The 222,707-nt window shown below is 62.8% G+C and carries 219 protein-coding genes and 9 pseudogenes (2 of these 228 cut by a window edge); 82 read left to right on the top strand and 146 right to left on the bottom strand.

Features of this window, described 5'->3' with window-relative positions; genetic code table 11:
* Both LU682_RS16230 and LU682_RS16225 read left to right on the top strand, forming a co-directional pair.
* Window positions 1–319, top strand: partial view of an SDR family oxidoreductase gene (locus LU682_RS16230; protein WP_010953786.1) — the 3' end only. The gene continues 413 nt to the left of window position 1, outside the view; 319 of the gene's 732 nt are visible here — the last part of the coding sequence; the start codon falls outside the window, past its left edge; it ends in the stop codon at window positions 317–319.
* Window positions 320–347: 28 nt separating this feature from the next.
* Window positions 348–962 carry a 2-hydroxychromene-2-carboxylate isomerase gene (locus LU682_RS16225; protein WP_010953787.1) on the top strand — a complete coding sequence of 205 codons (615 nt, stop codon included), beginning with the start codon at window positions 348–350 and terminating at the stop codon, window positions 960–962.
* Here LU682_RS16225 and LU682_RS16220 read toward each other — a convergent pair.
* The 5 genes from LU682_RS16220 to LU682_RS16200 form a co-directional block, all read right to left on the bottom strand.
* Window positions 935–1,234 (bottom strand): DUF7693 family protein, encoded by a 300-nt coding sequence (locus tag LU682_RS16220; protein WP_010953788.1) that lies wholly within the window; start codon window positions 1,232–1,234, stop codon window positions 935–937. The two genes, LU682_RS16225 and LU682_RS16220, sit on opposite strands and share 28 nt — an antisense overlap.
* A gap of 2 nt (window positions 1,235–1,236) precedes the next feature.
* Entirely contained in the window at window positions 1,237–1,782 is a 546-nt protein-coding gene (locus LU682_RS16215) for a cupin domain-containing protein (RefSeq protein ID WP_003248033.1), read from the bottom strand.
* An 81-nt stretch (window positions 1,783–1,863) separates the two neighbouring features.
* Entirely contained in the window at window positions 1,864–3,069 is a 1,206-nt protein-coding gene (locus LU682_RS16210) for an MFS transporter (RefSeq protein WP_049586161.1), read from the bottom strand.
* 81 nt (window positions 3,070–3,150) lie between these two features.
* Window positions 3,151–3,684 (bottom strand): cytochrome b, encoded by a 534-nt coding sequence (locus LU682_RS16205; protein WP_010953790.1) that lies wholly within the window; start codon window positions 3,682–3,684, stop codon window positions 3,151–3,153.
* Window positions 3,681–4,733 carry a catalase family peroxidase gene (locus LU682_RS16200; protein ID WP_010953791.1) on the bottom strand — a complete coding sequence of 351 codons (1,053 nt, stop codon included), beginning with the start codon at window positions 4,731–4,733 and terminating at the stop codon, window positions 3,681–3,683. Before LU682_RS16200 ends, LU682_RS16205 begins: the two co-directional genes overlap by 4 nt.
* Window positions 4,734–4,857: 124 nt before the next feature.
* Here LU682_RS16200 and LU682_RS16195 point away from each other — a divergent pair, with 124 nt between their 5' ends.
* Both LU682_RS16195 and LU682_RS16190 read left to right on the top strand, forming a co-directional pair.
* The gene (locus LU682_RS16195; protein ID WP_060488943.1) at window positions 4,858–5,379 is read left to right on the top strand and encodes a sigma-70 family RNA polymerase sigma factor; all 522 of its coding nucleotides are present in this window, start codon (window positions 4,858–4,860) and stop codon (window positions 5,377–5,379) included.
* Entirely contained in the window at window positions 5,376–6,128 is a 753-nt protein-coding gene (locus LU682_RS16190) for an anti-sigma factor family protein (protein ID WP_010953792.1), read from the top strand. Before LU682_RS16195 ends, LU682_RS16190 begins: the two co-directional genes overlap by 4 nt.
* 40 nt (window positions 6,129–6,168) lie before the next feature.
* On the opposite strand, the gene xthA is transcribed toward LU682_RS16190, so the two are convergent.
* Window positions 6,169–6,981: an exodeoxyribonuclease III gene (gene xthA / locus LU682_RS16185; protein ID WP_060488945.1), complete on the bottom strand. Its 813-nt coding sequence runs from the start codon at window positions 6,979–6,981 to the stop codon at window positions 6,169–6,171.
* Window positions 6,982–7,143: 162 nt separating this feature from the next.
* Here xthA and LU682_RS16180 point away from each other — a divergent pair, with 162 nt between their 5' ends.
* From LU682_RS16180 to LU682_RS16170, 3 genes are read left to right on the top strand one after another with little or no spacing between them, the layout of a single operon-like run.
* Window positions 7,144–7,794, top strand: coding sequence for a GNAT family N-acetyltransferase (locus LU682_RS16180; RefSeq protein WP_004576713.1), 651 nt, complete (start codon window positions 7,144–7,146; stop codon window positions 7,792–7,794).
* 52 nt (window positions 7,795–7,846) lie between these two features.
* Window positions 7,847–9,589, top strand: coding sequence for an autotransporter assembly complex protein TamA (locus LU682_RS16175; RefSeq protein ID WP_049586316.1), 1,743 nt, complete (start codon window positions 7,847–7,849; stop codon window positions 9,587–9,589).
* Complete coding sequence (locus tag LU682_RS16170; RefSeq protein WP_010953796.1) at window positions 9,586–13,260, top strand: translocation/assembly module TamB domain-containing protein; 3,675 nt, start codon at window positions 9,586–9,588, stop codon at window positions 13,258–13,260. The genes LU682_RS16175 and LU682_RS16170 overlap by 4 nt, the downstream gene beginning before the upstream one ends.
* A 19-nt stretch (window positions 13,261–13,279) precedes the next feature.
* Here the strand turns inward: LU682_RS16170 and LU682_RS16165 are convergent, their stop codons facing one another.
* From LU682_RS16165 to LU682_RS16150, 4 genes are all read right to left on the bottom strand, one after another.
* Complete coding sequence (locus LU682_RS16165) at window positions 13,280–13,834, bottom strand: DUF2589 domain-containing protein (protein WP_010953797.1); 555 nt, start codon at window positions 13,832–13,834, stop codon at window positions 13,280–13,282.
* A gap of 75 nt (window positions 13,835–13,909) precedes the next feature.
* On the bottom strand, window positions 13,910–14,554 hold the full coding sequence (locus tag LU682_RS16160; protein WP_010953798.1) for a DUF2589 domain-containing protein: 645 nt from the start codon (window positions 14,552–14,554) through the stop codon (window positions 13,910–13,912).
* 65 nt (window positions 14,555–14,619) lie between these two features.
* Complete coding sequence (locus LU682_RS16155) at window positions 14,620–15,000, bottom strand: Mor transcription activator family protein (RefSeq protein ID WP_010953799.1); 381 nt, start codon at window positions 14,998–15,000, stop codon at window positions 14,620–14,622.
* 251 nt (window positions 15,001–15,251) lie between these two features.
* On the bottom strand, window positions 15,252–15,710 hold the full coding sequence (locus LU682_RS16150; protein ID WP_049586159.1) for a hypothetical protein: 459 nt from the start codon (window positions 15,708–15,710) through the stop codon (window positions 15,252–15,254).
* 151 nt (window positions 15,711–15,861) lie between these two features.
* Here LU682_RS16150 and LU682_RS16145 point away from each other — a divergent pair, with 151 nt between their 5' ends.
* Entirely contained in the window at window positions 15,862–16,050 is a 189-nt protein-coding gene (locus tag LU682_RS16145) for a hypothetical protein (RefSeq protein WP_003248064.1), read from the top strand.
* Window positions 16,051–16,086: 36 nt separating this feature from the next.
* Here the strand turns inward: LU682_RS16145 and LU682_RS16140 are convergent, their stop codons facing one another.
* Window positions 16,087–16,461 carry a hypothetical protein gene (locus LU682_RS16140; protein ID WP_010953802.1) on the bottom strand — a complete coding sequence of 125 codons (375 nt, stop codon included), beginning with the start codon at window positions 16,459–16,461 and terminating at the stop codon, window positions 16,087–16,089.
* A gap of 197 nt (window positions 16,462–16,658) precedes the next feature.
* Here LU682_RS16140 and pvdQ point away from each other — a divergent pair, with 197 nt between their 5' ends.
* Complete coding sequence (gene pvdQ / locus LU682_RS16135; protein ID WP_049586158.1) at window positions 16,659–18,971, top strand: bifunctional acylase PvdQ; 2,313 nt, start codon at window positions 16,659–16,661, stop codon at window positions 18,969–18,971.
* Between the two features lie 81 nt (window positions 18,972–19,052).
* On the opposite strand, the gene LU682_RS16130 is transcribed toward pvdQ, so the two are convergent.
* Both LU682_RS16130 and LU682_RS16125 read right to left on the bottom strand, forming a co-directional pair.
* Entirely contained in the window at window positions 19,053–19,775 is a 723-nt protein-coding gene (locus LU682_RS16130) for a UDP-2,3-diacylglucosamine diphosphatase (protein ID WP_010953804.1), read from the bottom strand.
* Window positions 19,772–20,272, bottom strand: coding sequence for a peptidylprolyl isomerase (locus LU682_RS16125; protein WP_010953805.1), 501 nt, complete (start codon window positions 20,270–20,272; stop codon window positions 19,772–19,774). The genes LU682_RS16130 and LU682_RS16125 overlap by 4 nt, the downstream gene beginning before the upstream one ends.
* 248 nt (window positions 20,273–20,520) lie before the next feature.
* Between LU682_RS16125 and LU682_RS16120 the strand changes: the two genes are divergently transcribed.
* Both LU682_RS16120 and cysS read left to right on the top strand, forming a co-directional pair.
* Window positions 20,521–22,224, top strand: coding sequence for a glutamine--tRNA ligase/YqeY domain fusion protein (locus tag LU682_RS16120; RefSeq protein ID WP_010953806.1), 1,704 nt, complete (start codon window positions 20,521–20,523; stop codon window positions 22,222–22,224).
* 9 nt (window positions 22,225–22,233) lie between these two features.
* Window positions 22,234–23,616: a cysteine--tRNA ligase gene (gene cysS, locus LU682_RS16115; RefSeq protein ID WP_010953807.1), complete on the top strand. Its 1,383-nt coding sequence runs from the start codon at window positions 22,234–22,236 to the stop codon at window positions 23,614–23,616.
* Between the two features lie 31 nt (window positions 23,617–23,647).
* Here cysS and LU682_RS16110 read toward each other — a convergent pair whose 3' ends face one another.
* From LU682_RS16110 to csiR, 3 genes are all read right to left on the bottom strand, one after another.
* Window positions 23,648–25,039, bottom strand: a complete 1,392-nt coding sequence (locus LU682_RS16110) for a sensor histidine kinase (RefSeq protein ID WP_010953808.1) — start codon at window positions 25,037–25,039, stop codon at window positions 23,648–23,650.
* A complete protein-coding gene (locus LU682_RS16105) occupies window positions 25,017–25,697 on the bottom strand; it encodes a response regulator transcription factor (RefSeq protein WP_010953809.1) in 681 nt (226 codons plus the stop codon). The genes LU682_RS16110 and LU682_RS16105 overlap by 23 nt, the downstream gene beginning before the upstream one ends.
* A gap of 74 nt (window positions 25,698–25,771) precedes the next feature.
* Complete coding sequence (gene csiR, locus LU682_RS16100; RefSeq protein WP_010953810.1) at window positions 25,772–26,467, bottom strand: DNA-binding transcriptional regulator CsiR; 696 nt, start codon at window positions 26,465–26,467, stop codon at window positions 25,772–25,774.
* A gap of 195 nt (window positions 26,468–26,662) precedes the next feature.
* On the opposite strand from csiR, the gene glaH reads away from it, so the two are divergent.
* From glaH to proP, 6 genes are all read left to right on the top strand, one after another.
* Window positions 26,663–27,640, top strand: coding sequence for a glutarate dioxygenase GlaH (gene glaH / locus LU682_RS16095; protein WP_010953811.1), 978 nt, complete (start codon window positions 26,663–26,665; stop codon window positions 27,638–27,640).
* 114 nt (window positions 27,641–27,754) lie between these two features.
* Window positions 27,755–29,005, top strand: a complete 1,251-nt coding sequence (gene lhgO / locus LU682_RS16090; protein ID WP_010953812.1) for an L-2-hydroxyglutarate oxidase — start codon at window positions 27,755–27,757, stop codon at window positions 29,003–29,005.
* Between the two features lie 150 nt (window positions 29,006–29,155).
* A complete protein-coding gene (gabP, locus tag LU682_RS16085) occupies window positions 29,156–30,547 on the top strand; it encodes a GABA permease (protein ID WP_010953813.1) in 1,392 nt (463 codons plus the stop codon).
* Between the two features lie 87 nt (window positions 30,548–30,634).
* Window positions 30,635–31,528 carry a PA4780 family RIO1-like protein kinase gene (locus LU682_RS16080; RefSeq protein WP_010953814.1) on the top strand — a complete coding sequence of 298 codons (894 nt, stop codon included), beginning with the start codon at window positions 30,635–30,637 and terminating at the stop codon, window positions 31,526–31,528.
* A 161-nt stretch (window positions 31,529–31,689) separates the two neighbouring features.
* Window positions 31,690–32,664: a porphobilinogen synthase gene (gene hemB / locus LU682_RS16075; RefSeq protein ID WP_010953815.1), complete on the top strand. Its 975-nt coding sequence runs from the start codon at window positions 31,690–31,692 to the stop codon at window positions 32,662–32,664.
* A 158-nt stretch (window positions 32,665–32,822) separates the two neighbouring features.
* Window positions 32,823–34,325 carry a glycine betaine/L-proline transporter ProP gene (gene proP / locus LU682_RS16070; protein WP_010953816.1) on the top strand — a complete coding sequence of 501 codons (1,503 nt, stop codon included), beginning with the start codon at window positions 32,823–32,825 and terminating at the stop codon, window positions 34,323–34,325.
* On the opposite strand, the gene LU682_RS16065 is transcribed toward proP, so the two are convergent.
* From LU682_RS16065 to LU682_RS16050, 4 genes are all read right to left on the bottom strand, one after another.
* Window positions 34,326–35,027 (bottom strand): YoaK family protein, encoded by a 702-nt coding sequence (locus LU682_RS16065; protein ID WP_010953817.1) that lies wholly within the window; start codon window positions 35,025–35,027, stop codon window positions 34,326–34,328.
* A 9-nt stretch (window positions 35,028–35,036) separates the two neighbouring features.
* On the bottom strand, window positions 35,037–35,666 hold the full coding sequence (locus LU682_RS16060) for a riboflavin synthase (protein ID WP_010953818.1): 630 nt from the start codon (window positions 35,664–35,666) through the stop codon (window positions 35,037–35,039).
* A 172-nt stretch (window positions 35,667–35,838) separates the two neighbouring features.
* Window positions 35,839–37,905 carry a maltose alpha-D-glucosyltransferase gene (gene treS, locus LU682_RS16055; protein WP_010953820.1) on the bottom strand — a complete coding sequence of 689 codons (2,067 nt, stop codon included), beginning with the start codon at window positions 37,903–37,905 and terminating at the stop codon, window positions 35,839–35,841.
* Window positions 37,906–38,096: 191 nt separating this feature from the next.
* On the bottom strand, window positions 38,097–39,014 hold the full coding sequence (locus tag LU682_RS16050) for a LysR family transcriptional regulator (RefSeq protein WP_010953821.1): 918 nt from the start codon (window positions 39,012–39,014) through the stop codon (window positions 38,097–38,099).
* Between the two features lie 120 nt (window positions 39,015–39,134).
* Between LU682_RS16050 and LU682_RS16045 the strand changes: the two genes are divergently transcribed.
* The 3 genes from LU682_RS16045 to LU682_RS16035 all read left to right on the top strand — a co-directional run bounded on the left by LU682_RS16045 (window position 39,135) and on the right by LU682_RS16035 (window position 41,841).
* Window positions 39,135–39,893 carry a 5-oxoprolinase subunit PxpA gene (locus tag LU682_RS16045; protein ID WP_060488946.1) on the top strand — a complete coding sequence of 253 codons (759 nt, stop codon included), beginning with the start codon at window positions 39,135–39,137 and terminating at the stop codon, window positions 39,891–39,893.
* Window positions 39,894–39,985: 92 nt separating this feature from the next.
* On the top strand, window positions 39,986–40,873 hold the full coding sequence (locus LU682_RS16040) for a 5-oxoprolinase subunit B family protein (RefSeq protein WP_049586156.1): 888 nt from the start codon (window positions 39,986–39,988) through the stop codon (window positions 40,871–40,873).
* On the top strand, window positions 40,870–41,841 hold the full coding sequence (locus LU682_RS16035) for a 5-oxoprolinase subunit C family protein (protein ID WP_010953824.1): 972 nt from the start codon (window positions 40,870–40,872) through the stop codon (window positions 41,839–41,841). The genes LU682_RS16040 and LU682_RS16035 overlap by 4 nt, the downstream gene beginning before the upstream one ends.
* 62 nt (window positions 41,842–41,903) lie before the next feature.
* Here the strand turns inward: LU682_RS16035 and LU682_RS16030 are convergent, their stop codons facing one another.
* Window positions 41,904–42,761 (bottom strand): TIGR03915 family putative DNA repair protein, encoded by an 858-nt coding sequence (locus LU682_RS16030; RefSeq protein ID WP_010953825.1) that lies wholly within the window; start codon window positions 42,759–42,761, stop codon window positions 41,904–41,906.
* A complete protein-coding gene (locus tag LU682_RS16025; RefSeq protein WP_020191325.1) occupies window positions 42,752–43,972 on the bottom strand; it encodes a putative DNA modification/repair radical SAM protein in 1,221 nt (406 codons plus the stop codon). The genes LU682_RS16030 and LU682_RS16025 overlap by 10 nt, the downstream gene beginning before the upstream one ends.
* Before the next feature lie 144 nt (window positions 43,973–44,116).
* Between LU682_RS16025 and mqo the strand changes: the two genes are divergently transcribed.
* Window positions 44,117–45,736 carry a malate dehydrogenase (quinone) gene (gene mqo / locus LU682_RS16020; protein WP_010953827.1) on the top strand — a complete coding sequence of 540 codons (1,620 nt, stop codon included), beginning with the start codon at window positions 44,117–44,119 and terminating at the stop codon, window positions 45,734–45,736.
* Window positions 45,737–45,745: 9 nt separating this feature from the next.
* Here mqo and LU682_RS16015 read toward each other — a convergent pair whose 3' ends face one another.
* Entirely contained in the window at window positions 45,746–47,074 is a 1,329-nt protein-coding gene (locus tag LU682_RS16015) for a UDP-glucose dehydrogenase family protein (RefSeq protein WP_010953828.1), read from the bottom strand.
* Between the two features lie 244 nt (window positions 47,075–47,318).
* Between LU682_RS16015 and LU682_RS16010 the strand changes: the two genes are divergently transcribed.
* Window positions 47,319–48,365 carry a class I SAM-dependent methyltransferase gene (locus LU682_RS16010; protein WP_010953829.1) on the top strand — a complete coding sequence of 349 codons (1,047 nt, stop codon included), beginning with the start codon at window positions 47,319–47,321 and terminating at the stop codon, window positions 48,363–48,365.
* Between the two features lie 130 nt (window positions 48,366–48,495).
* Here LU682_RS16010 and LU682_RS16005 read toward each other — a convergent pair whose 3' ends face one another.
* The 6 genes from LU682_RS16005 to yghU all read right to left on the bottom strand — a co-directional run bounded on the left by LU682_RS16005 (window position 48,496) and on the right by yghU (window position 55,464).
* The gene (locus LU682_RS16005; RefSeq protein WP_003248123.1) at window positions 48,496–49,740 is read right to left on the bottom strand and encodes a saccharopine dehydrogenase family protein; all 1,245 of its coding nucleotides are present in this window, start codon (window positions 49,738–49,740) and stop codon (window positions 48,496–48,498) included.
* Window positions 49,741–49,772: 32 nt separating this feature from the next.
* Window positions 49,773–50,870, bottom strand: a complete 1,098-nt coding sequence (nspC, locus tag LU682_RS16000) for a carboxynorspermidine decarboxylase (RefSeq protein WP_003248125.1) — start codon at window positions 50,868–50,870, stop codon at window positions 49,773–49,775.
* Between the two features lie 185 nt (window positions 50,871–51,055).
* Window positions 51,056–51,973 (bottom strand): serine/threonine dehydratase family protein, encoded by a 918-nt coding sequence (locus tag LU682_RS15995; protein WP_010953830.1) that lies wholly within the window; start codon window positions 51,971–51,973, stop codon window positions 51,056–51,058.
* Window positions 51,970–52,644: a helix-turn-helix transcriptional regulator gene (locus LU682_RS15990; RefSeq protein ID WP_049586315.1), complete on the bottom strand. Its 675-nt coding sequence runs from the start codon at window positions 52,642–52,644 to the stop codon at window positions 51,970–51,972. Before LU682_RS15990 ends, LU682_RS15995 begins: the two co-directional genes overlap by 4 nt.
* An 82-nt stretch (window positions 52,645–52,726) precedes the next feature.
* Entirely contained in the window at window positions 52,727–54,430 is a 1,704-nt protein-coding gene (locus LU682_RS15985) for an amidase (protein ID WP_010953832.1), read from the bottom strand.
* 191 nt (window positions 54,431–54,621) lie between these two features.
* Complete coding sequence (gene yghU, locus LU682_RS15980) at window positions 54,622–55,464, bottom strand: glutathione-dependent disulfide-bond oxidoreductase (RefSeq protein WP_010953833.1); 843 nt, start codon at window positions 55,462–55,464, stop codon at window positions 54,622–54,624.
* A 201-nt stretch (window positions 55,465–55,665) separates the two neighbouring features.
* Here yghU and LU682_RS15975 point away from each other — a divergent pair, with 201 nt between their 5' ends.
* Entirely contained in the window at window positions 55,666–56,712 is a 1,047-nt protein-coding gene (locus LU682_RS15975) for an alpha/beta hydrolase family protein (RefSeq protein ID WP_010953834.1), read from the top strand.
* Here LU682_RS15975 and LU682_RS15970 read toward each other — a convergent pair.
* The 6 genes from LU682_RS15970 to LU682_RS15945 all read right to left on the bottom strand — a co-directional run bounded on the left by LU682_RS15970 (window position 56,674) and on the right by LU682_RS15945 (window position 61,875).
* Complete coding sequence (locus tag LU682_RS15970) at window positions 56,674–57,867, bottom strand: MFS transporter (protein ID WP_060488951.1); 1,194 nt, start codon at window positions 57,865–57,867, stop codon at window positions 56,674–56,676. The two genes, LU682_RS15975 and LU682_RS15970, sit on opposite strands and share 39 nt — an antisense overlap.
* Window positions 57,868–58,109: 242 nt before the next feature.
* Window positions 58,110–59,696 carry an ABC-F family ATPase gene (locus LU682_RS15965; RefSeq protein ID WP_010953836.1) on the bottom strand — a complete coding sequence of 529 codons (1,587 nt, stop codon included), beginning with the start codon at window positions 59,694–59,696 and terminating at the stop codon, window positions 58,110–58,112.
* 32 nt (window positions 59,697–59,728) lie between these two features.
* Window positions 59,729–60,148: a site-specific integrase gene (locus LU682_RS15960; RefSeq protein ID WP_010953837.1), complete on the bottom strand. Its 420-nt coding sequence runs from the start codon at window positions 60,146–60,148 to the stop codon at window positions 59,729–59,731.
* Window positions 60,149–60,323: 175 nt separating this feature from the next.
* Window positions 60,324–60,797: an OsmC family protein gene (locus tag LU682_RS15955; RefSeq protein ID WP_049586314.1), complete on the bottom strand. Its 474-nt coding sequence runs from the start codon at window positions 60,795–60,797 to the stop codon at window positions 60,324–60,326.
* Window positions 60,798–61,316: 519 nt separating this feature from the next.
* Window positions 61,317–61,625, bottom strand: coding sequence for a Txe/YoeB family addiction module toxin (locus LU682_RS15950; RefSeq protein WP_049586152.1), 309 nt, complete (start codon window positions 61,623–61,625; stop codon window positions 61,317–61,319).
* Window positions 61,591–61,875, bottom strand: a complete 285-nt coding sequence (locus tag LU682_RS15945) for a type II toxin-antitoxin system Phd/YefM family antitoxin (protein ID WP_010953840.1) — start codon at window positions 61,873–61,875, stop codon at window positions 61,591–61,593. Before LU682_RS15945 ends, LU682_RS15950 begins: the two co-directional genes overlap by 35 nt.
* Before the next feature lie 591 nt (window positions 61,876–62,466).
* Between LU682_RS15945 and LU682_RS15935 the strand changes: the two genes are divergently transcribed.
* Window positions 62,467–62,796, top strand: coding sequence for a hypothetical protein (locus LU682_RS15935; protein WP_061405633.1), 330 nt, complete (start codon window positions 62,467–62,469; stop codon window positions 62,794–62,796).
* 86 nt (window positions 62,797–62,882) lie between these two features.
* Window positions 62,883–63,140, top strand: coding sequence for a hypothetical protein (locus LU682_RS15930; protein WP_020189883.1), 258 nt, complete (start codon window positions 62,883–62,885; stop codon window positions 63,138–63,140).
* A gap of 71 nt (window positions 63,141–63,211) precedes the next feature.
* Here LU682_RS15930 and LU682_RS15925 read toward each other — a convergent pair whose 3' ends face one another.
* Both LU682_RS15925 and nosR read right to left on the bottom strand, forming a co-directional pair.
* The gene (locus LU682_RS15925) at window positions 63,212–63,877 is read right to left on the bottom strand and encodes an SOS response-associated peptidase (protein ID WP_049586149.1); all 666 of its coding nucleotides are present in this window, start codon (window positions 63,875–63,877) and stop codon (window positions 63,212–63,214) included.
* Between the two features lie 120 nt (window positions 63,878–63,997).
* On the bottom strand, window positions 63,998–65,368 hold the full coding sequence (nosR, locus tag LU682_RS15920; protein WP_010953842.1) for a response regulator c-di-GMP phosphodiesterase, NosR family: 1,371 nt from the start codon (window positions 65,366–65,368) through the stop codon (window positions 63,998–64,000).
* 198 nt (window positions 65,369–65,566) lie between these two features.
* Here nosR and LU682_RS15915 point away from each other — a divergent pair, with 198 nt between their 5' ends.
* The 5 genes from LU682_RS15915 to LU682_RS15895 all read left to right on the top strand — a co-directional run bounded on the left by LU682_RS15915 (window position 65,567) and on the right by LU682_RS15895 (window position 70,979).
* Window positions 65,567–66,565: a cytochrome-c peroxidase gene (locus LU682_RS15915; protein ID WP_010953843.1), complete on the top strand. Its 999-nt coding sequence runs from the start codon at window positions 65,567–65,569 to the stop codon at window positions 66,563–66,565.
* Complete coding sequence (locus LU682_RS15910; protein WP_010953844.1) at window positions 66,562–68,376, top strand: DAHL domain-containing protein; 1,815 nt, start codon at window positions 66,562–66,564, stop codon at window positions 68,374–68,376. Before LU682_RS15915 ends, LU682_RS15910 begins: the two co-directional genes overlap by 4 nt.
* Window positions 68,373–69,776, top strand: a complete 1,404-nt coding sequence (locus LU682_RS15905; RefSeq protein WP_049586148.1) for an ATP-binding protein — start codon at window positions 68,373–68,375, stop codon at window positions 69,774–69,776. The genes LU682_RS15910 and LU682_RS15905 overlap by 4 nt, the downstream gene beginning before the upstream one ends.
* A gap of 157 nt (window positions 69,777–69,933) precedes the next feature.
* A complete protein-coding gene (gene arfB / locus LU682_RS15900) occupies window positions 69,934–70,347 on the top strand; it encodes an alternative ribosome rescue aminoacyl-tRNA hydrolase ArfB (protein WP_010953846.1) in 414 nt (137 codons plus the stop codon).
* A gap of 266 nt (window positions 70,348–70,613) precedes the next feature.
* Window positions 70,614–70,979, top strand: a complete 366-nt coding sequence (locus LU682_RS15895) for a histone-like nucleoid-structuring protein, MvaT/MvaU family (protein WP_014591145.1) — start codon at window positions 70,614–70,616, stop codon at window positions 70,977–70,979.
* Between the two features lie 141 nt (window positions 70,980–71,120).
* Here LU682_RS15895 and LU682_RS15890 read toward each other — a convergent pair whose 3' ends face one another.
* The gene (locus LU682_RS15890; protein WP_010953848.1) at window positions 71,121–72,503 is read right to left on the bottom strand and encodes an aminotransferase-like domain-containing protein; all 1,383 of its coding nucleotides are present in this window, start codon (window positions 72,501–72,503) and stop codon (window positions 71,121–71,123) included.
* A 121-nt stretch (window positions 72,504–72,624) separates the two neighbouring features.
* On the opposite strand from LU682_RS15890, the gene LU682_RS15885 reads away from it, so the two are divergent.
* Window positions 72,625–73,491, top strand: a complete 867-nt coding sequence (locus LU682_RS15885; protein ID WP_010953849.1) for a DMT family transporter — start codon at window positions 72,625–72,627, stop codon at window positions 73,489–73,491.
* Window positions 73,492–73,603: 112 nt separating this feature from the next.
* Here the strand turns inward: LU682_RS15885 and LU682_RS15880 are convergent, their stop codons facing one another.
* From LU682_RS15880 to LU682_RS15870, 3 genes are all read right to left on the bottom strand, one after another.
* Window positions 73,604–74,080, bottom strand: coding sequence for a nuclear transport factor 2 family protein (locus tag LU682_RS15880; RefSeq protein ID WP_010953850.1), 477 nt, complete (start codon window positions 74,078–74,080; stop codon window positions 73,604–73,606).
* 53 nt (window positions 74,081–74,133) lie between these two features.
* Window positions 74,134–74,712 carry a TetR/AcrR family transcriptional regulator gene (locus LU682_RS15875; RefSeq protein ID WP_049586147.1) on the bottom strand — a complete coding sequence of 193 codons (579 nt, stop codon included), beginning with the start codon at window positions 74,710–74,712 and terminating at the stop codon, window positions 74,134–74,136.
* Between the two features lie 113 nt (window positions 74,713–74,825).
* Entirely contained in the window at window positions 74,826–75,716 is an 891-nt protein-coding gene (locus tag LU682_RS15870; RefSeq protein ID WP_010953852.1) for a LysR family transcriptional regulator, read from the bottom strand.
* Window positions 75,717–75,821: 105 nt separating this feature from the next.
* On the opposite strand from LU682_RS15870, the gene LU682_RS15865 reads away from it, so the two are divergent.
* Together LU682_RS15865 and LU682_RS15860 are read left to right on the top strand one after the other, a co-directional pair.
* Window positions 75,822–76,829 (top strand): zinc-binding alcohol dehydrogenase family protein, encoded by a 1,008-nt coding sequence (locus LU682_RS15865; protein WP_060488955.1) that lies wholly within the window; start codon window positions 75,822–75,824, stop codon window positions 76,827–76,829.
* Window positions 76,830–76,943: 114 nt separating this feature from the next.
* A complete protein-coding gene (locus tag LU682_RS15860) occupies window positions 76,944–77,330 on the top strand; it encodes a putative quinol monooxygenase (RefSeq protein WP_010953854.1) in 387 nt (128 codons plus the stop codon).
* A 109-nt stretch (window positions 77,331–77,439) separates the two neighbouring features.
* Here LU682_RS15860 and LU682_RS15855 read toward each other — a convergent pair whose 3' ends face one another.
* From LU682_RS15855 to LU682_RS15845, 3 genes are read right to left on the bottom strand one after another with little or no spacing between them, the layout of a single operon-like run.
* Entirely contained in the window at window positions 77,440–77,583 is a 144-nt protein-coding gene (locus tag LU682_RS15855) for a hypothetical protein (protein ID WP_061405635.1), read from the bottom strand.
* Window positions 77,584–77,639: 56 nt separating this feature from the next.
* A complete protein-coding gene (locus LU682_RS15850; protein WP_010953855.1) occupies window positions 77,640–78,551 on the bottom strand; it encodes a magnesium transporter CorA family protein in 912 nt (303 codons plus the stop codon).
* A gap of 3 nt (window positions 78,552–78,554) precedes the next feature.
* Window positions 78,555–80,135 carry a RimK family alpha-L-glutamate ligase gene (locus LU682_RS15845; protein WP_010953856.1) on the bottom strand — a complete coding sequence of 527 codons (1,581 nt, stop codon included), beginning with the start codon at window positions 80,133–80,135 and terminating at the stop codon, window positions 78,555–78,557.
* Between the two features lie 94 nt (window positions 80,136–80,229).
* On the opposite strand from LU682_RS15845, the gene LU682_RS15840 reads away from it, so the two are divergent.
* The gene (locus LU682_RS15840) at window positions 80,230–81,324 is read left to right on the top strand and encodes a GNAT family N-acetyltransferase/peptidase C39 family protein (RefSeq protein WP_010953857.1); all 1,095 of its coding nucleotides are present in this window, start codon (window positions 80,230–80,232) and stop codon (window positions 81,322–81,324) included.
* A 91-nt stretch (window positions 81,325–81,415) separates the two neighbouring features.
* Here the strand turns inward: LU682_RS15840 and grxC are convergent, their stop codons facing one another.
* Together grxC and LU682_RS15830 are read right to left on the bottom strand one after the other, a co-directional pair.
* On the bottom strand, window positions 81,416–81,670 hold the full coding sequence (grxC, locus tag LU682_RS15835; protein WP_010953858.1) for a glutaredoxin 3: 255 nt from the start codon (window positions 81,668–81,670) through the stop codon (window positions 81,416–81,418).
* Between the two features lie 13 nt (window positions 81,671–81,683).
* Complete coding sequence (locus tag LU682_RS15830; RefSeq protein ID WP_010953859.1) at window positions 81,684–82,202, bottom strand: carboxymuconolactone decarboxylase family protein; 519 nt, start codon at window positions 82,200–82,202, stop codon at window positions 81,684–81,686.
* Window positions 82,203–82,331: 129 nt separating this feature from the next.
* Between LU682_RS15830 and LU682_RS15825 the strand changes: the two genes are divergently transcribed.
* The gene (locus tag LU682_RS15825; RefSeq protein ID WP_003248200.1) at window positions 82,332–83,153 is read left to right on the top strand and encodes an AraC family transcriptional regulator; all 822 of its coding nucleotides are present in this window, start codon (window positions 82,332–82,334) and stop codon (window positions 83,151–83,153) included.
* 62 nt (window positions 83,154–83,215) lie between these two features.
* On the opposite strand, the gene LU682_RS15820 is transcribed toward LU682_RS15825, so the two are convergent.
* A complete protein-coding gene (locus tag LU682_RS15820; RefSeq protein ID WP_010953861.1) occupies window positions 83,216–84,094 on the bottom strand; it encodes a LysR family transcriptional regulator in 879 nt (292 codons plus the stop codon).
* A 107-nt stretch (window positions 84,095–84,201) separates the two neighbouring features.
* Here LU682_RS15820 and LU682_RS15815 point away from each other — a divergent pair, with 107 nt between their 5' ends.
* Window positions 84,202–85,203, top strand: a complete 1,002-nt coding sequence (locus LU682_RS15815; protein ID WP_010953862.1) for a zinc-dependent alcohol dehydrogenase family protein — start codon at window positions 84,202–84,204, stop codon at window positions 85,201–85,203.
* A gap of 197 nt (window positions 85,204–85,400) precedes the next feature.
* Here LU682_RS15815 and LU682_RS15810 read toward each other — a convergent pair whose 3' ends face one another.
* From LU682_RS15810 to LU682_RS15800, 3 genes and pseudogenes are all read right to left on the bottom strand, one after another.
* Window positions 85,401–85,916, bottom strand: a complete 516-nt coding sequence (locus tag LU682_RS15810) for a GrpB family protein (protein ID WP_060488957.1) — start codon at window positions 85,914–85,916, stop codon at window positions 85,401–85,403.
* A 118-nt stretch (window positions 85,917–86,034) separates the two neighbouring features.
* Window positions 86,035–86,166: pseudogene (locus LU682_RS15805) on the bottom strand (histidine phosphatase family protein); the annotation flags it as partial.
* A gap of 51 nt (window positions 86,167–86,217) precedes the next feature.
* The gene (locus LU682_RS15800) at window positions 86,218–87,267 is read right to left on the bottom strand and encodes an SDR family oxidoreductase (protein ID WP_010953886.1); all 1,050 of its coding nucleotides are present in this window, start codon (window positions 87,265–87,267) and stop codon (window positions 86,218–86,220) included.
* Between LU682_RS15800 and LU682_RS15795 the strand changes: the two are divergent.
* Window positions 87,244–87,402, top strand: a pseudogene (locus LU682_RS15795) (LysR family transcriptional regulator); the annotation flags it as partial. The gene LU682_RS15800 and the pseudogene LU682_RS15795 sit on opposite strands and share 24 nt — an antisense overlap.
* A gap of 65 nt (window positions 87,403–87,467) precedes the next feature.
* Here LU682_RS15795 and LU682_RS15790 read toward each other — a convergent pair.
* Window positions 87,468–87,911 carry a winged helix-turn-helix transcriptional regulator gene (locus LU682_RS15790; RefSeq protein ID WP_020190213.1) on the bottom strand — a complete coding sequence of 148 codons (444 nt, stop codon included), beginning with the start codon at window positions 87,909–87,911 and terminating at the stop codon, window positions 87,468–87,470.
* 114 nt (window positions 87,912–88,025) lie between these two features.
* On the opposite strand from LU682_RS15790, the gene LU682_RS15785 reads away from it, so the two are divergent.
* From LU682_RS15785 to LU682_RS15775, 3 genes are all read left to right on the top strand, one after another.
* Window positions 88,026–89,024: an NADP-dependent oxidoreductase gene (locus LU682_RS15785; protein ID WP_049586140.1), complete on the top strand. Its 999-nt coding sequence runs from the start codon at window positions 88,026–88,028 to the stop codon at window positions 89,022–89,024.
* Between the two features lie 46 nt (window positions 89,025–89,070).
* Window positions 89,071–89,865: an SDR family NAD(P)-dependent oxidoreductase gene (locus LU682_RS15780; RefSeq protein WP_010953889.1), complete on the top strand. Its 795-nt coding sequence runs from the start codon at window positions 89,071–89,073 to the stop codon at window positions 89,863–89,865.
* Between the two features lie 137 nt (window positions 89,866–90,002).
* Complete coding sequence (locus LU682_RS15775; RefSeq protein WP_010953890.1) at window positions 90,003–90,482, top strand: MerR family transcriptional regulator; 480 nt, start codon at window positions 90,003–90,005, stop codon at window positions 90,480–90,482.
* Window positions 90,483–90,497: 15 nt separating this feature from the next.
* Here LU682_RS15775 and LU682_RS15770 read toward each other — a convergent pair whose 3' ends face one another.
* Both LU682_RS15770 and LU682_RS15765 read right to left on the bottom strand, forming a co-directional pair.
* Window positions 90,498–91,424 (bottom strand): hypothetical protein, encoded by a 927-nt coding sequence (locus LU682_RS15770; protein ID WP_051122560.1) that lies wholly within the window; start codon window positions 91,422–91,424, stop codon window positions 90,498–90,500.
* A 114-nt stretch (window positions 91,425–91,538) separates the two neighbouring features.
* Entirely contained in the window at window positions 91,539–92,342 is an 804-nt protein-coding gene (locus tag LU682_RS15765) for a type 1 glutamine amidotransferase domain-containing protein (protein WP_049586134.1), read from the bottom strand.
* Window positions 92,343–92,641: 299 nt separating this feature from the next.
* Between LU682_RS15765 and LU682_RS15760 the strand changes: the two genes are divergently transcribed.
* Together LU682_RS15760 and LU682_RS15755 are read left to right on the top strand one after the other, a co-directional pair.
* Window positions 92,642–93,898, top strand: a complete 1,257-nt coding sequence (locus LU682_RS15760) for an NADH:flavin oxidoreductase/NADH oxidase family protein (RefSeq protein WP_010953894.1) — start codon at window positions 92,642–92,644, stop codon at window positions 93,896–93,898.
* Window positions 93,899–94,065: 167 nt separating this feature from the next.
* On the top strand, window positions 94,066–94,608 hold the full coding sequence (locus LU682_RS15755; protein ID WP_010953895.1) for an AAA family ATPase: 543 nt from the start codon (window positions 94,066–94,068) through the stop codon (window positions 94,606–94,608).
* A 62-nt stretch (window positions 94,609–94,670) separates the two neighbouring features.
* Here the strand turns inward: LU682_RS15755 and LU682_RS15750 are convergent, their stop codons facing one another.
* Window positions 94,671–95,129, bottom strand: coding sequence for a hypothetical protein (locus tag LU682_RS15750; RefSeq protein WP_010953896.1), 459 nt, complete (start codon window positions 95,127–95,129; stop codon window positions 94,671–94,673).
* 228 nt (window positions 95,130–95,357) lie between these two features.
* Window positions 95,358–96,257 (bottom strand): LysR family transcriptional regulator, encoded by a 900-nt coding sequence (locus LU682_RS15745; RefSeq protein ID WP_010953897.1) that lies wholly within the window; start codon window positions 96,255–96,257, stop codon window positions 95,358–95,360.
* Between the two features lie 93 nt (window positions 96,258–96,350).
* Here LU682_RS15745 and LU682_RS15740 point away from each other — a divergent pair, with 93 nt between their 5' ends.
* The 7 genes from LU682_RS15740 to LU682_RS15710 all read left to right on the top strand — a co-directional run bounded on the left by LU682_RS15740 (window position 96,351) and on the right by LU682_RS15710 (window position 101,130).
* Window positions 96,351–97,298, top strand: coding sequence for a ketopantoate reductase family protein (locus tag LU682_RS15740; RefSeq protein ID WP_010953898.1), 948 nt, complete (start codon window positions 96,351–96,353; stop codon window positions 97,296–97,298).
* Window positions 97,295–97,693, top strand: coding sequence for a VOC family protein (locus LU682_RS15735; RefSeq protein ID WP_010953899.1), 399 nt, complete (start codon window positions 97,295–97,297; stop codon window positions 97,691–97,693). Before LU682_RS15740 ends, LU682_RS15735 begins: the two co-directional genes overlap by 4 nt.
* Window positions 97,690–98,145 carry a MaoC family dehydratase gene (locus LU682_RS15730; RefSeq protein ID WP_010953900.1) on the top strand — a complete coding sequence of 152 codons (456 nt, stop codon included), beginning with the start codon at window positions 97,690–97,692 and terminating at the stop codon, window positions 98,143–98,145. Before LU682_RS15735 ends, LU682_RS15730 begins: the two co-directional genes overlap by 4 nt.
* A complete protein-coding gene (locus LU682_RS15725) occupies window positions 98,142–99,374 on the top strand; it encodes a CaiB/BaiF CoA transferase family protein (protein ID WP_010953901.1) in 1,233 nt (410 codons plus the stop codon). Before LU682_RS15730 ends, LU682_RS15725 begins: the two co-directional genes overlap by 4 nt.
* Window positions 99,371–100,189, top strand: coding sequence for a shikimate dehydrogenase (gene aroE, locus LU682_RS15720; protein ID WP_010953902.1), 819 nt, complete (start codon window positions 99,371–99,373; stop codon window positions 100,187–100,189). The genes LU682_RS15725 and aroE overlap by 4 nt, the downstream gene beginning before the upstream one ends.
* A 4-nt stretch (window positions 100,190–100,193) precedes the next feature.
* Window positions 100,194–100,631, top strand: coding sequence for a type II 3-dehydroquinate dehydratase (aroQ, locus tag LU682_RS15715; protein ID WP_010953903.1), 438 nt, complete (start codon window positions 100,194–100,196; stop codon window positions 100,629–100,631).
* Window positions 100,632–100,872: 241 nt separating this feature from the next.
* Window positions 100,873–101,130: a hypothetical protein gene (locus LU682_RS15710; protein ID WP_010953904.1), complete on the top strand. Its 258-nt coding sequence runs from the start codon at window positions 100,873–100,875 to the stop codon at window positions 101,128–101,130.
* Window positions 101,131–101,182: 52 nt separating this feature from the next.
* Here the strand turns inward: LU682_RS15710 and LU682_RS15705 are convergent, their stop codons facing one another.
* From LU682_RS15705 to LU682_RS15695, 3 genes are all read right to left on the bottom strand, one after another.
* A complete protein-coding gene (locus tag LU682_RS15705) occupies window positions 101,183–101,875 on the bottom strand; it encodes an anti-sigma factor (protein WP_049586130.1) in 693 nt (230 codons plus the stop codon).
* A complete protein-coding gene (locus LU682_RS15700; protein WP_010953906.1) occupies window positions 101,872–102,420 on the bottom strand; it encodes a sigma-70 family RNA polymerase sigma factor in 549 nt (182 codons plus the stop codon). Before LU682_RS15700 ends, LU682_RS15705 begins: the two co-directional genes overlap by 4 nt.
* A gap of 103 nt (window positions 102,421–102,523) precedes the next feature.
* Window positions 102,524–103,051 (bottom strand): DUF3455 domain-containing protein, encoded by a 528-nt coding sequence (locus LU682_RS15695; RefSeq protein ID WP_010953907.1) that lies wholly within the window; start codon window positions 103,049–103,051, stop codon window positions 102,524–102,526.
* Window positions 103,052–103,267: 216 nt separating this feature from the next.
* Here LU682_RS15695 and LU682_RS15690 point away from each other — a divergent pair, with 216 nt between their 5' ends.
* The gene (locus LU682_RS15690; protein WP_010953908.1) at window positions 103,268–103,555 is read left to right on the top strand and encodes a hypothetical protein; all 288 of its coding nucleotides are present in this window, start codon (window positions 103,268–103,270) and stop codon (window positions 103,553–103,555) included.
* A gap of 403 nt (window positions 103,556–103,958) precedes the next feature.
* On the top strand, window positions 103,959–104,327 hold the full coding sequence (locus tag LU682_RS15685; protein WP_010953909.1) for a hypothetical protein: 369 nt from the start codon (window positions 103,959–103,961) through the stop codon (window positions 104,325–104,327).
* Window positions 104,328–104,701: 374 nt separating this feature from the next.
* On the opposite strand, the gene LU682_RS15680 is transcribed toward LU682_RS15685, so the two are convergent.
* Genes LU682_RS15680 through LU682_RS15620 form a run of 13 tightly spaced genes read right to left on the bottom strand, consistent with a single transcriptional unit; the run spans window position 104,702 to window position 116,956 of the window.
* Window positions 104,702–104,944: a DUF2274 domain-containing protein gene (locus LU682_RS15680; protein WP_008786880.1), complete on the bottom strand. Its 243-nt coding sequence runs from the start codon at window positions 104,942–104,944 to the stop codon at window positions 104,702–104,704.
* Entirely contained in the window at window positions 104,941–106,215 is a 1,275-nt protein-coding gene (locus tag LU682_RS15675) for a TraB/TrbI/VirB10 family type IV secretion system protein (protein WP_008786881.1), read from the bottom strand. Before LU682_RS15675 ends, LU682_RS15680 begins: the two co-directional genes overlap by 4 nt.
* A gap of 2 nt (window positions 106,216–106,217) precedes the next feature.
* Window positions 106,218–107,216 (bottom strand): P-type conjugative transfer protein TrbG, encoded by a 999-nt coding sequence (gene trbG, locus LU682_RS15670; protein WP_008786882.1) that lies wholly within the window; start codon window positions 107,214–107,216, stop codon window positions 106,218–106,220.
* Complete coding sequence (trbF, locus tag LU682_RS15665; protein WP_008786883.1) at window positions 107,213–107,917, bottom strand: conjugal transfer protein TrbF; 705 nt, start codon at window positions 107,915–107,917, stop codon at window positions 107,213–107,215. The genes trbG and trbF overlap by 4 nt, the downstream gene beginning before the upstream one ends.
* Window positions 107,918–107,941: 24 nt before the next feature.
* Window positions 107,942–109,312 (bottom strand): P-type conjugative transfer protein TrbL, encoded by a 1,371-nt coding sequence (gene trbL, locus LU682_RS15660; protein ID WP_021221531.1) that lies wholly within the window; start codon window positions 109,310–109,312, stop codon window positions 107,942–107,944.
* Window positions 109,309–109,593, bottom strand: coding sequence for a hypothetical protein (locus LU682_RS15655; RefSeq protein WP_008786757.1), 285 nt, complete (start codon window positions 109,591–109,593; stop codon window positions 109,309–109,311). Before LU682_RS15655 ends, trbL begins: the two co-directional genes overlap by 4 nt.
* Window positions 109,594–109,605: 12 nt before the next feature.
* A complete protein-coding gene (gene trbJ / locus LU682_RS15650; RefSeq protein ID WP_008786756.1) occupies window positions 109,606–110,331 on the bottom strand; it encodes a P-type conjugative transfer protein TrbJ in 726 nt (241 codons plus the stop codon).
* Window positions 110,328–112,781, bottom strand: coding sequence for a conjugal transfer protein TrbE (gene trbE, locus LU682_RS15645; RefSeq protein WP_008786755.1), 2,454 nt, complete (start codon window positions 112,779–112,781; stop codon window positions 110,328–110,330). The genes trbJ and trbE overlap by 4 nt, the downstream gene beginning before the upstream one ends.
* 12 nt (window positions 112,782–112,793) lie before the next feature.
* Window positions 112,794–113,066, bottom strand: a complete 273-nt coding sequence (locus LU682_RS15640) for a VirB3 family type IV secretion system protein (RefSeq protein ID WP_008786754.1) — start codon at window positions 113,064–113,066, stop codon at window positions 112,794–112,796.
* Window positions 113,063–113,446 carry a TrbC/VirB2 family type IV secretion system protein gene (locus tag LU682_RS15635; protein ID WP_008786753.1) on the bottom strand — a complete coding sequence of 128 codons (384 nt, stop codon included), beginning with the start codon at window positions 113,444–113,446 and terminating at the stop codon, window positions 113,063–113,065. Before LU682_RS15635 ends, LU682_RS15640 begins: the two co-directional genes overlap by 4 nt.
* Window positions 113,443–114,495 carry a P-type conjugative transfer ATPase TrbB gene (trbB, locus tag LU682_RS15630; RefSeq protein WP_008786752.1) on the bottom strand — a complete coding sequence of 351 codons (1,053 nt, stop codon included), beginning with the start codon at window positions 114,493–114,495 and terminating at the stop codon, window positions 113,443–113,445. The genes LU682_RS15635 and trbB overlap by 4 nt, the downstream gene beginning before the upstream one ends.
* A complete protein-coding gene (locus LU682_RS15625; protein WP_008786751.1) occupies window positions 114,492–114,956 on the bottom strand; it encodes a CopG family transcriptional regulator in 465 nt (154 codons plus the stop codon). The genes trbB and LU682_RS15625 overlap by 4 nt, the downstream gene beginning before the upstream one ends.
* Window positions 114,953–116,956, bottom strand: coding sequence for a conjugal transfer protein TraG (locus tag LU682_RS15620; RefSeq protein WP_019396555.1), 2,004 nt, complete (start codon window positions 116,954–116,956; stop codon window positions 114,953–114,955). The genes LU682_RS15625 and LU682_RS15620 overlap by 4 nt, the downstream gene beginning before the upstream one ends.
* On the opposite strand from LU682_RS15620, the gene LU682_RS15615 reads away from it, so the two are divergent.
* Window positions 116,951–117,202, top strand: a complete 252-nt coding sequence (locus tag LU682_RS15615; protein ID WP_124014400.1) for a hypothetical protein — start codon at window positions 116,951–116,953, stop codon at window positions 117,200–117,202. The two genes, LU682_RS15620 and LU682_RS15615, sit on opposite strands and share 6 nt — an antisense overlap.
* On the opposite strand, the gene LU682_RS15610 is transcribed toward LU682_RS15615, so the two are convergent.
* From LU682_RS15610 to LU682_RS15600, 3 genes and pseudogenes are all read right to left on the bottom strand, one after another.
* The gene (locus LU682_RS15610; protein ID WP_008786748.1) at window positions 117,192–117,470 is read right to left on the bottom strand and encodes an EexN family lipoprotein; all 279 of its coding nucleotides are present in this window, start codon (window positions 117,468–117,470) and stop codon (window positions 117,192–117,194) included. The genes LU682_RS15615 and LU682_RS15610 overlap by 11 nt on opposite strands.
* Complete coding sequence (locus tag LU682_RS15605) at window positions 117,467–118,411, bottom strand: LysR family transcriptional regulator (RefSeq protein WP_008786747.1); 945 nt, start codon at window positions 118,409–118,411, stop codon at window positions 117,467–117,469. The genes LU682_RS15610 and LU682_RS15605 overlap by 4 nt, the downstream gene beginning before the upstream one ends.
* 286 nt (window positions 118,412–118,697) lie before the next feature.
* Window positions 118,698–118,856 (bottom strand): annotated as a pseudogene (locus LU682_RS15600) (4-hydroxyphenylpyruvate dioxygenase); the annotation flags it as partial.
* Window positions 118,857–118,926: 70 nt separating this feature from the next.
* Here LU682_RS15600 and LU682_RS15595 point away from each other — a divergent pair.
* Window positions 118,927–119,187 (top strand): Lrp/AsnC ligand binding domain-containing protein, encoded by a 261-nt coding sequence (locus LU682_RS15595; RefSeq protein WP_019396553.1) that lies wholly within the window; start codon window positions 118,927–118,929, stop codon window positions 119,185–119,187.
* Window positions 119,188–119,244: 57 nt separating this feature from the next.
* The gene (locus tag LU682_RS15590; RefSeq protein WP_003821167.1) at window positions 119,245–119,439 is read left to right on the top strand and encodes a heavy-metal-associated domain-containing protein; all 195 of its coding nucleotides are present in this window, start codon (window positions 119,245–119,247) and stop codon (window positions 119,437–119,439) included.
* 74 nt (window positions 119,440–119,513) lie between these two features.
* Here the strand turns inward: LU682_RS15590 and LU682_RS15585 are convergent, their stop codons facing one another.
* The 4 genes from LU682_RS15585 to LU682_RS15570 form a co-directional block, all read right to left on the bottom strand.
* On the bottom strand, window positions 119,514–120,272 hold the full coding sequence (locus tag LU682_RS15585; RefSeq protein ID WP_008786745.1) for a MauE/DoxX family redox-associated membrane protein: 759 nt from the start codon (window positions 120,270–120,272) through the stop codon (window positions 119,514–119,516).
* Between the two features lie 217 nt (window positions 120,273–120,489).
* Window positions 120,490–120,828: an ISC system 2Fe-2S type ferredoxin gene (gene fdx, locus LU682_RS15580; RefSeq protein ID WP_008786744.1), complete on the bottom strand. Its 339-nt coding sequence runs from the start codon at window positions 120,826–120,828 to the stop codon at window positions 120,490–120,492.
* A 16-nt stretch (window positions 120,829–120,844) separates the two neighbouring features.
* A complete protein-coding gene (gene cueR, locus LU682_RS15575; RefSeq protein ID WP_008786743.1) occupies window positions 120,845–121,324 on the bottom strand; it encodes a Cu(I)-responsive transcriptional regulator in 480 nt (159 codons plus the stop codon).
* 15 nt (window positions 121,325–121,339) lie between these two features.
* On the bottom strand, window positions 121,340–123,835 hold the full coding sequence (locus LU682_RS15570) for a heavy metal translocating P-type ATPase (protein WP_008786742.1): 2,496 nt from the start codon (window positions 123,833–123,835) through the stop codon (window positions 121,340–121,342).
* Between the two features lie 238 nt (window positions 123,836–124,073).
* On the opposite strand from LU682_RS15570, the gene LU682_RS15565 reads away from it, so the two are divergent.
* The gene (locus LU682_RS15565) at window positions 124,074–124,430 is read left to right on the top strand and encodes an ArsR/SmtB family transcription factor (protein ID WP_008786741.1); all 357 of its coding nucleotides are present in this window, start codon (window positions 124,074–124,076) and stop codon (window positions 124,428–124,430) included.
* Between the two features lie 38 nt (window positions 124,431–124,468).
* Here the strand turns inward: LU682_RS15565 and LU682_RS15560 are convergent, their stop codons facing one another.
* Together LU682_RS15560 and LU682_RS15555 are read right to left on the bottom strand one after the other, a co-directional pair.
* Window positions 124,469–125,779 (bottom strand): MFS transporter, encoded by a 1,311-nt coding sequence (locus LU682_RS15560; protein WP_008786740.1) that lies wholly within the window; start codon window positions 125,777–125,779, stop codon window positions 124,469–124,471.
* Window positions 125,780–125,788: 9 nt separating this feature from the next.
* Window positions 125,789–126,046, bottom strand: a complete 258-nt coding sequence (locus LU682_RS15555; RefSeq protein ID WP_019396551.1) for a metal-sensing transcriptional repressor — start codon at window positions 126,044–126,046, stop codon at window positions 125,789–125,791.
* A 224-nt stretch (window positions 126,047–126,270) separates the two neighbouring features.
* On the opposite strand from LU682_RS15555, the gene LU682_RS15550 reads away from it, so the two are divergent.
* The 9 genes from LU682_RS15550 to LU682_RS15510 all read left to right on the top strand — a co-directional run bounded on the left by LU682_RS15550 (window position 126,271) and on the right by LU682_RS15510 (window position 137,082).
* The gene (locus LU682_RS15550) at window positions 126,271–127,368 is read left to right on the top strand and encodes a cation diffusion facilitator family transporter (RefSeq protein WP_008786738.1); all 1,098 of its coding nucleotides are present in this window, start codon (window positions 126,271–126,273) and stop codon (window positions 127,366–127,368) included.
* Between the two features lie 43 nt (window positions 127,369–127,411).
* Entirely contained in the window at window positions 127,412–127,789 is a 378-nt protein-coding gene (locus LU682_RS15545; RefSeq protein ID WP_008786737.1) for an ArsR/SmtB family transcription factor, read from the top strand.
* Window positions 127,790–128,213: 424 nt separating this feature from the next.
* On the top strand, window positions 128,214–129,452 hold the full coding sequence (locus tag LU682_RS15540) for an efflux RND transporter periplasmic adaptor subunit (protein ID WP_021162752.1): 1,239 nt from the start codon (window positions 128,214–128,216) through the stop codon (window positions 129,450–129,452).
* Window positions 129,449–132,625, top strand: a complete 3,177-nt coding sequence (locus tag LU682_RS15535) for an efflux RND transporter permease subunit (protein ID WP_008786735.1) — start codon at window positions 129,449–129,451, stop codon at window positions 132,623–132,625. Before LU682_RS15540 ends, LU682_RS15535 begins: the two co-directional genes overlap by 4 nt.
* Before the next feature lie 20 nt (window positions 132,626–132,645).
* A complete protein-coding gene (locus LU682_RS15530; RefSeq protein ID WP_008786734.1) occupies window positions 132,646–134,151 on the top strand; it encodes an efflux transporter outer membrane subunit in 1,506 nt (501 codons plus the stop codon).
* Between the two features lie 50 nt (window positions 134,152–134,201).
* On the top strand, window positions 134,202–134,594 hold the full coding sequence (locus tag LU682_RS15525; protein ID WP_019396549.1) for a MerR family transcriptional regulator: 393 nt from the start codon (window positions 134,202–134,204) through the stop codon (window positions 134,592–134,594).
* 91 nt (window positions 134,595–134,685) lie between these two features.
* Entirely contained in the window at window positions 134,686–135,882 is a 1,197-nt protein-coding gene (locus LU682_RS15520; protein WP_008786732.1) for an MFS transporter, read from the top strand.
* Between the two features lie 224 nt (window positions 135,883–136,106).
* Window positions 136,107–136,805, top strand: coding sequence for a CopM family metallochaperone (gene copM / locus LU682_RS15515; protein WP_232857095.1), 699 nt, complete (start codon window positions 136,107–136,109; stop codon window positions 136,803–136,805).
* A 10-nt stretch (window positions 136,806–136,815) separates the two neighbouring features.
* Window positions 136,816–137,082, top strand: a complete 267-nt coding sequence (locus LU682_RS15510; protein ID WP_008786730.1) for a glutaredoxin family protein — start codon at window positions 136,816–136,818, stop codon at window positions 137,080–137,082.
* A gap of 6 nt (window positions 137,083–137,088) precedes the next feature.
* Here the strand turns inward: LU682_RS15510 and LU682_RS15505 are convergent, their stop codons facing one another.
* The 9 genes from LU682_RS15505 to LU682_RS15465 form a co-directional block, all read right to left on the bottom strand.
* Complete coding sequence (locus LU682_RS15505) at window positions 137,089–139,083, bottom strand: relaxase/mobilization nuclease domain-containing protein (protein ID WP_019396546.1); 1,995 nt, start codon at window positions 139,081–139,083, stop codon at window positions 137,089–137,091.
* Window positions 139,084–139,531: 448 nt separating this feature from the next.
* Window positions 139,532–140,131: a S26 family signal peptidase gene (locus tag LU682_RS15500; protein ID WP_014646123.1), complete on the bottom strand. Its 600-nt coding sequence runs from the start codon at window positions 140,129–140,131 to the stop codon at window positions 139,532–139,534.
* Window positions 140,128–140,682, bottom strand: coding sequence for a DUF2840 domain-containing protein (locus tag LU682_RS15495; protein ID WP_014646122.1), 555 nt, complete (start codon window positions 140,680–140,682; stop codon window positions 140,128–140,130). The genes LU682_RS15500 and LU682_RS15495 overlap by 4 nt, the downstream gene beginning before the upstream one ends.
* The gene (locus tag LU682_RS15490; RefSeq protein ID WP_014646121.1) at window positions 140,679–140,942 is read right to left on the bottom strand and encodes a hypothetical protein; all 264 of its coding nucleotides are present in this window, start codon (window positions 140,940–140,942) and stop codon (window positions 140,679–140,681) included. Before LU682_RS15490 ends, LU682_RS15495 begins: the two co-directional genes overlap by 4 nt.
* Window positions 140,939–141,577, bottom strand: a complete 639-nt coding sequence (parA, locus tag LU682_RS15485; protein WP_014646120.1) for a ParA family partition ATPase — start codon at window positions 141,575–141,577, stop codon at window positions 140,939–140,941. The genes LU682_RS15490 and parA overlap by 4 nt, the downstream gene beginning before the upstream one ends.
* A 241-nt stretch (window positions 141,578–141,818) precedes the next feature.
* On the bottom strand, window positions 141,819–142,676 hold the full coding sequence (locus tag LU682_RS15480) for a replication initiator protein A (RefSeq protein ID WP_087948673.1): 858 nt from the start codon (window positions 142,674–142,676) through the stop codon (window positions 141,819–141,821).
* Window positions 142,677–142,702: 26 nt separating this feature from the next.
* Window positions 142,703–142,972 carry a helix-turn-helix transcriptional regulator gene (locus LU682_RS15475; protein WP_431607415.1) on the bottom strand — a complete coding sequence of 90 codons (270 nt, stop codon included), beginning with the start codon at window positions 142,970–142,972 and terminating at the stop codon, window positions 142,703–142,705.
* A 90-nt stretch (window positions 142,973–143,062) separates the two neighbouring features.
* Window positions 143,063–143,860: a DUF2285 domain-containing protein gene (locus tag LU682_RS15470; RefSeq protein ID WP_014646117.1), complete on the bottom strand. Its 798-nt coding sequence runs from the start codon at window positions 143,858–143,860 to the stop codon at window positions 143,063–143,065.
* 336 nt (window positions 143,861–144,196) lie between these two features.
* Window positions 144,197–144,547 (bottom strand): DUF2958 domain-containing protein, encoded by a 351-nt coding sequence (locus tag LU682_RS15465; protein ID WP_034010237.1) that lies wholly within the window; start codon window positions 144,545–144,547, stop codon window positions 144,197–144,199.
* A 335-nt stretch (window positions 144,548–144,882) separates the two neighbouring features.
* On the opposite strand from LU682_RS15465, the gene LU682_RS15460 reads away from it, so the two are divergent.
* From LU682_RS15460 to LU682_RS15450, 3 genes are read left to right on the top strand one after another with little or no spacing between them, the layout of a single operon-like run.
* Complete coding sequence (locus LU682_RS15460; protein ID WP_434091808.1) at window positions 144,883–145,158, top strand: helix-turn-helix domain-containing protein; 276 nt, start codon at window positions 144,883–144,885, stop codon at window positions 145,156–145,158.
* Window positions 145,151–146,404 (top strand): hypothetical protein, encoded by a 1,254-nt coding sequence (locus LU682_RS15455; RefSeq protein ID WP_034010257.1) that lies wholly within the window; start codon window positions 145,151–145,153, stop codon window positions 146,402–146,404. Before LU682_RS15460 ends, LU682_RS15455 begins: the two co-directional genes overlap by 8 nt.
* A complete protein-coding gene (locus tag LU682_RS15450) occupies window positions 146,401–147,420 on the top strand; it encodes a hypothetical protein (protein ID WP_034010234.1) in 1,020 nt (339 codons plus the stop codon). Before LU682_RS15455 ends, LU682_RS15450 begins: the two co-directional genes overlap by 4 nt.
* A 71-nt stretch (window positions 147,421–147,491) precedes the next feature.
* Here LU682_RS15450 and LU682_RS15445 read toward each other — a convergent pair whose 3' ends face one another.
* From LU682_RS15445 to LU682_RS15430, 4 genes are all read right to left on the bottom strand, one after another.
* Window positions 147,492–147,806, bottom strand: coding sequence for a DUF736 domain-containing protein (locus LU682_RS15445; RefSeq protein WP_014646114.1), 315 nt, complete (start codon window positions 147,804–147,806; stop codon window positions 147,492–147,494).
* Between the two features lie 761 nt (window positions 147,807–148,567).
* A complete protein-coding gene (locus tag LU682_RS15440) occupies window positions 148,568–148,777 on the bottom strand; it encodes a hypothetical protein (RefSeq protein ID WP_014646113.1) in 210 nt (69 codons plus the stop codon).
* A gap of 62 nt (window positions 148,778–148,839) precedes the next feature.
* Complete coding sequence (locus tag LU682_RS15435) at window positions 148,840–150,888, bottom strand: ParB/RepB/Spo0J family partition protein (protein WP_014646112.1); 2,049 nt, start codon at window positions 150,886–150,888, stop codon at window positions 148,840–148,842.
* A 79-nt stretch (window positions 150,889–150,967) separates the two neighbouring features.
* Window positions 150,968–151,795 carry a DUF932 domain-containing protein gene (locus tag LU682_RS15430; RefSeq protein WP_014646111.1) on the bottom strand — a complete coding sequence of 276 codons (828 nt, stop codon included), beginning with the start codon at window positions 151,793–151,795 and terminating at the stop codon, window positions 150,968–150,970.
* Between the two features lie 622 nt (window positions 151,796–152,417).
* Here LU682_RS15430 and LU682_RS15425 point away from each other — a divergent pair.
* From LU682_RS15425 to LU682_RS15415, 3 genes are all read left to right on the top strand, one after another.
* Window positions 152,418–153,227, top strand: coding sequence for a hypothetical protein (locus LU682_RS15425; RefSeq protein ID WP_014646110.1), 810 nt, complete (start codon window positions 152,418–152,420; stop codon window positions 153,225–153,227).
* 394 nt (window positions 153,228–153,621) lie between these two features.
* Window positions 153,622–154,878 carry an SIR2 family protein gene (locus tag LU682_RS15420; protein WP_128987718.1) on the top strand — a complete coding sequence of 419 codons (1,257 nt, stop codon included), beginning with the start codon at window positions 153,622–153,624 and terminating at the stop codon, window positions 154,876–154,878.
* Window positions 154,875–156,620, top strand: coding sequence for an ATP-binding protein (locus tag LU682_RS15415; protein WP_014646108.1), 1,746 nt, complete (start codon window positions 154,875–154,877; stop codon window positions 156,618–156,620). The genes LU682_RS15420 and LU682_RS15415 overlap by 4 nt, the downstream gene beginning before the upstream one ends.
* Before the next feature lie 140 nt (window positions 156,621–156,760).
* Here LU682_RS15415 and LU682_RS15410 read toward each other — a convergent pair whose 3' ends face one another.
* From LU682_RS15410 to LU682_RS15380, 7 genes are all read right to left on the bottom strand, one after another.
* A complete protein-coding gene (locus LU682_RS15410; protein WP_200888524.1) occupies window positions 156,761–157,279 on the bottom strand; it encodes a hypothetical protein in 519 nt (172 codons plus the stop codon).
* The gene (locus tag LU682_RS15405) at window positions 157,273–159,069 is read right to left on the bottom strand and encodes a DUF2326 domain-containing protein (RefSeq protein ID WP_034010231.1); all 1,797 of its coding nucleotides are present in this window, start codon (window positions 159,067–159,069) and stop codon (window positions 157,273–157,275) included. The genes LU682_RS15410 and LU682_RS15405 overlap by 7 nt, the downstream gene beginning before the upstream one ends.
* A complete protein-coding gene (locus LU682_RS15400) occupies window positions 159,056–159,304 on the bottom strand; it encodes an ABC-three component system middle component 8 (RefSeq protein ID WP_014646106.1) in 249 nt (82 codons plus the stop codon). The genes LU682_RS15405 and LU682_RS15400 overlap by 14 nt, the downstream gene beginning before the upstream one ends.
* The gene (locus LU682_RS15395) at window positions 159,273–160,253 is read right to left on the bottom strand and encodes an ABC-three component system protein (protein WP_014646105.1); all 981 of its coding nucleotides are present in this window, start codon (window positions 160,251–160,253) and stop codon (window positions 159,273–159,275) included. The genes LU682_RS15400 and LU682_RS15395 overlap by 32 nt, the downstream gene beginning before the upstream one ends.
* Before the next feature lie 24 nt (window positions 160,254–160,277).
* The gene (locus LU682_RS15390; RefSeq protein ID WP_014646104.1) at window positions 160,278–160,598 is read right to left on the bottom strand and encodes a helix-turn-helix domain-containing protein; all 321 of its coding nucleotides are present in this window, start codon (window positions 160,596–160,598) and stop codon (window positions 160,278–160,280) included.
* The gene (locus LU682_RS15385) at window positions 160,598–160,963 is read right to left on the bottom strand and encodes a type II toxin-antitoxin system RelE/ParE family toxin (protein ID WP_014646103.1); all 366 of its coding nucleotides are present in this window, start codon (window positions 160,961–160,963) and stop codon (window positions 160,598–160,600) included. The genes LU682_RS15390 and LU682_RS15385 overlap by 1 nt, the downstream gene beginning before the upstream one ends.
* Before the next feature lie 145 nt (window positions 160,964–161,108).
* Window positions 161,109–162,308, bottom strand: coding sequence for a tyrosine-type recombinase/integrase (locus tag LU682_RS15380; protein WP_014646102.1), 1,200 nt, complete (start codon window positions 162,306–162,308; stop codon window positions 161,109–161,111).
* A gap of 302 nt (window positions 162,309–162,610) precedes the next feature.
* On the opposite strand from LU682_RS15380, the gene LU682_RS15375 reads away from it, so the two are divergent.
* Window positions 162,611–162,919 (top strand): hypothetical protein, encoded by a 309-nt coding sequence (locus tag LU682_RS15375; protein WP_019438490.1) that lies wholly within the window; start codon window positions 162,611–162,613, stop codon window positions 162,917–162,919.
* 225 nt (window positions 162,920–163,144) lie between these two features.
* Here the strand turns inward: LU682_RS15375 and LU682_RS15370 are convergent, their stop codons facing one another.
* The gene (locus LU682_RS15370; RefSeq protein WP_049586128.1) at window positions 163,145–163,345 is read right to left on the bottom strand and encodes a hypothetical protein; all 201 of its coding nucleotides are present in this window, start codon (window positions 163,343–163,345) and stop codon (window positions 163,145–163,147) included.
* A gap of 169 nt (window positions 163,346–163,514) precedes the next feature.
* Between LU682_RS15370 and LU682_RS15365 the strand changes: the two genes are divergently transcribed.
* A complete protein-coding gene (locus LU682_RS15365) occupies window positions 163,515–163,874 on the top strand; it encodes a hypothetical protein (RefSeq protein WP_010953913.1) in 360 nt (119 codons plus the stop codon).
* Window positions 163,875–163,916: 42 nt separating this feature from the next.
* Here the strand turns inward: LU682_RS15365 and LU682_RS15360 are convergent, their stop codons facing one another.
* Window positions 163,917–164,123 (bottom strand): hypothetical protein, encoded by a 207-nt coding sequence (locus LU682_RS15360; protein WP_020191128.1) that lies wholly within the window; start codon window positions 164,121–164,123, stop codon window positions 163,917–163,919.
* Window positions 164,124–164,280: 157 nt separating this feature from the next.
* Here LU682_RS15360 and LU682_RS15355 point away from each other — a divergent pair.
* The 3 genes and pseudogenes from LU682_RS15355 to LU682_RS15345 form a co-directional block, all read left to right on the top strand.
* Window positions 164,281–164,439: pseudogene (locus LU682_RS15355) on the top strand (AMP-binding enzyme); the annotation flags it as partial.
* A gap of 175 nt (window positions 164,440–164,614) precedes the next feature.
* Window positions 164,615–165,415: a WaaZ-like lipopolysaccharide core biosynthesis protein gene (locus LU682_RS15350; protein ID WP_020192962.1), complete on the top strand. Its 801-nt coding sequence runs from the start codon at window positions 164,615–164,617 to the stop codon at window positions 165,413–165,415.
* A 70-nt stretch (window positions 165,416–165,485) separates the two neighbouring features.
* Window positions 165,486–165,986, top strand: a complete 501-nt coding sequence (locus tag LU682_RS15345; RefSeq protein ID WP_010953916.1) for a methylated-DNA--[protein]-cysteine S-methyltransferase — start codon at window positions 165,486–165,488, stop codon at window positions 165,984–165,986.
* Between the two features lie 4 nt (window positions 165,987–165,990).
* Here LU682_RS15345 and LU682_RS15340 read toward each other — a convergent pair whose 3' ends face one another.
* Window positions 165,991–166,233, bottom strand: coding sequence for a hypothetical protein (locus tag LU682_RS15340; RefSeq protein WP_010953917.1), 243 nt, complete (start codon window positions 166,231–166,233; stop codon window positions 165,991–165,993).
* Entirely contained in the window at window positions 166,230–166,973 is a 744-nt protein-coding gene (locus LU682_RS15335) for a carbon-nitrogen hydrolase family protein (protein ID WP_010953918.1), read from the bottom strand. Before LU682_RS15335 ends, LU682_RS15340 begins: the two co-directional genes overlap by 4 nt.
* 214 nt (window positions 166,974–167,187) lie before the next feature.
* On the opposite strand from LU682_RS15335, the gene LU682_RS15330 reads away from it, so the two are divergent.
* Entirely contained in the window at window positions 167,188–167,913 is a 726-nt protein-coding gene (locus tag LU682_RS15330; protein ID WP_010953919.1) for a serine/threonine protein phosphatase, read from the top strand.
* Here the strand turns inward: LU682_RS15330 and LU682_RS15325 are convergent.
* Together LU682_RS15325 and LU682_RS15320 are read right to left on the bottom strand one after the other, a co-directional pair.
* On the bottom strand, window positions 167,861–168,475 hold the full coding sequence (locus LU682_RS15325) for a LysE family translocator (protein WP_010953920.1): 615 nt from the start codon (window positions 168,473–168,475) through the stop codon (window positions 167,861–167,863). The two genes, LU682_RS15330 and LU682_RS15325, sit on opposite strands and share 53 nt — an antisense overlap.
* 81 nt (window positions 168,476–168,556) lie before the next feature.
* Window positions 168,557–169,366: a helix-turn-helix transcriptional regulator gene (locus tag LU682_RS15320; protein ID WP_010953921.1), complete on the bottom strand. Its 810-nt coding sequence runs from the start codon at window positions 169,364–169,366 to the stop codon at window positions 168,557–168,559.
* 130 nt (window positions 169,367–169,496) lie between these two features.
* Between LU682_RS15320 and LU682_RS15315 the strand changes: the two genes are divergently transcribed.
* Window positions 169,497–170,120, top strand: coding sequence for a LysE family translocator (locus LU682_RS15315; protein WP_012052432.1), 624 nt, complete (start codon window positions 169,497–169,499; stop codon window positions 170,118–170,120).
* Here the strand turns inward: LU682_RS15315 and LU682_RS15310 are convergent.
* The 15 genes and pseudogenes from LU682_RS15310 to LU682_RS15240 form a co-directional block, all read right to left on the bottom strand.
* Window positions 170,117–172,594 carry an autotransporter family protein gene (locus LU682_RS15310; protein WP_010953968.1) on the bottom strand — a complete coding sequence of 826 codons (2,478 nt, stop codon included), beginning with the start codon at window positions 172,592–172,594 and terminating at the stop codon, window positions 170,117–170,119. The two genes, LU682_RS15315 and LU682_RS15310, sit on opposite strands and share 4 nt — an antisense overlap.
* 112 nt (window positions 172,595–172,706) lie before the next feature.
* A complete protein-coding gene (locus LU682_RS15305; RefSeq protein WP_010953969.1) occupies window positions 172,707–172,982 on the bottom strand; it encodes a peptidylprolyl isomerase in 276 nt (91 codons plus the stop codon).
* Window positions 172,983–173,085: 103 nt separating this feature from the next.
* Window positions 173,086–175,037 (bottom strand): annotated as a pseudogene (locus LU682_RS15300) (acetoacetate--CoA ligase).
* A 92-nt stretch (window positions 175,038–175,129) separates the two neighbouring features.
* Window positions 175,130–175,609 (bottom strand): serine protease inhibitor ecotin, encoded by a 480-nt coding sequence (gene eco, locus LU682_RS15295; RefSeq protein WP_010953971.1) that lies wholly within the window; start codon window positions 175,607–175,609, stop codon window positions 175,130–175,132.
* A 55-nt stretch (window positions 175,610–175,664) separates the two neighbouring features.
* Window positions 175,665–176,435, bottom strand: a complete 771-nt coding sequence (hbdH, locus tag LU682_RS15290) for a 3-hydroxybutyrate dehydrogenase (RefSeq protein ID WP_010953972.1) — start codon at window positions 176,433–176,435, stop codon at window positions 175,665–175,667.
* A 10-nt stretch (window positions 176,436–176,445) separates the two neighbouring features.
* Window positions 176,446–177,837, bottom strand: a complete 1,392-nt coding sequence (locus tag LU682_RS15285; protein ID WP_010953973.1) for a GntP family permease — start codon at window positions 177,835–177,837, stop codon at window positions 176,446–176,448.
* A 225-nt stretch (window positions 177,838–178,062) separates the two neighbouring features.
* A complete protein-coding gene (locus LU682_RS15280; RefSeq protein WP_060488959.1) occupies window positions 178,063–179,445 on the bottom strand; it encodes a sigma-54 interaction domain-containing protein in 1,383 nt (460 codons plus the stop codon).
* 59 nt (window positions 179,446–179,504) lie between these two features.
* Entirely contained in the window at window positions 179,505–180,521 is a 1,017-nt protein-coding gene (locus tag LU682_RS15275) for an ABC transporter permease (RefSeq protein ID WP_010953975.1), read from the bottom strand.
* Window positions 180,521–181,579: a microcin C ABC transporter permease YejB gene (locus LU682_RS15270; protein ID WP_010953976.1), complete on the bottom strand. Its 1,059-nt coding sequence runs from the start codon at window positions 181,577–181,579 to the stop codon at window positions 180,521–180,523. The genes LU682_RS15275 and LU682_RS15270 overlap by 1 nt, the downstream gene beginning before the upstream one ends.
* A complete protein-coding gene (locus LU682_RS15265) occupies window positions 181,576–183,504 on the bottom strand; it encodes an extracellular solute-binding protein (RefSeq protein ID WP_010953977.1) in 1,929 nt (642 codons plus the stop codon). Before LU682_RS15265 ends, LU682_RS15270 begins: the two co-directional genes overlap by 4 nt.
* A 13-nt stretch (window positions 183,505–183,517) precedes the next feature.
* Window positions 183,518–183,799 (bottom strand): peptidylprolyl isomerase, encoded by a 282-nt coding sequence (locus tag LU682_RS15260; protein ID WP_003248318.1) that lies wholly within the window; start codon window positions 183,797–183,799, stop codon window positions 183,518–183,520.
* Window positions 183,800–183,879: 80 nt separating this feature from the next.
* Window positions 183,880–184,941 (bottom strand): 3-deoxy-7-phosphoheptulonate synthase, encoded by a 1,062-nt coding sequence (locus LU682_RS15255; RefSeq protein ID WP_010953978.1) that lies wholly within the window; start codon window positions 184,939–184,941, stop codon window positions 183,880–183,882.
* Between the two features lie 554 nt (window positions 184,942–185,495).
* Window positions 185,496–186,047, bottom strand: coding sequence for a YbhB/YbcL family Raf kinase inhibitor-like protein (locus LU682_RS15250; RefSeq protein ID WP_049586097.1), 552 nt, complete (start codon window positions 186,045–186,047; stop codon window positions 185,496–185,498).
* A 48-nt stretch (window positions 186,048–186,095) separates the two neighbouring features.
* On the bottom strand, window positions 186,096–186,404 hold the full coding sequence (locus tag LU682_RS15245) for a hypothetical protein (RefSeq protein WP_019438461.1): 309 nt from the start codon (window positions 186,402–186,404) through the stop codon (window positions 186,096–186,098).
* 81 nt (window positions 186,405–186,485) lie between these two features.
* Window positions 186,486–187,784 carry an MFS transporter gene (locus LU682_RS15240; protein WP_020190937.1) on the bottom strand — a complete coding sequence of 433 codons (1,299 nt, stop codon included), beginning with the start codon at window positions 187,782–187,784 and terminating at the stop codon, window positions 186,486–186,488.
* 426 nt (window positions 187,785–188,210) lie between these two features.
* Here LU682_RS15240 and LU682_RS15235 point away from each other — a divergent pair, with 426 nt between their 5' ends.
* A complete protein-coding gene (locus LU682_RS15235; protein WP_060488961.1) occupies window positions 188,211–189,086 on the top strand; it encodes an AEC family transporter in 876 nt (291 codons plus the stop codon).
* A gap of 132 nt (window positions 189,087–189,218) precedes the next feature.
* Here the strand turns inward: LU682_RS15235 and LU682_RS15230 are convergent, their stop codons facing one another.
* The 20 genes from LU682_RS15230 to LU682_RS15135 all read right to left on the bottom strand — a co-directional run bounded on the left by LU682_RS15230 (window position 189,219) and on the right by LU682_RS15135 (window position 218,000).
* Window positions 189,219–191,636, bottom strand: coding sequence for a TonB-dependent receptor (locus LU682_RS15230; protein ID WP_049586093.1), 2,418 nt, complete (start codon window positions 191,634–191,636; stop codon window positions 189,219–189,221).
* Between the two features lie 149 nt (window positions 191,637–191,785).
* On the bottom strand, window positions 191,786–192,748 hold the full coding sequence (locus LU682_RS15225) for a FecR domain-containing protein (RefSeq protein WP_049586091.1): 963 nt from the start codon (window positions 192,746–192,748) through the stop codon (window positions 191,786–191,788).
* Complete coding sequence (locus LU682_RS15220) at window positions 192,748–193,254, bottom strand: sigma-70 family RNA polymerase sigma factor (protein ID WP_010953984.1); 507 nt, start codon at window positions 193,252–193,254, stop codon at window positions 192,748–192,750. The genes LU682_RS15225 and LU682_RS15220 overlap by 1 nt, the downstream gene beginning before the upstream one ends.
* An 88-nt stretch (window positions 193,255–193,342) precedes the next feature.
* Window positions 193,343–195,859: an excinuclease ABC subunit UvrA gene (locus LU682_RS15215; protein WP_010953985.1), complete on the bottom strand. Its 2,517-nt coding sequence runs from the start codon at window positions 195,857–195,859 to the stop codon at window positions 193,343–193,345.
* A gap of 167 nt (window positions 195,860–196,026) precedes the next feature.
* The gene (gene tssA, locus LU682_RS15210; protein WP_010953986.1) at window positions 196,027–197,112 is read right to left on the bottom strand and encodes a type VI secretion system protein TssA; all 1,086 of its coding nucleotides are present in this window, start codon (window positions 197,110–197,112) and stop codon (window positions 196,027–196,029) included.
* Window positions 197,113–197,207: 95 nt separating this feature from the next.
* Window positions 197,208–197,726: an Hcp family type VI secretion system effector gene (locus LU682_RS15205; protein WP_049586088.1), complete on the bottom strand. Its 519-nt coding sequence runs from the start codon at window positions 197,724–197,726 to the stop codon at window positions 197,208–197,210.
* A 143-nt stretch (window positions 197,727–197,869) separates the two neighbouring features.
* Entirely contained in the window at window positions 197,870–200,365 is a 2,496-nt protein-coding gene (tssM, locus tag LU682_RS15200) for a type VI secretion system membrane subunit TssM (RefSeq protein ID WP_010953988.1), read from the bottom strand.
* Window positions 200,362–201,270 carry a type VI secretion system-associated protein TagF gene (tagF, locus tag LU682_RS15195; protein WP_049586086.1) on the bottom strand — a complete coding sequence of 303 codons (909 nt, stop codon included), beginning with the start codon at window positions 201,268–201,270 and terminating at the stop codon, window positions 200,362–200,364. The genes tssM and tagF overlap by 4 nt, the downstream gene beginning before the upstream one ends.
* Window positions 201,267–205,070, bottom strand: a complete 3,804-nt coding sequence (locus LU682_RS15190) for a type VI secretion protein IcmF/TssM N-terminal domain-containing protein (protein WP_060488963.1) — start codon at window positions 205,068–205,070, stop codon at window positions 201,267–201,269. The genes tagF and LU682_RS15190 overlap by 4 nt, the downstream gene beginning before the upstream one ends.
* A gap of 30 nt (window positions 205,071–205,100) precedes the next feature.
* Window positions 205,101–205,817: a type IVB secretion system protein IcmH/DotU gene (gene icmH, locus LU682_RS15185; RefSeq protein ID WP_010953990.1), complete on the bottom strand. Its 717-nt coding sequence runs from the start codon at window positions 205,815–205,817 to the stop codon at window positions 205,101–205,103.
* The gene (gene tssK, locus LU682_RS15180) at window positions 205,814–207,157 is read right to left on the bottom strand and encodes a type VI secretion system baseplate subunit TssK (RefSeq protein ID WP_010953991.1); all 1,344 of its coding nucleotides are present in this window, start codon (window positions 207,155–207,157) and stop codon (window positions 205,814–205,816) included. The genes icmH and tssK overlap by 4 nt, the downstream gene beginning before the upstream one ends.
* On the bottom strand, window positions 207,154–207,876 hold the full coding sequence (gene tssJ / locus LU682_RS15175) for a type VI secretion system lipoprotein TssJ (RefSeq protein WP_004576638.1): 723 nt from the start codon (window positions 207,874–207,876) through the stop codon (window positions 207,154–207,156). The genes tssK and tssJ overlap by 4 nt, the downstream gene beginning before the upstream one ends.
* 24 nt (window positions 207,877–207,900) lie before the next feature.
* Window positions 207,901–210,498 (bottom strand): type VI secretion system ATPase TssH, encoded by a 2,598-nt coding sequence (gene tssH / locus LU682_RS15170; RefSeq protein WP_049586082.1) that lies wholly within the window; start codon window positions 210,496–210,498, stop codon window positions 207,901–207,903.
* Window positions 210,495–211,565 (bottom strand): type VI secretion system baseplate subunit TssG, encoded by a 1,071-nt coding sequence (gene tssG / locus LU682_RS15165; RefSeq protein WP_003248350.1) that lies wholly within the window; start codon window positions 211,563–211,565, stop codon window positions 210,495–210,497. Before tssG ends, tssH begins: the two co-directional genes overlap by 4 nt.
* Complete coding sequence (gene tssF, locus LU682_RS15160) at window positions 211,529–213,349, bottom strand: type VI secretion system baseplate subunit TssF (protein WP_010953993.1); 1,821 nt, start codon at window positions 213,347–213,349, stop codon at window positions 211,529–211,531. Before tssF ends, tssG begins: the two co-directional genes overlap by 37 nt.
* On the bottom strand, window positions 213,349–213,831 hold the full coding sequence (gene tssE / locus LU682_RS15155; protein WP_003248355.1) for a type VI secretion system baseplate subunit TssE: 483 nt from the start codon (window positions 213,829–213,831) through the stop codon (window positions 213,349–213,351). The genes tssF and tssE overlap by 1 nt, the downstream gene beginning before the upstream one ends.
* Before the next feature lie 26 nt (window positions 213,832–213,857).
* Window positions 213,858–215,360 (bottom strand): type VI secretion system contractile sheath large subunit, encoded by a 1,503-nt coding sequence (tssC, locus tag LU682_RS15150; RefSeq protein ID WP_003248356.1) that lies wholly within the window; start codon window positions 215,358–215,360, stop codon window positions 213,858–213,860.
* Between the two features lie 14 nt (window positions 215,361–215,374).
* A complete protein-coding gene (tssB, locus tag LU682_RS15145; RefSeq protein ID WP_049586301.1) occupies window positions 215,375–215,914 on the bottom strand; it encodes a type VI secretion system contractile sheath small subunit in 540 nt (179 codons plus the stop codon).
* A gap of 64 nt (window positions 215,915–215,978) precedes the next feature.
* A complete protein-coding gene (locus tag LU682_RS15140; RefSeq protein WP_049586080.1) occupies window positions 215,979–216,728 on the bottom strand; it encodes a hypothetical protein in 750 nt (249 codons plus the stop codon).
* A gap of 720 nt (window positions 216,729–217,448) precedes the next feature.
* Window positions 217,449–218,000 (bottom strand): hypothetical protein, encoded by a 552-nt coding sequence (locus LU682_RS15135; protein WP_232914891.1) that lies wholly within the window; start codon window positions 217,998–218,000, stop codon window positions 217,449–217,451.
* Between the two features lie 210 nt (window positions 218,001–218,210).
* On the opposite strand from LU682_RS15135, the pseudogene LU682_RS15125 reads away from it, so the two are divergent.
* Window positions 218,211–218,930: pseudogene (locus tag LU682_RS15125) on the top strand (ADP-ribosylglycohydrolase family protein); the annotation flags it as partial.
* A gap of 279 nt (window positions 218,931–219,209) precedes the next feature.
* Here the strand turns inward: LU682_RS15125 and LU682_RS15120 are convergent.
* Both LU682_RS15120 and LU682_RS15115 read right to left on the bottom strand, forming a co-directional pair.
* A pseudogene (locus LU682_RS15120) lies at window positions 219,210–219,472 on the bottom strand (hypothetical protein).
* Window positions 219,473–219,688: 216 nt separating this feature from the next.
* Window positions 219,689–219,826, bottom strand: a complete 138-nt coding sequence (locus tag LU682_RS15115; RefSeq protein ID WP_232014074.1) for a hypothetical protein — start codon at window positions 219,824–219,826, stop codon at window positions 219,689–219,691.
* 587 nt (window positions 219,827–220,413) lie between these two features.
* Between LU682_RS15115 and LU682_RS15110 the strand changes: the two are divergent.
* The 3 genes and pseudogenes from LU682_RS15110 to LU682_RS29850 form a co-directional block, all read left to right on the top strand.
* Window positions 220,414–220,602 (top strand): annotated as a pseudogene (locus LU682_RS15110) (type VI secretion system tip protein VgrG); the annotation flags it as partial.
* Between the two features lie 374 nt (window positions 220,603–220,976).
* Complete coding sequence (locus LU682_RS15105) at window positions 220,977–221,459, top strand: hypothetical protein (RefSeq protein WP_232856722.1); 483 nt, start codon at window positions 220,977–220,979, stop codon at window positions 221,457–221,459.
* 33 nt (window positions 221,460–221,492) lie between these two features.
* Window positions 221,493–221,696, top strand: a complete 204-nt coding sequence (locus tag LU682_RS29850) for a contractile injection system protein, VgrG/Pvc8 family (RefSeq protein WP_061405647.1) — start codon at window positions 221,493–221,495, stop codon at window positions 221,694–221,696.
* Here LU682_RS29850 and LU682_RS15100 read toward each other — a convergent pair.
* The 3 genes and pseudogenes from LU682_RS15100 to LU682_RS15090 form a co-directional block, all read right to left on the bottom strand.
* Complete coding sequence (locus LU682_RS15100; protein ID WP_003248382.1) at window positions 221,627–221,824, bottom strand: polymorphic toxin type 46 domain-containing protein; 198 nt, start codon at window positions 221,822–221,824, stop codon at window positions 221,627–221,629. The two genes, LU682_RS29850 and LU682_RS15100, sit on opposite strands and share 70 nt — an antisense overlap.
* Window positions 221,825–221,850: 26 nt before the next feature.
* Complete coding sequence (locus LU682_RS15095) at window positions 221,851–222,162, bottom strand: hypothetical protein (RefSeq protein WP_049586073.1); 312 nt, start codon at window positions 222,160–222,162, stop codon at window positions 221,851–221,853.
* Window positions 222,163–222,634: 472 nt separating this feature from the next.
* A pseudogene (locus tag LU682_RS15090) lies at window positions 222,635–222,707 on the bottom strand (reverse transcriptase domain-containing protein); its annotated part runs 278 nt beyond the window's last position; the annotation flags it as partial.

Raw genomic sequence — 222,707 nt, 5'->3', positions numbered from 1 at the left:
CACCGGCGCTACAGCCGGTACCCGCGGCGCAGCCGGTTTTGCCGCCTTCGCCGGGGCCAAGCATGGCTTGCGTGCCCTGGCACAGAGCATGGCGCGCGAGTTGGGGCCACGCAACATCCATGTCGCCCATGTGGTGGTGGACGGTGCCATCGACACGGCCTTCATCCGCGACAGCTTCCCCGAGCGCTATGCCCTCAAGGACCAGGATGGCATCCTTGACCCGGCGCACATTGCCGACAGTTACTGGTTCCTGCACGCCCAGCCCCGCGACGCCTGGACCTTCGAGCTGGACCTGCGCCCCTGGATGGAACGCTGGTAACCCCCGTTAACATGCAAGGACCGTCACCATGCACACGTCTGTCGATTTCTTTTTTGACCTGGGTAGCCCGGCCAGCTACCTGGCCTGGACCCAACTGCCGAACCTGTGTGCCCGCCACGGCGCTACGCTGCGCTACCGGCCAATGCTGCTTGGCGGGGTTTTCCAGGCTACCGGCAATGCTTCGCCGGCCATGATCCCGGCCAAAGGGCGCTACATGTTCACCGACCTGGCCCGCTTTGCCGAACGCTACGGTGTGCCGTTCGGGATGCCGCCGGGCTTCCCGGTCAATACCCTGACGTTGATGCGCGGCGTGACAGGGACCCAGTTGCGTTCACCGGATCGGTTCGAGGCATTGCTATCGGTGCTGTTCACTGGGCTATGGGTACAGCGCCGCAACCTGAGCGACAGCGCTGTGCTGAATGAAACACTCGCGCAGGCAGGCTTCGACCCACAGGTTTTTCATGCCCTGGCCGCTGACAGCGAAGTAAAAGCAGCGCTAAAGCACGCGACCGAGGCCGCTGTGGCGCGCGGGGTGTTTGGCGCGCCCACCTGTTTTGTCGGTGACGGGATGTTCTTCGGCCAGGACCGCCTGGACTTTGTCGAGGAGGCGCTACGTCAGGGGGCCAGCAGCCTCTCCAGCTGAGTGCGCTCCCACAGGCTGAGCAGGTCGGCGGGGTTGGTGCCATAGCGCTGCCAGTGTTCGAGGCCGGCCTGTTCGCCGTCGGGGGCTTGGCAACGAACGCAATGCGCCAGGCCTTCGGTATCCAGGGCCAACGTCAGTTGCCAGCCCTGGATGCCGACATCGATCAGGCCGCCATCGCGGCGTGCAGCCACCTCAAGGTGGTGCACGCCAAGGGCCACATTGCGCAGGCACTGGTAGACATCCCGGGCGTTCGGTGAACGTCTGTGGGTCAAGATCAGAAATTCGCCGGCGTGTTGGCGCTGATGATCTCGGCCTCATCCGGGCCGATGTTCTTGAAACTGTGCGGCAGGGTCGTGGGGATGTAGTAGCCGTCGCCCGAATTGAGCACGCTGACCTGGCCGTCGACCCACAGCTCGACGGTGCCACGGGTGACCAACCCGCATTCTTCGCCTTCAGCGTGCACGATCGGCTCGCCAGAGTCGGCGCCGGGTGCGTACAGCTCACGCAGCATGCGCATTTGGCGGCCTTCGACGCTGGCGCCGACCAGCAGCATGCGCAGGCCATTGCGGCCCAGGTCGGGTTGTTCGCCACCACGGAATACGTAGCGTTCCTCACGCACCGGCTCGTCGAAGCTGAAAAACTCCGCCAGGCTCATGGGAATGCCTTCGAGCAGTTTTTTCAGGGAGCTGACCGAAGGGCTGACGCGATTCTGCTCGATCTGCGAGATCGTCGAATTGGTCAGCCCGCTGCGACGGGCCAGTTCCCGTTGGGAGAGGTTGTTGCGTTCACGCACCAGTTTGAGTCGCGTCCCCGTGTCCATAGCCGCCTTGTAATCAGAGGTGTCAATAATAATGAGCGATGCGCATTAAAACACACTCTGCGCCCTTGCGCGCTGTGCTTCTCAAACCCGCTGCTCACGCGGCATTGGCCACAGCCCGACCAGCAGCAACAGCACGGCCACGGCCAGGAATGGCAAGCGCGGATCAAGGGCATACACCAAGGTACCGGCGAGCGGCCCGATCACCGCGCCCATGCCTTGGGCGGCGCCAATGGAACCGGCCGTGGCGCCTTGTTCGGAGGCCTGCATGGCATTGGCCGCCAGTGCCGAAAACGCCGGGAACACGAAGCCCATGCCGGCCGCCGCAACAAAATAGCAAGCCCACAGCCACGGCGCCGTGGTGGCCAGCGAGCCACAGGCAAAGCCCAGTGCCGATACCGTGGCACCCACCCGGATCATCTTCAGCGGTGGCCACTCCAGTTGGCGCAGTATCACCTGGGCCAGCATCAGTGCCACACCCACGGTGGTCAGGGCGATGCCAGCCGCCTGGGCCGCTTCGGCAGGGCCCAGATGCAAGCGGTCAAGGGCAAAGAAACCGACGATGATCTGTGACACGGTCACGCTGAGCATGGCGCTGAATGCCACCAGCAGCGGCCGGCGCAGGCGCGGGTCGTTCAGCCGCACCGGGCTGGGGGCGTGGCTGTGCGGCAGCGCCTGTGGTTTGAGGGTGAAAAACAGCACGAGGAAGGCAGTGGCCGGCAGCAGCGACATGATATGGAACGGCAGGCTCAGGCTGTGCCGCGCCAGCAGTGCGGCCAGCGCCGGCCCGACCACCAGACCGACGGCGTTGGCTGCTCCCAGTGAGGCCATGGCCCGCGCCCGGCGTTGCGGCTCCACATGGTCGGCGATCAGCGCATTGTAGCCTACCGGGATGGCGGCATAAAAGGCGCCGATGCAACCGCGCGCGATCATCAGGCCGATGAACGCCAAGGTCGCCCCCGGCATCCAGCGCAGGGCGCCTTCGACGAACAGGCACAGCAGCCAGTAGGCCAGGGTAAAGCCGGCGCTGCCCAGCAGCAGGATGCGCCGGCGGCCCAGGCGGTCTGCCGCGCGGCCCCAGGGCCGGGCCAGCAGCACCCAGACCACGCCAGCCACGGTCACGGCGGCGCCGGCTTGCCAGGTGGCCATGCCAAGCTGACGGGCTATCGGGCCGATCAGGGCGACGAAGGCCATCATCGACATGGTGCAGGCCATGTTGGCCAGCAACAGCGGGCGCAGGTTCAGGGTGCTGGCAGGCAGAAGGGTTGCAGGATCCTTTGCGACGTTCATGGGCAGTCCAGGGCAGAGTGGCAAACAAAATCGATATTATTAGGAATCATTATCGATTGTCGAACCCCGTGCTGCTACCGTTCATTCGCTGCGGTGCAAGGGGCCAGGCCACATGCTACGCAACACACCGTCGCGACGCACCCATGCATGCATCAAGGCTGCCCCCACATGCACCAGCACCGTGGCAAACAGCAGGTAGCCGGCCCAGCCATGGGCCTGGCGCAACACGGCATATAGCTGCAGGTTGTGGGGGGCGATGGCGGGCAAGCCGAGCGGGCGCGGGTAATCGCCTGCCGACAGCATGGCCCAGCCCAGCAGCGGCATGGCCAGCATCAGGCCATAGAGCAGCAGATGCGAGGCTCCGGCGGCCCAGCGCTGCAGTTTTGGCAGGTCGTTCGGCAGGGGCGGGTGAGGTAGGGTCAGGCGCACAGCGATGCGCAGTACCACCAGCACCAGCAGGGCCAGCCCGGTGGCCTTGTGCAGGCTGATCAGCACCGGGTGGCGTAGCGACAGGTCGGGGACCATGCTCACGCCGATGAACAGCATGGCCAGAATCAGCACGGCCATCAGCCAGTGCAACAAGCGGGCGAAAGGGTGGAAGGCTTGAGGTTTCATGGCTTGGCTCCGGTGCTGAGCGATTCGCGGCTACGGCGGTTGAAGGATTCCGAATAGGCGGCCGAGCGGGCGGCGAGGATCGGGTCGGCCGACGCCTCTATACCGCGCGGCAGGATCAGCGGGTCGAAGTTGAGGTCGCGGCAGGCCCCTTGCTCGGGGGCGTCTACCTGTTCCAGCACCAGGGTGCCGGCGTCCACGCTGCGCCGCTCGGCGGGCCACGGCCGGGCAGGGTCGTCCACGGCATCGCCTGGTTCGGCCAGTACCAGGCGCAGCGTCCAGCGCAATGGGCCTTGGGCAAGGCGCTGCTGCAAGTCGTGTTGCAGGAATTGCTTGTCATCAACTTGCGCGGGTAATGCTGCAAATGCAGTTTGTGGCTCGAGCTGCCAACGCACCGGGTGGGCCGCGCCAGCTGCGTCGATCAGGCGGAAGGCATTGATACTGTGGTATTGCGTGTTGGCGAAGCTGTCGCTGGGTTTGTAACCCGCCGCCCATTGGCGAAACGCCGCGCTTTCCGGGTGGGCGGCGAAGAACGCCTGCAGCTTGCCAGGGTCCGGTTTGCCGGTCGCCGGGTCTGGTGCACTCGCCAGTACTTGCTGGTAGAACGCTTGGGGCGTGCTGACTGCCAGTACCGGCGGGTTGTTCATGCCGGTCCGCCAGACCTGGCCATCGTCGGTGCTCAGCTCAATCGCCAGGCTGCGTACCGGTATACCCGTATCCGGGGCGAACGGGTTGGCACCGCCAATGGCAAAGCGGCCAACCACCGGCACCCGTTGCTGGCTGAAGGCGCGCGCCGTGGACAGGTTGGCGGCCTGCCCGCTGGCCTGGAAGTAGCCGCTCACGCACAAGCCCTTGGCGTGGTTCTTGCGGTAGCCTGGGTAATGCCCGGCCTGGGCTTCGAAGGTGTCGATGATGCGCTGTGGCGTCAGTCGGGGGGCGCCGAGCCAGCCAGCGGCATAGGCAAAGCCGGCACCTGCGGCCAGCAGCACGCCGCCAATGGCGGCCAGGCGCAAGGCTTTGGCCGGGCCGTGCAAGGGTGTGTTCATGGTCATCGTCCGGTTCAGTGAAGGTGCCAGTACGACGTGTCAGAGAAAAAGTTATTCCCTGATCGGGAATAGAATTTGTTCACAGGCGTCTGCCCTTTACACTGACAACCCCAGAGGCCGGGACCTAGCCATGCATGATTTGGACGACCACCAGTGGCGCGAGCTGCTGGCACGCCTGCGCCGCTTTGCCGTGTGGCTGACCCGCGAGCCGGGCAGCGCCGACGACCTGGTGCAGGCTACGGTCGAGCGGGCCCTGAGCCGTCGCGACCAGCAACGGGACGCCGATGCCCTGCGTGCCTGGCTGTTCACCATCCTGTATCGACAGTTCCTCGACGGTAAGCGCCGTGAGCGATTGCATGCGCGCTGGTTGTCCTGGTTCGGCGGTAACGAGCACGACGATGAGCCGGTCGGTGACAACCTCGAAACCATCGTCCTGGCACAGGCCGACCTGCAGGCCTTTGCCCGGCTGACGGCGGAGCAGCGTGCCTTGTTGTTGCTGGTCAGCATCGAAGGCTTGAGTTACAAGGAGGCCGCCCAGGCCTTGGGCATCCCCATCGGCACTGTGATGTCGCGCCTGTCGCGCGCGCGCAATGCCTTGCGCGAACTGACCGAGGGCAACCCCCAACCCCCGGCCTTGCGGAGACTGAAATGACGCGGCTGATCCCCAGCGATGATGAATTGCACGCTTTCGTCGATGAACGCCTGGAACCTGTGCGCCGGGCCGAGGTGCAGGCCTGGCTGGCGGCCAACCCGCAAGCTGCGGCACGGGTGGAAGGCTGGCGCGCCGATGCCCGAAGGCTGCGCACAGCGCTGGCCGGGTTGGGCGAGCTGCCCGGTGCGGCGCAGCTGGACCTTGGCCAGTTGCGTCGGCAATTGCGCCAGCGTCGGCAGCGGCGCTGGGCTGCGGCGGCGGTAGTGATGCTGGCGTTGGGTGTGGGGGGCTTGGGCGGCTGGCAAGTGCGCGATGCAACCCTGGCGCGGGTCGACCTGCCCATGGCTGATGCTGTTCAGGCGCACCGTCTGTTTGCCGGCAGTGAAGCACTGGATATCCAGGCCAGTGATCCTGGGCAGTTGCGCGACTGGCTGGGCCGCCATTTCAGCCGGGTGGGCCAGTTACCGGACCTGGCGGGATATGGCTTCAAACCGGTGGGCGCGCGCTTGCTCAGCAACGAGCAGGGGCCGGCTGCATTACTGGTATTCGAAGATGGCAAGGGCCAGCGCATCAGCCTGTTCCTGCGCTCGCCGGGCAACCTTTATCGGCGCATGCCGGACGGGCAGCGGGTCGATGGCCAGCTGGAGGCGCGGTACTGGTCGCATGGGGCTTATAACTTTGCCTTGGTCAGCGCGGCGGACGATGTGCGTGGGGCGGGGGTGGGGGAGGCGTTGAGGTTGGGGTTGTAAGTGTGGGCCCAAGGTGTGCACCTTGGGCCCGTCACCCTAATCAGCTCAACTCCAGCCAGATCGGCGCATGGTCCGACGGCTTTTCCATCCCGCGCAGCTCATAGTCCACGCCCGCTGCCTTGATGCGCGGCACCAGCTGCTGTGAGGCCATGATCAGGTCGATGCGCAGGCCGCGCTTGGGCTCGTCCTCGAAGCCGCGGCTTCGGTAGTCGAACCAGCTGAAACGGTCGGTCACGTCCGGGTACAGGTGGCGGAAGCTGTCTACCAACCCCCAGCCTTTCAAACGTTCCATCCACTCACGCTCCTCCGGCAGGAAGCTGCACTTGCCGGTCTTCAGCCAGCGTTTGGCGTTGTCCGGGCCAATGCCGATATCACAGTCTTGCGGCGAGATGTTCATGTCGCCCATCACCAGCACTGGCTGGTCGTTGCGGAACTGGCTTTCCAGCAGTGCCTGCAGGTCGCTGTAGAAGCGCTGCTTGGCCGGGAACTTGGTGGGGTGGTCGCGGCTTTCGCCTTGGGGGAAATAGCCGTTCATGATGGTGATCGGGCTGCCGTTGGCATCGGCAAAGGTACCCCAGATGAAGCGGCGCTGGGCATCCTCTTCGTCGGTGGCAAAGCCCTTGTGCAGGCTCAGCGGCGGTTGGCGCGACAGCAGGGCCACGCCGTAGTGGCCTTTCTGGCCATGGTAGTGCACGTGGTAACCCAGTGGCTGCACGTCGGCCAGCGGGAACTGATCGTCGCTGACCTTGGTTTCCTGCAGGCCGATCACGTCCGGCTGGTGCTTTTCGATCAGCGCCGCCAGCTGATGCGGGCGGGCCCGCAGGCCGTTGATGTTGAAACAGACGATCTTCATGGAAAGACAATCCCGGTAAAAGGCGCGATGCTAGCCGACATCGACCTGCATCACCAGCATGGCGGCCAGGCGAGCCTGCTGCTAACGTGCTGTTGGGGGTGAACGAAGCGCGCTGGGGCACCTCCAAGGCACTGAATGCCCATTCCAGGAGGTCTGCCCGCAATGCCCGAAACCACAGCCGCCCCGGCCCGTGTCTGCCTGCTCGACGACGGTTACAGCCGCGAGGCACGTTCGCTGCTGTACAACGCCTACCGCCACGAGCCCACCTTCGCCTATATCTTCGAAGCCCAGCGCCCGGGGTATGAGCGGCGCCTGCGGGTGATGGTGCGCGAATGGGTGCGCCAGCACTTCTACCTGCAACTGCCCGCCATCGGCCTGCTGGTCGAGGACCGCCTGATTGCCCTGGCCCTGATCGTGCCGCCGCAGCGCCGGCTGGGCGTGGCCGACAGCTGGGCCTGGCGCCTGCGCATGATGCTGGGTACCGGCCTGCGCTGTACGCGGCGCTACATGGACTACCAGGCTGCATTGGCCAGCTGTCTGCCCACTGACCAGGTGCATGTGTTGCCTTTGCTGGGGGTGCACCCGCAGTTTCAGGGCAAGCACTACGGCGAGCAATTGTTACAAGCTGTGCACGACTGGTGCGCGGAAGACCCAGGCACCCAAGGGGTGGTGCTGGACACCGGTAACGAGCACTACCTGGCTTTTTACCAGCGTCAGGGTTACGAGGAAATTGGCGAAGTAGCTGTAGGACCAATCCGAGAGAGGGTGTTCTTTCATCCTAATCCAGTCTCTTCAAAACCCGCTTTTGCCTGAACAGGCCGCCGGGCGGCTCCCTTGAGCGCCTGGCTCTGGTAGCATGCGCCGCATGACGTATTCAGGAAGATTGACCTGGGGCCTGGTATTCTGGGTCGCCAGTTTCGCAGCATGGGGCCAGAGCGAGTTGTTGGTGAAGGTGAAACCGGCCAACAAGGCGCTCAAGGCCAATGTCGAAGGCTATATAGGCACATTGGGTGACCGCGACGAAGAAGCACTTTTACGCTTCAGTCGCGGGGCAGAGGAGCAGGCGCGCAAAGCGGCGCAGGCACTCGGCTACTATCAGGCGCAGATCGATACCGAGGTCAAGCCCGCCAGCGACGCAGACCATCCCCCAAAACTGATCATCAGCATCAACCCGGGCGAACCGATTCGCCTGCGCAACGTGACCGTGCGCATCGAGGGCCCAGCCAGCGAGATGAAGGCCTTCCGCGTGCCTGACAGCAAGGCGCTGCGGCCGGGTGAACAACTCAATCACGGCCATTACGAGGATGCCAAGCGGTTGATCCAGAACCAGGCGTCGCGCTATGGCTTCTTCAGTGGGCGCTTCAGTAGCCAGCGCCTGGCCGTCGACCCGCAAGCCGGTGTGGCGGATATCGAACTGGTCTACCAGAGTGGCCCGCGTTATCGCCTGGGCGCCGTCACCTTCGGTGGCGACACACCGCTGGACGAGGACCTGCTGCAGCGCATGGTGTCGTTCAAGCCGGGTACCCCTTACGACTCGGAACTGGTCGCAGAGCTGAACAACGACCTGCAATCGAGCGGCTATTTCGAAGGCGTGCGCGTGGATGCGGCGCCCACTGCTGCTGTGGGCGAAGAAGTCCCGGTGGATGTTCATCTGGAAACCCGTAAACCACGCACCATGGGCCTTGGCCTGGGCTTCTCGACCGACGTCGGGCCGCGCGGCAAGGCCAACTGGACCCGCCACTGGGTCAACCCACAAGGCCACAGCTATGGCTGGGAAACCGAACTGTCGGCCCCGCGCCAGAACGTCGGCCTGTGGTATGACATTCCCCTCGACCCGCCGCTGACCGACAAGTTGCGCTTTGCCGGCGGCTACCAGAACGAGGAGCTTGCCGGCACCGACACGCTCAGCAAGCTGTTGACGGTCGGCCCCGAGTGGCACAGCAAGCTGCCCAGTGGCTGGCAGCGGGTGATTTCGCTCAAGTACCAACGCGAAGAATATCGCCTGGGTGACGACTCCGGTTTGAGCAACCTGCTGATGCCGGGCGTCAGCTTTTCCTTCCTGCGCAGTGACAACCGTATCGATCCGCACAACGGCTATCGCCTGCAGTTCGATGTTCAAGGTGCCAAGGAAGGGCTGGTGTCCGACACCAACCTGCTGCACGGCAACGTATTGCTCAAAGGCCTGACCACACTCGGCCACAACCACCGCTTTCTCGGACGCGTACAGTTTGGTGGCAGTGCAACCAATGGCTTCAAGAACAACATTCCGCCGTCGCTGCGTTTCTTCGCGGGTGGCGACCAGAGTGTGCGCGGTTACGACTACCAGACCCTGTCGCCGAAGAACAGCGACGGTGACCGTATCGGCGGGCGCTACTTGGTGGCAGGCAGTGTCGAGTACCAGTATTCGCTGACCGAAAAATGGCGGGTCGCGACGTTCGTCGACCAAGGCAACTCGTTCAACGACCTGGAGCTGCCCAGCCTCAAGACCGGTGTCGGCTTTGGTGTGCGCTGGGTATCGCCAGTCGGGCCGCTGCGCCTGGACCTGGCCAAGGCGCTGGATGACGAAGGGGGCATTCGCCTGCACTTTTCCATGGGGCCCGAGCTGTGAAACGCGTAATCAAATTTACTTCACTGGGCCTGCTGGGGGGTGTTGCGAGCGTGGGCCTGGTGCTCGGCTTGCTGCTGGGTACCCAGGCCGGCAGCCGCTGGGTACTGGGCAAGGTGCCTGGGCTTGAAGTGGCCGACTTCCAGGGGCGCCTGGCGGGCAGTTGGCAGGCCAGCCGGCTAACCTGGGCCGACGGCGGCAGCACGGTAGAGATGCAGGCGCCGTTGCTGGCCTGGTCGCCTGCCTGCTTGCTGCGCGCGACCTTGTGCATTGACCAGTTGCAGGCAGACCGCATTGACATGGCCTTTGCGCCAAGCACCGAACCCACCGAGAGCGCCCCGCTGCAATTGCCGACTCTGCGCTTGCCGCTGGCCATCGAACTGGGCGAGGTCAAGGTCGGGCAGCTGCGCCTGGATGGCAGCGATCTGCTTGGCGATTTGCATCTGGCTGCGCACTGGACCAACAGCGGGATACGCATCGACAGCCTGCGGCTGCTGCGCGACGACCTGCAATTGAGCCTACAGGGCGACCTGCAACCCGAAGGCGACTGGCCGGTAAAACTACAGGCGCAATTGCAGTTGCCTGCGGTAGACGAAAAACCCTGGCAACTGGCACTGACGGCCAATGGCCAATTGCAGAAGACGTTGGAACTCGCCGGCACCAGCAGTGGTTACCTCGATGCCACATTGAGCGGGCAGTTGCAGGCACTGGCCGAGCACCTGCCGGCGACCTTGCACATCCGCTCCGAGGCGTTCAAGCCGGCTGGTGCGTTGCCTGACACCCTGCAATTGAACGCGCTCGAGCTCGATGCCAAGGGCGATCTGCTCCATGGCTATAAACTGTCCGGCAAGGCCAGACTGCCGGCCGAGCAGTCACCGATCGCCTTGCTCCTGTCCGGTCTGGTCGACAGCAAAGGCGCCAGGCTCGATGCCCTGGACCTGACCGCCAGCGACAGCCAACGGGTCAAGCTGCAAGCCACGGCTGACTGGCAGCAAGGCCTGAGCGCCGATGCGCAGCTGGACTGGCAGGACTTCCCGTGGTTGCGCCTGTACCCGATGGAGACCCCGCCCGAAGTCACCCTCAAACGCTTCAATACCCAGGTGCATTATCGCGATGGCAATTACCAGGGGACTTTCACGGGGGACCTGGACGGCCCGGCGGGAGCGTTCAGCATCGCCAGCCCGTTCGAAGGTGACCTCACCCAGGTGAAACTGCCGCAGTTGGCGCTGACCGCCGGCCAAGGCAAGGCAGCCGGCAGTGTCGCCGTACGTTTTGCCGACACCCTGGCCTGGGATGTCGACCTGCAGCTCTCCGCGCTCGACCCGGCCTATTGGCTGGCCGAATTGCCGGGTACCCTGGCGGGGCCACTGCGCAGCAAAGGCGAACTCAAAGGCGATGTGCTTACCTTGGATGCCCAGCTTGACCTCAAGGGCCGCCTGCGTGGCCAGCCAGCCATGCTCAAGGCCGAGACCCAGGGGGCAGGGCAAAACTGGACCCTGGGCACACTGGCCATCCAGCTGGGTGACAACCGCATCAACGGCAGTGGCAGCTTGCAACAGCGCCTGGCTGGGCGAATCGACCTTGACTTGCCGCGCCTCGGCCAGCTGTGGCCGAGGCTACAAGGCCGGGTCAAGGGCCGGCTGGATGTCGCCGGCACCTTGCAGGCCCCGCAAGGTACGCTCACCCTGCAGGGCCAGCGCTTGGCCCAGGCCGAAAACCGCCTGCAGCAGTTGGACCTGGATGCCCGCCTGGACAACGCCCAACGCGGTGTAGTCGAGCTCAAGGCAACCGGTATCCACCTGGGTGACACAGCCTTGGGCACGTTGCAGGCCAACGGCAAGGGCGACATTCGCCAACAGGCCTTGACCCTGGCGCTGGACGGCCCGCAGCTCAAGCTCGACCTTGGCCTGGATGGCCAGTTGAACAAAGGTGACTGGCGCGGCCGACTGGCCACTGGCCGAATCCAGGCCGGTGGCCAGGAGTGGCAGTTGCAGGCGCCTGCACGCCTGCAGCGGCTGGCCAGCGGCCAGCTCGACTTCGGGGCCCACTGCTGGCGCTCCGGCCAGGCAAGCCTGTGTGGCGACGACCAGCGACTGGCCCCCGAACCGCGCCTGCGCTACCACCTCAAGCAGTTCCCGCTGGGCAGCCTGGCCCAGTGGCTGCCGAAGGACTTTGCCTGGCAAGGCCTGCTCAATGCCGACATCAACCTGGACATCCCGGCCAGCGGCCCCAAGGGCACTGTCGTGGTCGATGCCAGTGGCGGCACCCTGCGCGTGCGCGACAAAGGCCGCTGGATCGATTTCCCTTATCAGGCCCTGCGCCTGGACAGCACGTTGGCACCGCGGCGTATCGATACGCGCCTGGCGTTTCGCGGTGAGCGCCTGGGTGAGCTGAACGTCAACGCCCGGCTCGATCCGCTGGGCAAGAACAAACCGTTGTCGGGTGATTTCCGCCTGGCCGGGCTGGACCTGTCGGTGGCCCGCCCATTCGTGCCCATGGTCGAACGCCTGGCCGGGCAGCTCAATGGCAGTGGTCGGCTTTCAGGCACCTTGCTGGCGCCTCAGGTCAACGGCAACCTGATGCTCAGCGGAGGCGAAGTCAGTGGCGCCGAGCTGCCGGCCAGCCTTCAGGACCTGTCATTGCAGGCGCTGATTGCCGGCGAGCAGGTGCAGCTCAACGGTAACTGGCGCAGTGGCGAGGCGGGACGTGGCCAGTTGAGCGGCAACCTCACCTGGGGGCAGGCACTGGGCATGGACGTGCGTCTGCAAGGCCAGCAACTGCCGGTCGCGGTCGAGCCCTACGCCACACTGGAAGTTGCCCCGGACCTGACCTTGCGCCTGATCGATGACAAGCTGGCGGTGACCGGCAAGGTGCAGGTACCCAAGGGCAAGATCACTGTACGTGAGCTGCCGCCGTCCACGGTCAAGGTGTCGGATGACACGGTAATCGTCGGTCATCAGACCGAGGAAGGCAAACCCCCCATGGCCATGGCCATGGACATCGATGTCGAAGTCGGCCGCGACAAGCTGTCGTTCAGCGGTTTCGGGCTGACTGCCAACCTGCTGGGTCATGTGCACATCGGCGATAACCTCGATACCCGTGGCGAACTGAGCCTGGCAGACGGCCGCTACCGTGCCTACGGCCAGCGCCTCACCATCCGCCGGGCGCGTCTGCTGTTCGCCGGCCCGATCGACCAGCCGTATCTGGACATCGAAGCGATCCGCAAGGTTGACGATGTGATAGCCGGCATCCGCCTGAGCGGCAGCGCCGAGCAGCCGACGACCAAAGTGTTCTCGGAGCCGGCCATGAGCCAGGAGCAGGCGCTTTCGTACCTGGTCTTGGGCCGACCATTGGGCAATACCGGCGAAGATAACAACATGCTCGCCGAGGCAGCGCTGGGCCTGGGCCTTGCCGGGAGCGCCGGCATTACCGGCAGCCTGGCGTCGAGCCTGGGGATCGACGACTTTCAACTGGATACCGAAGGTTCTGGCAACAGCACCAGCGTGGTCGCCAGCGGTAACATCACCGAGAAGCTCAGCCTTCGTTACGGGGTGGGCGTGTTCGAACCGGCCAACACGATCGCGTTGCGTTACAAGCTGAGCAAGAAGGTCTACCTCGAGGCCGCCAGTGGGCTGGCAAGCTCACTGGACATCTTCTACAAGCGCGACTTCTAGGCCCGCAGCGTGGCGGCCATCAACGGACGGTGGCCGCCTCGATGAACTCGTTGGTGTCGGGTGAGGGCGGTGGGGTGGTGGCGCGTACCGGGACGATCAGGTTGGTGTATTCCTCGATCAACCGGTTCAGGGCCTCTGGCGGTTCGCTCGCCTGGAACTGCATGCGGATCTGCACTTCGTCCGGGTCGCGGTTTTCGCCCTGACGGCCTTGGCCACCAATGGTGACCTTGAAGCTTGCGGCCTTGCTCTCGCTCGCGGTCAGCAGTGCCTGCTGCGCCTCGGTGCCTTTGACCCTTACCGACAGGTCGACCTGCATGCGCTCAAGGGCCAGGCCTTTAGGTGACACCAGCGCAAACAGGGGGACGCGCATGATGTGCTGCCCATCCATGGCCACCTCGACCATCTTGGCTTTCATGGGGGCGCCCAGCGCTTCGGTGTCGCACTCGAAAAACTGGTCGAACAGGTTGATGTACTGCTGGGCAATCAGGCTGTTGGTGGCACTGGCGGCTTCTTGCAGGCCACGGGTAATTTCACGCAGGTCAATGGAGGTCATGGGGGCGGGGGGCTTTTGCAATGATTCGACTCCTCAGGCCAGGTTGTGCCCCTCCCACTACCGGCAGGAGGGGCTGTCGGGTCAAATGCCAATCTCTTACGGGGACGTCAGGTTCGCAGGCGCGGGCCGTTTCAAGGTGTCCGCCTGGGATATTTCGTCCGGGCTTTCCAGTTCGGCGGTTCGGACAATGGTTGGCTTGGTTGCGGCGTCAGTGAGGAACTCGATTACCCTCATCATCGCTTCGGGCGGTTCCTGACGCTTCAGGGTCGTGTTGAAGGCATAGCGGGCACGGGTATCTGTTTTGCGGGTTTGCGTGGATTTGTGGCTCACGCTGCCTTTCACGTTCAGCCTGAACGGCCCCCATCCCAGTGAGCCGGTGGCTTCTGCATTCATGTCCTTGCTGGAAACATCTTCCGACATCTGGTTGATAATTAGCTCGAACTCTACAGTGCCCTCTTCGATGGAAATGTTCGGGTGGGTAATGGCCGCCATCAGCGGCACTTTCATGGTCTTGCTGACCACGCCTTTGTATTCGCCCTGTTCGTCGACAATGGTTTCGTCGTAGTCGAACTGGATGGCCACTGCCTTGCCATCCTGGACGCATACCTGCATCAGGAAATCGGCGTACGATTTGCTGGCGGTTACCTGCGCCTGCACCATGGCCTGCAAGGGGCCGGCGATCATGCGGTCCATCGGCAGGGCATTGATCACGGAGCCTATAAGGCTGTTATCTAACGGCATATCGGGAAGCTCGCTCTATCTAGTGGGTTAAGGCAGCCGCGAATAGCAGCCAAGGTGGTCGGGCGTCAGCGCTCGCAAAGCTCCTGGCGCCGGATGTTGCCGATCTGCCGCAGGCTCAGGCCGTACTTGTTGGCCAGCAGGCTGCGGGACAAACCGTTGGCGCTTTCCTTCTGGATCTGCTGGTTGCGCAGCTGACGCAGAAAGTGGTCAGCCTTGGGGATCTCCAGGGCGACCCCGGCAAAGCGCTTGATCAGTGCGTCGAGCGCTTCGGCCGGCAGCACGTCAGCGAGCTTGGTGCGCTCGCGGTGCTTGGGGATGTACTTGGGCCTGCCGCCGTAGGCGCAGGTCAGCTGGTAGGCGTTTTCGATGCCGATACAGTCGATCAGGGCCTGCAGCGAGTGGGGCAGTTGGCTGATATCGATCTGGCTCAAATCTGGCATTTGCATATGGCGCTCCTTCGGGGTGGATGGGATGTGCGACCCGATCACCCACGGCGTTATGTCGAAGGTGTGAGCAAATTCTGTGCGACAGCCGAGGCGCGTCGCTAGGCGGCATATGGGTTGGGGGTTGTAGCTTCGGTGAACAGGATTTGCAGGCAGCGATATCTGGCGCTGTAGGAAATGGCGTGGACATCTGGCTGCGCCTCCTGGTTTCCTGTCGGGGCGCTCGCGATGATGTGCAGTGGGTACAGCACCCCTCAATCGCACGGGTAGCTGCTCAGCAAACTGGCGCTACCCAGATAGGCTTGAGGGGTGGCGCGCATGCTCGGCGGCAACGTGCGCCAATCGACCAGCAGGCACAGCGCGTGCAACGGCTGGCCGTTGCGCTGGCCGATGACCTGGTCGGCAAAGTGGCGGCGGTACAGTACCTGGGTCTGATTCAGTGGCTGTGCCTGGTCGGCCTGCGCCAGCGTTTGTCGGGCCAGGTCGGGCAAGCGGGCTGTGGGCCCGCTGAAATGTACCGGTGCGGCGTCGGTCTGCAGGTAGCCGGCCTGGCGTACGCGTTGCCACAGTTGTTGCCATTGGCTGGCACCGGCATGGGTGGCCAACTCGCGGCCCAGTTCGAGCAGGTGTTCGGTCGGCGTCTGCTGGGTGTCCAGTGCATGAAGGGAGAGCGGGGTCAGTAACAGCGATGCGAACAGCAGGGGTTTGTACATGGTGCCTCCGGCGTGGGTGCTAGGAAGCCCCATGCTTTCAGGCTGACGTCACCCCACCCAGCAGGAAATCCAGCGCCGGGGGCGGTGACCGTTGTATCATTGCCGCGGCTCGTTGCGAGCCATTTGCCCCTGATGTTGCAAGGAACATTCGATGACACACGTGCAGCGCCTCAAATATTCACTTCTGATCATCCTGGTGGTACTGGGCCTGATGCTGGGCCTGTCCCACCTGCAGAAGCAGGGCACGATCAGTGAGCAGACCTTCCAGATGCTGGCCATCGCCATTGCCGTGGTGGTCGTGGTGATCAACGGCATTCTGCGGCGCAAGGTCAAGCCCTGATCTGCGCGGGCCGGCCAGGTATGGCCGGCCATGCGCTCAGCGCGAGGGTGTTTGCTCCAGTACGGCGCGCGCCTGGGGGTTGAGCCTGTAGCACTTGTCGCTACCCAGTTGTATGACGCCTTCGGTGCACAGGCGCTTGAGCACTTCACGCACACTGAGGAACGACAGCGGGATATCCAGTTGTTCCAGTTGTGCGTGCACCCCGCGCACGCCAATACTGCGGCCATTGCGGTCGGCGGCGTGCAAGGCGTCGATAACCTTGAGGCGGATCAGGCTGGTGCGCAGGCCGAAGGTGCGCAACAGCTCGCGGATCTGTTCGTTGCCGATTCGTTCTTCAGCAAACACGTCCTGTCCCTTGGACGTTTTGCCTGGGACGCGCCCGGCCTGGACCGAGGTTTGCGGGTTGTACATGCGAATGCTCCTTTTCGTGGACGAACCCGAAATGTGGGTGGCTCACTTACTAGGACGAATGAGCACGCAAAAACTGCAACCCATTCGTGAAAAAAAATGCCTGTTTCTCATCAAGACGTTCCATCGCCTTGTAATACGTAAAATATTCATCTGGCCATTCGTCTGATCGGGATGACCCCCGAACCCGAGGAGTGCCCGTGTTTCCATTTTGCCGTCCCATGACCTGCGCCGGCCTGGCCGCTGCCCTGGTGGCCTTCAGCGTCGGTGTGCAGGCGCAGCCCGCGCCAGCCGACGCCAGTGCCCAGATCCGCTATACCCGTTACGGCGTACCGCATATCGTGGCCAAGGATGAGCGTGGCCTGGGCTATGGCGTCGGCTATGCCTACGCCCAGGACAACCTATGCCTGCTCGCCAATGAAGTGCTGACCGTGAGCGGTGAGCGCTCACGCTATTTCGGCGCCAAGGGCCAGACCCTGGAGCAGCGTGACAACCTGGCCAGCGACCTGTTCTTCACCTGGCTCAATAGCCCAGCGGCGGTCGATGCCTTCCTGCAGGCGCAACCCGCGTCGGTGCAGGCATTGCTGGCGGGATACGCCAGCGGCTACAACCGGGCGTTGGTCGAACGCCGTCGTCAAGGGCTGCCCGCCGAGTGTGGCGATGGTGAGTGGGTGCGGCCCATCAGCAGCCAGGATCTGGTCAAACTGACCCGCCGGTTACTGGCCGAGGGCGGTGTCGGGCAGTTCGTCGAGGCGTTGGCAGGGGCGCAACCGCCAACGCTGGCCCGTGCGCAATCGTCAGCGGGCTTTGCCAGCGCGTTGGCCCGGCAGGAGCGGTTCGCCGCGGAGCGCGGCAGCAATGCGGTGGCAGTAGGCGCGCAGCGTTCAGCCAATGGCCGCGGCCTGTTGCTGGCCAACCCGCACTTCCCGTGGATGGGCGGCATGCGCTTCTACCAGATGCAACTGACCATTCCCGGCCAGCTTGATGTGATGGGCGCGGCGCTACCGGGCCTGCCGGTGGTCAACATCGGTTTCAACCAGCACCTGGCGTGGACGCACACCGTCGACACCTCCAAGCACTTCACGCTCTACCGCCTGCAACTCGACCCCAAAGACCCGACCCGCTATGTGCTCGATGGCAAGTCGCTGCCTATGGCCCGGCAAACCATCCGTGTCGCGGTAAAAGGCACGGATGGCAGCCTGAGCCAGATTGAGCGGCAGGTTTACAGTTCGCAGTTCGGCCCGGTGGTGCAATGGCCAGGCCGCCTGGACTGGGATGCGCAGGCGGCCTACAGCGTGCGAGACGCCAACCTCGAGAACTCACGGGTGTTGCAGCAGTGGTACCAGATCAACCGAGCCGACAGCCTGGCGGCATTGAAGGGATCGGTCGAGCAGTTGCAAGGTATCCCTTGGGTCAACACGCTGGCCGTGGATCAGGGAGGGCGGGCCTTGTACCTGAACCAGTCGGTAGTGCCCTATGTCGACCAGCAACTGTTGGATACCTGCAGCAACCCGCAGGCGCAAGGGCGCCTGGTGGTGCTGGATGGCTCGCGTAGCGCATGCCAGTGGAAGGTTGACGCGCAGGCGGCGCAACCGGGCATCTTCCCGGCGCGGCTGCTGCCAAGCCTGGAGCGTGAAGACTTCGTACAGAACTCCAACGACCCGGCCTGGATGGCCAACCCGGCGCAGCCGCTGACCGGCTACTCGCCACTGGTCAGCCGCAATGACCAACCACTGGGCATGCGTGGCCGCTTTGCCTTGCAACGCCTGCAGGGCAAAGCCCGGTTAGGTGTAGATGAATTGCAGCGCATGGTCACCGATGAAGAGGTGTACCTGGCCAGCCTGGTGTTGCCAGACCTGCTGCAATGGTGCAAGGGCGCCAGCGCAGATGTGCAGGCCGTGTGCAGCAGCCTGGCCGCCTGGAACGGCAAGGCCGACCTCGACAGTGGTATGGGCCTGGTGCACTTCCAGAACCTGTTCAATGCGCTGGCCGAGCACCCTGAAAGCTGGCGAGTGGCATTCAACCCGGCCGATCCGCAGCACACCCCGCGCGGCCTGGCTGTCGAGCAGGCGGCGGTAAGCAGGCTGGTTCATCAGGCAGCACTGGCGTCGCTCAAGCAGGTCAGTGAAAGCGGCGTTGCCGGGGCGGCACGCTGGGGGCAGGTGCAACAGGCCCTTGATGGTACGCCGGTACCAGGCGGCCCGCAGGCGCTAGGGGTGTACAACGCGATCTACAGCGTGCCGCACGGGCAGGGCAAGCGGCTGGTGGTGAGTGGCACCAGCTACCTGCAACTGGTCAGCTTTACCGACAAGGGGCCAGAAGCCCGTGGCCTGCTTGCGTTTTCCCAGTCGAGTGAAAAGGCTTCGGCGCATGCCAGTGACCAGACCAAGGCCTTTGCGGCCAAGCAACTGGCGCTGATTCCGTTTACCGAGGCGCAGATCAAGGCAGATCCTGAGTACCGGGAAGTGGTGATCAGTGAGCGGGACAAGGGGGCGGTAGTCAGCCAGCCCTGAGGCGTCAGCCTGCGCCGGCCCATTCGCGGGTAAACCCGCTCCTACAGGGGCCTGCGGGCTTGCCCGCGAGGCCCTGTAATGTCAGGAAAACTCGAACGGCGCCAACTGAAAGCCCTGTTCGTCAACCTGCAAGGCCCAACCGCGGCGGTCCCAGTCGCCCAGCACGATACGCCGTGCCGGCTGGCCATCGACCATCAGCTTGTGAATCGCTGGCCGATGGGTATGGCCGTGCACCAAGGTGCGGACGCCATGCGCCGCCATCACCTTGGGTACTTCTTCCGGCGTGACGTCGACGATTTCGGTGGACTTCATCCGCACTTGCGTGCGGCTTTCGCTGCGCAGCTTGCGTGCCAGCTTGTAGCGGGCCGACAGCGGCAGGTGGCGTAGGATCCACAAGCTCAGCGGATTGCGTAGCAGGCGGCGCATCTTCATGTAGCCCAGGTCGCGGGTGCACAGGGTGTCGCCATGCATCAGCAGCACCTGTTCACCACCCAGCTCGATCACGCTGGGGTCGTTCAACAGCGTGCAGCCCGCAGCTTTGCAAAAGGCCTGGCCAATCAGGAAGTCACGGTTGCCATGCATCAGGTAGATGGCCGTGCCACTGTCGCTCAGCCGGCGCATGGCCTGGCAGATCGACTGCTGGAAGGGCGTCATGGCATCGTCGCCAATCCACGCTTCGAAGAAGTCACCAAGGATGTACAGGGCCTTGGCATGGCGGGCGCGGCCATCGAGCAGATCAAGAAACGCCCGGGAAATATCCGGGCGTTCTTCTTGCAGGTGCAGATCAGAGATCAGCAGAATCACTCAATGATCTCGGCTTTCTCGATGATCACGTCGTCCTTCGGTACGTCCTGGTGGCCAGCTTTGGAACCGGTGGCCACTTTTTCGATGGCGTCGACCACTTCACGGCCTTCGATCACTTCACCGAATACGGCATAACCCCAGCCTTGCACGTTCTTGCCGCTGTGGTTGAGGAAGTCGTTGTCGGAGGCGTTGATGAAGAACTGCGCCGAGGCGGAGTGCGGCTCCATGGTACGGGCCATGGCAATGCTGTACTTCTTGTTCTTCAGGCCGTTGTCGGCTTCGTTCTGGATGCTGGCGCGGGTTTTCTTCTGGCTCATGCCGGCCTCGAAGCCGCCGCCCTGGATCATGAAGCCTTTGATCACACGGTGGAATACGGTGCCATTGTAGTGGCCGTCCTTGACGTACTGAACGAAGTTTTCGGTAGTCAGCGGCGCTTTCTCGGCGTCCAGTTGCAGGACGATGTCGCCGTGGTTGGTGCTCAGTTTGACTTTGGACATGCTGAAACTCGCTCTTTCAAGGCAATCAGAAATTAGGGTGCGCAGGGCGCGGGTTATCACCAGACGCAGGATCAGGCGATCGCGACACATGGCGCGCACTGGCCATTTTGCCAGGCTGCGGCAAAAAGCCGTGATAAATCACATCAGTTTGTCCGGGCGCGGCTGTCAGCAGCTTGACTGCTTCGGCTATGATAGGCCCTTTGATTCAATCGGCCTACCCAGGCTGGACACACGCATTCAAGGATCCTATGAGCAAGCCCACTGCCGACAACGCGCCCAACGCCGCTGCCAAAGGCGCCCCCGCTGTCCCTGCGAACTTCCTGCGGCCGATCATCCAGGCCGACCTGGACTCGGGCAAGCACAGCAGCATCGTCACCCGTTTCCCGCCGGAGCCCAATGGTTACCTGCACATCGGCCACGCCAAGTCGATCTGCGTCAACTTCGGCCTGGCCAAGGAATTCGGCGGCGTCTGCCACCTGCGTTTCGACGATACCAACCCGGCCAAGGAAGACCAGGAGTACATCGACGCCATCCAGAGCGATGTCAAATGGCTGGGCTTCGAGTGGGGCGGCGACGTGCGTTACGCCTCCGACTACTTCGACCAGCTGCACGACTGGGCGGTCGAGCTGATCAAGCGCGGCAAGGCCTACGTCTGCGACCTTACTCCCGAGCAAGCCAAGGAATACCGCGGCAACCTCAAGGAGCCGGGCAAGAACAGCCCGTTCCGCGAGCGCAGCGTGGAAGAAAACCTCGACCTGTTCGCCCGCATGAAGGCCGGCGAGTTCAAGGACGGCGAGCGTGTGCTGCGGGCCAAGATCGACATGGCCTCGCCAAACATGAACCTGCGCGACCCTATCCTGTACCGCATTCGCCATGCTCACCACCACCAGACCGGCGACAAGTGGTGCATCTACCCCAACTACGACTTCACCCACGGCCAGTCGGACGCCATCGAGGGCATTACCCACTCGATCTGCACCCTGGAGTTCGAAGGGCATCGTCCGCTGTACGACTGGTTCCTCGACAACCTGCCGGTGCCGGCACACCCGCGCCAGTACGAGTTCAGCCGCCTGAACCTGAACTACACCATTACCTCCAAGCGCAAGCTCAAGCAGCTTGTGGACGAGAAGCACGTCGACGCCTGGGACGACCCACGCATGTCGACCCTGTCCGGCTTCCGTCGCCGTGGCTACACGCCGGCTTCTATCCGCAACTTCTGCGAAATGATCGGCACCAACCGTTCCGACGGTGTGGTCGACATGTCGATGCTCGAGTTCAGCATCCGTGACGACCTGGACCGCACCGCGCCACGCGCGATGTGCGTGCTGCGCCCGCTGAAAGTGGTCATCACCAACTACCCGGAAGGCCAGGTCGAGCAGCTTGAGCTGCCACGTCACCCGAAGGAAGACATGGGCGTGCGTGTGCTGCCGTTCTCCCGCGAGCTGTACATCGACCGCGACGACTTCATGGAAGAACCGCCGAAGGGCTACAAGCGCCTGGAACCGGCCGGTGAAGTGCGCCTGCGCGGCAGCTACGTGATTCGTGCTGACGAAGCGATCAAGGACGCCGACGGCAACATCGTCGAACTGCGTTGCTCGTACGACCCCGACACCCTGGGCAAGAACCCTGAAGGCCGCAAGGTCAAGGGCGTGATCCACTGGGTGCCGGCCGAAGGCAGCGTCGAGTGCGAAGTGCGCCTGTACGACCGCCTGTTCCGCTCGCCGAACCCGGAAAAGACCGAGGAGGGCGGCAGCTTCCTGGACAACATCAACCCTGCTTCGCTGCAAGTGCTCAGCGGTTGCCGTGCCGAGCCGTCGCTGGCCCAGGCGCAGCCCGAGGACCGCTTCCAGTTCGAGCGCGAAGGCTACTTCTGCGCCGACCTGAAAGACAGCCAGCCGGGTCGCCCGGTGTTCAACCGCACTGTCACCCTGCGTGACTCCTGGGGCAGCTGAGGAACCGCCGTGCTTACCATCTACAACACCCTGAGCAAAACCAAGGAAGTCTTCAAGCCGCTGGATGGCAACAAGGTGCGCATGTACGTGTGCGGCATGACCGTGTACGACTACTGCCACCTGGGCCATGGCCGCAGCATGGTGGCGTTCGACCTGGTCACCCGCTGGCTGCGCAAGAGCGGCTACGAGTTGACCTATGTGCGCAACATCACCGACATCGATGACAAGATCATCAACCGGGCGAACGAGAACGGCGAAACCTTCGACGCCCTGACCGCCCGCATGATCGACGCGATGCACGAAGACGAGCGCCGCCTGAACATTCTGCCGCCAGACCAGGAGCCGCGTGCCACCGACCATATCGCCGGCATGCACGCGATGATCCAGACGTTGATCGACAAAGGGTACGCCTACGCGCCAGGCAATGGCGACGTGTACTACCGGGTTGGCAAGTTCGTCGGCTACGGCAAGCTGTCGCGCAAGAGGATCGAAGACCTGCGTATCGGTGCACGCATCGAGGTCGACGAAGCCAAGCAGGACCCGCTCGACTTCGTCCTGTGGAAGGGCGTCAAGCCGGGCGAGCCAAGCTGGGAATCGCCATGGGGCCCGGGTCGCCCGGGCTGGCACATCGAGTGCTCGGTCATGTCCACCTGCTGCCTGGGCGAGAGCTTCGACATTCACGGTGGCGGCAGCGACCTGGAGTTCCCGCACCACGAGAACGAGATTGCCCAGAGCGAGGCGGCCACCGGCAAGCAGTACGCCAACGCCTGGATGCATTGCGGCATGATCCGTATCAACGGCGAGAAGATGTCCAAGTCGTTGAACAACTTCTTCACCATCCGCGACGTGCTCGAGAAGTACCACCCGGAGGTGGTGCGCTACCTGCTGGTGGCCAGCCACTACCGCAGCGCGATCAACTACTCGGAAGACAGCCTGCGTGACGCCAAGGGCGCGCTGGAGCGCTTCTACCACGCCCTGCGCGGCCTGCCACGGGTGGCGGCCAAGGGTGGCGAAGCGTTTGTCGAGCGCTTCAGCGTGGCGATGAACGACGACTTCGGCACCCCCGAAGCCTGTGCGGTCCTGTTCGATCTGGTGCGCGAGATCAACCGCCTGCGCGACAGCGACGTGGAGGCCGCTGCTGGCCTGGCCGGTCGACTGCGCGAGCTGGGTGATGTACTGGGTGTGCTGCAACTGGAGGCCGATGACTTCCTGCGTGCTGGTGCCGAAGGCAAGGTCGATGCGGCTGAAGTCGAGGGCTTGATCCAGGCGCGCCTGAAGGCGCGTGCGGACAAGAACTGGGCTGAGTCTGACCGCATTCGCGATCAGCTGACCGCCATGGGTGTAGTGCTGGAGGACAGCAAGGGCACGACTACCTGGCGTCTGGCTGACTGAAGTAACTGGGGCTGCACCGCAGCCCCAGCTTTTATTTGCTTAGACCCGCAAGCGGGCAGTGCAATACCAGCCTGGCCCCACCCAACTCGCTTCCCCCAATCTCCAGCCCGAAACCATGCAGGTCGACGATCGCCGCCACGATCGACAACCCCAGCCCGAAGCCGGCATGGCGGTGGCCTTCATCGCTGCGATAGAACCGTTTCAGTACAGCCGTTCGCTCTGCTTCGGGAATACCAGGCCCGCTATCCTCGATCGCCATGTGTACGCCGCTGTCATCCTGCGTGGCGGTGATGCGCACCCGACCACCCTCGGGCGTGAACTTGATCGCGTTACCCACCAGATTCGCCAAGGCCTCGAACAGCAGTTCGCGGTCGCCGTGCAACGCCGGTAGCTGCGCAGGTTGGTGCAATTGCAGTTGAATGCCGCCATCCTCGGCCAATGGCAGGTAAAAATCATGCAGTTCTACCAGCAGCTCATGCGGGTCAAGCTGGATGAAGCCCGCGCGGCGCTGGCGGTCTTCCAGCTCGCTGATGCGCAACAACCCGCGAAAGCGCGCCATCAAGGTGTCGGTTTCGCCAATGGCCTGGTCCAGCGCTTCGGCTTGCGCAGAATCCACGTCGCTTTGCTGGCGAATACGGTACAGCTGGGCGCGCAGGCGGGTCAGCGGTGTGCGCAGGTCATGGGCAATGTTGTCGCACACGCCCTTGACCTCATGCATCAGCCGTTCGATACGGTCGAGCATGGCATTGACGATCGCCGCAAGCATGTCCAGTTCGTCGCGGCGGGCCGACAGTGGCAGGCGGTGGGTCAGGTCGCCGGCGACGATCAGTTCGGCCTGGGCCTGGATCGCCCGTATACGCTTGAGCGGCCTGCGCCGTAGCAGGTACCAACCGGCAAAACCCGGGATCAGGGTCAGCGAGATGCCCCAGAGCAGGGCGTGCAGGATGATACGGGTAACCACGAACAGCGAGCCATTGTCACGCACCAGCACCAGCCACCGGCCATCCTGTACTTTGATTGCCACCGCGTCGCAGCTGTCGCGGGGCATGCGTGGGTCGTCGGCATCCAGGCAGCGTTCCAGCTCATGGATCTTGCCATCCAGTCTGAGCTCTGGGGGCAGGGCTCGCACGGTGCCGCCAATCGGGTTGAGCTGGCTATCGAACAGGCCGTAGGCGTCAAAGCTGCGCTCCTCGAAGGCCTGGCTGGCGATCAGGGCGTCGTCCAGTTGCTTGCCGCTCATGTGGGCGAACAGGTGCTGGCGCTGCAGCATGGAATGACGGGTGAGTTTGTTCAGGTAGCTGGAGACCTCGAAGTACAGCACCCCCATGAGGATGCTGCTCCAGGCCACGAACAGAAAGCTGTACAGCGCCAGCAGGCGGCTGGTAGAAGAACTCCAGCCTTTAGACGGGTTCAGCAATGGCATAGCCGGAGCCCCGTACCGTACGGATCAGCGGCGACTGGCCGGGTGAGTCGATCTTCTTGCGCAGGCGGCCGATGTGCACGTCGATCAGGTTGGTGCCCGGATCGAAGTGATAGCCCCAGACTTCCTCGAAAATCATCATCCGCGTGATCACCTGGCCGCTGTGGCGCATCAGGTACTCCAGCAGCTTGTACTCGGTGGGCAACAGGTTGAGGGTGTTGTCACCGCGGCGCGCCTCGTGGCTGATCAGGTCCAGCTGCAGATCGGCAACCTGCAAGCGGGTCTGGGTCGTGGGTACGCTGTTACGGCGCAGCAATACCTCGACTCGCGCGGCCATTTCGTCGGAGGCGAACGGCTTGGTCAGGTAGTCGTCTCCGCCGGCACGCAGGCCGCGCACCCGCTCATCGACGTCGGAGAGGGCGCTGATCATCAGGATCGGCGTAGCGATCTTGAGGTTGCGCAGGGTGGTGACGATGGTCAGGCCGTCGACCTCGGGCAGCATGCGGTCCAGGGTGATCAGGTCGTAGCCGCCCGCAATGGCTTTGGCCAGGCCTTCACGGCCATTGTCGGCCCAATCCACTTCCAGACCGTGGCTGGTCAGTTCGGCGACGATTTCCTGGCCGGTGACGGCGTCGTCTTCGATGGTCAGTACGCGAGGCATGCTGGTTCCTGGGCATCTAATGGAGATCTGATTGTGCCAAAGAATAGACAACCGGCGATTTAAGAAAAATTCATCTAGCGGGCACCGATGCCTTCGGCGTGCATGATCTGCGCAATGATCGGTACCGGTGTCATCAGGTGCGAGCGCATCATGGCGCTGGCGGTTTTGGCATCCCGGGCGAGGATCACCTCGACCAGTGCCGCATGCTCCTGGCGCTTGAGCGCCAGCGCCTCTTCGGAAAACACCGTCTGCGTCAGCCACAGGTGGCGGTAGCGCTCGGCCTGGTCGAACAGGTAGGTGCGTGCCTGCAGCAGGTGCTTGGAGCCGCAGCCCGAGGCAATGGCAGTATGGAACGCCTTGTGCCGCTCGTCCCACACATCCAGCCGCTGCTCGCGGGTTTTTACTTCCACCACCTTGGCCAATGTATGCGAGTGGGCCAGCACCGATGCCTCCCAGGCGTCATCGCCGCGCTCGATGGCCAAGGCAATGATCATCGCTTCCAGGTTGGCGCGGGCGTCGTAGATGTCGTTCATCTCATCCAGCGACATGGGCGCTACCCGGTAGCCTTTCTGGCTGATCGCGTTGACCAGGTGCTCGGCCACCAGTTGCGACAGTGCTTCGCGCAGCGGGCCCACACCCAGGTCGTAGCGTTCCTTGAGGGTGCTCATCAACAGCTTTTCACCGGGCTTGAACACCCCGCGGATGATGTCCTTCTTGAGCCTCTCATACCCGCTGAATGCTGAGTTTTGTCGGGGGGCGAGCGCTTCCAAGATCCTGTTCCTCAAAACGTTTTGCCGATCATACCGAAACCCTCTGCTGACGAAAAACAATGGACAAACACGAGTAGTGTCGTTGAAAAATAAAAATGTAGACATTTTCAGTTAGTGGCGATATTTTTACCTCGCCCGCACTGATCCAGGTCATGACCGGACGGCGCCATCTACTTTTTTAGCCAGGACACTGCCATGAACGCCTTTACGCAGATCGACGAACTTGTCATGCCACTGCCTCTCGAACCGCAGGGCTACACCATCGCCCCCTCGAAACAGTCGCCGCGCCTGCTGGAGCTGACCTTTGCCCGGGAAACCGTCGAAGCGTTCGTGCAGGCCGTTGCCCAATGGCCGGTGCAGGCATTGGAGTACAAGTCGTTCCTGCGTTTTCGTGTAGGCGAAATCCTTGACGAGCTGTGCCAGGGCACGCTGCGTCCGGTGCTGCTCAACACCATCCTCGACCGCGCCACAGGCGGCATGCTGATTACCCCGATCGGCCTGGATGACGTGAGCCAGGCCGAAGACATGGTCAAGTTCACCACCGCCTGCGCTCACCTGATCGGCCGTTCCAACTATGACGCCATGAGTGGCCAGTTCTATGCGCGCTTCGTGGTGGTCAACAGCGACAACTCCGACAGCTACCTGCGCCAGCCGCACCGGGTCATGGAGCTGCACAACGACGGCACGTTCGTGAACCAGATCACCGACTACGTGCTGATGCTGAAGATCGACGAAAAGAACATGGAAGGCGGCAACTCGCTGCTGCTGCACCTGGACGACTGGGAGCAGTGCGAGGCGTTCTTCCGTCACCCTCTGGCCCGCCGCGAAATGCGCTGGACCGCACCGCCGAGCAAAAAGGTTGCCGAAGATGTGTTCCATTCGGTATTCGACACCGATGCCGAAGGCCGGCCGACCATGCGCTACATTGACCAGTTCGTGCAGCCGGAAAACTACGAGGAAGGTATCTGGCTGAACGCCTTGTCCGAGTCGCTGGAAGGCAGCGGCAAGAAGGTCTCGGTACCGGTAGGCGTAGGCAGTTTCCTGCTGATCAACAACCTGTTCTGGCTGCATGGCCGCGATCGCTTCACCCCGCACGAGGGCCTGCGCCGCGAACTGATGCGCCAGCGTGGTTACGTCGCCTTCCCCAAGCCGCTGTACCAGCGCGGTCAATAATGACAGGGCGCGGGGCGGGCGCCCGCCCACGCGTTTTTGCACAAAACTATGCCACCAGGCCCCGTGCGGGCTATGGTGAGCCTGCCAGGCAATGCCTGCGTGTGAGGTAAGGCTGTGTACGATTTCATCATCATTGGCGGCGGGATTGTGGGCATGTCCACGGCCATGCACCTGATCAAGGTCTACCCGGACGCGAAGATGCTCCTGCTGGAGAAAGAGTCTGGCCCGGCTCGCCATCAGACCGGCCATAACAGCGGCGTGATCCACGCCGGCGTGTATTACACCCCCGGCAGCCTCAAGGCGCGCTTCTGCCTGGAAGGCAACAAGGCGACCAAAGCCTTCTGCACCCAGCACGGCATTCGCTTCGATGAGTGCGGCAAGCTGCTGGTAGCCACCAACGATCTGGAAATGCAGCGCATGAAGGCGCTGTGGGAGCGGACGGCGGCCAATGGCCTGGAACGCTACTGGCTGTCGGCCGACGAGTTGCGCGAGCGTGAGCCCAACATCGTCGGTATGGGGGGCATCTTCGTGCCGTCCAGCGGTATCGTCAATTACGCCCAGGTGACGGCTGCGATGGCCGCTGAGTTCCAGCGTGCCGGTGGCGAAATCCGCTATGGCGCAGAAGTGGTCGGCCTGCAGGAACAGGCAAATGAAGTGATCGTGCGCACCCAGCGTGATGAACTGCACAGCCGTTTCCTGGTGACCTGCTCGGGGCTGATGGCTGACCGCGTGGTGGGCATGCTCGGGCTGCGTACCGAGTTCGTGATCTGCCCGTTCCGTGGCGAATACTACCTGCTGCCCAAGCAGCACAATCAGATCGTCAACCACCTGATCTACCCGATTCCCGACCCGTCGATGCCCTTCCTGGGGGTGCACCTGACCCGCATGATCGATGGCACCGTCACCGTAGGCCCCAACGCTGTGCTGGCGATGAAGCGCGAGGGCTACCGCAAGACCGATGTCAGCCCCAGCGACCTGTTCCAGACCCTGACCACGCCCGGCATCCTCAAGGTGCTGGCGAAGAACTTCCGCCCGGGCCTGATCGAGATGAAGAACTCGCTGTTCAAGGGCGGGTACCTCAAGCAGGTGCAGAAGTACTGCCCGAGCATTATCAAAGCCGACCTCACGCCTTACCCGGCCGGCGTGCGTGCCCAGGCGGTGTCGCGCGACGGCAAGCTGATCGACGATTTCCTGTTCGTCAACACCGCACGCAGTGTCAACGTGTGCAACGCACCGTCGCCAGCTGCTACCTCGGCCATCCCGATCGGCGCCTACATCGTCGAGAAGGTGTGCGAGCAGGTCGGCCTGCAGGGCGGCAGCTTCCCCAAGGCCGACCTGTCGGCCAACCAGAGGGCTGCCAGCTGACAGCCGGGTAACACCTTCTGCGGTTTCGTTTTACTCAACCCGTACTGCCCTGCTCACCATTCAGGGCAGGGCGGGCTTTTTCGCGCCTGCGTCGGTGACGTGCAGCCGGCGGCCCCTGCGTGGGCATGACAAAAACAACAAGGTAGCGCCATGCAAACCCACAAGAACAATTTGAGTCATGGATTGAAATCACGGCATGTCACCATGCTGTCCATTGCCGGCGTGATCGGCGCCGGGCTGTTTGTCGGCTCTGGCCGCGCCATCGCCGAAGCGGGGCCTGCCACCATCCTGGCCTATATCCTGGCGGGCGGCCTGGTGGTGCTGGTGATGCGCATGCTGGCTGAAATGGCTGTGGCCTCCCCGGACACCGGCTCGTTTTCAACCTACGCTGACCTCGCCATCGGCAAATGGGCCGGTTACACCATCGGTTGGCTGTACTGGTGGTTCTGGGTGCTGATCATTCCGATCGAGGCCAATATCGCCGCTACCATCATCAACTCCTGGGTCCCGCAGCTGGAGATCTGGGTGTTGTCGTTGGTGATCACGTTGCTGCTGACGGCCACCAACCTGTTCAGCGTGAAGAATTACGGTGAGTTCGAGTTTTGGCTGGCACTGGTCAAGGTGGTGGCCATCGTCAGCTTCATCGCCCTGGGTGTTTGCGCCATTTTCGGCCTGTTGCCGGGGGCCGGCGTCAGCGGCGTCTCGCGCCTGTGGGATACGGGGGGCTTCATGCCCAACGGCTTTGGTGCGGTGCTGAGCGCGATGCTGATCACCATGTTCTCGTTCCTCGGGGCCGAGGTGGTGACCATTGCTGCGGCTGAGTCCGACGAGGCGGGCAAGCATATTTCCAAGGCCACCAATTCGGTGATCTGGCGGATAACGCTGTTCTACATCCTGTCGATCTTCATCGTCATCGCATTGGTACCGTGGACCGACCCACGCCTGGCGACCGAAGGCTCTTATGTCACGGTGCTGGACACCCTCGGCGTGCCAAATGCCAAGGCCATCATCGACTTCGTGGTGCTGACGTCGGTGACCAGCTGCCTCAACTCGTCGCTGTACACCGCCTCGCGCATGGTCTATTCGCTTAGCCGCCGGGGTGATGCCCCGGCCTGTGCCCAGATAACCAGCCGCAGTGGTACACCCGTGGTGGCAGTCTTGTTGTCGACTGGGGCTGCATTCCTGGCGGTGATCGCCAACTACCTGGTGCCGGCCAAGGTGTTTGGCTTCCTCATGGCAAGCTCCGGCGCCATTGCCTTGCTGGTGTATCTGGTCATCGCCATTTCCCAGCTGCGCCTGCGCCAGCGCCTGACGGCACAGGGCAAGACACTGGGTTATCGCATGTGGCTGTTCCCGTGGCTGACCTGGGGCGTGATCCTGTTCATCAGCGGCGTACTGGTATTGATGCTGTTCCGCCCGGATCATCGCCTGGAAGTGGTCTCGACGATGGTGCTGGCGGTGTTGGTGGTGTGCTCGGGGGTGCTGGTGACCCGGCGCCGGGCGCGCGGCGGGGCCGTGGCTGGCGTAGGGCAGGGCGCCTGATTCGTCCGGCCTGAAGACAGACGAGCAAGTCGCATCAGGCTGTGAGAGGATGTCCGCCAACAAAGCCAGGACCCTGAACGCAGCCTGATGAAGACACCTAAAAGAATCGAACCGTTGATCGAAGACGGCCTTGTCGACGAAGTACTACGGCCGTTGATGAGTGGCAAGGAAGCCGCTGTGTACGTGGTGCGCTGTGGCAGCGAGGTACGCTGCGCCAAGGTCTATAAAGAAGCCAACAAGCGCAGTTTCCGCCAGGCCGCCGAATACCAGGAGGGCCGCAAGGTACGCAACAGCCGTCAGGCCCGGGCCATGGCCAAGGGCAGCAAGTACGGCCGCAAAGAAGCCGAAGATGCCTGGCAGAACGCCGAAGTGGCAGCGCTGTTCCGTTTGGCCGCCGCAGGTGTGAGGGTGCCCAAGCCTTACGACTTCCAGGACGGCGTGCTCCTGATGGAGCTGGTCACCGATGCCGATGGCGATGCGGCCCCGCGGCTGAACGACGTACACCTCGAAGCGGAGGATGCCCGCGCGTTCCACGCCTTCGTCATTCGCCAGGTCGTGCTGATGCTGTGCGCCGGAATGGTGCATGGCGACCTGTCCGAGTTCAACGTGCTGCTCGGCCCGGACGGGCCGGTGATCATCGACCTGCCGCAGGCAGTGGATGCAGCCGCCAACAACCATGCCTTCAGCATGCTGCAGCGCGATGTGGACAACATGGCCCACTATTTCGGGCGCTTTGCCCCGGAGCTGAAAAGCACCCGCTATGCGCAGGAGATGTGGGCGTTGTACGAGGCCGGCGAGTTGTTGCCCGACAGCCCGTTGACCGGGGTGTTCGAGGATGACGAACATGAAGCTGATATAACCGGGGTGATGCGTGAGATCGACGCCGCCCGGATGGACGACGCTCGTCGCCGTGCAGCACGCGCCGAGGCCGAGCATGGGCCGGCCAAGGCAGAGGAGGTAACGCCGCCCTGGCTGCAGTAGTTTATTCCTGTACCGCCTCTTCGCGGGGTTACCCGCGAAGAGGCCAACACAGGCAAACCACGGCCGTTGCCATTGACGCAAGACACATTCTCGTCATTTAGCCTTTTCACTGGCGCGCGACAGGCATAAGGTATACGCCGTTCAAATTCCCTGGAGCTGTCATGTCCAACCAATTCCCCTCCGTTCGTCCCCGCCGTCTGCGGCAGAACGAGTCCCTGCGCACGATCTTCCAGGAAACCGAGTTCCGCCTTGAAGACCTGATCCTGCCGATCTTCGTCGAAGAGGGCATCGATGATTTCGTGCCGATCACCAGTATGCCCGGTGTCAACCGTATCCCCGAGAAGCTGCTGGCCCAGGAAATCGAGCGCTATGCCCGCGCCGGTATCAAGTCGGTGATGACCTTTGGCGTATCGCACCACCTGGATGCCGATGGCAGCGACACCTGGAACGAAAACGGCCTGGTTGCGCGGATGTCGCGTATCTGCAAGGACACCGTGCCGGAAATGGTGGTGATGTCCGACACCTGCTTCTGCGAATACACCAGCCACGGCCACTGCGGCGTGCTGCATGACCATGGCGTGGACAACGACGCCACCCTGGCCAACCTGGGCAAGCAGGCAGTCATTGCCGCTGCTGCCGGTGCCGACTTCATTGCCCCCTCGGCGGCGATGGACGGCCAGGTGCAGGCTATCCGCAGTGCCTTGGACGGTGCCGGCTTCCACGACACCGCGATCATGGCCTACTCGACCAAGTTCGCCTCGTCGTTGTATGGCCCGTTCCGTGAGGCCGGCGGCACCGCACTGAAGGGCGACCGCAAAAGCTACCAGATGAACCCGATGAACCGCCGCGAAGCGGTGCGTGAGTCGCTGCTCGACGAGCAGGAAGGGGCGGACGTGCTGATGGTCAAGCCGGCCGGTGCGTACCTTGATGTGATCGCCGACATCCGCGCCGCTTCGCGCCTGCCACTGGCGGCGTACCAGGTGAGTGGCGAGTATGCGATGATCAAGTTCGGTGGCCTGGCCGGTGCCATCGACGAAGGCCGGGTGGTGCGCGAAAGCATTGGCGCAATCAAGCGTGCTGGTGCAGACCTGATCCTGACCTACTTCGCCATGGACCTGGCGCGCGAAGGTATCTGAAGCCAGGCCTTGGTCATGAAAGCCGCTGCCATTGCAGCGGCTTTTCTTTGTGCGCCGTTGGGTGGTGCCGCAAACGCACAAAAAAACAGTAAGCGCTGAATTATTTAGTGTCCTGTTGTATCTGATCCCTTAGAGCATTCATCGACAGGGATACGGGTATGAAACCTCGCAAGAAAAGCGTCCAGCCAATCGGCCTGAAGGACATCACCATCGTCGACGACGCCAAGATGAAGAAGGCGATCACAGCCGCCGCGCTGGGCAACGCCATGGAGTGGTTCGACTTTGGGGTATATGGCTTCGTCGCTTATGCCTTGGGCAAGGTGTTTTTCCCCAACGCCGACCCCAGCGTGCAAATGATCGCGGCCTTGGCCACCTTCTCGGTACCGTTCCTGATCCGGCCTCTTGGCGGGTTGTTCTTCGGCGCCTTGGGCGACAGGTTCGGGCGGCAGAAAATCCTCGCCGCGACCATCGTGATCATGTCCCTGAGCACCTTCGCCATCGGCCTGATACCGTCCTATGCAAGCATTGGTATCTGGGCGCCGATCCTGTTGCTGCTGGCCAAGATGGCCCAGGGCTTTTCGGTGGGTGGCGAATACACCGGTGCCTCGATTTTCGTTGCCGAGTACGCGCCTGACCGCAAGCGCGGCTTTCTCGGCAGCTGGCTGGATTTCGGTTCGATTGCCGGCTTTGTACTGGGCGCAGGGGTGGTGGTGCTCATTTCCACGGTGCTGGGTGAAGAAAAATTCCTCGACTGGGGCTGGCGCCTGCCGTTCTTCCTGGCCCTGCCGCTGGGCATCATCGGCCTTTACCTGCGCCATGCGCTGGAAGAAACACCTGCGTTCCAGCAGCACGTCGACAAGCTGGAGCAGGGCGATCGTGAAGGCCTGGCGTCCGGGCCCAAGGTGTCGTTCAAGGAGGTGGCCACCCAGCACTGGCGCAGCCTGGTGACCTGCATCGGCGTGGTAATTGCCACCAATGTCACCTACTACATGCTGCTTACCTACATGCCCAGCTACCTGTCGCACAACCTGCACTACAGCGAAGACCATGGCGTGCTGATCATCATCGCGATCATGGTCGGCATGCTGTTCGTGCAGCCGATCATCGGCCTGCTCAGCGACAAGTTTGGCCGACGGCCGTTCATCATTGTCGGCAGTGTCGGCCTGCTGGCCTTGGCCATTCCGGCATTCATGCTCATCAACAGTGGGGTGCTAGGGCTTATTTTCGCCGGCCTGCTGATCATTGCCGTGCTGCTGAACTTCTTCATCGGTGTGATGGCCTCGACGCTGCCGGCCATGTTCCCCACGCACATCCGTTACAGCGCCCTGGCCAGCGCTTTCAACATCTCGGTGCTGATCGCCGGCCTTACCCCAACCCTCGCTGCGTGGCTGGTGGAGACCACAAACGACCTGTACATGCCGGCCTATTACCTGATGGTGATCGCCGCTGTCGGCCTGGTCACCGGCCTGACCATGAAGGAAACCGCCAACAAGCCCCTGCGCGGCGCGGCACCCGCGGCATCGGACATCGAAGAGGCGCGTGAACTGCTACAGGAGCACCACGACAACATCGAGCAGAAGATCGAGGACATCGATGCGCAGATCGCCGAGCTGGAAGCCAAGCGCGAGAAACTGGCACTGCAGCACCCGCGCATCGAATGATCAGCGCGGCATGTAGCCACGCTGCCAGGACCGCGGAATGAACCGCGATATCAGCGCCAGCACGCAGGCCAGCGCACAGCTGCCGGCCAGCGCCTGCAGGCCCAGGTGTTGTTGCAACCAGGCGCCGAGCGCGGCGCCCAGCAACATGCCGGCCCAAGGCACCAACTGCACCCGCCAGCCGTTGCGCCGCTCGCCCAGCAGCCAACGCCCCAGGCCGCGGCCGAAACGCGACAGGGCGCCCGTTACGTAAGTCAGGCCGATGGGCAGGCCATTCACCTGTTCCACGACCGCATTGATCATGCCCATGGCCAGCGTGGCCGCCAACAGCGCAGGGAAGGTGGCCGGCAACGGCCACGCTGCGGCGAAAGCCAGCAGTGCGGCAACCACCAACAGCACCGGCCAGGCTCGACGGCGCAATCCGTGAGCCAGGAGAACACCCAGCGCATTGCCCGCGACGAAACCCAGTACGGCGCCACTGAGGCGTAGCACAAGGGCCAGGTCAGCTTCACTGATGGCCACCGCCAGGCGTGTGGTGTTACCACTCATGAACGACACGAAATCGCCCAGTGCCAGCAAGCCGATGGCATCGGTCATGCCGGCCAGCACCGACAGGGCGGCGACCAGGCCGAGGCCGACGCGACCACGCATTACCTGCAGGCGCAAACGCCTGGCTGAGCGCGCGGGGAGGGCGTTAGGGAGCATGTGCAGGCCTCAGGGCAGCAGGTTTTCGCGGGCCAGGGTACCTTTGATGGTGCGCTCTACCACATCGACCAGCACCATGGTCTGATGGTCGACCTCGATGTTGAGCAGCTCACCTGGGTGGTAGCTGGCGAAGGTGGTCTGACGCAGGGTTTCCGGGATCAGGTTGATGGTGATCACGTTGTCCTCCACATCAGCGACCGTCAGGCTGCAGCCATTGACCCCGATGAAACCACGCGGGAACACGTACTTGCCCCATTGCGGCGGCATGCGGAACTTGATGAAGGCGCCGGTTTCCTTGATCGACAGCTCGACGATCTCGGCGGTGGTGGCGATGTGGCCGGCCATCAGGTGGCCGCCGACTTCGGCGTTCATCTTCGCCGAACGTTCGATGTTCACGCTCCGGCCAGGCTTGAAGCTGCTCAGATTGGTGCGCTCGAGGGTAGCGGTCATGGCGTCGAACCTGACTTGGCTGCCGTCGATTTCGGTCACGGACAGGCAGGTACCTTCGACACTGACGCTGGCACCGATTTTCAGCTCGTCGAGCAGTTCCGGGGTGAGGTCGATGGTGAACTGGTTGTGGCCCGGGTAGGTGGTCACATCAAGCAGAGGGCGGACGGCCTGGACGATGCCGGTGTACATGGAGTTGCTCCTGGGCACGGAAAAGAAAACTTCCGAACGCTATGCCCGTAGCGCAGTAAATGCAAGACCAGGCTTCCTGGCTGGCAAGCCGGCTTGCGAGTCTGGCGCCTGCGCGGGGCAGGCGGCGTGCTTGTGGGCGAAACCGGTTTGCGACGGCATGGCCACGCCAGATTCAAACATGCCCGCTGCTGTTGACGATCCGCAGGCACAGCGCCTCGTACGGGTCCAGGTTCACCATCAGGCGCCCGTCCTCGGTCAAATCGCCTTCGACCGTCTCGTTGATCATGTCGACCACCGGCCCAGGTGTGAACCCGGTCAACAGCAGTTCCTCGGCAATCGCGTCCTGGCCGAAGTTCAGCGCAGTGATCTGGATACCGCGCCCGGCTGGCAGCTCATGCACCATCACCAGCAGCCCCGGGCTGCTCACCTCAGGTACCAGCACCTGACGGCTGGTGGCGATGCCGTAGGCCTGGCGCACAGCCAGCAGTTTCTTCACCTTGCAGGCAAATGAATCACTCTCGTCCAGCTGCCTGTCCAGGCTGCCGTATAGCGCCCGGGCACGCGGCATGCCCCGCACAGAAGCCTCTGCCTGTGGGTCAAGCCCGGCCAGGTCATAGCCGCCCCGGTGAATCCAGCGGGTATCGCCATCGAGCATGCGTTCGGCAACCGCTTCGGCGGGCAAGGGCAGGGCACCGACCAGGTCCCAGCCGGACAAGGCGACCACCCCCGGCTGCATGGCGTTGTACATGACCAGCAGCAGGTGCACCTTCTTGATCAGTTCGATATCCGCTACACCAATCTGTTCGAGGTCGCGAATACCCAGTGCAGCAGCGATCAGGCTGGCGGTGGTGCAGGCAATGCCGTTGGTCACGAAGCGCAGGTTGTACGGCGCATGTTCCCCCGACAGCCGTTCGTAGATCTCTTCGCGAATATGTTCGCGCAGGATGCTGCCAGGCAGGGTTTGGCCCTTGTACAGGTACATATCGTGCGCGTGCAGTGTCCAGAAGTGCACCAGCTCCACGGTCAGCTCGTCATGGTTTTGCAGGGCATGGATGAGCGAGGCCGGGTCGATGCCGAAGGCGTGCATCTCCTTGAGCATCAGGCGCAGGAACTCGGTGTCGCCCGTCAGCAGCGCATGCTGGTAGGCCGGCCGGGTAATGAAATCGTAGGACAGGTCGGCACCACCCTTGGACATCTGCGCAATGTCATCGAGGGTCAGGTTCAGCTCCTGGAAGCTGAAACCGCCGGCCTTGCGGATCATGCCACCGATCAGCTGGTTGCCGACGAGCGACAGCGGGTGGCTTTCCGACCAGGCGGTGCCGCTGGCGCGGGTTTCCACGCCGAGAAAGCCGTTGGCGTCCAGGCGCAGGCCGCGTGCACCCAGGCAGTCCAGCGCGTGCAGTGCGTCACCAATGATCATCTGTTGGGCGGCGAAGGTAGGGTCCAGCCAGTTCAGCGAGGGCTGGCCTTCCTTGAAGTAATGCAGGTACACCCAGCGGCGGGTCTTGCCGTCGACGCCTGTGATCGGCGGCGTGGCGCTCCAGTCGGTTTCCTTCACGCCCGGCTCGAAGAAGATTACCCGTTGCAGCTGGCCAACGATGTAATGGCGCGCCTTCAGCTCGTCACACTGAGCTGGCAGCAGATTGACCGCATCGCGCCCGGCGGGCACCTCGGGCAGCAGCGCCCAGTCTTCTTCGCGGATCTCGACCATGTGGTACAGCCCCGGGTAGGGGCCATGGGCGAGCTCGGCCAGGCGGAAGTCGGCGCCCTTGCCGGTGTGCGAGGGGATCAGGTCGTCGATGGTCACGGCATTGTGCGCAGCGGCCATGCGGCTCATCTGGATCAGTTCCTGCTCGCTGCCGTACAGTGGGTCGATGTCGAAGCTGATGCGGTCGAAGTTGCCGTCCACGCTGGGGGTGAGTTCGCGGCCGCGGATGCCACCGGACAGTTTGATCGGGCCGGTGTGCAGGCCCTGTACGCCGATCTCCGACAGGCGCTTCCACAACGCTTCGTGGGCCAGGGCACCGAGCACCGAGCAACCCTCGGGCGCGATGATGGCGTCGGGGTAGACCGTCAGCCACACCGAGGCGATTTCGGTGGCGCGGCGGGGCTGGGCCTCGGCATAGGGTTGCTGCCACAGGCGCGACTGGCCTGAGTACAGGCTGGCCCGGTCCTGGGAGGCCTTGAGCATGGCGCGGTCTTCGAGCCATTTGACGTATGACGGGTCGGGCTGGGTCATTTCGCGTCCTCTTTGCGTGTCGGCACCGGCTCAGGTTATGACGGCGCTGCGGCCTGAACGTTCGGCTCAAGATGGGTGTTGGTTTCTTCGCGGGCTTGCCCGCTCCCACAGGCGGACATACCGCTGAAGATTTGCGCTGCACCTGTGGGAGCGGGCGCGCCCGCGAAGAGGCCGGGCCTGCAAAGGCAGGATCAGCGCCGGGCCGACAACTGCTGCGGTGCCAGAAACGCATCATGGAAGTAATTGCGCACCGCCTGCATCGCCGGGCTGAATGCCCGTTCCCGGTGCCAGGCCAACCCCACGCTCATCGGCGTGACCGGGTCGCTGATGGTCACCGTCTCGATGCGCTTGCCCTCCAGCGACCACGGCCGGTGCACCAGGTCCGACAGGATCGCCACTCCGCTGCCATTGGCGACCATGCTGCGCACGGCCTCCACCGAGCTGGTGCGCACCCTTACGCTTGGCCGTTGCCCGGCCTGCTCCCAGTAGCGCATGGCACTTTGCTCGGCCTCATCCACGGTCAACAGTATGAACGGCTCACAGGCCACCTCGGCCAGGCTCACGGCCGATCGCTCGCACAGTGGGTGATGCCCGGGCAGCCACAGCCGGCGCTCGGAGTTGAACAGGGTTTCCGAGACGATGTCGGGGTGGGTGAGGTTGGCGGTGAGCACCACCGCCATGTCGAAACGCCCCTCCAGCAGGCCTTGCTCGATGGCGCTGCGCTCCTGCTCGTACAGCTCCAGTGTCACGCCCGGATGCCAGTGCTCCAGGCGCTGCAAGTGGTGCGGCAGGAAGTAGCCGATCACCGTGTAACTCGCCGCCAGGCGCAACAGGCCACTGGCACGCACGTCCGGAAGCGGGCTGTTCAACGCATCGTCGACACTGCGCAGGATGACGTAGGCACGGTTCAAGAAGTGCCGGCCGGCTTCGGTCAGGCTCATGCCTTGGGCCGAGCGCTGGAACAACAGCACGCCGAGCATCGCTTCCAGCTCCTTGATGGCCGTAGTGACTGCCGACTGGGAGATGTTCAGGTGGATCGCCGCTTGCGAGATCTGGCCGATTTCAGCGGTGGCAACGAAGTAGCGGACCTGGCGCAGGGTGAGTGACACGGTAGGCTCCCGGGGTATCTGTTTTTCAGAAGGTACCCCATCTGTTTATAGATCTTCCCAAGGGGGTGCGGAGAATCTAACGTGGCTTGCATGCAGTCACAAGTGCCAGGAGACGCGGTCATGCAAGCAGTGGATTTCAACTCGGACATGGGTGAGGGCTTTGGCCCGTGGACCATTGGCGATGGCGTCGACAATGAGCTGATGGGTTACATCAGCAGCGCCAACATCGCCACTGGTTTCCATGCCGGCGACCCCGGCACCATGCGCCGCACCGTCGAGCGCGCCAAGGCACTGGGCGTCGCTGTGGGGGCACACCCGGGGTTCCGTGACCTGGTCGGCTTTGGCCGCCGGCATATCAATGCCTCGGCGCAGGAACTGGTGGACGACATGCTCTATCAATTGGGCGCGCTGCGTGAAATCGCTCGTGCCCAGGGCGTGCGCCTGCAGCACATCAAGCCGCATGGGGCGCTTTACATGCACTTGGCGCGTGACGAAGAAGCGGCGCGCTTGCTGGTGGAAAACCTGCGGGTGATCGAGCCCGAGTTGCTGCTGTACTGCATGCCGGGTTCGGTGATCTGCCGCATTGCCCAGGAACTGGGGCAGCCGGTGATTCGCGAGTTCTATGCCGACCGCGAGTACGACCTGAGCGGGTCGATCGTGTTTACCCGCAATGTGCGTGGCTACGAGCCCCAAGCCGTCGCCGAGCGGGTACTGCGTGCTTGTCGCCAAGGCGTTGTGCGCACGGTCGAAGAGCAGGACCTGGCGATCGAATTCGATTCCATTTGCCTGCACAGTGACACCCCGGGCGCGCTGGACCTGGTCGAGGCCACGCGCAAGGCACTGGATGCGGCCGGCATCGTGGTGCGGGCACCGCGCTGAACCCGTCAGGCATCCGGCAAACCGACAAGCCGGAGCCCGTGCCTTTTGTTTTCGCCTGCCTTTCTATAAAGATTCCAAGAAAAGGAACTGTCATGGCCGAACCGCTTGCTACAACCCCGATCCGTTACAGCTTCGGCGCCGACGAGCACCTGTTTGCCGAAGTCAGCGAAAGCATGTCGCTGGAGGCCTTTTTCAAGGGTATGGCCGTCACCCGTGCGGTGGAGCGCATGGCCCTGGATGGCGTGCTTGATGTGTGCCTGGCCAATGCGTCGTTCCAGGTCCGCTTCGACCCGGACCGTATCGCCCCCGAGGCACTGCTCGAAGCCGTGCGCGGCGCCGAGGCGCAGGCGGTGGCCGAGCGTTCGTTGCAGACGCGGATCATCGAGATCCCGGTGCTGTACAACGACCCCTGGACCCATGAAACCCTGATGCGCTTTCGGGATCGCCACCAGGACCCGACCAGCACAGACCTGGAGTACGCCGCGCGCATCAACGGCCTGGCCGATGTCGAGGCCTTCATCGCCGCCCACAGTGGCGCGCCATGGTTCGTATCGATGGTCGGCTTTGTCGCCGGCCTGCCGTTCATGTTCCAGATGGTCGAGCGCGAGCGGCAGCTGCAGGTGCCCAAGTACCTGCGCCCCCGTACCGACACGCCCAAGCTCACCCTGGGCCATGGCGGCTGCTTTGGTTGCATCTACTCGGTGCGCGGGGCCGGGGGCTACCAGATGTTCGGCGTCACCCCGGCACCGATCTACGACCCACAGCAGACCTTGAATTACCTGAAAGAGCACATGGTGTTCTTCCGCCCAGGTGACATCGTGCAGTTTAAGCCTATCGACCGCCGCACCTACGACCAGGCGGTGGCGGAAGTGGAGGATGGCTGCTTCGACCTGCGCATTCGCCCGGTGGCGTTTTCCCTGGACGCCTTCCTCGCCGACCCGGTCGGCTACCCCAAATCGTTGCAGGAGGTGCTGGCATGATCAAGGTACTCAAACCGGGGCTGTCCACTTCTGTACAGGACCTGGGCCGCGAAGGTTACTACCACCTGGGTATCCCACCGTCCGGCGCACTCGACCAGTACGCCTTGAGCGCAGCCAATCACCTGGTGGGCAACCCGGCCGGCGCTGCGGGCCTGGAGTGTGCGCTGGTGGGGCCGGAGCTGGAGTTCCAGCAGGACGCACTGGTCGCTGTGTGCGGTGCGCAGATGCCAGCGTTGCTCGATGGCCGCGAGCAGCGCCCGGACACTGCGTTTGCCGTGCGGGCGGGGCAAGTGTTGCGTTTCGGCTTTCCAACAGCGGGCGCCCGGGCCTACCTGGCAGTGGCCGGAGGCATCGATGTGCCCGAGGTACTGGGTAGCCGGTCCACCTACGCGCTGGGCGCGTTGGGTGGCTTTCATGGGCGCAAACTGATGGCGGGCGACCTGCTGCCGGTCGGCGTGCCCAGCGGCAAGACCCGTGCCGGTGCAAGCTTGCCCATGGCCCTGCGTCAGGCCCTGGGGGGGGAGGTGGTGTTGCGGGTGGTGCCTGGGCTGTACTTCCACCGCCTGACCGAAGCTGCAGCGCAACGTTTCTTCACCGACGCCTGGACGGTTGGCTCCGAAGCGGACCGCATCGGTTATCGCTACAAAGGCGGCAGCGCCTTGAGTTTCCAACCGCGCGAGCAGCCGTTCGGTGCGGGGTCGGACCCCTCCAATATCGTCGACAGCTGCTACCCGATCGGATCGATCCAGGTGCCGGCAGGGTTGGAACCGATCATCCTGCATCGCGATGCAGTGTCGGGGGGCGGCTACGCCATGATCGGCACGGTGATCAGCGCCGACCTCGATCTGATCGGGCAGATGCAGCCCAACCAGCAGGCGCGGTTCCTGCCGGTGAGCCTGGAGCAGGCACTGGAGGCACGGCGTTCGTACAAGAAGAAGCTGGCCTGCCTGGCCAGGCTCTTCAGCTGAGCATCATGTTTTCGCTGTAGCCGCTGCCTTGCGTCTCGACGGGGCCGCAACAGGCTCCGCAGCTACACCGAGCGCGCAGGCTTGCTGATGGTCTTGCCGGTTTGCGAGGCCACCTCAAGGGCTTGGCCGTCTCGCTGTTTGCCTTGGCGCGCCAGGCCTTCAAGCTGCGGTATCAGCATGCCTTCCGGCAAATGCCGCCAGAACCGCCCTGGCATGTGCAGGCGCAAGGCATCCGGGTTGAGGCGGGCCGGGTTGAAGGTGTGGCGGTAGTAGGTGCGCCAAAGTTCGGCGCCGGGGTCTTCGGCGTTGCGGGCCCACTGGCGCCAGGGCTCGGGGCACTGTCGCTGGTAGTCGAACGACTGGCCGTCGAAGCGAATGCCATCCTGTGGCGTGGCAATCAACCAGCGCAAACGCCCCAGACGGTCGGCGAAGTGGGCGCTGGCACTGTGCAGAATGTCGTGTGCCGGCTCGTGATAGGCCACCAGATCCAGCTGCAAGTGCTCAGCCAGTTCCTCTGGCAACGGCACGAAGCGTACAAACGCGTGCAAGTGATGCGCCTCGCGGGTTACCTGCTTGATGCGCCGTTGCAGCTCACTGCCCAGCCGGTCACCGGCCAGCATTGCCGTGCGGTCGCCATGGGCGACGCGCCACAGCACTTCATACAGCAGGTTCCAGCGCTGCTCGCCACGGTAGCGAGAGGCCTGCTCCAACTGGCTCAGCAGTGCGGCCGGGACTTTGGCCCGGAAAGGGCCCGGCCCGTCAGGCGGCGCTGCCGGCACGGCCAGCACGGCCAGCAGGTCCGCCATCGGGCCTTGCGACCAGGTGACTTCCGACGGGTCGATGCCATGGCTCAACAACCCCCGGGCCTGCTCGCGCCAGGTGGCGAACAGGTCGTCGCAGTCGAGTGCGATCACCCCCATAACCCCATCTGCACGGGCGCTGGCGGCTCACTCAAGCGCGCTCGCAGCAAGCCGCTGCGCAGCTCGGCCTGGGCGGGTCGGTAGTCGCTTGTAACGATGAACGGCCGTGCCTTGTCCAGCACGCAGCGCAGCTGGATCAGGTCGTCATAACGGATGCGCCGCTCCCGGCGCAGGGCGACCAGACGCTGTACGCTGCGCAGGCCGATGCCGGGGATACGCGCCAGTAGCGCAGGTTCGGCGCGGTTCACGTCCAGCGGGAACACGTCGCGGTTGGCCAGCGCCCAGGCCAGCTTGGGGTCGATGTCCAGTGCCAGGTTACCGCTGTGGCCCAGCAGCTCGCCAGCCTTGTAGCCATAGCCACGCAGCAGGAAGTCGGCTTGATACAGGCGGTGTTCGCGCAGCAGCGGTGGTGCGGCGAGGGGTACGCTGCCGGGGCTGTCGGGGATCGGGCTGAAGGCAGAGTAGTACACGCGCTTGAGGCCGTAGCCCTGGTACAGCGACTCGGCATTGCGCAGCAAGGTACTGTCGTCGGTGCTGTCGGCGCCGACGATGACTTGGGTGCTCTGCCCGGCCGGGGTAAAGCGCGGCGCCCTGGGCTCGTTGGCCACGGCCTGCTGGCCCTGATGAATCACGCCCATGGCCTGGCGAATGGTGTGCCCTTGCTTTTCTGGCGCCAGGCGCTTGAGGCTGGCGTCGGTGGGCAGTTCGATGTTGACGCTGAGGCGGTCGGCCAGGCGCCCGGCCTCTTCTATCAGCAGCGGGTCGGCATCGGGGATGGCCTTGAGGTGGATGTAGCCGCGGAAGCTGTGTTCTTCGCGCAACAGCCGGGCCACACGGATCAACTGCTCCATGGTGTAGTCCGCCGAGCGGATGATGCCGGAGCTGAGGAACAGGCCGCTGATGCAGTTGCGCCGGTAGAAGTCCAGGGTCAGGCGCACCACTTCCTCGGGGCTGAAGCGTGCGCGCGGCACGTTGCTGGAGCGGCGGTTGACGCAGTACTGGCAGTCGTACAGGCAGAAGTTGGTCAGCAGTACCTTGAGCAGTGATACGCAGCGGCCGTCCGGGGTATAGCTGTGACAGATACCCATGCCGTTGGTGGCACCCAGGCCGTCAGCGCCGCGCGAATTGCGCTTGGGCGCACCACTGCTGGCGCAGGAGGCGTCGTACTTGGCGGCGTCGGCAAGGATGCCGAGTTTGGCGATGAGTTGCATGGTGGCTGACCTGCGATACTGAGTATTCATACAGTATTTTGAGATGTGGCCGATTGCAAGTGTTTGTGCGTCGTCATACCCGACTAAACGCGTCGGCTAAGCTTGTGGCTGAACCACGGACAGCAACGAGGCGCGGGAGAGGTTATGAAGATCACCATCAAGCCAAAACTGGCGATGGCCGGGCTGGCCTTGGCCATCGGCATGCTCAATGCCCAAGCGGCGGAAACCCGAAAGGTCGATGTGCTGCTTGTGGGCGGCGGCATCATGAGTTCTACCTTGGCCGTGTGGCTCAACGAGCTGGAGCCCGGCTGGTCGATGGAAATGGTCGAGCGCCTGGACAAGGTGGCCGAGGAGAGCTCCAACGGCTGGAACAACGCCGGCACCGGCCACTCGGCCCTGGCGGAGCTGAACTACACCCCGGAAAAAGACGGCAAGATCGACATCAGCAAGGCAGTTGAAATCAACGAGTCGTTCCAGGTAACGCGCCAGTTTCTCGCCTGGCAGGTCAAGCAGGGCGTGCTGAAAAACCCGCATTCGTTCATCAACACCACCCCGCACATGAGCTTTGTCTGGGGCGATGACAATATCCGCTTCCTGAAGAAGCGCTACGAGGCGCTGCAGGCCAGCCCCCTGTTCAAACCCATGCAGTACTCCGAAGACCACGAGCAGATCCGCAAATGGGTCCCGCTGATGATGGAAGGCCGCGATCCCAACCAGAAGCTGGCCGTGACCTGGACGCCGATCGGCACCGACGTCAACTTTGGCGAGATCACCCGGCAGTATGTGGGTTACCTGCAGACGCGGCCGAACTTCGATCTCAAGCTGTCGAGCGAAGTGCAGGACATCACCCGTAACGACGACGGTTCCTGGCACGTCGAGTACAAGAATCTGAAGAATGGCAGCAAGGCAGCCACCGATGCCCGGTTCCTGTTCATCGGCGCTGGCGGGGCGGCACTGCCGCTGCTGCAGAAGTCGGGTATCGACGAGGCCAAGAACTATGGCGGCTTCCCGGTCGGTGGCTCGTTCCTGGTCACTGACAACCCGGCTATCGCCCAGCGCCACATGGCCAAGGCCTATGGCATTGCCGCAACCGGTGCGCCGCCCATGTCGGTGCCGCACTTGGACACCCGGGTACTTGATGGCAAGCGCCTGATCCTGTTTGGGCCGTTTGCCACCTTCTCGACCAAGTTCCTCAAGCAGGGCTCATTGCTTGACCTGCTCGCCAGTACCAGCGTGCACAATGCCTGGCCGATGGTGCGGGTAGGGGTACGCGAGTTCGACCTGGTGCAGTACCTGATCGGGCAGGTGCTGCAATCGGACGATGACCGCTTCGAAGCGCTGCGCACCTACTTCCCCGAGGCGAAGAAAGAAGACTGGCGGCTGTGGCAGGCGGGCCAGCGGGTGCAAATCATCAAGAAAGACGAAGCGTTGGGCGGCGTGCTCAAGCTCGGTACCGAGGTGGTGACGTCCAGGGACGGCAGTATCGCCGGCTTGCTGGGGGCCTCTCCCGGTGCGTCGACCGCTGCGCCTATCATGCTCGATGTGTTGAACAAGGTGTTCAAGAACAAGGTGGCGTCGCCCGAGTGGCAGGCCAAGATCAAACAGATCATCCCGTCCTATGGCATCCGCCTGAACGACCACCCGGATCAGCTAGAGAAGGAGTGGGCATATACCAACGAGGTGCTGCAGCTTGAGCCGCCTGTCAGTCCGCAGCGCCCTGAGTCGATAAGGCCGGCTGACAGCCAGGGAGTGGCCAGCCGGTAATCATTGCCGTCAAGCTGGCGCAATCTTGCCACGTCCGATGCCGTAGTAAGCCAGCCCTGCCGAGGCCATGTGCTCGGGTTCGTACAGGTTGCGGCCATCGAACACCACCCGGTCGGCCAGCTGCTGCGGCACCTCGTCCAGGTTGAGCACACGGTAGTCCTGCCATTCGGTGACGATCACCAGGGCATCGGCGCCCCGCAACGCATCGTCCTTGCAGGGCACCAGTTGCAGGTCGGCACGCGGGCCGTAGTGGCGCCGGATTTCTTCCATGGCCTGAGGGTCGTGAGCCTGCACCCGCGCGCCCGCGGCCCACAGTGCTTCCAGCAGGACCCGGCTGGAAGCTTCGCGGATATCATTGGTATTGGGCTTGAACGACAACCCCCACAGGGCAAACACCTTGCCCCGCAGGCCGCCGGGGTAATGGCGCTGGATCTTGCTGAACAGCCGGCCCTTCTGCTGCTCGTTGACCGACTCTACTGCCCGCAGCAACTGTGTCTCGAAGCCTTCCGCCTCGGCACTGTGGCGCAGGGCTTGCAGGTCTTTGGGGAAGCACGAGCCGCCAAAACCGCAGCCGGCGTAGATGAAGTCGTAACCGATGCGCGGGTCCGAGCCGATGCCACGGCGCACCATTTCGATGTCGGCCCCCAGGTGCTCGGCCAGGTTGGCGATTTCGTTGATGAAGGAAATCTTGGTGGCCAGCATGCAGTTGGCTGCGTACTTGGTCAGCTCGGCACTGCGCGCGTCCATGACCATGAACTTTTCGCGGTTGCGGTTGAACGGCAGGTAAAGCTCGCGTAGCAACTCCACTTCGGCCGCTTCTGCGCCGCCGATGATGATGCGCTGGGGGCGCATGCAGTCATCCACCGCAGACCCTTCCTTGAGAAACTCCGGGTTGCTGATCACCTGGAAGCGGCTGGTATCGGCCACGGCCTGGGCGATGCGTGCCTTGATGCGGTGTACCGTACCCACCGGCACGGTGGACTTGTTGACGATTACTTTGGGCCCGTCAGCGTGTTCGAGGATGCTGTCGACCACGGCGAAAACGTGCTTCAGGTCGGCGCTACCATCGGCTTGCGGCGGAGTACCGACGGCAATGAACTGCAACCGGGCATAGTTGGCAGCCGCTGCGGCATCCGTGGTGAAGCGCAGCCGACCGCAGGCGAGGTTCTTCTCCAGCAGCGGCGCAAGGCCGGGCTCGAAGATCGGGCAATGGCCTTCACTCAGGCTGGCCACCCGATCGGCATCGACATCCATGCACAACACCGAATGGCCTACCTGGGCCAGGCACACTGCCTGGGTCAGGCCGACATAGCCGGTTCCGAAAACCGTGACCTTCATTTGACAGCTCCTTGATAGGAAAGCTGAAAAAAAATGTCACATCGTTGTTTAGGAATTGTGACCTGAGGGAAATGCTCGTGGGCCATATGGCCGTTATTCCACGTCGCCCAGGCAGAGCATCTAAACTTACTGACAGCTCGCGGTAGCGTGTTGTACCGCGAACGAAAACCCTTGAACCGACCACCGCCTTCCCGGAGCGGACGTCCCTCGTTGGCGATGGCCTTCTTGCAGAGGAGGGCAGGTCATGGACGAGGCAAGGCTTCACGATTTCATGGGCAAGCTGGTGGGCGACATGGGCGCAGCGGCGACGCTGGCCAATGTCATTCTCGGCGATGAACTGGGGCTGTACCGGGCCATGGCCGACAGCCAGGCGGTCACCCCTGAGCAACTGGCGGAAAAGACCGGCTGCCACCCGCGGCTGGTGCGAGAATGGTTGAATGCCCAGGCGGCATCGGGCTACATGGTCCATGACAAGGGCCGTTTTGTGCTGCCTGAAGAACAGGCCATGGCCCTGGCGCTGGAGGACTCCCCGGCCTACATGGCCGGCGGCGCGGCAGTGGTGGCGGCGCTGTTCCATGACAAGGACAAGCTGGTAGCCGCCATGCGCGGCGATGGCGGGTTGGCCTGGGGCGATCACCACCCGTGCATGTTCAGCGGTACCGAGCGCTTTTTCCGGCCGGGGTATCGCACCTTCCTGGTTGCGGATTGGCTGCCGGCACTGGAGGGTGTGGTGGCCAAGCTGCAGGCGGGCGCCAAGGTGGCGGACGTGGGCTGCGGTCATGGTGCCTCGACGCTGGTGATGGCGCAGGCGTTTCCGGCGTCGACCTTCGTGGGGTACGACTATCATCAGCCTTCAATCGTCACCGCCAACGCGCGTGCACGGGAAGCGGGGTTGGAGGGGCGGGTGAGCTTCCAGCAGGCCAGCGCCAAGGAGTACCCGGGGCATGATCATGACCTGGTGTGCTTCTTCGATTGCCTGCACGACATGGGTGACCCGGTCGGGGCAGCCAGGCATGCCTACCATGCTTTGAAAGCTGATGGCACGGTCATGCTGGTGGAGCCATATGCCGAGGACTCGCTGGAGGGTAACCTGACACCGGTCGGGCGCTTGTTCTATGCGGCGTCGACGTTTATCTGCACGCCCAATTCGTTGTCGCAGGAAGTGGGACTGGGGTTGGGTGCGCAGGCCGGGGAGGCGCGATTGCGGGCCGTCTTCGAGGAGGCGGGGTTCAGCCGCTTCCGGCGCGCGACGCAGACGCCGTTCAACCTGATTCTGGAGGCCCGCAAGTAGAGCGTGATCTTGCGCCGGCCTCTTCGCGGGCTTGCCCGTTCCCACAGGTTACGTGCTTGTTTCAGGGCTGTGGCGATCCTGGACCTGGAAAGCAGAAGGGGTCCTGCATGGCACCCCTTCTGTTTGTCGCTTAGGCTTCAGCGTCCCAGGGACGATCGCCTTTTTCATCTTTGACGCGGGTCGGCAGGCCCATCACGTCCAGCGCCTTGAGGAACGGCTCGGCTGGCAGCTCCTCGACGTTGACCATGCGCTTGGCATCCCACTCGCCACGAGCGACCAGCAGGGCAGCGGCCACTGGCGGTACACCGGCGGTGTAGGAAATGCCCTGGCTGTCGGTCTCGGCGTAGGCTTCTTCGTGGTCGGCCACGTTGTAGATGAACACTTCGCGCGGCTGGCCATCCTTGGTGCCTTTGACCAGGTCGCCGATGCAGGTCTTGCCGGTGTAGCCAGGGGCCAGCGAGGCCGGGTCTGGCAGTACGGCCTTGACCACTTTCAGCGGTACCACTTCCAGGCCTTCGGCGGTTTTCACCGGTTGCTCGCTGAGCAGGCCCAGGTTTTTCAGAACAGTGAACACGTTGATGTAGTGCTCGCCGAAGCTCATCCAGAAGCGCACGTTCGGGACGTTGAGGTTCTTCGAAATCGAGTGAACTTCATCGTGGCCGGTCAGGTACAGGTTTTGCGAGCCTACCACTGGCAGGTCGTCGGTACGCTTGACCTCGAACATGGTGTTGCTGGTCCACTGGCTGTTCTGCCAGCTCCACACTTGTCCGGTGAACTCGCGGAAGTTGATTTCCGGGTCGAAGTTGGTGGCAAAGTACTTGCCATGCGAACCGGCATTGACGTCGAGAATATCGATCGAATCAATGCTGTCGAAATACTGCTGCTGCGCCAGCTTGGCGTAGCTGTTCACCACACCCGGGTCGAAACCGACGCCGAGAATGGCGGTAATGTTCTTTGCCTGGCACTCTTCGAGGTGTTTCCACTCGTAGTTGCCGTACCACGGTGGGGTCTCGCAGATCTTGCCCGGCTCTTCGTGGATGGCGGTGTCCAGATAGGCGACACCCGTATCGATGCAAGCACGCAGCACCGACATGTTGAGGAAGGCGGAACCCACATTGATCACGATCTGCGATTCGGTTTCGCGGATCAGCGCCTTGGTTGCCTCGACATCGAGGGCATTGAGCGAGAAGGCCTGGATGTCGGCGGGTACCTTGAGGCTACCCTTGGCCTTGACGCTGTCGATGATGGCCTGGCATTTGGAGATGTTCCGTGACGCGATGGCGATACGACCCAGTTCGTCGTTATGCTGCGCGCACTTGTGGGCCACCACCTTGGCGACACCTCCTGCACCAATGATAAGAACGTTCTTCTTCAATTTACCCTTTGCTCCTTACTTGAAAGCCGGTCTTACGACAGGCTGGAAACGTAGTCTTCGAAACCGAACTCGCGGACGACTTCGACGCTGCCGTCGAGCTGCTTGACCACGATGGAAGGCATCTTCAGCCCGTTGAACCAGTTTTTCTTGACCATGGTGTAACCCGCCGTGTCGATGAACGACAGGCGATCGCCAATGGCCAGCGGACGGTCGAATTGGTACTCGCCGAAGATGTCACCGGCCAGGCATGACTTGCCGCAGACCATGTAGGTATGCTCGCCGTCATTGGGGGCCATCTTGGCGTTGAGGCGGTAGATCAGCAGGTCGAGCAGGTGCGCTTCGATCGAGCTGTCGACCACGGCCAGGTGCTTGCCGTTGTACAGGGTATCGAGCACGGTCACTTCCAGCGAAGCGCTGTTGGTGATGGCGGCTTCGCCCGGCTCCAGGTAAACCTGCACGCCGTATTTTTCCGAGAACGCCTTCAGGCGCGCGCAGAAGGCGTCTACTGCATAGTCTTCACCGGTGAAGTGAATGCCGCCACCAAGGCTGACCCACTCGACCTTGTGCAGCAGGTGGCCGAAACGCTCTTCGATGTGCGTGAGCATCTTGTCGAACAGGCCGAAGTCACCGTTCTCGCAGTTGTTGTGGAACATGAAGCCGGAGATCTGTTCGATCACCTGTTCGATCTTCGCCGGGTCCCATTCGCCCAGGCGGCTGAACGGGCGGGCCGGGTCGGCCAGCAGGTAGTCGGAGCTGCTGACCTGCGGGTTGACGCGCAGACCACGCACCTTGCCTTCGGACTGTTCGGCAAAGCGTTGCAGCTGGCCGATCGAGTTGAAGATGATCTTGTCGCAGTTCTCAAGCATCTCCTCGACCTCGTCGTCGGCCCAGGCCACGCTATAGGCATGGGTTTCGCCGGCGAACTTCTGGCGGCCGAGCTTGAGCTCGAACAGGGAGGACGAGGTGGTACCGTCCATGTACTGCTGCATCAGGTCGAACACCGACCAGGTGGCGAAGCACTTGAGGGCGAGCAGCGCCTTGGCACCGGAGTGTTCGCGCACGTAGGCGATCTTCTCCATGTTGCTGAGCAGCTTGGTTTTATCGATGAGGTAATACGGCGTCTTGATCATTTAAAGGCCCCCGGCCAGGCCGGCCAAAAAAAGGACACGCATTGTGCCTTCACTTGCCGCAGACCGAAAGGGCGGGATACGCATTTCGTCAGGGTTGACGCTATTGCGAGGGCTTTTTCGGTTGCGGCGAGCCTAGTAGATCAGGTGCATGTGACTGTCGTAATCACCCCCGACAGATGGCAGCTTCAGTCTGCCTGCTGCAGCCAGGCCTGGATCTGCTCCAGTGTTGCGGTAGCGCCACCACAGACCACCACCAGGACATTGCGCAAGGCGCCCAGAGCCTTGGCATCATAGGCCACTGCCAACGCCGCCCCGCACGCGGGCTCGACCAGCACACGGTGGTCCAGCAAGAACCGCTCACAGGCCTCCAGCGCTGCGCGATCGCTGACCAGATGGCTGTGCACCGGATGCTGCTGCACGCACATCAGCGCCTGATCAGCCACACGCTTGGCCCCCAGCGACGTCGCCACCGAGGCGATGCGCTCCAGCTCCACCGAATGCCCAGCCTGCATGGCCGCATGCAGCGACGCCGCGCCCTCGGTTTCTACCGCCAGCACAGGCACATCGCCCCAGCCATTGCGCTTGAGCCCCTCCACCACGCCACTGAGCAAGCCGCCCCCGCCGACTGACAACACCACCGCGTCCGGCTTCAGGCCGGCCTCGGCCACTTCATCCACCAGGCTGGCATGCCCGGCCCACAGCAGTGGGTCGTCGAATGGGTGGATGAAGGCATCGTTCGGGCCTACCAGTGTCTGTGCCAGGGCGTTGGCCTCTTGCCAGGAACTGCCTTGCACCACCACCTTGGCGTCTTCCAGGTGCAGCAACTGCTTGGCCCGTTCGGTGGTGGTTTCGGGTATCACCACGGTCACCGGCACCCCCAGCTTGCGTCCGGCATAGGCGACTGCCAAACCGGCATTGCCACCTGACGAGGACACAAAGTGCCGGGCGCCACGCGCGTGGTGTACCTCGCAGGCGTGGCCTACACCGCGCAGTTTGAACGAACCGCAGGGTTGCAGGGCGTCGAGCTTGAGCCAGATATTACGACCGGCCGCCAACGACAGCGGGCGCGACTCGATCAGGGGGGTATGAATGTGCAAGGTCATTGGCTGGCTCCGCGTAGTTGCTCGAGGTAGTTGTAAATGGTGTAGCGCGTCACGCCGAGGGCGCTGGCAGCCTTCTCGACGCCGCCCTTGACGATGAACAGGCCGCGCTCCTGCATGACGCGCACGGCCTCGACCTTGGCCTGTTTGTTCATCCGCCCCTGGCCGCTGCGCTGCAGGGCGGCCTGGATGATCTCGCTCATCAGCAGCTCCATGTCGGCAGGTTCGTTGACCGCAGGTATGGCCCCCAGCGGCTGCAGCTGCTGGAGAAAGTTCATGGCAGCATCCAGGCCGGTGACGTCGGTGTTGACGCACAGGCTGGCGAACGGGTGGCCGCTGCTGTCACGGAAGATTGCCGTGGCACTTCGTAGCGTGCGGCCTTTGAGCGTAGTGGGGTAATCGGGCAGCACCACCGGCTCACGGCCGTGCTGGTCGGCCGAGGCCTGCATCAGTGCCTTGAAACCCTGGTCCTGCTCCGGTGCGGCAAGGATCGGGCTGCCCACGCTGCGGCCGGAAAGATGCCCGTTGACGATCGCCACCACCGAGTGTTCGGGGTGGTCAAGGTCGTGCAGGAGTATTTCCATGTTGCGTGCGGCAACGCTGCCCAGTGCCTGGATCGCGGCCTTGAGCACGGTGAGGGTGAGTTGGCGTTCTTCGCTGGGGGGGATAGGCATGGCAGACCGCAAAATCAACTGTTTGTGCATTTTTACACATATAGTTGAAATTCGCGATCTGCTTTCGCGGGCCCTGTAAGACTCAGCCGAGCGCCGGCGTGCGCGGCGGAACCATCCGGCGCGAGCCGGTGGCCTCGAACGCGGCAGCAAAACTCAGCAGCGCGTTGTCGCTATAGGCCTTCCCGGCAAAGGTCAGCCCCACCGGCATACCGATATCGGCCATCACGCCCATCGGCACGGTCACGGTCGGCACGCCCAGGTGACGGATTGCCAGGTTGCCGTTGGCTACCCAGACACCGTTGCTCCAGGCGATGTCCGCCGATACCGGGTTGATATCGGCATCGGCCGGGCCAACGTCGGCTACGGTGGGGAACAGCACCGCGTCCAGGCCCAGCTTGTCCATCCAGTCTTCCAGGTCCAGCTTGCGGGTCTGCTCCAGGCCGCGCAGGCCGTCGGGCAGGGTCTCGATCTGGTCCCAGGTCTTCAGGCCACGTTTGGCCATGTTGACGTACTCGTCCATGCCGGCAGCCAGGTCGTCTTCACGGTTGGGCAGGGTGCCCGGGTCGTGGGGGAAGATCTTCAGCCCGTCGACATCGGCCAGGCGATTAAGCTTGGGGTCATCGTTGGCGCGCAGGAAGTCGTCAAAGGCCCAGCCCGACAGTTCCCACAGTTCGTCATGCAGGAATGCCTTGCTGACGATGCCACGGTTGTACACGGTCGGCGCACCTGGGCGGTCGCCTTCGCAGTTGGACACCAGCGGGAAGTCCACTTCCAGTACTTCGGCACCCGCCGCTTCCAGGGCCTGGCGTGCTTGTTGCCACAGGTCGATCACCGTGGCGCGGGTGTTGATGCGTTGGCCGGTCGGCCCGCCGATGCCTGGCTTCTCGGCGGTGCCCGCTTCGGGATCGGCATTTATATACATGCGTGGGACGCCAAAGCGCTTGCCCTTGAGCGCGCTGGCATCTACCGCCAGTTCAAGGTACGACGCTGGGCGTACCGTCGAGGCAGCGGGGATCGGCACCCACGGCTGCAGGCGCCACAGGTCGCCGCGCTTGTCGGCGTCATCGGCTACCACCACGTCGAGGATTTCAAGGAGGTCGGCCATGGTGCGGGCATAGGGCACCACCACGTCCATGGTCGGCGTTAGCGGCCAGTTGCCACGCACCGAAATCACCCCGCGCGACGGGGTGTAGGCGCACAGGCCGTTGTTGGACGCCGGGCCACGGCCGCTGGACCAGGTTTCTTCGGCCAGGCCAAAGGCGCTGAAGCTGGCGGCGGTGGCGGTACCGGCACCGTTGGACGAGCCCGAGGCGAAGGGCGCGGTCAGGTAGTCGGCGTTGTACGGGCTTTCGGCGCGGCCATAGACGCCGCGCTGCATGCCACCGTTAGCCATGGGCGGCATGTTGGTCTTGCCCAGGCACACGGCACCAGCGGCGCGCAGGCGCTCGATGGTGAAGGCGTCGCGCTGGGCGACCAGGTCCTTGAAGGCAGGGCTGCCGGAGGCGGCAGTCAGGCCTTTGACCAGGTAGCTGTCCTTGGCGGTGTAGGGGATGCCGTCCAGCGGGCTAAGCACCTGGCCCTTGGCGCGGCGGGCATCGGAGGCCTCGGCTTCTTTCAGCGCCTCCGGGTTGCGCACCACTACGGCGTTAAGGGCAGTGGCCGTGTCGGCGCCATCGTAGGCGTCGATGCGCGCCAGGTAGGCCTTGACCAGCTCGACCGCCGTTGTGCGGCCCGTCTCGAGCGCGTCGCGCAGCTCGGCAATGGAAACCTCGGTTACCTCGATCATGCGTTCACCAAAAAATGTGCAGGTGGGGGCTAATGCGAGGAGTGTACAAGAAGGGCTTGGCGGACGCAGGTTTGCGCAGGGGCAAATGGTTTTATGCAAGGGGGCATTGTCGGGGGCATTCGCAGGTATTGCACAGCCCATTGTGGGGGCGGCCTTTCAGTCACCCAAGGGCCGCTCCCACACGGTTTGCGTCAACCTTCCAGGTCTGCGGCGCTATGGCGCTCCGGCACCTGGCTGTGTTCATCTCCCCAGGTACGGTTCACGCGTGTACCGCGCTGCACAGCAGGGCGCAGGGCGATGTCCTCGGCCCAGCGCTGTACGTTCGGGTACTCGTCAACCGCCAGGAACTGCGCGGCGTCATACAGGTTGCCGCGCACCAGCTGGCCATACCACGGCCACACGGCAATATCAGCGATACTGTATTCCTCGCCGCTCAGATAACGGCTTTCGGCCAAGCGGCGATCAAGTACGTCCAGTTGACGCTTGGCCTCCATGGTGAAGCGGTTGATGGCGTACTCGAACTTTTCCGGTGCATACACGTAGAAGTGGCCAAAACCACCGCCCAGGTAAGGCGCCGCCCCCATCTGCCAGAACAACCAGTTCAGGCATTCGGTGCGCGCAGCCGGCGATTTTGGCAGCAAAGCACCGAACTTCTCTGCCAGGTACAGCAGGATCGAGCCTGACTCGAACACCCGCACCGGCGGCTCCACGCTGCGGTCGAGCAGGGCAGGGATCTTCGAGTTGGGGTTGACCTGGACGAAGCCACTGGAAAACTGATCACCCTCGCCGATGCGGATCAGCCAGGCATCGTATTCGGCACCGGCGTGGCCGAGGGCAAGCAGCTCTTCAAGGGCAATGGTGACCTTGACGCCATTGGGCGTGGCCAGGGAATACAGCTGCAGCGGGTGCTTGCCCAGCGGCAGGTCCTTGTCGTGAGTCGGGCCGGCTACCGGGCGGTTGATGCTGGCGAACTGGCCGCCGGAGGCTGCGTCGTTGCGCCAGACTTTGGGTGGCACGTAGGCAGGCTTGCTCATGCATGAATCTCCTTCAAAGGCGCGAAAACGGTCACGTGAAAACCTTGACCTGCATCTATGCCACGGGTTCGACGCAATGCGCAAATGCACAGGGTGCAGGCGCAGCTTGCATGACGGCGGTTTCATCCAGTTTTCATCCGGCACAACGCCGGCCGGTTTTATGCTGGGTTATCCCTTCGTCCTGCAAGGAACCGCTGGCCGATGACCCTTGCACGCTGCGTGTTGGCGCTGGTCCTGCTCGGCGGCCTGTTGGCCCGCGCCGAGGCCGCGCCGTGGGTTGCCGGCCTGCACCTTATGACCTTGACCGACCCGGTCGATAGCCGCCCGATGCAAGCCCTGGCGTTCTACCCGGCCGTTGGCAAAACCCGTATCAGCCGTATAGACGGGTATCCCGTCGACGTGGCCGAAGAGGCGCCCGTCGCCATGGGGCGATTCCCGTTGCTGGTACTGTCTCACGGCAATACGGGCAGCCCACTGGCCTTGCATTACCTGGCCACGTCGCTGGCGCGGCAAGGGTTCGTGGTGGTGGCGGTGGTGCACCCGGGGGACAACGTGCGCGACCACAGTCGCCTTGGCACCCTGAGCAATCTTTATGGACGGCCGTTGCAAGTCAGCGCGGCGATCACCGCAGCGCGTGATGATGCAGTGGTCGGGCCTTATCTGAATGACGGCAAGGTGGGTGTGATCGGCTACTCGGCCGGCGGAGAAACCGCGTTGATCCTGTCTGGCGCACGCCCCGACCTGGAGCGTCTGCGTCAGTACTGCCTGGAGCGTCCGCATGACGCAGACGCCTGCAAGACCCACGGCATACTGATTGCCGACCGCAGCGAACTGGCGCCCGAGACCGACCCGCGAGTGGGGGCGGTCATGTTGATGGCGCCGCTGAGCCTGTTGTTCGGGCGCCATGCGCTGGCCGGGGTGCAGGTACCCGCACTGATCTACAGTGGCGACAGCGATCAGCTTGTGGCCGTAGACCGTAATGCCGAGGCCCTGGCCCGCAAACTGCCGGTCACACCGGACTACCGCCTGTTGGCCGGTGCCGGGCATTTCGTATTCATGGCCCACTGCGATGCCGAGCAGTACGCGCGAATGCCGGCGCTGTGCAAGGACGCCGACGGCGTCGACCGCCGGTATATCCATCATTCGCTGCAGCGAGAAACGGCAGCGTTCTTCAGCCAGGCGCTGGGGTCGCCAGCGCCGGCTGAGCGTTCAGCTGCGACGGGCGCGCCGCGCCAGCCACAACGTTAGGCCGACCCCGGCCAAGGCGAGCAGGGCAGCCACGCAGAAGATCGAGGCATACCCCAGGTGTACCGCCACGGCGCCCATCACCGGGCCGGCAATGGCCAAGGCCATGTCGAAGAACACAGCATAGGCACCCAGCCCTGCGCCGCGGCTGCTGCTGGGGACTTGCTTGATCGCTTCCACGCCCAATGCCGGGTAAACCAGCGACAGCCCGAAACCGGTCAGCCCGGCGCCAACCAGCGCCCAGGGCGGCGAGGGCGCCAGCCACAGAAGGCTCAGGCCGAGCACTTCGGTGGCCATGCAGGCGACCGCCACGTTGTACCCACCAAAGCGGTTGACCGCGTTGACGAACAGCAGCCGCGAAATGATGAAGCACACACCAAACGCACTCAGGCACCAGGCCGCGCCGGCCCAGCCGCGCTCGAGGTAATACAGGGTGACGAAGGTGGTCAAGGTGCCGTAGCCGATCGAGGCCAGGGTCAAACCCAGGCCACACGGGGCAACCCGGCCGAACGCCGACCAGAAGGGCAGGCGCTCGCCGCGTACCACGACCACGTCGGGGCGCTTGCGAAGCACCAGCAGGGCAAGGGTTGCCAGCACCAGCAAAGCCGGCCCCAGCACGCTGAAGTCCAGCCCGTCCACGGCCAGAACGCCAACTGGCGCACCGATGGCGATCGCGCCATAGGAGGCGATACCGTTCCACGAGATGACCCTGGCAGTGTGCTCGGGGCCGACCTGGCTGATGCCCCAGCTCAAGGTGGCCACGCCGATCAGCCCTTGGGCGATGCCCAGCAGCAAACGTCCACCGAGCAGCAGTGCCAGGCTCAGCAGCGGTAAGGTGAGGGTCCAGGCTGACAGCAACGTCAACACCCCGCAACCGGCAATCCCCAGCAAGCCAAAGCGGATGGCCTGTTTCCCTCCCAAGGTGTCCGCCACCCTGCCTGCAAACGGGCGGCTCAGCAGCGTGGCCAGGTACTGCAGGCCAATGGTTACACCGGCGATCACTGCGCCAAAGCCGAGCTGGTCGTGCACATAGCTGGGCAGCACCGCAATCGGCAGGCCGATGCAGAGGAAGGCAATGAAGGTATAGAAAACGATCGACAGGATCTGCAGGGTGATGTGCAGCGTGTGACTGGCGGGGGCTGGTTGTTGCGCGGTCATGGGCTCTTTCGCGGGCGGGCGGTTGGGCGTGGTCCCATCATGGCCGTTGCGCGAAGGAAAAGACAGCAGGCTAACGAATTATTCGTCGGGCCGTGCCGGTCGGTGGGATGGGGATGTACTCTTCGCGGGCTTGCCCGCTCTCCCAAGGCCCCACAAGCGTCCAATACCTGTGCGGTCCCTGTGGGAGCGGGCAAGCCCGCGAAGAGGCCCGGCCATCCGAGATGGCCAGGCCGTCCCATCAATCAGACCAGCACACCCTGGCTACGCAGGTAGTCATCGTAGGTACCGCTGAAGTCCACCACACCATCGGCCGACAGCTCGATGATGCGCGTGGCCAGCGACGACACGAACTCGCGGTCGTGGCTGACGAACAGCAGGGTGCCCGGGTAGTTTTCCAGCGCCAGGTTCAGCGCTTCGATCGATTCCATGTCCAGGTGGTTGGTCGGCTCGTCCATCACCAGCACGTTCGGCTTCTGCAAAATCAGCTTGCCGAACAGCATGCGACCTTGTTCACCACCGGAAATCACCTTCACCGACTTGAGGATTTCGTCGTTGGAGAACAGCATGCGCCCCAGGGTGCCGCGGATAACCTGCTCACCAGAGGTCCACTGGCCCATCCAGTCGAACAGGGTCATGTCGTCTTCGAAGTCGTGGGCGTGGTCCTGGGCGTAGTAGCCCACTTCGGCGCTGTCGGTCCACTTCACCGAGCCCGCATCCGGGGTCATCTCGCCGACCAGGGTGCGCAGCAGGGTGGTCTTGCCAATACCGTTGGGGCCGATGATCGCAACGCGCTCGCCCGCTTCGACGGTGATGTCGAAGTTCTTGAACAGCACCTTGTCGTCGAAGGCTTTGGCCATTTTCTCGACCACCACCGCCTGGCGGTGCAGTTTCTTCGCCTGTTCGAAACGAATGAACGGGCTGACGCGGCTGGACGGCTTGACCTCGGCCAGCTGGATCTTGTCGATCTGCTTGGCACGAGAAGTGGCCTGCTTGGCTTTGGAGGCGTTGGCCGAGAAGCGGCTGACGAAGGTCTGCAGCTCGGCGATCTGGGCTTTCTTCTTGGCGTTGTCCGACAGCAACTGCTCACGCGACTGGGTGGCCGCGGTCATGTACTCGTCATAGTTGCCCGGGAACAGGCGCAGCTCACCGTAATCCAGGTCAGCCATGTGGGTGCAGACGCTGTTGAGGAAGTGCCGGTCGTGGGAAATGATGATCATGGTGCTGTTACGCGCCGTGAGGATCGTTTCCAGCCAGCGGATGGTGTTGATGTCCAGGTGGTTGGTCGGTTCGTCGAGCAGCAGCACGTCCGGGTCCGAGAACAGCGCCTGGGCCAGCAGGACACGCAGCTTCCAGCCCGGTGCCACTTCGCTCATCGGGCCGAAGTGCTGCTCCAGCGGAATACCCAGGCCCAGCAGCAGTTCACCGGCGCGGGACTCGGCGGTGTAGCCGTCCATTTCGGCGAATTCGGTTTCCAGCTCGGCGACGGCCATGCCGTCTTCTTCGGTCATTTCCGGCAGCGAGTAGATACGGTCACGCTCGGCTTTGACTTTCCACAGCTGGCCGTGGCCCATGATCACCGTGTCGATCACGGTGAATTCCTCGTAGGCGAACTGGTCCTGGCGCAGCTTGCCCAGGCGGGTATTCGGCTCGAGCATGACCTGGCCTGCGGACGGCTCCAGGTCACCGCCGAGGATTTTCATGAAGGTCGACTTGCCGCAACCGTTGGCGCCGATCAGGCCGTAGCGGTTGCCGTTGTTGAATTTGACGGAAACGTTTTCGAACAGCGGCTTGGAGCCGAACTGCATGGTGATGTTAGCGGTAGAAATCAAGTGCTTGTCCTGCGGGGGTTCCAGAGGTGTATTTAGGCCCTGTCGTCAGTCTTGGGCCAATTTTGGGCCAATTCGACTCGGGGCGGCAGCTTCTCCAGCTCCCTCCAGTCCGAGGAGGAGCTGATCCATTTCGCGTAGGTAGAGAGCAACATCTCGACGCTGTGGCCAAGCTGGCTCGCGATGAACGCGGGGTTCATCCCAGGCATCAGGCATAGGGTGGCGTAGGTGTGGCGGGTGTCGTACTGACGGCGTTCACGGATGTTCAGCGCCTTCAGCGCCGATTTGAAGTGGCGGATTGTAACACTTGGCTCGTTGATCCACAGCCCACCTTTGCTAGGTTGGAACACGAAGGGGCTAGTCAGGTGGGCCGACTTGGACGCCATGCGACGAAGGGTATCCATTCGCTGGGCCTGATTGATGGCGTTCAATGCGCGCTCGTTTAACAGGACCACCCGATGATGCTTGGTTTTCGTCTGGTCAGGTTTTCGCTTTGGATTGATCGCGGTCGGTTGTGATTATCAGCTTTCGACCTTTATCGGCCTCTCGTGAAAGAGTGTCTCCCCCCTCTATTGATAGCGTCGATTGGAAGCCATTGCTAAACAACGGAAGCAGTTGTATTCAAAACATCTAGTCTTGATGCTTGATAACAGCACTGCACCTGATAGGGAAATTGACTGAGTTGGCAATAAAACATTCGTGGTGAGCATCGTCATGCAGGCGTCTTGCAAGATCCAGATTTGACTGGCTGCTGATAATGACCTGAGGCCTCAACTCAGCGTCTTTGAAATGGCCCTTGCGCTGGCCATCCCCTTCAAGCATCCGGCCCACCGGGTAGTCGACATATTCCAAGACGTTCACGTTGTTGACTGCGCACAGATGAAGATACCAAAGCTTGTGGCAGGCCGAGATCGAGGCCAGCAACATGTCTTCAGGGTTCCAGCGTTCAGGGTCCCCGCGAAAGGCGGGGTCGGCAGAGCCAAGGATAGGTGCCTTGCCTGGAGCCTCCACGTTGAAGTCTCTCTGGTACGCCGTGTAACTGGCAGTGCCTTCACCTGTGTTACCTATCCAATTTACGGTGACAGCGTAATGGTGTTCTTTCATGGTCACTCCTGTGTCGAAAGATGGCCGGAAAATCTTGCCCATCGCTTGGGTGCGGTTATCTTGCTCTCGATTGAGGGCTTTCCACCAGCATCTATTGTTTGCAGCGACGCATGAGCAATCCGAGCACATGCAATGATCCGAACTGCAAAAACTCAACGGAGCCTTCGCCGCCGCCTCGATCGCGTCGAGGTCCAACTCAATTGTTTCGGGCATGACGATTCCTTGGCCGCTCCTGCGACCGACCTGTGCTTTAATGGGCGATTGTTGAAATGGATTTTTCTAGCGAGGGATAACGCTTATGTTTGCTGTCGGAATTGCGCTTCTTGCCGTTGGATTAGGCACTTCAAATCCTGGGCTCTGGATACCGGGCGCCGCGCTCATGGCTGCCCGCATCGTGAAACGAGCACGCAGCTGACCCCTTGGCCGCCCCGTTACAAAAGGACCGCGCGCGTCCATTCGTTTACCGACCGCCCCTTTGCCAGGGGCGGAGGCGGCTCGCGCACAGCACAGTACAGTGCTTTAGTCGTCGTAGTGGTAGCGGCATTGCAGAACGGTGAGCATACCGGCCTCGAAGAAGTAGACCAGGCGGTGCTCACGGGTGATGCGGCGGGACCACAAGCCAGATAAATCGCCTTTCAGCGGCTCAGGCTTGCCAATACCCGTGAAGGGGGTGCGTAGGCACACGTCAATTAGGCGGTTGATGTTGCCGAGGATGGTGAGGTCGGCATTCTGCCAGTGACAGTAATCCTCCCAGCCCTCCTTGGTGAACTTCACGCTTACCTTGTCGCGGGCTTCATTCTTGTTCCGCTGCTTCTGGTTCTTGCTCATTGAGGTCCAGTTCCTTCGTCAAGGCCTGGCCGTCCCGGAGCTGAGCGATGGATGAGCGCAAGCGCGAAGCGTTTTTGGACGATCCCAACAGGTGAATGGTCTCGTTCATCCCGTTGTAGTCCTCCAGAGACATCATCACTACGGGTTCGCCACGCTGTCGCGTGATTACGGCGGGCTCATGGTCCCGGCAAACATCATCCATTGTCTGCTTCAGTTCGGCGCGAGCCTGGCTAAAAGTCAGTACGTGCATTTGTCCATCCTCCAGGCTCTGCCCGGGTAAGGGTTGCTCTTTGGACCGCCACAGGTGACGCCCAAAGTTCTAAGAAAGTGAAGCCTGTCGACCCGCACGGCGGCTCCGTATTGACTCACCGTGTTCTCTCAGCTGGATCAGAATCGTCATTCCAGTAGCCACAGACCACAGGTGTCCAGATGGATCCAACCGTCGCTGGCAACCGCAACCATTGTACCTAACGTTGTACAAGGCAGTAAACCGACTTTCGGATTAGGGCGCTTATGCCGTACGGCCTTCAGCTAGCGCCGCCTGATACCCCAGTGCCCGAACAAATCTGCAGCCAGGCGGTATAGAGCACTCAGTCGGCGAAAGTGGGTACTTCCCATTCCGATTTTGAGCGTTCCGAAAGGATGCTCAACAGTCTGGCGGCGCACCTTCATCTTCCCCGGATCATGCTCCAGTCGAATGAAGGGGGCTGGTGGTGCGATCACGGCTGTTAAACGAAAAGCAGCTGTAAAAAAATGTAACACACACCTTAAGCAGTGGATTCATTGGAACAGCGATGTATTCTGTCTCTCCAGTCAAGAATATGAGTTCTAGGTCCGTTCCATGCGTAATCGCGGCAAAATCTATTGGGAATGGGCCAATTCTGCGTTGCATTCCCGCAACTACGATGAGCGCCTTCCCTGCGGCACTTTAATCAACATCCAAGCCCGACTCTCACTTGAAAACGTCACTCAACTTTTCCTGGGTATCTACGGGAAAAAAGGCGTGCTCTTGCTCGAAGAGGTACACCCTGACTGCCGTGGACAGAAACTGTCCGCGGCGATGGCCTGGGCGCTCGAGCGTGCTCACGACTGGGTCGCCAAGGCGTTTCCTGTGCCCAAAGCACCAGGGCCTGAACCACTCCCGCGCAGAGGCTCGCGTCTTCACGGATAACGATGCAGGGAAAACGGAACGCTCGTCAGATCGCTTGAGTCGTATCTCCATCAAAAGCGCATTGAGGCGCCCAGTTGGAGAAAGTGATGAGCCTTCAGTCCACCAGTCATGACCTTTACGTGCATTCCTACCTTGGTTACCAGGCATCGATTTACGTGCTGTGGGAGTCGAGCGTCGAATTTCCCACGGGGATGTTGGTCGAGGTAGGGAAGCCGGGTGCAACGGCGCGAACCCTGCGTGTGAGTCGACCATTCTCCTCTTCGACAGAAGCCATTCTCGAAGGGAAGGTTATGGCTGAACAGTACGTGGAAAGTCAGAAAAGCGGAGCTTGTGCTGCCAGGTGAGTTCGCCGAGGTCTGATCGGACCCACCGCAACCACGGGCAGGTCGACCACCTGCGAATCTGTGCAGCCGCTTCACTGAAGCGGCTCTATCAGCTCAGCGCCTTGATTGCGAACATTGGCAATGGCTGTGCTCACTCGATACCACTCGAAGGCCTCGGCTGGCTCGCCCAGGTTGAGCGCCATCTGCTCGGCTTGTTCGCCCGGCGTCGCGGGTTGCATCCACTCACGCGCAAGGTCTGGGGCCAAAACCACTGGCCTGCGGTCGTGCACATCTACCATTCCGCCCTGGGCATCGGCCGTAATGATGACGAACCCGTCATGCTCGCTGCCAGCGAACTGGCCGATGCTGGCGCAAAGGGAAGGGCGCCCGTCCCGGCGTCGGATGTAGTACGGCTGTTTCTTCGGTCCGCCTTCATCGACCCATTCATACCAGCCGTCGATCGGCGTTATGCCTCGGTGCGGCCAGATCGCCCGGAAGAAGGGGCCGTGTGCCACCTTTTCGACCCTGGCGTTGATCGGCGCGGCACGGTCGGTCGCCCAATGCGGTCGCCAGCCCCATCTCACCAGGTCCGCCCGCGGGCCTGCTTCATCCACCCGCAAGAGTGCCACCGGCGTGGTCGGCGCGACGTTGTACCGGCCAAGTGGCTGGTCGCCGACGTTGTTCTGCCAGGCCTCTGGCAGGCTCAGGGTTTCGACAAAGTCGTGTATGCCTCGGTACTGACTCAACCTTCCACACATGCGCGGCCCTCCTGCCAGAGCAAGCATAGCGCTTGGGTGAATTGACGGTGTGGAGGGGGCGACGGCGTGCCGTACGCGCAGTCCTGGCAGTGCAGGGCTGAATGAACGCCCCACCACCATTCAGCACGGCGCCAAGTCTGATCTTCCAGGCGTTATAGGCTCGTTCGAGGGGACCCGAACGAAAATGCAGTACTTACCACCCTCCATCGATTCAAAGGCCACCAGCTTTTCCACCAGCGCGGCGCTTAAAACCTTGCCGGCGTTAAGCAGCAACATGCCGTTGTCGGCGTTCAGGTTGCGCGCAAGCACCATTCCCGGCGCCAGGTCACGGGTGGTACACACCTGGACTTCAGGGTCCACCAGGGTGAGATCGCTGTGGAACGAGGCGCAAACCTGGACGAAGTCCTCAAGGAGTGCTGGGTCATACAACCGGCCGGCGTACTTGCGCAGGTAGAGCAAGGCCTCGTCACTGTTCATCTGCCGTTCAAGAATCAAACCCCGTTGCAGCTCAACGAAGTCCACGGCCAGCTTGAGCAAGCGAGCGCCGAACGGGATAGCTTCACCCTTGAGCCGGTCGGGGAAACCGCTGCCGTCCCAGTGCTCCTGGTGATGCAGGATCAGGCGCGCGGCATCTTTCATGGGCTCAAGGGTCATCAGCAGCGCTTCACTTTGGCGTGGGTAGTCGCGATAGCGGTCGCGGTCGCTGTGCATCAACTGGTCCGAAGGGGCAACGATCATGCTATCCGGCCAACTCAATTTGCCTATGTTGTACAGCGCCGCAGCCATGGCCAGATCGCGGCTGATCGCCTCGTCCAAGGCGTGGACCCTACAGTAGCAACGCACCAGTTCGATGATCTGTCGATTGGTCTGCTTGGCTGGAGGCAGCCGCAGATTAGCCAACATCGAGAACACCTCGGTCCCGGTCACATAGCTGTGTTTCAGCTCTTCGTAGGCCAGATCGAGCATGTCAGCGGTCTGCTGCAGCTCCGCGGTACGGGCTGCAACGCGTTTCTCCAAGTCGTTATTGAGCAGTCTCAACTGGGCGTTCTGCCGACGTGCCAGCAGCTCCAGGCGTTGGCGCTCGCGTTCGGAATGCTGGTGCTCCAGGGCCTGGCGCAAGGTCATTAGCAATTCGTCGTCGTTCCAGGGCTTACTGATGTAACGGTGGATCTGACCGTCATTGACGGCCTTGATGATTGCGCTTGGGTCGGCATAGCCGGTCAGCAAGATCCTGACGGTCGATGGGTGATGCTGATTGATCTGTGCCAGCAAGGTGGCCCCGTCCATACCAGGCATGCGCGCATCGCTCATCACCAGATCAACCGGGCCCTCGGCCATCTGCGCCAGTGCCTGTTCGCCGCTGGTCGCCAGCTTCACGTCATAGGGTTGGCCACGCAATAGCCGACGCAGACTGCTAAGGATCGACTCCTCGTCGTCCACTAGCAACACGGTCGGCCGATAGGGTGGGTTCGGGTTCGGTTGCACTTCCATGGCAGGCCTCACGCGGTCGATCGATGGAGGCACTCGAGCTCAACGAGCGCTTAGGTCAAAGGCTAGATCATTTTTCCGCGACAGGTGTCGGAGCAAGGCGTGGCGGGTGGCAGGCAAATTGTCTGGAAGGCATCTAACCTGACGGCATGGCACCACCTTTCTGTATATCCGTAAGCCCAGGGAAAAGGATTCTCCCGGATGTTCGCGCAGACAACCTGTCGTTTTCGTTCCGTTCTTCACCCGCAGCGCTTGCGACGTTGCCTGAGCCTGTGGGTGCTACTCGTTCTGAGTGTGGACAGCGGGGCCGAGCTGCTGGACGAGCCGCTCAAGCCACTGCCTCCGATTCCCGCTCTGGCACCCGGGCGTGTCGAGCTGGGCCGCCAGTTGTTCAACGATCCGCGGTTGTCGCACAACGGCACACTGTCCTGCGCCAGTTGTCACCGTCTGGACACGTACGGGGTCGATGGCCGGGCGTTCTCCATGGGTGCAGATGGCCTGCCACTTGCGCTCAATACGCCAACGGTACTCAATGCCAGCCTTAATTTCCGGCAGTTCTGGGATGGCCGGGTCGAGTCACTCGAGGAGCAGGGGGATGCCGTGATCACCAGCGCTCACGAGATGGGCGGAGACTGGCGCGTGATCGAGCAGCGCATCGCCGCAGACGTGCGTTACCGCCAGGCGTTCGAGGATGCCTACCCGGACGCGGTGACAAAGGACAACATCCTCAGCGCGTTGGCCGATTACCAAAGGACGCTTCTTACCCCTGGCGCACGTTTCGATCGTTACCTGCAGGGCGATACCGAGGCGCTTACCCTGGAGGAAAAATACGGCTATCAGCGCTTCAAGGACTACGGCTGCATCGCCTGCCACCAAGGGGTGAATATTGGGGGCAACATGTTCCAGAAATTTGGCGTGTTCGGCGACTACATCGCTGACCGCGGCAACCCCACCGAGGCGGATCAGGGCCGCTTCAACGTGACCGCAGAGGAGGCCGACCGGGGTGTGTTCAAAGTGCCGAGCCTGCGCAATGTGGCGATGACCGCGCCCTATTTCCACGATGGCTCGGCGCCTACGCTGGAGCGTGCGATCGACGTGATGTTCCAGTATCAGCTTGGACGAATCCCAAGCGATGAGGACCGCAGGCTCATCATGCTGTTCCTCAAAACCCTTACTGCTGAAAAGGCGGGTCAGCCATGAGGGTGATTTCCCGGCGTACAAGCCTGATTCTATTCAGTGGGTTGGTCTTTGTACTGGCGTCGATGCTGCTGTACTTGTACCTGAATTCCGGGTCAGAGCAGACCCAGACCTACAACGAATCCCGAGATCTCATTCGTCAGCTCAAGCAACAGGATGCTGTATGGGAAAACGAGGTGCTCAAGGCCCGGGTAGCCGTCTCCCATAACTACGATCCACTTGTGATCCCTCTCAAGGAGATGAAGCGGCTATGGGCACGATTCGACCGCCGGGAAGCCGAGCAAGGGCGCGATGAATCAGACCAGTGGCGCGATGCCCATGACGGTTTTCTTTCTGCGTTCGGGGAAAAGGCTCGGCTCGTGGAGCAATTCAAGTCGCACAATGCCTTGCTGCGAAATTCGTTGGCATTTCTACCCACCGCCGAGGACGGTATTCAGGCCCAGATCAACACCATGCTGGCCCCGAATCGGCAGGAGGTACACGTATTCGTCACGGACACCTATGACCTCTTGCTAAGTGCCCTGGAGTTCGCGCAGGTGACCTCTGTGGAAAGGGCTGCCGAGATAGAGGTGGGGTTAGGCAACTTGGCTGTTAACACGGAGAACCTGCCCAAAGAATTCCAGACGCCCCTCAATCTGTTGAGCAATCACGTGGCGTTGATCCTGCGCGAGCAACCTGTCGTCAACCGCCTGCTCGAACAGATCGAGGCGATTCCGGTTGCCGAGCGCCTGGATACGATCACCAGCCTTTTGGACAGGGATCAACAGCAGGTTGAAAAGATCAACCGTAAAAACCATCTCTACACGTTATGGCTATCAGGCTTGCTGATGTTCTCGGTCATTTGCCTGGCTGCGCTGCTGGTGCGCAGCTTCGCCGAGGTGAGACGGGTCAACAACGCATTGCAAAGCGCCAATGACGTCCTGGAACAGCGGGTCGAGGAGCGCACCCTGGCGCTCCGGAACGCTCAGAGCGAGCTGTTCAACGCCGCGCGCCAGGCAGGTATGGCGGAGATCGCCACCAATGTGTTGCACAACGTGGGCAACGTGCTCAACAGTGTGAACACATCCTCTGATCTCATCGCTCGAACGTTGCGCAGCAGCAAAACCCAGGGTTTGGGCAAGGCCATGCAACTGTTCCGCGAGCATGCCACTGACATCGGTCGGTTTCTCGACGAGGATCCCCGAGGCCGGTTGCTTCCCGGCTACCTCAACCAGCTGACCGAGGCGATCGCCGATGAGCAGAAGGAGATGGCGATCGAGCTGGAACGAATGAACAAGAGCATCGACCACATCAAGGAAGTGGTGGCCACCCAGCAATCCTATGCCGGCGCTAAAAATGTGCCAGAGCCGCTGTCGGTCAACGACCTGGTCGAGGACGCGCTGCGCATGAACGCAGGCGCGTTGACCCGGCATCAAGTGAGGGTAGTGCGCGACTTCGCAGATCTGCCTCTGGTGATGGGCGACCGGCATCGGCTGTTGCTGATTCTGATCAACCTGATCAGCAACGCCAAGTACGCCATGTCCGGCCCCGGCAGCGACCCGCGGACGATGATCCTCAGGACGCGCATCGTTGAGGGGGGCTTGCTGGAAATGAGCGTGCTGGACGAGGGCGAAGGCATTGCCCCTGAAAACCTGCAGAAGATCTTTGCCCATGGCTTCACCACGCGCAAGGACGGGCATGGCTTCGGCTTGCACAGTTGCGCCCTGGCCGCCATCGAGATGAATGGTCACCTGACCGCACACAGCGACGGCCCTGGCTTGGGTGCTGTCTTTACCCTGAGGATCCCGCTGATCGCGGTGACGGAGCCTGCATGAGTGACATGATCAATCGCCGGATCCTGCTGATCGATGACATGCCGACTATCCACGAGGACTTTCGCAAGATCCTTGCCCCGGCCAGATCGCAGAACTCTGAGCTGGACGAGATGGAAGGGTTGTTGTTCGGCGAGCAGGTCAAGAACGAACGACCGGTATTCGAACTCGATTCAGCCTATGGCGGTGAGGAAGGTCTCGGCCTGCTGAAGCGTGCGCTGCAGGCCAGCAAGCCCTACGCGTTAGCCTTTGTCGACATGCGAATGCCAGGTGGATGGGATGGCGCTCAGACCATTGAGCACCTGTGGGAAGAGGACCCGCTGTTGCAGGTAGTCGTCTGCACTGCCTACTCGGACTATTCCTGGGATGAGTTGCTCGACCGGCTGCAGGCCCACGATCGCTTGCTGATCCTGAAAAAACCGTTCGACAACATCGAGGTCCAGCAAATGGCCAGCACCTTGCTGACCAAGTGGGAAATGACCCAACGAGCCTCGCTGAAAATGCACCAGCTCGAACAGCGGGTAGAGCGGCGTACCCAGCAACTGACCCAGGCCAGCGAGGCGCTGCAGCAGGAGATCGAGGAGCGCAAGCAGCTGGAAAGCCAACTGGTGCAATCGGAGAAGCTCGCCTCGTTGGGGCAGATGGCCGCCGGCGTGGCGCACGAGATCAACAATCCGATCGGTTTCGTGTCCTCCAACCTGGGCACTCTGGGAGGGTACTTCCAGCAACTGGTAGCGATGCTCGACGCCTATCGCGAGGCCGAACTGATGCTCGGCGCAAACGAAACCACTGGGCGCTTGCAAAGGCTTCGTGAGCAGACGGAACTGGAGTTCCTCATGGAAGACATCCCGATCCTCATCAAGGAGTCCAAGGACGGAATCGGTCGAGTGGCGCATATCGTCAAGGACCTCAAAGACTTCTCGCGCGTTGATAGCGCTCAGCAGTGGCAATTAGCCGATTTGCAGCAGGGCATTGACTCCACGCTTAACATCGTCGCGAGCGAGCTGAAACATAAAGCCGACCTGGTAAAACGGTACCAGCCGTTACCCCCTGTCGAATGCCTGCCGTCGCAGATCAACCAAGTGATAATGAACCTGGTGCTCAACGCCGCCCAAGCCATGGGCCCCGAGCGGGGCACCATCACATTGGGCACTGCTCATCAAGGCGCCTGGGTGTGCATCGAAGTTGCAGATACAGGCGCGGGGATAGCACCGGAGAACATCAAGAAAATCTTCGATCCTTTTTTCACCACCAAGCCCGTCGGCCAAGGTACCGGGCTAGGCCTGTCCCTTTCCTATGGCATTGTAAAGAAACACGGTGGGGAGATAACCGTATCAAGCCAGGTCGGAGTGGGAACAACGTTTCGTGTACAACTGCCGGTAAAGCAGAGCGCAACGCTGTGATGGCGCACGCGTTCTACCGCTGGCTGGCATGAAGTGCACGGCCCTGACGAGTGGAGGGCTCGCTTGGGTCGGCTTGCGCACTGATTCAAAGAACCCTGCATTGTGCTATGGGGGAGCGGCACAGTCTGTGATAATGGGCAATGACAAGGGCCCTATCATGCTGACTATCTCCAATAACGTGCATCTGCCAGATGCCGAAATCGAACTCACATACATCCGCGCGCAAGGCGCGGGTGGGCAGAATGTCAACAAAGTGTCCAGCGCGGTACACCTACGCTTCGACATCCCGGCCTCATCGTTGCCCGAGTTTTACAAGGCGCGGCTGCTGGCGCTGCGTGACAGTCGCATCACCGGCGACGGCGTGTTGATCATCAAGGGCCAGCAGTACCGCACCCAGGAGCAGAACCGTGTTGACGCATTGGCGCGTCTTGCCGAGTTGATCATCACCGCAGGCAAGACTGAAAAGAAACGCCGCCCCACCAAGCCGACCCTCGGCTCGAAGACCCGCCGCCTCGAAGGAAAAGCCAGGCGGAGCACTGTCAAGGCGGGGCGGGGGAAGGTGGAGTTCTAGTGTCTGTATGAACAGCGTTGAGACGAAGTTCAGGCAAGGCGAAAACAGCCGAGGAAGCGGAGTTTACGGGTTGTATTTGAGCATTCCGAGGCTGTTTTCAACGCGGCCTTACCGAGTATCAAGGTATTTCATACAGCGCCAAGAAGGAGATATACCCAATGTCGTCGAGCTGACGGTAGATCTTTGCCGCTGATTTTTAATTTTGGTTTGAACTTGAACTGCGTTAGGATTCTCTAAACAGCATCCACGTATTCAGGAGTATGCACATGTCGCGTTTGGCAGAGTTTAGACAGCTTGAACAGAAGTTGGCGGCCCAGTTGGCCGAATTGGAAGCCATGAAAAGCAGCGGTGAGCTTCAGAAAGAGATCGAGTTCGAGACCAAGTTGCGTGACCTGCTAAGCAAATACGGTTACAGCCTGCGCGATATCATCAACATCCTGGATCCTCAGGCCAGTCGCCGTTCCGCAGCTCCTGCGGCTACAGAGAAAGCCCCACGCCGTGCCCGGCAAGTGAAGCAGTACAAGAACCCGCATAATGGAGAGGTCATCGAGACCAAGGGTGGCAACCACAAGCTGCTCAAGGAATGGAAAGCCCAGTACGGGGCAGAAGAAGTGGAATCCTGGGTGTCCTGATTTGTGCTGATGTCGCCCTCATTGCGCTATCTGAAACGCCTTGTTCTTTTTCGAGGAAGCGACAGCGTCGCCTCCTCGAAACAGGGCGTTCATCGTGGGTGGGCGGAATGAGCTGACGTGGTTAAACAGGAAGTTTCGCCACTAAGCGCTCAGTGTCCGTTTCAATACTTCGTAAATTTTGGCATCAGCCGATTGGGCGACATTGAAACGGAGGAAATCACCCGCAGCCATCGACTGGCTGAACGCATTTCCGGGCGCCAGTACTACACCTTCATTCAAGCAAGCCCGAGCCAGCGTTGCTGCATCCTTGCCTTGAGGAAGTTGGCACCAGACGTACATGCCTGACTGGGGCGTTATCCAGGGCTTGATACCAATGGCTTGAAGCCTCGCCACCGTTCTGTCCATAGCCTCTGCCAGCCTGAGGCGAACACTTTCCATGTGTTTCCGGTACCCGCTATCGGTAATCGCCAGATGGATGATGTCCGCGGCCAGGCGGCCACCCCCGAATGTGGTCGCAATCTTGAGATCGACCAGGCTCTCGATCCAGTCACTGCGAGCCGCGATGTAGCCGCATCGAATCGAAGCGGAGATGGTCTTGGAAAAGCTACCGATCTGGATGACACGAGAAAGGCCATCGAAGGCAGACAGCCGTGGCGCTGGCGCATTCTCGAAATCCCCGAAAATGTCGTCCTCTACAATCACCAGGCTGGAGTTGTCGGCCAGCTTCAGCAACCTGTGTGCCGTGACCGGAGACAGGGTAGCGCCGGTCGGGTTGTGGATACCTGAATTGGTTATGTACAACCGGGGAGAATGCGCGAGCAGGGCAGCGCCAAAAGCATCGATGTCCGGGCCCGTCGCGGTGTAGGGAACGCCTACGATGTTCACCCTGTGCGCTTTCAGCAATGCGTGAAAATTGAAATAGCAGGGGTCGTCGACCAGCACAGTGTCCCCCGGCTCCAGCAGAAAACGGCAGATCAGGTCGATGGCGTGGGTGCCGGACTCAGTGAGCATGATCTGTTCAAGAGGGGCTTCGATCCCGATGCCTGTCAGCTTCCGTGACAAGAATTGCCTGAGCGGCAGATGCCCAAGTGGTGAGGCGTACTCCGTCAGTTTCGACGTGTCGGAACGGGCAACGGTGCGAAGTGCTTTGCGCAAGCCGGCTTCGAACATCCAGGAGGCAGGTAGCCACCCGCACCCTGGTTTCAATGCATCGCTAGCGGTGTCAAGAGACTGGCGCGAGATCCACAGCGGGTCCACTTCACGATCAAGCCTTGGGCCGAGTTCGGTGAGTACCAAGGGCGCCACTGGCCCGGCTACGTAAAAGCCGGAGCCAGGACGAGAATTGAGTACACCCTCTGCCATCAACCTTTCATAGGCCTCAAGCACCGTAGAAACCGACACCTGCATGGTCTGAGCCATCGCACGCACCGAGGGAATTCTCGCGCCAGGTGTGTAGGTTCGAGAGGCTATCCGCGACTGGATTTCACCCATGACAGTTCGAATTCGCGTTCCGTCCCGTTTCATCGCACCCTCAACTGTGCTGGAGTCATATGCATAACAGTTTGGTTTAAGTGTATTGGATTGTACATGGCCTGGGTGAGCCTGTCGGTGATGTACTGAGCCTTGGCTTATCGAGGACTTACCGATGGAAAAATCAGCAACCGGGTGGATCAACGGTTTCATAGGCGTCGCCATTTTTGCGGGTTCGTTGCCGGCAACCCGAGTGGCAGTGGCCGACTTCGAACCGACGTTCCTCACCTGTGCCCGGGCAACAATTGCCGCCATGCTGGGCGCACTTTTTCTGATCGTGCTACGCCAGCCTCGACCCAAACGGCGGGATTTGTCGCCTTTGGCTGTAACTGCGCTCGGCGTTGTTATCGGTTTCCCGCTACTGACAGCATTTGCCCTTCAGCACATAAGCTCTGCTCACTCCATTGTTTTTGTCGGGCTCCTGCCATTGTGTACCGCAGGATTTGCGGTTCTGCGGGGCGGTGAACGACCTCGGCCATTGTTCTGGCTGTTCTCGTTGACAGGTGCCGGGTTGGTCGCTGGCTATGCGTTGATGAATGGAGGCGAGGCGTCGGCGGTGGGCGATCTGCTGATGTTGGCTGCGGTTGTGGTCTGTGGGTTGGGCTATGCCGAAGGAGCGCGCCTCTCGCGGACATTGGGTGGTTGGCAGGTGATCAGCTGGGCGTTGCTGGTAGCGTTGCCGTTCATGCTGCTGCTGACGGTGGTCAATCTTCCAGCCCCTGATGACTTTGCCAGGGTAAGTGCCCCTGCGTGGTTCAGCTTTGGCTACGTTTCACTGTTCAGCATGCTGATCGGGTTTGTGTTCTGGTACCGAGGGCTCGTCCAGGGGGGGATTGCGGCAGTGGGCCAATTGCAACTCTTTCAGCCGTTCATGGGGCTTGGGCTGGCAGCGTTGCTTCTGCACGAGCATGTCAGCTGGACGATGCTGCTCGTGACGCTGGGTGCTGTCATCTGTGTTTACGGGGCCAGGAAATATGCCTAAGCACAGCGACGTGCCCAGTCAAACAGCTGGGTATAGCCCCCGCCGTCTGCCCCCGGGCTTAGTTGCACAAAACACCTGATCCTTTATGTAAAAGGATCAGGTTTAACCTGACTTACAGGCCCAGTTCAGTCAGCCCTGGGTGATCATCCGGACGGCGACCCAGTGGCCAGTGGAACTTGCGCTCGCTTTCCTTGATGGGCATGTCGTTGATGCAGGCGAAACGGCGGTGCATCAAGCCATCGGCTTCAAACTCCCAGTTTTCGTTGCCATAGGAGCGAAACCAGTTGCCCGAATCGTCGTGCCACTCGTAGGCGTAACGGACCGCGATGCGGTTGTCGGTGAAGGCCCAGAGCTCTTTGATCAACCGATAGTCCAGTTCTTTCTTCCACTTGCGAGTTAGGAAGTCCCGAGCTTCTTCACGGTTGTTTGCAAACTCGGCACGGTTACGCCATTGGGTGTCCACCGTATAGGCCAGGGCAATCTTTTCGGGTTCGCGGGTATTCCAGCCATCCTCAGCGAGTCGGACCTTTTCAATCGCCGATTCGCGAGTGAAAGGAGGAAGTGGCGGACGAGTGTGTTCGTTGGACATGGTGGTGCCTCCAATCTTTTGGATGGTTCAGTTGGGTGGGTATTTCTTTAACTTCAAGCGCTTGCGCGCTGCACGTCCTTGAGCAAGACCTTTGCGATTTCCCGCGCACTGTCGAGCGCGGTGTGATCACCCATGACGTGGGCCACGGTTATGGTGCCCTCTATAATCAAAAGGAGTTGCTTGGCCAAGCCAGTCGGATCGTTAACACCTAATTCGCTGGTCAGTTCTAGCGTGTAGTCCAGCAGCTTTTGTTTATGCAGTTTTGCGATCTGTCGAACAGGATCGTCTGCGTTACCCACCTCTCCGGCGGTGTTGATAAAAGCACATCCGCGAAAACCGTCTGACTCGAACCAACTTTTGAGGGCATCAAAAATGCCAAGGATGCGTGCTTCTGGCGTTTGCGCTTTTTCGCATTCACTTCTGAACCACGTCATCCAGCGTATATCGCGTGCATTGAGTGCCGCCGCTGCTACGTCGTCTTTATTCGCAAAATAGCGATAAATACTTTTACGGGCGACACCCGAGGTCTTTACCAAGAGGTCCATGCCCGTGGCGTGAATCCCGTTTTCGTAAATAAGCTTCTCGGCAGTCGCCAGGATTTTTTCGCGTGTATCGGTCATTGGCTTATCCATGTAGTCAGAGTAGAACGATCGTTCTCCCTGGTCAAGCAGCGCTTGAAATTATTCGATTGCGTGCAAGCGGGGCGCCGGCGTGCTTTCGATCAGAGTGGCTGGCTTCGCGCTGATCAGTCGCGCTCCAGTTCGGCGAAGCGGCTGGACAACCAGGCGTGCAGGTGCCTTACCGCAGGCGACAGCTGCTTGCGGTGCGGGCATACCAGGCTCAGTGGCATGGCGGGCCCGGGGTGATCCTGCATGAGCACGACAAGTCTTCCCGCCAGCACATCGTCGCTCACATCCAGCCAGGACTTGTAGGTTATCCCTTCGCCGGCCACGGCCCAGCGCCGGGCGATATCGGCGTCGTCGCAGAGCAGGGCGCCACGCACTTGGACGGTCTGCGTTCCCAGTTGCCACTTGTCGTAGACCCGCCCCTGCTGCATGTACAGCAGGCACTGGTGTTCGAGCAGATCTCCAGGCGCTTGGACGGTGCCTTGCCGCGCCAGGTACTCGGGCGAGGCCACCAGCACCTTGCGGTTCCAAGGTGCCAGTGGCAGGGCTATATAGTTGGCGTCGGCGTTCAGGCCATAGCGGATGGCGATATCTACCGGATCGCGAAAAAGATCGGCGATCTGGTCGGAGAGAAACAAGCGCAGGTTCAACTGTGGATGCTCTCGGCGAAACGCCGTGAGCCAGGGCAGCAGCACGTTGCGCCCCAGATCGGAGGGCGCGGCCACCTGCAACGTTCCGCTGAGCTGGGCGCTTTCCTGACGCAGGTTGTCGCGCCCGTGCCTGAGGGCTTCCAGGGCGATCAGGGCCGAGGGCAGGTACTGCTCGCCTTCGGCTGTGAGGCGCAAGCTGCGCGTGGTGCGGGCAAACAATCGCACATCCAGTTCACGCTCCAGGCGCTTGACTGCCTCGGCTGCCTGGCCAGGTAGCAGGTCGGCCTCGTGGGCTGCCGCGGTAAAGCTGCCCAGCGCAGCGCTGCGAACGAAGATACCCAGGTCGTCGAGACGGATCATTATCACTCCTGCAATGAAAGTGTTGACGGGCAGGGCCCGTTTTTCCCGGACGCCTGGCACGCCAGACTCGATGCCAAATCAAACCACATTCAGCAGTGAGTGCCTATGAAAGCGATCAGTTTCATCCACAAAGGCTTGCCTATCGAAGACCCTGCGTCTCTCCAGGACATCTTCATGCCCAAGCCCAGCCCTGGGCCCAGGGACCTTCTGGTCGAGGTCAAAGCCGTGTCGGTCAACCCCGTAGACACCAAGGTACGCGCGGGAACTTTCACGGGAGAGCCGAAAATACTCGGCTGGGACGCGGCCGGTGTCGTCCGCGAAGTCGGGCGCCAGGTGACCCTGTTCAAGCCCGGAGACCAGGTGTACTACGCCGGCTCCATCGCCAGGCCCGGCAGCTACAGCGAATATCACCTGGTTGACGAACGCATCGTCGGGCATCAACCGCGTAGCCTGGGTGCAGCACAGGCAGCCGCGCTGCCGCTGACGGCCATCACCGCCTGGGAACTGCTGTTCGATCGCCTGGGGATCGCGGAGGGCGGCGGGGAGGGCGATGCCCTGCTGATCGTTGGCGCTGCCGGTGGCGTCGGTTCGATGCTGGTGCAGTTGGCCCGGCAACTGACCCGCTTGACGGTTATCGGCACGGCCTCCCGCGCCGAGACCAGCAACTGGGTACGCGAACTGGGCGCCCATCACGTCATCGATCACAGTGCGCCGCTGCAAGGGCAGCTGCAGGCCTTGGGGATCGAGTCGGTCAGCCATGTCGCCAGCCTTACCCATACTGATCAACACTTTGCGCAACTGGTTGAAGTGCTGCGACCACAAGGTCGCCTGGGCGTGATCGACGACCCGCAGACCCTGGACGTCATGCCGCTCAAGCGCAAGTCGCTGTCGCTGCACTGGGAGCTGATGTTCACCCGCTCGCTTTACGAAACCGACGACATGGTGCGCCAGCACGAGCTGCTCGAGCGCGTGGCCGGGCTGATCGATCAAGGCACCCTGCGTACCACCTTGGGCGAGCATTTCGGCGCCATCAATGCCGCCAACATGCGCCGTGCCCATGCGCTGGTCGAGAGTGGCAAGGCGCGCGGCAAGATCGTCCTGGAAGGCTTCTGAAACCTGTTTGACAGACAACGGCGGACCGGTTGATCCGGTCTGCCATGAGCATGCTTGAACGAACCGTGTTTCTCCGCGCCGCGCACATTCCCGGCGCTACGCCCGGTGAAACTCATGCACACATTGAAGCAGGCAATACCGCGCCTGCTCTTTGCCACTGATCAGGAGCTTTATGTGAACCGACAAGACTACCCCCTCGTTTCCCTCGCCATCCTCAAGGCCAAGCCAGGCCAGGCACCAAAGCTGAAAGCGGCCTTGCTGGCATTGATCGAACCGACTCGGGCGGAGCCCGGCAACCGCGACTACATGTTGTTCGAACGCAGCGACGAGCCTGGGACGTTCTACATGCGCGAGGCGTTCGACCACCAGCAGGCCCTGGACGCGCACCTGACCACCGCTCACTTCCAGCGGTTTGCCGAGCAGGCCGAACAGCTGTTGGCGGAGCCCTTGCAACTGATCTTCCTTGACCCGGTGTCATCTGTCGTTGCGCCCTGTCCCTGAGGCAGGCCAGGCAATGCGACCCGCCCTGGGGCACTGTTACCTCGACCGATGTGGATGGCTGTTCTCGAGCACGTTGGCGCCAGTTTGCGAGTGGGTCGCCATTTCACTTTCAAGGACGCCGCTGAACTTTGGTTGCCGGCTGCTTGATGCTGGGTTCCTCTGAGCGTACGGCGCGGTGTTCAAACAGACTTATCAGGGTGCCTGTAATTGCAATCAGCGCCAGCATAAATAATCCGATGTCCGAATTTTCCATGGTCTCGTCCTGCGGGTTGATGGGTACAGGTTGACACTATTTCTTGGCACGGCGGGTCATGCCATACGCCGTAAAGCCACGGCCATGGCCCCGCCAAGTACCGCCATGGCCAGCAGCAGCGTGGGGAACGTCAACCACCAGGGCATGCCGGCGGTCATCATGCTGAACTCCGACATGCCGCCGATGCTGGCGAGCAGGTTCAAGGGCAGGAACACCACATTGATCATGGTCAGGTTGCGCAGCGCGTGGTTCATGCCGTTGTTGGCCAGGTTGCCGCGGGCCTCGATCAGGTTGGTAAAGACCTGGGCATGGATCTTCGCCTGCTGGTAGCTTTGCTCGTTTTCGATGATCAGGTCATTCAGCATTTCCAGTTGCTTGGGCCCGAAGCCGTGTTTCTGGCCATGGCTGCGCAGCAGGGCTAGCACGGCGCCATTGCTTTGAATGGCGTTGACGTAATACACCAGGCTTTCGCTAAGGCTGTACATCTGCACCAGGTGCTGGTTGTCCATGGACCGATCGAACTGCAGCTGGATTTCGCGGGCCACCTGCTTTACCACCCGCAGGTGGCCCAGGTAGTGATGCACGCTTTCAGCCAGCATCGCCATCAGCACATCCAGTGGGGTACTCATGCCGGCCTGCCGGTCTACCCCGGCGAGTAGCGAGTTGGCGGCGCAGATCACCACCAGGCGCTTTTCGCTGAGTACAACGCCGAATGACGAGACATTGAATACCCGGCCATCGAAGCTTTCCGGGCGCTTCCAGATCAGGAACAGGTGATCTGGCTTGATCTCGATACGCGCCACTTCATCCGGGTCCAGGGAGGACTCCAGCGACTGGGCACTGACCCCCAGGCACTCGCACAACCGGGATTGCTCCGTTGCGTCCGGCGCGACACACAACCAGACGCTGGCTCGTTCCTCGGGGGCTTCAAGGAGGGCACCGTCTACGGCGAGGTAGTATTCGATCATCGTTTACCAGGCCTGGCCGAGGTGTTTACGTTCAAGCCGCTGCACGAAAGCCTGCAGCACTCGCTGGTAAAGCGCGTTACCCAGCACGGCGTCTTCGGTGCCGGCATCGAGGTTGGGGTTGTCGTTGACTTCGATCACCAGTACACGGTCGCCGGTCTGCTTCAGGTCCACACCGTACAGCCCTTGCCCGATGAGCCTGGCAGTGTCGACGGCCAGCTTTACGACTTCGGGTGGTGCCTGTTCCACCGGGACCGCGCGGCACAGGCCGTTGACTTCGCCGGCCTGGGCCTTGTGGTTGTAGATTTGCCAGTGGCCCTTGGACATGAAGTACTGGCAGGCGTAAAGCGCCTCACCGTTGAGTACGCCGATACGCCAGTCGTATTCGGTGTAGCAGTACTCCTGGGCCAGCAGCAGTACCGAGTGTTCGAACAGCTCCTGTGCCGCCGAGGCCAGTGCCTGGGCGTCGGCGACCTTGATCACGCCTTTCGAGAAGCAGCCGTCGGGAATCTTCAACACCAGCGGAAAACCGAGGCGCCGGCCCACGAGTTCGAGTTCCTGCGGGCGGTCCTTGTACAGGATCTCCGTGGCCGGTGCGCCGAGGTTGTGGCGTTTGAGCAGATCGGCGAGGTACACCTTGTTGGTGCAGCGCAGGATGGAGGAGGGGTCGTCGATCACCACCAGGCCTTCGCTTTCGGCCTTTTTGGCAAAGCGATAGGTATGGTCGTCCACCCGCGTGGTCTCCCGAATGAACAAGGCGTCAAATTCGGCCAGGCGTGCATAGTCCTTCTTTTCGATCAGCTCTACATCGATGCCCAGCTGTTTACCGTTTTCGATGAATTGCTCCAGCGCCTCAGGATTGGACGGTGGCAGCGCCTCGGCCGGGTCATGCAGAATCGCCAGGTCGAACCGCGCCAGGCGTTTGGAGGCGGGCTGACGCCACGTCCGGCGGTTGAAGGCATCCAGCGCGTTGGCAAACAAGTACTGCTGCTCATCCCGCAGTTTGTGCAGCGCGCCGGCCTTGATCCCATCGATCTGCCAGGTATCACGCCTGCGAAACTCCACCAGCAAGACAGGGCAGGGGAACGACTCGAACAGCTGTCGACCGATATCCTGAAGGGGTTCAATGGCGGTCCGCCCGAAATACAAGGTGAGGGTGAAAGCCTCGGTGCTGCCATAGGGGTGATCGGCCAGGGCTCGCTCCAGCGTGCGTTCCAGGTCATCCAGCCCCACGCCATAGAGCGCCTTGCGGGTGAGCTCGCTGATGGTTCGCACCGACGGGAACACCTTGTGGCCCCGTGCCTCGGCGAGCAGCGAGCAGTAGTAGCCTTGCCCCAGATACTTGTAGCTGCGGCACAGGTTGATTACCTGCGTACGCCTCGCAACGTCGTCGCTGTGTTCAATGTAATCCTGGGCCAGCATCAGGCTCTCGCTGGGAAAGTAGCTGGCCCAGTCTTCCTTGCGCTCCACCACGATCAGCAAGCGGTTACCGGCGCTCCGCTTACTGGGTGGCTCCTCGGAGAGGGTTATTGTGGAAACTTCGGTTTTGGCCAATACTTCGGCCACGTTGGCTTGCACCGCTGACATGAGTATTCGATCCCTGTTGAAGAAGACGCCCCTTCAATAAATCACGGGTTTCCCGACCTGTCCCGGTTCGTTACTCAAACATTACGGTGTTGCCATGGCTTTTGATTTTCGCTTTGCATCGGTGGCCGATATCGATGCGCTGGTTGCCCTGGAGCAGGACTGTTTCACCCTCGACCGCCTGAGCCCGCGTAATTTCAACTGGATGGTGCGACGCGCCAATGCCAGCCTTATTGTCGCTGAACAACAGGGGCATCTGGCGGGCTACGCGCTGCTGCTGTTCCATCGCGGCACGTCACTTGCCCGTCTGTATTCAATTGCCGTAAGCCCTGCCTGGCGCGGCCATGGGTTGGGCCAGCAGTTGCTGGAGCAGGCCCAGGCAAGTGCGCTTGAGCGTAATTGCGCCTGGCTGCGCCTGGAGGTGCGCGCGGACAACCCTGCGGCCATCAGCTTGTACGAAAGCAATGGCTATCAACGCTTCGCCGTGGTTGAGAACTACTACGAAGACCACAGCCAGGCGCTGCGTTTCGAGAAGCGTATCCTGCGCAGCGCTCCGCCCCCTGCACGGCAAGTGCCGTACTACGCGCAAACGACCGAGTTCACCTGCGGAGCGGCCTGCCTTTTGATGGCCATGGCTGCGGTCGAACGGGCGCGGGCCATGCACCGCAGCGAGGAAATTCAACTGTGGCGAGAAGCGACCACCATCTTCATGACGGCAGGGCACGGCGGTTGCAGCCCGCAGGGGCTTGCACTGGCGGCCTGGCGCCGCGGGTTCGAGGTGTGCATGGTGGTCAGCCAGCCTGGATCGCTGTTCCTCGATGGAGTACGCAGCACGCAGAAAAAAGACGTAATGCAATTGGTCGAGGACGGCTTTGCCGGGGCGTTGGCCGAAACCGACGTGCATCAGGTGCTGGCGCCCGGCCTTGATGTGCGGTCAGCGTTGCAAGACGGGTTCAGGCCGGTGGTGCTGATTAGCAGCTACCGTTTCACTCGTCTGAAAGCCCCGCACTGGATCTTGGTCACGGGTTGCGATGACGAATTCGTGTACCTGCATGATCCTGATGTGGATCACAGCCGCCAAAAACGCATCCTGGACTGCCAGCATCTGCCAGTAAGCCATGCCGAATTTCAGCGCATGAGCAGTTTCGGCAGGCAGCGGGTAAGGGCCGCTGTGCTGTTGCGCGGGCGATAGAACGGCTGTGCAGGTGGGTACGTATGGCATGGGCATGGAGTGAACATGAATAGTGCTCCGGATGGGCTCACATGCCGGAGCACTTTGCGCTTCAAGCGTGAAGCAATGCCTCGAGCTGGCCCTTGCGGTCAAGACGCGCCAAGTCATCGAAGCCGCCGACATGCACCTTGCCAACAAATATCTGTGGGACAGTTCGGCGCTGGGATCGCTGCATCATTTCCGCCAGGTGCAGGGGTGACGTTTCAACGTTGATTTCGTCAGGGGTGATGCCCTTGCTCGACAGCAGTCGCTTGGCGCTCAGGCAGTATGGGCAGTGCGGGGTGGTATAGATAGTCACAGGGCTCATGGCGGTTACCCTCCTAGTTTGCCGATGGCGGAAAGTCGATATCGGTAGCGGCGATGTTGTTCAGGTAGTTGGTCAGGGTTAACAGCGTGACCTGTGCCACCACCTCCACGATCTTGCTATCAGTAAGCCCTGCCTCACGCGCGGCAGCGATCTGCTCGTCACTCAACTGGCCGCGCCTTGCCGTGATCTGCTGCGCCAGTGCGGCAACCGCGCTGAGTGTGCCGGCTCGGGCTTGGCTTACGGCCTCATCGCTCAAACCCGCCTTGCCGCCGAAGAAGGTGTGTGCGGCCAGACAGTAGTCGCACCCGTTGATTTCCGAGGTGGCGAGGGCAACGACTTCACGCTCGGCGGCGCTCAGTGAGCTTTTACCCAACGCTTGGGCGAGGCCCAGGTAACCATTGAGCGCGACCGGAGCGTGCGCCAGGGTCCTGAATGCGTTGGGAATGAAGCCGAGACCTTTTTGAATGCCTTCGAGAGCTGCGCGCGAGCCAGTAGGCGCCTGGTCCAGCGAGAGAGCGGTAATACGAGTCATGGTCGTTCTCCAATAGGTTGAGTAACCGGCTTGTCTATCAAGCTTGGGGTCCATACTAGAGAGGCAGACTTTTCTTTCGGCTTCAGATCGTCGAAGTTATGCAACAGATCGTCAAAACCTGAGTGCGCTATGGACCGACTGTCGACACTACTTAAGCACTTCAACCTGCACGCTAGTGCGTTTCACCAGGGTGGGTTCTGTGGAACGACCCACCTTGGGCAACACAGTGTCGGGCACGCCCATCTGTTGCGCTCGGGGCGTCTGGCCTTCAAGGACAAGCGTGGGCAGCGTATCGAGTTGACCGAACCCACCCTGATTCTGGCGGTGCGCCCGCAGGAGCATCACTTGCTGGCCACCGACGCCGATGAAGCGGAGTTAGTCTGCGCCACCCTGCAATTCGATGGCGGCGCCAACAATCCGCTGACCCTGGCTTTGCCGGACTTCATCATCAAGCCCCTCGGCGAATTGCAAGGCCTTGATGGCACCCTTGACTGGCTGTTCGAAGAAGCCTTTGGAGATGAGTGTGGTCGTGATGTCATTCTCAATCGCTTGTTCGAGCTGATGATCATTCAGCTGCTTCGCCACCTCATCGCCAGCCGCAGCATCGCCTCGGGAATGATGGCAGGTCTGGCCAACGCTCAGCTGTCTCGCGCGCTTGTGGGGATCCACGATGAGCCGCAGCGCAATTGGTCCGTGGCGGAACTGGCGAATCTTTCGGGCATGTCGCGGGCAAGCTTCGCTTCGCACTTTCGCGAGATCGTGGGTATTACGCCTGCGGACTACCTGGCGAACTGGCGCATCAGTCTGACGCAAAAACGCCTTCGCGAAGGGCGCCCCATTGCCCTGATCGCCGATGAGGTCGGCTACGAAAGTCCTTCTGCGCTAGCCCGAACCTTTCGCCGCAAGGTGGGTGCGAGCCCGAAGCAATGGCTGCAGCAGGGAACGGTGTGACGCCTGGTCGACCGACTTGCACGCCAGGGAATGAGCAAGGTCCTGCGCCTCATCGGGGTGGCCTACACGTTCTCCCGAAGAAAATCGATGAACGCCATCGTCCTTGCCGAGCGGCGCCGCTCACGGCTGAACACGGCGCTGACCGGCAGCGCGGTCGTCTGGTATTCGTCGAGCAGGCTACACACGCCACCCTGCTCGAAGTCCGCAGCAAACAGCCACTGCGGAGACAGGGAGATGCCCAGGCCTCCGAGGACCATCTCACGAATGGCCTCGCTGTTGTTGCTGGTGACGTTGCCTTTGATTGCAACCTCAAGTGCTTCGCCACGATGGGTGAAGTGCCAGCGGTCGTAATGCTCAAGCAAGGTGAAGGCGATGCAGTTGTGGCCTGCCAGTTCGGCGGGCTCGCGTGGCTGGCCATGGCGATCGAGATAGGCCGGTGCAGCATAGACTCGCCGTGTGCTGGTGCCCAGGGGCACGGCCACCAGCCCCTCGCTCTTCACCAAACCAATGCGGATGGCCAGGTCGATGTTTTCCATGAGCAGGTCTTCGTTGTAATCGTTCAGGCGCAGGTCAATCTGCACATCGGGGTGGCGCTGTAGAAAAGCCCCGATCAGGGGCGCTATGCACAGCCTCCCATAGCTGACCGGTGCGGCTATTCGCAGGGGGCCGGCGATCTGCTCCTGGCCGCTGGCGAAGCTGCGCGTGGCATGCTCTAGCTGGCTGAGAATCTCCTGGCAGTGGCTGTAGAAGCGTTGCCCTTGATCGGTGAGGGCAAGGTGCCGGGTGCTGCGGGCGAACACGGCGCCACCCAGGTACTGCTCCAACGCACGGACCTGCTTGCTGACTGCCGGCTGCCCCATGTTCAGCTCCCGAGCCACTGCGGAAAACGAGCCGCGCTCCACGACGCGCACGAAGATGCGCATGCTGTCGAACAGGTCCATCGCTATTGGGCCTCTTTGGGGAATAAGTAATATCCAAATTTAGTTTCTTATCGGAATGAGGAAGACGGTGCAACCTGTAAGCGTCCACTCATTCAGAGGTTCCCGTCATGAATCAGACCATGCTTGCCGCTATCGCCGAATCCGCCCAGACCCCGCTGGTCGTGCGCCACATCGCCCGCCCTGTGCCCGGTAAGGGGCAGGTTTTGGTGCGGATTCACGCCGCCGGGGTCAACCCGCTCGACACCAAGATTGCAATCGGTGCGGGTGCTCACGCCCGCCAGGAGTTGCCGGCCGTGCTCGGCCTGGATCTCGCCGGTACGGTCGTCGAACTGGGCGAGGCAGTTGATGGCTTCACGCCTGGCCAGGAGGTCTTCGGCATGGCCGGCGGAATCGGCGGCGCCCAAGGCACCCTGGCCGAATACATCGCCGTGGATGCCAGGCTGATTGCATCAAAGCCGCATGCACTCGGCATGCGTGAGGCTGCCGCGCTGCCGTTGGTATTCATCACCGCCTGGGAAGGTTTGGTAGATCACGCAAATGTTCGTAGTGGTCAGCGTGTGCTGATTCATGGCGGCGCAGGTGGCGTCGGCCAAGTTGCGGTGCAATTGGCCAAGGCTCGAGGTGCCGAAGTCTACGCCACCGGCTCCGCGGGCAGTCTAGACTTCATTCGCTCGCTGGGGGCCACGGCAATTGACTATCAGGCGCAGGGTGTAGAGGCCTATGTCGAACAATATACGGCCGGGGAAGGTTTCGACATCGTTTATGACACCGTCGGCGGCAGCACGTTGGACGCGTCATTCAAGGCAGTAAAGCCTTATACCGGGCACGTACTCAGCTGCCTCGGTTGGGGCCAGCACAGTCTCGCGCCTTTATCCTTCAAAAGTGCCACCTACTCGGGCGTATTTACCCTGGCACCGCTGCTAACCGGCAAGGGACGCGAACACCATGGAAGTATCCTGCGCGAGGCTGCCGTTCTGGCCAATGCCGGGCAACTGGCGATCCGGGTGGACCCGCAACAGTTTGCATTGGATGAGGTCAACGACGCATTCCGACAGGTCGCCGAAGGTCGCGGCAGGGGCAAGACGGTTATCCAGTTGATAAGTGAATAGTCTCCTGAGCTCTATCTATCAGTAATTACCCGCCGGAAACGCCCGCTTCAAGCCTTGATGGCAAGTGATCATGAAAGTCGTTCCTTGACGTGAGGGGCTTTGTTCCAGGCGGTGCCGGCGGCCGGTCAAGCTGGCTGCAGTCGAAGTGGTGACTTCGTCGCTACTGTCGGGAGGAAAGGGTGAGGCAGAAAAATCGATCATTCACGCGGGGTTATACCGGCATGAAGCAGCGCTGCGATAATGAAAGGAGCCTTTTTCTCTAGATACTCAGCCATCCCACCCGTATTGCTCGACTCCAACTGAAGCTTCAGCGTTTCATACTGTTGGCGGATCGAGGCATCGCGCCTGAGCAAATCTCTGAACCCCAGCATCTGAGTGATCGTCAGGTGGTCGCGGGTACAAACATGGAGCTTGTGCGTACGAATCCCATCCACATTGCGCCGGTAGAAATGATGGCCCTCTGACAGATCACTTCCCCGTACATACCCCAAAGCCATCAACACCTCGTCCCGCGTCGAGGTATTGCGATGCGCGTGAACCTCAATGAGCACATCCAGTTCGGGCTTCGCCGCCAGCCCTGGGACAGACGTGCTTCCAACGTGGTGGATAGCAATCAGTTCAGCGTCGAATGCCGAGGCTATGAGTGGCTTGTCTGTCAGGAAGCGGGCGGGCCATGTGGGATCGTAGGGGGTAATCTTGCTGGTCAGTGCCATGTCCGTTCCTTGGCGATAACTACTTGAGGCGCCGGATTGTCCATCAAGGCGTGTGCATTTGCCACCGACTTACAGGGCAATCACTGTCGCCGAGATGTGTCTTCGGAATCCGGGCGATTCACGCTTCAACACTCGCATATCGATAGACCGTCGCACTCCAATACTGGCTGCCGTTACGCGTTTGGCGTTTCCATCCGTCTGCCATCAGTTGTTTGGAGATCATCCGGTTCATGAAGCCATGACCGAACAATGGCTGTGACTCGTTTTGGCTGGCCGTGGCGCATCAGGATTATTTCCCCGCTCACAGTCGGCTGCCTTTTTCAAACCAGCCGTGATCACGGTACCACGCCACGGTGTCGGCGATTGTCAGCTCGAGTGCCCGGAAACTCAGCCCAAGCTCCTGTTCACTCTTGCGGTGGTCGAAACGGGTGCGGTCCTGCTCTCGAACCAGTAGACGCAACGTGGCCATGCTCAGCAGAATGGGTCTGCCGGTCAGGCGCGCGTAGATCTCCTGCACAGCCGCCAAGGTGTATAGAAAGGGCAGCGGTATTTGTCGGGCTGGTGTCTTGACGCCCGCCATACGTCCTAAAACAGGCATCAGTTCGCGCATTGTCATATGTCGACCCGCCGCGAGATAGCGCTCACCTCGGCGCCCATGTCTGGCTGCGGCAATGTGTGCCAATGCCACATCGCGGGCATCGACAATGGAAAAACTGCCAGGGATCAACCCGGGCAACTTGCCCTGTACCACATCGTTGACCAATTGCCCCGACGAGGTTGGGCCAACGTCGCCAGGCCCCCACATCCAGCCAGGCAGGACCATACAGGCATGCATCTGGGGGTGGCTCTCCAGGAACGACAATACGACACGGTCAGCGAGGATCTTGCTGCGGTAGTAGTCATCGGCGTCGGCGTCGGCCCTCAGGCAGTTCTCCTCGATGGACGTGCCAGGTGCGCCGTTGAGCACAGCAATGGAAGACGTATGGATGAACCGTCGTATGCCGGCCCCGTAGGCCTGCTCAAGCAGGCGCCGCGTACCCGACACGTTTATCTGTTCGAGTTCTTTCCAGTGGCTGCCGCCCTTGTAGTTATCGCGAAAGAACGACGCTGTGTGAAACACCGTATCGCAACCTTGCAGCGATGCTGCGAATGCGTCGACCTCGGCCATGTCCCCAACGACCAACTCCACACCCGGCAGGTTGTTGAACTGCTGTTCACCTTTGGCTTTTGAGCGGACCAGGCCTTTGACCGTGTAGCCGCGAGCGACCAATTCACGCACCAGGTTGTTGCCCAGCAAACCGGTTGCTCCGGTCACGCCGCCTGACCCAACTTGGTCGAGCTGTTCCCGCATCTCCAGCTTCCAGATATGGAGATCTATTTGGTGACCCGGCCTCAGGCCTTGAAGCAACCTCACATCAAATGCTTTTTTGACACCTTGGAACGGGTTCTGCTCGAAGCCCTGTCCTCGGCACATGTTGACGGTTGATCCAGCATCACCCTGATCACTGAACAGCACCTCACCGGCCGCCGACCAAGGCTGCAGAGGGCGTGTCAACTTTCCTCAGGTGTGACAATGCGCAGGGGGCGCGTGCCGATCTTCGCCCCCGTAATCTCGTCCACGGCGACAGCTTTGATTTCTGTGCCTGTTTGCGCATCGAAGAAGCGCGTCAGCTTACCACCGCCTCGGTATTGCCGGCCCCATGCACCAATCATGAACAGCACAGGCAGAAAATCGCGACCCGCAGCGGTCAGCAGGTACTCCTCCCTAGGCGGGTGCTCGGAGTAGCGCCGCTTCTCCAGTAATCCTTCCTCCGTCAGTGTCGCCAGCCGGCGGGTCAGCATTGTCGGTGCAATTCCCAGGCTTTTCCTGAATTGGTCAAAGCGAGAAAGGCCGGCATGGGCATCACGCAGGATCAATATGCTCCAGGCATCACCGGCAACTGCCAGGCTGCGGGCGATCGGGCACGGGTTATCGCAACTATTTTTCACGTCCATACTATTTTGATAGTGACCTGCCTGCGAAAGGGTAGTATTGTCTGTATCAAATCGATAGTAACACCTCGATGACGAGCCATCCACCCGCAAAAACCAATGATGAATAGCCGAATCATGCAAGCACTGACCTTCAAGCGCTACGGCAAGTCACCCGACATCGGGTTGGCCGACGTTCCCCGCCCCACGCCAAAGGCTGACGAATTACTGGTGCAAGTCCACGCTGCCGGCCTGAACCCGATCGACAACATGATTCCAACGGGGATGTTCAAGCCTGTATTGCATTTCCAGCTGCCAGCCACCCTGGGCAGCGATCTGGCCGGCATCGTGACCGAGGTAGGTAGCAATGTGACCCGCTTCAAGCCAGGCGATGCTGTCTTCGCCAGCCTCTTCGATCTTGGCACAGGGGCGATTGCGGAGTTCGCGGTTGTGCCGGAAAGCGCCGCCGCGCTGAAACCGGCCAATCTGAGCTTCGAGCAGGCGGCGTCGATCCCGATGGTCGGCCTCACCTCATGGCAAGCGCTGAAAGAGCGCCTCAAGCTTCAGGCCGGGCAGAAGGTGTTCATTCCTGCCGGGTCGGGGGGCATCGGTACATTCGCAATCCAGTTGGCCAAACACCTCGGTGCAAAGGTGGGCACCACTACCAGTACAGGCAACGTTGACCTGGTGCGCGCTCTGGGGGCGGACGAGGTTGTGGACTACAAGACGCAGGATTTCGAGACCGTGCTGCGCGACTACGACGCGGTGCTCGGAACCGTAAGGGGGGATGCGATTGAAAAATCCTTGTCCATCCTCAGACCCGGAAGCCAGATTGTCTCGCTCGTTGGCCCACTGGATGCTGCGTTCGCCCGGGCCAAACGCCTGAACCTCCTCCTGACCTTCGTGTTCGGCCTGATGAGCCGCAAGATCATGCGCCTGGCAAAGAGGCGGAATGTCCAATACTCGTTTCTTTTCGTGCAGCCCGACGGTGCCCAACTCGCCGAAATCGGCAAGCTTCTGGACGCCCAGCAAATTCAGCCGGTGATCGACCGGGTATTTCCGTTCGAGGACGCAAAGGGTGCGCTTGAGTACCTTGCTCAAGGGCGCTCCAAGGGCAAGGTCGTAATCAAGATGTGACTGCCGCCGTATTTCTCACACAACCATCGACATAAAGGTAACTTCCATGACCACACGTCCGACCGTACTCATTACTGGCGCCTCCAGCGGCATTGGCGCCACCTACGCCGAGCGTTTCGCCCGTCGTGGCCACGATCTCATCCTTGTGGCGCGCGACACATCGCGCATGGAGGCGCTTGCATTACGTCTGCGCGAGGAAAGCCATGTGGCCGTTGAGGTGCTGCCAGCCGACCTGACAAGCTCGGCAGACCTGTCCGTGCTTGAAAGTCGGCTGCGCGACGACGCCAATATCGGCGTGTTGATCAACAACGCGGGTATGGCCCAATCGGGTGGTTTCCTGGACCAGTCCGCTGAAGCTATTGAGCGCCTTGTCACGCTCAACACTACCGCGCTGACGCGGCTCGCTGCTGCAATCGCGCCGCGCCTCGCGCAGTCGGGCACTGGTGCGATCGTCAACGTGGGTTCAGTGGTGGGTTTTGCGCCCGAGTTCGGCATGTCCATCTACGGCGCTACCAAAGCCTTCGTGCTGTTTCTGTCACAGGGGCTGAGTCAGGAGCTGTCACCCAAGGGCGTGTACGTGCAAGCGGTGCTGCCGGCAGCGACCCGCACCGAGATCTGGGCGCGTGCCGGCATTGACGTCAACACACTCCCGGAGGTGATGGAGGTCGGTGAGCTGGTCGATGCTGCACTTGTCGGTTTCGACCGTCGCGAGTTGGTAACCATCCCGCCACTTCATGTTGCCGAGCGCTGGGATGCACTGGAAGGTGCACGTCAAGGGCTGATGTCTGACATTCGACAAACCCACGCGGCTGAACGATATCAGCGCCCACTGAGCGCGTGATTGTGTACGAATGATCGAATCCGCGGCCTCCGCTTCCCTATGAAACCAAGGCGACCAAGTCACACGTTGTGCTTGGCCGCCCGATGACTTCAGGTTTAAAGTCAACTTTAAGGTCAATAGGTTTTTCAGGGTGAGGTATGAGAATAGGTGAACTGGCAAAAATCAGTGGACTGGCACCGTCACGCATTCGATTCTATGAGGCCAGTGGCCTGATCAGCTCCGTCGAGCGCAAGGCCAATGGATACCGGGACTATGCGCCTGATACCGAATGGGTGCTGCAACTTATAACCAGCGCACAGGCGGCAGGTTTTTCTTTGGAGGAGATCCGGCAATTGATGCCGATGGACGCCAGTGGCTGGCGGCACGACGAGTTGCTCACTGGGCTCAAGCAAAAGGTTGAGGAAATCAGTGCGCTGGAGGAACGGCTAGCACAAAACAAAGCGCAACTTCTGCGCGTCATCGAAGGCATTGAGGGTAAGCCCGAAGGCATGGCGTGCGCGGACAATGCGCAAATGCTGATAAATCGTTTGCGTGAAGAAGGGGTTGGCCAAGCGTCCGGCAAGCGTGCGGTAACGTCTTCAACGAGAAAAAACGCCCGCCAGGCTTCCGGGGCCTGACAGGCGCAAAAGGTCTCAGCGCTCGCCAATCAGGCCGGCGAGTGGTTTGGGTGCATAGAGCGCACTCTGAAACGCTGGCACGTATTCGTACTTCATCATTTTCCCCAACTTCAGGGTGCGGAGGTAATTCGACAGAGCGCCGTCGCCTAGTGTGAGGGTGGCTGAATCTGCGTCGCGGCTCGAGCCATGACGCAGTTGGCGGGAAACCGCATAACCGTATGCCAACTGGCCCTGATGATCGAGATTGGTAAAGCTGCTGGTGACGATATCGACTTCGCGAGAGAGCTTGTCGAGCTTCTTCGCTTTGAAGGACACGTCGACTTTTCCGGTCTGGCTGTCGATGATGTCATAGACCACAGACTGGGCATCTTCTTTGCGGTCGATACCGGTCAGCCATTTAGGCAGGTTGTAACCGACGACACCACGCACCCGTGCAAGCTCGGTATTGACCGGCAGCTTGAGTACATAGCCCCAAAAGTCGCCGGACATCGACTGGCCAATCAGTGTGAACGGACCCAGATTGGTTTTGCCTGGCGTGTTGGTAATGATCGACACGGCCACTTCGTTATAGGCGTCGTTATCACAATGCTCATAGGTGTATGCAGTAAACGCAACCAAGCCCCGGCCTGGCCAGACTTGCAGGGGGGATGCGGTTGCTAGTACTTCCGGCGGCATCAATGCCCGAAGTGCGTCCAAGTCGGCCGTGTAGACAGCCGTTACCCGACTGTTCTGGTAGTAGAAGTTCGGGGAGTATGACTCGAAGCCAATGTCGACCTTGTGCTTTTCCAGTCCTTTGAACCAGCTCAAATCAACACCCGGCAGCTCTGCTGCAATCACCGACAAGGGCGGGTTCGAGCGATAACGGTCGTACAGGCCGCCTTTGACGACCGGCACCGGGTGGCCTGCGATTTCGATTGTGTTGGTTTCAGTCGACGTGAGCATTTCAGGCGTCCCCGCCAACCCTTGGTTGGCAATTGAGCTGAACAGCAATCCTGTTAATGCGGTGCTTGCAAGTTTCAATCGGTCTTTCTCCGCGGGTGGGAACAACTTGAGGGTTCAGCGAGCTACGTTGTCGCCAGAGAGCACCGCCATCACCGCTTCAGCTACGGCTTTGGGTGATTGAGGGTTTTGGCCGGTGACAAGCCTTCCATCCGTGATGGCAAATGACGTGAATGGCAGCCAGCCTTTGCGGTACCGAGCACCCTGACTCACCAACTTGTCCTCAAGGAAGAAGGGCACCTGGCTTTTCATGCCGGAGAACAGTTCTTCGCGATCAGAGAAGCCGGTGATGTTCTTGCCCTTGATGATCAACTGGCCCTTTTCATCCTTCAGATCCAGCAGGCCCGCTACGCCATGGCAGACGGCCGAGACGATGCCACCCTGGTTGTAGATGGTTTCGGCGACACGTCGCAGGTCGGGATTATTGGGGAAGTCCCACATCACGCCATGGCCCCCGGTGAAGTAGATGACGCCGAACTGGGACGGATCGATATCTGCGATCGGCAGCGTGTTCTGCAAGCGGGCGCGAAAGGCCGGGGACTGCAAATGCTCACGCGCGGCCTTGTCCATGTACAGCCAACCGAGACTGCGCTCGTCCAGTGGCACCGCACCGCCTTTGGGACTGGCAAAAACTGTGCTGTAGCCAGCCGCCTCCACCACATCGGTGAAATGCGTCAGCTCAGTTAGCCACAACCCCGTGGAATCGGTGCGTGAAGGATATCTGGCGTGATTGGTCATAATCACCAGAATCTGGCTATTCTTGGCAGTCGTTGTGGAAGCGGCGGTGCCAGCATTTGCAAATGTCATGAAAGCGCTACCTATCAGTACCAACGCATAAGAAACAAAGGTCTTGAGCATCATCCGAGCTCCATCACTCAAGCAGGTCAGTGCATGCTCACCTTAAACCTCGCTTTAAGGTCAATCCCCTTGCTGCAAATAATGTCCGATGCATCTGGCGCTGGGTTTGATTCGCGCTCGAGCTTTTCACCCGGTACGGCCAAGACTTCGATTGAACACCCCCACTCGGTTGTTGGGCGCCCATCGGGTGACGCACTTGCCAGGTGCCGGCGTGTTGAAAATCGACTGACCTTGAAAAAGGTATTGACCTTAAAGTCGACTTCAAACTTAAGGTGGCCGCATTTCCAGTTGAGGACTGCTCCATGAATGTGTTCGACACCCTGATGCTTCCCAACGGTTCGACCGTCAAGAACCGAATCGCCAAAGCCGCCATGGAAGAGAACATGGCGGATGCCCACCAGGCGCCTTCCGAAGCACTCATGCGTCTCTATCAAGCGTGGGCCGACGGTGGTGCCGGCCTGATTATCACTGGCAATGTGATGGTCGACGGCCGCGCCATGACCGGGCCGGGTGGCGTGGTATTACAGGACGATCAGCAACTGGACAAGTTCAAGCGCTGGGCGCGTATTGGTCGATCCGGCGGTGCGCAGTTCTGGTTGCAGATAAACCACCCAGGGCGGCAGATGCAGTCCAATCTTGGGCAAAAAACCTGGGCACCGTCAGCCGTGCCGCTGGAACTGGGCAAAATGTCCAAGCGTTTTGACACGCCTCACGCGATGACTCCCGGTGTGATCGAAGAGGTTATTCAGCGCTTTGCGAACACCGCACGCCTGGGCGAACAAGCCGGATTCACAGGTGTGGAGATCCACGCTGCCCACGGCTATTTGTTGAGCCAGTTCCTTTCGCCGCTGACCAACCACAGGAAGGACGAGTGGGGTGGCTCTCTGGAAAACCGGGCGCGCCTGTTGCTCGAAATCGTCAAGGCGGTCCGGGCCGTGGTTTCTGTGGATTTTGCAGTGGCGGTCAAACTCAACTCCGCCGATTTCCAGCGCGGAGGGTTCACCACCGAAGACGCGAAAAAGGTCGTTGAGTGGCTCAACGACCTGGGCGTAGACATGGTGGAGTTATCGGGAGGCAGCTACGAAGTCCCCGCCATGCAGGGTGACGCGCGCGATGGTCGCACCCTGGCTCGCGAAGCTTATTTCGTCGAGTTCGCCCGTGATCTCCAAACCGTCGCCAAAATGCCGATGATGGTCACTGGCGGTATACGTCGGCGCCCGGTGGCCGAAAGCGTCGTGCAGAGCGGTGTGGACATGGTGGGTATCGGAACGGCGTTAGCCATCGATCCGCACTTGCCTCGTGACTGGTTGCAGGGCAAGGACAACGCCCCTCAATTGCCACCGATCACCTGGAAAAACAAAGCCATCGCATCCTTGGCGAACATGGCAGTAGTGAAGTTTCAACTGCGCAAACTCAGCCGGGCTAAAAAGCCCGACCCGAGCGTTTCGCCGTTGCGCGCGCTGATCCAGCAACAGCTCTTCATGGCCTGTCGCGCTCGCCAGTATCGAAGATGGGTTGAAACGTCTGCGCATTACAACGGCCTGGAAGACGCAAGATGACGCTGGCCAGACCTGCGTTGCACCGGACTACGCCCTGGTTCATGAAGATGTCCTCGGCGAGTTCATCACCCAATGCCGCGACGCTGTTGCCCGTGCCTTGACCGCGTCGCCCATTGCCGTAGAATCGCGCGCCCGAAATTCAGTAGGCATGGCGAGAGGGAGCTTCAATGCAACGGGTGATGATCATTGGTCAGCCAGGGTCTGGGAAAAGTACCCTGGCGCGCAAGCTTGGCGAGCGCACAGGCTTGCCGGTCGTGCATATCGACACGATTCATTGGCAGCCAGGGTGGGTCGAGCGGAGCCGCGACGAGAAGACGCGTCTTTGTAATGAGATAGAGGCCCGTGAGCGCTGGATCTTCGAAGGCGGGCATTCGACCACATGGAACAACCGGCTGGCCCGCGCTGACATGTTGATATGGATTGATCGCTCGGCGCCGCTCCGATTCTGGCGCGTGCTCCTCAGAACAATGTCGAACCGCGGTCGATCCCGGCCTGACTTGCCGGAAAACTGCCCGGAACTGCTGGCCAACCTGCCGGAGTTTTTCAGGTTCATGTGGCGGACGAAAACCTCGTCTCGGGAGGCGATGAAGCGATTCGTGGCGACGGCCCCGTCGGACTGTCGCGTGGTCTGCCTGCGGACCAATCGGGATACCGATGTTTTTCTCGCGAGTATGGGCACGCAGCCGGATCAGGTCGTGCAAGGTCATTGACTGAATCGCCGGTGGTTGCGAAGACATAGGAGTTGAAAAGTCGGATTTCCAGCCCGCCAGAACTAAGGCACAAACTGCTTTGATGCGCTGGCAATGCGTTGGTACTTGCGCTGCTGCCGTTTAATGCTGCGGATATCCAGAAAAAATATCTCTGCGCTACGCCAAAGCAGCATCCACGCGGTGACAGTAACAACGCCCACCGGGATGGTGCCTTCAATGCCCAGCGCTGTGCCAGCCAGCACCAAGGCTAGCGCCAAGCCCAAGAGTGTCAGCGCCACCAGCCGTTGGGTGCGAATATCCCCTCCGAGTTGTTCCCGCTTTTGCGCGAAGGTATTTTTGATCGCTTGCTGCAGGCGTTCTCGCTCGTCTTCCGGGCAACGGATGTGCTGGCACAGTTCGGGGTGGTACCAGGCGCTATCTGACAGATAGTCCGCCAGTTCGGGGCTTAACTTGGGGTTTTCCGGCGAGGCAAACGGATTGAGGTAACCGTCGGTGATCGTCAGCTCGATTATTCTAGTCATAACGAACCTTTACCTGGTTGAGCTTTGAACGGAGATTTCAGTGTCCGAGGTAAAGCTAGTCGCAAGACAACTGCTCTGCCCGATCCGCAGTTGCGCGCGGTTGCAGAAGCGGATTTATCCGGGATCCGTGACTGATCTCTGTGCTTCACGAAGATGGGCTTGCGGCCATGGCGGATGGGCTGAATCACATCAGCTATCCAAGTCGAAACGGGATCATGCTTGGCTGGCTCACTGGAACAATCCGCGAACGACCTCCCTCAACCATCGATTTCCATTGTCCTGATGATAGCGGGCGTGCCAATGCTGTTTGACCGTGAATCCCTCCACTTCGAACGGGCAGTCATGGACCTGTAGCCCATGCATATCGGCCAGTGTCTGCCCGATATGCCGCGGCAAGGTGCCCAGTAGGTCGGTAGTCCCGATTATCTTCCCCAGCCCGAGAAACGCTGGCAGCTCGAGCATGATCCGCCGTTCGATCCCGGCCCGCGCCAATCCCGCTTCCAGCAGCTTCTGCCCGGTGCCGAAACTGATCTGCACATGCCCCTCGGCCCGATACCGCTCCAGGCTCATGCCATCGCCCAGGCGCGGATGCTGCGGGTTGCTCAGGCACACCCAGTCCTGCTCGAACAGCACCTGTTGATACATCCCCCCGCCCAACCAGGGCACGAAGCCGATGGCCAGGTCCGCTTCGCCCGATTCCAGCGCGCTCTCGGTATTGCCGTCGATCCGCGCCGCCTCCAGGCGGATGCCCGGCGCATGGCTGCGCAGATGGTTGAGGATGCTGGGCAGCAAGGTGATGTGGCTGGCATCGCTGACACACAGGCGAAAACGCCGCTGCGCTGTGGCGGCGATGAACTGCGGCTCCCAGGCGGTCAGCCGGCGCAGCGATTCCAGCACCTCGCGGCACGGCCCTATCAGCTGATCGGCGCGCGGGGTAGGGGCCATGCCGCCTGGCGTGCGCACGAACAGCGGGTCGTTCAATTGCTCGCGCAGGCGCGCCAGCCAGATGCTGATGGTCGGCTGGCTCTGCCCCAGCTGTTCGGCGGCGCGGGTCACGCTGCGGCATTGATACAGCACGTCGAACAGCTGCAGCAGCTTGGGTTCGGGCAGGGCCTCCAGGGTAGTCATTATTGAAATTCTCAATAGCTGTATTGAGGGCATTGTATAGCGCAAATAAACCCCGCTGCATAAGGTGATCGCAAATCACAGGAGGTCTGCGACGTGAAAATCTGCATTCTGGGCGCCGGTGCACTGGGTTGCGCCATCGGCGCGGCCTTGAGCGAGGCAGGGCATGAAACCTGGCTGCTGAACCGCGGCCGCGCGCATGTCGAGGCGATCAACCAGCATGGGCTGCGGGTGCAGGACGAACGGGGCGAGCGCCATGTACCGGTCAAGGCGGCCATCGAAGCCGTAGACGTTGGCGTGACCGATTTGGTGGTGGTGCTGGTGAAGTCGTTTCACACTGCCGAGGCCATCGCCGGTGCCCACGGGCTGATAGGCCCACAGACGCTGGTGCTGTCGCTGCAGAACGGGCTCGGCCACGAGGACATCCTGGCCGAAGTGGTGGGTCGCGAGCGGGTGCTGGCTGGCAAGACCTATGTCGGCGGCGTGCTCCTCGCGCCGGGCTCGATCCGCGCCGGTGTGGCCGGCAAACAGACTTTCATCGGCGAGCTCGACGGCCAGCTGACGCCCCGCGTGCAGGCCATCGCCGAAGCGTTCAACAATGCCGGGCTGGCCACCACGGTCAGCGACAACATCCTCGGCACCATGTGGGACAAGCTGCTGGTCAACGTCGCCACCGGTGCGTTGAGCGGCATCACCAGGCTCAGCTACGGCCAGCTGTACAGCGAGCCGCTGCTGGAAAGCACCGCCAAGGCCGCCGTGGCCGAGGCCATCGCCGTGGCCGAGCGCGCCGGCATCCGCTTGAGCCTGACCAGCCCCGAGGCTGCCTGGTCACTGGCCGCCGAAGGCCTGCCGGCGAGCTTCCGCACCTCGATGCTGCAGAGCCTGGAAAAAAACTCGATCACCGAAATCGACTTCATCAACGGCTCCGTCGTGCGCTGGGGCCAGCGCCATGGCGTGGCCACGCCGGTCAACGCGACCCTGGTGGCCTGCATCAAGGGTATCGAGCGCGCCATGGCCGATCACCAGAAGAGGGAAACCCCATGAGCCAGCCAAAAGCCTACCTCGAACACGTGGCGTTCTGGGTGCAGGACATTCAGTGGCATATCCGCTTTTTCAGCGAGGTGTGCGGCATGACCATGCGTGAAGTGCAGGGTGACGTCGAGCAACCGGCGCAGTACTGGACACTCGGCGGCCTGCAGTTCATTCACCAGCCGGACTTCGCTGGCCCTGAAGGGCGCCTGGCGCACCTGGGCATCATGTGCGAAGACCTGGAAGCGGCGCTGGCCGCCGCCCAACGCTTTGGCGTCAGTGAGATGCCCCAGGGCCGCAACTGGCTGCGCCTGCCTGATGGCCTGGCGGTGGAGTTCATCCAGGCGCTGCCAGCCAAATGCGTAGCCCAGGCACTGGCCATCGACCCGCGCGCGGAGGTGCAGGCATGAGCGTGATTGAAAAGTACTGGGACGATGCCCGCGAAGGCGATGAGTGCATCAGCCCGACCTACACCGTGACCCGCGAACGCATCCTGGCCTACGCCGACCTCACCGGCGACCACACCCCGGTGCATGTCGATGAGGCCTACGCCAACGCCAGCCACTTTGGCTGCCTGGTCGCCCACGGCCTGTTCGGGCTGTCGATCGCCGACGGCCTGAAGACCCAGTGCGAGTACCGCTTCCTGCCGGGCATGTCGCTGGGCTGGACCTGGGACTTCGTGCTGCCGATCAAGGTCAACGACGTGCTCCATGTGCGCATGCGGGTGGGTGCGATGCGCCCGAGCAACAGCCGACCTGGCTGGGGCATCGTGGTGCTGCCTTCGGAACTGATCAACCAGCACGGCGAAGTCGTGCAACGTGGCGAGCACCGGTTGATGGTGCCGCGCAGGGCATTAGCATGAGCCAGACATTGCCATTGGCGGGTATCCGCGTCGTTGACTACAGCCACTTCCTCGCCGGCCCCTATGTCGGCCGTTGCCTGGCGGCGCTCGGCGCAGAGGTGATCAAGGTCGAGCGGCCGGGTAGCGGCGACGCCGGCCGCCAGCATGCGTTCACCCTGGACGACCAGCAGAGCGGCTATTTCCTGCAGCTGAACATGGGCAAGCAGGGCGTCAGCGTCAACATGAAGGACCCGCGCGGCAAGGCGTTCATGCAGCGCCTGACCGATTCGGCCGACGTGTTCATCGAGAACTACCGCCCCGGCGCCCTGGACAAGCTGGGCCTGGGCTACGCCGAGCTGTCGGCGCGCAACCCGCGCCTGGTGTACTGCTCGATTTCCGCCTACGGCCATACCGGGCCGGACGCCCACCGCGCCGGCTTCGGTCTGATCGCCGAGGCCAAGAGCGGGATCATGCAGATGGTGGGCGTGCCGGGCGAGGCACCGCCGCTGCTGCGTATTTCCCTGGGCGACATGTACACCGGCATCCACGCGGTGGCGGCGATCAATGCCGCGCTGCTCGGCCGGGTGAGCAGTGGCCGTGGCCAGCACATCGACATGGCGCTGTACGACACCCTGGTGTCGATGCACGAATACGCGGTGCAGTGTTACACGCTGTCCGGTGGCACTGTGTTGCCCCAGCAGACCGGCCACGACATGCCCACCTCGACCCTGTACGGCGTGTTCCGCGCCACCGACGGCGACCTGGTGATCGCCGCCCAGGTCGACGATGCCTGGCAGCGCTTCGCGGCCATGCTCGAAGCCAACGGCGGCCCGCCCGGGTTCGGCAGCGACCGCCGCTACCACGGCCTCAACGGCCGCAACGCCCACCGCGAGGCGATCCTGGCGGTGGTCCGCGATTGGGTTGGCGCGCGTCGGGTGGCCGAGATCCTGGCGTTGCTCGATGGCATCGACATCCCCAGTGCCAAGGTTCAACGCATCGATGAAGTGCTGGCCGACCCGCAGATCCAGGCACGCAACATGGTCATCGAGCAGCAGCACCCACGCTACGGCACGCTGCGCCTGGCCAACCTGCCGTTCCGCTTTTCCGACTGCGATACCACGATTCACCAAGTAGCCCCGGACCTTGGCCAGCACAACGCCGAAGTGGCCGCCGGGCTTGGCTTCAGCCCTGAAGAAATCACTGCCTTGCAGGCGGATGGCGTGTTGTTTACCCACGGAGATGCACGATGAGCGACCGCTACGCAGTGATCGGCCGACCGATCAACCACACCAAGTCCCCGCTGATTCATGGCCTGTTCGCCCAGGCCAGCAACCAGCAGCTGGAATACGGGGCTATCGAAGGCTCGCTGGACGACTTCGAAGCCCAGGTACTGCAGTTTCGTAGCGAAGGCGGGAAGGGCATGAACATCACCGCCCCGTTCAAGCTGCGTGCCTTCGAGCTGGCCGACCGGCGCAGCGAGCGGGCGCAATTGGCACGGGCGGCCAATGCGCTGAAGTTCGAGGATGGCCGCATCGTCGCCGAAAACTTCGATGGCATCGGTTTGCTGCGGGACATCGAGGAGAACCTTGGCGAGCCGCTGCGCAACCGCCGTGTGCTGCTGCTGGGTGCTGGCGGCGCGGTGCGCGGGGCGTTGCTGCCGTTCCTGCAGGCGGGGCCTAGCGAGCTGGTGATCGCCAACCGGGACATGGCCAAGGCGCTGGCGCTGCGTAACGAGCTCGATCACTCGCGTCTGCGCATCAGCCGCTACGAAGCGCTGGAAGGGCAATCGTTCGACATCGTCGTCAACGCCACCTCGGCGAGCCTGACCGCGGACTTGCCGCCCCTGCCGGCTGATGTGCTGGGCGAGGCGGCCTTGGCCTACGAGCTGGCCTATGGCAAAGGCCTCACGCCTTTCCTGCGCCTGGCTCGCGAGCAGGGCCAGGCGCGCCTGGCCGATGGCGTCGGCATGCTGGTGGAGCAGGCCGCCGAGGCGTTTGCCTGGTGGCGCGGGGTGCGGCCCGACACACGTGCGGTGATCAATCAGCTGACGATTCCCTTGGAGTAGGTCGATGGTCGCCAATGTACTGATGCTGCATGGCATCAACCACAACATGTTCGGCAAGCGCGACCCGCGCCAGTACGGCACAGCGACCCTGGCCGACATCGACCAGGCGTTACAGGCCCTGGGCGAGGAGCTGGGGGCACAGGTCGAGAGCTTCCAGAGCAACTTCGAGGGCGCCATGTGCGAGCGCATCCATCAGGCCTATGAGGACCGGGTGGATGCCGTGCTGATCAATGCCGGTGCCTGGACCCATTACAGCTACGGCATTCGTGATGCGTTGGCCATTATCGAAGTGCCGGTGGTTGAAGTGCACATGTCCAACATTCATGCCAGGGAGCCATTCCGCCATCACTCGGTATTTGCCGAGGTGGTGCGCGGGCAGATCTGCGGGTTTGGTGTCGAAACCTACCTGCTGGCGCTGCGTGCGGCGATGAGCATGGTCTGAGCAGGGCGCAGGGGTCGGATCTCCGAGCGCGTCTACCCGCGAAGCAGGTGGCGCGGGGCATGCGGCGACGGCGCCTGAAGTGACCGTAGGTGTGGTGGATGTCGTGCTGCCTACCCATCCAGCATGGATGGAAAGCCAGTAGCGACTTCCGTGACTGCATAGTACGGTCCGCCTTCAACAAGCCACCCGGTTCGTTGCCTCCAACCCCACGGACCGGGGCTCTCATGACCTGGGAGGTCGAATGGACGTCGCTACAACGATCAGTCAACAAGAACTGGATAACGCCTTGGTCGCGTTTGCACACTACAAAATCGGAGAAATCAAGATCTTCGACCTGGAGCAGGCAATGAGCTTCGAAGCAGGCCAAGCCTTGTCCCAAAGCGGGCTGGTCCGGTTCTCAATTACCAAAATGGTGTCAGGACGTTATCGCATCAGCGATGAAGGAGAGAACGCCATCACAGAGGCAGGGCGGGATCGCCTTGAGGTGATCCGCGCCTGACCATAGGTCCAGCCTTGCGAAGGCCGCAGTCGCGTTCTGCGGCCCTGTCGTGTCATATCACTTTCACCGCGCGACCAATGAACTTCACCGGCCCTGTCGGCAGACCGGTCGGCGAGCCACCGGCTTTCTCCAGCGTCAGCTCGAACAGTTGATTGGCCTCCAGGGGTGGCAAACTTTCCAGCGGAACTCGATAGGGTTCGCCCGGTTTGACCAGGCCAAGCGAAACCGGGGCACGCCATTGCTCGCCCTTGGTCCAGAACTGCAGGGCCATGCCGTCGGGGACCTTGTCCTTACCCAGCGGCAGCAGTTCGATCATGTGGCTGTCGCTGGCCTGCACCACCCAGCCGGGGGCCTGGCTGTTCGGCGCCACCAGCACCACCAGATATTCCGTGGTAGAGGCGGGCGTGGTCAGCAAGGTAAACGCCAGCAGCAGGCTTGCCGCCAGCCCCGCGGCGCTGAGCCCTTGCCACAGGCCGAGGCGTTGCCACCAGCGAGCCTGCATGCGCGGTGCGGGTAGCTCGTCGAGGCTGCGCTGGATACGGCGCCACAGGCGGGGGCTAGGGGGCTGCGGGGTAGACAGCGCGGTCAGTTCCAGCAGCCGGGCCTCCCAGGCATCCACGGCGGCGCGAAGCGCGGGGTCGGTACGCAGGCGTTCGGCCGTTACGGCATATTGCTCCGGCGACAAGGTTCCCAGCACGTATTCCCCGGCGAGGCTGTCCAGTTCTTCGGCAGAATCGGGCTTCATTCCAGACACTCCCGTAGCGCTTTGAGGCTGCGTTTGATCCAGGCCTTGACGGTGCCCAGTGGCGCACCCAATAAACCGGCTATCTCGGCGTGGCTGCAGCCGTCCACGTAGGCGTGCAGGATGCAGCGTTGCGGTGCGGGCTGCAGTTGTTCCAGGCAACGGTAAATCTTTGCTGAGCCGGACCAGAGGTCAAGGTCATCAACCCTCCCGTGCAATGTTGATGCAGTTTCGGTGTCGGCATCGGTCAGTACAGTTTCACGGCGGGTATCGCGTATCGAATTCAGCGCCAGGTGGCGGGTAATGCTGTAGATCCAGCCTCGAGCCGAGCCGCGCGCCGGGTCGTAGCTGGCTGCGCGGGTCCAGATGCGGATGATCGCATCGTGGACGATGTCTTCTGCGGTGGCGTCGTCACGTGCGATACGCCGGGCAACGCCCAGCAGGCGCGCGCCTTCGTGATCGTAGAGCGCCTGCAGGGCCCGTCGGTCACCCTGTGCACAGGCTAACAGGCAGCGGTGGAAGTCGAAGGGGGCGGCCGGCGAGTTCAACGTGTGTGGCTTCCTTGTGTAAGGCAAGTACCCCGGCCATCCAGCCGGGGGGCTTGCCATCGAGCGTAGATCATCACTCGCAGGGCGTAGGGTCGGGTGCGTGTCACTTGGCTGTCCAGAACACATAGTCAGCCTGGTACTGGACGACCTGCCTGGCACCTTTGTTCTGCGCCGTGCAGTCGACTGACGGCGCCACACCGCCGCGGGTAGCCAGGCGCTGGATATAGCTGACCCCCTGCATGGCGCCTTTGCCTTCGGCCGGGTTGGCCTTGACCAGTTGATAGGGGATGGCGCCTTTGTCCGCCGGTGCCACTGCCAGCTGGGTGCCGGTGACCTTCGAGCCATCCTTGGCCTGCCAGGTAGCGGGTGGGCCAAAGTAGTCGCCCACCTGTTTACCGGTACGGTCATTGAGCACTGCCTTGGGGCCGACGAAAGTCCATTCGGTCTGACCGGGGGTGTTGGCCTTGTCGCGGCACTCGTAGGTGATCTCGCCGACGCCGACGGTTTCGAGCAGGACGCGATGGCCATCAGGGACTTTGACCGCTTCTGGCAGCGCGGTCTGGGCGTGGGCGGGCGGCAGCGCAAGGGCGAAGCTGCAGGCAAGCAGGCAGGTGGAGTATTTGAAGTTCATGGGCAGTGCTCCTGAAAGTCATTGGGCCGGGCAGTCAAAGGCCGCCCACTAGCAATACCCGCCAACGGGTGGACTGGATGCACGGAATGAAAAAAAATGCGTAGCGAGATGACCCTGCATGTGCTTGCCTACCATCTCGAACGAGCGATGAGACTCTTCGTCATCGCAGGACTGCTTTAACGCGCGCACCCCGACAACCCCACGAGGACACTGCAAATGAAGCGTTTGTTACTAGGCCTGTTGCTTGCCGCATCGGGCACTGCCCACGCCGGTATTCCGCTGTTGAACGCTACATGCCCCGGCAATATCGAGGTCCATGCCGATAAAGGTGGGCCTGTTTACATCAACGGCAAGGAAGCCACGCTGAAGAAATTCAATGACAACTATTTCGAGGCCAAAGGTGGCGGGGTAACGGTATCGTTGTCGATCAACCCGGACGGCTCGCCTGACGTCTCGTATACCGGTAAGAACAAAGCCAATGGCGTATGCCAGATCAAGGACTGACTGCGCGATTGCGCGGTTGGGCTGGCGCAGTGTCAGCGGGCTGCATCAGGGCGCTGGAACGGGAATTGCTGTGACCCCTGAGACATTGATCATGCGGAGTACGCAGAAATGACTCAGGATGACCGCTATTACATGATTTTCAGCGTGGTTGCTGTGCTGGTACTCGATCTGGCGGCGACTTATGTGTTTCTCAACGCCATCCCCTGACCCCGGTAATGGGTAGGCCTTACTCGTAATCGGGGGCAAGGCAGGGCGTGAGGGAAACGCCCCGAACCCTATATAGCAAACAAACCTGATGCCCTGTTGTAGTTGAGCAGTAACATGGGCAGGACAAAAACCAAAAAAGGGGCAGGCTGCTTGGCAACATTTCCCAGTTTTCGATGGGGCTGCAGGAGCGTGTCGCGTGAAAAACTCAAGATCGCTGGCAGGTGCAATACTGGTAATCGGGGCAGCCTCGTTGTTCGTCGCAGGCTGCGCACAAAACCCTGATGTGCGTGACAGCCACGATTATACCGCTGGCACTACCGTGAAAAGCCCACCCGCTTATCTGGGCTGCGTCAAAGGCGAGCTACAAGGGAATGTGAAAACCTATGAAGTCGAGGGTGATAACGCGGTCAGGCTTTTCGTCGAAAGCACTGACCCCGACAAGGCAGAGGGGCTTGTAGAGTTGCGGGGCACGGGAAGCGAGCGCCACTTCACGGCCTATCAACGTGATGCCTGGTACGACCATGGCAGGTTGCTGGATGCTGCACTGATGTGTTCAAAAGCGTAATCATCCAACCCCCACACCAATAGCCCGCCGTCGAGAGCGGGCTTTTTGTGTGCCCATCGCCTGCCCGGCAACGTTCAAAAAAGTTCTGGTGTCAAGTCCTTTGTGCAAATCACGCAGGACTTGAAACCGTATATGGGACAGTAGGTTAGCTCTTTTCTCGGCCACTTTGGCGCGGTGTGGCTTCGTGGGCTAGGAGCCACATAGGAGCGTTGGGAGAGAAAGCCACATCGCACTGTGTCGTGCTGGATTGCCGAGGGACGGCGGGCTTGTCTTGTCATCATAGCCCAGGCGGCTCTTGGCGGCATCCAGAATGAAGAACGCGCAGCCTTGGGCTGCGCGTTCGATGGATGTTGCTGGGCAGGCTTCGAGGGCCATCACGTCGGCTTGGACGGCACGCTCCGCGTCGTGGTGCCCTTCCTGAATCCCCGATCCCCCGCCATGAACGCCTCCAGCATGTGCGGGATCAACTTCTCGGCATCGACGGCCTCGCCATACGCCTGCGCGTGCAGCGCGGCGTAGCGGTCGAGGTCGGCTTTCAAGCTGGCCGGGCAGGCAAAGGTCAGCTTGACGCTCTCGGTCTTGGGCAGCGGCCCTAGCCGCAGTTTCTTCGTGTTCATTGGGAAGCTCCCCGGTTGAAGAACAGCGGCTGGCACGGCCGCAGCACCAGATCCCGGTTCACGATGACGCGAACCGGCAGGCCCGGCCTAATGGTCAGCGTCGGCTGGATGTCCATGTTGCGCCGGGTGATCTCCTGACCCACCTGATTGATGCTGTCCTGGGCGCTGTCGCGCCCCGCGATGACGATGCGGTTGCCGTCCTGGCGGTTCTCTGGCGCGGCCAACTCGGCGCCTACGCCCAGCAGCGTCGTCAGCACGGCGCCCGCGACGATGCGATTCCAATGCCAGTCCACGTCGTCTTCCAGGCCGGCGTAGCCGGCTGGATCGGTGCCGACAAGGTTGTCGAGCGTCAGCGAGGACGTATCGGGCAGGATGACCCGGTTCCACACCACCTGCACGCGGCTCTGCCCGTAGCTGACCTGGCTGTTGTATTTACCCAGGATGCGCGACCCCTGCGGGATCAACAGGAACTTGCCCGTGGCCGAGTCATAGACCGGCTCCGTCACCGTGGCGATCACGTCGCCTGGCAAGTCCGACTTGATGCCCGTCACCAGCGCGCCCGCAATCACCGTTCCGGCCATGACCTGATACGGCGAGGCCGGCATTTTCAGGTTTCCGGAATTGCGGGTTTCCATAGAGCCGCCTTTCAGGAACGCCTCTTTCTGGTCTTGCCGGTTTTGCACAGCTGTCGGATCGGCAGGCTGGGGCGCCGCCGAGGCCGGCCCAGCCGCGAGCGGGTCGAAGGCCGCGAGCGTGTTGGCAGCACCAGGCACACCCGGCGGCGCCACCGTGGCCGTGGCGGCGGCCTGGCCCTGGCCGCCCGAGCGGAAAAACACCGACGAAGCCGCTGCGGCTTCCGCCTCCTTGCGCAAGGCGTCGTTGGGATCGTGGCCGGGGGCCGCGTAAGCGGCCACGGCGGACTGCTGCGAGTTCACGATGGCCGGGCCAAGATCGCCCGGCAGTGGCGGCCCCAGCTCGGGCACCTTCGGCGGCAGCTTCGAGTAGTCGGACGGCAGGCCGTCCAGCCCTTCGGACTTCGAGACGCGATCGACGTTGTAAAGCTCGGTCTGCTCGCCCGCGCCGCGCCGGTGCGGTTGCAATGACCAGATCGTGGCCCCGAGCACGGCGACCGACAGGCCGCCGACGAGGACGGCCAGCGTGCGCCGGTTCAACCGGGTCACGGCACGCGGCTGGGCGCGAAGCGCCACCGCCTCGGGCGCGACCTTGCCTGCCTGCCGCGTGGCGAGGTCGGGGGTATCGTCCTGGCTCATGGTCAGTTCCTCCGTGCCACGCCATCCGTGCGCTCGATCCGCACCACGTCGCCCTTGTCACCGCCCAGGCGCAACTCTGCCGCGCCAAACAGGCGATCCACGATGTAGTACGGCGAACGGAAGCGGTAGTTCACCAGTTGCCCGTCGCCTTCCGGCCCGATCACGAACAGCGGCGGCAGTTCGCCTTGCGCGATGCCGGCGGGGAACTGGATATAGACCTTCTGCCCGTCGTCGAAAGCGCGCAGCGGCTTCCACGACGGATTGCTGCCGCCGATCGCGTAGCGAAAGCGCAGGTTCTCCAGCGACAGGCCGCTATCCACCGGCGCGGCGGCGCTGGCCGCTTGCGCCTGGCGCTGCAAGGCCAGCATCCGGTCGCGCGGGTACTCCCAGGACACCGACGCCATCCACGTCTTTTCCGTGGAAGTCAGTTCCAGCAGGTACGTCCTCCGGCTGGTGATGATGACCAGATTGGTCTTGAGGCCCGAGCGGATCGGCTTGACCAGCACGTTGACGCGCAAGTCGGCACCGCTGCCGCTGGACGTGTCGCCCACGATCCAGCGCACGGTATCGCCGGCGGCCACCGTCACCAGCTCCTCGCCCGGCTGCAAGGCAACCATCGTCACCCGGCCCACGGCCGCATAGACCTGATACAGCGCGCCATCGGTGAAGGGCCACACCTGAATCGCGTTGACGTAGCCCTCGCGCGTGGGCGCGACACGCGCCTCGGCATTGGCGCGTGAAACGCGCACCTTCTCGTCGGCCGGCTCGGGCGTGGGCTTGGCGTCCTCGGCCTCGGGTGCCGGCATCAACTGCGCCGGCATCGGCAGCACCTCGGGCACGGCCACAACCTCCACGGGCGCGGGCGGCTCCGGCATCGGCTGGGCCTGCACCGGCACCGGCTCATCGAGCGAGATGGTCGGCGGCGGCTTGCCTTGCGTGGCGCAGCCCGCCAGGGCAACAAGCATCAACGGCAAAGCGTAAAAGCGGAAAGACAGGTTCATGGTTTTGCTCCTTCGGAAGAATCCAGCTCGCGGCTCCAGGAAAGGCCGTTGACGTAGATGCCCAGCGGGTTCTTGCGCAGGCGTTCTTCGGTGCGCGGCGGCTGGAGCACGATGGACACCACGGCCGTCCACCGTTCCAGGCCCGCCGCAGCGCCGTTGACGTAGCGGCGTTCCGTCCAGCGCACGTTGAAAGACGTGTCGCTGGCACGCACGACGCTGGTGATCTGCACCGTCACCGACTCCTTTCCGATGCGCGCGAACGGGTCGTTGACCCGCGCGTAGTCGTTGAGCACGGCCGCGCCTTTGTCGGTCGTGTAGTCGTAGGCGTCCAGCCAGTTCTGGCGGACGACGATGGGGTCGATGGACAGCGAGCGCACCAGCGTCACGAAGCGCGCGATGTGGTGCGCCGTCTGCGCATCGTTGGGCCGGTACGGCGTGGCGGCTTCGCCCACGGCGCGCACCTGGCCCGCGTTGTCCACCTCCACGACGTAGGGCGTGACGATGGATTGCGCCGAGCGCCACACCAGTCCGCCGGCCATCAGCAGCGCGAGCGTGAGGCAGCCGAAGGCCATGAATCGCCAGTTCTTGGCCTGGACGCGGGCCGAGCCGATACGGTCGTCCCACACCTGGCCGGCGGTTTGGTACGGCGTGGCAGGCTGCGGCGTGTCGGCGTAGCGCACCTGCGGTTTCTTGAATCGCATGGTCAGTTCTCCTTGTGAATCGCGTCAGTCGTCGGAGCCGCGCAGGCTCGGGCCTTGCCCGGAGCCGCCGCCGTCGCCACCGCGCAGCGCGTGGGCAGCGGTGGTCGCGGCGTGGGTGAGCTGCTGGCGGCGATGCAGCCGCTTGGCCCAAGCGGGCTGCTCGGGCGCCTGTGCAGCGGCAGCGCCTGCCGGCGCTTCGCTGGTGGCGGCCTGGCCGGCTGACGCGCCAGCGTCGCCGTTCCAGCCCGCGCGGAACGGTGCGGCCATGCGCTGCCCGGCAGCGGAAGCGCGGGATGCGGCAGCGCGTCCGGCAGACTGCGCGCCGGTCTTGGCGACGTTGCCCAAGCCCGCCATCGCGCCTTTGGCACCGCCGCCGGCGGCAGCGGAACCCGCCTGGAACGCCGACTTCGCGCTGCCAGCCGCCGACGTGGCGGCACGCGCGCCGCTGCCGGCCAGCTTGGCGGCAGCCGGGGCCATGCGCGCGCCAGCGGCCACCGCGCCGCCCACGCCCGTCGCGGCAGCACCGACAGCCACTGCCGTTCCGGCCGCGCCGACGGCGGCACCGGCCATCGCGCCCGCGCCGAGCTGGGGCGCGCCGGACACAAGGCCCGTGGCGATGCCGGGGCCGAAGATCCCGAGCGCGAGCAAGGTGAGCGAGGCCAGCATGATGACCAGCGCGTGGTCGATGTTCGGCTCGGCGGGGTGGACTTGGAACTGCGCGAACAGGCCCGAGCCGATGCCGACGATCACAGCCAGCACCAGCACTTTGATGCCAGCGGCCACGACGTTGCCCAGCACCTTCTCGGCGAGAAAGCTGGTCTTGTTCCACAGCGCGAACGGCACCAGCACGAACCCGGCGAGCGTGGTCAGCTTGAACTCGATCAGCGTGATGAAAAGCTGGATCGCCAGCACGAAGAAGCACAGCACCACGACCAGCCACGCGAGGAACATCACCACGATGGGATCGAGATTGGCGAACACCTCGGGGAAGCCCGCCATCTCGCCGATCTGCTCCAGAATCGGCGCCCCGGCGTCGATGCCGGTCTTGGCGAGCCGGCCCGGCTGCAAGAAGTTCTCCATCGTGATGGCCGAGCCGGTGGCGGTGATGCCCAGCCCCGCGAACGAGCGGAACACGATGCTGGCCAGCCAGTTGAAGTTGTTGAGGATGTAGGCGAAGGCACCGACGTAGAGCACCTTGCGCAGCAGCTTGGCGATCACGTCATCGCCTTGGCCGGTGGCGTGGCTCATGGCCCAATACAGCCCGGCGATCGTCATGTCGATGACGATCAGCGTGGCCGTGAGGAACGCCACTTCGCCGCGCAGCAGCCCGAAACCCGAGTCGATGTAGGTGGCGAAGGTGTTGAGGAACTGGTCGATGATGGTCACGTCATTCATGGCGTGCCCTCCGGTTCCTCGAAGCTGGGCGGGATCGGCGGCAGGTCGGCCAGCGTCTGGTATTCATCCGGCCCGGCCTCGCCGGAAAAGAAGCGCCGCCGGAAGGCTTCGGCGGCGGCGCGGCAAGCGTCCTCGCCCGTGGCCTGCCGGTCGGCCGCGCATTGCGCGCGCAATGCCTTGAGCCGCACGCGATCGGCGGCCAGGGCATCGGCGAGGTTGTCGGCCGGCTGCTCGCCGCAAGCGGCCAGCAGCACGGCACCAAGGACGAGGACGCATCGCATGGCGGCCTCCTGTCAGTCGCGGTAGAAGTTGACGGACTGCGGCGTGTACGGCGTGCCTTCCCCGAGGAAGCGCCGCCGCACTTCGCGGGCGCGCTCGGTGGCCGCCGCCTGCCGCGCCAGTTCCAGCGAGGCGGCCCGGTCTTGCGTGATCTGGAGCCGCTGCGACTGGATCGACTGCTTGGCCTGCAAGGCGAGCAACTGGTTCATGGCCTGCATCGCCTGCAACGCGCCTTGCGCCGACTGGCTCTTGCCGACCAGATCGGCCAGCACGCTTTCGTCTTCGCCCAGGTTCTGCGACACCTGCGCCTGCATCTGCATGGTGGTCTGCAAGCCGCCCAGCGTGTTCTTCCACCGCTCCTGGGCGTCGCGGTACATCTGGTCGCCGCTGACGGTGGCGGCGTACTGCTCCGGGTACAGGCGGGCAAACTCCCGATCCAGATTCGTCACGTCGTAGGCCAAGCCTCGGGCCTGGGCGATCAGCCGCTCGGTCGTCGCCAGGTTGGCGCGCAACTGGCCGACCACGCTGGATGGAAGGCTGGCGAGGTTGCGCGCCTGGTTCATCAGCATTTGCGCTTCGTTCTGGAGCTGGCGAATCTGGTTGTTGATCTGCTCCAGCGTGCGGATCGCGGTCATCGTGTTCTGCACGAGGTTGGTGGGGTCGATCACGACCCATTGCGCATGGGCAGTGGCGGTGCAAAGCATGGCCGCGATGGCAGCGGCGACAAGGCGCTTCTTCATGGCAGGATCTCCTGTGGTTGGTCAGCGAGGGAATCCGGCGCGAGGCCGGGGAACGAGGGCAGCAGGTCAGCCGCCCAATCGAGGCCGCGATGGCGCAGCCAGGCACCCGCGAAGCCGGGCGTGCCGGCGTCCAGCAGCACGCGGTCTATGTCGCGCTGGTCTTGCGGCGTGGAAGCGCCCGCGAAGGCCAGCGTCGCCGCCCCCAGGTCGAGGTCGAACAGGCGGTTGCCGAGGCGGGATTGGTAGTAGTAGTCGCGCTTGGGTTGCGCGGTGGCGACGATCTCGATCTGGCGCGAGTTCAACCCGAAGCCCTCGTAGATCGTGCGAATCTGCGGCTCGGTCGCCTGCGGGTTCGGCAGGAAGATGCGGCTTGCGCAGCTCTCGATGATTGCGGGCGCGATGCTCGAATCCTTAATGTCCGCGAGCGACTGCGTGGCGAAGATCACCGACACGTTTTTCTTGCGCAGCGTCTTGAGCCACTGGCGGATGCGCGCGGCAAACACCGGGTCATCCAGGAACAGCCACGCTTCATCGAGGATCAGCATCGTGGGCGCACCGTCAAAGCGTTCGTCAAAGCGCGCAAAGAGGTAATGCAGCACGGCCATGACGGCGGCCTTGCTGTGCATCAGCTCCTCCATCTCGAAACCCTGCACGTCCGCCATGCCCAGCCGGTCGTGGTCGGCATCCAGCAGCTTGCCGTGCGCGCCGCCCAGCACATAGGGCGCGAGCGCCTGGCGCAGCGCGTTCGATTGCAGCAGCACCGACAGGCCGGTCATCGTGCGCTGCTCGACGGGCGCACCGGCCAAGCTGCCCAGCGCCGACCAGATGGCGGCTTTCTCGTCCGGGCCGACTGCTACGCCTTCATGCAGCAAACGGCCTTCGATCCATTCGGCGGCCCAGGTGCGGTAGCCTTCGCGGTCAATGCGGGCGAGCGGCTGGAAGGCGATTTCGCCGTCCGTGCCCAAGTCGTAGTGCTCGCCGCCAAGCCCGAGGATCGTGGCGCGCATCGAACGCCCCATATCGAACGCGAAGATGCGCGAGCCGAGGTAGCGGCGGAACTGCATCGCCAGCGTGGCGAGCAGCACTGACTTGCCCATGCCCGTCGGGCCGGCCACCAGCATGTGGCCCACGTCGCCATCGTGCGTGACCAAGCGAAACGGTGTGGCGCCATCGGTGCGCGTCACGATGAGAGGCGGGCCGTCCAGATGCGCGTTGCGCTCGGGGCCGGCCCACACGGCCGACACCGGCATCATGTGCGCCAGGTTCAGCGTCGAGACGATCGGCTGGCGCACGTTGGCATAGGCGTTGCCGGGGAGCGAGGACAGCCACGCATCCACGGCATTGAGCGTTTCGGAGATGGTCACGAAGCCCCGGCCCTGGATGACGCGCTCCACCATGCGCAGCTTCTCGTCGGCTGCGGCCGGGTCGGCATCGAGCACCGTCACCGTGGCGGTGAGGTAGCCGAAGGCGACTTGATCACTGCCCAGCTCCTGCAACGCGGCATCGGCATCGGTCGCCTTGTTCGAGGCATCCGTGTCCACCAGCGGCGACTCCTGTTGGAAGATCGTTTCGCGCAGCAGCGCGATGACGTTCTTGCGCTTGGCGAACCACTGGCGGCGCAGGCGGGCGAGGTCTTTTTCCGCCTCGGATTTGTCCATGCAGAGGAAGCGCGTACTCCAGCGATACGCAAATCCGAGGCGGTTGAGGTCGTCCAGAATCCCCGGCCAGGTCGAGGTCGGAAAGCCCCGCACCGACACCACGCGCAGGTGCCGGTCGCCCAGCATGGGGGCCAGGCCGCCAACCAGCGGCGAGTCGGCCAGCAGCGCGTCGATGTGGAAAGGCACCTCGGGCACACCGACGCGATAGCGTCGCGTCGAGATGGTCGCGTGCAGGTAGGTCAGGGTCTGCGCGTCATCGAGCCAGGCAATTTCCGGCATGACGCCATCGAGCTGGTCAAAGACCCGATCCGTTTCCGCGACGAAGGCTTGCAGCCGCTCGCGCCAGTCCACGCCATTCGTCGGCGTGTTCTCGTAGAGCATCTTGGCGGCACGAGCGCGCGATTCTTCAGGCGGCAGGTACACCAGCGTCAAGTGATAGCCGCTCTCGAAGTGATGGCCGGTGTCCTCGAAGGCCGAGCGGCGTTCTTCGTCCACCAGCCACGACAGCGCCTCCGGAAACTCTGAGTGCGGGTAGTCCGCGGCGGCGCTGCGTTCGGCCTCGATGAACAGCGCCCAGCCCGATCCCAGCCGGCGCAGCGCATTGTTCAAGCGGGCCGACGTGGCGATCAGCTCGCCTTGCGTGGCACTGTCGAGGTCAGGCCCGCGAAACCGGGCCGTGCGCTGGAAACTGCCGTCCTTGTTCAAGACGACACCCGGCGCGACGAGCCCGGCCCACGGCAGCCAATCGGCGAGCAAGGCCGGGCGCTGGCGGTATTCGGCGAGGTTCAGCATGGCGGCGTCCCCTCACACGTCCAGCAGCGGGCGGTGCTTGATGTGCCGGGCGAACACGGCCATGAACTGCGGATCGACGCGCGCACCCCATACCGCCAGCGAATGGCCGACGATCCAGAGCACCACGCCAGGAATCCACAGTTGCAGGCCCAGCCCGACGGCGGCGGCCAGCGTGCCGTTGGCAATCGCCACGGTGCGCGGTGCGCCGCCCAGCAAGATCGGCTCGGTGAGCGAGCGATGCAAAGGCACCTCGAACCCGGCCGCGAAGCTATCCGGGCCGCTCATACGACAGCCCCGCCCGAGAACGAAAAGAACGACAGGAAGAAGCTCGAAGCCGCGAACGCGATGGACAGGCCGAACACGATCTGGATCAGCTTGCGAAAGCCGCCCGACGTGTCGCCGAAGGCGAGCGCGAGGCCCGTGGCAATGATGATGATGACCGCGACGATGCGCGCCACCGGCCCCTGAATCGACTCCAAGATCGACTGCAACGGGCCTTCCCAGGGCATCGAGGAACCAGCGGCCTGCGCGGTGCCGGCCAGGAACAGCAACAGCGCGGCCAGCAGCAGCCCTCGCCCCGCAGGGCGGGCCAGGCAGCGCAGCCGTGCAAGGCGCAAAGCCGGATTTACGGAAACACGGAAAGCAGGAATGGTCATCTGCGTCATAGCAGTTCTCCAGGTTGGTCAGGGGACGAGGAAGTCGCCGCAGCGGGTGCGGCATCAGGGATCGGCGGCAGCTCGGGAAACGGCGTTTCCAGCGCGTCCACCAGTTGGTAGCCCACGCCGTCGAAGCCGACGATGCGGGCGATGTTCTCGATGCGGCGCTTGCGTCCGCGCCCGGCGATCTGGATCACCACGTTGACCGCCTCGGCGATCAGCGCACGCGGCGGATTCACCGCCACTTCGAGAATCAGTTGCTCCAGGCGCAGCAACGCGCCCAGCGCGGAGCCGGCGTGGATCGTGGCGACGCCGCCGGGGTGGCCGGTGCCCCACACCTTGATGAGATCCAGCGCCTCGGCACCGCGTACCTCGCCGACGACGACGCGATCAGGTCGCAGGCGCATGGACGAGCGCACCAGCTCGGTCATGGACACCACGCCGGAGCGCGTGCGCAGCGGAACGTGGTCGCGGGCCGCGCATTGCAGCTCCACCGTGTCTTCGAGCACCAGCACGCGGTCGCCCGTGGCAGCTATCTCGGCCAGCAGCGCGTTCGCCAAGGTCGTCTTGCCGCTGCTGGTGGCCCCCGCGATCAGGACGTTCTGGCGCTCGCGCACGGCGCGCACCAAAAAGCCCGCCTGGGCGGCGGTCATCATTCCGTCCACGACGTACCGCTCCAGCGGGATCACGCCGATGGTGCGCTTGCGCAGCGCGAAGGCCGGCCCCGGCGCGGCTGGCGGCAGGATGCCCTCGAAGCGTTCACCGGTTTCGGGCAGTTCGGCGGACAGCAGCGGCTGGCCGCGATGCACCTCCGCGCCGACGTGGGCCGCGACCAGGCGGATGATTCGCTCGCCATCGGCTTCGGGCAGCTCCACGCCCATAGGCGCGCGGCCCGACGACAGGCGATCCACCCAAAGGGTGCGGTCAGGGTTGAGCATGATTTCCACCACGTCGGGGTCTTCGAGCGCGGTGGCGATCAGCGGCCCCATTGCCGTGCGCAGCATCTGGATGCGCCGGTCGAGCGACGTGGCACTCATGGATTGGGAAACGGCGCTCATGACGCACGCTCCTGCGCATCGGCGGCTGCCGCCGCGTCCTCCATCCGCACCGAATCGGGATGCAATTCCTCCACCACGTCGCGCACCAGGCTGCGCCCACGCATCAGGTGGCGGCCAAGCTGCTCGGTGAACTGCTCGAAACGCGCCTTGCCCAAGGCGCGGGCCGCCTCTTGGTGCGCCTCGGGAACCGGCGTGCTGACGGTCAGGTAGTAGCGGATGAACAGCGCCAGCGTCTCGATGGCGATGCTCTGGTCGCGCTCCATTCGCTCGGCCTGGCGCGAGAGGCGATCAAGGCGCTTGGCGATGGCCGCCTCGCGCTGGTCGGCCGCGTCCGGCGACAGCCAGGACGCCAAGGCAGCGGCGACGATGCTGGACTTGGACACGCCTTTCTTGGCGGCCAGTTCATCGAGCCGCTGGGCGTGCTCGGGCTGGATAAAGAGGTTCAGGCGATAGTGGCTCATAGCTCGATTCCGTCGTTGGGGTCGAGGGACGCCAGCCGGGCCGTGCGCTGCATGGCCGGATCAAGCTGGCGAGGAAGGGGAAGCGGCAGGTCGTCGTCGTCATCGAGCAGGCCGAGGTCGGCCGCGGGCGCGGCCAGCTCGGGGTCGTAGGCGACGGCCTCAGTTAGCTCGGGCTGACGGCGCGGGCCGCCGTCGTCGGCCGACGCCCGGAAGCCTTCGGCGGCATCGGCCGCAGGCGCGGCAGGCACGGCAGGAATCGCCAGGCCACTCCAGTCGTCGGGGCGCAGTGGCGGCGCGTCGGCGTACCGGCCGTCCGCCAGCTCGGGCGGCGGCAGCACGCGCTGCTTGAAATTGGCGTCGGCGTAGTAGCGCAGCTTCCGGGCCTTGATCGGCGCCATGCTGGACACCATCACTACGGCATCGTCCGGCGGAAGCTGCATCACCTCGCCCGGCGTCAGCAGCGGGCGGGCCGTCTCCTGGCGCGACACCATGAGGTGGCCCAGCCACGGCGCGAGCCGGTGGCCCGCGTAGTTGCGTTGCGCGCGCAGCTCGGTCGCAGTGCCCAGCGTCTCGGAAATGCGCTTGGCGGTGCGTTCGTCGTTGGTGGCGAACGTCACCCTGACGTGGCAGTTGTCGAGAATGGAATGGTTCTGTCCATACGCCTTGTCGATCTGGTTGAGTGACTGCGCGATGAGGAAGCTGCGGATGCCGTAGCCCGCCATGAAGGCCAAGGCTGTCTCGAAGAAGTCGAGCCGACCCAGGGCCGGGAACTCGTCGAGCATCAGCAGCAGCTTGTGGCGGCGTTCGATGCCGTCGCTGCCGTCCAGCGATTCGGTGAGGCGTCGCCCGATCTGGTTGAGGATCAGGCGGATGAGCGGTTTGGTGCGCGATATGTCCGAAGGCGGCACCACCAGGTACAGCGACACCGGATGCTCGGCCGCGATCAGGTCGGCGATGCGCCAGTCACAGCGCGAGGTGACTTCGGCCACCGTGGGATCGCGGTACAGGCCGAGGAACGACATGGCGGTGCTTAACACGCCGGAACGCTCGTTGTCCGACTTGTTGAGCACTTCACGCGCCGCCGACGCGACTACCGGATGCGGCCCCTCGCCCAAGTGGGGCGTGGTCATCATTCGATGCAAGGTCAGCTCGAACGGGCTGGCCGGGTCGCTGAGGAAGTTGGCGACGCCGCGCAGCGTCTTGTCTTCGCCCGCGTAGAGCACATGCAGGATCGCGCCGACCAGCAGCGCGTGGCTGGTCTTTTCCCAATGGTTGCGCTTCTCCAGCGCGCCTTCGGGATCGACCAGAATGTCCGCGATGTTCTGCACGTCGCGCACTTCATGCGCGCCGCGCCGCACCTCCAGCAGCGGGTTGTAGGCCGCCGACTTCGCATCCGTGGGGTTGAACAGCAGGCAATGCGAGAAGCGCGAGCGCCAGCCTGCGGTGATCTGCCAGTTCTCGCCCTTGATGTCGTGGATGACGGCGGACGCGGGCCAAGAAAGCAGCGTCGGCACCACCAGGCCGACGCCCTTGCCCGAGCGCGTGGGTGCGAACGTCAGGACATGCTCTGGCCCCTCATGGCGCAGGTACTGGCGGTCGTGCTGGCCGAGGAACACGCCCTCTGGCTGCGTGAGGCCCGCCTTGCGAATGTCATGCGCGTTCGCCCAGCGGGCCGATCCGTAGGTCGTGACAAGGCGTGCCTGCCGCGAGCGCCAGACCGACATGGCAATGGCGACGGCCACGGCGACCATGCCACTGCTGCCAGCGATGGCTCCGCCGGTGTCGAAGATTTCCGGGGTATAGGCGCCGTAAGAAAACCACCACTCAAACAGCTTCCACGGGTGATAGATCGGCGTGCCAAGAAGATCGAACCAGGGCGAGCCAAGGCGTACTTGATAGCCAAGGGCTGCTGCTGTCCATTGTGTGGCACCCCACACTCCGGCGATCACGATGCCGAATACCACGGCGATCTGACCGAACAGCACGTTCGTCCCTTGCATGACCTGGCCTCCGATTTCTCCTGCGCCGATTCCTCATGGAAAAAGCGGCACAAGGACGTGCCGGAGGCGTCAGGATCGGTGCCGCGTCAGTGCCGGTCAAAGACCGTTTTAAGCAGAAAGATCGAGCAAAAAGAAAGAATTAGCGCGGTGGCGAGCCAACGAAAAACGTCGCAAGCGCAGGCGCGTTGCGGCGTGTCGGTCAGGAAATCCAATATTCGTGGCGAAGCGGCCACGATCAAAACTTAGGCGGCTCCTTCGGCGGTGTGTAGGGCGTTTCCCCGTCGCCATAGAACCGCTTGCGCGTGGCCTCGGCCACCCGGTTGCACAACACGTCGCCCAGCTTGGGGCGGTCGGTCTTGCACTGCTGGCGCAGTTCCTTGAGCCGTTCGGGGTTGGCCGCCAGCTCTTCCACTGTCGGGATGTTGGCTGCGGAACCGGCGGACTTCTGTGGCCCATCGGACTGGCCGCAGGCAGTCAACACGGCAACCAGCAAGAATGGGATGATCTTCTTCATGGCGTCAGTTCCTCCGGGTGATCGGGATTACGGCCTCGTATGGGCCTGGGGGTTTCCGGCTGTTCGATGGCCTGTGCGCGCTCAATAAACCGCGCCAACTCGTCGGACGGATCTCCGTCCAGCCGCAACAGATAGGTCGTGAGGGGCGACACGCGCGAAGCTAGCGGCCGGGCCACTACACCCGGCTCACGGCTGGCGGCAATGTGTGCACTGCCTGCTAGGCCGAGCGCAAAACCGGCCGAGACTAGGGCCATCATCAGGTCGGTGGACGAAACCCTCTCTGCAATCAGTGGCTCCACATCCGCACGGCGCAACACCCGTTCAACTTGCTTGGCATGGCCCTCACATGCCTGTGGATCGCACAGAACCAGTGGATAGCGAAGCAACTCATCCAAGGGGATGCGCTTGTGGGCCAGAAGCGGATGCCGAGCTGGCACGGCCACCATCAGCGCATCGCTCCATGCGGGCGTGGCGACGATACCGTCGCCCACTTCGTCGGATTGAGCAAACCCTACGTCATACAGATCGCTATGCAGCCCCTTGATCTGTTGCGATAGGGGCACCTCGAAGAACCGGATTTCGACCTCGGGTTCTTCCTGGCGGCAAAGTACGAGCAACGCAGAAAGGCGCGACGGCGTGATGCCGTCGGACAATGCCACGCGCAACTGGCCATGAAAACCGTTTGCTGCCGCTTTCACGCTATCGCGTGCCTGCTCCAAGGCGGAGAGCACGCGGCGCACGTGCTCCAGAAACAGCTCGCCCGCACGGGTCAGCCGAGTGCTGCGCGTGGTGCGGGCAAACAGCATCACGCCCAGTTCTTCTTCCAGTTCCTTGATGGCCCGTGACAGTGGAGACTGCTCGATGTGCAGCCGCTCGGCAGCGCGGGCGAAATGGAGTTCCTCAGCAACCGCAATGAAGCAGCGCAAGTGACGAAGTTCCATAGTCTTGTCCTTCCATGATCCATGTTGATTCGGGGGACGAGATGCACGCCTGCTGTAGCACCAGTCGAGCTGAGGCCAAATATTGAATAAACAATTATACATGTGTTCATATATTAGTCAAAGAAGCCTGCACCGTGCCGTGGTGATGTTCGATTGTGAGGAGATGAATGGTGCAAGCTGCACGAGGGCCAATGGGCATCGTGGAGGCCGCTTGCCAAAATAGTGCGAGCCCCACCGGGGCTCGCGAGATGCGGAAGGTGCTATGCCTTCAGGGGGAAAGCCCGAATCAGGCTGGGTTGATTTCCAGCGCGCCGCGGTTGATCTGGTCGCGCTCCATCGACTCGAACAAGGCACCGAAGTTACCTTCGCCGAAGCCCTCGCGGTAGTTGCCCTTGCGCTCGATGAACTCGAAGAACACCGGGCCGAGCAGCGGCTCGGAGAAGATCGGCCTCACGCTCACGGCCTACCTGAACGTGCGTCTCGAAAAGCACTCCGACTCGCACAAGCGCAATCCCATGGACGTGTTCCGCGCGTCGGTCCAGAAATGGCCGGAGGTCGTGGAATGCCATGCGCTGACCGGCGACATGGACTATCTGCTGCGGGTGGTCGTCAGGAACATGGCTCACTACTCTCGCTTCGTGCTCGACACGCTGCTCAAGCACCCCAGCGTGCAGGACTGCAAGACAAGCTTCGTGCTGGATCGGGTAAAGAGCACCACGGCCTTGCCCTATGAGCATTCGGCCGATTGGTGTAGCGGGGATGCAAATAGCGCTTGACCTTCCAACCGTGGCAAGGACCAGACTTCAAACACCCCAACCCGAAAGGAGTTTTCCATGCAATTCCATCTCGAAGACATGACCTGCGGCGGCTGCGCCCGCACCGTTACGAAAACGATCCAAACGATCGACCCCAACGCCAAGATCGTCACGGACCCGCCGACCCGCCGTGTCGAGGTCCAGACCTCGGCCTCGCAAGAGCAGATCGCCGCGGCCCTGAGCGAAGCTGGCTTCCCGCCGCGCGCGCAGTAACACCGCGTCGTGGCCGGCCTGCACACAGGACGGCCGATGCGAGCACGTGCGCTGCGCCGTACCTGGCGCGGCGCTCAGTGCATCCCAAGGTAGGCGACCTTGGCCCACATCCACAGGGCCATCGCCACCATCATCAGGTTCTCGGTCAGGGACACGAAGCCCAGCGGCACGTTGCTGTCCCCGCCCACACAGGCGCACTTGAGTTCCCGGCGATCGACATAGACCGCCTTGAAAACCGACACGGCCCCGACGGTCCCGATGAACAGCGCCAACGGAATCGACACCCACATCCCCACGCCCGCGACCATCAGGACGCCTGCGATGGCCTCCGCGAACGGGTAGAAATAGGCATACCGAACCCAGCGCTTGGCCAGCAGGTCGTAGTTGAGGAACATCGTCGCGAAGCCGTCCACGTCCTTGAGCTTCTGCAGCGCCAGGAGACACATGGCAAAGGCCACGAACCACTCTGCCGCCTGAATGCTCCAGAGCTGGCCGAAGGCCGCCCAGCTCGCCGCCAGCGCCATCGCGGCCGCCATGGCGAACAGCGCGATCACAGGGGTGTAGGTCACGGCGTTCTTGTCCTTCACGGACATGCCGAAGAATTTGCGCAGGTCGTCGTAGCCGCCCACGCGCCGCCCGTTTATGAAGACCTGGGGCGTGGTCTCGACGCCATGCTCCTTCTTGAACGCATCCGTCTGCTCGCGGCTCGCCAAGTGTTTGTCCTCGACCTCGTAGCCCTTGCGGTTGAGCAGATCGAGCGACTTCAGCCCGTAGGGGCAGGTATGGCCGGGCATGACCATCCGGTAGAGCGTGGCTTGTTTGGGCGCAGACATGCTGGACTTCTCCTGTGGGACTTTTCATGGGCCGGCCGCAGCGCCGACTATCACGGATTGAAGGACTTTGACGACATTTCCAGCCTAACCGGCGGTGGTGCAAGGGGGTGTAGGCATCTGGCTCCCGGGGCGGTCGTCAGGCTGCAACGCCGTCAGTCCTCCGTCTGCCAGAGCAACCCCGCCGCAGGCCGGCGCGCCCGCGGCGGCACGCTGGGTCCTAGTGGTTCTCCTTGGCATGGTTGATCGTGTACTTCGGGATCTCGACGGTCAGGTCCTCGTTCGCCACGATGGCCTGGCAGCTCAGGCGCGATTGCGCCTCTAGCCCCCAGGCCCGGTCAAGCAGGTCGTCCTCGCACTCCTCGACCTCGTTGAGGGAATCGAATCCCTTGCGCACGATGCAGTGGCAGGTCGTGCAGGCACAGCTCATGTCGCAGGCATGTTCGATCTCGATGCCGTTGTCTAGCAGCGCCTCGCAGATCGAGGTGCCGACCGGCACGTTCAGCTCGGCGCCCTCGGGCGCCAGTTCAGGATGGGGCAAGACGGTGATCTTGGGCATGGTCTCTCCCGGCTGCTCAGTGCGCACGCGGCTTCTTTGCCGCTGCGTTGCCACTTGCACGCCGTGGCACGGCGCCGGTGCGCGCTTCGGGCTCGTCGTCGCTGGTATCGAGTTGCTCCAGCGTGTGCAGGATCGGGCAGTCGGGCCGTTCGTCGCCGGCGCAGCACCGGATCAGCGCCTTGAGCGTCTCGGCCATCTCCAACATGCTCGCGATGCGCCGGTCCAGCTCGGAGATGTGCTGCTGCGCCAGGCGCTTGACGTCGGCACTCCGGCGCGACTTGTCGTTCCACAGTCCCAGCAGGTCCGTGATCTCGGCCACCGAGAAGCCGAGGTCGCGCGCACGCCGGATGAAGTGCAGCCGGTGTACGTCGTCCTGGCTATAGGCGCGGTAGCCCGAATCGTTCCGGTCGGCCGGGGGAATCAAGCCGATCTGCTCGTAGTAGCGGATCATCTTGGCCGAGACCTTCGAGGCCTTGGATGCTTCACCGATGTTCATGGTGTTCCTCCTTTCTCAATGAGCGGTATCCGCCGCCAGCGGCGGCTGGAAGCGGCGCAGGCGCAGCGCGTTGCCGAGCACGAACACGCTGGACAGCGCCATCGCTCCGGCCGCGAAGATCGGCGACAGCAGCACACCGTATGCGGGGTATAGGACGCCAGCGGCCACCGGGATCAGGGCCGTGTTGTAGCCAAACGCCCAGAACAGGTTCTGGCGGATGTTGCCGATGGTGGCCTTGGACAGCGCGATGGCGTTGGGCACACCCTGCAGGTTGCCGGACATCAGCACCACGTCGGCCGACTCCACCGCCACGTCGGTGCCGGTGCCGATCGCCAGGCCCACGTCGGCCTCGGCCAGCGCCGGCGCATCGTTGATGCCGTCACCCACGTAGGCGATCTGGCCGTGGGTGGCCTTTAAGCGGCGCACGGCTTCGACCTTGCCCTCGGGCAGCACTTCGGCCACCACCTCGTCGATGCCCAGTTGCTTGGCGATGGCCTGCGCGGTACGCGCGTTGTCGCCAGTGATCATCGCCACCTTCAGGCCGAGCTGGTGCAGCGCGGCAATGGCCGCGGGCGTGCTGGACTTGATCGGATCGGCCACCGCGATGATGGCGGCCAGTCGGCCGTCGATCGCGGCGTACAGCGGCGACTTGCCCTCATTGCCCAGGCGCTCGGCCGTGCGAGCGAAGCCGCTCACGTCCAACCCCAGCTCACGCATGAAGCGATCGGCACCGACCTCGACACGCGCGCCGTCCACGGTGGCGCGCACGCCCATGCCCGTGACCGAATCGAAGTCTGTCATCGTCGGCAGCGCGATGCCACCTTCCACGGCCGACTCGACGATGGCGCGTGCGATCGGATGCTCCGAGCGCGATTCGACAGAGGCGACCTTCGCCAGCACCTGGTTGCGGTCAAAGCCGTCGGCAATCTCCAGGTCGGTCAGGACCGGGCGGCCCTCGGTCAGCGTGCCGGTCTTGTCCACGGCCACCACCTTGGCGTCCTTGAGCAGTTGCAGGGCTTCACCCTTGCGGAACAGTACGCCCATCTCGGCGCCCCGGCCCGTGCCGACCATGATGGAGGTCGGCGTCGCCAGACCCATGGCGCACGGGCAGGCAATGATCAGCACCGCCACGGCATTGACCAGCGCGAAGGACAGCGCGGGCGACGGGCCGAACACCAGCCAGACCAGGAAGGTCAGCACGGCGGCCAGCATGACGGCGGGCACGAACCACAGTGTCACCTTGTCCACCACGGCCTGGATCGGCAGCTTGGAACCTTGCGCCTGCTCGACCATGCGGATGATCTGCGCCAGCATGGTCTGACCGCCCACGGCGGTGGCACGCAGCGTCAGCGCACCCTTCTGGTTGACGGTGCCGCCGACCACGGTGCTGCCTTCCGCCTTTTCGACGGGAATCGGCTCGCCGGTGATCATCGACTCGTCCACGAAGCTGCGGCCCTCGGTCACTTCACCATCGACCGGCACGCGCTCGCCGGGGCGCACTTCCACGATGTCGCCCTGCGCCACGTCGTTGATCGGGATGTCCACGATGCGGCCGTCGCGCAGCACGTGCGCCTCCTTGGCCTGCAGGCCGACCAGGCGCTTGATGGCCTCGGAGGTGCGGCCCTTGGCCCGTGCCTCAAGAAAGCGGCCCAGCAGGATCAGCGCCACGATGACGGCGGCCGCCTCGTAGTACACGTTCACCGTGCCGGCCGGCAGCAGACTGGGCGCGAATGTGGCGACCATCGAATAGCCGAAGGCTGCGGCCGTGCCGACCGCGACCAGCGAGTTCATGTCGGGACCCAGGCGGAACAGCGCCGGGAAGCCCTTCTCGTAGAAGCGCCAGCCCGGAATGGCGAGCACCAGCAGGGTCAGCACGAACTGCAGATACCAACTCTGCTGGATGCCGATGGTGGAAGCCACCCACTCATGCATGCCGGGAATCATGTGCGAGCCCATTTCGAGCACGAACACAGGCAGCGCCAGCACGGCGGCCAGGGTCAGGTCGCGCTTGAGTTCGGCGCGCTCGGCGTCCTTCTTCTCGGCGGCTTCCTCGTCGGCCTGCGCGCCGGTATCCACCGGGTTGGCCTCGTAGCCGACCTTCTCGATGGCCGCGATCAGGTCCGCCACGGCGGCCACGCCGCGCACGGTGGCACGCTCGGTCGCGAGGTTGACCGTGGCCTCGGTGACGCCGGGCACGGCCTTGAGTGCCTTCTCGACGCGGCCCACGCAGGAGGCGCAGGTCATGCCCTCGACCGCCAGTTCGACGGTGCCAGCCGGCACGTCGTAGCCGACCTTCTCGACCGCCTGGATCAACGCGATGCGATCGACAGGACTGGCCAGGCGGATGTCCGCCCGCTCGGTGGCGAGATTGACGGACACGCTGTCCACGCCCGGCACCTTGGCCAGGGCGGCCTCGACTCGGCCGACGCAGCTCGCGCAGGTCATGCCCTCGATGGGTAGGCTGATCGCTGCTGCGGTGGCACGAGCATCACTCGTTATTGGCATGCTCATGGTTGTTTCCCATAGTTGATATTCGACATGGGGGAGCTTAGGGTTTACCATCGTGGGAAGGTCAAGCGCTTTTTTCGGGTACTGTCAGGTTTCAGAAATGGCCCGGCGCACGGGGGAAACGAGGGGCCTTGGTCGCCAGGCTCGCCCTGGTCCCGGGCTGTGCGCGCGCTCAAGCGGTCGCAGCCTCGTTGATCCTGAAGGGCACGAACAGCCGTTCGAGGGTAGGAATTTTTGAGAGATGACTCCACGCAAACCAGCCAGTGCCCCACCGAAGGGCCCAAGCACCGATCTGGCCTCCCTGTCACAGAATGACGTGACCATCCTGGCCGAGACTTTCCGGCTCCTGGGCGATCCGTCGCGGCTCAAGGTCATGCTGTGCTGCATGAAGGGGTCCACGTCGGTAAGCGACATCGCGGAAGCCGTCGAACTCTCGCAGTCGTTGGTCAGCCATCACCTTCGACTGTTGCGTGGAGCCCGTCTGGTCAAGGGCGCGCGCCAGTCCAAGCAGATCTTCTATGAGGTAGCGGACAAGCACGTGAGCCAGGTGCTGCTGGACATGGCCATCCACATCGTTGAGGACAACAGCGACGACTAGCCTTGGTGCGAAACAGCCCTTACCGCGTCCCGTGAGGCCTATCCTTTCGGCCAGATCCGGTGCAAGTCATCCACGACCAGCACGTGATGGTGCCCGCCTTGGTTCGCGTGCTGACGCAAGTGGGGGTGATCCGCCGACAGGTTCGGATGGTCATGGGCCAAGTCCGACGGGTCGCTGGCCGGCCACAGCCGAAGCGCCAGCGCCACGCCAGCTAGGCCGATCAAGGACATGACGACGAACGTCGATTGCAGCCCCATGGCCGCGCCGAAGCGTCCGGCCAGCGGGTAGCAGATGAGCCAGCAGGCGTGCGACAGCGCGAAGTGGGCCGCGAAGATCGCTGGACGGTCCTCGGCGTGGGCCGAGCGGCGCAGAAGACGGCCGGATGGCGTCTGCGCCACGCTGTAGCCAAAGCCGATCACCAGCCACAGCGGCAGCAACAGCGCATAGCTCGGCAGCAGTGCGCCGATCGCCGTGCCCACGACGAGGACAGCGGCGCCGGTGAGCATCGCGGGTCGGTCGGCTACTTTCTCCAGTAGGGACGGCAAGACGAAGGCGGCCACCATCGAGCCGCCTCCGAACGCCGCCAGTGCCCACGCCACCTCGACTTCGCCCAGGCCGAAACGCGCCTTCACGAGCACCACCGTGTTCACGATCACCATCGCGCCGGCCGCCGAGACGGCCAGGCTGATCGCCAGCAGGCCCCGCAGGCGAGGCGTGGCGAGGTAGATGCGCGTGCCGCGCGTCGTTCGCTCCCAGATGCCGCGGCGCGGGCCGGGGACGGACGTGGGCAACCGCACGCTGACCACGAGAGCGGCTGAAACGAGGAAACCGAGCACCGTTCCCGCGAACAGGTTGTGAAAGCTGATGACGGTCAGCAGCGCGGCGGCCAGCATCGGGGAAATCAGGCTTTCCAGGTCGTAGGCCAGCCGGGACAGCGACAGCGCCTTCGTGTAGTCCTCTTCGTCGGGAAGGATGTCCGGGATGGTGGCCTGGAAGGTCGGCGTGAAGCCGGCGGATGCCGCCTGCAGAACGAAGATCAGCAGGTAGATCTGCCAGACCTCGGTGACGAAGGGCAGGCACAGCGCGACGGCCGCTCGCACGAGGTCCAGCGCCACGAGCAGCGAGCGCCGCGGGAGCCGGTCGGCGAAGGCCTGCGCGACCGGCGCGACCCCCGCGTAGGCCAGCATCTTGATGGCCAGCGCCGTCCCGAGCACCGCGCCTGCATCCGCGCCGGCCAGCTCGTAGGCCAGCAGGCCGAGCGCCACCGTCATCAGGCCGGTGCCGACGAGCGCGATCACCTGGGCGGTGAACAGGTGGCGGTAGGTGCGGTTATTCAGGACGGAGAGCATCGGACGGCCTCAGAGCAGTTTGGTCAGCGCCTTCATTTCGGTCAGAACGGAGTCCTCGTCATGGGACAGGCAGTGGTCGATGTGGTCGTGGATCAGGACGCGCTTGGCCGCCGTCACCGCGCTTTCCACCGCCGCGAGCTGGCGGGCGATGTCGAGGCAGGTTTCTCCCCCTTCGATCATCCCGATGACGTGCCGCAGATGCCCCTCGGCGCGCTTGAGCCGCTTCACCAGGTCGGGATGGGTGGTGTGCTTATGCATGTCTTCCATGCTGAAATCATATCCCCCCAGGGGGGATACTGCCACTGGATGTTAGATCAACGGCTGCTTGCCAGGCGGGGGGAATGGTCGCCGAGCCAGGCTAAGGCAATTGCCCGGAGCGGCATCCCGGCCGTGGTGAGACGCGAACACAAATGTGTACAACAATTCACATGAAAACATGTTCATGTGTTATATTTTGAGCCACAGTCAAAGACCCAGTTTCCCGAGGCCCCATGTCCCAATCCCACGCACATGACCATGGTCACGATCACGACCATGATCATGACCACACCCCGACCGTGACCAGCGCCAACGAGCGCAAGGTCCTGCTGTCCTTTTTCCTGATCTTCGGCTTCATGGTCGTGGAGGCCGTCGGAGGCGTGCTGTCGGGCTCGCTGGCCTTGCTGGCCGACGCGGGCCACATGCTGACCGACGCCGCGGCGCTCGCACTGGCCTACGCAGCATTCCGGTTCGGCCGCCGCGCGGCCGACAGCAAGCGCACCTTCGGCTACCTGCGCTTCGAGGTCATCGCCGGTTTCCTGAACGCCGTGACCCTGTTCGCGATCGTCGCTTGGATCGCCTACGAGGCGTGGGAGCGGCTGCAGGCGCCGCCCGTGATCCTGGCCGGCCCGATGATGATCGTCGCCGTGCTCGGCCTGCTGGTGAACGTGCTCGTGCTGTGGATCATGACCCGCGGAGAGACCGATCACGTCAACGTGAAGGGGGCCATCCTGCACGTGATGGGCGACCTGCTCGGCTCGGTCGGCGCCATCGTCGCTGCGATCGTCATCTACCTCACGGGCTGGACGCCGATCGATCCCATCCTGTCGGTCCTGGTCGCGGCGCTGATCCTGCGCAGCGCATGGAAGCTGCTCGCCAAGTCGATCCACATCCTGCTGGAAGGCGCGCCGGAGGATGCTTCGCCGGAGAAGGTGGAGCAAGGCCTGATGGGCGCCGTGCCGGGCCTGGCGGCCGTCAGCCACGTTCACGTGTGGCAGCTCACCTCCGGGCGCACGATGGCCACGCTGCACGTTCGCCCCAACGTGGACGAGGAAGCACGCGCCGTGGTCAAGCGCGTCGAAGCGGTGCTTCGAGAGCAATTCAGCATCGAACACGCCACGGTCGGGATCGACTGGAACTCGGGCACCGACGAGAACGTCTGCAGCTTGCAGCCCACGTCGGAGCGTCAGGACCACAGCGGCCACGATCACAGCGGTCATGACCACAGCGGGCACGACCACAGCGGCCATGATCATGGCAATCACAAGCATGGCGGCGGGCACAGCCACGGCCATGACCACGACCATTCCGCTCCTGGTCACAGGCATTGAGGCCGCGCGAGCCGGCTCGCACTCCACTTGAGGATTTGCATCCATGACGTCCCGCAAAACCACCAGCGCCGACACCGCGCAATGCTCGACCACCAGCCACGACGCGGCGACCGATGCCCTCGCAATGTCGCAAAGTGACGTCGCTGTTCTGGCCGAGACCTTCCGCCTGCTGGGCGACCAATCGCGATTGAAGATCCTGCTGCAGTGCATGCATGGCTCGGTCGCCGTGGGGGACATCGCCGAAGCGCTCGACCTGTCGCAGTCTCTGGTCAGCCATCACCTGCGGCTGCTGCGCGGTGCGCGCCTCGTGCGCGGCGAACGCCAAGCCAAGCACATCTTCTACAGCATCGCGGACCAGCACGTCAGCCAGGTGCTGCAGGACATGGCGGTCCACATTTCCGAGGACAAAGCCGACGACTGACCAGGCCCAAGCACCCAGGCGAATGGCAGGTTGCGAGGCGCCGGTACCCACGCCGCCGGTTAGCCTCAAGGACGTCCTCGATGCGGCCTGGGCGCAACACCCTGAATCGCGGGCCCTGCCTGGGCGCCGGGATGCCGCGCAGGCACAGCAATGGGCGGCGGCAGCTTGGACGCCTGAGCCTCCCGCGCTCGCAATCACCCACAAGACCGACCGGTTCAACCGCACAACGGCACTCGTGAGCTGGATGTCGGAGTGGCCACAGCGACGACGCGGGGTTTTCCCACCACCTTGTCCATGCAGCCTGCCCGCTAGGGCAACCCAAAGGGCTTGACCTTGCCTTCGTTGTAACGCCTAGCCTCCACACAAATTTCTGCAGAGCGCTTCGGAAGGGCCGGAGTCCTGCATCCAAGAAAGGGGCACTTCCATGCGTAAAAAAATCAGAATCGTTGTGGTGGCAGGCGTCATCGCAGCCGTCGGGGGCATAGCGATTGCCGCCCGCGACGCCAAGGACGAGGGCAAGGCCGCGGCGCCCCCGGCGGGCGCGCCGATGGCGCCGCAGGTGCCCGTGGCCGAGGTCATCACCCGCACGGTCGCGCCATCGGCCGAGTACACCGGCTTCCTGGCCGCGCCCAAGACCGTCGAGCTGCGCTCGCGGGTCGGCGGCGCCGTCGATGCTGTGAGCGTCCCCGAGGGCAGCCTGGTGCGCAAGGGACAACTGCTGTTCCAGATCGACCCCCGACCGTTCCAGGTCACGCTCGACACGGCTGCGGCGCAACTGCAACAGGCCGAGGTGCTGGCCAGTCAGGCCCAGGCCGACTTCGACCGCGCCGAGCGCCTGGTGGCGACCGGCGCTGTCGCGCGCAAGACCTACGACGATGCCGTCTCCGCGCGCAGTGCGCGCCAGGCCCAGGTGCAAGCGGCCAAGGCCGCCGTCGCTGCGGCGCGGCTGGATCTGTCCTACGCCCGCGTCACGGCGCCCATCGCCGGGCGCGTTGACCGCGTGCTCGTGACCGAGGGCAACCTGGTCAGCGGCGGTGTCGCCGGCGCGGCCACGCTGCTGACCACGATCGTGTCCATCGACCCGCTGCACGTGTACTTCGACATCGACGAAGCCACGTACCTCAACGTCGTGAGCCGCTCGCGGCCCGCTGCGGGCGCCGGCGGCAAGGCCTCGCTGCCCGTGCAGGTCGGGCTGACCACGGACAAGGGTTTCCCGCACAGGGGCGCGCTCGACTTCGTGGGCAACACCATTGACCGAAGCACCGGCACGATCCGCGCGCGCGCCGTTGTGCCCAACCCGGATGGGCGCATGGCACCCGGCATGTTCGCCCGGGTCAAGCTGTCCACCGGCGCGGCGCGCGAGGCCGTCCTGATCGACGATCAGGCCGTGGGCACCGACCAAGGGCGCAACTACGTGCTGGTCGTGGGCGAGAACAACCAGGCCCAGTACCGGCCCATCGAACTGGGGCCGGTGGTGGACGGGCTGCGCGTCATCAACGGCAGCCTGCAGGCCGGTGAGAAGATCATCATCAAGGGCCTCGTGCGCCCCGGCATGGCGGTCACGCCGCGCATGGTGCCCATGCAGCCGCCCGCGGCACCGGCCGCCGGCGCGGACCCCGCCAAGGCTGACGGCGCGGCCGGCTCGGCGGAGGCCCGCAAATGAATTTCCCCCGCTTCTTCATCAACCGGCCCATCTTCGCCATCGTCCTGTCGGTGCTGATGCTGATCGCGGGCGCGATCAGCTACTTCCAGCTGCCGCTGAGCGAATACCCGCAGGTCACGCCTCCCACGGTGCAGGTCACCGCTAGCTATCCCGGTGCCAACCCGCAAGTGATCGCCGATACCGTGGCATCACCGCTGGAGCAGGCGATCAACGGCGTAGAAGGCATGATGTACATGCAGTCTCAGATGTCCACCGACGGGAAAATGGTGCTCACCGTCTCCTTCGAGCAGCATATCAACGCCGACATTGCGCAGATCCAGGTGCAAAACCGGGTCTCGCGGGCGTTGCCGCGCCTACCGCCTGAAGTTCAGCGCATCGGTGTTGTCACCGAGAAAACGTCGCCGGACGTTCTCATGGTGGTGCATTTGCTTTCGCCTGGAGGTCGATATGATCCGCTGTACGTCTCCAACTACGCCACACTTCATGTGAAGGATGAGCTGGCTCGTACGCCAGGCGTCGGCGATGTCCTAGTCTGGGGCGCCGGGGAGTATTCGATGCGGGTCTGGCTCGAACCCGCCAAGGTCGCTGCTCGTGGGCTGATCGCGAGCGACGTGGTTGCCGCCATCCGCGAGCAGAACATACAGGTTGCCGCTGGTTCGGTTGGTCAGCAGCCGGATGCCTCGGCGGCGTTCCAGGTCACGGTCAACACTCTGGGCCGACTGTCGAGCGAGGAGCAATTCGGCGAGATCGTCGTGAAGACGGGCGCCGACGGCCAGGTAACTCGCCTGCGGGATGTCGCCCGCATCTCGATGGGGGCCGATTCCTACTCTTTGCGCAGCCTGCTCAATGGCGAGCCGGCGGTGGGGATACAGATCATCCAGAGCCCGGGCGCGAACGCGCTGGATGTGTCTAGCGCGGTGCGCGCGGCAATGGACCGACTTCAAGCTAAGTTCCCCGACGGCATTGAGTATAGGATCGCCTACGACCCCACGGTCTTCGTGCGCGCCTCGCTCCAGTCCGTCGCCGTCACGCTGCTGGAGGCCATCTTCCTGGTGGTGATCGTGGTGGTGCTGTTCCTGCAATCCTGGCGCGCGTCGATCATCCCGCTGATCGCCGTGCCGGTCTCGCTGGTCGGCACGTTCGCGGTGATGCACATGTTCGGTTTCTCGCTGAACACACTGTCGCTGTTCGGACTGGTGCTGTCCATCGGCATCGTGGTGGATGACGCCATCGTGGTGGTGGAGAACGTGGAGCGCCACATAGCGCTGGGCGAATCACCCAAGGACGCGGCGCGCAAGGCGATGGATGAAGTGACTGGCCCGATCCTGGCCATCACCTCGGTGCTGGCAGCGGTCTTCATCCCCTCGGCGTTCCTGTCGGGGCTGCAGGGCGAGTTCTATCGCCAGTTCGCGCTAACCATCGCGTTCTCGACCATCCTGTCGGCGATCAACTCGCTTACGCTGTCGCCAGCGCTGGCCGCCATCCTGCTCAAGCCGCACCACGGCGCGGCCAAGCCCGATCGCGTCACGCGCATCATCGACGGCGTGTTCGGCGGCTTCTTCCGCCGCTTCAACCGCTTCTTCGACCGCGCCTCGAATTCCTACGTCGGGGGCGTGCGCCGCGCGGTGCGCGGCAGCGCCATCGTGCTGCTGCTCTACGTCGGCTTCCTGGGCCTGACCTGGCTGGGCTTCCACAAGGTGCCTGCGGGCTTCGTGCCCGCCCAGGACAAGTACTACCTCGTGGGCATCGCCCAGCTTCCGACCGGCGCCTCGCTGGATCGCACCGAGGCGGTCGTCAAGGAGATGACCAAGATCGCACTGGCTGAGCCGGGCGTCGAGAGCGTGGTGGCCTTCCCGGGCCTGTCGGTCAATGGACCGGTGAACCAGCCGAACACCGCGCTGATGTTCGCCATGCTCAAGCCCTTCGATGAGCGCAAGGACCCGTCGCTGTCGGCCTTCGCCATCCAGGGCAAGCTCATGGGCAAGTTCAGCCAGATCCCGGACGGCTTCGTCGGCATCTTCCCGCCGCCGCCGGTGCCGGGCCTGGGTTCTATGGGCGGCTTTAAGCTGCAGATCGAGGACCGGGCGGGCCTGGGTCCCGAGGCGCTTGCACAAGCACAGGGCCAGATCATGGGCAAGGCCATGCAGGCGCCCGAGCTGGCGAACATGCTCGCCAGCTTCCAGACCAATGCGCCGCAGTTGCAGGTGGACATCGACCGGGTGAAGGCCAAGTCGCAGGGCGTGTCGCTGACCGAGGTGTTCGACACCCTGCAGGTCAACCTTGGCTCGCTCTACGTCAACGACTTCAACCGCTTCGGTCGCACCTACCGGGTAATGGCCCAAGCCGATGCGCAGTTCCGCATGCAGGCTGAGGACATAGGCATGCTCAAGGTGCGCAATGCAGCGGGCGACATGATCCCGCTGAGCGCGTTCGCGACCATCGAGCGCAGTTCCGGCCCCGACCGGGTGATGCATTACAACGGCTTCCCCTCGGCGGACATCAGCGGCGGGCCAGCGCCGGGCTACTCATCCGGCCAGGCCACCGCCGCGATTGAGAAGATCGTGAGCGAATCGCTGCCTGACGGTATGACCTACGAATGGACGGACCTGACTTTCCAGGAAAAGCGAGTTGGCAATACTGCTATCTATATCTTCGCGCTGGCGGTGCTGCTCGCCTTCCTGTTCCTGGCGGCCCAGTACAACAGTTGGTCGCTGCCGTTCGCTGTGCTGCTGATTGCACCCATGGCGCTGCTCTCGGCGATCGCCGGCGTCTGGCTCTCTGGGGGGGACAACAACATCTTCACGCAGATCGGTTTCGTGGTGCTGATCGGCCTGGCCGCCAAGAACGCGATCCTGATCGTGGAGTTCGCCCGCGCGAAGGAAAGCGAAGGGGCCGATCCGCTGGCAGCCGTGCTCGAAGCCGCGCGCTTGCGGCTGCGCCCGATCCTGATGACGTCGTTCGCCTTCATCGCTGGCGTGGTGCCGCTGGTGCTGGCCAGCGGTGCGGGCGCCGAGATGCGCCACGCCATGGGCATCGCGGTGTTCGCCGGCATGCTGGGCGTGACGGTATTCGGCCTGGTGCTGACGCCGGTGTTCTACGTCGTGGTGCGCAAGCTGGCGCTGCGCCGCGAAGCGCGCCATGCCCGTGTCGGCATGACCGACCAGCACGCATGACGGCCAGGAGGACATACGACATGAAAACATCTTTCGCATTCACACGACCCGCCAGGACGCTGGCGCCGCTCGCCCTCGCGGCGGCGTTGACTGGCTGCTCCATGGCACCGAAGTATGACCGGCCCGCAGCGCCGATCGACACGGCTTATCCCTTGGGCGCGGCCTATGTGGAACCGGCGGCCGCGACGCCCGACGACGCGATCACGGCCGAGATCGGCTGGCGGGACTTCTTCCGCGACCCGCTGCTGCAGCAGTTGATCGGCATTTCACTGGAGAACAACCGCGACATGCGCAAGGCCGCGCTCAACGTGGAGGCGGCTCAGGCGCTGTACCGTATCCAGCGTGCCGAGATGCTGCCGAACCTGGGCGTTTCCGCCCGCGGCGCGTCAGAGCGCGTACCGGCCGACCTCAGCACCACGGGGCAAAGCGACGTGCTCCGGCGCTACGACGTGGCCGGGGTGACGGCCGCCTGGGAACTGGACCTGTGGGGCCGCATCCGCAGCCTCAGCGACCGGGCGCTGGCGTCCTACCTGGCCCTCGACGAGACCCGCATCGCCACGCAGATGAGCCTGGTGTCCGAGGTGGCCAGCGCCTACCTCACGCTGCGTGCCGACCAGGAACTGCTGCGCCTGACGAGCGACACCCTCGCCACGCAGAAGCGCTCCTACGGGCTGACCACCCAACTGGTGGAAGCGGGCAACTCCACGCAGCTCGACCTGCGCCGCGCAGAGATCGCGTTGCGCACCGCCGAGGCCAACCATGCCGCCTACACACGGCAGGCGGCCAAGGACCGCAACGCGCTGGTGCTGCTGTTGGGCCAGCCGCTGACGCCGGAGCTGTCCCGGCAGCTTGACGAGGCCATGGCGCTGCCGGACGACATCGTGCCGACCGGCCTGCCGAGCGGCCTGCCGTCCGAACTGCTCGCGCGCCGGCCGGACATCCGCGCCGCCGAGCAGATGCTGATCGGCGCCAACGCCAACATCGGCGCGGCGCGGGCCGCGTTCTTCCCGACGATCAGCCTTACGGGCTCGGCGGGCACGGCCAGCGCTTCGCTGGACGGCCTGTTCGATTCGGGCTCGCGGGCCTGGAGCTTCCTGCCGCAGATCACGCTGCCCATCTTCCGCGGCGGCGCGCTGCGCGCCAACCTGGACGTGGCGCACGTACAGAAGCGCATCGAGATCGCCAACTACGAGAAGTCCATCCAGGCGGCCTTCGCCGAGGTGGCCGACGGCCTGGCGGGCAAGCGCACGCTCGATGAGCAGATCCGCGCGGAGCAGCTCCTGGTGGCGGCCAGCCAGAAGGCCTACGAGCTGGCCGAGCAGCGCTTCCAGGAGGGCGTGGACGACAACCTCACTGTACTCGACGCGCAGCGCACGCATTACGGCACGCAGCAGACCCTGGTGCGCACGCGCCTGACGCGGCTGAACAACCTCATCCATCTGTACAAGGCGCTGGGCGGCGGCTGGACTGAGCACACGGTGCAATCGGGCGCCACGGCGCAGCAGTCCGCCCGGTCGCCGGGATGAGGGCCGGCGCGCAGCGGTGGCGTCCCCCATCGCTGCGCGCGGAGAGCTGGATGAGGATTGGTGAACTCGCGCGCTTGACCGGCACGCCCCCTGAGAACATCAGGTTCTACGAACGGGAGGGCCTGCTGCCCGCTCCCGAGCGGTCCCGCAACAACTACCGGCGCTATGGCCCGGCCCATGTCGAGCGGCTTTACCTGATTCGCAACTACCGCGCGTCGGGCATCGGCCTGGATGACATGCGCAACTTGCTGGGCTGGACGCATCGCGAGTCCCCGGAACCCGAGCTGCTGACGCAGGCTGTCCGGGACCATCTCGCCTATGTCGAGGAACGCATGGCGCAACTGACCCGGGTGAAAGAGCACCTGCTCGCATTGGAACGGCAGGCTGTTCCTTCTGCCGCTCGGGAGATTTGCGAGGAGCGACCAGGTTGCGGCGGTTCATGAGCATCGCATGGCCGAATCATGGTCGGATAACTGAACATATATTCATGCGTGTAATATTTCCGGCCAGACAAACGAACAAGAAAGACCGCCCATGACCGACCAGAGCATCACGCGCCGAAACATCGGCGTTCTCACCGCCGCGCAGGCGCTCGGTGGCGCCAGCGCGCCCATCGTGATGTCGCTGGGCGGGCTGGTCGGCCAGCAGCTTGCCAAGGACTCGGCCTGGATCACCTTGCCCGTGAGCCTGTTCGGCCTGGGTCTTGCCATCGGCACCTTGCCTGCGGCGTTCATCATGCGGCGCCATGGCCGCCGCAACGGATACGTGGTCGGGGTCGGCTTCGGCGTGGCCTCGGGCCTGATCGCCGCGCTGGGCATCATGCTGGCCTCGTTCTGGATCTTCTGCGCCGGCACCTTCCTGGCGGGCTTCTACGGCGCGTATGTGCAGAGCTACCGCTTCGCAGCCGCCGACACCGCCGAGGACGCGCTCAAGGCCAAGGCGATTTCCTGGGTAATGGTGGGGGGTCTCGCGGGTGCCATCATCGGGCCGCAGTTGGTGATCTTCACGCGCGACGCGGTAGCGGGCACGCCCTACGTCGGCAGCTTCCTCAGCCAGGCGCTGCTGCCGCTGATCGCCCTGCCGATCTTGCTGATGCTGCGCACGCCGCGCCAGACCCCGGCCGAAGCCGCCGCCGACAGCGGCCGCACGGTGCTGCAGCTCCTGGCGATGCCGCGCTACGCGCTGGCCGTGGCCGCGGGCGTGGTGTCCTATGGGGTGATGGCGTTCGTGATGACCGCCGCGCCGGTGGCGATGGTCAACCACGGGCATTCGGTGGACAACGCCGCCCTGGGCATCCAGTGGCACCTGCTGGCGATGTTCGGGCCGAGCTTCTTCACTGGGCGGCTGATGGTGCGCTACGGCAAGGAGCGCGTGACCGCCGTGGGCATGGTGCTGCTCGCCGCCTCCGGGGTGGTGGCCCTGGGCGGGCTCGGCCTGTCCCACTTCTGGGGCTCGCTGGCGCTGCTGGGCATCGGCTGGAACTTCAGCTTCATCGGCGCGACGGCGGTGGTCACCGATTGCCACACCCCGGCCGAGCGCAGCAAGGCGCAGGGCATGAACGATTTCTTCGTCTTCGCCGCCACGGCGGCCGTGTCGTTCCTCGCGGGATCGATCCTGCACAGCTCGGGCTGGCAGGCGGTCAACTGGATGATCTTCCCGGCCCTGGCGCTGATCTTGGTGCCGCTGCTGTGGCAGACCGCGCGAAAGCCGGTGCGGCTAGGTCCGGGCTGATCGGGCCGATGCGGGAGGTGTTCCATCTAGCGGTCGCCTCAGGCGCTACATCACCTGCTTCCACCGCTGCAGCTTCGACAGCGCGTTGTCGTAGGCGGCGGAAGTGAAGGACTGGATCTTGCGCCGAGGGTCTTCATCGGCATCAACGGCGAAATGAGGGGCTTGACCTTCCAACAATGGGAAGCCCTACAGTGACTCCATCAATCTCATTCAAGGAGTTTTTCATGAGAGTCAACAAGTTCAGCCTGTTGTTCATTGCGGGCGCCGTCGTGGTCGCCATCGGCCTGATGGCCGTTCAGAAGAAGGTGGTCCCGTCGGGTGAAGTGATGCAGGCCAATGCGAGCGGAGATCACCAAGGGCACGCGATGCCCTCCAGCGCCTCGGCCAATGACAGCCCTTCCACGACCGCGTATCGCGCCGTGAACGACCAGATGCACGCGGGGATGGGAGCGCAGTTCACTGGCAACGCCGACGTCGATTTCATGCGCGGCATGATCCGGCACCACCAGGGCGCGATCGACATGGCCAAGGTGGCGTTGCAGTACGGCAAGGACCCGGAGGTCCGCAAGTTGGCTGAGGAGGTTATCTCTGCGCAGGAAGGCGAGATCGCCATGATGAATAAGTGGCTTGGAGAACGCGGCCAACAGGCGGCGACCGGCAGCTCGGGCGACGCCTCGACGACCGCCTACCGTGCCGGCAATGACCGCATGCACGCCGACATGATGATTGACTTCAGCGGCGATGCCGATGTGGACTTTATGCGCGGCATGATCCCGCATCACCAGGGCGCGATCGACATGGCCAAGGTGGCGTTGCAGTACGGCAAGGACCCGGAGGTCCGCGAGTTGGCTCAGGAGGTTATCTCTGCGCAGGAAGGAGAGATCGCCATGATGAAGAGCTGGCTTGCCGCTCGGGGAAAGTGAAGGCACGACCATGAACCAAGCCAGCACCCCGCGCATCATCATCTATAGCACTCCAGCCTGCCCGGACTGTCGGGTGCTGAAGGAGTGGCTGTCCCAGCAGAGCATCGTGTTTGAAGAACGCGACCTGACCGACCCGAAGATTTCTGCGGAAGCCAAGTCACGAACCGGCGTGCGCGTGGCTCCGATCACGCTCATCGGTAATGAGGTCTTCTATGGCACCTTTGCGAGCCAGAAGCCGGGGCTGATGAAGGCGCTCGGCCGTTCGACAAGTAGATGAAGGGTCTCAAGAAATACTTGGCCCGCGCTGCCGTCCAAGCTCCCAAGATACGCCGCCACCGCGCACCACGGCGGCGATATGCTGCCCCAGCCGCTGCTCGATCACCGGCCGCCACGGCACCAAGCTGAATCCCATGCCGTCGTCCAGCATCGCGTAGCGCCCGCTGGCGAGCATGACGCTGCGCCGGTAGATGCCAGCCACGCGCTGCCCGTCGGCCACCGGGCGATGCTCCAGGCCGGTTTCAGCGGCAATGCCCTTCGCGGCCTGTGCCAGTTCCCGGTTGCGCAGTGTGCCCAGCAGGTTGCGCGCCAGGATCACGCGCTGCCCGCGCCGCTCGGCCAGCCCCTGTTCGGCCAGGAAGTCGGCGCGCTGTTGCATGGCCTGTTTGGCCTCGCCACCAAAGCCCAGGTCGCCCAGGCCCGAGCCGCCGCCGATCAACTGCTGGTCGAGCCACGTGGCCCCGATCACGCGGGCCTGCCGCTCGATGGGCAAGTGCGATTTCAGCTCCACGGCCACGCCGCCCAGGCGCTGCGCGTCGTACTGGCGGCCACGCTCGGCCAGGTCGTCCGGCACCTTCCATAGCCCTTCGGCAACGCGCTCCACAATGCCGGCCCGACGCAGGGCCTCCAGCCGGCGGATGTGGGCGGCGACGACTTCTTGCGGGTCGCGTCCGGCCTTGGCCCGGCCCTGCCCGATCGCCAGGTGATGGTCAGTGCGGTACAGGCCATCGCTCGCCAGCGCGGCGATGTTCTTGTCGGCTGCGCGCACGTCGGCCGAGCCTTTCACCTCCACCACGGCGCCGCTCGGGTAGTTCGCCAGCTCGTCGCGGGCGTTGAGCGCGACGTAATGGGCCTTGCCGTCCACCCCGTCGATGACCAGATAGCCCCGGTCGCGCAGCTCGTCGGCCAGCCCCTTCGCGGCCACACGGCCGAGGATGGTTCGGCCATCGTCCCCCGGCTCGAACACGGCCAGCTCGCGCGGCTCGCCGCGCATGGCCCGCTGCACGGTGCGGATGATGTCGCCGCGCTCGCCCAGCGCGCGCAATGTCTTTTCCGCATCGGCATGGATGGCCCAGGTGCCGGGCTGCGTCTCGTCGGCCAGGCCCAGGCGCTGCAAGTGTTGCAGGCGGCCGATTAGCATCAGGCGTTGGCGCTGCAAGCGGGGGGCGTTGAACCTTTCGACGCGCACCAGGCCATCGCCGCCGGCCTCGCCTATCTCACGCTTGAGGGTGCGATCCAGGCTCGTCCACCGCTCTTGCTCCACCTCACGCTGCAAGGTCTGCTGGATCTCCAGTTCGGTGCGCGGCCCCAGCCATTCGGTCGCCAGCTCGGCGGCGCGATAGCGGAAGCCATCGGCGATGTAGTCGCCCGCGATGATGAGGTCTTTGCCGGTGTCGTCGCGCCCGCGCACGACGATGTGCGTGTGCGGGTTGTCGGTGTTCCAGTGGTTCACGGCCACCCAATCGAGGCCCGTACCCAGGTCGGCCTCCATGCGGCCCATGAGGTGCCGCGTGTAGGTGCGCAGGTCTTCCAGCTCCGCGCCATCCTCGGGCGAGAGGATGAAGCGGAAATGGTGCCGGTCGTCGGCGCAGCGTTCCTTGAAGGCGTCGAGATCGGCCACGTCTGTCTGCGGCCCGTAGGCTTGGCCCGGCTCGCCGTCGCGGCCCACGCCGTCGCGCTCGATGTAGCGCAGGTGCTTGGCGAGCGACTGCGGGCTGGCCCGCTGGTGGTTCACCAGCAGCGTCTTGATGGTCGCGCGCCGCGACATAGGCGTCAGCTTCGCCCCGGCGAAGCGTGCTGCCGTGTGGCCGCGCCCCAGGCGCGAGCCGGGCCGCTGGCCGGTGCCACTCGCCGATGCCGGACGGCGCACCGTGGACTTGCCGCTGCTGGCTTTGCCCGCCTGTTTGAGCACCTTGGAAACGAAGCTCTGCCCCTGGCCCTTGCCCCGGTTCTTCGGGGCGCTGGGGCGCACGCGGAAATCGTCGTCGCGGCGGTCGGTCATGGCTGCGCTCCCTGCAAGCTCTGGCGTGTCCTGTCGTGCGAAGCACGCGGACATGCCTGCATTGGCGCGACCTTCGCGCCGAACGCGGCACGGCGGCAAAGCCGCTCCGTGCCGCGCCACCCCCATGTGCAGACTGGCTTTCGACGCGGCCCGGTGCCGCGTCCTTTTGTCTTGCCTTCCGCCTTTGCCCCTCGCTGTCGCTCCGGGCGTCGGCGGCCCGGCGGCGCTGCGCTGCTTGCAGCCAGCCCGCCGGCGAACGCGCCAATGGCCGCAGGCCGGGCGCGTTCGAGGCAAGACGCCTGCACGCTGGACGGCTGCGCCGGATGTTGCGCGAAGCGCGGCGCGAATGCGCCCGCGCTGCACGCGCGACGACACGGCGGCGGCAGCCGGAACGGCATGCCCGATGGCACGATGAGAGGCACGGCAACGTGCAGTGAATCGGCGGCCATCATGGGCGTGTCTTCAGCCAGACCGGGTGCGCGACGCCGATCACGGCGGATGCGCTGACCGGGCCGAAATAGCGGCTGTCGAACGACGCCGGATTGGTCACGCTCAACAGGAACAGCTCGCCCGGTTCGAGGCGGCGGCAAAGCTGCAAGGATGGCAGCGGCCGGCCCAGCCGGTCGGCAGGCAGCGCAGCGGCCGCAGGCACGCCGTCGATGCGTAGCTGCCCGGCGACGATGCAAACGTGTTGCGGCGCGACTGCGCCCACACGTTTGAGCAGCGGAACGCGGGTCGGCAGGTAGCCGCGCTGCGCAGCCAGCATGGCGGCCCTGTCGGGCAGCGGCACCAGCACGATGCTGTCCACGGACAACGGACGTGGCAGCGAGGCGGTGCGCGGGTCGAACGGTTCGATGCGATACCAGCCGATCGCCACGCTGTCGGACGGGTTGTAGGTCAGACGCGGCAGCGGCGACACGAAAGCCGCCCAGGCCAGCGCAGCGAGGCCGACGGCAGCGAAGCCCGCCAGCACGATGCGAACGCGCAGGCGCGAGCGAGGATGCGGCGCGACTTCGTGCGTGCATGTGGTGTTGGATTGGGTCGTCATGGCAGCGCCTTTCCGGCCAGCCAGGCGGCGTGCCGCTCGGCGGTGTATTCGGGCAGCGCCAGGCGGGCCGCCAGGCGGTTGCCCAGCGTGCGCCAGTACGCGGGCGACACGTCGATGGCGGCGATGCCTTGCCCTTCGATGCCGTCGATGCGTTCCAGCACGGCACGCACCGCGTTTTCGCCTTCGGCGTGCAGCAGCAGGCGTGCGCCTGGCCGCACGCCAGGGATACGCTGCATGTCGTCCAGCGGCGTGGCGGCTTGCATCACCATGAGCTGCCAGCGGATCGTGCCGTAGTCGTTGGCTTGCCAGCGGATACGGCAGAACACCATGCGCGGCAGGAACACCGCACAGCGCCGCCAGCGGTCGAGCCGCAGCGTGCGCGCAGGTTCGCCGAAGCGCAGATAGAGCTTGAAGCGCGGCTCGATGTAGGCGAGCGATACGCGGGTCATCGGCACGTTGCCGGGTCGGCCGGCGAGTGTTGGAAGCGAATGCGGCGGCGTAGCCGTGGCCGCGTTCGCGGCGGTCGCGGCGGTCGCGAGGGATGCGTTCATGGCGTGCTCTCCATGCGGTTCTCGGGAAACTCCCGTTCCAGCAGACCGCGCAGCAGTTCGGCTACGGTCACGCCCTGGCCGAAGGCGGCGATCTTGATGCGTGCGCGCAGCGCGGGCGTCACGTCGAGCGTGAGGCGTGCGGTGTAGAGGTCGCCTTTGTTGAGTGCATCGGCATCGCCCTGGCGAATCCACGCCTCGGCGTGCGGATTCGCGGGCGGACGTGCGCCGATGCCGACGCGCTTGCTGCGCGGGCCGCTCATGTCGGCCACCGCAGCAGTTCATCGGTGAGCGCGGCGATCTCGCGTGCGGCGGCGCTGTCGGGCGCGATTTCGCGGGCGAGCCGGCCAGCGGCCACGCTGTCGGCGAAGACGATGCGCTGGCGCACTTCGCTGCGCAGTGCCGGCAGCGGCTGTTCGGCCAACGATTGCCGTGCTTCCCTGCCGATGATGGTGGTACTGACACGCCGGTTGATGACAAAGGCCGCGCGCAGCGCAGGCCGGAACACCTGTGCCTCGCGGATCAGCGCCACCATCTCGGCGCTGGCCCAAAGGTCATACGGGCTGGGCTGCACGGGAATCAGCACGCGCTCGGCCGCCAGCAGCGCGGAACGCGCCAGGGCGGCGATGCGCGGCGGGCCGTCGATGATGATGTGATCGGCGCGGCGGGCCAGCTCCGGCGCTTCCTGATGCAGCGTTTCGCGGGCGAGGCCCACGGCGCTGAACAGCCGTGGCAAGCCCTGCTGGCTTCTGCGCTGCGTCCAGTCCAGCGACGAACCCTGCGGGTCGGCGTCCAGCAGGATGACGTGCAGACCGCGCATCGCCAGCTCGCCGGCGATGTGGGTGGCGAGTGTGGTCTTGCCGACGCCGCCTTTTTGATTGAGAAACGCGAAGATCATGGCGCGGCCCTCCCTGCTGGAAAGCCGGCCTGGCCGTGCCGTTTTGCGGTTGTCCACCGAAACGGCGCGCTTCTACTAAAAGTTAGAGATTTATAGTTAGGTAAGTTAGAGGGGGCGAAAACCCGCGCCGTTACTGGCTTTGCGGCGTTTTCGTACTCCTGATAGCACGATAGGCGTACTCCCGATAGCACGATACCCTGTACTCCTGATAGCACGAGGCCGTCCACACCTTTTCCCTCAGTTATCCCCGTGCCGTGAACGGCACGGGCCGGAAGGTCAGCAGTTCCAGCCTTTCGCCCGGCATCGGCTCGATGCCCAGGACGTAGCCGGGCAGCGACTGCCGCGCGACCAGCACGCGCAGGTCGTAGGCGAAGTCCGAGAAGCGCGCCGCGCTGCCGGACTTCCGGTGCAGGTGCCGGAAGTCGAATTGCCAGCCGTGTTCCTGCCGCCCGCCGTGCTTGCGCACCAGGCGGTACAGCCAGCGTTCGATACCGCCCTTCAAGCGGAAATAGGCCGGGTCGATGGTCAGTACCAGGGCGGCGTCGAGTACGCCGGCATAGAACCAGTCCGGCAGGATCAGTTCGATGCCCAGCGGCGTGCCGCTGGCGTCGGCCAGCTCGCGCCATTCGTTCACCCACGAAAAGCGATGCAAGCGCCGCCCGGTGGTTTCGCGGATGGACGTGGCCACGCTGGTCGATTGCAGCCGGTCGAGCGCGGCTTTCAGGCGCTTGTAGTCGTTGAGGGACGTGCCGCGCCCGATGAAGCGCAGGATTTCGTAGGGCGTGGCGTGTATCCAGCGCGACGGGCGAATGCCTGCGTCGCGCGCCTCCACGATCTGCGAGGCCGCCCAAATCAAAACGTCGGCATCCCATATCGTGGCGATGCCGTGCTCGGCCGTGCCTTCCACGCGGATGGTGATGTTCCCGCTGCGGAAGTCGATCGGCGCCGTGCGCCGCGACTTCGCCAGCGAGAAGAACGGAAAGGCCATCAAGTCCTGGCTGTCGCGCGGCGCCATGCCGTCGCCCGGCAGCGCGCGGAACAGGTCGAGCTGTTCCCGCTGCTGCGATCGCTGCCTCGACGGCAGCGATGGGCTGGACATGACGATGGCCACCGGCGAGCCGACGATCAGCGGCCATCACGGTAGTCGCCCGCGTGACGCTCGGCATATTCCGGGTCGGACGTGGCCTCGTAGCTGCGCTGGTCGGCCCAGGCATCGAGGTCGGCCACCGCGTACATGACGCGGCGGCCGAACTTGCGGAACTTCGGGCCGCCGCCGATCACGCGCTGTTTCTCCAGCGTGCGCGGCGACAGCCGCAAGTATTCGGCGGCTTCGTCGTTGGTCAGGTAGCGTTGGGGCTGCACGGGCGCAGCGACAGCAGTGGCGGCAGGCCGCAAGGGAGCGGGTCGCATGGGATGTACCTCCATCAAGCCCGGCCACACCACGCAGCCGGATAGAGGCACTTTCAAGAAAGCAAGGCTTCCTGCTCAGGGACGTTTTGCATGGGATGCAGCGCGTCCCTGTGCAACGGGCGGAAGCTGTGCAAGGCGGCGGTAGCCGCCGCGCATCAGCGCATCGCCCCGGCGCACCAGTCGCCGCACGCGGGCGCGCAAGGCGCTATCGGCGTACCAGTCGTCTGCGACTGCATCGGCACCGAACAGTCCTTCGGCCACTTCGCGCAAGGATGCGCCCGCCAGGGTGCCGTCGAGCGCCTGGAGCGTGTTCAACTCCAGCAATGTGGCGAGTGTCGGCCGTGGCCGTGCCGTTCCCGCGGGTAAGGTGTCGCCAGCGATGGCCAGCTTGTCCAGCTCAGCCGCCAGTGCCTGATAGCGCCCGCAGGATGCGCCGCAGGCGCGAATGGCATAGGCGTAGGCCATACCGTCGGCCAAGCCGGGAGCGATCACCAGCCGCAGGCAGCAGCCCGGCCATCGTGTCAGCAGCACCAGGCGCTTGCCATCGTGGACCAGGCGTTTCTGGCCGGGAATGCGCCAGAACGCGAAGGCCACCGCATCGGGTGGCGGGTCGGCATCGGGATAGAGTTGCACGACAGCATCGTGGTCAGGGAACCAAGCCGGATGCGCGTCGCGCGCATCCAGGGCGGGATCTTCCAGCAGGCGCAATCCCCAGCGCGCGGCGGCCTCTGGCCGGCGGCGCCGGCGCAGCCAGTCGCGGCGGTAGTCGGGGTGGCGACGCAGGTATTCCCACGCCAGCGCGGGGCCGTCGAGGTGCAGCGTGTAGAGATACGCGGCGGTCGGATACCAGTGTTCGGCGCTCGGGTCAGCCATGACGCAGCCTCCTGTCATTCAGCAGGAACGTCGCCACGGATTCCGCCGTGCGGGAGCTATCGAGTCGCCATCAAGTCGTCATCGAAATCGGGATAAGCTGTAACTGCTGGTGTCAAGACTGATTCGCTCCAGGGCATTGCGGAAATCGTCTGAATGCGACGGCTGGGCCGCCACGAAAATGGCGCGCAGCATGGAGCACCGTGCAGCAGCCCGCACCAAAGATCATGACTGTTTGCAACAGAACGCACCGCTTCGGTGCAAGAGTGCGGATTCAGACTGCGCAGGTCTTGGGTAAGACTGAAATAGTCAGAATGCGCTGTTGTTGCTGGGGGTTGGTCAGTCGGTGATCGAGCCGTTTTCTTCGGCCAGCCGCAGGTACTCCGATAGCCGCCGCACCGGCTGGAAGTAGCGATCACGCATCACCGGCTGCTTGCGCGGCCCGACGATGGACGCCAGATCGGACAGCTTCACATGGCCCAGGCCGGGCATGCCTATTCCGAGGTCGATCAGCCCCCAGGCCGTATCGCCATCGGCCGGATCGAGTGCGGCCAGCAGCCAGGTGGCGTGCGCGTCAGGGGTGAACAGTCGCACCACTGGCATAGGGTCGATGCTCCGGCCGTCGGCGCGGCACGCGCCGACGGCGAGCAGTTGCGCTCGCTGTTCAGTGGTGACAAGCGGCTGGGTCATCCCCCGAATCCCCACGCATCCGAGGATGCACGGATACGATTTTCCAACGAAGCGCGGAACCGCTGAAGCGGATGCGTGCTTTGGCGGGAAAGCACGAAGGCGCAAGCCATCGAATCCGTACATGCACGGAAACGCAGAAGCGGAATTACGCAGGCCAGGAAAGACACAGATGCGGCGCCCCGATTCTGTTGGAACCCGTCCATGCGGATTCCCGTAAAGACACGAAGCGGATTGCTTCGCAGAAATGAACACTATAGATTGTAGCCCTATTGGGTTCAATGGGCTGTCATCTTGGTTTTCTAGGGGAAACCAAGTTGGCGGCAGCGAAACACTCATTGGCGACGGCCATACGGACGGTCAGGAAGGCGCGTGGCTTGAGCCAGGAAGCGTTCTCCGACGTGTCCAGCCGTACCTACATGAGTTCGTTGGAGCGCGACTTGAAAAGCCCGACCATGCACAAGCTGACCGAGCTGTGCGAGGTCATGGACGTGCATCCGCTCACGTTGCTGACGCTGGCCTATGCAGGCGACGACATGGACAAGGTAAGGCGTGTGCTTAAGCAAGTAGAGCAAGAGCTGCTATCTATCGAGCAACGGGATGTTCATGGATAAGAAGACCCAAGGCGCGTGGCTGTTGCACCACGCAAGAAAACTTCAAGCAACAACGAACCAAGATTTCGACTCGATCGCCTTCGCTGGGAAAAGTGGCACGTTGTTATCCGCAATCTCTGCGGAAAGGCAAAGCGTTGTCACGCAACAACGCCTAGAGGCACTCGCACGTGCCAACCACATCAGCCCCAAAACGGAACTCCCTGCAATCGTTGCCGAACTCGCGCGGCAAAGACTAATCCTGCCGGGCAACGGGGGGGTGGAAGTCCTTGGCTTGACTGGACATAGTGTGCTTGAGCACACATCCAGAATTTTCGATGAAAGCAGCCACGAGGCACATGAAGAAGCCGTAATCTTCGTATCAGAGATTGCCTCCGAGACGCCCACGACGGACAAAGCTATCGCCGAGGTCGTTTCCGATCACTTGAAGCTTTCACGCAAGGAGGTCGGTGATACGTTGGATCTTGCGACCAACATCGGCTTCTTTGACTCTGAGCCGATCTCGGCTCAAGAGAAACTGCTTTTCAATGGCAACCTGTTCCGGCGCGATGATGCGCGGAAGGTCAATGCAATTCTATCAACCTTGAAAGCCCCCGAGGCTGCGCTTCTGACAGAAGTTAATCAGAAGCTTCAAGAAACAGGTTGCCTGCCATTGGAGACGGTTAACAGGATTCTAGGGCAGGATCTTTTCGCACGTCTTCACTCCATTGGTCTGTTCGATGTCAGCGTTGTCGGCAATGATCAGGGCAAGAGCCACTTCGTTACCCGTCCGGCTGCATTCTCCAAATTCAGCAACTCCATTGCGGACGATGCGCTGGATTTAGCCAAGGCGCTGGTAGCCTCGCTCACCTACGGGATGACCGTCAGCAGCTACTACCGCGGCCGTATCCAGATGGTCTCGGCACTCATGAATAAGCTGATCGCAGGCCATAGCGTCGGTCCCGCCACCGCCATTGGAAGCGACTATCAAGCCCTTGAGTTGAAAGGCGTCGTCGCTGTGACGCCTGCTGATAACGGCATGTTCACCATGAGGCTCCTGAAGCCAGAAGTGGGGCGACTTGCGCTCGCCGTAATCGAAGATGGCGACATAACGGCCGAGAGCGTTTCGCATATTCCTGGTGCACGTATCACTGAATACGTCGCGCCGGAATTGAATCGAGAGGTGCAGCGGAAAAATGCCACAGAGGCAGTGAAACTGAAGGCGCGCAACCTGCTCCAAGAAATTCGAACCGGCGGGCTCAAGCGATGAAAAGCCAACCACTAAAGGGCTCTGTCGCCGAGGAAGCACTGCGGAATTATTTCCTAAGCATTGGCTACTATGTTGCCAGAGGCATCAAGTTTACATTCCATCGATTCGATGTGACGGATGTCGATCTGTGGCTATACGCGCGCAATTCGCCTCTCAGCAGAGAACGCATCTGCGTCGACATCAAGAACAAGAAGACACCGCAGGCTCTTGAACGCATTTTTTGGGCAAAGGGCCTACAGTCAGTTCTAGGTCTTGACTCGTGCATTGTCGCGACAACGGATTCTAGGCCGGATGTTCGCGAGTTTGGCCTCCAACACAATGTCCGGGTATTGGATGGTAAGTTCCTTTCGCGATTAACCAATAGCGCACGCAGCCACAAGGAGCGCATCACCGAGGAAGATTTCCTTGCGGATCTTGAATCGGGCTCTCTAGGTCGATTAAGTGGTGACTGGCGTGGTAGGTATGAAGAAAGCAAATCTCGCCTGCTTCACTCCTTGAACTTCGACGGATGCAATGCCTGGCTTGAAGACATCGAATATTTGCTGGCCCAAATCGCCTCCGGAAATCGGGCATGGAGACTCTTCTATGCCTCATGCTCGCATTTCATGATCGCGATGGACTTCATCCTCAGGGAATTCATTGCTGAGGATCAGGAGCAACGCCGTCAGATCATCGAGCGTGGAATACGCTACGGCGTATCAGGGCAGGCTTTCACGGAGAAGGTCGGTCGCATGGCGGCAGCACTAGTGGAAGGCGTTGCGGCTCAACCTGGTCTCGCTGATACGCTGCAACAGGAACTTCAGCAACAGGCTAGTAACGTCAAAGCCGATCTGTTGGCCGAGTTCTTCGCCAGAAACCTAACGGGGTCAGCGGCGTTCGATGTGGCACTTGCGTTAGAGTCCGCAGCCTTCTCTCCCCAAGCTCCCACGCCATCCGCACTGCCTTCACAGGCGCAGGCGGTGGTTGGGGTGATCGCTGATTTTTGCGGCGTAGATCGGAAGATTGCGCTCGCCTAGCGCTCAGGCGAGCGATTGGAACTGAGAGATGCCGCGCCCCGCCGCAATGGGCGGGGCGCGGTGGGCGGCCGTCAGGCCGCCTTGGGCTTGCTGCGCGACCAGATCAAGTCGTGCGTGCCGTCCTCGTTCTCGATCAGGCGGGCATAGACCGTCGCCGGGAACGAAGGGTCGTCTATGCTCACGGACAGGTACTCGCGCCCGGCCTCACTGGTCTTCTTCCACGCCGCGCCGATCTCGTGGCCGGCCGCCTGAAGGTGGAAGTCGGGGGCGTTCTCGCTGTCGCCCTTGTCGTTGGGAACCAGCTTGACCTTGACGTTGAGGGTCAGGGTGCGGAGCTGGCCGGTGAAGCCGTCTTTCTCTGCGGTGAAGGTGCCGATGTTAGCCATGATGTTTCTCTCCTTTCGGTTTGAACAAGGTCGCGCCAGTGCGTCCTTGTTGTGATCCGGCCGGCGGGGGATGGGCTGGCCGCACCGCGCAGCGGTCGCAATACCGTGGAGAACCTGGAAGCGAAAAGAATTTGTCCCGCGAGGAATGCGCGCAGCGCAGGGGAAATTGTTTTCGCTGGAAGGTTGCGGCCATGAAGCCCAAGGCGCAGCCGTGCCACCGCCAGGATTCACGACAAGCCAAGGACGCACGGGCCGCCCGCTCCCGAATGGAGACGTGGCCGACTCGGCATCCCCGCGTGACGGCTTCACCGGCTTGCGCCCTGACACTGGCAAGGCCAACACCCCAACGACAGGCGAGAACGCTTCTTGCCGCAGATTGCGACGACGTGGTTGAGGCGTGGCGTGGATGCGCCATAGCGAAGCCGGGTGGCTTGTCGGTGAACCGTCCTTCGTGACGTACAGGCGCGAACCGCCAGCGTCGAGGACGGCACGCTTTGGCACAACCTGCCGCAGCAAGCCGGGGCGTAGCCCCACAAGCCCCGCCCATTGCGGCGGGGCGCCATCGAAACCTTGCCCGCGCCAGCGGGCGCCGATCGCCGTACCGCGCGCAAGGCACTTGCACGTCCGCCACGTCGCCGCCTGGTCGAAGGCGGCGACGTGGCGATTTTGCTTTGGACGCTGGAACCGGGCGCGGCCACCGCCGCGCCCGGATTTTCGACCACCGGCCCCAAGGCGGAACGGCTTGGGGCCGGTGCGGCTCGTTATTCCTTGGTTTCGATAATCCACCACATGGCACGCGGCAAGGCGCGGCCCGTGATGGGGTGAATGTCGGTGAGGTCGGCGCGGGCCGACCAGCCCGAGGGTGGGCGGTAGCCGCGCACGTCGCCTTCGCCGTGCCAGCGGCGGGCGCGTACTGCGCCGGGCGCATAGATCGCCGCCATGCGCGGGCGGCTGGTGGTGGTGCGGGCCATGGGGGCTTCTCCTTCAAGCGAAGCGCCCCGGTCGAGGCCGGGGCGCTTGCCTTCGGCGCGGGTCAAGCGGCCAGTGCCTCGGCGGGTTCATCCGCCATTGCCTCGGCATCCTCCGGGGCGTCCTGCGCCTGCGTTTCCTCCGGCGCAGCTTCCGGGCCTTCGGCCTTGAAGATGGTGGGCATCCAACCCGTACCATCGGCCAGCCGTTCCGCCTCGCTGGCAATGTCGGCCTTCTTCAACTTCGTCAGCCGGGCAGCGTGCGACGGTGCAAAATCGCCCACGGCTTCCAGAATCGCGGCCTTCGGCACATGCTGGAAATACCCGTCTGCGGTGGGCTGCCACCATGCGGCCATGTCCAGCCCCACAGCCTGCGCCAGTTCCGCGCCCGGCTGCTGCGCCGTGGCGCGAGGCGTCACCACGTCCACGGTCGCCGCCACACATACCGCCAGCAGCCGCACCAGTTCGCCTTGCTCTATCGCCAGCAGCGCGGCGAACAGTTCGGCGCTGTCCTGCGGCAGCGCTTCGCCCGCGACCTGCTGCAACTCGCGCAGGGCGACGGCGGCGGGCGACTCGGGCCAGTCGGGGGCCATGCCTTCCAGCCGGTCTTGCACTTTCAGGCTCACGCCCAGCGGCAAGTCGTGGCCGTAGTGGTTGTCCTGCAAGACGCTCTGCACCATGCCATGCACCAGCGCGGCCAGCGCGACTTGCGGATGGCGGGCGACTTCGATTTGCAGCGCGGCGGTGCGGTGCGCGCTCAAGCGCTGCGCCAGCCGGTCGGACAGGCTCGCGGCCTTGGGCTGTTCGGCGTCCTCGCCTTCGTCGTCGTTCCCGGCTTCGCTTTCCGCGCTGCCGAACCCCTGCCGCAAGCGTTCCAGCGTGCGCAACGCCTTGGCTTCGGCCTCGCGCAGCAACCCGCGATGAATCATGGCTTCGCCGCTGCGGTCGAGGGTGACGATGGCACCGGCCACGGCGCGCACATCCGGGGCGTAGCCCTGCAAGGCTTCCTCCACGGCTTGCAGTTCCCCGGCAACCTGTTCGCGGCGCGGTTCCAGCGCTTCGGTCTTGTCCTCGTCCTCGGCGTCGTAGGCTTCTTCCAGTTCGGCGTAGATCTTGTCGAGGCGGGTTTGCAGCGAGGCGATGCGGCGGGCTTCGCGGGCGTTCGGTTCGCGGCGCTGGCGCGGCGCGTTCTGGAACGCCTGCCGCTCGGCGTAGCTCATATGCGGCACGGCTTCGACCCACGCCCAACCCTCGGCGCGCACGTCCCCGGCCAGCGCATCCAGCTTACCACGCACCAGCGTTTCCAGCAGCGCGGCGTCGGTCAGGTAGGTTCCGGCATCGCCTTCCGCGAACAGGTCGCGGCGGATGCCGCCGCCCGCCGCCGTGTAGGCGTCCAGCCCGGCGAAGCGCACCAGCGGATGCGTGGCGTCGATTTCGCGTTCGGTCAGGCGTTCGCGCAGCGCGGACGCGCCACGCTGCCATTCGGGCGCACCGTAGAACGCGCTTTCCTGTGCGGCGTGGTCGTCGGTGATGGTCAGGGCCATCAACTGTTCCAGCGTGACGGCTCCGGCCCGGTAGTCGGCCAGCAGGCGCGGCGAGACGTTGGCGAGTTTGAGACGGCGCTGCACCACCAGCGGGGTCACGCCGAAGTCGGCGGCAATGTCTTCGATGGGGCGGCCTTCCTTGACCAGTGCGGCGAACGCCTCGAACTGGTCGGCCGGGTGCATCTGCTCGCGCAGCAGGTTTTCCGCGAGGCTGACGGTACGGGCCGAAGCGTCGGGCACCAGCAGGCACGCCACTTCGTAGTCGGCAGGGATGCGCTTCTTCTTCGCCAGCAGCTTCAAGGCGGTCAGGCGTCGGTCGCCGGCCACCACTTCGTAATGCTCGCCATCAGCGGCAAGGATGACGACGAGGTTTTGCAGCGGGCCGACGCGGGCAATGCTCGCGGCCAGTTCGGGGATGGACATGCGCGAGGTCGTCCGCGCGTTGCGCTTGGAGCGGCGCGGCAGCAACTGCGAGAGCGGAACCAAAATCAGGTTCTTGGTCGGGTCGGCCACTTCCAGCGGCGCGGCGGTTTCGATGGCGCGGGTTTCGATTTGGGTATCGGCGTTCATGGTGATAACTCCTTGCGGTTAGGGATGCAGCAGCGAGAGAAGCGGCAAGGGCTGCTGCCTGCCCCTGCCGCGTGGGGATTCAGGCTTTCAACTGGCGCATGCCATCGGCCAGCAGCCAAAGCGCACGGTTGAGGCGGATGTTTTGGTCGATGCCCTGCACCGGGCGGGTTTGCTGGCGGCGTCCGTTGGCGCTGCGCCCGCGCAGGCCGCCTTGGGTCAGGTTCTCTTGCGTGCGGTTGAACACGCTCCACAAGTCCGGGCGGCGGTCGTCGTGGCGGCGCGGCATCAGGATTTGCGATTCCGTGATGGGCGCGGGCTTGTCGGGGTCGTCGTACTTGAGGGCCAGCGCGGCGCGGGCGAACACTTCGGATTCGCCATCGCTCAAGGTGATGGCGCGCATGGAATCGCGGGATTCCTGCACGCGGTCGAAGCCTCTCAACACTTCGTAAGCGCCTTCGATGATGGAACCGGCCACGTCGCCTTTGTGGGGCACGCGCACGTCCGCCACCGTGTCGCCGCAGACAAGACCATTGCTGCACACGAACCGGAACATTCCGGCCAGCATCTGATAGCTGCTCGTGCCGTCATGCGAGTTCAACAGCACGATTTCATTGGCTTCCGCGCCGTTGATCTGGCTGGCGTGGCGCAGGCGCAGCATGTGCTTGGTGTAGTCGCGGCGGTCGTCGTGGCGCACGCGGGTTTGCGCTGCCATAAAGGGTTCAAACCCTTCCTTGCGCAGTTCTGCCAGCACGGCGGCGGTGGGGATGTAGGCGTACCGTTCGGAACGGCTTTCGTGCGGGGCGTCCGCGAAGATGGACGGCGCGACCTTGCGGATTTGATCGTCGGACAGCGGGTAGTCGCTGCGCAGCGACGGGGAACGGGAAGCGAATCGGGATGCGAGTTGCATTGCATTTCTCCTGACGAAAAGGGTTTGCTGTTCAAACCGCACACCGGATTCCTAGATTCGGAGCCCAGCCTTTCGGCTGTTTGGTGCGGTCGGCACGAGGAACCCGGTTGGCCCTGTTGCCACCGTCTTTCCTGAGTTCATCGCCCGCGACGGTCAGGAGCGCGCGGACGGGGGACCGTCAAGGAAACAAGCGCAGGGTTGGTGCGGCCCGCAGGCGCAGCCGAGGACACGGCCCTGCGCGCCTTGACGGCACACGGGCGCGGGCTACAGTCGCGGACAAGGTGATGAAGTCAGGGGAGACGGCTGGACAAGGCAATGGCCCCCCAACACGCCGACCGTACGGCAAGCGAAGCGCGCAGGCCCGGATCGAGGAATCCGGGCCGGAGGCGTCAGCCGAGCGGAGCGAGGGAACGATGGAAGCCCTGCAGGGGCGAGACGCTGCAGGCGGCTCGATGCGCTACGCGCACGACAGCGCGACCGGCCATCTCCCAGGTGGCCGGGGACGCCCGGACTGCACCTGCGTGGGTACCTCAGAGTCGGTTCATCGACAGTCGCTCGGGTACCGACAAATCCGGCAGGGTTCAATACGCTGTGAAGGGTCTAAAACATCAAGGACAAGACCGTGAGTTCGTCTCAAACCATGATTCCGCAGCAAGCCTGCGAAAAACTCCTCTTGGAGGGGAGGCAGTACAACATCGAACACCACATCCTGCCCAGCGAGAACGCTGTCGCGGATCGACTGCTGGCGCGTGGCGTCGAGTTGAAGGACGCCTATGATGAATTGCACGAAAAGCTCCATTCCCACCCGCCGGCGCTCCAGGTCTTTCTTGGCCTCGTGTTGAGCACCGCCGCTTTCTGGAATCCACAGAAGATGCAGGAGGCTCGCGCTGCACGCAGCGATCTATCCAACGTCAATCGGCAAATCGCGAGGAAGGCAGACGAGTTGGCGGCGCTGCTGGAACAGCGCTCAGACCTGCACGACACCTCGGGCTTCAGCAGCGAAACCCACTATCACGTTGGCGAAGTGATCGAAGCGGCATCCCGGGACAACTACCTGTTTCAGTCTTACGTCCAAGAGAAGCTGGATGCACTTCGTGGCCAGTTTGATTTGAAGTATTGGCCCTCGCTGAGTGACTTCATGCGCGAACTGGCATCGGATGCGGAGAAGGCGGAGATGGCGGCCACAGACCCGCTGACGGCCGCCGCCACTGCGGCGACACGTCCCTCCAATGCCGACTTCTTCAAGGCACTGTTCGCCTCGATCGAGGAAAACAGCGCGGAGAACCACGGCCAACTGCCGAGGGGGTTCAAGCTCACAGACCGGACATTGGCCTCATTGGCGAACTGTGCGTTGGATCTGAGCCCGCACGAGCTGCTGGACGAGGCCTACGTGAAGCGCCTGCGTCAGCGTGAGCGCAACGGAACCGAGTAGCGGCTCGATTCAGCCTTAAGGGCTCAACGCTAGGACAGGCGAAACGTACACGACAACTTCATTCGATGTAGGCCACGAAGTTGGCGAGTGAGGAATTAACACCCATCTCATGGTCTGCTGGAGAAATACTCACACAGTCGCCTTTGGGGGTAAGCGGAACGCGCAGGCCCGAGTGGGCCGGAGGCGCCAAGGATCAAAGCAGGATGGCCGCGACTCTGCACGTGGCGCGGCCCGCGAACCCGACGGCGGAACGCGCCGGGACGCACAGCCTTGGCTTTCGTGGATGTTGGGCCGCGGGTCGGCCAGAATGTGCGAAGCGCTTTGTTACTATTCCAAAGGCTGGTCCCGGGCGATCGGGCATCCGGAAGAATCCAAACACATCTGTAGGGACGACATGACGACGTCACAGCCGACCACCTTCGGTCAACAACTTTTCTTCAGTCCGGAATCCGGCGCTTGGAAGTCCCTCAGGCCGGATGTAACTGGCGAGGCTGACGACGCAAAGAGGCAGCAGATTTTGTCTGAAGCCGCTGCTGCACGCGAAGAACTGAAAGCGGTATTGCTTTCCTCGCTTCAGATGCAGCATGTGGTCGCCCTTGCAGGAAGTGGGACGTCTCTCGGAGAGATCAACGGTCCTTCGATGTGGACGTTGTGGGATCACTGCGTGAACTCGAATCCTGACACTGGAAAGGATGAGCGGAAGCCGACCGAACAGGCTAATGCCGTAATTGCTGAGATCGGCTATGAGACTGCCGTTGAACAGGAGAACATCGAGGCTTTGCTTTCGCGTTGCGATGCATATCTTCAGATCAAAAAAAGCGAGCAGGTCGAGAAATTTGTCTCCGTCTCAAAGGGTGTGATCTTAAAAGAATGTTCCGCCTTTCTCGATGGCGCCGACGATTCCAAGTTGGCGAGCCATCGCACTTTCCTGCATCGACTGTCTCGACGCCGCGTTCGCGACTCGCGGATGAAATTGTTCACGACGAACTACGATCTTTGCTTTGAGCGCGCTGCGGGCAAGCAGGGGCTGGTTTTGCTCGACGGCTTCTCATTTACACAGCCCCGGCAGTTTGATCCGCGGTTCTTCCTGTACGACATCGTCCGTCGGCCTTCGACAGGCGATGAGGTTGGCAACCCGTTGGAAGGCGTGTTTCACCTGTACAAGCTGCATGGTTCGGTTAACTGGGATCAATCCAGTTCGGGCGATATCGAGATCAAGACTGACCCGACTCCGGAGACGGCCTGTCTGATCTATCCCGCCAAAGGTAAATACCAACAGTCCTACGTCCAACCGCACTTGGAACTGATCTCGCAGTACCTGGCGGCGCTGCGAGAACCAAATACTTGCCTCATCGTATCGGGCTTCGGTTTCAATGATGATCACTTGTCGGAACCCATTGTCGCGGCGGTTCGCACCAATCCGCATTTGCGGTTGATCATCGTCAATCCCTCGGCGGATGATCTGACCTCTCGGAGCAAGGAGAACAACCGATACTGGGATGCGCTCTACAACCTCGCCAAACAGGGCGAGGACGTGTGGCTGATCAATGCCACGTTCAGCGAGTTCGCCGAGATGATTCCGGACCTCAAATCGCTGACGCCCGCGCAGCGGCTCACGCGCGACATCAAGTCGCTGGTCAAACCGACATGAGTACCGCGCTTGACGTCACCGACGCTTTTCCGCGCGGATTGCTCCGACCGGAGTTGTATGTTGGCCAGTTGTGCTCCGTTTCCGCCCAGGTGGTGAAGTTCAATCTCAACGAGGCGGGCTCGCCCAGCGGTTCCCACTTTCTGGGTGGCCGATACGGAAAGGGTGAAGTTGGAGAGTTCGTCCTGATCGAGGGACAGATCAACCTCCTGCTTGGACGGGTGGTCGAGATCCATTTGCCAGATGCCGACAGGCGCCTGATCGACACCTCGCATGGCAGGGTGCCAGATTTGGACGGCATCGGGACGATCCAACTGCTGGGCTCCATCGCAATGGACTCACTTCGAATCTCGGCGGGCGTTGACTCCTATCCTCGCCTGGGCGACCGCGTCTACGCTGCGCCGCACAGCTTCATCGCCAACTTACCGAAGTTCATGGAGGCGGCGGAGGCCGAAGCCAGCCACGTCCTTCTCAAGCTGGGCTCGATCGATGTCGCGCCTGAAAGCTACGTGTCGGTCAAGCCGGAGAAACTGTTCGGCCGACACTGCGCGATTCTGGGCGCCACTGGCGGCGGCAAGAGTTGGACGACCGCTCGGATCATCGAAGAATGCCTGCGCTACAAGACCAAAATTATCCTCTTGGACGCGACGGGGGAGTATCGCGGGTTTGACGGAAAGCACGTCTCCAACTTTCACTTGGGCGCGCCGGTCAACACTGCGAAGTCGTCCTCTCCTTGCGCCTTGCCGCAAACGTCTTTTATTGAATCGGACTTCATCGCGCTGTTTGAGCCTGCCGGCAAGGTTCAGGGACCGAAGCTGCGCGCGGCGATCCGCAGTCTTCGACTTGCCACCCTCGCTCCCCATATTTCGACTGGTGGGATCATCAAAAAGATCGATCAGTCCAAAGTCCCGATCTTGGCAGAAGAGGCCAAAGCTGGCATTGCGGAGAAGCTCGACGATCCACAGCAAGCGTTCGACGTGTGGAAGCTCGTTTCACAGATCGAGCAGGAGTGTGTCTACCCGGACGGATTCGGTGTGGCCCGGGGGTCGAAGGACACCACCAAATGGGGTGGCGACTCAGGCGAGGTCTCGTACTGCCTGTCCTTGATGTCGCGCATTAGCGGCATTCTCAGTTCATCTTCCTTCGATTGTGTCTTCAAGTCGAAGGCTCCTGCATTGACGGAAAGCATCTCGTCCTTCGTCTCCAACGAAGATCGGTTGCTTCGGATATGCCTGAGCGGCGTTGCCTTTGAGTTCAAGGCGCGCGAGATCATCGCGAACGTGATCGGACGGCATCTTCTCAACATGGCACGCGATGGCGCATTCAAGAGTTGCCCTGTTGTCATCATCGTCGACGAGGCACATAACTTTCTCGGGCGGCATATCGGAGGCGATGACGCGGTCGCCCGCCTGGACGCATTCGAGTTGATCGCCAAAGAGGGCCGGAAGTACGGACTCAACATCTGTCTGTCAACTCAGCGCCCACGCGACATAACGGAAGGTGTTCTGAGCCAGATGGGAACACTCGTGGTGCATCGGCTCACGAATGATCGGGACCGCGAGGTTGTCGAACGCGCCTGCGGCGAAATTGATCGGTCCGCTTCGTCGTTCCTGCCCAACCTGAAGCCCGGCGAGGCTGCGATCATCGGCGCCGATTTTCCTATTCCGTTGACCATTCAAGTCTTCCCGCCGAGCGCGAAACCTCTTTCTGACGGCCCCAACTACCAAACCCACTGGAAGGCGTAGTTCTTATTCGCGCTGCGCCCGCCAGACTGCGTCAGCCTACCGGCAGTCGAAGCAGCTTGAAGTAGAGGGGTAGGCACAGATACATCAGACTCAGAACCCAAAGCCTTGTTCTTGATGATCTGTATAAGTAGACCTTGGCGTTAAATCCATTCGAGCGATGTAATGCTTGCCTGTCCGCCCGATCCAACCTCGACAAAGAGTGCGTGCTCGTATCCCAGTTGGCGTTTGTAGCCGAGGAGCTTCCGGCGATCAATACTTCGGTCTACGTGGCTTGTTGACTTCTTGAACTCGACAACGAGAAAGTTCTCTTTCTTTCCGCGCCGATGGGCTATTACATCTGGAAAGACTGTTTTCGCCTCCTCGTCCTCGCTGTCTGGATATAGCTCCATGTGGCCAAGCCGCTTGGGCTCGACGCCATCTCGGTTGAACTCGCAGTCGATCTCCCATTCCCTCAGATGGGACTGCAAATGCATAGCGAAGCGGAAAGTGATGGAGCGCTCGTTGGCATCGATGTAGAGTAGGCGACTGTCTCTTTCCAGCAGATCGCGCAAAGCAAGCAGCACAGCTTCACCAGGCGGATAAAGACGCAGGTAGGCTTCTTGTTCCGCTAAGAGGGGACGAAACACTGACTCAAACGAGAAAGCCTCCATCGCTACCAAGCCTTCGTCCTGAAAAGCCTCCCGTGCTCACCCTCGTCGTGCAATGTGACCACGATCTCATCGGCCGAGAACACCGGCTCATCGTCTTCGGCCCGCGTTGGCAGGTCAGAATCAATCAGCGTGATGATGGGTTGGAGCCCCAGGTCGGCATACCGGCGAATGACCGTCAGCAGATTTTCCTTTTTGCGATCATCCAGAGACTCGAACACGCCGTCGTGGTAAACGAAGCGCGGGAACTTGTCGTCCAAGTGGGCTCGCAGGATGGCCAAGTCAAAGGCGATGCACAGCAGTTTCCTGTACGTGTGCCCAAGGTCGGCGCTGGTTGCGTTGCCTGATTCGTCAAGAATTTCCGCCCTGAACTCCAGATGCCCCGCTTGGTTCGGCGATACGCTCAGCAGCGCCTTGCGGTCGATCACCTCTTCGACAATCTCGCTGAAGAACACGCGGATTGCCGAGAACAAACTGTTCTGATCGGAGTTCTGCTTCTCGACATCCGCCTCGATCTGTGTCTGTAGATGCCCACGCTCTTCGGTCAACGCCCTTATCTCGGTTCGCAACTCCTGCAAACGATGCAGGAAGCCGCGTTGACGCTCCAGGGAAGTGATGTCAGCGCGCAGCGTCACCATCTCGTCCGAGACCTGCTTGTACTTGCCAAAGATGTCGGTTCCACTCAGAAATGAAAGCATTTCCGATCGTTTTTTGCCCAAGGTATTCAGTTCTGCATTGATGCGCTTAAGCTCAGCTTCGACCTCTGCGCGTTCTTCCTGCAGATAGCCGCGGCGCTCATCGGTAATTGCCCGATTGAAGGCAATCAACTGCTGGAAGTCTTTCTTGATCTGCCCCTTGAACAGAACGCCGGCTTCCTCGAACAGGCGCTGCGCTTCGTCAGGGTTGAAGAGGATCTGATCCTCTTCCAGCGAGGTGATGATCTTCTTCTTGTTCTGGTTGAGCGAGTAGCGTTCGGCATTGAGCGACGCGATGCGTTCGTCGATGTCATCAACCAACTGTTTGGTGCTGTCCTTGTCCTGGGCGCGGAAGTCGAAGGCGTCAAGCAGTTTCTGCTTTTTCTCAGCCTCTTTTTGCTTGAGCAGCAGGATGCCCTCGATCTTGCTGATGTCCTCAATGGACCCGCCCAGCTCGTTCTTGATGGTCTGCGCGGTGGACTGCTTCTCCGCAAGCTGCTCTTCCTTCTCGTAGTGCTTCGCCACGAGTTGAGCGTCAAAGCCGAGAACGTGAGCCAGGAAAGGCTTCCAATCCGAATGCGCAGCCGCGAACTTGCGCAGATGAAACACATCGCGGAAATCATCCTGGGAGCGCAGCAGGTAGCCTAAGCCTTTGCGGAACGCCCAAGGCTTGAGTGCGCGCCAGTCAAGCAATCCATCCAACAGGTCACGCGCCCGCTCGAAGGGCATGTCCTGGTGATCCCATTCCACCAGCGGTAGCCCCGACAAGTCCTGATGCCCGGCCTCATGGCGCTTGAAGCTGATCTTGGTGGCTTCTTCCACACCGCGCCGGATCGTCACGAACGAAGCATCTTCCAGCTCGATCTCCAGGAAGAAGATGAAGTCCTTGAACAATTCGACGTGTTTGAAAAGAAAGAACTTGGGATCGCGCTTGGCAAGGAAGCCAAAGTCGAGCAAACGCCCAAGCGTGGTCTTGCCGAGGTTATGGGTGTCCTTGTTTCGGTTCTCCGGCAGGCGAATTTCAGCCATGACGACGTTCAGGCCCTGGACGAACTCCACAGGCTCGAACAAGTCAGGCTTGCTGGAATAAAGTCTAGACAGCTTCATTTGGCCCCATGTATTCCACGGCGTCGGTCTTGGGGCGATATTCGATCAGGCCCATGAGATACAGAAAATTCAGTGCCGGCAGGAACAGCACGTCCCCGCCGACGACACTTTTTTTCGCGAACGTGCGCAGCACGTCGTACTCATCCACGCGCCGGGCCTTCAGGCGAGCCAGCAGCAGCAACGAGACGTTGATGACCGTGCGATCAGGATGAGAGTGCTTGGTCGGCCGCAGCATCGCCCACCTCCCCGATATCGCAATTCCAGTACATGTAGAACAGCACGGCGCGAGTCAGGCGCTTGTGGGCGTGCTGCCGCAAGACAGGATCGCGGTTGAACAACAGGTCCACTAGATACTCCATGACCTCGTCGAAGGTCTGGTAGTCCTTGCGCTTCGCGATGATCTTGAGTTGGAACTCATCGACCACCGACTCGTACATGCGCAGCAGGTCGAGGTTTTCCGGTGCTGCCAAGAAAGCCCGAATTTGAGCCGTCTCCTTCAGGTATTTCCGCCGCTGCGCCTTGGCGTAGTCGGCACTCATGTTGTTGAGTGCGTTCTTCTGCTCGTACGTCACGCGCGCAGTCGGTGGATCGTCTAGCAGTGCGATCACGCCGTCTTTCTGGCGCGCCAATGCCTGCACTACTTCGGCCAGATCATCGGGGCTGACGATCAACGGTGAATCGACCGGATCAAGGTCTGCTTCCCTCGCAACCTCGGGGAAGCGCTTCAGCCAGATTTCCAGTTGCTCCAGTCCGCAGAGATAGATCGACGAGGCGGGAATGCCGCACTGAGACGCGATGTAGTCGCGTATCTCGGTTTCGGCGTTGCCTGCCAGCCGACGGTTGGCGAACAGCATGTAGTGATCGAGCTGCCTGGCCTCGCGCAGTTTCTTAACGCGGGGAATTTCTTTGCCCAGCACAGTGTTCGCGGCCGTCGTGCTGAAGAAGTCGGACTCGGAGAAGTTACGGTTATAGCCGTTGGTATGCTTGGCCTGGACGATGGTTGTACCGACCCACGGGACCGTCTTGCTCGGGTGCAGTTCCGCCGTTCCTATGAACTTGGCATCGCGCCCGCCATCAGGCCCTTTCGCAAATCCCTGTACCGAGACCCCAAGCAACCGCTGGCACAGGAGAACGACTAGTGTCTCGAACTGGCCATCACTGAGGTCTTCGTATGCGAATTTCATTGCGGCTCTTGCTCGCTCGAATCGTTAAGCTGCGACCGTGATGCCGGCGGCATGCGCGCGCCGCGCCGGCCGAACGACGATCTCGACATGCTGGTCCAGCGAGACAAGCGCCTGCATCAAGCGTTCAAGTGAGATGTTTTGCAGCTTGTAGCGTCGCACCTGAGACACCTTAGGCTGTGTCATGCCGGTGATGTGAGCGGCTTCGGTCTGGCTGAGGCTACGCTTGTCGATCAGCTCGTTCAGCTTGACCGCCAAGACGGCTTTCGCCGACAGCTCTTCCGCGTCGGCGAATCCGAGGTCGGCCAGCACGTTGTCGGTGCCTTGAGGATGGTCTTTGCGCGTCATCACGATCTCCCGCTCGCACCATATCGGGCGAGCACTGCCTTTAACCGCTTCTCGATCAACTCCACGTCCGGCTGCGGTGTGGCAATGCCGGACTTGGACTTCTTCTGAAACGCATGTAGCACATGCACCGCATCGCCGACCCGTACCGTGTAGACGGCGCGGAAGGTGTCGCCCCGATGGTCTTCCACCAGCTCGTACACCCCGGAGCCGAGCCCCTTCCAAGGCTTGGCCACGTCCGGCGTACCCCCCAACTGAACGACGAACAGTGCCACGCCCATGTCTTTCTGCACGGGGACGGGGAACACCTTGAAGTCCTTCTTCGAGGAGCCTTCCCAGAACAGGAGCTTGCGTTTCTCCCTCATCATTATATCTGTTCGGATATAGAAGGCAAGTATGGAAATTGTCGCAACTGCGATGCGACAATCGAGCCATGAGGTTGGGCGCTCGGATACGGCAGCTTCTCCAGCGTCTCCAGCGCGACGGCGGATAGCCCAGGAAGCCCGAACTGGATCATGCCGTCGCCTCCGCAGGGCGCAGCGCACCCGTGATGGCCTGCCGCCGGCTCGCCACCAGTTCGGCCGCATCGCGCACCGGCTTGTCCTCGGTGTGGACGTAGTGCATGAACATCGCCACCGTCTTGTGGCCCGTCAGCTTCATGCCGACCTTGGTCGGCACGCCCGAATTGGCAATGTCGGTCGTAGCCCGGTGGCGGATACCGTGCGTGCCGACATGCGGCACACCGGCGGCCTTGAGTACGCGCTTCCAGCCGCCATAGTGTTCGCCATGCGTCAGATGCCGGGCCGGGTCGTTGGGCGACGGCAGGACGTAGGGGCAGCTCTCCCGGCGCGGCGCCGTCGAAAGCAGCCGATAGGCTTCTTCGCTCATGGGCTTGGAAATGCCGCCGGTCTTGCTGTCGGGCCAGACCACGCGGCGCTTCTCCAGATCAATCCAGTCCCACTCCAGCGGACAGATTTCGGAGCGGCGGGCGGCAAACTCGAATTGCAGGCGAATCGCCAGCGGGATGACGTAGTTCTCCAATCCTTCCGCCTCCACGTGTTCCAGATGCCGGAAGATCCTCACCAGCTCGTCGTCCACGATGAGCCGGGTTTCCTTGCCGGGCGGGAACATCGGGACGTGGCGGCACGGATTGGTGCCGTCCGGACGCAGCCCCCACACTTCGGCCAGGTTGAACATCTTGCGCAGCACGCCGAAGGTGCGGTTGGCCTCGGCCGGCTTGTGGGCCAGCTTCTTCATCAGCGCGGCCACGTCCGGGCGCTTCACGTCCTGCACCTTCATCCGCCCCATGATCGGGATGATGCAGCGGTCGATTACGCCCTGATAGCCCCGCTGAGTGCTGGGCTTGTTGCGCTGCCTGGAGTAGTCCTCCATGAAGGTGAGGCAATACTCCTTCATGGTCTGTGCCTTGCGGGCGGCAGCTTTGGCCGCGCTCGGGTCGCCGCCCCGGCGCACCTCGGCCAGCCACTCCTGCGCCATGACACGGGCCTGCTCGACGGTCAGTTCCCCGTACTGGCCCAGGGCGGGCTTGCGGCGCTCGCCGGCGTTCGTGCGGTACTGGAGCATGAACACCTTGCGGCCGGCCGGGGTGATCTTGCACAGGAAGCCGGGCACCACGGTGTCCCGCAGTTCGATGGCCTGCGCCTGGGGCTTGGCGGCATCGACAGCGGACTTGGTGAGTTTGATTCTTGCCATGATGACTCCTCGGAAACCTCGGATTCCGAGAGCCACATGGGAGCCACGCGACCGGAAGCCGGGTCAAATTTCGGAAAGCACCGGCATATGATGGACGCGCCTAAGTCATTGATAAACCTGCTGTAGCGGGTTTGGGCGCAGTCCAGCGAAGTGCCGGGCTGGAGTCATCGTCAAACAAAAAAAGGGCGGGTGGAGCCGGTATGGCCTGAGCAGCGTTGCTTTGCATTTGCCGGCCCCGCCCGTAATATTCGTTGTATTTGGATGGAGAGTCGCAGGTGGAAGCAAGAAGCGTAGTTGCCGAAATGTTCATTGGGATTCCGACGCATTTCTGGGTTTTGCCTGTTGCCGGCCTGGTTGCCTACTACGGGCTGAAGTGGTCCGCCAGATCCAGTAATCGTGCCACCCTGCTACAAGCCTCGACTTACCTGTTATTGCTGGTACTGGCCGTTCTGCCCAACGGCTTTTATGCACTGTTTCCTCCCGCGCCCGAGCCGGATGTGCTGTTGAATCAATCACCGTTGCCCAACTATGCAGGGCGCTTCTACCTGGATGCGTTCTATGTCTTCAGTGGCTGGGCGCTGAGCAAAGTGGTCAAGTTGAAGTTCAGCTGAGTCTCAGCTCGCATTCCTGATGCACTGACTGGATCAGTATTTGCTTACCCCTTTTGAAACCGGTGCATCTGGGGGATACGGCAATGCTCTCTGAAGATCTGTACATCATGTTCGGGATTGTCGGCAGTGTGCTGGCCCTGGATATAGCAGCCATCGTTTTGTACAGGGGAGCCAAGCCCTGAGCCCGCATTTGGTTCGCAATGGTGCCGGAGCATCATGAGGACTTCAGCTTTTCTGCTGTACCTGCAGCACCGAACCCTTGTCGTCAGTTGCCAGCAATCCGCCGGCGTCGGTGTCGTCTGATTGTCGCTCGGCAAGTGGTACGTCCGGCGAGCGAAAGATGCTACGGCCTTGTTCACCGGTTTTAAGGGTGACGAGTTTGCCATTCTGATAGAAGAACTGAGTGTTGTTGGCGTTGGTTTGCATAGTCTGAAGCCCCTGCCGAGTCGTGGTGTGATGTGCCATGGGCAGTTTCACTGTTGCAGCGTGACCTTGCTACTGGCAGAAATATCAGGTGCGCTGCACGGATCCCGCTTGGGCGCCGTCCTGCAGCAAGACTTTGGTTGATTGGTAACGCGACGTCACCCCCGTTAAAATGCAGCCTATCCATAACGGCCGATTGCAAATGCCTGACTTTCGTATTTTTATCGCTACTGTGTTGGTTGCCTGCCTCGCCGGTTGCGCAACCCCCGGCAAACCCACTGCCAGCCAACTGACCAGGAAATCGCCGCAGCAGTACGCCGCCTGTGTCCTGCCGAAATGGCAGGCGCTGGCGCCACAGGCCACGCAGAAGTCGATAGCCCACGGCTACCGGCTCACGGCGCCAAGCGCCGTGGCAAGCGACGATGTGCTTGATGTGGTTGACGCTCACGAGGGCAGCCGCGCGACCTTCTACAAGGGCAGCTTTCTGTCTGGCGACAAGTTACGCCAGGCTGTCAGGCAATGCCTGGATTGAATCAGTGACCCGAGCGGGTTGTGCCGCCCCGATCGCCTGCAGTTACCCCAACTCATCCCGCTTGTTCAAATGTTCGCACTTCACCTGCGCCTCCATTCGGCTCGGATAGCTGGGTTTGAGCCGCTCCTTTGCCTGATTGTCATAAATGTCGAACCCTCCACACACGGTAGCGGCGTAGTAGCGGCTGCCAACGCGGAACGATTCCTTTTCGATCGGCACAGCGGGAACGATAACGAATCTTGGTTGCATTTTTCGTGCCTCCCCAGGCAGAGATTTAAGTATTAGTCTCGCAAGAGGTAACCATCAAGCAGCCTCATGAATAAAGGCGCTGGTCCGAACGCCGGTGGGTCGACAGTACTGTCATCAAATGAAAACCCGCTGTCGTCCGATGCGAAGCACCCCGCAGGTCAGTTCGGTGGCGCTGGAAAACCTGATCAGCCAGCACCCGTCCGTCGCCTCGGTCGCGGTGATCGGTATTCCTGATCCACAGTGGGGGGAACAACCTTTGGCCTTGGTGGTCTGTCATGAAGGTGTGCAGTTGGACCAGCCTGCATTGGCCAGGCACCCTTAGCCCCATCTTGTTGCTGGCGTGATCTTTGCTAGTGTGCAGCCCCAAAACCCCGCCAAACAAGGGAATGGCGGTTGACTTAAGTTCACCGACGTAAAGTTAGGTAAAAGCGGCCACGGCATATACACGGATCAGTAGTGTGGTTTGTACTGTCCAGTTGAAGATGCCATTGATGAACACACTTCCCTCGCAGCCAAGCGCTGAACGCGGGGCGTTCTCCGGTTTCGAGGCGTGTCGCAATTCCCAGCAGGGCCCCGTGGTGATCCTTGCCTCCGGCGCTTCTGCCAAACATTTTCCGCTGGGCGAGTTTGCGCACTTGCCCATCATCGCCATGAACGGGTCGGTCGCCATGACCGCCGAACACGGCATCAAACCCTTCTTCTACGTGTGCACCGACAAAAGCTTTTGCCAGCAACAGCCGGCCTTGTTCGCCACTGCCGTGCGCGACAGCGAACGCCTGGCCCTGTGGCCTGAGCAGTATGCGCGTGCCGATGTGCCAGCCCACACCCAGTGTTATGCCTTGCACAAAGCCGACATGCCGAGCCTGCTGGACGGTTTGCGTGGCCATGGTGACAGTTGCGTGTGCAACCGGGCACTGTGGAGCAAACGCAGCCGCTCGATCGCCTTCAGTAAAGACATGGCCCATGGCTTTTTCGATGCCCGCACGGTGGCTTATGTGGCCTTGCAGTTGGCCTATCACCTGGGCTTCGAGCAAGTGTTGCTGGTGGGGGTAGACCTCGACCAGAGCGTCGGGCGCTTTTACGAGGACGGCCAGGGCCCGTCTTCGCCGTGCGGACTCGACCAGCATTGGGACAGCCGCATCCTGCCGTCGTTGAAGCTGATGGCCAGGGAAGTGGTCAGCGAGCATTTCCATGTCTACAACCTGTCGGCAACATCACGCATTCCAGCTGAGCTGATCCCCAAGGTCACGCTCAGCCAGGCGCGGCACATTGCCGGCTGCGCAATGAACTGAGCAAGAAAGCGGGTGCATCAAGGACTGTGGATGCGTACAGTGGGCCGATCGCAACTTGCAGGAGCCCGCTATGTCGAGCGCATTCACGATCATGCCATCGCCCGTCGGCATGCTGACCCTTGTGGCCCGTGGCAATTGCCTGGCAGCCGTATTGTGGGAAGAGGAGCGGGAAAACCGCGTACGCCTGGGCGCACTGCACCGGGACGACCAGTGCCCGGTATTGCGGGAAACCGCTCGCCAGCTGGGTGAGTACTTTGACGGCAAGCGCCAGCGTTTCGAGCTGGCGCTGGACTTTGCCGGTACTGAGTTCCAGCGCCAGGTGTGGGCCGCATTGCTGGCGATACCGTTCGGCGAAACCCGCAGCTACAGCGACATTGCACGGCAGCTCGGCAACCCCAGGGCGGTACGCGCGGTTGGCGCTGCCAATGGCCGCAACCCGATTTCGATCGTTGCTCCCTGTCACCGGGTAATCGGCGCGTCGGGCAGCCTGACCGGCTTTGCCGGTGGCCTGGCGGCCAAGCAGTATCTGTTGGCGCTGGAAGGGCGGCAAAGCCTGGCGCTGGACCTGTAAGGCGTCAACCGAACCCGCTGGCGATCAGGCAGGCCAGCACGGCCAGCACCGAACCGGCGATCAGGGTGTATTGCCGCCGGGCCTGACGTGCGCGGGGCCCGACCTCACGCAGGTACTCGCCGGGCGTAGGCGCATCGGGCCGATGGCGCAAACCCTCGGCCACATCGGCAAGTTGACCCTGAATCAGCAAACCGACCAGGCAGTAGGTGCAGGCGTAACTCAGCAACGCTAGAAACAGATAGATCATGCAAGGTACGGGTTCAAGGGCAGGGTGATCGCGCTGGCACTGCGGGTGTCGAGTACGATCAGCCCTTCACTGTGGTCATCCAGGCTGGCCAGCAAGTGCCCCTGGCTGTCCCATGCTGCAGAACCGCCAGCACCAATGAAAGTGTCGGCCGGCCCCACGCAGTTGGCCATCAATACCGGCATGCCCAGTTCGCGTGCCACCTCTGGGTAGTGCGCATATCCCTCGCGGATACCCTTGGCGGTTTTCGCAACGCTGACCAGGTACAGGTCGGCACCGCGCTCGCGGGCAACGGCGGCATGCGCCAGGAACATCGATTCGTAGCAGATCGCCGGCGCCACCCGGTGTTCACCCACCTCCAGCAGCAATGCCTGATCACCTGGGGTGAAGTAAGGCAGCTCATCATCATGCAAGCGCTGCTTGGCATAGACCTGGCGCGGCGCCTCAGGGCAGAAGATGGGCATGCCGATGCGTAGGCCGTCGGGCGTCGGCAATGGCAGGCCCACGGCAACGGTAATGCCCAAGCGGTCGCAGGCTGCCTGCAGCGGGTCCAGGCGCGCGGAGGTGACGGGCAGGGCGGCCTGGCGCGCCACACTCGGCTCATAGCCGGTCAGCGACAGCTCGGGGAACACCACCAGTTCGGCACCCAGGGCCGCAGCCTGCTCGATGCAAACCAGATGGCGCTGGAGGTTGCCTGGCAAATCGCCCTTGAGCGACGCCAGTTGTACGGCGCACAGTTTCATCAGAACCATTCCCTGGTGAAGATTGACGGGCCGAGCATACTACCGGCACCAACGCCTATTCCAGTGAAGGGTTTTTCAGGAAGCCTGGGGTGCGCAGCAAAACGCCTCCCAACCTGCGCAGCCACGGTACCTTGTGCCATGCTGTCCAGTGACAGCGCCATGCGCACGGCCCGCGCGAAGCCGGGCAGGGTGCTACCAGCGGAGGAACACTGTAATGGCACGGTTTCGGCGGATGATCGCCAATATCCGGGGACGGGATCTGGCCGTAGGCGATATCCATGGCCACTTCCAGCGCCTGCAACAATGCCTGGATGCGGTAGGGTTCGATCCGGCGGTGGACCGCCTGTTCAGCGTGGGTGACCTGGTCGACCGTGGGCCGCACAGCGAGGCAGCGTTGGAATGGCTGGCCCAGCCTTGGTTCCATGCCGTCCAGGGCAATCATGAGGCCTTGGCAATCACCCGCGTGCGCGGTGGGCGGCTCGACCTGGGCATGTACCGCGCCGCCGGGGGTGGTTGGTTCCTTGACTTGCCGCGGCGCGAGCAACTGCGTTTCGTGGAGCGTTTCGAGCAGTTGCCGATTGCCATGGAAGTGGAGAGTGCAGACGGTCTGGTAGGCCTGCTGCATGCAGACAGCCCGTTTGCCGACTGGACAGACTTACGCTCCTGGCTGGAACTGGATGACGACCCTGAAGTGCGCCAAGTGTGCCAGTGGTCGCGTCGGCGCCTGAAAGAGGGGGACACCCAACCGGTGCAGGGCCTGCGAGCCCTGCTGGTCGGCCACACCCCGGTGCTGGAGGCCAAGCTGCTGGGCAATGTGTGGCACCTGGACACGGGGGGCTGGGCCAGCGGCCATTTCACCTTGGTCGACATGCGCACCTTGCAACAAGTCAGCCCCGGGCCAGATGCAGCAACAACGCCCCCGCCAACATCACCAGCATGACCCCCGAGGCCCGCTCCAGCCACGCCAGGCTGCGGGCGAAGCGCCGCAGTACCCGCTGGTTGCCGATGGCCACGGCGACCAGCAAGTCCCAGAGCAGGACGATGCTGAACATCCATAGCGCGTAGGCCGTTTTCCAGCCGGGGCTGACGCTGGCGACCATGCTGGCCAGGCTGGCATAGAACAGCGCGTTCTTGGGGTTGAGGATGCCAGACAAGAAGCCCATGCCCAAACTGCGCCACCAGCCATGCACCCGCTGGCTGCCGGCGACTGTGCCCAGGCTGGTTTGCCCGGCATGGCGCAGGAACAGCACGCCGATGTACAGCAGGTAGCTGGCGCCGACCAGTTGCAGGGCGCTGAACAGCAGGCTGCCTTGCTGCAGTACCGAAAGCCCGGTGAAGGCGATGACGATGAACGCGCCATTGGCCAGCGCTATGCCCAGGCAGGCGCCGCTGGCGATGCGCCAGCCGCTGCTGATCGCGTTGCGTGCGACCAGGAAAAAGTCCGGGCCAGGCGAGAGCAGGGCAAGGAAGTGGGCCAGGGCGATGATCATGAATTGTTGCATTGGGGCTGCTCTGCGGAAAAACCGCAGTCTGCTGCCGGGCCCGTTCTGGCGTATTGAACAATATTGCATATGCAGCAGCTTTCAGTTTCCGCGGTACTGCCCCGGCGTAACCCCCACATGGGCCTTGAACACCCGCTGGAAATGGCTCTGGTCAGCAAAGCCAAGCTGGTAGGCCACTTCCGCCAGGGCCAGCCCTTCACTCAACAGTTGCCGCCCGCGATTGACCCGGGCATTGAGCAGGTAGGCATGCGGGGTAAACCCGGTAGCCGCTCGAAACGCGCGGATCAGTTGATAGCGCCCAAGCCCGGCCTCCCGCGCCAATACCTCCAGGCTCAATTGCGCAGGGTCCTGGTGTTCGATGCGTGCAAGCAACCCGTTCAAGGTGGCGGCTTGCAGGGCGGGGGCCGCTGCCAGCGGTGGGTGCGCGGAAAAATCCAGGTCCCCCAAAAAGGCAATCAGCGCCGCATCTTTCTCGCCATTGCAGGCACTGGAAAACAGCAACCTGTTCAGCGCGCAGAACTGCCGATATACCTCGGCCTCCCTGCAGATACGCACCGGTTCGCCGGCTTCGATACCGCCAAGGCCCGACTCCAGGCGTAACTGCGTCAGCCAGTCGGCATCCACATGCAGCATCTGATAGCTCCACGCCAGGCCGGGGGCCGGGTTGCAGGCATGCACGCGGTGGGCCGGAACCAGTACCAGCGTGCCGGGCGCCAAGTGTTGCTGCCCGTCGGCAGCCCCGGTGAAATGGCTGCGGCCAGCATCCACTGCACCGATGGAAAACGTCGGGTGGCTGTGGGCCTTGTAGCAGGCCCGGCTGTGGCAGGCGCGCCGGCTTTCGACATGTGCCAGGGCCGGATCGCGCCACAGGTCGGCGTGGGAACGGGGCATTACAGGCTCCTCGGTATTGCCGGCAGGGTAACAGGTACCGTGAACCCGTACAGTTTTTATCGCTGGCTGTTACTTGACCGCAGGGCCCGGAACCCACCGAAATAGAGGGCTGTTGTCAGAGGAAACGAGAATGGACCTTTCAAGCCTGCTGCTTTTCATCCCTGCCTGCTTCGCCTTGAACATGGCGCCAGGGCCTAACAACCTGTTGTCACTGCACAACGCCAGCCGTTACGGCCTGCGCACCGCCTGCGTGGCCGGCGCCGGCCGTATCCTTGCCTTCTGCGGCATGATCGCCCTGGCAGCGATGGGCCTGGCAGTGGTGTTGCATACCAGCGAATACCTATTCCTGGCCATCAAGGTGGTGGGCGCGGCCTACCTGTTCTACATCGCCTGGCAACTGTGGCGCGCACCCGTGAGCGAGACCGTGGTGGCAAGCGATCACCCAGGCGGCACTTGGCGCCTGGCGCGCCAGGAGTTCTGGGTGGCGGCCGGCAACCCCAAGGCCATCCTGATCTTTACCGCCTTCCTGCCGCAGTTCGTCTCGGTCGGTAGCAGCACCCCGGTGAGTGAGCAGTTCCTTTGGCTGGGTGTGTTGTTCCTGCTGCTGGAATGGGCGGCCATCGCCATCTACTCAGGCCTGGGCGCCTACATGCAGCGTTGGTTCAGCCAGCCCGGCCCACGCCGAATGTTCAACCGGGTCAGCGCGTCCTTGCTGGGCTGCGCAGGTCTCGGTCTGCTGGCTGCGCGCCGCTAGAACTGCCAGCGCACGCCCAGGTTCACGCCGCTGGCTTCCTGCTGGCGGCTGTCCAGGTTGGCGGTGTACTGCACGCCGCCATGCAGGCTCAGCGCTTCGTTGACCTGCGCTACCACACCGCTTTCCAGTTGCACTGAGGTATAGCGGTAATCGGTCTTGATCTTGTCAGCGTCATCGAAGGTCAAGGTGTCGCGCCCACCGTCGCCGTGCCACAGGTTGACCTGCGCAAAAGGCTGCAACAGGCGCCCGCTGCTCCCCGTGAACGCACCCTCCAGGCGCAGGCCCAAACGGCCGGTCAGCTCGACCTGGGCGTCATGACTGATGCGCGAGACGCTGTCGCGGGCGCTTTCCAGCGCGACCTTTTGCGCAATCAACTGAGCTTGCGGTTCCACGCGCCAGCGCTCGGACAGGGTGATGGGGTAGCCCGATTCCAGTGAAGCTGTCCAGGCGTGGCCGTCGAGGTTCAGCGTGTCGCCACGCTCGGAGCGGGCGCGGCCATCCAGGCGGGTGTATTGCAACACCGCGTCCAGGTACGCGCCCTGTGGCCCGACCAGCGTCCAGTAGGTGCCCACGCTATCGCCATCGAGCTTCAGGTCGCCCACGCTGCGGTCGTGAACGGCCAGGGCAAACCCTTTGACGTCGGCGTCCAGGCGGCTATGGCTTACGTAGATACCAACATGCTGGCGGTAACCGTTGTCGCCAACCTTGGCATACAGGTCCTGGCCCACCTTGAAACCGTACAGGTCGCCATCCAGGCTCGGGCTGACCGTGCCGCTCCATTGCTGGCGCAGCGTGCCGCCGTAGGCTTGCCCCCAGCTGGCGGGGAGGGCGCTTTCACCCTGCAATAACAGCTGGTCGCCCTGGCGTTGGTGGAAGGTGCCCAGTGCCTGGCGGGCGATGATCGCGGCCCCCCGCGGCGCTGCGGCATACACCGGGACCTCGGGGCGGTACAGCGGCAGGCTTTGGCCCTGCACCGGCGCCGGCAGCTCGGCCTGGCCGGGCGCTGGCGCAGCGACGGGCGGGGTGACGGCTGGGGCGATCACCGGCGGCTCGCCCGGTGCCGGCACAGGGGCTGGAGCGGGTGGCGCAACCAGCGTCGAGCGCAGGTACCAGCTGTTTTCACTGCCGGCAGTAACGCCCCCTTTGAACAGCCGATAGTCGTAGGCACCGGCCGACAGCCTTTGGGTCTGTACAAAGGCGGTGGCCGTGCTGGTGGCGCCGTTACGGGCTTCGACCACCTGGATGCCGTTCTGGGCAGTCGCCGCACCTGCGCCGTTGAGGTTGTTGATGAGCACCTGGGTAGAGCCGGCGATGGCGCCGCGGCTGACCACCAGGCGATCGGAAGCAGCGCCATCGCCGGCCAGCACGCTGTTCAGGCGCAGGGTGCCGTTGTTGCCGGTGTAATCGCCCTCGATGCGCAAGCGGCCCATGGCATCATTGCCGGCGGTGAGGTCAAGTGTGCCTGCGTTGCTGATTGCGGCGCGCTGGCCAGGGGCAAACGCAGTGATTACCCCTTGGCGTGACGTGATGCGGCTGCTGGCGTCGAGGGCGAGGCTGCCCGTGCTGCTGTTGCTGTCGCCCAGTACCAGCGTGTCATCCAGTGCCAGCCGGCTGCCGTTGTTCAGCGCCACGCGCTCCCAGTTCACATAGTGGGCACCGCCTGCCGGCTGGCTGGCATCGAACGTCAGGCTGTCGTTACCTTCGCCGCCGTCCAACGTGATACTCAGCACCTCGGGCGTAAGGCCTTTGAGCAGTGCCGTGTCATCACCTGGCCCGGCATCCACGCGCCCGCCAATACGGCCACCGTCCCAGGTGAAGCGGTCGTTGCCAGTGCTCAGCAACACATCGCCGCCAACCTGGCCACCGTGCACCAGCACCTGGTCGTCGCCACCGCTGACGCTGATGTTGCCACCGATGTTGCCCTCGAAGACTTCGATGTAGTCCTTGTCGAAGGCCGTGATGACGTTCCGGTCGACGCTGCCGCCACGCATGATGAAGGTGTTCTCGTCCAGCCGCATGTTGACGTTGCCGATACGTCCGTCGTCCATTTCGGCATAGTCGCCGCTGTCGAACGTGCCCTTGATCCAGCCGCCGCTCATGTGAAAGGTGTCCAGGCCATCACCCTGGTTGAGGTTGCCTTCGATGACGCCGCCGCTCATGACGAAGTCATCGATGCCGGCGCCCTGGTTGACGTTCCCGCCGACGCTGCCAGAGGCCATGTCGATGCTGTCTTTGCCGGCGCCGAAGGTTACGTCGCCGGTAATGGCGCCGCTACCGGATGCCGGGAATACCAGGCGGTTATCGCCGCTGCTGTCCACCAACGCGGGTGCGGTGCCGCTGTCACAGGTGTAGGTGTCGTTACCCGGGCCGGGTGAGAAGGTACAAGCCGCGTGTGCAGCGGGCGAGGCCATGCCCAGCAGCGGGAGCGAACCCAGGGTCAGCATCAGGCGTAGACGCATCAGGAAAACCTCCATTCACCAGGGAAACCTGCGCACCACGCGTGGTGCACAGGGTTACCGGGGTTGTATAGAGGAGTGCGTCACGACCACAACTGGCAAAAATGTCAGGTGGCAAAGGGCTAGCGCGTTAGTCGCGGTAGAACGTTTGCACCAGGTGGTAGCCGAATTTGCTCTTGATCGGCCCGTGTACCACACGCAAAGGCTTCTTGAAGATCACCTGGTCGATGGCGCCGACCATCTGCCCGGGGCGAATTTCGCCCAGGTCACCACCGCGCTTGCCGGATGGGCAAAGAGAGAACTTTTTCGCGAGCACGTCGAAAGCCTCGCCGTTGGCGATGCGCTGCTTGAGCTTTTCGGCTTCGTCAGCGGTCTTGACCAGAATGTGGCGGGCTTGGGCTTTCATGGGCTACCTGTGCATCGGGGACAAAGGCGGCATTATGCCTGATTGAATCCCGTTGAAGCGATCGCGCCTAAATGGCCGCGATGAATGTCAGCTCTTCAGCTCTTCAGCTCTTCAGCTCTGCGCGATCGCGAAACTGCTCCAGCGCCTCCGGGTTGGCCAGGGCATCGGTGTTCTTCACCGGCCGCCATGCACCACATCGCGAATCGCCAGTTCCACCAGCTTGCCACTGATGGTGCGCGGTATGTCGCTGACCTGGGCGATCACCGCCGGCACATGGCGGGGCGTGGTGTACTGGCGTATCACCTGGCGGATGTGCTGGCGCAAGGCTTCATCCAGCTGCAGGCCGTCTTGCAGGCGCACGAACAGCACCACCCGCACATCCCCGTTCCAGTCCTGGCCGATGGCCACGCTTTCCACAACCTGTTCGACCTTTTCCACCTGGCGGTAGATCTCCGCCGTGCCAATGCGCACACCGCCCGGGTTGAGCACGGCGTCGGAGCGACCGTGGATCACCATGCCCCCGCTGGCACGCTGCTCGGCGTAGTCGCCCTGGGCCCACACCCCCGGAAACTGGCTGAAGTAGGCATCGTGGTAACGGCGACCGTCCGGGTCGTTCCAGAAACCGAGTGGCATCGAGGGGAAGTTGCGCGTGCACACCAGCTCGCCTTTTTCGTCCACCACGGGCTGACCCTGCTCGTTCCACACCTCCACCGCCATACCCAGGCCCTTGCACTGGATTTCGCCGCGACGCACAGGCAGGGTCGGGTTGCCCAGCACGAAGCAGGAGACAATGTCCGTGCCGCCCGACATGGACACGAGCCACAGGTCGGCCTTGATCTTGTCGTATACATAGTCATAGCTGTGCGGTGACAGCGGCGAACCGGTGGACAGCAGCAGCCGCAGGCTGGTCAGGCAGTGGCTGTTGGCAGGTTCCAGGCCTGCCTGCTCCAGTGCCGCCAGGTACTTGGCGCTGGTGCCGAAGGCGTGGATGCCCTCGGCCTCTATCAGGTCCAGAAGGCGCTCGGGGCCCGGGTGGAACGGCGAGCCGTCGTACAGCACCAGCGTGGCACCCACCGCCAGGCCGCTGGCCAGCCAGTTCCACATCATCCAGCCGCAGGTGGTGTAGTAGAACAGCACGTCATCGGCCTTCAGGTCGTTGTGCAGGCCGTGTTCCTTGAGGTGTTGCAACAGCACGCCTCCGGCGCGATGGACAATGCACTTGGGCACGCCGGTGGTGCCACTGGAATAGAGGATGTACAGCGGGTGGTCGAACGGCAGCGGGGTGAAACGGGGCTCGCCGCCGGGCTGGAAGAAGTCATTCCACAGGCTGACGTTGGCTGCCTGGAATTCATCGGCACGCGTGCCTTTGCGGGTATGGGGCACCACGATCAGGTGCTCCAGGCCAGGCAACTGCGCACACACCTGGTTGACCTTGGTCACCTGGTCGATGGCCTTGCCTGCATACTGGTAACCGGCGCAGACGATCAGCAGCTTGGGTTCGATCTGGCCGAAGCGGTCGATGATGCCGTGCACGCCGAACTCGGGCGAGGAGGTAGACCAGACCGCGCCAAGGCTGGTGCAGGCGAGCATGGCCACCAGTGTTTGCCAGGTATTGGGCATGATGGCGGCTACCCGGTCGCCCGGGACGATACCTACCGCCTTGAATGCCGTTTGCAGGCCGGCCACCTGTGCGGCCAGTTCGGCATGGGTGAACACTTCGCGCTGGCCGTCTTCGCGTACGGCGACCACGGCCGGGCGGTCGTCGCGGCGGCGCAGCAGGTGTTCGGCAAAGTTCAGGGTGGCATTGGCGAACCACTGTGCATCGGGCATTTGCGGCCCTTCGCTGAGCACCTGGCTGGGTGGGGTATGCCAATGAACCTGGAAATACTCGGCCAGGGTTTGCCAGAAGGCGGGCCGCTGTTCGATGCTCCAGCCGTGCAGGGCCTGGTAGTCGTTGAGTTGCAGGTTGTAGCGCAGGTTGACCCGGCGGCGGAAGGCATCCATCCGGCTGGCCTCGATCTGCGTTGTGGACGGTCGCCAGAGCACATCGTTCATGCCGAATCTCCTTTACCGGAACAAAAGCAGGCTCAGGGCAGGATCAGCCTCGTGTTGCGAAGAGGCTGACCCTGCAGAGAAAGCGGTCCTGCCTACTCTACTTTAGCCTTCTGCACATCCTGCGATGCCGACCACACGCGGTAGCGCACTTCGACATCCTTGGGCACATACACCACCACCGGCAGCTTGCTGTTGTAGCGCAGCAGGAAGCCATCGCCGACCACCGGCACGAAGGCCTCGGTCTTCTTGCCGTCCGGGCAGGCCATCAGCGTGCTGGCCGGGCCGCTGACGTTGTCCAGGCGGTAGTAATTGTAGCCCCAGCCTTCCAGGGTGTGTGCTTCCAGGTTGCCGCCCAGGCGCTGACGATTGCAGTCGACCTGCAGCGTCTTGCCAGCGAGGATTTCCAGTTTATAGGCCGACTCGTCGGCCTGGGCCGGCAGGTGGATAACCTGCCGGGTGAAGCCCTTTTCCGCCTCGGGGTAGGGCGCGATGTCCTTCAGGCTGGCGGCCATCGCAGGTGCGGCGGCGGCCAGGCTCAGGGCCAGAATCGCGGTCATTGGGGTAGGGCGCATAAGGCCTCCTTGCTGATAAACGAATGCGCGACCGTCGCCAGGCCCAGGCCGCCCGTCACTGGGCCAACCAGCCACCATCGACGTTCCAGGCGGCGCCGCGAACCTGGCTACCGGCCTCGCTGCACAGAAAGAGTACCAGCTCACCGAGGTGTTCGGGGGTGACGAAAGCCAGCGACGGTTGCTTTTCTGCCAGCAGATCGTGCTGCGCTTGCAGCCGATCGCCACCCTTGGCCGCACGATCGTCGATCTGCTTTTGCACCAGCGGTGTCAGCACCCAGCCCGGGCATATGGCATTGCAGGTGACATGACTGGTGGCGGTTTCCAGGCCGACCACCTTGGTCAGGCCGATCACGCCATGCTTGGCTGCCACGTAGGCTGCCTTGCCAATCGAGCCGACCAGGCCATGCACCGAAGCGATATTGATGATGCGCCCCCAGTTGCGCGTGCGCATGCCCGGCAGCGCCAGGCGCGTGCCATGGAATACGGCCGACAGGTTCAGGGCGATGATCTTGTCCCAGCTTTCTGGCGGGAACTGCTCAACCGGTGCCACATGCTGGATACCGGCGTTGTTGACCAGGATGTCGACGCCGCCGAACTCGCGTTCGGCCAGGTTGAACAAAGCCTCGATCTGGACCACATCCGACAGGTCGGCCGGGTGGTGCACAACCTTCACCCCGTGCCGGGCAATTTCCGCCATGGCGGGGCCCGGGTCACCAAAGCCGTTGAGCACGATGTTGGCGCCAGCCCGGGCCAATACCTGGGCGATGCCCAGGCCAATGCCGCTGGTGGAACCGGTGACGAGTGCAGTTTTGCCTTCAAGGGTCATGCAATGCTCCTTAGACGATGCCAGTGGCGTAGAACGTGGCGATGACCACGAACACCGCCAGGGTCTTGATCAGGGTAATACCAAAAATGTCCTTGTAGGCCTCGCGGTGGGTGAGGCCGGTCACCGCCAGCAAGGTGATCACCGCGCCATTGTGCGGCAGGGTGTCCATGCCACCGCTGGCCATGGCGGCTACCCGGTGTAGCACTTCCAGCGGGATATCGGCCGCGTGGGCGGCGGCGATGAACGTGTCGCCCATGGCTGCCAAGGCGATGCTCATGCCGCCCGAAGCGGAGCCGGTGATGCCGGCCAGCAAGGTCACGGTGATGGCTTCGTTCACCAAGGGGTTGGGGATGCTGCGCAGGGCATCGGCCAGCACCAGAAAACCCGGCAGCGAGGCGATTACCGCGCCAAAGCCGTATTCCGAAGCGGTGTTCATGGCTGCCAGCAAGGCACCACCCACCGCGCTTTTGGTGCCTTCGGCCAGGCGTGTACGAATGGCGCCAAAGGCGCACACCAGGACCATCAGGATGCCCACCAGCAACGCGGCCTGCACAGCCCAGATGGCCGTCAGCTTGGTCACGTCGCTTTGTACCGGTGCACTCATGCCTGGCAATTGCAGGCTGTGACTGGGGCCGTACCAATGCGGTATCCAGTGGGTGAACACCAGGTTCATCACCCCCACCAGTATCAGCGGCGACAGCGCCAGCCAAGGGTTGGGCAGGCTCAGGTCGGCAGCGGTTTCCGGTTCGTTGCGCAAGTCGGTGCCATAACCTTCACCGGCGCGCTGGGCCTTGTTGCGCTGGCGCTGCAGGTAGGCCATGCCGGTAAAGAACACGAACAGCGTGCCGATCAGGCCCAGCCACGGTGCGGCCCAGGCGGTGGTGTTGAAGAAGGTGCTGGGGATGATGTTCTGGATCTGTGGGGTGCCGGGCAGGGCGTCCATGGTGAACGAGAATGCGCCCAGGGCGATGGTGGCCGGGATCAGGCGTTTGGGGATATTGCTCTGACGGAACATTTCGGCGGCGAACGGGTACACCGCGAACACCACCACGAACAGCGAAACACCGCCGTAAGTAAGCAGGGCACAGACCAGTACGATGACCAGCATCGCCTGGCGGGTGCCGAGCAGGCGGATGGCCGCGGCGACGATCGAGCGGGAGAAACCGGACAGCTCGATCAGCTTGCCGAACACCGCCCCCAGCAGGAATACCGGGAAGTACAGTTTGATGAAACCGACCATTTTTTCCATGAACACCCCCGTGAACGCAGGGGCGACGGCGGCAGGGTCGGTGAGCAGGACAGCGCCGAGGGCGGCGATGGGGGCGAAGAGGATTACGCTGTAACCGCGGTAGGCGGCCAGCATCAGCAAGGCCAAAGCAGCGAGTGCGATGAGCACGGTCATCGGGGTGGGTCTCCTGGGTGAGTCTTGTTTTTATCGTTGAGCAGGAGATAGCGGGAATCGTGCCAAGTATGTAACTGGCTGATTTGTAAGGGTTAAAGGGTTTTGTTAGAAGTCTGTGTCTACAATCAGAGACGCCATGGGCTGCCTTACAGCCCATCGCTGGCTTGCCTGTGGTAAAGGGCGCAGCTCTGGCGGTAATCTCAAATCAGAAACAAAAGTCTCCAATCAGAGACCAAGTGCCGCCATCTTCTTGTACAGCGTCGACCGCCCCAGCCCTAAGGCTGCCGCTGCCTCTGGCACTTTTCCTCCCTGTTCGGCCAGCGCCCCGGCAATCAGGCCGCGTTCAAAGGCCTCGCAGGCCTCACGGTAGCTCTGCCGCACGGGCGCTTCAGCCAGCGGGCTCAATGGCCCCAATGCCGCACGCAGGTCCGCAACCCCCAGCCGGGGCTGATCCGCCAGCAGGGTCGCGCGCTCCAGCACATTGCGCAGCTCGCGAATGTTCCCCGGCCACGCATGCCTGGCCAGCAGTTGCTGCGCTTCAGCTTCCAGCTCGTACTGGCTGCCCAGCTCAGCCAATATGGTCTCGCACAGCGCGGGCAGGTCCTCCAGCCGTTGCCGCAACGGCGGAACATCGATCGGCAGCACATTCAGCCGGTAATACAGGTCGGCGCGGAAGGCCCCGCGGGCCATGGCAGCCTGCAGGTCGATGGAGGTGGCGGCAATGATGCGCACATCGCTGCGCAGCATCTGGTTCGACCCGACCGGTTCGTATTCCTTTTCCTGCAGCACCCGCAGCAGCTTGCTCTGCAGGGCCAGCGGCATGTCGCCGATCTCGTCGAGGAACAGCGTGCCGCCTTCGGCCAGTTGCAGCTTGCCGCTGCGGCCCTTGCGGTCGGCACCGGTAAAGGCACCCGGCGCAGTACCGAAGAATTCGGCTTCCAGCAGCGTCTCCGGGATGGCTGCGCTGTTGATGCTGACAAAAGCTCTGTGTGCCCGTGCCGACGCTGCGTGAATGGCGTGGGCCAGCAGCTCCTTGCCGGTACCGGTTTCGCCCAGCAGCAACACGGGCGAATCACTGCCGGCGCCACGCCGGGCGCGTCGTTTGGCTTCCAGGCTGGGCGCGCTGCTGCCGACGAACTGGGCGAAGCTGTATTTGGCCTGGCGGGCGCGCAGTTGCGAGCGGGTCGAGGCCAGTTCCTGCTGCATGCTGGCGTAGCGCTTGAGCAGCGGCGACAGGCTGCGCAGTTCGTCGAACAGCGCAAAGCCAATGGCGCCGATCAGCGCGCCCTGGTCATCGTGGATGGGCAGGCGCATGACCACCAACGGCTCGTTCGGCGTGTCGAGCATGTCCAGCAGGATGGGCCGGCCATTGCTCACCACATCGCGCATCAGGCTGCCGGGGATCACTGTTTCGCACGGCTGGCCGATGGCACTGGCAGCGTCGGCCAGGCCAAAGCGTCGGGCGTAGCGTTCGTTCATCCAGACGATGCGTGCCTGGCGGTCGACGATCACCGTGCCCTCGCTGGACTGTTCGATGATCTCGAACAGCGAGCGGATCGCCAGTTGCCGTACCTGGGGGTAGTCCTTGAGGCTGTCGCTGTCGTGCATGGGTGAACATCCTGAATCATGTATTGGCACAAGCCCGCGAAAAGGCCAGGCCTGAAAACTCATCGTCGGGGGTCAAACGCCTCACGCAAGGCATCCCCGATAAACACCAGCAGTGACAAGATCACCGCCAGTGCAAAGAACGCGGTAAAGCCCAACCACGGTGCCTCCAGGTGCTGCTTGCCCTGGGTCACCAGCTCGCCCAGCGAGGCGCTGCCCGCTGGCATGCCAAAGCCCAGAAAGTCCAGCGCGGTCAGTGTGGTGATCGCCCCGGTCAGCATGAACGGCACATAGGTCAGCGTGGCATTCATGGCATTGGGCAAGATATGCCGCAACATCACCTGACTGTCCGGTAACCCCAACGCCCGCGCTGCCTTTACATACTCCAGGTTGCGCCCACGCAGGAACTCGGCGCGCACGACGTCGACCAGGGTCAGCCAGGAGAACAGCGCCATGATCCCCAGCAGCCACCAGAAATCCGGCTCGACGAAACCGCTGAGGATGATCAACAGATACAACACTGGCAACCCCGACCATACTTCCAGCAAGCGCTGGCCGAACAGGTCGACCCAGCCCCCGTGGTAGCCTTGCAGGGCGCCCGCCGCCACGCCAATGAGCACACTGACCACGGTCAGGGCAAAGGCGAACAGCAGCGATACCCGCGTGCCATAAAGCACCCGCGCCAGCACGTCACGGCCTTGGTCGTCGGTGCCTAGCCAGTTGCTGGCGCTGGGCGGGCTGGGGGTGGGCACCTGCAGGTCGTAATTAGGTGTGTCGGCACTGAACGGGATAGGTGCGAACAGCATCCAGCCACCCTGTTCAGCGATCAGTTGGCGCACATAGGCGCTGCGGTAGTCGGGCTGAAACGGCAGTTGCCCGCCGAACTGCTGCTCGGTGTAGCGTTTTAGCGCCGGAACGTACACATTGCCCTTGTAGCCCAGCAGCAGTGGCTTGTCGTTGGCCACCAGTTCGGCGCAAAGGCTGAGCAGCAGAAGGCCGGCAAACAACCACAGCGACACCCAGCCCAGGCGGTGGCGGCGAAAACGTTGCAGGCGACGGCGCGACAGGGGCGATAGCATCAGTGCGCCCTCGTATCGAAGTCGATGCGCGGGTCGAGCAGGGTGTAAGACAGGTCACCGATCAGGCGAATCAGCAGGCCCGCCAGGGTAAAGATGAACAGCGTGCCGAACACCACTGGGTAATCCCGCGACACGGCGGCCTCATAGCTCATGCGGCCCAGGCCATCGAGCGAGAAGATCACCTCGATCAGCAACGAGCCGGCAAAGAACACGGTGATCAGCGCCTGTGGCAGCCCGGCCACCACCAGCAGCATGGCGTTGCGCAACACATGGCCATACAGCACGCGGCGTTCGCTGAGGCCCTTGGCCCGGGCAGTGACCACGTATTGGCGGGAAACCTCGTCGAGGAAGGCATTCTTGGTCAACAGCGTGAGGGTGGCGAACCCACCGATCACCAGGGCCGCAACCGGCAGCACCAGGTGCCAGAAGTAGTCGGCGACCTTGCCCAGCAGGCTGAGCTCGTCGAAATTGTCCGAGACCAGGCCGCGCACCGGGAACCAGTTGAGCGAAGTGCCGCCGGCAAACAGGACGATCAGCAGCAGGGCGAACAGGAACGAAGGCAGGGCGTAACCGATCACGATCAACGCGCTGCTCCAGGCATCGAAGCGGCTGCCGTGGCGCATCGCCTTGCGGATGCCCAGCGGGATAGACACCAGGTAGGTGATCAGCGTGGCCCAGAAGCCCAGCGACAGGGTGACCGGCAACTTGTCGAGAATCAGGTCGGTGACTTTGGCGCCGCGGAAGAAGCTGTTGCCAAAGTCCAGCCGGGCATATTGGCCGAGCATCAACCAAAGCCGCTCGGGGGCGGATTTGTCGAAGCCATACTGGCGCTTGATTTCTTCGATCAGTTTCGGGTCCAGGCCGCGTGTGGCCCGGGATTCGCCATGGACCACTTCGGCTCGCGCGCCGGGTGCGCCGCCACCGAGGCCCTGCAGGCGCGCCACGGCTTGTTCCACCGGGCCACCCGGCGCGGCCTGGACGATGGCGAAATTGACCAGCAGGATTGCCAGCAGCGTCGGGATGATCAGCAACAGACGGCGCAGGATATAAGCGGTCATGGCGAGGCCTTCCGGCGTTCGGCCATCTGCGCGTTGGTCAGCGGGGTAGGGTTTACCTCCCACCAGGTGTCCAGGCCCTCGTCATAGGTGGCCTGGACCTTGGGCAGGCCGAAGCGGTTCCACCAGACGGTGGAGCTGCCCGGTGGGTAATAGTTGGGGATCCAGTAGTAATTCCATTGCAGCACGCGGTCCAGGGCATGGGCGTGGCGCAGCATGTCGGCCTGGGTGTCGGCGCGGACCAGGCCGTCGATCAGGTGGTCTACGGCCGGGTCCTGCAAAACCATCAGGTTGTTCGAGCCGGGGTCGTGAGCGGCCGCCGAACCAAAGTAGTTGTACAACTCGGCGCCCGGCGACAGGGTGACCGGGTAGCCGGTGACGATCATGTCGTAGTCGCGCGCCATCAACCGGTTGACGTACTGGGCCGAGTCGACGTTGCGGATATTCAGGGTCACGCCGATCTGGGCCAGGTTGCGCTTCCACGGCAGCAGCAGGCGTTCAAGGCCCGCCTGGCCATTGAGGAACGTGAACGCCAGCGGCGTGCCCTGGCTATTGACCAGGCGGTCGCCTTCGGGGTGCCAGCCGGCTTGTTCGAGCAGGGCCAGGGCCTGCAACTGCTGTTGACGGATGATCCCCGAGCCATCGGTGACCGGGGCAGTGAACACCGTGGTGAACACTTCATCTGGCACTTGGCCGCGCAAGGGGGCGAGCAGCTTCAACTCGCCCGCATCCGGCAACTGGCGAGCGGCCAACGGCGTATTGGAGAACACGCTTTGCTGGCGGATGTACAGGTTGCGCATCATCTGCCGGTTGCTCCACTCGAAGTCCCATAACATACCCAGCGCCTGCCGCACACGGCGGTCCTTGAACTGCGGCTGGTCGAGGTTGAACACGAAACCCTGGGCCACCTGCGGTTTGGCCGGGCCCAGGTGGGCGCGCTGCAGGCGGCCGTCGTCCAGTTGCGCACCGTTGTAGCCCAAGGTGTAGGCCGTGGCGGAGAACTCGCGGTTGTAGTCGTAGCCACCGCCTTTGAGTACCTGGCGCGCCACTTCGGTGTCGCCGAAGTACTCGATGCGCAGTTTGTCGAAATTGTAGCGGCCACGGCTGGCGGGCAGGTCACGTGCCCACCATGCCGGGTCGCGTTCGAAGGTGATGCTGCGGCCGTTGTCGATGCGCCCAATGCGGTATGGCCCGCTGCCGACTGGCTTGTCGAAGCCGGCACCGTTGGCAAAGTCGCGCTGCTGCAGGTCGTGCTCGGGCATTACCGGCAGGCTGGCGAGGTCCAGCGCCAGGGTGCGGCCGTGCTCGGGCTTCAAGTCGAATCGCACGCTGTGCAGGCGTTCTACGGTCACGCGGGCCACGTCGGCGAACTGGGTCCGGTACTTCAGGCTGCCCTTGCTCATCAGCAGGTCGAAGGTGAAACGCACGTCTTCGGCGCGCACCGGCCTGCCATCGGCGAAGGTGGCGCGTGGGTCGATGTCGAAACGCAGCCACTCATCATTGGGGCCGCGCTCCATGCGCCGGGCGATCAGGCCGTAAACGGTATAGGGTTCATCGTAAGAGCGTACCGCCAGTGGCGCGTACAGCAGGCCATCGACTTCGCTGACACCGATGCCTTTGTCGATATAGGGGAGGATGTGGTCGAACTGGCCGATCTCGATGGCCGAACGGCGCAAGATGCCGCCCTTGGGGGCGGAGGGGTTTACATAGTCGAAATGCCGGAAGCTGGCGGCGTAGCGGGGGGCTTCACCGTAGACCGTAAGGGCGTGGGTGGGAGCGGCCTGGACCGTAAAGCCTATGCACGAAAATACAAGCCCCCACAATACTTGTGGGAGCGGGTTTACCCGCGAATGCGTCGGAGCAGGCAACGAGGTTGTCTGGTCTGGCCTCTTCGCGGGTAAACCCGCTCCCACAGGGGGGCTGATCACCGGGAGGGGTGAATCAGTCCTGGCGGCTGGTCACTTCCAGCAGGTGGTAGCCGAACTGGGTCTTCACCGGGCCTTGCACGGTGTTGACCGGTGCGCTGAAGACCACGGTGTCGAATTCCTTGACCATCTGGCCTGGGCCGAACGAGCCCAGGTCACCGCCCTGACGGCTGGACGGGCAGGTGGAGTTGGCTTTGGCGATTTCAGCGAAGTCGGCGCCTGCTTCGATCTGGGCTTTGAGTTCGTTGCACTTGTCTTCGCTGCTGACCAGAATGTGGCGGGCGGTTGCACGGGCCATGGGTACTGCTCCTTGGGGGTAAAAAGGCAAGCCTAGCGCACTTGTCCGGGGTATGTCTCGCCAGGCTTGCAACCATTGGCCTACAGTTTTTGTGCCGCCTCACGCAACAGGGTTTCGGTCGAGGCCCAGCCCAGGCAGCCGTCGGTAATCGACACACCGTATTTCAGTGTGCCCTTGCCCAACGCCTGGCAGCCATCGAACAAGTGCCCTTCGATCATGACGCCGACCAACGAACGGTCGCCGGCCAGGCGCTGTTCCAGCACATCATTGAAGACCGCTGGCTGGCGCGCCGGGTCCTTGCCGCTGTTGGCGTGGCTGCAATCGACCATGATCCGTGCCTGCAGACCGGCCTTGGCCAACGCCTGGCGGGCCATGGCGATGCTGTTGGCATCATGGTTCGGGCCTTTGTGGCCGCCGCGCAGTACAAGGTGTGTGTCCGGGTTGCCCAAGGTCTCGATGATCGCCGGGTGGCCCTGAGCATCCATACCGAAGTGGCGGTGCGGGTGGGCAGCGCTGCGCATGGCGTCGCTGGCGATGGCGATGCCGCCGTCCGTACCGTTCTTGAAGCCGACCGGCAGCTCCAGGCCACTGACCATTTCGCGGTGGATTTGCGATTCGGTGGTGCGTGCGCCGATCGCCGCCCAGGCCAACAGGTCGTCGAAGTAACCGGCGGCCATCGGTTGCAGCAACTCGGTAGCGATCGGCAGGCCGCGTTCGATCATGCTCAGCATCAGCCCGCGAGACAAGGCGATACCCGAGTGCATGTCGTCACTGCCATCGAGGTGCGGGTCGTAGGCCAGGCCTTTCCAGCCCACTGTAGTACGCGGTTTTTCGACGTAGGCGCGCATCACCAGCAGCAGCTTGTCGTTGACTTCGCGGCCAAGGGCGGCCAGGCGGTCGGCGTATTCCAGGGCCGAGCGTGGGTCATGAATCGAGCAGGGGCCGACGATGACCAGCAGGCGCGGGTCGCGGCCTTCGAGGATGTTGCGGATGGCCTGGCGATGGGCCTGGACTTGCTGGGCCAGTTCGCTGGGCAGTGGCATCTGCTGCTTGAGCAGGTGCGGGCTGGGCAGGCGTCTGCTGACAGTGGTGTTGGCCGCTTGCGGCTGGGTCAGGGGCAGGGCGAGGCTGGAAGCGTGCATGGCGTTTTTCCCTGGGCGGACAGCGGGTTCAAGCCCGCATGGTCGGCCCTATCGAGGTGTTCGACAGATCGTTGAGTTCGTATTGGCTGCTGCATTGCCACCTGTAGAAGACCGATCGGAGGCGGCAGGCTGGCCCGAACGGGATTGGCTAAATCGCCAGGCGTAGGTGTTTGCGTAGTAATAAGTGGCGTAGTTCATGAATCTGTCCTCAAAGTGAATCGGTGTTGGTCAAAGGCCTGAAAAACAAAACCCCCGGTCGGGAAGCCGACCGGGGGTTTGAGTATTCTCATGTTCGGCGGCCCCTCGAAGGTGGACGCCGGGTGGGTATCGGCGCCTAGTGGCTAAACCAATACCCAAAGTAATAGCTGGCAGGTGCCACGCAGCCGGCAACGGCCAGCACAGGGCGCAGGCTGCGACCGGTGTGGTTGGCGTGGTTGCGGGTGTGTTTCGGCATGTTGCTCTCCAGTGAATGAGCCCGAGCTTACTTCAGTTCGTGCGGGCCATTCAATGGATAAATGCTATGGAGCCGATCATTTGTTTTTGTACTGACTGGTTCAATGGCCGTAGCGCCCGACCAGGCTCTGCGCCCCTAGGGCGTGGCCTTGCAGCAGTTGCAGCAGGCCGCTGCGGTCCAGCCCCTCGGGCAAGGTACCCAAGGGCAGGTCGGTGGCAATCAGGGTCAGGGCGTAATGATGGGGGTTGTCGCCGGCGGGTGGACAGGGGCCGCGGTAGCTCTGGGTGCCACGGGAGTTGCGGCCCACTGTCACGTAGGGGCCGCTCACCCCCGCCATGCCTTCCTTGAGCCCATCGTGTTCGGGATCGATGTTGTAGGCCACCCAGTGCACCACACCCACACCCTTGCCACCGTCCGGGTCGAACATGATCAGGGCCAGCGACCGCGTACCTGCGGGCAGGTTGTCCCAGCTCAGTTGCGGGGTCCGCTCTTCACCGGCACCGCATGCCGGGTCCTGGCCGACCTGTTGCAGGGCAATGACGCCGCCATCAGTGAAAGACGAGGAACTGACCGACATCGCGCCTTGGCCGCCTGCGGCGGCCAACGCTGTGCAGGGCAGCAAAGCAGCGAACAGCCAGTGTCTGAGGTGCATGGTCAATCCTTGGCAGGGCGTCACGGCTCAGTCTAGCCCAGGTCTGCTTCAGCGGCTGTCCTGGTCCTCGGCAGTGCCTCCGCTGGCTCCGGCACCAGAGCCGGTGGCTTCGCCGGTGCTGTTGGAGCCGCCAGAGGCACCGTCGGCGGCATCGGCGTTGCTGCCGGTGTCACTGCTGTCGTTACCTTTGCTGCTACCGGGGCTGTTGACGCTGCTGCCTTCACCGGCGGTCTTGCCGCCGGATTGGTCAGTTTGCGGATGGCTGTCGGTATGGGTGTCGGTGGCGGCGAAGGCAGCGCCGGTGAGGCTGGTCAGGGCCAGCGCCAGGCTCAGGGACAGCGGGCGAATGCGGATCATGGGACTTCTCCTTTGTGCAAGATCTGTCATTCGTTTGGCTGGCAGCTGCTGACGGGGTGCCTTCTGGGCGACGAGTGGCAATCAACAGGATTCCGAGCGCTGTGCGGTTGCCGGGGTTTCGACCGGCTCCAGCGGCGGATGCTCCTGCGCCGCATGCATCAGGTCTTCGGTCACCCGCAACTCGGCACCGGTTGGCGAGAAGGTGGTCGAAGCGGTGAACGGCGCCGGGTGCTCTGCCGCCGGGCGCTTGCCGCGGCGCCACATGAAGAAGCACACCATGGCCAGGTTGACCACGGCAAACGCCCAGAACAGCCCAGCCTCGCCAAACTCGGTCATCATCGGCGAAATGGCCACCGGTGCCATGGCCGAGCCCAGCGAGTTGATCAGCAGCAGGCCCTGGATCATCGGCACCAGCGCATCGGACGGCGCGCGGTCGGCCGCATGGCTGACCGCCACCGGGTACAGGGTGAACACGCCACCACCCAGCAGGAACAGCATGGCCGGCAGCAGGAACGAGTCCGATGGCAGGAACACCGTTACAAGCGACAGGACAACGCACAACGCGGCCAGCGCGAGCAGCACATCGAGGCGGTCCTTGCGGTCGGACCAGCGCCCGACCGGGTATTGCAGCAGCATCGCGCCAAGGATCACCCAGGCCATCATGTTGCCGACCTCACCCACCTCCAGGCCGATGCGCTGCAAGTACAGTGGCAGTAGCGCATAAATGCCGGCAATCGCTACACCCGAGCCGAAGCAGCCGACCAGGCCCGACGGTGCCACGCCCAGCAACTGGCGGGGCTTGAGGGGTTCGACTTGGTCCAGCAGCGGCGACACCCGCGGCAGGATCACGATCGGCAACACCGACAGGGCGGCCAGCACGCCGGCCAGCATGAACGGGGCGGTATCGCCCAGCTGGGTGATTTCGCCAAGGCCAGCCTGGGCGATCACCCCGGCGCCGTAGAAGGCGATCATGTACAGCGCCAGCAAGCGGCCGCGGATCTTTGCGTCACCGGCCAGCAACAGCCAGCTTTCGATCACCAGGAACACGCCCACTGCGGCCCAGCCGTTGATCAGGCGTAGCACCGACCACCAGGTGACCTCGTAGAACAACCCTTGCAGCAGGATGGTCACGGCGATCAGCGAGGCGAAGCTGGTGTAGGCGCGGATGTGGCCGATGCGCAGGATCAGCCGGTCGTTGAAGATGGCGCCGAGGGTCAGGCCGATGAAGTAGGTCGACGAGACGATACCAATGGTGGTTGCAGACTCACCGGCGGCGCCCAGGCGCAGGGTGGTCAGGGAAGACATGAAGCCGTTGCCCAGGGCAATGATGAACAGCCCGAGCAGGGGCGCCAGCGCCATGGCCAGCAAACGCGGAGACATACGTACCTCTAGTTGGATGAGCGGAATGAGCACCTTCTCGGCGCGCACACCGGCTCGACCCGGCAAGGGGCGAGTGGCGACACGGATGCGACCTGGGCAAGACTCAACCGCTGGGCGCTATGGGAGATGGGCCGGGCGGGGAGGGTTGAGCCTACTTCACATGTGCGTTCATGTGTTCAGGCGCTGACTCTGTCATTGCTGCTGGTTGCCACCGTTCAAGGCGACGGGCGAAAAGGAAGCGGGATTCTACGGGCTTGGACGCTTTTGCCCAAGGGGCTCGGGTGTGCGACGAGACGCCGCAGTCTCAGCGCGACATGAACATGTCTTCCACAGACATTTTCGATGGCGGCTCCTGCGTGCGTTGAAATCGGCCCGGTAATCTCACTGAGTGCTGCATAATGCTGAACCCCACCAAGGAAGGCCCCCATGTTCGCGTCGCTGTTCGCAGTCCTGGCCCCGGTTTTCATCGTCGCCGGAATTGGTTTTGCCTGGGCCCGCAAGGGCCTGGATTACCCCACTGACTTCATCGCCCGGGTGGTAATGACCGTCGGCACACCTTCGCTGGTACTGTCCACCCTCAGCCGTACCGAGCTGGACCCGAATGCCTTTACCAGCGTGGCCGTGGCCTGCTTGCTGTGCACTCTGGGGATGGCCTTGGCTGCTTTGCTGGTGTGTCGCGCGTCGGGCATGCACTGGCGGGTACTGCTGCCGGCGTTCATGTTCCCTAACACCGGCAACATGGGCCTGCCGATCAGTCTGTATGCCTTCGGGGAGCATGGCCTGGCCCTGGCCGTGGCATTCTTCCTGACCCTGTCGATCGTGCAGTTCACCATCGGCATGGCCATCTCCGGCACGGCGGCTTCGCTCAAGGCGCTGTTGCGCAACCCTATCGTCATCAGCCTGGCCGGCGCCATGCCCATCATTTTTCTCGATTTCGAACTGCCGCGCTGGCTGGCCAACACCGCAGACCTGCTGGGCGGCATGACCATTCCGCTCATGCTGCTGACCCTGGGGGTATCACTGGCCAGCATTCGCCTGCGTCACGTGGGCAGCGGCATGCTGCTGGGCGGCTTGCGCATTGGCCTGGGGGCTGCGGTGGGCTGGGCAGTGGGCGCGGTACTGGGTATGGACAGCCTGGAGCGTGCGGTGCTGATGGTGCAGTCGGCGATGCCGGTAGCCGTGTTCAACTACCTGATGGCGGTGCGGGCCAACCGTGAGCCAGAGCAGGTGGCGAACCTGGTGATGTGTTCTACGGTGCTGTCGTTTGCCTGGTTGCCGGTGGTGCTGGCTTGGTGGATGTAAGCCTGTTCTGGCCTTTTCGCGGGCTTGTCCGTGAAAGGCCAGTGGCAATCACATCATGTTCTGCGGATGCACCCGGGGCACCCTGCAGGAACTTTAGACGCTGCAGCGTTCAGCCTTGCTCATCAAGGCGTCTTAGAAGTCTACACTGGCCGACAAGCGCAAAACCCGCGGCGTACCTTGCGTCAGGTAGTTGTTCGAGGTCGACGCCGAAGCCCAGTACGCCTTGTTCGCCACGTTCTCCACATTGGCGCGCAATGTCACCTGCTTGTCGTCGAGCTTGAAGCGGTAGCGCCCGCCCAGGTCCACCCGGGTCCAGGCGGGGATGCTCAGGCTGTTGGCCGCATTCACATACTGGCCACCCGTGCGCAGCAGCCGGGCACTGAGCGCGGCGCCTTCGATACCGGGCACATCCCAGTCGGCGCCCAGGTTGTACTGAAAGCGCGGCACGCCAGCAGCACGGTTGCCGTCGTTGCTGCCATAGGCCGTGTTTTTCTGTTCGGTGTGCATGAACACCGCGCCTGTCAGCAGACGCAAGCCGTCTAGCGGTTCACCGAACAGGTTCAGCTCCACCCCCTTGTTGACCTGCTCGCCGTCCATGCTGAACGTGTCCAGCGCTGCCCCGGGAGCGCGATAGGTCACGCTGTTAGGCTGCTCGATACGGTACACGCCCAGGCTCGCACCAAAGCTGTTCCAGTCCAGCTTCACCCCGGCCTCTACCTGTTTGCTGCGCTTGGGCGGGAATACTTCGTTGGCATTGCTGACACTCGATGGTGCCGTTGGCCCCTGGGCCAGGCCCTCGATGCGGTTGGCATAGAACGACACATGCTCCCAGGGTTTGATCACCAGGCCATACACCGGGGTTGTGATCGACTCATCGTAAGGCGTGTTGCGCACACCTGTGGCAGTCGCCCAGCTGTCGACGCTGATCGACTGCCGGCGCACGCCCACGGTCAACAGCACGCGGTCATCCAGCAGCCCCAGGGTGTCGGACAACGCGACGCTCTTGTTGCGGTTCTTGCCGACGATGCGCGGGTCGTGCAAATCGCTGCCGAAATAGGTATCGGTCGGGCGCGGCACCTTGACCGGGTTGTAAAGGTTGCTGTCATAACGCTTGCTGGCCGCCAGCGCCTCGTAGGCCGAGCGCTGCTCACCCCACAGGCCGGACAGGCCAAAATTGACCCGGTGGCTGACCGGGCCGGTGGCAAAGCGGCCATTGACGCCGGCGACGGCGCTCTTGTTGTCTTCGTCGTGGGGCGCATAGAGGAACCCGCCGCGTGCAGTGCCATTCCCGTCACTGACATAGAGCGAGGAATACTCGCCGTTCTCACGGGTATGCTTGGCCCCGGCGCCGGCATACAGCATCCAGGCGTCGTTCAGGTCGTACTCGGCGTTGAGCATGCCGTAGGTGTCTTCCAGCTGCGACCAGCTCCAGGCCTGCGAGTAGTTGTCTCGCGCCGATGGCGCCCGGGGTACCTTGTTGCCGGTGGGGTAGATCACCGCACGGCCCTGGTTGATACGCTCTTTCTGGTAACCCAGGTCGGTGGACAGGCGCAGCCGTTCACCACGGTAGTCAAGGGCTACGGCAAGCAGGGTGGAATGCTGGGCCTCGTCATCGATGCCGCTGCCACCGTCATGCTGAGCCAGGTTGATGCGGGCGCCAAAACGGTTGTCTTCACCAAAACGCTGGCCCAGGTCGAGGTGGCCACCCACGTTGTCGCCCGTGGCGTAGTCGAGGGTGACATGCCGCGTGGCGCTATCTTCGGCACGCTTGGGCACCAGGTTGATCGCCCCTCCGATGCCGCTACCCTGTGGCGCGACCCCATTGAGAAAAGCACTGGAACCCTTGAATACTTCGACCCGCTCGAGTGCCTCGGTCGTCACGATCTGCCTCGGTAGCACCCCGTACAGGCCGTTATAGCTGATGTCGTCGGTGTTCAGCGGCAAACCGCGAATGGTGAACACCTGCGAAAAGTTGCCAAAGCCCGCCGACTGGCGCACTGACGCGTCATTGAGCAGCACGTCACCCAGGGTACGGGCCTGCTGGTCGGCGATGGTCTTGGCGGTATAGCTGGTAACGCTGAACGGCACGTCGCTGATTGCCTGGTCGCCCAGCACGCCCAGGCGGGCGCTACGGGCTACCTGGCCACCTTGCCAGGTATCGGTGCTGGCGGCCAGGTCGCTGTTGATGGTGGTCGCGCCCAGTTCCACGGCATTGCCCAGGTCGACCGTCGGCGCCAAGGTATAACCGCCACTGTCGGTAGTGATCAGGCTGTAGCCACTGCCGGCCAACAGACGGGCAAAGCCTTGCGCGATACTGTAGCTGCCCTCCAGGCCTTGGCTTTGTACGCCCCTGAGCAGGGCCGGGTCGAATGACAACGCCACCCCGGCGTTGGCGGCAAAGCGCGCCAGTACATCGGCCAACGGGCCTGCGGCCAGGTGGTAAGTGCGCGCGGAGGTGTCGGCTGCCATCGCGGTGGGGGCCAGGGCGGCCATGGCGATGGCTAGGCTTAGGGCCTTCAAAGGCAAGCGGTACGGCTGGCGAGGCGTCATGCGTGGGTCCTGTGGGTGCAGAAATGAAGGTTCTGCACTCATCACCGGACGACGCAGGAAAAGGTATCAATCGTGCTGCCCATCGTGGGAACAACTGTCCTGCTCACACGTTGAAGCTTGGCGCGATCACCGGGAGCGTTGCCAGGGCTTCACACGTGTGGCTCCACAGTTACCCAGTAGCGGGTCATGCCCTGAATGTTCACCGGCAGGGTGTCGCTCAGCAGCCGCAGGCTGGCATCGGTGTCGGCCAGCGGGAATGCGCCAGACACCTTCAGCTCTCGCACTGCCGGGTGGCAGCGCAGCACGCCGGGGCGATAGCGGGCCAACTCTTGCAGCAGGTCGGCCAAGCGCATGTCGCGAGCCAGCAGCATGCCGTGCTCCCAGGCCAGGTCACCGGTTTCCAGCGGTGAGGCTGGTAGCACCCGGTCCCCATCGAAAGCGCTGCGCTCGCCTGCCTTGAGCAACAGGCTGTCGGCATGCAGCGGTCGAGTGTCGACTGCGCCTTCCAGGACGGCGACCTGGGTCAGCGGGCCATGGATACGCACGCTGAAGCGAGTGCCCCTGGCAGTTGCCTGCCCATGCGGGGTGCGCACTGACAGTGGCCGGGCCGGGGTCGCAGGGTCTTTGGCGCTGGTCAGTAGAATTTCGCCCGCCAGCAGGTCAATGCGGCGCTGTCGCGCGTCAAAGGTGATATCGATGGCGGTGTCAGTGTTAAGCAGCACCTGGCTGCCGTCGGCGAGCGTCAGCGTGCGTTGTTCGCCCACCGCTGTATGCGCATCGGCGGTCCATTGCTGCCACGGCGTTTCGCGCCAGGCCAGCCAGGCTGCCGGTGCTGCCAGCAGCCACAGCCCCAGGCGATGCAGCGCTTGGCGACGGCTTACCGCGCCGTTACGGCTCAGACGGCGCAGGGTTTCACCGGTAACCGGTGTGGGCAGGCGGCGGAAATCACCGAGGATGGCCTCTGCACGCTGCCACGCCTGGGCGTGCTGGGCACTGCGCTTGCACCAGGCCTGCACGGCGCGGTGGTCGGCCTCAGTGGCGGTGCCCGATTGCAGCTGCACCAGCCAGTCAGCCGCTTCGCCCAGGATCAGCGGGTCAATGCGCTGCACCATCACTCGATGCTCAGGCAGGCAAGGAATGCCGTACGCATGTCGCGCTTGATCGTGATCAGCGAAACCTGCAGCTGTTCGGCGATTTGGGCGTAGGTCAGGCCGTCCAGCTGTGACAGCAGGAACACCTGACGTACCCGCGCCGGCATGTCGCGCAGCATGGCGTCGATGCGGTACAGGGTTTCAAGGATCAGCCAGCGCGTTTCCGGCGAAGGCACCTCGGGTTGCGGCAAATGGGCGATGGCCTCCAGGTAGGCCCGCTCGACATCCTGGCGGCGCCAGCGGTCGACCACCAGGCCCTTGGCTATATGAGTAAGCAAGGCCCGGGGTTCGTTGCCAAAGTAGGGGTTGCCTTGGCGGCTGAGCAAGCGCACGAACGTGTCGTGAGCCAGGTCGGCGGCATCGCAGGCATTGCCCAGTTTACGGCCCAGCCAACCCTGCAGCCAGCCATGGTGCTCGGTGTACAGCGTCTGGACCTGCAGGTTGAGGCTAGGTTCGGCGGGTGGCATGGCGGGCGCGAGGCTCCGGAAGCGTGAGTGCAATCAAGAATTGATCGCATTCTAATCGGCGGCCCAGGAAACTGGCAATGCGCAGGGGTTACAAGGCCTTTGCCAAAAACGTCGCCGTGCGGCTGTCGGTACATGCCGCCACCACCTGCGGCGTGCCACTGACCACCACCTTGCCCCCGGCATCACCAGCCCCCGGCCCGATATCGATCACCCAGTCGCTCTGCGCCACCACTCGCATGTCGTGTTCGACCACCACCACGCTATGCCCGCTTTCTACCAGGCGGTTCAGTTGTACCAGCAGCCGGTCGATGTCCTGCGGGTGCAATCCGTTGGTGGGCTCATCCAGCACATACAGGGTCGCCCCGCGGGCCATGCGCTGCAGTTCGGTCGCCAGCTTGATCCGCTGCGCTTCACCACCGGACAGCTCGGTGGCCGGTTGGCCCAGACGCAAGTAGCCCAGGCCGATATCCTGCAGCACCTGCAGGCAACGGCGGGCAGGCGGTTGCTCGGCAAAAACCTGCAGGGCCTGGTCGACGGTCAACTGCAGCACTTGCGCGATGTTCATGCCTTGCCAGCTCACCGCCAGGGTTTCGGGGTTGTAGCGGGCACCCTGGCAGGTCGGGCAGGGCGCGTACACGCTGGGCATGAACAGCAGCTCGACGCTGACGAAACCCTCTCCCTCGCAGTTGGCGCACCGGCCCTTGGCAACGTTGAAGGAAAAGCGCCCGGCGTCGAAGCCCTGTGCCTTGGCCTGCTCGGTAGCCGCGAAGCATTTGCGCACGTGGTCGAACAGGCCTGTGTAGGTGGCCAGGTTGGAGCGCGGCGTGCGGCCGATCGGCTTCTGGTCAACCTGCACCAGCCGCTTGATGCTGCCAAGCCCGGCGCTTACGTGGCCGCTGCTGGTCTGTTCAGGTTCGTCTTCCAGGCTCTGCGCTTCGGGCTCGCTACGTTGCTCGGCATGGCCCAGGTGTGCCCCCACCAGTTCCAGCAGGGCCTGGCTGACCAGGCTGGATTTGCCCGAGCCGGAAATACCGGTAACGGCGGTAAAGCAGCCCAACGGAAATGCGGCGCTCAGGTTATCGAGGTTATTGCGCGTGATGCCTTCAAGCTTCAGCCAGTCGCGGGCCTGGCGGGGGGCGCGTGTGGCCTGTACCGGGGCATCGAACAGGTAGGTGCGGGTGCATGACTGTTGCACCTCGGCCAGGCCGGCGGGCGGCCCGCTGTAGAGGATGGTGCCGCCGTGTTCGCCGGCAGCGGGCCCTACATCCACCAGCCAGTCGGCGCGGCGCATGGTGTCCAGGTCATGCTCCACCACGTACACCGAGTTGCCAGCCTGTTTCAGGCGCTGCAGGGCTTCGAACAGCGCTTCACTGTCGGCCGGGTGCAAGCCGGCCGACGGCTCGTCGAGTACGTAAACCACCCCAAACAGCTGCGAATTCAGCTGGGTGGCCAGGCGCAGGCGTTGCAGTTCACCAGAAGACAAGGTCGGGGTGCTGCGCTCCAGGGCCAGGTAGCCGAGGCCGAGGTCAAGCAGCGTATCAATGCGTTCGAGCAGTTCTTTGGCGATGCGTTGGGCCGCCAGGCGTTTTTCCAGTGTCAGCTCGTCCTGCTGCTGGGTCAGGTAGTCGGCTGCCGCCACCTTGCGGAACACCTCAGCCAGCGCCTGCAACGACAGGTGCGACAGTTCGGCGATGTCCAGCCCGGCGAAGGTCACGGCCAGCGCTTCGCGCTTCAGGCGTTTGCCCTGGCACAGCGGGCAGGTGCTGGGGTGCATGTACTGGGCCACACGCTTGCGCATCTGCGCGCTCTGCGAGTGCATGAAGGTATGCAGCACGTAACGCCGGGCACCCATGAACGTGCCTTGATAGCTGGGCTCGAGTTTGCGCTTGAGCGCTTCGCGGGTCTGCGCCGGAGTCAGGCCGGCGTACACGGGGGCGGTGGGCGTCTCTTCGGTGAACAGGATCCAGTCGCGCTGCGCCTGAGGCAGGTCGCGCCAAGGGATATCGACGTCATAGCCCAGCGTGACCAGGATGTCGCGCAGGTTCTGCCCTTGCCAGGCCATTGGCCACGCCGCCACCGCACGCTCACGGATGGTCAGCGACGGGTCGGGGACCATGGTCGCTTCGGTCACCTCGTAGACACGGCCCAGGCCATGGCACTGCGGGCAAGCGCCCTGGGGCGTGTTCGGAGAAAAGTCTTCGGCGTACAGCATCGCTTGCCCGGGCGGGTAATGGCCAGCGCGGGAATAGAGCATGCGGATCGAACTGGACAAGGTGGTCACGCTACCCACCGAGGAACGTGCACTCGGCGTGCCGCGTTGCTGCTGCAGGGCCACCGCCGGCGGCAGGCCATCGATGGCATCGACATCCGGCACGCCAACCTGGTCGATCAGGCGCCGGGCATAGGGTGCCACCGATTCGAAATAACGCCGCTGGGCTTCGGCATACAGCGTGGAGAACGCCAACGAGGACTTGCCCGAGCCGGACACGCCGGTGAACACCACCAAGGCGTCGCGGGGGATATCGACATCGATGTTCTTCAGGTTGTGCTCGCGGGCGCCACGGACGCGGATGAAACCGCTTGGGGTGGTCGGGCTTGGAGGCATGAAGCAGTCCTTGTCTGAAGCTGAGCAGTGCGCTCAAGTTAACAGCAATTGCAGCGCCCTTGCGTGGGCAGCAGTCAAGGAATCTACCCGATAGAGCCGGTGGGGTGGCAGGGCGCCGGCTGTCTTCGCCTTACCTGACGTTCGTCTCAAGGCTTTTATTGCAGCCCCTAGCGGGTGCCCAGCACATCGCGGATGTTGTCCACCACATTGTTGTCCTTGATCACGTCACTCAACCAGCCTTCCAACGGCATGTTGCCCCACTTGATCGCACGTTCGATCAGGTAGGGTACCGGGCTTTGCGGTTCGCTCTGTTTGAAGTACTGGGCGATGCCCGCAAGCATGGTGAATGCCTCGTCGCGGGTCAGCGGGGTGGTGCGCAGGGCTGCAGGCGCGGTCGTCGGGGGCGTGGCATTCATCGGCTCACCTGCTTCGTGGAGGTTGGCAGCCATGGCCTGTGGCTGTGCTTCTTCCGGGATGGCGGGGTGTAGCTCTACGCCGCGGTCCTTGAGCAGTTTTTCCGCCAGCTGGCTGGCACGCGAAAGCATGTCGGCAAGGCTGGCAAAGCTGGGCGCCTCGTGGCCGAACAGGCGGTCGGCGCTGGCCTGCAGGCGTTTGCATGCATTCAGGCTGGTAGCGATCTGCTGCGCCTTGGCGCGCAGGTAATCGGTGTCGGTAAGCGCTACCGAGCGCTGGAAGATCTCGGCGTTGATCTTGCCTTCGTTCAGTGCTGTCTGCATCGCCTTGGGGTTTTGCAAGGCGAGGTTCTCTACATGGCGTGATTCGTCATAGCGCAACACGCCAAAATTCTGCCCCTGGATAATGGGCAAGCCACCGGCAATGTCGGTGAGCGTGGTCTTCAGCCAGGACAGTCGCGCCGCGCGCTCGTCCAGGCCGTCTTCGAGGGTGGGGTACAGTGTTTCCCAGAACGCAACCAGGAGCTGTTCGGTCAGCTCGAGGCCAAAGGTGATGCCTTCGAAGTGTTCACGCTGGGCCAGCCCCTCGCAGAGCCAGGCCACCAGCATCAGGTCTTTGCTTTGCTGCGCAAGCCCTTGAGCCGACAGGTTGATCACCTGCTCCCAGTCGGCAGTCTTCAAGTCGGTTTGCCAGTCGCCCTGGGTCAGGTAGTCAGGGTCCGCCCGGCGTGCCTCCTTGATCTGATCGAACAAGGCAGAGAAGCTCAAGTCTTCGCCACTGCCACCCTCGATAGGGGCGACCAGTGTGGCCAGCGAGAGGTCATTGAGAATTTCAGGCATAGAACACTCTGGACATGGCTAGTGAACAGCGCGCCGGAAAACCCGGCGCGCTGCGGAACACAGGCCGCCGAAGCGGCCCATGGTTCGGTACGTGCTTAGGCAAACACTTTGTTCGCGGTGCGGTCCCAGCCACCCACGATGTTGCCGCCGGCCTGGCCGTCGGTGCGGTTCTGCTGGGTGTAGGTGGTCTTGATGCGGGCAAAGTTGAAGCTGATTTCTTCAACGGGCAGGTCGCTGACCGCCTTGTCTTCACCACTCTGGTTGCCACCGGCGACAAACTTGACCGAAGAGACCACCACTTCTTCCATGTCGATGGTCAGGTAGGTGACCTTGTCGCCACCGGCACGGTTCACGTTCAGCTTCAGCTTGGCGATGTGCTTGCCGGTGCAGCAGTGTTCGAACAGTTTGGCCGATGCCTTGTCGACTGCCTTGCGGATCTTGAAGTCGCTCAGGGCAACGCGCTCGGAGGACGCACCGCCCGAGGAGCTGGCGGTTGCCGACGTAGCCTGGGTGGCGCCGTACTCGTAGCCCAGCACTTCGATCCAGTCCTTGTGTTTTTCATCCAGTACTTCGCCTGGGATGCCGTCGATTTGGATATACGCGTCAAATGCCATTGTGAAACTCTCCATTAACAACATGTAAAGGGTTGCTCATGCGCCCCTTGGTTTTGACCTCGCCGGGCACGCCGGCAGAGGTAGCTTGCCGCCGCCCGGGCCTCATCCTGTGAGGCCCCGGCGACCGGTTATTGCGGCGTGGCTCAGTTAAGCCCACGCACTTCGATTTCCACCCGGCGGTTGGGCTCCAGGCACTTGATCAACTGCGTTCGCGGTTGTTGCATGTCGCAGTTGACCAATGGCTTGCGGCTGCCTTCGCCCTGCGCGACCACCAGCTCGGCAGGTACGCCCTTGCCAACCAGATAGGTGCGGATGGTTTGCGCCCGTTGTTTCGAAACCTGCAGGTTGCCCTGGCTGTCACCCAGTTGGTCGGCGTGCCCCGAGATGATGATCTTGCCGATATTCGGGGTGTTCAGCAGCTTGCTGGCAATTGCGCTCAGCTGATGCTGGCCTTCGTTTTTCAGGCTCTGGAAATCGGCGCGGCCGAAGGCGAACAGGGTGTCGGATTCCAGCGTGATGGTCTCGATCGCACGCAGTGACTGGGCCCGCAGGCTGTCGATGTAGTTGCGCGAACTGGACATCAGGAAGGCGTTGTCGAGGATGCGCGGTACATCTGGCTCACGGATCTGGTCGCTATAGAACGTGATCTGGCGGCTGGCATACAGGTAGTCCTGGTTGCCACCGGCCTCGCTGCCAGCGGCGGCCATGCTCTTGCCGGTCTGGCGGGCGATGGCCGGGTACCAGTAGTCCGGCAGGTGCGCCTTGAGAAACGCCGGGTCGGCATGCTCGCGCTGGCCCGGAGAAAGCATCACGTAAGTGTCCAGGGCCGCCTTTCCGAAATTGGCGATCGACTGGGCGCGGTTGTCATGGGGCAGCGCCTCGGCCTCTACGCTGTCAATGCCGCTCACTGGCTGCAGCTCACGGGTGTTGCGCTGGTAGACCTTGAGCGTGGTCAGCAGGTACAGGGTGCGGGTCAGATTATCGGCCGTGGGCTTTAGCATCACGTTCTGCAACGTGGCGAAGTAGCGGTCGCGCAGCAGCGGCTCGACCTCATGGCCCTGGTACAGGCCCAGGCGCATGCCGAGGGGCACGCCCTTAGCGTGGTGTTGCTCATGGTAGTGAGCAGCCCAGAAGCGCAAGCGGTCGAGGCTTCGCCAGGCGGTGTACTGGCCGCTGGCCGCCTGGTCGTCGGCCTTGGCCTGGGCCAGTTCGTCGGCAATGCTGGCCAGGGTGGCGCGGTTGTTCAGGTACGACCAGCCCCACAGGCTGCACAGCACCAGTGCCGCCAGGCCGGCGGCGCCCACCCACCCGGCCTTGCGCCGGCGTTCACGGTGGTTGCTGGTGTACAGCGCCACCAAATGCTGGTCGGGAATGATCACTTTGCGGAACAGGCTGTTGATGAACAGCGGCGCCGGCTGGCTGCCGGCAGTGCCCGTACCTTCTGCGTGTTCGAGCGCGAAGCGTTCGGCCACATGCTGGCCGTGGCAGCCCCACTGAGCCTCGTCGGCCTGCAGCGCCGCGGTGAAATAGAAACCGCGCAGCATTTCGGCATTCTGGTAAGGGTTGGCACGCAGCAGGCTGTCGACGAACTGATGCAGGCGCGGCTTGAGCGCGGCCAGCTCCAGCGGGAAGCGGTAGGCAGCGTCGTTCCGCCGGGTGACTTGTATGTCCTGCTGCACCAGCTGCTGGCTCGCCATCTGCCCCCAGTAACGCGTCAGCTCGTCCATCGCATTGCTGAATCGTTGGCCCCAGTCGGCTTGCTCGTACCCCTTGTGAGAGAAGGTTTTACCCATCACTTCACCACGCGCGGCGTCGTCCAGCTGGCGATAGAACGCGGTGAAACCAGGGATCAGGTCGCACTTGGTGAAAACCAGGTAGATTGGCAGGCGCACTTCAAGCAGCGCGCAGCTTTCCTGAATGCGTTCGCGCAGGCGCTTGGCCACGCGCTCCTGGTCTTCGACCGAGCCATGCAGAATATCGGCGATGCTGACGCTGACGATCAAGCCGTTAAGGGGACGGCGCTGGCGGTGCTGGCGCAGCAGTTGCAAAAAGCCGCGCCACTTGCCGGCTTCCTCGGGGCTGTTCATGTAACGCCCGGCAGTGTCCAGCAGTACCGCTTCAGAGCTGAAGAACCAGTCGCAGTTGCGCGTGCCGCCCAGGCCCGCGACCCGCACGCCTTCGCGCTCGGCATAGGGGAAGTTCAGGCCCGACTGCAGTATCATCGTGCTCTTGCCGGCGGCAGGCTGGCCAATGACCAGGTACCAGGGCAGGGCATACAGGGCATCCTTGTTCGAAGTACCGCGCGGCTTGTTGCTGTGCAGGCGCTCGATGCCCTGCAGCAGGCGCTCGCGCAACAGGCTGACTTCTTCCCGGTCGGCCGGGGCTGCACTGAGTACGGCCTGGTCGGCGTCGTCGCGCAGCAGGCCTTCAAGGTTGTGGTGCTGACCCACGCCGCGGTACAGCAGCAGTACATAGCCCGCCGACAGCAGCAGAAACACACCGATCCCGGCCAGCAGGCTGTGCAGCGAGGCGAAGCCGAAGGCGCGGCCGATGGCCCAGACCAGGAAGATCGCCAGGAAGAACGCCACGCCCAGCAGGTAGGGTTGGTAGCGCAGGCAGTAGTACTTGAGCTTGTTCATACAGGCGTCGCATCCAGTGCATCGACGAACTGGTCGATGACATGTTCAAGGGGGCGGTCGTAATCGTGCAGCCGTGGCACCGTTGTCAGCGGGCTGAGCAACTCCAGGTGCTGGCGCGGGTCGGCACAGCCACTGAGCAGGCGGTAGGCACAGCTGGCGTGGCGCGCCGGGAAGCAATACAGCTGCGGGTGCATGAAGTCGTCGGCCAACAGGCTCACTGCCGGCAGCGCTCGGTGTTCGCTCATGCGGGCCAGCCAGGTCAGCCACAGGTCGGCAGTGGGGTTTTTAAGGCCACGTTCGGCCGGCAACGGCAATTCGATGCCGCCTGCAAAGTCGCCCTGCAGCGAGGCACGGCCGAGCTTGAGGTGGGCGAGGGCAGTGGCACTGTCGAAACCTGGCCAGGATCCATGAAGGGCACGGGCCACATCCGCGAAGCTGAAATCATGCAGGAACTTGGCGTGCACCCGGCGGAACAGGTCCAGGTCCTGGCCCTGCAGCGGGCGCAAGGCCTTGATCCGTTCGAACAGGCGGGTGCAGTCGGCGCCTTGCACGGCCTGGTGCAGCATCGGCTTGATCTGCGCGCTGAACAGCTCGCCAAGCGTGAACGGGTTGACCAGCCCAGTACTGTCATCGCCCTTGAGCAACTGGAAGATGAAGAACGGGTAGCGCCGCTGGCTGGCATCGCGCGAGCTGAGCAGGCCACCCAGTAGCCAGTTGCCGTTGCGTGCGCGGTAGGTGAAAAAACACATCGGCAGCGCGTCGAACAACGCCTGCCAGTCATCGCGGTAGCGCATGGCTGCCAGCGATGACTGCAACCAGGCGTCGAACTCGCAGACTTCTTCCGCCGCCCCATGCAGGCTGACGAAATCTGCGCTCGACGGCAGCTTGCCGAAGCAACCAATCATTGCGCGCCCCTGCTGTTGAGGGCGCTCAGGGCCTTGACGTCACCCAGATCGGTCAGCTTGACCCCGCCGAAGTTGCGCACGACAAGGCTTACGCGGCCGCTGGCGGTGTTCCAGCTGAAGCGTTGCTGAATGCCGTCCAGGTCGTCGACCCGAGCGCTCTCATTCATGCGCAGCAGGCCCCACCGCCCTGGGAAGTCGAACACGGTGACCCGTGTGCCGCTCAGGGTGACGACGTCCAGGCGCGCGCCCGGCGCGGTGCTGGTGCCCGGCCAGGCGAAGCGGTTCCAGCTGCTGCGGCCGTTGCGGTAGTGCTGCTCCTGGCCATCGAGGGTGAAGACGATGTCGGTGAAGTTGGCTGAAGGCTCCAGCATGATTTCGAAGCCGTTGTCACGGTCTGACAGGCTGGCGATCACCTGGCCCACGGAGCTGGCCTTGTCGATGCTGTTGAGCATGCCAGGGTTGACCAGCGCCGGCCCCTTGCCATCGCCTACACCCAGACCTTCACCACCGGCCAAGTTGCCGATTTCGTTGCGTTTGAAGGCCGGCAGCAGGCCGCTGTCGGGATCTACGAAGCGTTGCAGGTCTTTCACCGAAGCCTCGTTGCGGCTGCTGCCGGCAATCGGGTAACGGTGTGCCATGACCTGCTCCCAGGGCTTGGCGATCTGCTGCGCCCAGGCCTTGGCGATCTGCTCGCCGGCCGGGTCGCGCAGGGTCGCCCAGGCATACTGGATGGGCAGGCTGAACAGCCCCTGCAGCGAGCGCGACAGGCCATCCTGGCTGGTGTCGACGCTGCTTTCCACGTAGTTGCGCACGGTGGTGATCTCGCTCGGCTGGCCTTCCAGGGTCTCGCTGATCAACTGTTTGCTGCTCTTGCCCACATCCTGCGAGCGCTGGATGTTGTTCATGCGCACCTTGAGTTTGCGCAAGGCGGCCAGGTAGCGATCCATGATGGTGCTGTCGGCGCCTTCGGCGTTGTTTTCGGCGAACACCCGCGCCACCGGCTCGAAGCGCTTGGCCAGGCTGCCGTCGTCCACCGCCGGCAGGGCCGGGGCGACGTTGGCAGGCAGGGTGTCGTTGGCGTCGAACAGACCGGTGACCTTGCTCCAGAAACCGTCATCGCGGCTGGTGCCTGGGGCCGGGATGGCCTGCTTGACCGGCAGGTCCCACTGGGTATTGTCGTTGACCGCCTGCAGCAGGTTCTTCACTGGCGAGTTCTGTACGTCGCTCAACAGCCCCAGCTCCCGGGTCGCCGAGGCCAGGTCGGCGAAGTGGCGCACGCCAACGCTGCTGACCATCTTGTACCAGGCCTGGGTGTAGTCGCGCTTGTAGCGGGTCATGAACTCGCGCACGAAGTTGGCCTTCTGCACGAGGGCATCGCCGCCTTCGCCGTCCAGCACCCAGTCCGACTCGTTGCGCAGGTTGCCCGACACCAGCTTGATCAGCTCGGGCTTGACGAAGGTGTCCCAGCCCTGGCGGGTGTAGATCGCCGGCACACCAGCGGTTCCGTACAGCAGCGCGCGGCCTGGTTGCGGGACCAGGTCGTTGAGGCTCAGCGCCGGGAACTGCCGGCTCGACTCGAGCTGCAGGCGCAGGTATTCGCGATCGACCAGCGAGCTGGAGATCATGAACGACTTGAGGTTCTGCCGGGTTTCGTTGATCAGCTGTTCGTTGCGCGGCAACGACGGCGCCTGGCCCTGCTCCAGCAACTGCACGTACAGCGGGGCATTTTCTGCGATCACGCCAGCGTCGGCCGGGGTGCCTTCGCCTGCGGCGCTGGCCCAGGCCTGGGGCAGGCTGGCAGCGACGAAGGCCGGGTCTGGATGGGCCTGGGGCTCGGTCAGCAACAGGTACAGCTTGAGGGTGTTGTAGGCCTCGATGATCGAGGCCACCTGCTGCTCGTCCAGGCGCCCGAGCATTTCTTCGGACAGTGACAGCCCACCGGTGGCGGCGGACAGCTCGGCGCCATCGCTGGCAGTGGCCAGGTTGACCTTGGCGGCATAGGCGCCAGCGCGGGTGTTGCCCAGCGCGGCCTTGGCCCTGGCCGCAATGGCAGGGGCCAGCGGCTTGCCATTGCGCTTCTTCGGCTGCGGGGCCGGGGTGAATTCCAGCTCCTGGTTAATACCGTTGGCGAAGGTATTGAACGCCCGCATCTGCACTTGCAGGCTGCGTGCGATCGGTTCCAGCGCCTGGCTGCGCAGCTGCGCCAGGTAGGCGCTGCGGGTCACCTGGTGAATCGCCTCGCCCTGGTACAGGCCGCCACCCAACTGCAAGGGCACTCCCTGCAGGCGATGGGCCTCGACGTTGGCCATCTGCTCACGCAGCACTTCCAGGCCCTTGCCTGCGGCCAGCTGCTGCTCGCGGTCTGCTGCCTGTTCGATGTGCGCCAGCTGCCCGCGCAGGCTGTCCAGCCACTGGCGGTTATTGGCGAACGACAGCGCTTGCCAACCGATGAACAGCAACCCGGTGGCGGCGGCCAGGCCCAGTAGCAGCGGGCTGAACGCAGCCTGGCGGCCCAGGCGCGACTGGTAAAGGATCAGGTCGCGGTCGGGGAAGATCACCTGGCGGAAAGTGTCGGTGATGAAGTAGCTGCGGTTGCCCAGGGCCTTGCCGACGTGCCCGGCCTGTTCATCGTAGGCGGCCTGCAGGGCGAATTCGTCGGCGATGACGTCTTCATAGACCTGCCCCAGTTGCTGCCCGTTCTGCAGTGCACTGGTGAAGTACAGGCCACGTAGCAGCAGCGGGGCACCGCCGCGATGGCCGCGGGTGAAGTGTTCGAGGAATTGCTCGAGCACACCGCTGAGGGCGGCGAAGTACTGCGGGAAATTCAGCAGGGTGCTGTCGGCTTCGGCACCGAGGGCGATCATCTGCGCGTCGACGTGCTGGCGAATATGAGCTTGCAGCTTCTTCAGGCGCGTCTGCAGCACGGCGTGCAGGCCGTTGGTGCGGATTTCCGAAAGGCCAAAGGTCATGCCCAGCGGCTGCTGGCGTTCGTGCAGGTCGAGGCCGTCGAAAGCCTGGCTGAAGCCCGGCAACTGGTCGGTCTTGCTCAGCATCAGGTAAACCGGCGGGTTGGCATCGAGGCATTCGGCGTATTCTTCCACCCGGGCCACCAGCTGGGCAGCCAGGGCATTGCGCTCATCGCTGTTGGCCGCCAGCAGTTCGGGCAGGCTGACCACCAGGACCAGGCCATTGATCGCCGCTTTGCCGCGCTGCTTACGCAGCATGCGCAGAAAGGCCGAGAACTCGCTGGCCGATTGGTCGTCGCGCAGGTAGCGCCCGGCGGTGTCGATCATCACGGCGTCGGGGCTGAAGTACCAGTCGCAGTGCTGGGTGCCGCTTTCACTGTCGTTGGCCGTAGCGATGCTGGCCGACAGGCCGGAATGGGTCAACAGCGAGGTCTTGCCGGCCGCCGACATGCCGACCACCAGGTACCAGGGCAGGTCGGACAGGGCCGCCTTGCCGCCGCCACCGGCGGAGCGGTCGGTGCGCAGCATGGTGATGGCGTGCTTCAGGCGCTCACGCAGCACCTGCTGGTCACGGAACTCGCCAGTGGCATTCCACGAGCGGTCGACCTCGATCTGCAGCAGGTTCTCCAGGTTGTGTTCGGCGCGAATACGCTGGTATTGGCGCAGCACGATTACCAGCAGGAAGCAGGCACTGATGATTGCCAGCGCTTCAGGCACGTGATGACGCAGCCACGGCACCAGCGGCGCGGCCAGCCAGCAAATCAACAGGCTAGCCAGCCACAGCAATGGCAGCAGCAACCAGAAACTTTTCAACAGACGCAGTAATGTTTTCATGTCTTCCTGACTCGGCTACCTGGTATGTGCTCAGGCACTGAACAACTGGCGGATTTGTTCGGACAGGGCGGCGACGTCCTTGCCAAGCAACCAGTCCAGCGTCAGGTACACGGCGACGCAGACCAACGCGATAAGCGCCAGATACACCCACAGCGGTACTTCATGGCGCAGCATCTGCGACACCTGGTCGGGCAGTGCCCAGTCCGGTGACAGGGCTTTGGGCGCCTTGCGGTAGCGGGCGATATCCTGGCCCAGTGTATTGGCCAGGTAACGCAGCTGGTCCTTTTGGCCGAGGCTGAACTTGCCCTCGAAGCCCAGTGCCAGGCACAGGTGGTAAACCTCGAGCACGTCGATGTTCTGCTTGACGTCGGCGCGCAGCGCATCGACCTTCTCGAAGAAGCCTTCGCCGGCCAGGTGCACGCCGAAATAGCGGAACTGCAACGGCTGCAGCTCAAAGTGCCGACGCAGCGCATTGTCGTCCGAGCGCAGGACGCTTTCGTCGAGGAAGGCGCACAACGCGTATTGGGTGTCCTTGACCTGCTCGACGCTGTAGTTGGCGGCACGGGCATCACGTTCCAGGTTGGCGAAGAAGCGTTCGACGCTACCTTCGAAGGCCTGCACCGAGGTGACCTGGCGGCCGCGACGTACGATCAACGCCATGCTGATGAAGTCCTGGACCAGGTCCTTGAGCGTCGGTTTGTCGCTGGCGGCCGGGACGGCGCCCTGTTGCAGTACGGCTTCGGTCATTTGAGCACCGCCATCAGTTCAAGCTTGAGGTTGGTAAAGGCGCTGGGCGCATAGAAGCAGATGGCCTGGGCGCTGATCATTCGCTCATACACAGTGCCGTGTGGCTCGATGGCGAAGTACTGGTTGTCCAGGCGCACCGGAATCGCGTTCGGCAGCCGCGCGGCATGATTGAGGGTGACACCCGGCATGGCGCTGTTGACCACCACTTCAATGTCTTCCGGCGAACCGACCTTGAAGGCACGGGGCACCAGCTCCAGCAGGCTGGCGCCGGGCATGTCGGCGTGCACGGCGATATAGAAGTCGGCTTCGGCCAGGCGCGGGTCGTGCAGTTGGCCTTGCCAGTGCGATGGCTTGGTCTGGGTCAGGTTGATGACAATGCACTGGTTGGGCACGACGTTGTCGAGCATCACCCGGATCATTTCGTCGAGCTTGACCAGCGACGCGGCCGGGTCGTGGTGGTCGTACTCGGGGATGTCGCTGAGCTGGGTGTCCAGGGTGAAGGTCAGCAGGCCGCCGGCAAGGTCGGCCAGGAACAGGTACAGGCGCTCTGGGTGCAGGCGCGGGTGGGCCAGTAGATGAGCCAGCTGCGGGTGGGCACGGTTGACCGTGTTCAGCAGCCAGAACAGGGTTACATCGCTGGAGCCGAACTCGGCGATCTGGTCGGCGCGCTCGCGGCGCCGGCCGGAAAGCGCCTTGCTCTTGGCCTGCAGGGCGCCGAGCAGGCGTTTGCCGATGCCGGCAATGGTCTCGTGGCTGCCCAGGTGCAAGGTGGGGTGGACGAAATGCGGGTCAAGGTTGAAACCGCCCATGCTGTTGCGTGTCAGCTTGGCCAGAGGGCAGTGGCTGTAACCGTCGAGGCTGTCACCGTCGACCAGCAGTACGACGTTCAGGCGCAAGCTGGTGATTTCGTTCTCCAGCTCGCCTTCATTAAGGTCGGGCAGGGTGTCGAACTGCTTGCGGAAACGCCGTGCGGCCTTGTGTTCGTGGCCATCCTCGACGTAGTTGAGGCCGAATGGCTCGGGCAGCTTGAGCGCAGCATAGACCTTCAGGTCGTTGGCCTTGAGCAGGTCCTTGAGGTCGCGCGCGGCCGGCAGCGGATCGTGCTGCGGCGCGTCGTAGAGGCTGCCATCGGGGAACACCAGCTTCAGGCGCTTGAGCTGCAGTGAACCATTGGCCAGGGCGTCCTCGTCCACCTGCAACGCCTGAACCCCCCAATGGAAAGGGGTGCTGCGCAGGGTCGCCTCAGCCAACTGGTGCTGATGGAATTCGTCCTGATACTGGAAGTGCTGGGGCAGCAGGAACATGCCTTCCGACCACATCACCCGGCTCTGCTTGCTCATTTGACGCTATCCACTAAAGAGTTGAAGGTTGAATCCATGGCGTTGCTGGCCGACTGGCTGGCGGCGTCGGTGGCTTTGTCGATGGCCGCGTCCTGCACCTTGTCGGTGAGGGTCGCGTCGGCATCCTTGGCCTTCTGCGCAGCGGCAAGCTGGTCGGCGGTCGGCGGTTTGTTCAGTACGTCCACGCCCCGCATGGCGCTGATTTCGGTGTTGTCCACCAGTACCCGCAGGCCGTCGGAGGAGAACCAGATACCGTCCTTGCGCAGCGAGTTGGCGTCGAAGGCGACTTTCCAGCGCGCGTCCTGCTCATCGCGGAAGAACGCCGCCACGCCGACGTAGCGCGCGTTCTTGGCCAGCGGCCACTGGTCGATCTGGCCAATGCCGGGCAGCAGGGTGATCTCGCGGGTTTCCACCAGGGTGTTGCCCAAGGCTTTTTGCGGGGCGTCCCACAGGGTCTCGGCATCGGTAGCCGCGAAGCGCTCGAGGTCGGTCAGCTGATACACGCGCATCACCACCGACAGCGGCTTGCCCTCGGCGTCGGGGTTGAGCTGGTTGCCGCCGTCGGAGGTCAGGATGACCTTTTCGCTGTCGGCCAGCATGTCGGCCGCCCAGCTGTCTTCCATGCGCTTGCCGATACGGTCGGTGACCCCGCAGCCGGCCAGCGCTACCAGCAAGGCGGCTGCGGTCAGGCGTTTGAGGACGATGTGCTTGTGTTGCATGACGGCAAAACCTCCGGGTACTGGTCAGGCCAGGCGATAGGCGAAATCGCCATCGCTGCCCAGCTCGATCGCAAGGTGCTGGATCGGCGCGTCCTGGGCCATGCGCTCGAGCACGCGCTGGGCGAGTTCGGGCATCAGGGTCTGGGACAGGATGTTGTCGATGTTGCGTGCGCCGCTGTCGACCTCGGTGCAGCGCGCGGCGATGGCCTTGACCAGCGCCTGGTCATAGCTGAGCTCGGCCTGGTGGTTGCGGGCGAAGCGCTTGGCGATGCGTTCGAGCTTGAGGGCGACGATGCGCTCGAGGATCTGGTCCTGCACCGGGTAGAACGGCACGATGCTCAGGCGACCGAGGAAGGCCGGCTTGAACACATGGTTGAGCTGGTCGCGCAGGTCTTCGACGATCGCCTCGGGCGTCGGCAGCTCGGTGGCGTTCAGGCAGGTCTGCATGATGCGCTCGGTGCCGGTGTTGGAGGTGAGGATGATCACCGTGTTGCGGAAGTTGATCTCGCGGCCTTCGCCATCGTCCAGCACGCCCTTGTCGAACACCTGGAAGAACAGTTCGAGCACGTCGGGGTGGGCTTTTTCCACCTCGTCGAGCAACACCACGCTGTACGGCTTGCGGCGCACCGCCTCGGTCAGTACGCCGCCTTCGCCGTAGCCGACATAGCCGGGTGGCGAGCCCTTGAGGCTCGACACGGTGTGGGCTTCCTGGTACTCGGACATGTTGATGGTGATCAGGTTGCGCTCGCCGCCGTACAAGGTGTCGGCCAGGGCCAGGGCGGTTTCGGTCTTGCCGACGCCGCTGGGGCCGAGCAGCAGGAACACGCCAATCGGTTTGTTCGGGTCTTCCATGCGCGCTCGGGAAATCTTGATGCGCTTGCCGATCTCATGCAGGGCGTGGTCCTGGCCCAGCACGCGCTCACCAAGCAGGGCCGGCAGGCGCTGCACGGTATCGATTTCGTCACGCAGCATCTTGCCCAGCGGGATGCCGGTCCAGCCACTGATGACCTGGGCGATGGCGCCGCTGTCGACCAGCGCGTGGACCAGTGGCTGGTCGCCTTGCACGCGCGCCAGCTCGGCACGCAGGGTATTGAGCTGCTGGGCGTCGGCATCGTTGGCGGCGTCCAGCGCCTTGAGCTGTTCGACCAGTTCCAGCTCCTGCTGCCACTGGGCATTGAGCTGCTGTTCCTGCTGCTGCTCGGCCTGCAGGGCAGCCTGCAGCGATTCCAGGCGGCGGGCATGGTCGTGCCCCTTGCCGGCTTCGTGGCCGAGCACGTCGATTTCCGCCTGCAGGTTGTCGATCTGCCGGCGGCAGTCTTCCAGTGCGCCGGGCAGCGAAGATTGCGCCAGGGCAATGCGCGCGCAGGCCGTGTCGAGCACGCTGACCGCCTTGTCGGGCAGCTGGCGGCCGGTGATGTAGCGGTTGGACAGGCGTACCGCCTGCACCAGCGCTTCGTCCATCACCGCCACCTTGTGGTGCTCGCGCATCTTGCCGAGCAGGCCGCGCAGCATGTGAATGGCCTTGTCTTCGTCGGGCTCTTCCACTTTGACCACCTGGAAGCGGCGGGCGAGGGCGGCGTCCTTCTCGAAGTACTTCTTGTATTCGGCCCAGGTAGTGGCAGCGATGGTGCGCAACTCGCCACGGGCCAGGGCCGGCTTGAGCAGGTTGGCGGCATCGTTCTGCCCGGCCTGGCCGCCGGAGCCGATCAGGGTGTGGGCTTCGTCGATGAACAGGATGATCGGGTGCAGGCTGCGCTTGACCTCTTCGATCACAGCCTTGAGGCGGTTCTCGAACTCGCCCTTGACCCCGGCGCCGGCCTGTAACAGGCCCAGGTCGAGGGTGTGCAGGGCAACGTCCTTGAGCACCGCCGGCACGTCACCCTGGGCGATGCGCAGCGCCAGGCCTTCGACCACGGCGGTTTTGCCGACCCCGGCTTCGCCCGTGAGGATCGGGTTGTTCTGCCGGCGGCGGGTGAGGATGTCGACCATCTGCCGTACTTCGAACTCACGGCCCAGCACCGGGTCGATGCGGCCTTCGCGGGCGCTTTGGGTAAGGTTGACCGTGTACTGGTCCAGCGCCGGGGTCTTGCCGCTGGCCTTGCTCGACGTGCTCACTGGCGCCGCTGGGCTGGCCAGCGGGCTGGCCTGCCTGGACTCGGCGCTACCCTCCACCAGCGCGGCAAGGTTCAGGCGCAGGTCATCGGCGTTGATTTTTTCCAGCTCCGGTGCCGAGGCGATCACCACGCGACGCAGTTCAGCATCGTCAAGCAGAGCCTGCAGCAGGTGAGCGCTGCGCACCTGGCCTACGCCGTATTCGATCGAGGCCAGCAACCAGGCTTGCTCGATCATGCGGGTAATGTGCGGCGACAGCGCCGGGGTGCGGGTATTACCTTTCTTGAAGGTGCCCAGGGCGGTGACCAGCTGCGCTTGCAGGCGTTCGGCGACGACCTGGTAGTGGCGCAGGATCGGCGCCAGGTCGCTGTCGTTGTTGTCGAGCAACTGCAGCAGCAGGTGCTCCACTTCCACCTCGTAATGGTGCTCCGACAGGCACAGGGCCGCCGCGCTTTCGGTGGCCGTGCGGCTGGTTTCGTTGAGCTTGGCGAACAGAGACTTCAGGTTCACAAGGCGACCCCATCGTAAGGAATGTGGAAGACGGCGCAACGCGAAGGCTCCGCGTCACGACCAGGGCGTTTGAGCCAACCCAGCCAGCCCAGGGCGACATTGCCGCTGCGGCCCAGTTGGGCGCGTGGTACCGCCTCGCGCTTGAGGCGCGGGGCAATTTCGAAATCCAGTTCGGCACCTATATAGAAGCGCACCAACTCGACCAGCTTGCGGTAGCAGGCGGTGCCCGGCTGGAAGCGCTGGTAGTCGGCCAGGCTGAGCGGGCCCAGCTCGATGCGGATGCACGACTGGTAGTCCCAGACCCGGTTGCCGGCGACGGCGCTGTGGCCGAGCTGGGCATTGCGGCGGCCGAGCTGGGTGCATTGTTCGGGCTGCAGGTGCAGCCAGCGCCCGGCGAACGGCTGTACCTTGATCGGCAGCGAGAAGTAGAAGCCGAGCATGCGTTCAAGGTTCAGCGCATTGCGCGGCTTCTGGCTGAGCAGGCCGGCAAAATAGCTGAACAGCTCACGACGCAATGCTGACGGTTGCTCTTCGAACTTCAGCTTCTGGGCGCGCGGCCCGAGGCCAACCAGGTTGAGCAGGTAGCCATCGAAGCCCGAGGTGCCATTGCGCTCGTGCTCGATGTGGAATTTGTATTTTTGCCAGGCCTCGTAGAACAACGTGGTCATGCGGTGCGAGAAGATGTCGAGAAACGCATGGGCGGCATCGTCGCGATACTGCACGTGGCGCTCGAGCAGCAGCTCGGTGTACGGGCGTGGCAGCACGCCCGACGGCCCGACCAGGCCCATGAAGGTGACCTGCACTTCCGACAGCGGCAAGCCGGCCGGCGACACCTTGCCTTCGCGCTCGAAGTGCAGGTCGCTGACCTCGCTGGCCGGGAACGCCAGCGACAGCTGGGTACGAAAACGCAGCGGGTCTTCGTGCGGCCGGGTTGCCAGGTCCATGCGCCCGGTGCGGCTGTAGTGCAGGCGGAGCAGGCGCACCAATTGAAAGAATTCGAATCGGTGCGGCTCGGCTCGGGCCTGATCGATCAGACCAGGGGCTGATCGCCGGTGCGTGCTGGCCATTGTACGACTCTCTTTTCTCGTTGTTGGGTGCGCAGGGTCAGTTGGGTGAAACTGTTCATCGAGCAGTACTGGCCGAAGAAGTGGTCCAGCACCCTGCCGAACAGAAACACGCCGCTGCCGATGAACTGGCTTTCGTCCAGGGTCAGGGTGATGCCGACGCCGCGCACGAAATTTGGCCGCGGGTGGCCGATGCGCGCGACCACCGGCTCGCTGCTGATCGCCTTGATGCCGTTGATCTGTTTGCGAATGGCGGAGACATTGCGGTAGTTGTACAGCGACAACAGCTCCAGCAGCACTTCGCGGCCCTGGCTGACCAGCGACAGATGGTTCAGCGACAGGTGGGCGATCAACCGCCAGATCAGGCCCTTGCCCAAGGGCACACGCACCGTGGCGGTGGGCTTGCGCAGGCAGCGGATATCCTTGATCACCGAGTTGGCGGGAATGGTGAAATCGCCCCGTTCGCCACCGAACGGCAGCATCAGCGGCACGTCGCGGTTGCTGCAGGTAAGGCCGATACTGAGGGTGTCGCTGCTGGCGTCGATCAGTTCCAGATCGCGGTCGACCACGCGGATGCTCATGGCAGTGGCGTCACCCTGGTTTCGCCGGCGCGCAACCCAGAAGCTGCTGTGTGGGTCTTGCTCGCCCCGGGGTTCGAAAAACGGCTGGCAGGTGGCGACCTGGTCGATACCGCCGAGTTTGCGCACCCGCCGTACCCGGTCGATCGATACCACTTCTGCAGCGTTGTGCAGCCGTGTGTCAGGGGTGACCTGGTATTCGTGCTGGGTGTGGGTCAGCTTGATTGGCTCGGCCTGCTGGCGGAACAGGTTGATGATCGGCGTGCAGTTGAGCTTGAAGTTGTTGCGCCCGATGTTCTGGGTCAGCCGCGCCAGGCGCTCGCTGAGGTCGTAGTCGGAGAAATAGAAGTTGACCTCTACCTGCTCGATGGCCTTGCCCTGCAGGATGCGGGCAAATCCACTGAGGTCGAAGAACATGAACTTGTCAGGGAAGGTGAAATACTCGTGCAGCAGGCGGTAGCCCAGGAATGAGCGTTCGGAGTAATCCACCAGGCCTTCGTCACGGGCATAGCCCACGGTTTTCAGGGCATCGGCCGGCAGCGCCACCTCGCGGCTGCGGCCCTGGTCGTCGAAGCTCAGCGTGGCCTTGGCGAGGTTGTTGAACAGCAGTTCGTACAGCTGCAGCATCAGGGTCGCTTCGCCGTCGAGGAAGAACCGCAGGCGGTTCATGTCCATCTGCCCGAACAGGGCATCGCCAGTGGCTGCCAGGCGGATGCGCAGACGAGCGACCAGGTCGGCGCTGTGCCCGTTGAAGGCCGAGCGTTCCATTTCTGTGAACGAGGCCTGCTGCACGGCAATCGGCCACAGCTCTACCGGGTAGCAGGTGCGGAACTTGCACACCACGCCTTCCACGGGATTGGCATGCATCTCGGTATGGCGCGCGACGCGGTAGGCTTCGGTGACTTTTTCGTGCCTGCCCAGGCTCAGTTCGACAATCGACATCGACGGAGTAGGGCGCAGGTAGTGGGGGTACAGTACCTCGAGGAAGGATTCGACGATTTCCGGAAACTCGTCATCGAGCTTCTTGTGCACCCGCGCAGACAGGAACGAGAACGCCTCGATCAGGCGCTCGGTGTGCGGGTCTTCGCAGTTGTCGCCCTCGATCAGCAACCGCGAAGCGATCTTCGGGTACTGCGCAGCAAACTCTTGGCCGAGAAAGCGCAGGTGCGACAGTTCCTTTTCGTAGTAGGGCAGCAGTTCGTCGAGCATCAGTTGAGGTTCTGCACTTTGTATTCCTGGGTGTTGACCTGCAGCACGGCGTCGAATGACACCTGGCGGCTGATGTCCTGCAGACGCAACACGGCGTCCACGCGGAAGGTCAACATGCGGTGGCCGTTCTGCTGGGCCAACAGCTGAACACGGACCCGGCGAAAGCGCCGGTCTCCGGTGCTGATCGCCCGCTCCAGCTGTTGCTGGATCAGGCGACGATCGTGCGGGTCGAGCACGCTGCGGCTGATGAAGTCCGGCATGCCGTATTCAAGGATGGAACCACCGAGCTGGCTGAAACCGTCGAGCTCTTCGGCGACCAGGGACTGGCGGGTGTTCACCAGGACTTCGAGGTCGCGGACGATGCTGGCCTTGTACTCGGCCAGCGAGCAGGTGCGCTGCGCTGCGGGCTCGGCCGACTGGTAGGGACGATCGTCCAGCAGTCGGTCGAGCAGCGAGGGCAGCAGGCGGGCCTGGTTACTCATGTGTCATCCCTGTACACAACGGCCTTTCAGCCGCGCGCGCCCTGTGGCAGCTCGGCAACCAGCCGCAGCGAGGCGGTCAGCTCATCCAGCTGGTAGTGCGGGCGCAAGTAGGTCACGGCCTTGTACACGCCTGGCTTGCCGGGCACTTCGAACACCTCGGCGCGGGCTTCGCGCAGCGGGAACTTGGCCTTGGCCTCCTGGCTGGCGGTATCGTCGAGCAGCACGTAGCTGGCCAGCCACTGGTTGAGGAAGCGCTCGACATCCATGCGCGAGGCGAAGCTGCCGATCTTGTCGCGCATGATCGCCTTCATGTAGTGGGCGATGCGCGAAGTGGCGAAGATGTATTGCAGCTGGGCCGACAGGCGTGCGTTGGCGTTGGCGATGTCGGTGTTGTACTGCTTCTGTTTCTGCGCCGACTGGGTGCCGAAGAACGCGGCATAGTCGGTGCCCTTGCAGTGCACCAGGGGGATGAAGCCCAGGTCCGACAGCTCTTTTTCGCGGCGATCGGTGATGGCGATTTCGGTCGGGCACTTGAGGGCGATTTCGCCGTCGTCGGTCTTGAAGGTATGGGTCGGCAGGCCTTCGACCAGGCCGCCACCTTCCACGCCGCGGATGGCCACGCACCAGCCGTAGCGGGCGAAGGCATCGGTGACCCGGGTGCCGAGGGCGTAGGCGGCGTTCATCCACAGGTACTTGTTGTGGTCGCGGCCATCGACGCTTTCGACGAAGTTGAATTCTTCCACCGGGGTGGTATCCGGTCCATACGGCAGGCGACCGAGCACGTGGGGCAGGGTGAGGCCGACGTAACGCGAGTCTTCCGAGGCGCGGAACGACTTCCACTTGGCGTATTCCACGGTGTCGAAGATCTTCGCCAGGTCACGCGGGCCGGACATCTCGGTGAACGAGTCCCAGCCGAACAGCTCGGACGAAGCGGCCGAGATGAACGGCGCGTGCGCCGCCGCCGCGACGTGCGAGATCTCTTCGAGCAGGTACATGTCTTCAGGGTTGCGGTTGAACTCGTAGTCACCGATCAACATGCCGAAAGGCGCGCCACCGAAGGTGCCGTACTCTTCTTCGTAGACCTTCTTGAACAGTGCGCTCTGGTCAAATTCGCTGGCGGCCTTCAGGTCGCGTACCAGGTCTTTCTTCGAGGCATTGAGCAGGTGGATCTTCAGCGTGGTGCTGGTCTCGGTCTGGTCTACCTGGTATTTCAGGCCGCGCCAGGAGGCTTCCAACTGCTGAAACTCGCGGGCGTGCATGATCTCGTTCATCTGCTCGGAGAGCATCGCGTCGATCTCGGCGATGCGCGAATCGAGCACGGCGATCAGGTCCTTGCTCGGGGTCATCTCACCCTCGAGCACCTGGTTCACCAGTTCGCCAATCAGGTCGCGGGTGCGGTTGCGCTCGGTGTCGGAGCGGGCCACGCGGCTTTGCGAAATGATGCTGTCGAGCAGCGAGGGCTGTGGTGCGAAGTTTTCCACTTCGACCAGGTCGCCGGCCTGTTGCGGTGCGGTTTGCTTGTCGGTCATGTTCGGGCTCCTGCTCAGGCGCGATCGTCGCTGGACGGGTCTTTCACTTCGGCTTCACGGCCGAATTCCTTGCCCAAGGTCTTGAGCTTTTCGGTGTTCTGCAGCACGTCCATCAGCAGCTCTTCGAGCTTGTCGTTGCCGCCCATCTTGTTGCGCAGGTCGGCCAGCTTGTTGCGCACTTCCAGCAGCTTGCGCAGCGGCTCGACCTGCTTGACCACGTTCTGTGGCTCGAAGTCTTCGAGGCTGTTGAAGTTCAGCTCCACGCCCAACTGGGTACCGTTCTTGGCCAGGGTGTTGTCGACGCGGTAGGTCAGGCGTGGCTTGATGCCCTTGAGCACACCGTTGAAGTTGTCGCGATCGATGTACACGAACTTGCGGTCCTTGAGCTTGGGCAGCGGCTCCGGCGGGTTGCCGGAGAAGTCACCCAGTACGCCGACGACGAAGGGCAGCTCCTTTTTCTCGATGGCATCGCCGATGTCCACGTCGTAGGTGATATGGACCCGAGGCGCGCGAACGCGGTCGAGTTTGTGCTGAGTGCTTTCCTTCTTCGCCATCGTGTTCTCCAGTGCGAGCAATTCGCTGCGAATCATTGCGCGGCCCGGTGCCGGGCGCTGCGCGTTACAGTCCTTCGATCGTCAGCAGCAGGCGCTGACGGATTTCGCCGTTCATTTCCAGGATGTTGTCGCGGCCTACCAGTTCTTCGAAGCTGGTGTTGCCGGCAATCTGCGTGCTGCTGCGGATGACCGAGTCGTCGGGAAGTTCCGAGCGCACCGGCGAGCTGATGACGCAGAACGGCAGGTCGCCAAAGCCCTTCAGGCGCTCGAAGCTCAGGCCGTAGCGCAGGCCCTCGAACAGCCGCCCAAGGCCAGGCGACTTGCTCAGGCAGTAGAACAGCACCAGGTAGTGCACCACGAAGCGGTACAGCTCGGCGCTGCTGCGGTTGGGGTCTTTGATGACATTGCGAAACCGCGCCAGGTCGAAGGCGTGGAAGCCCACCACCCAGCGGGTCGGGCTGGTGATGCGGATGACCTGGCCGCTGTGTTCCAGGGTCTTGTCGTATTCCAGCGGGAACAGTTCGGGGGTGGTGCTGATCAGGTTCAGCGGTACTTCCAGCTCGGTGACCAGCTGGAACGGCGCGGCCGAGCCGATACGTTCGTAGAGTTCGACCAGGGCCTGGAAGTGGCCCTGGGTTTCGCGCCCGCTGCTGCGCTGTGCGCCTTGCAGGTATTCGCCAAACAGGGTTTGCGGACGGATCAGCGGTGCCACGGTGGCAAGGTAATCCGCCGCCTGCGCCTTCAGCGCATCGGAGATCGCCCGCGTTTGGCTACGCAGCTTGATCAGTGCTTCGACATCGAATGTCTGTGTCATTGGTGCATCGTCCATGTGCCTGCTTGATCGTCCTGAAACGCCGGTGGCGTGGACTTGAAAAATCGCCTTTCGGCTGCAGCGAATTTGAGTGCTGGCATATGAATATTGTGTTGCCAGCAATGCCGAGTAGGGCACCTCGCTGCGGAAGAAGTTCCGGCGAGGGGGGGGATTTTTTCCCCGTTTTGTGACGCTGCGCAATAATGGCGCTGTGATATTGACAGAGTGTCTTGGGCGCAGGAGATGGGGGCTCAAGCCCTAAAGACTGGGTACGAAAGGGGCTGGAAAGCGATGAAAATCGTTGGCAAAAGTTTTTTTCAAAAAGTGAATCAGTTCTCATTTTGTGCGCCGGCCGCCTGTGCGTTGCGGGATGGGGGCGCGTGTCAGGATGATGGCAATGCGACGAGTTTCGTCGCGCCCGGCGGGGTAACTGTATTGTTCAAAACCTGATAGCTAGCGCGATGCTCGTAGGAGCGGGTTTACCCGCGAATAGGCCGGACCTGCCGGCCAATATCCTTGATCATTCACCGTCGCAGCCGCCACCGCATTCGCGGGCAAGCCCGCTCCTACATCGACCGGTGGTGTCGCCACGTTGTAGGAGCTGGTTTACCCGCGAATAGGCCGGACCTGCCGGCCACTATCCCTGGTCATTCACCGTCACAGCCGCCACCGCATTCGCGGGCAGCCTGCCCGCGAACACCGGCGCAGCCGGTTTCATCCAACTCAACGACCATCGACCTGTACGCAAACGTCTCTGCCATCGATTGCCTTGCATGGCCAATTGTCGTTGATGTAATGATCCGGCTTGAAGCACACCCGTTCATCGTTGACCCAGAACATCTGCAAACCGGAGCCCGAGATCCTGAGCTTCGGGCACGACCAGTAGTCCTTTGCCGAAAGCGTGGCTGTGGTCAGCGCAATCATTGTCGGAGCAACGATAACCATCAGCACAACTGTCAGTTGCAGCGAGCGTAGCTGGAACCCATGCAGCCAAGAGGTTTTTGGTGGGTCAAACTTTCGACCGGTCCATGCGGCGATCAGGCTGGCAACGATCAGGCAAGGCCCCAGGGGAATGAATGCAATCATGAAGAAAGCTTTGAGTGGTGTTTCCACGACCGGCGCATTACGGTAGATCCGGCCGTAGAGGGGCACGATATCTGTCCATAAGGCGTACACCGCCAGTGCTCCCATGGCGAGCATGGACAGCATCAGACCGATGGCCGTAAGCCGGAAAAGAATAGGGGACCTTACGTAGAGTTCGGGATGGTCTTTCATGTGTGCCTGAGCATTCCCTGGCTGCCGCGGATCAAACCGGCATGGCTGAACAACAGGTTCAGCACGTTATCACAGGACCAGGCACTGGACCTTTGCCGATACCATGGTGCGCTGGTACCGGCAGGGTGAAAACCGCGTCAACGGCCGTTGCTTCGACATCGGCAATGTCACCCGCGCAGCCTTGGAAGGCTGAGAGGCCCAGGGGGCCTGAAGTTCGATTACGCCACCTACACTGATGCCTTGGTCCGCTGGTACCGGCGCGGGGAAAACAGTGCCAACGGTCGTTGTTTCGATATCGGCAATGCCACGCGCAATGCCCTTGAAGGCTGGCTGCGCGAGGGTATTACCTGGCAAGGCAACTATGACCCCTCGACGGCTGGCAATGGCTCCATCATCCGCCTTGCGCCTACGGCAATCTTCCGCCGGCACTCGCTGTCGGCAAGCTGGTGGGAAAGCGTCACGCAAAGCAGCGTGACCCAAAACGCCGACGAGGCAGTGAACTGCTGTCAGCTGTTTGCGGCACAGCTGCATCTGGCGCTCAATGGTGCAGACAAGGAGGAGGCCCTGGCCCCAGCGGTGCGTTCGTTGCGGCCTCGCCCGATGATCATCAATGCGGGCGAGTACAAGCAAAAGAGCCGCGAACAGATCCGCTCCTCCGGCTACGTCATCGATACCTTGGAAGCGGCACTGTGGGCCGTATGGAACACCGACAACTTCAAGGACGCGATCCTCCTGGCCGCCAACCTTGCCGATGATGCCGACAGTGTCGCGGCAACCGCCGGCCAGTTGGCGGGTGCGCTGTCCGGCATGCCGCCGGAGTGGGTGGAGAAGGTTGCGTGGTCGCAACATATCCAGGAACTGGCAGCCAAGCTCTTCGATCTCTCGCCGCAGCATGATGAACTGGACGCATTGCTTTATGGCCAGCCTTGACGGTTCGGGCAGAAACTGTGAAGTACGCCACGAATCGAAACCAGAGGAACGCTTCGCGACACGTACCTGAGGCAGGAGCCGTATGCGGTAGTTCCGCACGTACGGATCTGTGCGGGGGGCTGCGAATCTTCTGCTTGAGTGTTTCGGTGTTCATGGTCAGTCCTGATTGGGGTAAGGGACTGCACCACTTCACCGCAGCGTGAGATGGCACCACTCATTTGTTGGTAGGGTCAAACGGTCATGCAGTGTCGGATTTCGTCAGCATTTATCTATGTGGCACTAGATGGCCGTGCCCCGATTTTTTCCGGTTTGATGATTAATAATTCATCAAGTTGTCTTTTGCGGCATTTTATCACGAAAGCCAGCGCCGCATCAGGGTCATCCATTAAGGCATCAAATGTAGCTGGAGCAATGGCGTAATACTCTTCGTAGTCAACCATGCCGTTGCTGACGGGGAACGAAACGTAATACTGGCCAGCGTCTTCTTCGATGCCGATTGAGTACATGTGTTGACGACTGATGAAAAGATCTTTGAATTTCATAGGGGGCCTTCAAAAAAGGGGAGCGGTATTGAACCTCTTGGCGGCAATACTCGCCGCGTCTATGACGACTTCACTGTTGCCGTGAGGTAGCTTGCCACCAGGGATCCAGAATTCGTTAGCACCGGCTTCATTTCCCGATGGAATCCGTAAATTCAACTGCTTCGGATCAGGGATGTCTACCGGGACCAGTGCATTGGTATCAAGGAAATTCTCAGGCTAGCCAAGGGCTTGCTCCAACGCGCGCTTGTCACCTGCTGTCTTGGCAAGTAGTTCGGTTGCTTCGTGGCCTAGCATGATGAACGACGTACCATCTTTCTGTGCGATGCCGTATTTCTCAAGGTTGGTCTGGGTCATGAAGCGTGAGGCGCCATTTTGGAATTGGGCCAAATGTTGCGCGACATAATCTGGAGCTGGATAGGTGGTGGGGGGCGGGCCTTTCGCCTTTGGCGATCGCAAGAATATCCTCTTCGGTGAATCCACGTTATGAAACATTTTTCTCCGCCAGTGGAGCTGATGCGTCAGGTAGCGAGACAGTTCGAGTGGGAGCTGTCGGGCATGGGCTCTGATCGATACCTCAAGAACCTTCTGTGACGGGCCATTCGGCGATTGCCGGGTCGCCTCCGGGCGCCAGTGAGGAAGATGAAGGATGGCGATATGACATTGCCTTGCAGGGCGGTATTGCCCCGTTTTCCTAGGCCTGTAGTGAGTTGACAGGGCAGCTTTTGCCGGTGTTTCCTTTGGGCCTTTCTGCCTGGCTGGCATTCTGGAATGTGAACCCTGTCGCATTTATTTCAATGCATGATGGCACTTTCCTTTCTGCAGGCAGTCGCATGTTTCCGCAAGCACGTGCGTTATGCGCGCATGCAGAATACGCCCGAAAGATCAGGGTTGCAGCTGAGCATCGCAAGCGCGTGCTGGCCGTGTTTTCAAGGAGATTTCGCATGATCATGGACTTGGCCTCCGCGCTGCTGTCGCCGCAGAACCGCCGCCTGTTCAAGTTTCACAACCTGGCCAACCCCGAGCAGGAGCTGCTGCTGGAAACCTTCAAGGGCACCGAAGCCCTGTCGTGGGCGTTCAACTACGAACTGCTGCTGGTCTGCGAAGACTCCGGCGTGCCGCTCATGATGGGCTAGCAAGTCAGCATCGAAATCCAACTGGCCAAAGGCCGCTCGCGCTACATCGCATATGTTGGACAGCATAGCGCCTAGCCCAGAGCATCCTTGAGTGATGACGCAACCGGTTGGGGGACTGACTTGGGCGATTATCTGATTGGGAAAGATTGAATTAAATGTTTACGACCGAACGGTTTTTTGCGCGAATTTGGGCCTTCTGGTTTTTAACGCTTATGATTTCAGTGTTGACACTTGGGGTGGCGCCGAAGATTGTTTTTGTGCCCATGGCTGTATCGTCTTTTGTTACATTTTGCTGGTGCGTGAAATGCGCCTATCGTTCGGAAAGATTTGCTGATTTTGCGTCCTTACGTCTCTGTTTCAGCTAGACTGCCGTGCCGCTTTTTGCCTTTGTCCTGTCAATGGCGATAACGTACAAACAATCAAAAATGGGAGGCGTAGCGGCGCTTGCGATCAGCGCCGTGCCGCTCATTCTTACTGCGTTGGCTTTCGCATTGGCCTATGGGCATCGAAGCAAGGCGAGTTCATTCCTGTTACGCGGTGAGCGGGTAGAAGTATTCGAACCCGAGCAGGCCAATTCGTGGGTTGTGGGCGGGCTTGGTGCAGGGTTGAGTAGTCTGCTGTATCCGACGATAAAGAACTATAATAGTTCTATGGCCGTGGTGCTGTGTGTGATGGTTTTCATTTCGCTGTATTTGGTCTTCTATAATCGCACCAATATCGCTTCGTTAAGGGCGTTAAAAGAACGCGAGCGTCGTGAGGCGCGTCAATACACATTTCTTGAGATCGAATATGTGCGTGCGTTACGTGACGCTTCATGGTTGGCTCGGGTTTTTGCACTCAAGAGCCGAAAATAAGCGATATTAGACGCCAGTTATCCAGGAAGTGTGATGTTGACTTGCCGTCTCGACTCGCGAATCTTCCAGGGTAAGACGGTACAAGACCTAGTTGGCGAGGTATTTGCAGGTTTTGGCAGCTTGGCAAAGTGCGATTTCCACCTGAACAAATCGTTGAAACCTTATAGCTACTGCAATCCGGAAAGATCGCCGTTCGTACCTTTGACTATAGTCAGTCGCGCAATTTCTTTCCGGTGATCATGCAGAGGCTCAATGAACAGGGGGATGTAATCGGCAGACTTATAGCCCTGTGACTTGAAGAAGTTGGCAGCAGTATCCTGGTTGCCTCGTATATTGGTGTCCTGCCAAGTTGCCCGTTCGAGCAAACTTCTTGTATGTGCTCCATCTTTTTCTAATCGTGATTTTTATTTTTGGCTTGGAATTTCTTAAAGGAACTCCACTCCTCTCCATCAATCAATGCCATGTAAAATTCTGCAAATAACTGACTGAGATTACGATCGTCCTGTAAGTTGGTCTCCGGTAAGTAGCGGTAACCAGGTATGTCTCTAGATTCCATGGGGGCATGAATTTTTCCATTTTCAGCTTTTAATAAGAGGCCGCGTAGGGTGTTGAGCATCAGCTTCGCATCGGAATTTTGATCTTCGAGAGCCTCAAGTTTTTCACGAAGCGCTGTAGCGGTAGCCTTCAGTGTGTGCGTGTTCATTGTCTATCCTAGTTATCAATAGTGCCTATGAGCTTGGTGGCCGACCACTCATTACGGTTAGGGGTAAGATATTGAAGTGCGCCACCCGCCCTGTCAATGTTACCTCCAGATTCGGTGGTAGTCGCAGTTTGCGGCACGTAGCTTTTGCAGATATAGCCCACCATCAGGGCTGTCGAGATACTCATTAATCTGTTTGTTGCTAAGGCCTCGGGTGCAAAAGTCTCTGCATGTTTTAGTTGTTGATCGTGCGCTACAAAGTCAGGGTCCTGTTTCGCATGAAGTTCTCGCAAGCGCTTCGGCTCGACCTGGCTGATGGGAGATGGTCCTTTAAGGAAACTCCGAACAAGTTGCTCATCAGTCGGAAATGGGCGGCTTTGGGATGCCGAAAAGCCCGATTTTCAGTCGCTGATTATTGGATAATCAAGGCAAAGCCTTGGTATCTGGACTCACGGGCGCACCTCTCCCCGCACTCGCGCACTGCCCGCCGCATCCGCTTCAACGCTTGCGCACTGACTCCCGGAAGGAAGCTGGTAAAAAGCTTGTTC

Origin of the sequence: Pseudomonas alloputida (genome assembly GCF_021283545.2) — a bacterium.
GTDB classification, from domain to species: Bacteria; Pseudomonadota; Gammaproteobacteria; order Pseudomonadales; family Pseudomonadaceae; genus Aquipseudomonas; species Aquipseudomonas alloputida.
The sequence above is the reverse complement of the archived record's forward strand: the minus strand, read 5'-3'. Positions and strand labels throughout refer to the sequence as shown.

Excerpts from the sequence above, each read along its gene's own strand:
- LU682_RS15555 (WP_019396551.1), bottom strand. The coding sequence starts at position 126,046 with ATGGAAGACATGCATAAGCACACCACCCATCCCGACCTGGTGAAGCGG.
- LU682_RS15260 (WP_003248318.1), bottom strand. The coding sequence starts at position 183,799 with ATGGCCCGTGCAACCGCCCGCCACATTCTGGTCAGCAGCGAAGACAAG.
- LU682_RS16145 (WP_003248064.1), top strand. The coding sequence starts at position 15,862 with ATGACACACGTGCAGCGCCTCAAATATTCACTTCTGATCATCCTGGTG.
- LU682_RS15140 (WP_049586080.1), bottom strand. The coding sequence starts at position 216,728 with ATGACACAGACATTCGATGTCGAAGCACTGATCAAGCTGCGTAGCCAA.
- LU682_RS16140 (WP_010953802.1), bottom strand. The coding sequence starts at position 16,461 with ATGTACAACCCGCAAACCTCGGTCCAGGCCGGGCGCGTCCCAGGCAAA.
- tssC (WP_003248356.1), bottom strand. The coding sequence starts at position 215,360 with ATGACCGACAAGCAAACCGCACCGCAACAGGCCGGCGACCTGGTCGAA.
- nspC (WP_003248125.1), bottom strand. The coding sequence starts at position 50,870 with ATGATCAAGACGCCGTATTACCTCATCGATAAAACCAAGCTGCTCAGC.
- LU682_RS15755 (WP_010953895.1), top strand. The coding sequence starts at position 94,066 with ATGCAACGGGTGATGATCATTGGTCAGCCAGGGTCTGGGAAAAGTACC.
- LU682_RS16150 (WP_049586159.1), bottom strand. The coding sequence starts at position 15,710 with ATGTACAAACCCCTGCTGTTCGCATCGCTGTTACTGACCCCGCTCTCC.
- LU682_RS16215 (WP_003248033.1), bottom strand. The coding sequence starts at position 1,782 with ATGGACACGGGGACGCGACTCAAACTGGTGCGTGAACGCAACAACCTC.
- LU682_RS15560 (WP_008786740.1), bottom strand. The coding sequence starts at position 125,779 with ATGCTCTCCGTCCTGAATAACCGCACCTACCGCCACCTGTTCACCGCC.
- trbE (WP_008786755.1), bottom strand. The coding sequence starts at position 112,781 with ATGCTGAACCTCGCCGAATACCGCCAGCGCCCGGCCTTGCTCGCCGAT.
- tssF (WP_010953993.1), bottom strand. The coding sequence starts at position 213,349 with ATGCTCGACGAACTGCTGCCCTACTACGAAAAGGAACTGTCGCACCTG.
- LU682_RS15725 (WP_010953901.1), top strand. The coding sequence starts at position 98,142 with ATGAGCCAGACATTGCCATTGGCGGGTATCCGCGTCGTTGACTACAGC.
- trbB (WP_008786752.1), bottom strand. The coding sequence starts at position 114,495 with ATGAGCGCCGTTTCCCAATCCATGAGTGCCACGTCGCTCGACCGGCGC.
- LU682_RS15490 (WP_014646121.1), bottom strand. The coding sequence starts at position 140,942 with ATGAGCGGCCCGCGCAGCAAGCGCGTCGGCATCGGCGCACGTCCGCCC.
- LU682_RS15610 (WP_008786748.1), bottom strand. The coding sequence starts at position 117,470 with ATGAAGAAGATCATCCCATTCTTGCTGGTTGCCGTGTTGACTGCCTGC.
- LU682_RS15345 (WP_010953916.1), top strand. The coding sequence starts at position 165,486 with ATGTCGAGCGCATTCACGATCATGCCATCGCCCGTCGGCATGCTGACC.
- LU682_RS15990 (WP_049586315.1), bottom strand. The coding sequence starts at position 52,644 with ATGCCTATCCCCCCCAGCGAAGAACGCCAACTCACCCTCACCGTGCTC.
- LU682_RS15395 (WP_014646105.1), bottom strand. The coding sequence starts at position 160,253 with ATGAAATTCGCATACGAAGACCTCAGTGATGGCCAGTTCGAGACACTA.
- treS (WP_010953820.1), bottom strand. The coding sequence starts at position 37,905 with ATGACCCAGCCCGACCCGTCATACGTCAAATGGCTCGAAGACCGCGCC.
- LU682_RS16025 (WP_020191325.1), bottom strand. The coding sequence starts at position 43,972 with ATGCAACTCATCGCCAAACTCGGCATCCTTGCCGACGCCGCCAAGTAC.
- LU682_RS16080 (WP_010953814.1), top strand. The coding sequence starts at position 30,635 with ATGAAGACACCTAAAAGAATCGAACCGTTGATCGAAGACGGCCTTGTC.
- LU682_RS16015 (WP_010953828.1), bottom strand. The coding sequence starts at position 47,074 with ATGAAGGTCACGGTTTTCGGAACCGGCTATGTCGGCCTGACCCAGGCA.
- LU682_RS16160 (WP_010953798.1), bottom strand. The coding sequence starts at position 14,554 with ATGCCGTTAGATAACAGCCTTATAGGCTCCGTGATCAATGCCCTGCCG.
- LU682_RS15735 (WP_010953899.1), top strand. The coding sequence starts at position 97,295 with ATGAGCCAGCCAAAAGCCTACCTCGAACACGTGGCGTTCTGGGTGCAG.
- LU682_RS16045 (WP_060488946.1), top strand. The coding sequence starts at position 39,135 with ATGCAAGCAGTGGATTTCAACTCGGACATGGGTGAGGGCTTTGGCCCG.
- LU682_RS16200 (WP_010953791.1), bottom strand. The coding sequence starts at position 4,733 with ATGACCATGAACACACCCTTGCACGGCCCGGCCAAAGCCTTGCGCCTG.
- LU682_RS15335 (WP_010953918.1), bottom strand. The coding sequence starts at position 166,973 with ATGAAACTGTGCGCCGTACAACTGGCGTCGCTCAAGGGCGATTTGCCA.
- LU682_RS15890 (WP_010953848.1), bottom strand. The coding sequence starts at position 72,503 with ATGAAACGGGACGGAACGCGAATTCGAACTGTCATGGGTGAAATCCAG.
- grxC (WP_010953858.1), bottom strand. The coding sequence starts at position 81,670 with ATGAGCCCTGTGACTATCTATACCACCCCGCACTGCCCATACTGCCTG.
- LU682_RS15845 (WP_010953856.1), bottom strand. The coding sequence starts at position 80,135 with ATGTCAGCGGTGCAAGCCAACGTGGCCGAAGTATTGGCCAAAACCGAA.
- gabP (WP_010953813.1), top strand. The coding sequence starts at position 29,156 with ATGCAAACCCACAAGAACAATTTGAGTCATGGATTGAAATCACGGCAT.
- glaH (WP_010953811.1), top strand. The coding sequence starts at position 26,663 with ATGAACGCCTTTACGCAGATCGACGAACTTGTCATGCCACTGCCTCTC.
- LU682_RS16205 (WP_010953790.1), bottom strand. The coding sequence starts at position 3,684 with ATGAAACCTCAAGCCTTCCACCCTTTCGCCCGCTTGTTGCACTGGCTG.
- copM (WP_232857095.1), top strand. The coding sequence starts at position 136,107 with ATGAGAGTCAACAAGTTCAGCCTGTTGTTCATTGCGGGCGCCGTCGTG.
- LU682_RS16180 (WP_004576713.1), top strand. The coding sequence starts at position 7,144 with ATGCCCGAAACCACAGCCGCCCCGGCCCGTGTCTGCCTGCTCGACGAC.
- LU682_RS15675 (WP_008786881.1), bottom strand. The coding sequence starts at position 106,215 with ATGAGCCAGGACGATACCCCCGACCTCGCCACGCGGCAGGCAGGCAAG.
- LU682_RS15340 (WP_010953917.1), bottom strand. The coding sequence starts at position 166,233 with ATGATCTATCTGTTTCTAGCGTTGCTGAGTTACGCCTGCACCTACTGC.
- LU682_RS15950 (WP_049586152.1), bottom strand. The coding sequence starts at position 61,625 with ATGAGCAAGAACCAGAAGCAGCGGAACAAGAATGAAGCCCGCGACAAG.
- LU682_RS15800 (WP_010953886.1), bottom strand. The coding sequence starts at position 87,267 with ATGCGGGAACAGCTCGACCAAGTTGGGTCAGGCGGCGTGACCGGAGCA.
- tssM (WP_010953988.1), bottom strand. The coding sequence starts at position 200,365 with ATGAACAAGCTCAAGTACTACTGCCTGCGCTACCAACCCTACCTGCTG.
- LU682_RS15330 (WP_010953919.1), top strand. The coding sequence starts at position 167,188 with ATGGCACGGTTTCGGCGGATGATCGCCAATATCCGGGGACGGGATCTG.
- LU682_RS15565 (WP_008786741.1), top strand. The coding sequence starts at position 124,074 with ATGACTCCACGCAAACCAGCCAGTGCCCCACCGAAGGGCCCAAGCACC.
- LU682_RS15640 (WP_008786754.1), bottom strand. The coding sequence starts at position 113,066 with ATGAGCGGCCCGGATAGCTTCGCGGCCGGGTTCGAGGTGCCTTTGCAT.
- LU682_RS15540 (WP_021162752.1), top strand. The coding sequence starts at position 128,214 with ATGCGTAAAAAAATCAGAATCGTTGTGGTGGCAGGCGTCATCGCAGCC.
- LU682_RS15770 (WP_051122560.1), bottom strand. The coding sequence starts at position 91,424 with ATGCTCACGTCGACTGAAACCAACACAATCGAAATCGCAGGCCACCCG.
- LU682_RS15495 (WP_014646122.1), bottom strand. The coding sequence starts at position 140,682 with ATGAACGCATCCCTCGCGACCGCCGCGACCGCCGCGAACGCGGCCACG.
- LU682_RS15625 (WP_008786751.1), bottom strand. The coding sequence starts at position 114,956 with ATGAGCCACTATCGCCTGAACCTCTTTATCCAGCCCGAGCACGCCCAG.
- LU682_RS15245 (WP_019438461.1), bottom strand. The coding sequence starts at position 186,404 with ATGATCCGCATTCGCCCGCTGTCCCTGAGCCTGGCGCTGGCCCTGACC.
- LU682_RS15405 (WP_034010231.1), bottom strand. The coding sequence starts at position 159,069 with ATGAAGCTGTCTAGACTTTATTCCAGCAAGCCTGACTTGTTCGAGCCT.
- LU682_RS15255 (WP_010953978.1), bottom strand. The coding sequence starts at position 184,941 with ATGCACGCTTCCAGCCTCGCCCTGCCCCTGACCCAGCCGCAAGCGGCC.
- LU682_RS15895 (WP_014591145.1), top strand. The coding sequence starts at position 70,614 with ATGTCGCGTTTGGCAGAGTTTAGACAGCTTGAACAGAAGTTGGCGGCC.
- LU682_RS15810 (WP_060488957.1), bottom strand. The coding sequence starts at position 85,916 with ATGGCACTGACCAGCAAGATTACCCCCTACGATCCCACATGGCCCGCC.
- LU682_RS15750 (WP_010953896.1), bottom strand. The coding sequence starts at position 95,129 with ATGACTAGAATAATCGAGCTGACGATCACCGACGGTTACCTCAATCCG.
- LU682_RS15680 (WP_008786880.1), bottom strand. The coding sequence starts at position 104,944 with ATGAACACGAAGAAACTGCGGCTAGGGCCGCTGCCCAAGACCGAGAGC.
- LU682_RS15270 (WP_010953976.1), bottom strand. The coding sequence starts at position 181,579 with ATGACCGCTTATATCCTGCGCCGTCTGTTGCTGATCATCCCGACGCTG.
- LU682_RS15830 (WP_010953859.1), bottom strand. The coding sequence starts at position 82,202 with ATGACTCGTATTACCGCTCTCTCGCTGGACCAGGCGCCTACTGGCTCG.
- LU682_RS15390 (WP_014646104.1), bottom strand. The coding sequence starts at position 160,598 with ATGACGCGCAAAGACCATCCTCAAGGCACCGACAACGTGCTGGCCGAC.
- LU682_RS15570 (WP_008786742.1), bottom strand. The coding sequence starts at position 123,835 with ATGAGCATGCCAATAACGAGTGATGCTCGTGCCACCGCAGCAGCGATC.
- hbdH (WP_010953972.1), bottom strand. The coding sequence starts at position 176,435 with ATGACCCTTGAAGGCAAAACTGCACTCGTCACCGGTTCCACCAGCGGC.
- LU682_RS15520 (WP_008786732.1), top strand. The coding sequence starts at position 134,686 with ATGACCGACCAGAGCATCACGCGCCGAAACATCGGCGTTCTCACCGCC.
- LU682_RS15240 (WP_020190937.1), bottom strand. The coding sequence starts at position 187,784 with ATGTCTCCGCGTTTGCTGGCCATGGCGCTGGCGCCCCTGCTCGGGCTG.
- LU682_RS15440 (WP_014646113.1), bottom strand. The coding sequence starts at position 148,777 with ATGGCCCGCACCACCACCAGCCGCCCGCGCATGGCGGCGATCTATGCG.
- tagF (WP_049586086.1), bottom strand. The coding sequence starts at position 201,270 with ATGATTGGTTGCTTCGGCAAGCTGCCGTCGAGCGCAGATTTCGTCAGC.
- LU682_RS15450 (WP_034010234.1), top strand. The coding sequence starts at position 146,401 with ATGAAAAGCCAACCACTAAAGGGCTCTGTCGCCGAGGAAGCACTGCGG.
- LU682_RS15310 (WP_010953968.1), bottom strand. The coding sequence starts at position 172,594 with ATGGAGGTTTTCCTGATGCGTCTACGCCTGATGCTGACCCTGGGTTCG.
- LU682_RS15880 (WP_010953850.1), bottom strand. The coding sequence starts at position 74,080 with ATGTCCAACGAACACACTCGTCCGCCACTTCCTCCTTTCACTCGCGAA.
- LU682_RS15840 (WP_010953857.1), top strand. The coding sequence starts at position 80,230 with ATGGCTTTTGATTTTCGCTTTGCATCGGTGGCCGATATCGATGCGCTG.
- icmH (WP_010953990.1), bottom strand. The coding sequence starts at position 205,817 with ATGACCGAAGCCGTACTGCAACAGGGCGCCGTCCCGGCCGCCAGCGAC.
- xthA (WP_060488945.1), bottom strand. The coding sequence starts at position 6,981 with ATGAAGATCGTCTGTTTCAACATCAACGGCCTGCGGGCCCGCCCGCAT.
- LU682_RS15970 (WP_060488951.1), bottom strand. The coding sequence starts at position 57,867 with ATGACCGCGCAACAACCAGCCCCCGCCAGTCACACGCTGCACATCACC.
- LU682_RS15995 (WP_010953830.1), bottom strand. The coding sequence starts at position 51,973 with ATGACCTTGCACATTCATACCCCCCTGATCGAGTCGCGCCCGCTGTCG.
- LU682_RS15925 (WP_049586149.1), bottom strand. The coding sequence starts at position 63,877 with ATGTGTGGAAGGTTGAGTCAGTACCGAGGCATACACGACTTTGTCGAA.
- LU682_RS15745 (WP_010953897.1), bottom strand. The coding sequence starts at position 96,257 with ATGACTACCCTGGAGGCCCTGCCCGAACCCAAGCTGCTGCAGCTGTTC.
- LU682_RS15865 (WP_060488955.1), top strand. The coding sequence starts at position 75,822 with ATGAAAGCGATCAGTTTCATCCACAAAGGCTTGCCTATCGAAGACCCT.
- LU682_RS15790 (WP_020190213.1), bottom strand. The coding sequence starts at position 87,911 with ATGGACGTGAAAAATAGTTGCGATAACCCGTGCCCGATCGCCCGCAGC.
- LU682_RS15305 (WP_010953969.1), bottom strand. The coding sequence starts at position 172,982 with ATGAAAGCCCAAGCCCGCCACATTCTGGTCAAGACCGCTGACGAAGCC.
- LU682_RS15500 (WP_014646123.1), bottom strand. The coding sequence starts at position 140,131 with ATGACGACCCAATCCAACACCACATGCACGCACGAAGTCGCGCCGCAT.
- LU682_RS15585 (WP_008786745.1), bottom strand. The coding sequence starts at position 120,272 with ATGTCTGCGCCCAAACAAGCCACGCTCTACCGGATGGTCATGCCCGGC.
- LU682_RS29850 (WP_061405647.1), top strand. The coding sequence starts at position 221,493 with ATGTTGACTTGCCGTCTCGACTCGCGAATCTTCCAGGGTAAGACGGTA.
- arfB (WP_010953846.1), top strand. The coding sequence starts at position 69,934 with ATGCTGACTATCTCCAATAACGTGCATCTGCCAGATGCCGAAATCGAA.
- LU682_RS15535 (WP_008786735.1), top strand. The coding sequence starts at position 129,449 with ATGAATTTCCCCCGCTTCTTCATCAACCGGCCCATCTTCGCCATCGTC.
- LU682_RS16010 (WP_010953829.1), top strand. The coding sequence starts at position 47,319 with ATGGACGAGGCAAGGCTTCACGATTTCATGGGCAAGCTGGTGGGCGAC.
- trbJ (WP_008786756.1), bottom strand. The coding sequence starts at position 110,331 with ATGAAGAAGCGCCTTGTCGCCGCTGCCATCGCGGCCATGCTTTGCACC.
- LU682_RS15975 (WP_010953834.1), top strand. The coding sequence starts at position 55,666 with ATGACCCTTGCACGCTGCGTGTTGGCGCTGGTCCTGCTCGGCGGCCTG.
- LU682_RS15350 (WP_020192962.1), top strand. The coding sequence starts at position 164,615 with ATGAACACACTTCCCTCGCAGCCAAGCGCTGAACGCGGGGCGTTCTCC.
- tssG (WP_003248350.1), bottom strand. The coding sequence starts at position 211,565 with ATGGCCAGCACGCACCGGCGATCAGCCCCTGGTCTGATCGATCAGGCC.
- LU682_RS15320 (WP_010953921.1), bottom strand. The coding sequence starts at position 169,366 with ATGCCCCGTTCCCACGCCGACCTGTGGCGCGATCCGGCCCTGGCACAT.
- LU682_RS15135 (WP_232914891.1), bottom strand. The coding sequence starts at position 218,000 with ATGAAAGACCATCCCGAACTCTACGTAAGGTCCCCTATTCTTTTCCGG.
- LU682_RS15505 (WP_019396546.1), bottom strand. The coding sequence starts at position 139,083 with ATGACCGACCGCCGCGACGACGATTTCCGCGTGCGCCCCAGCGCCCCG.
- LU682_RS15510 (WP_008786730.1), top strand. The coding sequence starts at position 136,816 with ATGAACCAAGCCAGCACCCCGCGCATCATCATCTATAGCACTCCAGCC.
- LU682_RS15815 (WP_010953862.1), top strand. The coding sequence starts at position 84,202 with ATGAATCAGACCATGCTTGCCGCTATCGCCGAATCCGCCCAGACCCCG.
- LU682_RS15445 (WP_014646114.1), bottom strand. The coding sequence starts at position 147,806 with ATGGCTAACATCGGCACCTTCACCGCAGAGAAAGACGGCTTCACCGGC.
- aroE (WP_010953902.1), top strand. The coding sequence starts at position 99,371 with ATGAGCGACCGCTACGCAGTGATCGGCCGACCGATCAACCACACCAAG.
- aroQ (WP_010953903.1), top strand. The coding sequence starts at position 100,194 with ATGGTCGCCAATGTACTGATGCTGCATGGCATCAACCACAACATGTTC.
- trbG (WP_008786882.1), bottom strand. The coding sequence starts at position 107,216 with ATGAACCTGTCTTTCCGCTTTTACGCTTTGCCGTTGATGCTTGTTGCC.
- LU682_RS15190 (WP_060488963.1), bottom strand. The coding sequence starts at position 205,070 with ATGAAAACATTACTGCGTCTGTTGAAAAGTTTCTGGTTGCTGCTGCCA.
- LU682_RS15905 (WP_049586148.1), top strand. The coding sequence starts at position 68,373 with ATGAGTGACATGATCAATCGCCGGATCCTGCTGATCGATGACATGCCG.
- LU682_RS15550 (WP_008786738.1), top strand. The coding sequence starts at position 126,271 with ATGTCCCAATCCCACGCACATGACCATGGTCACGATCACGACCATGAT.
- LU682_RS15215 (WP_010953985.1), bottom strand. The coding sequence starts at position 195,859 with ATGCCTCCAAGCCCGACCACCCCAAGCGGTTTCATCCGCGTCCGTGGC.
- LU682_RS15325 (WP_010953920.1), bottom strand. The coding sequence starts at position 168,475 with ATGCAACAATTCATGATCATCGCCCTGGCCCACTTCCTTGCCCTGCTC.
- LU682_RS16125 (WP_010953805.1), bottom strand. The coding sequence starts at position 20,272 with ATGTCCAAAGTCAAACTGAGCACCAACCACGGCGACATCGTCCTGCAA.
- LU682_RS16105 (WP_010953809.1), bottom strand. The coding sequence starts at position 25,697 with ATGCCTCGCGTACTGACCATCGAAGACGACGCCGTCACCGGCCAGGAA.
- trbL (WP_021221531.1), bottom strand. The coding sequence starts at position 109,312 with ATGAATGACGTGACCATCATCGACCAGTTCCTCAACACCTTCGCCACC.
- trbF (WP_008786883.1), bottom strand. The coding sequence starts at position 107,917 with ATGCGATTCAAGAAACCGCAGGTGCGCTACGCCGACACGCCGCAGCCT.
- LU682_RS15690 (WP_010953908.1), top strand. The coding sequence starts at position 103,268 with ATGAAGCGTTTGTTACTAGGCCTGTTGCTTGCCGCATCGGGCACTGCC.
- LU682_RS16175 (WP_049586316.1), top strand. The coding sequence starts at position 7,847 with ATGACGTATTCAGGAAGATTGACCTGGGGCCTGGTATTCTGGGTCGCC.
- LU682_RS15115 (WP_232014074.1), bottom strand. The coding sequence starts at position 219,826 with ATGACCCAGACCAACCTTGAGAAATACGGCATCGCACAGAAAGATGGT.
- LU682_RS15275 (WP_010953975.1), bottom strand. The coding sequence starts at position 180,521 with ATGCTATCGCCCCTGTCGCGCCGTCGCCTGCAACGTTTTCGCCGCCAC.
- LU682_RS15525 (WP_019396549.1), top strand. The coding sequence starts at position 134,202 with ATGAGGATTGGTGAACTCGCGCGCTTGACCGGCACGCCCCCTGAGAAC.
- LU682_RS15380 (WP_014646102.1), bottom strand. The coding sequence starts at position 162,308 with ATGGCAAGAATCAAACTCACCAAGTCCGCTGTCGATGCCGCCAAGCCC.
- LU682_RS15870 (WP_010953852.1), bottom strand. The coding sequence starts at position 75,716 with ATGATCCGTCTCGACGACCTGGGTATCTTCGTTCGCAGCGCTGCGCTG.
- LU682_RS15365 (WP_010953913.1), top strand. The coding sequence starts at position 163,515 with ATGCAGCCTATCCATAACGGCCGATTGCAAATGCCTGACTTTCGTATT.
- LU682_RS15910 (WP_010953844.1), top strand. The coding sequence starts at position 66,562 with ATGAGGGTGATTTCCCGGCGTACAAGCCTGATTCTATTCAGTGGGTTG.
- LU682_RS16035 (WP_010953824.1), top strand. The coding sequence starts at position 40,870 with ATGATCAAGGTACTCAAACCGGGGCTGTCCACTTCTGTACAGGACCTG.
- LU682_RS16120 (WP_010953806.1), top strand. The coding sequence starts at position 20,521 with ATGAGCAAGCCCACTGCCGACAACGCGCCCAACGCCGCTGCCAAAGGC.
- nosR (WP_010953842.1), bottom strand. The coding sequence starts at position 65,368 with ATGGAAGTGCAACCGAACCCGAACCCACCCTATCGGCCGACCGTGTTG.
- LU682_RS16060 (WP_010953818.1), bottom strand. The coding sequence starts at position 35,666 with ATGTACACCGGCATCGTCCAGGCCGTCCGCCCTCTGCTTGATGTGACC.
- tssJ (WP_004576638.1), bottom strand. The coding sequence starts at position 207,876 with ATGCAACACAAGCACATCGTCCTCAAACGCCTGACCGCAGCCGCCTTG.
- LU682_RS15985 (WP_010953832.1), bottom strand. The coding sequence starts at position 54,430 with ATGATCGAGGTAACCGAGGTTTCCATTGCCGAGCTGCGCGACGCGCTC.
- LU682_RS15955 (WP_049586314.1), bottom strand. The coding sequence starts at position 60,797 with ATGAAAGAACACCATTACGCTGTCACCGTAAATTGGATAGGTAACACA.
- LU682_RS15415 (WP_014646108.1), top strand. The coding sequence starts at position 154,875 with ATGAGTACCGCGCTTGACGTCACCGACGCTTTTCCGCGCGGATTGCTC.
- LU682_RS15620 (WP_019396555.1), bottom strand. The coding sequence starts at position 116,956 with ATGCAAGGGACGAACGTGCTGTTCGGTCAGATCGCCGTGGTATTCGGC.
- LU682_RS15785 (WP_049586140.1), top strand. The coding sequence starts at position 88,026 with ATGCAAGCACTGACCTTCAAGCGCTACGGCAAGTCACCCGACATCGGG.
- LU682_RS15375 (WP_019438490.1), top strand. The coding sequence starts at position 162,611 with ATGTTCATTGGGATTCCGACGCATTTCTGGGTTTTGCCTGTTGCCGGC.
- cueR (WP_008786743.1), bottom strand. The coding sequence starts at position 121,324 with ATGAACATCGGTGAAGCATCCAAGGCCTCGAAGGTCTCGGCCAAGATG.
- LU682_RS15430 (WP_014646111.1), bottom strand. The coding sequence starts at position 151,795 with ATGCAACTCGCATCCCGATTCGCTTCCCGTTCCCCGTCGCTGCGCAGC.
- LU682_RS15235 (WP_060488961.1), top strand. The coding sequence starts at position 188,211 with ATGTTCGCGTCGCTGTTCGCAGTCCTGGCCCCGGTTTTCATCGTCGCC.
- tssE (WP_003248355.1), bottom strand. The coding sequence starts at position 213,831 with ATGAGTAACCAGGCCCGCCTGCTGCCCTCGCTGCTCGACCGACTGCTG.
- tssA (WP_010953986.1), bottom strand. The coding sequence starts at position 197,112 with ATGCCTGAAATTCTCAATGACCTCTCGCTGGCCACACTGGTCGCCCCT.
- LU682_RS15765 (WP_049586134.1), bottom strand. The coding sequence starts at position 92,342 with ATGATGCTCAAGACCTTTGTTTCTTATGCGTTGGTACTGATAGGTAGC.
- yghU (WP_010953833.1), bottom strand. The coding sequence starts at position 55,464 with ATGAGCAAGCCTGCCTACGTGCCACCCAAAGTCTGGCGCAACGACGCA.
- LU682_RS15705 (WP_049586130.1), bottom strand. The coding sequence starts at position 101,875 with ATGAAGCCCGATTCTGCCGAAGAACTGGACAGCCTCGCCGGGGAATAC.
- LU682_RS15315 (WP_012052432.1), top strand. The coding sequence starts at position 169,497 with ATGGACCTTTCAAGCCTGCTGCTTTTCATCCCTGCCTGCTTCGCCTTG.
- LU682_RS15225 (WP_049586091.1), bottom strand. The coding sequence starts at position 192,748 with ATGGTGCAGCGCATTGACCCGCTGATCCTGGGCGAAGCGGCTGACTGG.
- LU682_RS15710 (WP_010953904.1), top strand. The coding sequence starts at position 100,873 with ATGGACGTCGCTACAACGATCAGTCAACAAGAACTGGATAACGCCTTG.
- LU682_RS15605 (WP_008786747.1), bottom strand. The coding sequence starts at position 118,411 with ATGGAACTTCGTCACTTGCGCTGCTTCATTGCGGTTGCTGAGGAACTC.
- LU682_RS15455 (WP_034010257.1), top strand. The coding sequence starts at position 145,151 with ATGGATAAGAAGACCCAAGGCGCGTGGCTGTTGCACCACGCAAGAAAA.
- LU682_RS15875 (WP_049586147.1), bottom strand. The coding sequence starts at position 74,712 with ATGGATAAGCCAATGACCGATACACGCGAAAAAATCCTGGCGACTGCC.
- LU682_RS15465 (WP_034010237.1), bottom strand. The coding sequence starts at position 144,547 with ATGACCCAGCCGCTTGTCACCACTGAACAGCGAGCGCAACTGCTCGCC.
- LU682_RS15385 (WP_014646103.1), bottom strand. The coding sequence starts at position 160,963 with ATGATGAGGGAGAAACGCAAGCTCCTGTTCTGGGAAGGCTCCTCGAAG.
- LU682_RS16155 (WP_010953799.1), bottom strand. The coding sequence starts at position 15,000 with ATGCAAATGCCAGATTTGAGCCAGATCGATATCAGCCAACTGCCCCAC.
- fdx (WP_008786744.1), bottom strand. The coding sequence starts at position 120,828 with ATGCCCAAGATCACCGTCTTGCCCCATCCTGAACTGGCGCCCGAGGGC.
- LU682_RS15930 (WP_020189883.1), top strand. The coding sequence starts at position 62,883 with ATGAGCCTTCAGTCCACCAGTCATGACCTTTACGTGCATTCCTACCTT.
- LU682_RS16065 (WP_010953817.1), bottom strand. The coding sequence starts at position 35,027 with ATGCTCCCTAACGCCCTCCCCGCGCGCTCAGCCAGGCGTTTGCGCCTG.
- LU682_RS15760 (WP_010953894.1), top strand. The coding sequence starts at position 92,642 with ATGAATGTGTTCGACACCCTGATGCTTCCCAACGGTTCGACCGTCAAG.
- LU682_RS15860 (WP_010953854.1), top strand. The coding sequence starts at position 76,944 with ATGCACACATTGAAGCAGGCAATACCGCGCCTGCTCTTTGCCACTGAT.
- LU682_RS15885 (WP_010953849.1), top strand. The coding sequence starts at position 72,625 with ATGGAAAAATCAGCAACCGGGTGGATCAACGGTTTCATAGGCGTCGCC.
- parA (WP_014646120.1), bottom strand. The coding sequence starts at position 141,577 with ATGATCTTCGCGTTTCTCAATCAAAAAGGCGGCGTCGGCAAGACCACA.
- LU682_RS16210 (WP_049586161.1), bottom strand. The coding sequence starts at position 3,069 with ATGAACGTCGCAAAGGATCCTGCAACCCTTCTGCCTGCCAGCACCCTG.
- LU682_RS15635 (WP_008786753.1), bottom strand. The coding sequence starts at position 113,446 with ATGACGCAGATGACCATTCCTGCTTTCCGTGTTTCCGTAAATCCGGCT.
- tssK (WP_010953991.1), bottom strand. The coding sequence starts at position 207,157 with ATGAGCAAGCAGAGCCGGGTGATGTGGTCGGAAGGCATGTTCCTGCTG.
- LU682_RS15730 (WP_010953900.1), top strand. The coding sequence starts at position 97,690 with ATGAGCGTGATTGAAAAGTACTGGGACGATGCCCGCGAAGGCGATGAG.
- LU682_RS15595 (WP_019396553.1), top strand. The coding sequence starts at position 118,927 with ATGGACGTGTTCCGCGCGTCGGTCCAGAAATGGCCGGAGGTCGTGGAA.
- LU682_RS15915 (WP_010953843.1), top strand. The coding sequence starts at position 65,567 with ATGTTCGCGCAGACAACCTGTCGTTTTCGTTCCGTTCTTCACCCGCAG.
- LU682_RS15480 (WP_087948673.1), bottom strand. The coding sequence starts at position 142,676 with ATGTCCAGCCCATCGCTGCCGTCGAGGCAGCGATCGCAGCAGCGGGAA.
- hemB (WP_010953815.1), top strand. The coding sequence starts at position 31,690 with ATGTCCAACCAATTCCCCTCCGTTCGTCCCCGCCGTCTGCGGCAGAAC.
- LU682_RS15590 (WP_003821167.1), top strand. The coding sequence starts at position 119,245 with ATGCAATTCCATCTCGAAGACATGACCTGCGGCGGCTGCGCCCGCACC.
- LU682_RS16225 (WP_010953787.1), top strand. The coding sequence starts at position 348 with ATGCACACGTCTGTCGATTTCTTTTTTGACCTGGGTAGCCCGGCCAGC.
- LU682_RS16110 (WP_010953808.1), bottom strand. The coding sequence starts at position 25,039 with ATGCCATTGCTGAACCCGTCTAAAGGCTGGAGTTCTTCTACCAGCCGC.
- LU682_RS15825 (WP_003248200.1), top strand. The coding sequence starts at position 82,332 with ATGGACCGACTGTCGACACTACTTAAGCACTTCAACCTGCACGCTAGT.
- LU682_RS15820 (WP_010953861.1), bottom strand. The coding sequence starts at position 84,094 with ATGGACCTGTTCGACAGCATGCGCATCTTCGTGCGCGTCGTGGAGCGC.
- LU682_RS15400 (WP_014646106.1), bottom strand. The coding sequence starts at position 159,304 with ATGCTGCGGCCGACCAAGCACTCTCATCCTGATCGCACGGTCATCAAC.
- eco (WP_010953971.1), bottom strand. The coding sequence starts at position 175,609 with ATGCGCCCTACCCCAATGACCGCGATTCTGGCCCTGAGCCTGGCCGCC.
- LU682_RS15695 (WP_010953907.1), bottom strand. The coding sequence starts at position 103,051 with ATGAACTTCAAATACTCCACCTGCCTGCTTGCCTGCAGCTTCGCCCTT.
- LU682_RS15435 (WP_014646112.1), bottom strand. The coding sequence starts at position 150,888 with ATGAACGCCGATACCCAAATCGAAACCCGCGCCATCGAAACCGCCGCG.
- LU682_RS15545 (WP_008786737.1), top strand. The coding sequence starts at position 127,412 with ATGACGTCCCGCAAAACCACCAGCGCCGACACCGCGCAATGCTCGACC.
- mqo (WP_010953827.1), top strand. The coding sequence starts at position 44,117 with ATGAAGATCACCATCAAGCCAAAACTGGCGATGGCCGGGCTGGCCTTG.
- proP (WP_010953816.1), top strand. The coding sequence starts at position 32,823 with ATGAAACCTCGCAAGAAAAGCGTCCAGCCAATCGGCCTGAAGGACATC.
- LU682_RS16040 (WP_049586156.1), top strand. The coding sequence starts at position 39,986 with ATGGCCGAACCGCTTGCTACAACCCCGATCCGTTACAGCTTCGGCGCC.
- LU682_RS15850 (WP_010953855.1), bottom strand. The coding sequence starts at position 78,551 with ATGATCGAATACTACCTCGCCGTAGACGGTGCCCTCCTTGAAGCCCCC.
- LU682_RS15530 (WP_008786734.1), top strand. The coding sequence starts at position 132,646 with ATGAAAACATCTTTCGCATTCACACGACCCGCCAGGACGCTGGCGCCG.
- LU682_RS15780 (WP_010953889.1), top strand. The coding sequence starts at position 89,071 with ATGACCACACGTCCGACCGTACTCATTACTGGCGCCTCCAGCGGCATT.
- LU682_RS15250 (WP_049586097.1), bottom strand. The coding sequence starts at position 186,047 with ATGCACCTCAGACACTGGCTGTTCGCTGCTTTGCTGCCCTGCACAGCG.
- LU682_RS15280 (WP_060488959.1), bottom strand. The coding sequence starts at position 179,445 with ATGCACGACAGCGACAGCCTCAAGGACTACCCCCAGGTACGGCAACTG.
- LU682_RS15470 (WP_014646117.1), bottom strand. The coding sequence starts at position 143,860 with ATGGCTGACCCGAGCGCCGAACACTGGTATCCGACCGCCGCGTATCTC.
- LU682_RS15935 (WP_061405633.1), top strand. The coding sequence starts at position 62,467 with ATGCGTAATCGCGGCAAAATCTATTGGGAATGGGCCAATTCTGCGTTG.
- LU682_RS15655 (WP_008786757.1), bottom strand. The coding sequence starts at position 109,593 with ATGCGATGCGTCCTCGTCCTTGGTGCCGTGCTGCTGGCCGCTTGCGGC.
- LU682_RS15220 (WP_010953984.1), bottom strand. The coding sequence starts at position 193,254 with ATGCCACCCGCCGAACCTAGCCTCAACCTGCAGGTCCAGACGCTGTAC.
- LU682_RS16030 (WP_010953825.1), bottom strand. The coding sequence starts at position 42,761 with ATGGGGGTGATCGCACTCGACTGCGACGACCTGTTCGCCACCTGGCGC.
- LU682_RS15205 (WP_049586088.1), bottom strand. The coding sequence starts at position 197,726 with ATGGCATTTGACGCGTATATCCAAATCGACGGCATCCCAGGCGAAGTA.
- LU682_RS16195 (WP_060488943.1), top strand. The coding sequence starts at position 4,858 with ATGCATGATTTGGACGACCACCAGTGGCGCGAGCTGCTGGCACGCCTG.
- LU682_RS15360 (WP_020191128.1), bottom strand. The coding sequence starts at position 164,123 with ATGCAACCAAGATTCGTTATCGTTCCCGCTGTGCCGATCGAAAAGGAA.
- LU682_RS15945 (WP_010953840.1), bottom strand. The coding sequence starts at position 61,875 with ATGCACGTACTGACTTTTAGCCAGGCTCGCGCCGAACTGAAGCAGACA.
- LU682_RS15855 (WP_061405635.1), bottom strand. The coding sequence starts at position 77,583 with ATGGAAAATTCGGACATCGGATTATTTATGCTGGCGCTGATTGCAATT.
- LU682_RS15420 (WP_128987718.1), top strand. The coding sequence starts at position 153,622 with ATGACGACGTCACAGCCGACCACCTTCGGTCAACAACTTTTCTTCAGT.
- LU682_RS16190 (WP_010953792.1), top strand. The coding sequence starts at position 5,376 with ATGACGCGGCTGATCCCCAGCGATGATGAATTGCACGCTTTCGTCGAT.
- LU682_RS15775 (WP_010953890.1), top strand. The coding sequence starts at position 90,003 with ATGAGAATAGGTGAACTGGCAAAAATCAGTGGACTGGCACCGTCACGC.
- LU682_RS15285 (WP_010953973.1), bottom strand. The coding sequence starts at position 177,837 with ATGACCGTGCTCATCGCACTCGCTGCTTTGGCCTTGCTGATGCTGGCC.
- LU682_RS15370 (WP_049586128.1), bottom strand. The coding sequence starts at position 163,345 with ATGCAAACCAACGCCAACAACACTCAGTTCTTCTATCAGAATGGCAAA.
- tssB (WP_049586301.1), bottom strand. The coding sequence starts at position 215,914 with ATGGCGAAGAAGGAAAGCACTCAGCACAAACTCGACCGCGTTCGCGCG.
- LU682_RS15095 (WP_049586073.1), bottom strand. The coding sequence starts at position 222,162 with ATGAACACGCACACACTGAAGGCTACCGCTACAGCGCTTCGTGAAAAA.
- LU682_RS15230 (WP_049586093.1), bottom strand. The coding sequence starts at position 191,636 with ATGACGCCTCGCCAGCCGTACCGCTTGCCTTTGAAGGCCCTAAGCCTA.